This window comes from Synechococcus sp. BIOS-U3-1, assembly GCF_014279975.1.
In the GTDB taxonomy this organism is placed as follows: Bacteria; Cyanobacteriota; Cyanobacteriia; order PCC-6307; family Cyanobiaceae; genus Synechococcus_C.
On the sequence record NZ_CP047936.1, the window covers coordinates 946413 to 1166636 of the forward strand.

General features: G+C 53.1%; 238 protein-coding genes, 3 tRNA genes and 2 pseudogenes (2 of these 243 running past the window's edge). 108 read left to right on the forward strand and 135 right to left on the reverse strand.

What is annotated here, in order from left to right; all coding sequences use genetic code 11:
• Positions 1-1187: the 5' portion of an FAD-binding oxidoreductase gene (locus SynBIOSU31_RS04875; RefSeq protein ID WP_186492339.1), read on the reverse strand. It extends 124 nt beyond the left edge of the window; the window shows 1187 of its 1311 coding nt (coding positions 1-1187); the start codon lies at positions 1185-1187; the stop codon falls past the left edge of the window.
• A 159-nt stretch (positions 1188-1346) separates the two neighbouring features.
• On the opposite strand from SynBIOSU31_RS04875, the gene SynBIOSU31_RS04880 reads away from it, so the two are divergent.
• A complete protein-coding gene (locus SynBIOSU31_RS04880; protein WP_186492340.1) occupies positions 1347-1874 on the forward strand; it encodes an SRPBCC family protein in 528 nt (175 codons plus the stop codon).
• A gap of 113 nt (positions 1875-1987) precedes the next feature.
• On the opposite strand, the gene SynBIOSU31_RS04885 is transcribed toward SynBIOSU31_RS04880, so the two are convergent.
• Positions 1988-2060: transfer RNA gene (locus SynBIOSU31_RS04885), tRNA-Glu, on the reverse strand.
• Positions 2061-2101: 41 nt separating this feature from the next.
• On the reverse strand, positions 2102-3253 hold the full coding sequence (locus tag SynBIOSU31_RS04890) for a histidine kinase (RefSeq protein ID WP_186492341.1): 1152 nt from the start codon (positions 3251-3253) through the stop codon (positions 2102-2104).
• A gap of 103 nt (positions 3254-3356) precedes the next feature.
• On the opposite strand from SynBIOSU31_RS04890, the gene SynBIOSU31_RS04895 reads away from it, so the two are divergent.
• Positions 3357-3932 carry a hypothetical protein gene (locus tag SynBIOSU31_RS04895; protein ID WP_186492342.1) on the forward strand — a complete coding sequence of 192 codons (576 nt, stop codon included), beginning with the start codon at positions 3357-3359 and terminating at the stop codon, positions 3930-3932.
• A 333-nt stretch (positions 3933-4265) separates the two neighbouring features.
• Positions 4266-4643: a hypothetical protein gene (locus SynBIOSU31_RS04900; protein ID WP_186492343.1), complete on the forward strand. Its 378-nt coding sequence runs from the start codon at positions 4266-4268 to the stop codon at positions 4641-4643.
• Positions 4644-4728: 85 nt separating this feature from the next.
• Here SynBIOSU31_RS04900 and SynBIOSU31_RS04905 read toward each other — a convergent pair whose 3' ends face one another.
• Positions 4729-5013: a hypothetical protein gene (locus SynBIOSU31_RS04905; protein ID WP_186492344.1), complete on the reverse strand. Its 285-nt coding sequence runs from the start codon at positions 5011-5013 to the stop codon at positions 4729-4731.
• Between the two features lie 23 nt (positions 5014-5036).
• On the opposite strand from SynBIOSU31_RS04905, the gene pepN reads away from it, so the two are divergent.
• A complete protein-coding gene (gene pepN / locus SynBIOSU31_RS04910) occupies positions 5037-7697 on the forward strand; it encodes an aminopeptidase N (protein WP_186492345.1) in 2661 nt (886 codons plus the stop codon).
• A 518-nt stretch (positions 7698-8215) separates the two neighbouring features.
• On the opposite strand, the gene SynBIOSU31_RS04915 is transcribed toward pepN, so the two are convergent.
• From SynBIOSU31_RS04915 to SynBIOSU31_RS04930, 4 genes are all read right to left on the reverse strand, one after another.
• Positions 8216-8728, reverse strand: coding sequence for a hypothetical protein (locus tag SynBIOSU31_RS04915; protein ID WP_186492346.1), 513 nt, complete (start codon positions 8726-8728; stop codon positions 8216-8218).
• 81 nt (positions 8729-8809) lie between these two features.
• Positions 8810-9316 (reverse strand): hypothetical protein, encoded by a 507-nt coding sequence (locus SynBIOSU31_RS04920; protein ID WP_186492347.1) that lies wholly within the window; start codon positions 9314-9316, stop codon positions 8810-8812.
• A gap of 167 nt (positions 9317-9483) precedes the next feature.
• On the reverse strand, positions 9484-10638 hold the full coding sequence (locus SynBIOSU31_RS04925) for a glycoside hydrolase family 10 protein (RefSeq protein WP_370593682.1): 1155 nt from the start codon (positions 10636-10638) through the stop codon (positions 9484-9486).
• A gap of 4 nt (positions 10639-10642) precedes the next feature.
• Positions 10643-11638 (reverse strand): ribose-phosphate pyrophosphokinase, encoded by a 996-nt coding sequence (locus tag SynBIOSU31_RS04930; protein ID WP_186492349.1) that lies wholly within the window; start codon positions 11636-11638, stop codon positions 10643-10645.
• A gap of 95 nt (positions 11639-11733) precedes the next feature.
• Between SynBIOSU31_RS04930 and SynBIOSU31_RS04935 the strand changes: the two genes are divergently transcribed.
• Positions 11734-12264 carry a hypothetical protein gene (locus SynBIOSU31_RS04935; protein ID WP_186492350.1) on the forward strand — a complete coding sequence of 177 codons (531 nt, stop codon included), beginning with the start codon at positions 11734-11736 and terminating at the stop codon, positions 12262-12264.
• Here SynBIOSU31_RS04935 and SynBIOSU31_RS04940 read toward each other — a convergent pair.
• A complete protein-coding gene (locus SynBIOSU31_RS04940; protein WP_186492351.1) occupies positions 12203-13198 on the reverse strand; it encodes an LCP family protein in 996 nt (331 codons plus the stop codon). The two genes, SynBIOSU31_RS04935 and SynBIOSU31_RS04940, sit on opposite strands and share 62 nt — an antisense overlap.
• Before the next feature lie 71 nt (positions 13199-13269).
• Between SynBIOSU31_RS04940 and SynBIOSU31_RS04945 the strand changes: the two genes are divergently transcribed.
• Positions 13270-14304, forward strand: a complete 1035-nt coding sequence (locus tag SynBIOSU31_RS04945) for an NAD(P)-dependent oxidoreductase (RefSeq protein WP_370593683.1) — start codon at positions 13270-13272, stop codon at positions 14302-14304.
• A 33-nt stretch (positions 14305-14337) separates the two neighbouring features.
• Entirely contained in the window at positions 14338-15852 is a 1515-nt protein-coding gene (malQ, locus tag SynBIOSU31_RS04950; RefSeq protein ID WP_186492861.1) for a 4-alpha-glucanotransferase, read from the forward strand.
• On the opposite strand, the gene SynBIOSU31_RS04955 is transcribed toward malQ, so the two are convergent.
• From SynBIOSU31_RS04955 to SynBIOSU31_RS04970, 4 genes are all read right to left on the reverse strand, one after another.
• Positions 15816-16679 (reverse strand): helix-turn-helix domain-containing protein, encoded by an 864-nt coding sequence (locus SynBIOSU31_RS04955; protein WP_186492352.1) that lies wholly within the window; start codon positions 16677-16679, stop codon positions 15816-15818. The genes malQ and SynBIOSU31_RS04955 overlap by 37 nt on opposite strands.
• 7 nt (positions 16680-16686) lie before the next feature.
• Positions 16687-17415, reverse strand: coding sequence for a pseudouridine synthase (locus tag SynBIOSU31_RS04960; protein ID WP_186492353.1), 729 nt, complete (start codon positions 17413-17415; stop codon positions 16687-16689).
• A gap of 16 nt (positions 17416-17431) precedes the next feature.
• Positions 17432-18505: a sensor histidine kinase gene (locus tag SynBIOSU31_RS04965; protein WP_255477429.1), complete on the reverse strand. Its 1074-nt coding sequence runs from the start codon at positions 18503-18505 to the stop codon at positions 17432-17434.
• Between the two features lie 83 nt (positions 18506-18588).
• On the reverse strand, positions 18589-19335 hold the full coding sequence (locus SynBIOSU31_RS04970; RefSeq protein WP_255477369.1) for a response regulator transcription factor: 747 nt from the start codon (positions 19333-19335) through the stop codon (positions 18589-18591).
• Between the two features lie 110 nt (positions 19336-19445).
• Here SynBIOSU31_RS04970 and SynBIOSU31_RS04975 point away from each other — a divergent pair, with 110 nt between their 5' ends.
• A complete protein-coding gene (locus SynBIOSU31_RS04975; RefSeq protein WP_186492355.1) occupies positions 19446-20411 on the forward strand; it encodes an RpoD/SigA family RNA polymerase sigma factor in 966 nt (321 codons plus the stop codon).
• 23 nt (positions 20412-20434) lie between these two features.
• Here the strand turns inward: SynBIOSU31_RS04975 and SynBIOSU31_RS04980 are convergent, their stop codons facing one another.
• Positions 20435-20914 carry a hypothetical protein gene (locus tag SynBIOSU31_RS04980; protein ID WP_186492356.1) on the reverse strand — a complete coding sequence of 160 codons (480 nt, stop codon included), beginning with the start codon at positions 20912-20914 and terminating at the stop codon, positions 20435-20437.
• Between the two features lie 74 nt (positions 20915-20988).
• Positions 20989-22647: an ABC1 kinase family protein gene (locus tag SynBIOSU31_RS04985; protein ID WP_186492357.1), complete on the reverse strand. Its 1659-nt coding sequence runs from the start codon at positions 22645-22647 to the stop codon at positions 20989-20991.
• A 378-nt stretch (positions 22648-23025) separates the two neighbouring features.
• Between SynBIOSU31_RS04985 and SynBIOSU31_RS04990 the strand changes: the two genes are divergently transcribed.
• The 3 genes from SynBIOSU31_RS04990 (at position 23026) to SynBIOSU31_RS05000 (ending at position 26609) form a co-directional block, all read left to right on the forward strand.
• Entirely contained in the window at positions 23026-23922 is an 897-nt protein-coding gene (locus tag SynBIOSU31_RS04990) for a hypothetical protein (protein ID WP_186492358.1), read from the forward strand.
• 354 nt (positions 23923-24276) lie between these two features.
• A complete protein-coding gene (locus tag SynBIOSU31_RS04995; RefSeq protein WP_186492359.1) occupies positions 24277-25674 on the forward strand; it encodes a lysine decarboxylase in 1398 nt (465 codons plus the stop codon).
• A gap of 20 nt (positions 25675-25694) precedes the next feature.
• Positions 25695-26609, forward strand: coding sequence for a phosphatidate cytidylyltransferase (locus SynBIOSU31_RS05000; RefSeq protein ID WP_186492360.1), 915 nt, complete (start codon positions 25695-25697; stop codon positions 26607-26609).
• Positions 26610-26658: 49 nt separating this feature from the next.
• On the opposite strand, the gene SynBIOSU31_RS05005 is transcribed toward SynBIOSU31_RS05000, so the two are convergent.
• From SynBIOSU31_RS05005 to SynBIOSU31_RS05025, 5 genes are all read right to left on the reverse strand, one after another.
• The gene (locus SynBIOSU31_RS05005) at positions 26659-27288 is read right to left on the reverse strand and encodes an LmeA family phospholipid-binding protein (protein ID WP_186492361.1); all 630 of its coding nucleotides are present in this window, start codon (positions 27286-27288) and stop codon (positions 26659-26661) included.
• Between the two features lie 34 nt (positions 27289-27322).
• The gene (locus tag SynBIOSU31_RS05010; RefSeq protein ID WP_186492362.1) at positions 27323-28222 is read right to left on the reverse strand and encodes an alpha/beta fold hydrolase; all 900 of its coding nucleotides are present in this window, start codon (positions 28220-28222) and stop codon (positions 27323-27325) included.
• Positions 28219-29343, reverse strand: coding sequence for an iron-containing alcohol dehydrogenase family protein (locus SynBIOSU31_RS05015; RefSeq protein ID WP_186492363.1), 1125 nt, complete (start codon positions 29341-29343; stop codon positions 28219-28221). Before SynBIOSU31_RS05015 ends, SynBIOSU31_RS05010 begins: the two co-directional genes overlap by 4 nt.
• Before the next feature lie 5 nt (positions 29344-29348).
• Positions 29349-31937 carry an ATP-dependent Clp protease ATP-binding subunit gene (locus tag SynBIOSU31_RS05020; protein ID WP_186492364.1) on the reverse strand — a complete coding sequence of 863 codons (2589 nt, stop codon included), beginning with the start codon at positions 31935-31937 and terminating at the stop codon, positions 29349-29351.
• Positions 31938-32075: 138 nt separating this feature from the next.
• Positions 32076-32552 (reverse strand): GNAT family N-acetyltransferase, encoded by a 477-nt coding sequence (locus tag SynBIOSU31_RS05025; protein WP_255477370.1) that lies wholly within the window; start codon positions 32550-32552, stop codon positions 32076-32078.
• A 72-nt stretch (positions 32553-32624) separates the two neighbouring features.
• Between SynBIOSU31_RS05025 and lysA the strand changes: the two genes are divergently transcribed.
• The 7 genes from lysA to SynBIOSU31_RS05060 are packed head-to-tail and all read left to right on the forward strand — an operon-like array spanning position 32625 to position 39144.
• Positions 32625-33986: a diaminopimelate decarboxylase gene (gene lysA / locus SynBIOSU31_RS05030; protein WP_186492366.1), complete on the forward strand. Its 1362-nt coding sequence runs from the start codon at positions 32625-32627 to the stop codon at positions 33984-33986.
• 27 nt (positions 33987-34013) lie between these two features.
• Positions 34014-34847: a diadenylate cyclase CdaA gene (gene cdaA, locus SynBIOSU31_RS05035; RefSeq protein ID WP_186492367.1), complete on the forward strand. Its 834-nt coding sequence runs from the start codon at positions 34014-34016 to the stop codon at positions 34845-34847.
• Positions 34844-35641, forward strand: coding sequence for an isoprenyl transferase (locus SynBIOSU31_RS05040; protein WP_186492368.1), 798 nt, complete (start codon positions 34844-34846; stop codon positions 35639-35641). The genes cdaA and SynBIOSU31_RS05040 overlap by 4 nt, the downstream gene beginning before the upstream one ends.
• A gap of 26 nt (positions 35642-35667) precedes the next feature.
• Positions 35668-36675, forward strand: a complete 1008-nt coding sequence (gene bioB, locus SynBIOSU31_RS05045; RefSeq protein ID WP_186492369.1) for a biotin synthase BioB — start codon at positions 35668-35670, stop codon at positions 36673-36675.
• The gene (gene trhO, locus SynBIOSU31_RS05050; protein ID WP_186492370.1) at positions 36672-37652 is read left to right on the forward strand and encodes an oxygen-dependent tRNA uridine(34) hydroxylase TrhO; all 981 of its coding nucleotides are present in this window, start codon (positions 36672-36674) and stop codon (positions 37650-37652) included. Before bioB ends, trhO begins: the two co-directional genes overlap by 4 nt.
• Positions 37649-38650, forward strand: a complete 1002-nt coding sequence (locus tag SynBIOSU31_RS05055) for a DUF952 domain-containing protein (protein WP_186492371.1) — start codon at positions 37649-37651, stop codon at positions 38648-38650. Before trhO ends, SynBIOSU31_RS05055 begins: the two co-directional genes overlap by 4 nt.
• On the forward strand, positions 38650-39144 hold the full coding sequence (locus SynBIOSU31_RS05060) for a hypothetical protein (RefSeq protein ID WP_186492372.1): 495 nt from the start codon (positions 38650-38652) through the stop codon (positions 39142-39144). The genes SynBIOSU31_RS05055 and SynBIOSU31_RS05060 overlap by 1 nt, the downstream gene beginning before the upstream one ends.
• Here the strand turns inward: SynBIOSU31_RS05060 and lipA are convergent.
• Together lipA and recR are read right to left on the reverse strand one after the other, a co-directional pair.
• The gene (lipA, locus tag SynBIOSU31_RS05065; protein ID WP_186492373.1) at positions 39129-40121 is read right to left on the reverse strand and encodes a lipoyl synthase; all 993 of its coding nucleotides are present in this window, start codon (positions 40119-40121) and stop codon (positions 39129-39131) included. The genes SynBIOSU31_RS05060 and lipA overlap by 16 nt on opposite strands.
• Before the next feature lie 21 nt (positions 40122-40142).
• Positions 40143-40742, reverse strand: coding sequence for a recombination mediator RecR (gene recR / locus SynBIOSU31_RS05070; RefSeq protein ID WP_186492863.1), 600 nt, complete (start codon positions 40740-40742; stop codon positions 40143-40145).
• Positions 40743-40829: 87 nt separating this feature from the next.
• Between recR and psbP the strand changes: the two genes are divergently transcribed.
• From psbP to SynBIOSU31_RS05090, 4 genes are all read left to right on the forward strand, one after another.
• The gene (gene psbP, locus SynBIOSU31_RS05075; RefSeq protein WP_186492374.1) at positions 40830-41384 is read left to right on the forward strand and encodes a photosystem II reaction center PsbP; all 555 of its coding nucleotides are present in this window, start codon (positions 40830-40832) and stop codon (positions 41382-41384) included.
• Between the two features lie 72 nt (positions 41385-41456).
• The gene (locus SynBIOSU31_RS05080; RefSeq protein WP_186492375.1) at positions 41457-42779 is read left to right on the forward strand and encodes an NHLP bacteriocin system secretion protein; all 1323 of its coding nucleotides are present in this window, start codon (positions 41457-41459) and stop codon (positions 42777-42779) included.
• 15 nt (positions 42780-42794) lie between these two features.
• Positions 42795-42971, forward strand: a complete 177-nt coding sequence (locus tag SynBIOSU31_RS05085) for a hypothetical protein (RefSeq protein WP_186492376.1) — start codon at positions 42795-42797, stop codon at positions 42969-42971.
• Between the two features lie 327 nt (positions 42972-43298).
• Positions 43299-43481, forward strand: coding sequence for a Nif11-like leader peptide family natural product precursor (locus SynBIOSU31_RS05090; protein ID WP_186492377.1), 183 nt, complete (start codon positions 43299-43301; stop codon positions 43479-43481).
• 255 nt (positions 43482-43736) lie between these two features.
• Here SynBIOSU31_RS05090 and SynBIOSU31_RS05095 read toward each other — a convergent pair whose 3' ends face one another.
• From SynBIOSU31_RS05095 to SynBIOSU31_RS05160, 14 genes are all read right to left on the reverse strand, one after another.
• Entirely contained in the window at positions 43737-45569 is a 1833-nt protein-coding gene (locus SynBIOSU31_RS05095; RefSeq protein ID WP_186492378.1) for a TolC family protein, read from the reverse strand.
• Positions 45570-45620: 51 nt separating this feature from the next.
• Entirely contained in the window at positions 45621-46748 is a 1128-nt protein-coding gene (locus SynBIOSU31_RS05100; RefSeq protein ID WP_186492379.1) for an FUSC family protein, read from the reverse strand.
• On the reverse strand, positions 46745-47683 hold the full coding sequence (locus SynBIOSU31_RS05105) for an FUSC family protein (RefSeq protein ID WP_255477371.1): 939 nt from the start codon (positions 47681-47683) through the stop codon (positions 46745-46747). The genes SynBIOSU31_RS05100 and SynBIOSU31_RS05105 overlap by 4 nt, the downstream gene beginning before the upstream one ends.
• 60 nt (positions 47684-47743) lie before the next feature.
• Positions 47744-48646 carry an LCP family protein gene (locus SynBIOSU31_RS05110; protein ID WP_186492381.1) on the reverse strand — a complete coding sequence of 301 codons (903 nt, stop codon included), beginning with the start codon at positions 48644-48646 and terminating at the stop codon, positions 47744-47746.
• 60 nt (positions 48647-48706) lie between these two features.
• Positions 48707-50833 carry a cation:proton antiporter gene (locus SynBIOSU31_RS05115; RefSeq protein WP_186492382.1) on the reverse strand — a complete coding sequence of 709 codons (2127 nt, stop codon included), beginning with the start codon at positions 50831-50833 and terminating at the stop codon, positions 48707-48709.
• Complete coding sequence (locus SynBIOSU31_RS05120; RefSeq protein ID WP_186492383.1) at positions 50833-52641, reverse strand: ABC transporter ATP-binding protein; 1809 nt, start codon at positions 52639-52641, stop codon at positions 50833-50835. The genes SynBIOSU31_RS05115 and SynBIOSU31_RS05120 overlap by 1 nt, the downstream gene beginning before the upstream one ends.
• 314 nt (positions 52642-52955) lie before the next feature.
• Positions 52956-53312, reverse strand: a complete 357-nt coding sequence (locus SynBIOSU31_RS05125; protein ID WP_186492384.1) for an RNA recognition motif domain-containing protein — start codon at positions 53310-53312, stop codon at positions 52956-52958.
• Between the two features lie 255 nt (positions 53313-53567).
• Positions 53568-53837: a hypothetical protein gene (locus SynBIOSU31_RS05130; RefSeq protein WP_186492385.1), complete on the reverse strand. Its 270-nt coding sequence runs from the start codon at positions 53835-53837 to the stop codon at positions 53568-53570.
• A 32-nt stretch (positions 53838-53869) separates the two neighbouring features.
• A complete protein-coding gene (locus SynBIOSU31_RS05135; protein ID WP_186492386.1) occupies positions 53870-55696 on the reverse strand; it encodes a DEAD/DEAH box helicase in 1827 nt (608 codons plus the stop codon).
• A gap of 107 nt (positions 55697-55803) precedes the next feature.
• Complete coding sequence (locus SynBIOSU31_RS05140) at positions 55804-56151, reverse strand: phosphomannose isomerase type II C-terminal cupin domain (RefSeq protein WP_255477372.1); 348 nt, start codon at positions 56149-56151, stop codon at positions 55804-55806.
• Positions 56148-57872 (reverse strand): ATP-dependent DNA helicase, encoded by a 1725-nt coding sequence (locus tag SynBIOSU31_RS05145; RefSeq protein WP_186492387.1) that lies wholly within the window; start codon positions 57870-57872, stop codon positions 56148-56150. The genes SynBIOSU31_RS05140 and SynBIOSU31_RS05145 overlap by 4 nt, the downstream gene beginning before the upstream one ends.
• Positions 57872-61528, reverse strand: coding sequence for a UvrD-helicase domain-containing protein (locus tag SynBIOSU31_RS05150; protein ID WP_186492388.1), 3657 nt, complete (start codon positions 61526-61528; stop codon positions 57872-57874). The genes SynBIOSU31_RS05145 and SynBIOSU31_RS05150 overlap by 1 nt, the downstream gene beginning before the upstream one ends.
• Complete coding sequence (locus tag SynBIOSU31_RS05155; RefSeq protein ID WP_186492389.1) at positions 61528-64839, reverse strand: exodeoxyribonuclease V subunit gamma; 3312 nt, start codon at positions 64837-64839, stop codon at positions 61528-61530. Before SynBIOSU31_RS05155 ends, SynBIOSU31_RS05150 begins: the two co-directional genes overlap by 1 nt.
• Positions 64833-65489, reverse strand: a complete 657-nt coding sequence (locus tag SynBIOSU31_RS05160) for a metallophosphoesterase (RefSeq protein WP_186492390.1) — start codon at positions 65487-65489, stop codon at positions 64833-64835. The genes SynBIOSU31_RS05155 and SynBIOSU31_RS05160 overlap by 7 nt, the downstream gene beginning before the upstream one ends.
• A 64-nt stretch (positions 65490-65553) precedes the next feature.
• On the opposite strand from SynBIOSU31_RS05160, the gene SynBIOSU31_RS05165 reads away from it, so the two are divergent.
• From SynBIOSU31_RS05165 to SynBIOSU31_RS05195, 7 genes are all read left to right on the forward strand, one after another.
• Positions 65554-65823, forward strand: coding sequence for a hypothetical protein (locus tag SynBIOSU31_RS05165; RefSeq protein WP_255477373.1), 270 nt, complete (start codon positions 65554-65556; stop codon positions 65821-65823).
• A gap of 238 nt (positions 65824-66061) precedes the next feature.
• The gene (locus SynBIOSU31_RS05170) at positions 66062-66895 is read left to right on the forward strand and encodes a hypothetical protein (RefSeq protein WP_186492391.1); all 834 of its coding nucleotides are present in this window, start codon (positions 66062-66064) and stop codon (positions 66893-66895) included.
• A 600-nt stretch (positions 66896-67495) separates the two neighbouring features.
• Entirely contained in the window at positions 67496-67963 is a 468-nt protein-coding gene (locus SynBIOSU31_RS05175) for a hypothetical protein (protein WP_186492392.1), read from the forward strand.
• The gene (locus SynBIOSU31_RS05180) at positions 67956-68333 is read left to right on the forward strand and encodes a hypothetical protein (protein WP_186492393.1); all 378 of its coding nucleotides are present in this window, start codon (positions 67956-67958) and stop codon (positions 68331-68333) included. Before SynBIOSU31_RS05175 ends, SynBIOSU31_RS05180 begins: the two co-directional genes overlap by 8 nt.
• Positions 68330-68539 (forward strand): hypothetical protein, encoded by a 210-nt coding sequence (locus tag SynBIOSU31_RS05185; protein WP_186492394.1) that lies wholly within the window; start codon positions 68330-68332, stop codon positions 68537-68539. The genes SynBIOSU31_RS05180 and SynBIOSU31_RS05185 overlap by 4 nt, the downstream gene beginning before the upstream one ends.
• Before the next feature lie 668 nt (positions 68540-69207).
• Positions 69208-69417 carry a hypothetical protein gene (locus tag SynBIOSU31_RS05190; protein WP_186492395.1) on the forward strand — a complete coding sequence of 70 codons (210 nt, stop codon included), beginning with the start codon at positions 69208-69210 and terminating at the stop codon, positions 69415-69417.
• A gap of 139 nt (positions 69418-69556) precedes the next feature.
• The gene (locus SynBIOSU31_RS05195; RefSeq protein WP_186492396.1) at positions 69557-69838 is read left to right on the forward strand and encodes a hypothetical protein; all 282 of its coding nucleotides are present in this window, start codon (positions 69557-69559) and stop codon (positions 69836-69838) included.
• A gap of 682 nt (positions 69839-70520) precedes the next feature.
• Here SynBIOSU31_RS05195 and SynBIOSU31_RS05200 read toward each other — a convergent pair.
• Complete coding sequence (locus tag SynBIOSU31_RS05200) at positions 70521-70715, reverse strand: hypothetical protein (RefSeq protein WP_186492397.1); 195 nt, start codon at positions 70713-70715, stop codon at positions 70521-70523.
• A gap of 710 nt (positions 70716-71425) precedes the next feature.
• Here SynBIOSU31_RS05200 and SynBIOSU31_RS05205 point away from each other — a divergent pair.
• The gene (locus SynBIOSU31_RS05205; protein WP_186492398.1) at positions 71426-72478 is read left to right on the forward strand and encodes a fatty acid desaturase; all 1053 of its coding nucleotides are present in this window, start codon (positions 71426-71428) and stop codon (positions 72476-72478) included.
• Positions 72479-72858: 380 nt separating this feature from the next.
• Here the strand turns inward: SynBIOSU31_RS05205 and SynBIOSU31_RS05210 are convergent, their stop codons facing one another.
• On the reverse strand, positions 72859-73689 hold the full coding sequence (locus SynBIOSU31_RS05210; RefSeq protein ID WP_186492399.1) for a class I SAM-dependent methyltransferase: 831 nt from the start codon (positions 73687-73689) through the stop codon (positions 72859-72861).
• A gap of 245 nt (positions 73690-73934) precedes the next feature.
• Here SynBIOSU31_RS05210 and SynBIOSU31_RS05215 point away from each other — a divergent pair, with 245 nt between their 5' ends.
• The 3 genes from SynBIOSU31_RS05215 to SynBIOSU31_RS05225 all read left to right on the forward strand — a co-directional run bounded on the left by SynBIOSU31_RS05215 (position 73935) and on the right by SynBIOSU31_RS05225 (position 74829).
• On the forward strand, positions 73935-74090 hold the full coding sequence (locus tag SynBIOSU31_RS05215; RefSeq protein ID WP_186492400.1) for a hypothetical protein: 156 nt from the start codon (positions 73935-73937) through the stop codon (positions 74088-74090).
• Between the two features lie 39 nt (positions 74091-74129).
• Positions 74130-74399, forward strand: coding sequence for a DUF1651 domain-containing protein (locus tag SynBIOSU31_RS14920; RefSeq protein WP_186492401.1), 270 nt, complete (start codon positions 74130-74132; stop codon positions 74397-74399).
• Between the two features lie 115 nt (positions 74400-74514).
• Positions 74515-74829, forward strand: coding sequence for a hypothetical protein (locus SynBIOSU31_RS05225; RefSeq protein ID WP_186492402.1), 315 nt, complete (start codon positions 74515-74517; stop codon positions 74827-74829).
• Between the two features lie 628 nt (positions 74830-75457).
• Here the strand turns inward: SynBIOSU31_RS05225 and SynBIOSU31_RS05230 are convergent.
• Positions 75458-76300 (reverse strand): alpha/beta fold hydrolase, encoded by an 843-nt coding sequence (locus SynBIOSU31_RS05230; protein WP_370593684.1) that lies wholly within the window; start codon positions 76298-76300, stop codon positions 75458-75460.
• A gap of 212 nt (positions 76301-76512) precedes the next feature.
• Here SynBIOSU31_RS05230 and SynBIOSU31_RS14745 point away from each other — a divergent pair, with 212 nt between their 5' ends.
• The 4 genes from SynBIOSU31_RS14745 to SynBIOSU31_RS05245 all read left to right on the forward strand — a co-directional run bounded on the left by SynBIOSU31_RS14745 (position 76513) and on the right by SynBIOSU31_RS05245 (position 78293).
• Positions 76513-76641 carry a hypothetical protein gene (locus tag SynBIOSU31_RS14745; RefSeq protein ID WP_255477375.1) on the forward strand — a complete coding sequence of 43 codons (129 nt, stop codon included), beginning with the start codon at positions 76513-76515 and terminating at the stop codon, positions 76639-76641.
• Complete coding sequence (locus tag SynBIOSU31_RS05235) at positions 76638-77090, forward strand: hypothetical protein (RefSeq protein ID WP_186492403.1); 453 nt, start codon at positions 76638-76640, stop codon at positions 77088-77090. The genes SynBIOSU31_RS14745 and SynBIOSU31_RS05235 overlap by 4 nt, the downstream gene beginning before the upstream one ends.
• A gap of 674 nt (positions 77091-77764) precedes the next feature.
• Positions 77765-77995 carry a DUF1651 domain-containing protein gene (locus SynBIOSU31_RS05240; RefSeq protein WP_186492404.1) on the forward strand — a complete coding sequence of 77 codons (231 nt, stop codon included), beginning with the start codon at positions 77765-77767 and terminating at the stop codon, positions 77993-77995.
• A 28-nt stretch (positions 77996-78023) separates the two neighbouring features.
• Positions 78024-78293, forward strand: a complete 270-nt coding sequence (locus tag SynBIOSU31_RS05245) for a hypothetical protein (protein WP_186492405.1) — start codon at positions 78024-78026, stop codon at positions 78291-78293.
• A 110-nt stretch (positions 78294-78403) separates the two neighbouring features.
• Here the strand turns inward: SynBIOSU31_RS05245 and SynBIOSU31_RS05250 are convergent, their stop codons facing one another.
• Both SynBIOSU31_RS05250 and SynBIOSU31_RS05255 read right to left on the reverse strand, forming a co-directional pair.
• Positions 78404-79171: a sulfite exporter TauE/SafE family protein gene (locus tag SynBIOSU31_RS05250; protein ID WP_186492406.1), complete on the reverse strand. Its 768-nt coding sequence runs from the start codon at positions 79169-79171 to the stop codon at positions 78404-78406.
• Between the two features lie 924 nt (positions 79172-80095).
• Positions 80096-80332, reverse strand: a complete 237-nt coding sequence (locus SynBIOSU31_RS05255) for a hypothetical protein (RefSeq protein WP_186492407.1) — start codon at positions 80330-80332, stop codon at positions 80096-80098.
• A 1341-nt stretch (positions 80333-81673) separates the two neighbouring features.
• Here SynBIOSU31_RS05255 and SynBIOSU31_RS05260 point away from each other — a divergent pair.
• The 3 genes from SynBIOSU31_RS05260 (at position 81674) to SynBIOSU31_RS05270 (ending at position 84722) form a co-directional block, all read left to right on the forward strand.
• Positions 81674-82813: a hypothetical protein gene (locus SynBIOSU31_RS05260; protein ID WP_186492408.1), complete on the forward strand. Its 1140-nt coding sequence runs from the start codon at positions 81674-81676 to the stop codon at positions 82811-82813.
• Between the two features lie 610 nt (positions 82814-83423).
• Positions 83424-83804 (forward strand): hypothetical protein, encoded by a 381-nt coding sequence (locus SynBIOSU31_RS05265; protein ID WP_186492409.1) that lies wholly within the window; start codon positions 83424-83426, stop codon positions 83802-83804.
• A 129-nt stretch (positions 83805-83933) separates the two neighbouring features.
• On the forward strand, positions 83934-84722 hold the full coding sequence (locus tag SynBIOSU31_RS05270; protein ID WP_186492410.1) for a hypothetical protein: 789 nt from the start codon (positions 83934-83936) through the stop codon (positions 84720-84722).
• Between the two features lie 177 nt (positions 84723-84899).
• On the opposite strand, the gene SynBIOSU31_RS05275 is transcribed toward SynBIOSU31_RS05270, so the two are convergent.
• Complete coding sequence (locus SynBIOSU31_RS05275; protein WP_186492411.1) at positions 84900-85181, reverse strand: hypothetical protein; 282 nt, start codon at positions 85179-85181, stop codon at positions 84900-84902.
• A gap of 265 nt (positions 85182-85446) precedes the next feature.
• On the opposite strand from SynBIOSU31_RS05275, the gene SynBIOSU31_RS05280 reads away from it, so the two are divergent.
• Positions 85447-85833, forward strand: coding sequence for a hypothetical protein (locus SynBIOSU31_RS05280; RefSeq protein ID WP_186492412.1), 387 nt, complete (start codon positions 85447-85449; stop codon positions 85831-85833).
• Between the two features lie 674 nt (positions 85834-86507).
• Here SynBIOSU31_RS05280 and SynBIOSU31_RS05285 read toward each other — a convergent pair.
• The 10 genes and pseudogenes from SynBIOSU31_RS05285 to SynBIOSU31_RS05330 all read right to left on the reverse strand — a co-directional run bounded on the left by SynBIOSU31_RS05285 (position 86508) and on the right by SynBIOSU31_RS05330 (position 92778).
• Positions 86508-87536 carry a S8 family serine peptidase gene (locus SynBIOSU31_RS05285; RefSeq protein WP_370593709.1) on the reverse strand — a complete coding sequence of 343 codons (1029 nt, stop codon included), beginning with the start codon at positions 87534-87536 and terminating at the stop codon, positions 86508-86510.
• A 71-nt stretch (positions 87537-87607) separates the two neighbouring features.
• Positions 87608-88549, reverse strand: a pseudogene (locus tag SynBIOSU31_RS05290) (S8 family serine peptidase); the annotation flags it as partial.
• An 806-nt stretch (positions 88550-89355) separates the two neighbouring features.
• Positions 89356-89529, reverse strand: coding sequence for a hypothetical protein (locus tag SynBIOSU31_RS05295; protein ID WP_186490496.1), 174 nt, complete (start codon positions 89527-89529; stop codon positions 89356-89358).
• A 55-nt stretch (positions 89530-89584) separates the two neighbouring features.
• Complete coding sequence (locus SynBIOSU31_RS05300; protein WP_186492415.1) at positions 89585-89806, reverse strand: hypothetical protein; 222 nt, start codon at positions 89804-89806, stop codon at positions 89585-89587.
• A gap of 40 nt (positions 89807-89846) precedes the next feature.
• Complete coding sequence (locus SynBIOSU31_RS05305) at positions 89847-90071, reverse strand: class IIb bacteriocin, lactobin A/cerein 7B family (protein ID WP_186492416.1); 225 nt, start codon at positions 90069-90071, stop codon at positions 89847-89849.
• A 222-nt stretch (positions 90072-90293) separates the two neighbouring features.
• Complete coding sequence (locus tag SynBIOSU31_RS05310; RefSeq protein WP_186492417.1) at positions 90294-90500, reverse strand: Nif11-like leader peptide family natural product precursor; 207 nt, start codon at positions 90498-90500, stop codon at positions 90294-90296.
• Positions 90501-90633: 133 nt separating this feature from the next.
• Positions 90634-90906 carry a Nif11-like leader peptide family natural product precursor gene (locus tag SynBIOSU31_RS05315; RefSeq protein ID WP_186492418.1) on the reverse strand — a complete coding sequence of 91 codons (273 nt, stop codon included), beginning with the start codon at positions 90904-90906 and terminating at the stop codon, positions 90634-90636.
• Positions 90907-91135: 229 nt separating this feature from the next.
• Positions 91136-91354: a Nif11-like leader peptide family natural product precursor gene (locus tag SynBIOSU31_RS05320; protein WP_186492419.1), complete on the reverse strand. Its 219-nt coding sequence runs from the start codon at positions 91352-91354 to the stop codon at positions 91136-91138.
• Positions 91355-92065: 711 nt separating this feature from the next.
• On the reverse strand, positions 92066-92296 hold the full coding sequence (locus tag SynBIOSU31_RS05325; protein WP_186492420.1) for a Nif11-like leader peptide family RiPP precursor: 231 nt from the start codon (positions 92294-92296) through the stop codon (positions 92066-92068).
• A 395-nt stretch (positions 92297-92691) separates the two neighbouring features.
• A tRNA-Ser gene (locus tag SynBIOSU31_RS05330) sits at positions 92692-92778 on the reverse strand.
• A 172-nt stretch (positions 92779-92950) separates the two neighbouring features.
• Here SynBIOSU31_RS05330 and SynBIOSU31_RS05335 point away from each other — a divergent pair.
• Both SynBIOSU31_RS05335 and SynBIOSU31_RS05340 read left to right on the forward strand, forming a co-directional pair.
• Positions 92951-94087, forward strand: coding sequence for a hypothetical protein (locus SynBIOSU31_RS05335; RefSeq protein ID WP_186492421.1), 1137 nt, complete (start codon positions 92951-92953; stop codon positions 94085-94087).
• Positions 94088-94153: 66 nt separating this feature from the next.
• Positions 94154-94426: a DUF3104 domain-containing protein gene (locus SynBIOSU31_RS05340; RefSeq protein WP_186492867.1), complete on the forward strand. Its 273-nt coding sequence runs from the start codon at positions 94154-94156 to the stop codon at positions 94424-94426.
• 214 nt (positions 94427-94640) lie between these two features.
• On the opposite strand, the gene SynBIOSU31_RS05345 is transcribed toward SynBIOSU31_RS05340, so the two are convergent.
• From SynBIOSU31_RS05345 to SynBIOSU31_RS05380, 9 genes and pseudogenes are all read right to left on the reverse strand, one after another.
• Positions 94641-94877, reverse strand: coding sequence for a Nif11-like leader peptide family natural product precursor (locus tag SynBIOSU31_RS05345; protein WP_186492422.1), 237 nt, complete (start codon positions 94875-94877; stop codon positions 94641-94643).
• 199 nt (positions 94878-95076) lie between these two features.
• Positions 95077-95343, reverse strand: a complete 267-nt coding sequence (locus SynBIOSU31_RS05350; protein ID WP_186492423.1) for a Nif11-like leader peptide family natural product precursor — start codon at positions 95341-95343, stop codon at positions 95077-95079.
• Positions 95344-95588: 245 nt separating this feature from the next.
• On the reverse strand, positions 95589-95825 hold the full coding sequence (locus tag SynBIOSU31_RS05355; RefSeq protein ID WP_186492424.1) for a Nif11-like leader peptide family natural product precursor: 237 nt from the start codon (positions 95823-95825) through the stop codon (positions 95589-95591).
• 159 nt (positions 95826-95984) lie between these two features.
• Positions 95985-96152 carry a hypothetical protein gene (locus SynBIOSU31_RS05360; RefSeq protein ID WP_186492425.1) on the reverse strand — a complete coding sequence of 56 codons (168 nt, stop codon included), beginning with the start codon at positions 96150-96152 and terminating at the stop codon, positions 95985-95987.
• Positions 96153-96384: 232 nt separating this feature from the next.
• Positions 96385-96627: a hypothetical protein gene (locus SynBIOSU31_RS05365; protein ID WP_186492426.1), complete on the reverse strand. Its 243-nt coding sequence runs from the start codon at positions 96625-96627 to the stop codon at positions 96385-96387.
• Positions 96628-97126: 499 nt separating this feature from the next.
• The gene (locus SynBIOSU31_RS05370) at positions 97127-97975 is read right to left on the reverse strand and encodes a hypothetical protein (RefSeq protein WP_186492427.1); all 849 of its coding nucleotides are present in this window, start codon (positions 97973-97975) and stop codon (positions 97127-97129) included.
• Positions 97976-97977: 2 nt separating this feature from the next.
• Positions 97978-99648, reverse strand: coding sequence for a DEAD/DEAH box helicase (locus SynBIOSU31_RS05375; protein ID WP_255477376.1), 1671 nt, complete (start codon positions 99646-99648; stop codon positions 97978-97980).
• A 12-nt stretch (positions 99649-99660) separates the two neighbouring features.
• Positions 99661-99840: pseudogene (locus SynBIOSU31_RS14965) on the reverse strand (HNH endonuclease); the annotation flags it as partial.
• A gap of 42 nt (positions 99841-99882) precedes the next feature.
• Positions 99883-101517: a site-specific DNA-methyltransferase gene (locus SynBIOSU31_RS05380; RefSeq protein ID WP_186492429.1), complete on the reverse strand. Its 1635-nt coding sequence runs from the start codon at positions 101515-101517 to the stop codon at positions 99883-99885.
• 186 nt (positions 101518-101703) lie between these two features.
• On the opposite strand from SynBIOSU31_RS05380, the gene SynBIOSU31_RS05385 reads away from it, so the two are divergent.
• Positions 101704-102423 (forward strand): hypothetical protein, encoded by a 720-nt coding sequence (locus SynBIOSU31_RS05385; protein ID WP_186492430.1) that lies wholly within the window; start codon positions 101704-101706, stop codon positions 102421-102423.
• Here the strand turns inward: SynBIOSU31_RS05385 and SynBIOSU31_RS05390 are convergent.
• Genes SynBIOSU31_RS05390 through SynBIOSU31_RS05400 form a run of 3 tightly spaced genes read right to left on the reverse strand, consistent with a single transcriptional unit; the run spans position 102413 to position 103483 of the window.
• The gene (locus SynBIOSU31_RS05390) at positions 102413-102634 is read right to left on the reverse strand and encodes a hypothetical protein (RefSeq protein WP_186492431.1); all 222 of its coding nucleotides are present in this window, start codon (positions 102632-102634) and stop codon (positions 102413-102415) included. The genes SynBIOSU31_RS05385 and SynBIOSU31_RS05390 overlap by 11 nt on opposite strands.
• On the reverse strand, positions 102634-103005 hold the full coding sequence (locus tag SynBIOSU31_RS05395; RefSeq protein ID WP_186492432.1) for a Rho termination factor N-terminal domain-containing protein: 372 nt from the start codon (positions 103003-103005) through the stop codon (positions 102634-102636). Before SynBIOSU31_RS05395 ends, SynBIOSU31_RS05390 begins: the two co-directional genes overlap by 1 nt.
• Positions 102989-103483: a hypothetical protein gene (locus SynBIOSU31_RS05400; RefSeq protein ID WP_255477377.1), complete on the reverse strand. Its 495-nt coding sequence runs from the start codon at positions 103481-103483 to the stop codon at positions 102989-102991. The genes SynBIOSU31_RS05395 and SynBIOSU31_RS05400 overlap by 17 nt, the downstream gene beginning before the upstream one ends.
• A gap of 397 nt (positions 103484-103880) precedes the next feature.
• Between SynBIOSU31_RS05400 and SynBIOSU31_RS05405 the strand changes: the two genes are divergently transcribed.
• On the forward strand, positions 103881-104585 hold the full coding sequence (locus SynBIOSU31_RS05405) for a response regulator transcription factor (protein ID WP_186492433.1): 705 nt from the start codon (positions 103881-103883) through the stop codon (positions 104583-104585).
• A gap of 749 nt (positions 104586-105334) precedes the next feature.
• On the opposite strand, the gene SynBIOSU31_RS05410 is transcribed toward SynBIOSU31_RS05405, so the two are convergent.
• The 24 genes from SynBIOSU31_RS05410 to nrdJ form a co-directional block, all read right to left on the reverse strand.
• Positions 105335-106396, reverse strand: a complete 1062-nt coding sequence (locus tag SynBIOSU31_RS05410) for a hypothetical protein (protein ID WP_186492434.1) — start codon at positions 106394-106396, stop codon at positions 105335-105337.
• 316 nt (positions 106397-106712) lie between these two features.
• The gene (locus tag SynBIOSU31_RS05415; protein WP_186492435.1) at positions 106713-107051 is read right to left on the reverse strand and encodes a thermonuclease family protein; all 339 of its coding nucleotides are present in this window, start codon (positions 107049-107051) and stop codon (positions 106713-106715) included.
• Entirely contained in the window at positions 107045-107548 is a 504-nt protein-coding gene (locus SynBIOSU31_RS05420; protein ID WP_186492436.1) for a DUF6998 domain-containing protein, read from the reverse strand. Before SynBIOSU31_RS05420 ends, SynBIOSU31_RS05415 begins: the two co-directional genes overlap by 7 nt.
• Before the next feature lie 383 nt (positions 107549-107931).
• Complete coding sequence (locus SynBIOSU31_RS05425; RefSeq protein WP_186492437.1) at positions 107932-108186, reverse strand: hypothetical protein; 255 nt, start codon at positions 108184-108186, stop codon at positions 107932-107934.
• 603 nt (positions 108187-108789) lie between these two features.
• Positions 108790-109056, reverse strand: a complete 267-nt coding sequence (locus SynBIOSU31_RS05430; RefSeq protein WP_255477378.1) for a Nif11-like leader peptide family natural product precursor — start codon at positions 109054-109056, stop codon at positions 108790-108792.
• Positions 109057-109104: 48 nt separating this feature from the next.
• Positions 109105-109362: a Nif11-like leader peptide family natural product precursor gene (locus tag SynBIOSU31_RS05435; protein WP_186492438.1), complete on the reverse strand. Its 258-nt coding sequence runs from the start codon at positions 109360-109362 to the stop codon at positions 109105-109107.
• 184 nt (positions 109363-109546) lie between these two features.
• Positions 109547-109693 carry a hypothetical protein gene (locus SynBIOSU31_RS05440; RefSeq protein ID WP_186492439.1) on the reverse strand — a complete coding sequence of 49 codons (147 nt, stop codon included), beginning with the start codon at positions 109691-109693 and terminating at the stop codon, positions 109547-109549.
• Positions 109694-109925: 232 nt separating this feature from the next.
• Complete coding sequence (locus SynBIOSU31_RS05445; RefSeq protein WP_186492440.1) at positions 109926-110120, reverse strand: CCRG-2 family RiPP; 195 nt, start codon at positions 110118-110120, stop codon at positions 109926-109928.
• Between the two features lie 171 nt (positions 110121-110291).
• The gene (locus SynBIOSU31_RS05450) at positions 110292-110447 is read right to left on the reverse strand and encodes a hypothetical protein (protein WP_186492441.1); all 156 of its coding nucleotides are present in this window, start codon (positions 110445-110447) and stop codon (positions 110292-110294) included.
• A gap of 334 nt (positions 110448-110781) precedes the next feature.
• Complete coding sequence (locus SynBIOSU31_RS05455) at positions 110782-111753, reverse strand: calcium-binding protein (protein ID WP_186492442.1); 972 nt, start codon at positions 111751-111753, stop codon at positions 110782-110784.
• Between the two features lie 464 nt (positions 111754-112217).
• A complete protein-coding gene (locus SynBIOSU31_RS05460; RefSeq protein ID WP_186492443.1) occupies positions 112218-112922 on the reverse strand; it encodes a response regulator transcription factor in 705 nt (234 codons plus the stop codon).
• Between the two features lie 63 nt (positions 112923-112985).
• Positions 112986-113156: a hypothetical protein gene (locus tag SynBIOSU31_RS05465; RefSeq protein WP_255477379.1), complete on the reverse strand. Its 171-nt coding sequence runs from the start codon at positions 113154-113156 to the stop codon at positions 112986-112988.
• A gap of 630 nt (positions 113157-113786) precedes the next feature.
• Positions 113787-114074, reverse strand: a complete 288-nt coding sequence (locus SynBIOSU31_RS05470) for a hypothetical protein (protein WP_186492445.1) — start codon at positions 114072-114074, stop codon at positions 113787-113789.
• Positions 114075-114467: 393 nt separating this feature from the next.
• The gene (locus tag SynBIOSU31_RS05475; protein WP_186492446.1) at positions 114468-114827 is read right to left on the reverse strand and encodes a hypothetical protein; all 360 of its coding nucleotides are present in this window, start codon (positions 114825-114827) and stop codon (positions 114468-114470) included.
• Positions 114828-115106: 279 nt separating this feature from the next.
• A complete protein-coding gene (locus tag SynBIOSU31_RS05480) occupies positions 115107-115658 on the reverse strand; it encodes a hypothetical protein (protein ID WP_186492447.1) in 552 nt (183 codons plus the stop codon).
• A complete protein-coding gene (locus SynBIOSU31_RS05485) occupies positions 115634-115825 on the reverse strand; it encodes a hypothetical protein (RefSeq protein ID WP_186492448.1) in 192 nt (63 codons plus the stop codon). Before SynBIOSU31_RS05485 ends, SynBIOSU31_RS05480 begins: the two co-directional genes overlap by 25 nt.
• Positions 115826-115861: 36 nt before the next feature.
• Positions 115862-116611: a hypothetical protein gene (locus SynBIOSU31_RS05490; RefSeq protein ID WP_186492449.1), complete on the reverse strand. Its 750-nt coding sequence runs from the start codon at positions 116609-116611 to the stop codon at positions 115862-115864.
• 191 nt (positions 116612-116802) lie between these two features.
• Complete coding sequence (locus tag SynBIOSU31_RS05495) at positions 116803-117489, reverse strand: hypothetical protein (protein WP_186492450.1); 687 nt, start codon at positions 117487-117489, stop codon at positions 116803-116805.
• Between the two features lie 123 nt (positions 117490-117612).
• A complete protein-coding gene (locus SynBIOSU31_RS05500; protein WP_186493199.1) occupies positions 117613-117861 on the reverse strand; it encodes a hypothetical protein in 249 nt (82 codons plus the stop codon).
• Positions 117862-118016: 155 nt separating this feature from the next.
• Entirely contained in the window at positions 118017-119060 is a 1044-nt protein-coding gene (locus tag SynBIOSU31_RS05505) for an AAA family ATPase (protein ID WP_255477432.1), read from the reverse strand.
• On the reverse strand, positions 119057-119647 hold the full coding sequence (locus SynBIOSU31_RS05510) for a hypothetical protein (protein ID WP_186492452.1): 591 nt from the start codon (positions 119645-119647) through the stop codon (positions 119057-119059). Before SynBIOSU31_RS05510 ends, SynBIOSU31_RS05505 begins: the two co-directional genes overlap by 4 nt.
• A 76-nt stretch (positions 119648-119723) precedes the next feature.
• Positions 119724-120026 (reverse strand): helix-turn-helix transcriptional regulator, encoded by a 303-nt coding sequence (locus SynBIOSU31_RS05515; RefSeq protein WP_186492453.1) that lies wholly within the window; start codon positions 120024-120026, stop codon positions 119724-119726.
• A gap of 8 nt (positions 120027-120034) precedes the next feature.
• Positions 120035-120331: a hypothetical protein gene (locus tag SynBIOSU31_RS05520; RefSeq protein WP_186492454.1), complete on the reverse strand. Its 297-nt coding sequence runs from the start codon at positions 120329-120331 to the stop codon at positions 120035-120037.
• A gap of 392 nt (positions 120332-120723) precedes the next feature.
• On the reverse strand, positions 120724-123060 hold the full coding sequence (gene nrdJ / locus SynBIOSU31_RS05525) for a ribonucleoside-triphosphate reductase, adenosylcobalamin-dependent (protein ID WP_186492455.1): 2337 nt from the start codon (positions 123058-123060) through the stop codon (positions 120724-120726).
• A 202-nt stretch (positions 123061-123262) separates the two neighbouring features.
• Here nrdJ and SynBIOSU31_RS05530 point away from each other — a divergent pair, with 202 nt between their 5' ends.
• The 4 genes from SynBIOSU31_RS05530 to SynBIOSU31_RS05545 all read left to right on the forward strand — a co-directional run bounded on the left by SynBIOSU31_RS05530 (position 123263) and on the right by SynBIOSU31_RS05545 (position 127128).
• Positions 123263-123976 carry a class I SAM-dependent methyltransferase gene (locus SynBIOSU31_RS05530; protein ID WP_186492456.1) on the forward strand — a complete coding sequence of 238 codons (714 nt, stop codon included), beginning with the start codon at positions 123263-123265 and terminating at the stop codon, positions 123974-123976.
• Positions 123973-125610, forward strand: a complete 1638-nt coding sequence (locus tag SynBIOSU31_RS05535) for a peptide chain release factor 3 (protein WP_186492457.1) — start codon at positions 123973-123975, stop codon at positions 125608-125610. Before SynBIOSU31_RS05530 ends, SynBIOSU31_RS05535 begins: the two co-directional genes overlap by 4 nt.
• A 507-nt stretch (positions 125611-126117) precedes the next feature.
• Entirely contained in the window at positions 126118-126363 is a 246-nt protein-coding gene (locus SynBIOSU31_RS05540; RefSeq protein ID WP_186492458.1) for a hypothetical protein, read from the forward strand.
• Between the two features lie 75 nt (positions 126364-126438).
• On the forward strand, positions 126439-127128 hold the full coding sequence (locus SynBIOSU31_RS05545) for a CPP1-like family protein (RefSeq protein WP_186492459.1): 690 nt from the start codon (positions 126439-126441) through the stop codon (positions 127126-127128).
• Here the strand turns inward: SynBIOSU31_RS05545 and hslO are convergent.
• Both hslO and SynBIOSU31_RS05555 read right to left on the reverse strand, forming a co-directional pair.
• Entirely contained in the window at positions 127117-128037 is a 921-nt protein-coding gene (gene hslO, locus SynBIOSU31_RS05550; RefSeq protein ID WP_186492460.1) for an Hsp33 family molecular chaperone HslO, read from the reverse strand. The genes SynBIOSU31_RS05545 and hslO overlap by 12 nt on opposite strands.
• Positions 128038-128058: 21 nt before the next feature.
• Complete coding sequence (locus SynBIOSU31_RS05555; RefSeq protein ID WP_186492461.1) at positions 128059-128691, reverse strand: ABC transporter ATP-binding protein; 633 nt, start codon at positions 128689-128691, stop codon at positions 128059-128061.
• A gap of 92 nt (positions 128692-128783) precedes the next feature.
• Here SynBIOSU31_RS05555 and SynBIOSU31_RS05560 point away from each other — a divergent pair, with 92 nt between their 5' ends.
• Both SynBIOSU31_RS05560 and SynBIOSU31_RS05565 read left to right on the forward strand, forming a co-directional pair.
• Complete coding sequence (locus tag SynBIOSU31_RS05560) at positions 128784-129233, forward strand: DUF3531 family protein (protein ID WP_186492462.1); 450 nt, start codon at positions 128784-128786, stop codon at positions 129231-129233.
• A gap of 8 nt (positions 129234-129241) precedes the next feature.
• The gene (locus tag SynBIOSU31_RS05565; protein ID WP_186492463.1) at positions 129242-129991 is read left to right on the forward strand and encodes a 16S rRNA (uracil(1498)-N(3))-methyltransferase; all 750 of its coding nucleotides are present in this window, start codon (positions 129242-129244) and stop codon (positions 129989-129991) included.
• Here SynBIOSU31_RS05565 and SynBIOSU31_RS05570 read toward each other — a convergent pair.
• Complete coding sequence (locus SynBIOSU31_RS05570; RefSeq protein WP_186492464.1) at positions 129981-130121, reverse strand: hypothetical protein; 141 nt, start codon at positions 130119-130121, stop codon at positions 129981-129983. The two genes, SynBIOSU31_RS05565 and SynBIOSU31_RS05570, sit on opposite strands and share 11 nt — an antisense overlap.
• A 154-nt stretch (positions 130122-130275) precedes the next feature.
• Positions 130276-130698, reverse strand: coding sequence for a hypothetical protein (locus SynBIOSU31_RS05575; RefSeq protein ID WP_186492465.1), 423 nt, complete (start codon positions 130696-130698; stop codon positions 130276-130278).
• An 84-nt stretch (positions 130699-130782) separates the two neighbouring features.
• On the opposite strand from SynBIOSU31_RS05575, the gene SynBIOSU31_RS05580 reads away from it, so the two are divergent.
• The 5 genes from SynBIOSU31_RS05580 (at position 130783) to SynBIOSU31_RS05600 (ending at position 134432) form a co-directional block, all read left to right on the forward strand.
• A complete protein-coding gene (locus SynBIOSU31_RS05580) occupies positions 130783-131550 on the forward strand; it encodes a DUF92 domain-containing protein (protein ID WP_255477382.1) in 768 nt (255 codons plus the stop codon).
• 139 nt (positions 131551-131689) lie between these two features.
• Complete coding sequence (locus SynBIOSU31_RS05585) at positions 131690-131845, forward strand: hypothetical protein (protein WP_186492466.1); 156 nt, start codon at positions 131690-131692, stop codon at positions 131843-131845.
• A gap of 184 nt (positions 131846-132029) precedes the next feature.
• Positions 132030-132377, forward strand: coding sequence for a hypothetical protein (locus tag SynBIOSU31_RS05590; RefSeq protein WP_186492467.1), 348 nt, complete (start codon positions 132030-132032; stop codon positions 132375-132377).
• Positions 132378-132667: 290 nt separating this feature from the next.
• On the forward strand, positions 132668-133588 hold the full coding sequence (locus SynBIOSU31_RS05595) for an outer membrane protein (RefSeq protein ID WP_186492468.1): 921 nt from the start codon (positions 132668-132670) through the stop codon (positions 133586-133588).
• Between the two features lie 529 nt (positions 133589-134117).
• The gene (locus SynBIOSU31_RS05600) at positions 134118-134432 is read left to right on the forward strand and encodes a DUF1311 domain-containing protein (protein ID WP_186492469.1); all 315 of its coding nucleotides are present in this window, start codon (positions 134118-134120) and stop codon (positions 134430-134432) included.
• A gap of 107 nt (positions 134433-134539) precedes the next feature.
• On the opposite strand, the gene SynBIOSU31_RS05605 is transcribed toward SynBIOSU31_RS05600, so the two are convergent.
• The 8 genes from SynBIOSU31_RS05605 to SynBIOSU31_RS05640 form a co-directional block, all read right to left on the reverse strand.
• Positions 134540-135166, reverse strand: a complete 627-nt coding sequence (locus SynBIOSU31_RS05605) for a tetratricopeptide repeat protein (RefSeq protein ID WP_186492470.1) — start codon at positions 135164-135166, stop codon at positions 134540-134542.
• 107 nt (positions 135167-135273) lie between these two features.
• The gene (locus SynBIOSU31_RS05610) at positions 135274-135471 is read right to left on the reverse strand and encodes a hypothetical protein (RefSeq protein ID WP_186492471.1); all 198 of its coding nucleotides are present in this window, start codon (positions 135469-135471) and stop codon (positions 135274-135276) included.
• A 188-nt stretch (positions 135472-135659) separates the two neighbouring features.
• Entirely contained in the window at positions 135660-136196 is a 537-nt protein-coding gene (locus SynBIOSU31_RS05615; RefSeq protein ID WP_186492472.1) for a hypothetical protein, read from the reverse strand.
• A gap of 99 nt (positions 136197-136295) precedes the next feature.
• Positions 136296-136667 (reverse strand): sigma factor, encoded by a 372-nt coding sequence (locus tag SynBIOSU31_RS05620; protein ID WP_222930057.1) that lies wholly within the window; start codon positions 136665-136667, stop codon positions 136296-136298.
• Positions 136668-136775: 108 nt separating this feature from the next.
• Positions 136776-137297 carry a YqhA family protein gene (locus tag SynBIOSU31_RS05625; RefSeq protein ID WP_255477383.1) on the reverse strand — a complete coding sequence of 174 codons (522 nt, stop codon included), beginning with the start codon at positions 137295-137297 and terminating at the stop codon, positions 136776-136778.
• Between the two features lie 57 nt (positions 137298-137354).
• A complete protein-coding gene (locus SynBIOSU31_RS05630) occupies positions 137355-137594 on the reverse strand; it encodes a hypothetical protein (RefSeq protein ID WP_186492475.1) in 240 nt (79 codons plus the stop codon).
• 102 nt (positions 137595-137696) lie between these two features.
• Positions 137697-138368 carry a hypothetical protein gene (locus SynBIOSU31_RS05635; RefSeq protein WP_186492476.1) on the reverse strand — a complete coding sequence of 224 codons (672 nt, stop codon included), beginning with the start codon at positions 138366-138368 and terminating at the stop codon, positions 137697-137699.
• 561 nt (positions 138369-138929) lie between these two features.
• Positions 138930-139220: a hypothetical protein gene (locus SynBIOSU31_RS05640; protein WP_186492477.1), complete on the reverse strand. Its 291-nt coding sequence runs from the start codon at positions 139218-139220 to the stop codon at positions 138930-138932.
• Positions 139221-139450: 230 nt separating this feature from the next.
• On the opposite strand from SynBIOSU31_RS05640, the gene mfd reads away from it, so the two are divergent.
• The 4 genes from mfd (at position 139451) to SynBIOSU31_RS05660 (ending at position 144430) form a co-directional block, all read left to right on the forward strand.
• A complete protein-coding gene (mfd, locus tag SynBIOSU31_RS05645) occupies positions 139451-142993 on the forward strand; it encodes a transcription-repair coupling factor (protein WP_186492478.1) in 3543 nt (1180 codons plus the stop codon).
• A gap of 94 nt (positions 142994-143087) precedes the next feature.
• Positions 143088-143255, forward strand: coding sequence for a hypothetical protein (locus SynBIOSU31_RS05650; protein ID WP_186492479.1), 168 nt, complete (start codon positions 143088-143090; stop codon positions 143253-143255).
• 202 nt (positions 143256-143457) lie between these two features.
• A complete protein-coding gene (locus tag SynBIOSU31_RS05655) occupies positions 143458-143868 on the forward strand; it encodes a hypothetical protein (RefSeq protein WP_255477384.1) in 411 nt (136 codons plus the stop codon).
• Positions 143869-143920: 52 nt separating this feature from the next.
• Positions 143921-144430, forward strand: a complete 510-nt coding sequence (locus tag SynBIOSU31_RS05660; RefSeq protein ID WP_186492481.1) for a hypothetical protein — start codon at positions 143921-143923, stop codon at positions 144428-144430.
• On the opposite strand, the gene SynBIOSU31_RS05665 is transcribed toward SynBIOSU31_RS05660, so the two are convergent.
• From SynBIOSU31_RS05665 to SynBIOSU31_RS05680, 4 genes are all read right to left on the reverse strand, one after another.
• Entirely contained in the window at positions 144421-145773 is a 1353-nt protein-coding gene (locus tag SynBIOSU31_RS05665; protein ID WP_186492482.1) for a S41 family peptidase, read from the reverse strand. The genes SynBIOSU31_RS05660 and SynBIOSU31_RS05665 overlap by 10 nt on opposite strands.
• A gap of 9 nt (positions 145774-145782) precedes the next feature.
• Complete coding sequence (gene ispG, locus SynBIOSU31_RS05670) at positions 145783-147045, reverse strand: (E)-4-hydroxy-3-methylbut-2-enyl-diphosphate synthase (RefSeq protein WP_186492483.1); 1263 nt, start codon at positions 147043-147045, stop codon at positions 145783-145785.
• 127 nt (positions 147046-147172) lie between these two features.
• A complete protein-coding gene (locus tag SynBIOSU31_RS05675; protein WP_186492484.1) occupies positions 147173-147718 on the reverse strand; it encodes a uracil-DNA glycosylase in 546 nt (181 codons plus the stop codon).
• On the reverse strand, positions 147718-148128 hold the full coding sequence (locus SynBIOSU31_RS05680; protein ID WP_186492485.1) for a VOC family protein: 411 nt from the start codon (positions 148126-148128) through the stop codon (positions 147718-147720). Before SynBIOSU31_RS05680 ends, SynBIOSU31_RS05675 begins: the two co-directional genes overlap by 1 nt.
• Before the next feature lie 146 nt (positions 148129-148274).
• On the opposite strand from SynBIOSU31_RS05680, the gene SynBIOSU31_RS05685 reads away from it, so the two are divergent.
• Genes SynBIOSU31_RS05685 through SynBIOSU31_RS05710 form a run of 6 tightly spaced genes read left to right on the forward strand, consistent with a single transcriptional unit; the run spans position 148275 to position 153650 of the window.
• The gene (locus SynBIOSU31_RS05685) at positions 148275-149453 is read left to right on the forward strand and encodes a pyridoxal phosphate-dependent aminotransferase (protein ID WP_186492486.1); all 1179 of its coding nucleotides are present in this window, start codon (positions 148275-148277) and stop codon (positions 149451-149453) included.
• Between the two features lie 41 nt (positions 149454-149494).
• Positions 149495-150394, forward strand: coding sequence for a putative selenate ABC transporter substrate-binding protein (locus SynBIOSU31_RS05690; protein WP_186492487.1), 900 nt, complete (start codon positions 149495-149497; stop codon positions 150392-150394).
• Complete coding sequence (locus SynBIOSU31_RS05695; protein WP_186492488.1) at positions 150391-151149, forward strand: ATP-binding cassette domain-containing protein; 759 nt, start codon at positions 150391-150393, stop codon at positions 151147-151149. Before SynBIOSU31_RS05690 ends, SynBIOSU31_RS05695 begins: the two co-directional genes overlap by 4 nt.
• An 8-nt stretch (positions 151150-151157) precedes the next feature.
• A complete protein-coding gene (locus SynBIOSU31_RS05700; protein WP_186492489.1) occupies positions 151158-152675 on the forward strand; it encodes a PhnE/PtxC family ABC transporter permease in 1518 nt (505 codons plus the stop codon).
• Between the two features lie 28 nt (positions 152676-152703).
• Positions 152704-153372 carry a GDSL-type esterase/lipase family protein gene (locus tag SynBIOSU31_RS05705; protein WP_186492490.1) on the forward strand — a complete coding sequence of 223 codons (669 nt, stop codon included), beginning with the start codon at positions 152704-152706 and terminating at the stop codon, positions 153370-153372.
• Positions 153373-153407: 35 nt separating this feature from the next.
• Entirely contained in the window at positions 153408-153650 is a 243-nt protein-coding gene (locus SynBIOSU31_RS05710; RefSeq protein ID WP_255477385.1) for a hypothetical protein, read from the forward strand.
• Positions 153651-153652: 2 nt separating this feature from the next.
• Here the strand turns inward: SynBIOSU31_RS05710 and SynBIOSU31_RS05715 are convergent, their stop codons facing one another.
• From SynBIOSU31_RS05715 to SynBIOSU31_RS05725, 3 genes are all read right to left on the reverse strand, one after another.
• Complete coding sequence (locus SynBIOSU31_RS05715) at positions 153653-154069, reverse strand: hypothetical protein (protein WP_186492491.1); 417 nt, start codon at positions 154067-154069, stop codon at positions 153653-153655.
• Positions 154066-154302, reverse strand: coding sequence for a hypothetical protein (locus SynBIOSU31_RS05720; RefSeq protein ID WP_066905332.1), 237 nt, complete (start codon positions 154300-154302; stop codon positions 154066-154068). Before SynBIOSU31_RS05720 ends, SynBIOSU31_RS05715 begins: the two co-directional genes overlap by 4 nt.
• A gap of 125 nt (positions 154303-154427) precedes the next feature.
• Positions 154428-155051, reverse strand: a complete 624-nt coding sequence (locus tag SynBIOSU31_RS05725; protein WP_186492492.1) for a DUF938 domain-containing protein — start codon at positions 155049-155051, stop codon at positions 154428-154430.
• Positions 155052-155180: 129 nt separating this feature from the next.
• On the opposite strand from SynBIOSU31_RS05725, the gene SynBIOSU31_RS05730 reads away from it, so the two are divergent.
• From SynBIOSU31_RS05730 to SynBIOSU31_RS14750, 3 genes are all read left to right on the forward strand, one after another.
• The gene (locus tag SynBIOSU31_RS05730) at positions 155181-157352 is read left to right on the forward strand and encodes a glutamine synthetase III family protein (RefSeq protein WP_186492493.1); all 2172 of its coding nucleotides are present in this window, start codon (positions 155181-155183) and stop codon (positions 157350-157352) included.
• Between the two features lie 156 nt (positions 157353-157508).
• Positions 157509-157976 (forward strand): hypothetical protein, encoded by a 468-nt coding sequence (locus SynBIOSU31_RS05735; RefSeq protein ID WP_186492494.1) that lies wholly within the window; start codon positions 157509-157511, stop codon positions 157974-157976.
• Positions 157977-158156: 180 nt separating this feature from the next.
• Positions 158157-158345 (forward strand): hypothetical protein, encoded by a 189-nt coding sequence (locus SynBIOSU31_RS14750; protein WP_255477433.1) that lies wholly within the window; start codon positions 158157-158159, stop codon positions 158343-158345.
• 198 nt (positions 158346-158543) lie between these two features.
• Here the strand turns inward: SynBIOSU31_RS14750 and SynBIOSU31_RS05740 are convergent, their stop codons facing one another.
• Entirely contained in the window at positions 158544-158858 is a 315-nt protein-coding gene (locus SynBIOSU31_RS05740) for a hypothetical protein (RefSeq protein ID WP_186492495.1), read from the reverse strand.
• Between SynBIOSU31_RS05740 and SynBIOSU31_RS05745 the strand changes: the two genes are divergently transcribed.
• Complete coding sequence (locus SynBIOSU31_RS05745) at positions 158857-158994, forward strand: hypothetical protein (RefSeq protein ID WP_186492496.1); 138 nt, start codon at positions 158857-158859, stop codon at positions 158992-158994. The two genes, SynBIOSU31_RS05740 and SynBIOSU31_RS05745, sit on opposite strands and share 2 nt — an antisense overlap.
• A complete protein-coding gene (locus tag SynBIOSU31_RS05750; RefSeq protein ID WP_255477386.1) occupies positions 158972-159586 on the forward strand; it encodes an alpha-ketoglutarate-dependent dioxygenase AlkB family protein in 615 nt (204 codons plus the stop codon). Before SynBIOSU31_RS05745 ends, SynBIOSU31_RS05750 begins: the two co-directional genes overlap by 23 nt.
• Here SynBIOSU31_RS05750 and SynBIOSU31_RS05755 read toward each other — a convergent pair.
• The 8 genes from SynBIOSU31_RS05755 to SynBIOSU31_RS05790 all read right to left on the reverse strand — a co-directional run bounded on the left by SynBIOSU31_RS05755 (position 159528) and on the right by SynBIOSU31_RS05790 (position 165644).
• On the reverse strand, positions 159528-160451 hold the full coding sequence (locus tag SynBIOSU31_RS05755) for an AEC family transporter (RefSeq protein WP_255477387.1): 924 nt from the start codon (positions 160449-160451) through the stop codon (positions 159528-159530). The two genes, SynBIOSU31_RS05750 and SynBIOSU31_RS05755, sit on opposite strands and share 59 nt — an antisense overlap.
• Positions 160445-160723 (reverse strand): hypothetical protein, encoded by a 279-nt coding sequence (locus SynBIOSU31_RS05760; protein ID WP_186492497.1) that lies wholly within the window; start codon positions 160721-160723, stop codon positions 160445-160447. The genes SynBIOSU31_RS05755 and SynBIOSU31_RS05760 overlap by 7 nt, the downstream gene beginning before the upstream one ends.
• An 11-nt stretch (positions 160724-160734) precedes the next feature.
• The gene (locus SynBIOSU31_RS05765; protein WP_186492498.1) at positions 160735-161241 is read right to left on the reverse strand and encodes a hypothetical protein; all 507 of its coding nucleotides are present in this window, start codon (positions 161239-161241) and stop codon (positions 160735-160737) included.
• A gap of 135 nt (positions 161242-161376) precedes the next feature.
• Positions 161377-162120, reverse strand: a complete 744-nt coding sequence (locus SynBIOSU31_RS05770; protein ID WP_186492499.1) for an amino acid ABC transporter ATP-binding protein — start codon at positions 162118-162120, stop codon at positions 161377-161379.
• Positions 162117-163157, reverse strand: a complete 1041-nt coding sequence (locus SynBIOSU31_RS05775; RefSeq protein ID WP_186492500.1) for an amino acid ABC transporter permease — start codon at positions 163155-163157, stop codon at positions 162117-162119. The genes SynBIOSU31_RS05770 and SynBIOSU31_RS05775 overlap by 4 nt, the downstream gene beginning before the upstream one ends.
• A complete protein-coding gene (locus SynBIOSU31_RS05780; protein ID WP_186492501.1) occupies positions 163157-163657 on the reverse strand; it encodes an HdeD family acid-resistance protein in 501 nt (166 codons plus the stop codon). Before SynBIOSU31_RS05780 ends, SynBIOSU31_RS05775 begins: the two co-directional genes overlap by 1 nt.
• Positions 163658-163681: 24 nt before the next feature.
• Entirely contained in the window at positions 163682-164581 is a 900-nt protein-coding gene (locus tag SynBIOSU31_RS05785) for an ABC transporter permease subunit (RefSeq protein ID WP_186492502.1), read from the reverse strand.
• A gap of 10 nt (positions 164582-164591) precedes the next feature.
• Complete coding sequence (locus tag SynBIOSU31_RS05790; RefSeq protein ID WP_186492503.1) at positions 164592-165644, reverse strand: amino acid ABC transporter substrate-binding protein; 1053 nt, start codon at positions 165642-165644, stop codon at positions 164592-164594.
• Between the two features lie 115 nt (positions 165645-165759).
• On the opposite strand from SynBIOSU31_RS05790, the gene SynBIOSU31_RS05795 reads away from it, so the two are divergent.
• Positions 165760-166083 (forward strand): hypothetical protein, encoded by a 324-nt coding sequence (locus tag SynBIOSU31_RS05795; protein WP_186492504.1) that lies wholly within the window; start codon positions 165760-165762, stop codon positions 166081-166083.
• A gap of 47 nt (positions 166084-166130) precedes the next feature.
• Here the strand turns inward: SynBIOSU31_RS05795 and SynBIOSU31_RS05800 are convergent, their stop codons facing one another.
• Together SynBIOSU31_RS05800 and SynBIOSU31_RS05805 are read right to left on the reverse strand one after the other, a co-directional pair.
• Complete coding sequence (locus SynBIOSU31_RS05800; protein WP_186492505.1) at positions 166131-167711, reverse strand: SulP family inorganic anion transporter; 1581 nt, start codon at positions 167709-167711, stop codon at positions 166131-166133.
• 30 nt (positions 167712-167741) lie between these two features.
• The gene (locus SynBIOSU31_RS05805) at positions 167742-168983 is read right to left on the reverse strand and encodes an FAD-binding protein (protein ID WP_186492506.1); all 1242 of its coding nucleotides are present in this window, start codon (positions 168981-168983) and stop codon (positions 167742-167744) included.
• A gap of 50 nt (positions 168984-169033) precedes the next feature.
• Here SynBIOSU31_RS05805 and SynBIOSU31_RS05810 point away from each other — a divergent pair, with 50 nt between their 5' ends.
• A complete protein-coding gene (locus SynBIOSU31_RS05810) occupies positions 169034-170137 on the forward strand; it encodes a sirohydrochlorin chelatase (protein WP_186492507.1) in 1104 nt (367 codons plus the stop codon).
• A gap of 74 nt (positions 170138-170211) precedes the next feature.
• On the opposite strand, the gene SynBIOSU31_RS05815 is transcribed toward SynBIOSU31_RS05810, so the two are convergent.
• The gene (locus SynBIOSU31_RS05815; RefSeq protein WP_186492508.1) at positions 170212-171867 is read right to left on the reverse strand and encodes a GMC oxidoreductase; all 1656 of its coding nucleotides are present in this window, start codon (positions 171865-171867) and stop codon (positions 170212-170214) included.
• A gap of 52 nt (positions 171868-171919) precedes the next feature.
• Between SynBIOSU31_RS05815 and SynBIOSU31_RS05820 the strand changes: the two genes are divergently transcribed.
• Entirely contained in the window at positions 171920-172942 is a 1023-nt protein-coding gene (locus SynBIOSU31_RS05820; RefSeq protein ID WP_186492509.1) for a mechanosensitive ion channel family protein, read from the forward strand.
• Between the two features lie 55 nt (positions 172943-172997).
• Here the strand turns inward: SynBIOSU31_RS05820 and SynBIOSU31_RS05825 are convergent.
• The 5 genes from SynBIOSU31_RS05825 to SynBIOSU31_RS05845 all read right to left on the reverse strand — a co-directional run bounded on the left by SynBIOSU31_RS05825 (position 172998) and on the right by SynBIOSU31_RS05845 (position 175621).
• Positions 172998-173074, reverse strand: a tRNA-Met gene (locus tag SynBIOSU31_RS05825).
• Positions 173075-173125: 51 nt separating this feature from the next.
• Positions 173126-174100 (reverse strand): asparaginase, encoded by a 975-nt coding sequence (locus SynBIOSU31_RS05830; RefSeq protein WP_186492510.1) that lies wholly within the window; start codon positions 174098-174100, stop codon positions 173126-173128.
• 19 nt (positions 174101-174119) lie between these two features.
• Positions 174120-174614 carry a CGLD27 family protein gene (locus SynBIOSU31_RS05835; RefSeq protein ID WP_186492511.1) on the reverse strand — a complete coding sequence of 165 codons (495 nt, stop codon included), beginning with the start codon at positions 174612-174614 and terminating at the stop codon, positions 174120-174122.
• Between the two features lie 13 nt (positions 174615-174627).
• Complete coding sequence (gene rsfS / locus SynBIOSU31_RS05840; protein ID WP_186492873.1) at positions 174628-174993, reverse strand: ribosome silencing factor; 366 nt, start codon at positions 174991-174993, stop codon at positions 174628-174630.
• Positions 174986-175621: a DUF3318 domain-containing protein gene (locus SynBIOSU31_RS05845; RefSeq protein WP_186492512.1), complete on the reverse strand. Its 636-nt coding sequence runs from the start codon at positions 175619-175621 to the stop codon at positions 174986-174988. The genes rsfS and SynBIOSU31_RS05845 overlap by 8 nt, the downstream gene beginning before the upstream one ends.
• 123 nt (positions 175622-175744) lie before the next feature.
• On the opposite strand from SynBIOSU31_RS05845, the gene carB reads away from it, so the two are divergent.
• Genes carB through SynBIOSU31_RS05860 form a run of 3 tightly spaced genes read left to right on the forward strand, consistent with a single transcriptional unit; the run spans position 175745 to position 181192 of the window.
• Positions 175745-179053, forward strand: coding sequence for a carbamoyl-phosphate synthase large subunit (gene carB, locus SynBIOSU31_RS05850; protein ID WP_186492513.1), 3309 nt, complete (start codon positions 175745-175747; stop codon positions 179051-179053).
• Positions 179054-179094: 41 nt separating this feature from the next.
• Positions 179095-179766, forward strand: coding sequence for a DUF3386 domain-containing protein (locus SynBIOSU31_RS05855; RefSeq protein ID WP_186492514.1), 672 nt, complete (start codon positions 179095-179097; stop codon positions 179764-179766).
• A gap of 52 nt (positions 179767-179818) precedes the next feature.
• Positions 179819-181192, forward strand: a complete 1374-nt coding sequence (locus tag SynBIOSU31_RS05860) for an alanine/glycine:cation symporter family protein (RefSeq protein WP_186492515.1) — start codon at positions 179819-179821, stop codon at positions 181190-181192.
• A gap of 88 nt (positions 181193-181280) precedes the next feature.
• Here the strand turns inward: SynBIOSU31_RS05860 and SynBIOSU31_RS05865 are convergent, their stop codons facing one another.
• Positions 181281-181511 carry a DUF6447 family protein gene (locus tag SynBIOSU31_RS05865; RefSeq protein ID WP_186492516.1) on the reverse strand — a complete coding sequence of 77 codons (231 nt, stop codon included), beginning with the start codon at positions 181509-181511 and terminating at the stop codon, positions 181281-181283.
• Between the two features lie 35 nt (positions 181512-181546).
• Complete coding sequence (locus tag SynBIOSU31_RS05870; RefSeq protein ID WP_186492517.1) at positions 181547-183289, reverse strand: ABC transporter ATP-binding protein; 1743 nt, start codon at positions 183287-183289, stop codon at positions 181547-181549.
• A 41-nt stretch (positions 183290-183330) separates the two neighbouring features.
• Between SynBIOSU31_RS05870 and SynBIOSU31_RS05875 the strand changes: the two genes are divergently transcribed.
• From SynBIOSU31_RS05875 to SynBIOSU31_RS05890, 4 genes are read left to right on the forward strand one after another with little or no spacing between them, the layout of a single operon-like run.
• Positions 183331-183513, forward strand: coding sequence for an RNA-binding S4 domain-containing protein (locus tag SynBIOSU31_RS05875; protein WP_186492518.1), 183 nt, complete (start codon positions 183331-183333; stop codon positions 183511-183513).
• A gap of 60 nt (positions 183514-183573) precedes the next feature.
• Positions 183574-184305, forward strand: a complete 732-nt coding sequence (gene tpiA / locus SynBIOSU31_RS05880; RefSeq protein WP_186492519.1) for a triose-phosphate isomerase — start codon at positions 183574-183576, stop codon at positions 184303-184305.
• Positions 184306-184311: 6 nt separating this feature from the next.
• Positions 184312-185148: a dihydropteroate synthase gene (gene folP / locus SynBIOSU31_RS05885; RefSeq protein WP_186492520.1), complete on the forward strand. Its 837-nt coding sequence runs from the start codon at positions 184312-184314 to the stop codon at positions 185146-185148.
• 37 nt (positions 185149-185185) lie between these two features.
• Positions 185186-185590, forward strand: a complete 405-nt coding sequence (locus tag SynBIOSU31_RS05890; RefSeq protein ID WP_186492521.1) for a thiol-disulfide oxidoreductase DCC family protein — start codon at positions 185186-185188, stop codon at positions 185588-185590.
• A gap of 54 nt (positions 185591-185644) precedes the next feature.
• Here SynBIOSU31_RS05890 and SynBIOSU31_RS05895 read toward each other — a convergent pair whose 3' ends face one another.
• The gene (locus SynBIOSU31_RS05895; protein ID WP_186492522.1) at positions 185645-189661 is read right to left on the reverse strand and encodes a magnesium chelatase subunit H; all 4017 of its coding nucleotides are present in this window, start codon (positions 189659-189661) and stop codon (positions 185645-185647) included.
• Positions 189662-189777: 116 nt separating this feature from the next.
• On the opposite strand from SynBIOSU31_RS05895, the gene dapB reads away from it, so the two are divergent.
• The 5 genes from dapB to SynBIOSU31_RS05920 are packed head-to-tail and all read left to right on the forward strand — an operon-like array spanning position 189778 to position 193031.
• Complete coding sequence (gene dapB, locus SynBIOSU31_RS05900) at positions 189778-190629, forward strand: 4-hydroxy-tetrahydrodipicolinate reductase (protein WP_186492523.1); 852 nt, start codon at positions 189778-189780, stop codon at positions 190627-190629.
• 7 nt (positions 190630-190636) lie between these two features.
• The gene (locus SynBIOSU31_RS05905; RefSeq protein ID WP_186492524.1) at positions 190637-191290 is read left to right on the forward strand and encodes a hypothetical protein; all 654 of its coding nucleotides are present in this window, start codon (positions 190637-190639) and stop codon (positions 191288-191290) included.
• Between the two features lie 36 nt (positions 191291-191326).
• Positions 191327-191578, forward strand: a complete 252-nt coding sequence (locus SynBIOSU31_RS05910) for a chlorophyll a/b-binding protein (protein ID WP_186492525.1) — start codon at positions 191327-191329, stop codon at positions 191576-191578.
• 9 nt (positions 191579-191587) lie between these two features.
• A complete protein-coding gene (locus SynBIOSU31_RS05915) occupies positions 191588-192799 on the forward strand; it encodes an FAD-dependent monooxygenase (protein WP_186492526.1) in 1212 nt (403 codons plus the stop codon).
• A gap of 19 nt (positions 192800-192818) precedes the next feature.
• Positions 192819-193031: a DUF2949 domain-containing protein gene (locus SynBIOSU31_RS05920; protein WP_186492527.1), complete on the forward strand. Its 213-nt coding sequence runs from the start codon at positions 192819-192821 to the stop codon at positions 193029-193031.
• Positions 193032-193068: 37 nt separating this feature from the next.
• Here SynBIOSU31_RS05920 and SynBIOSU31_RS05925 read toward each other — a convergent pair whose 3' ends face one another.
• Positions 193069-193632 carry an adenine phosphoribosyltransferase gene (locus SynBIOSU31_RS05925; RefSeq protein ID WP_186492528.1) on the reverse strand — a complete coding sequence of 188 codons (564 nt, stop codon included), beginning with the start codon at positions 193630-193632 and terminating at the stop codon, positions 193069-193071.
• Here SynBIOSU31_RS05925 and SynBIOSU31_RS05930 point away from each other — a divergent pair.
• The 3 genes from SynBIOSU31_RS05930 to SynBIOSU31_RS05940 all read left to right on the forward strand — a co-directional run bounded on the left by SynBIOSU31_RS05930 (position 193631) and on the right by SynBIOSU31_RS05940 (position 195434).
• Complete coding sequence (locus tag SynBIOSU31_RS05930; RefSeq protein ID WP_186492529.1) at positions 193631-194188, forward strand: DUF3038 domain-containing protein; 558 nt, start codon at positions 193631-193633, stop codon at positions 194186-194188. The two genes, SynBIOSU31_RS05925 and SynBIOSU31_RS05930, sit on opposite strands and share 2 nt — an antisense overlap.
• Complete coding sequence (locus SynBIOSU31_RS05935; RefSeq protein ID WP_370593685.1) at positions 194189-194830, forward strand: DUF4335 domain-containing protein; 642 nt, start codon at positions 194189-194191, stop codon at positions 194828-194830.
• A gap of 193 nt (positions 194831-195023) precedes the next feature.
• The gene (locus tag SynBIOSU31_RS05940; RefSeq protein WP_186492530.1) at positions 195024-195434 is read left to right on the forward strand and encodes a hypothetical protein; all 411 of its coding nucleotides are present in this window, start codon (positions 195024-195026) and stop codon (positions 195432-195434) included.
• 2 nt (positions 195435-195436) lie between these two features.
• Here the strand turns inward: SynBIOSU31_RS05940 and SynBIOSU31_RS05945 are convergent, their stop codons facing one another.
• A complete protein-coding gene (locus tag SynBIOSU31_RS05945) occupies positions 195437-195901 on the reverse strand; it encodes an EF-hand domain-containing protein (RefSeq protein ID WP_370593686.1) in 465 nt (154 codons plus the stop codon).
• A gap of 143 nt (positions 195902-196044) precedes the next feature.
• On the opposite strand from SynBIOSU31_RS05945, the gene SynBIOSU31_RS05950 reads away from it, so the two are divergent.
• From SynBIOSU31_RS05950 to SynBIOSU31_RS05975, 6 genes are all read left to right on the forward strand, one after another.
• Positions 196045-196776: a response regulator gene (locus SynBIOSU31_RS05950; RefSeq protein WP_186492531.1), complete on the forward strand. Its 732-nt coding sequence runs from the start codon at positions 196045-196047 to the stop codon at positions 196774-196776.
• 129 nt (positions 196777-196905) lie between these two features.
• Positions 196906-197658, forward strand: a complete 753-nt coding sequence (locus SynBIOSU31_RS05955; RefSeq protein ID WP_186492532.1) for a hypothetical protein — start codon at positions 196906-196908, stop codon at positions 197656-197658.
• A 65-nt stretch (positions 197659-197723) separates the two neighbouring features.
• Entirely contained in the window at positions 197724-199079 is a 1356-nt protein-coding gene (locus tag SynBIOSU31_RS05960) for an ATP-binding protein (protein WP_186492533.1), read from the forward strand.
• Between the two features lie 75 nt (positions 199080-199154).
• Positions 199155-200105 carry a polyphosphate kinase 2 gene (ppk2, locus tag SynBIOSU31_RS05965; RefSeq protein WP_186492876.1) on the forward strand — a complete coding sequence of 317 codons (951 nt, stop codon included), beginning with the start codon at positions 199155-199157 and terminating at the stop codon, positions 200103-200105.
• 363 nt (positions 200106-200468) lie between these two features.
• Positions 200469-200810, forward strand: a complete 342-nt coding sequence (locus SynBIOSU31_RS05970) for a hypothetical protein (protein WP_186492534.1) — start codon at positions 200469-200471, stop codon at positions 200808-200810.
• Between the two features lie 813 nt (positions 200811-201623).
• The gene (locus tag SynBIOSU31_RS05975) at positions 201624-202316 is read left to right on the forward strand and encodes a ParA family protein (RefSeq protein WP_186492535.1); all 693 of its coding nucleotides are present in this window, start codon (positions 201624-201626) and stop codon (positions 202314-202316) included.
• A 220-nt stretch (positions 202317-202536) separates the two neighbouring features.
• Here SynBIOSU31_RS05975 and feoB read toward each other — a convergent pair whose 3' ends face one another.
• On the reverse strand, positions 202537-204381 hold the full coding sequence (feoB, locus tag SynBIOSU31_RS05980; RefSeq protein ID WP_186492536.1) for a ferrous iron transport protein B: 1845 nt from the start codon (positions 204379-204381) through the stop codon (positions 202537-202539).
• Between the two features lie 43 nt (positions 204382-204424).
• Positions 204425-204685 carry a FeoA family protein gene (locus tag SynBIOSU31_RS05985; protein WP_186492537.1) on the reverse strand — a complete coding sequence of 87 codons (261 nt, stop codon included), beginning with the start codon at positions 204683-204685 and terminating at the stop codon, positions 204425-204427.
• A gap of 251 nt (positions 204686-204936) precedes the next feature.
• On the opposite strand from SynBIOSU31_RS05985, the gene SynBIOSU31_RS05990 reads away from it, so the two are divergent.
• From SynBIOSU31_RS05990 to SynBIOSU31_RS06005, 4 genes are all read left to right on the forward strand, one after another.
• The gene (locus SynBIOSU31_RS05990) at positions 204937-205425 is read left to right on the forward strand and encodes a hypothetical protein (protein ID WP_186492538.1); all 489 of its coding nucleotides are present in this window, start codon (positions 204937-204939) and stop codon (positions 205423-205425) included.
• A 608-nt stretch (positions 205426-206033) separates the two neighbouring features.
• Complete coding sequence (locus SynBIOSU31_RS14925) at positions 206034-206318, forward strand: TM2 domain-containing protein (RefSeq protein ID WP_370593710.1); 285 nt, start codon at positions 206034-206036, stop codon at positions 206316-206318.
• A gap of 129 nt (positions 206319-206447) precedes the next feature.
• A complete protein-coding gene (locus SynBIOSU31_RS06000) occupies positions 206448-207776 on the forward strand; it encodes a carbohydrate porin (RefSeq protein WP_186492540.1) in 1329 nt (442 codons plus the stop codon).
• 141 nt (positions 207777-207917) lie between these two features.
• Entirely contained in the window at positions 207918-208232 is a 315-nt protein-coding gene (locus tag SynBIOSU31_RS06005) for a DUF3288 family protein (RefSeq protein WP_186492541.1), read from the forward strand.
• 70 nt (positions 208233-208302) lie between these two features.
• Here the strand turns inward: SynBIOSU31_RS06005 and rpe are convergent, their stop codons facing one another.
• The gene (rpe, locus tag SynBIOSU31_RS06010) at positions 208303-209037 is read right to left on the reverse strand and encodes a ribulose-phosphate 3-epimerase (protein ID WP_186492542.1); all 735 of its coding nucleotides are present in this window, start codon (positions 209035-209037) and stop codon (positions 208303-208305) included.
• A gap of 159 nt (positions 209038-209196) precedes the next feature.
• On the opposite strand from rpe, the gene glpX reads away from it, so the two are divergent.
• From glpX to SynBIOSU31_RS06045, 7 genes are all read left to right on the forward strand, one after another.
• A complete protein-coding gene (gene glpX / locus SynBIOSU31_RS06015) occupies positions 209197-210201 on the forward strand; it encodes a class II fructose-bisphosphatase (RefSeq protein WP_186492543.1) in 1005 nt (334 codons plus the stop codon).
• Positions 210202-210232: 31 nt separating this feature from the next.
• Complete coding sequence (locus SynBIOSU31_RS06020) at positions 210233-211546, forward strand: glutamyl-tRNA reductase (RefSeq protein WP_186492544.1); 1314 nt, start codon at positions 210233-210235, stop codon at positions 211544-211546.
• A 131-nt stretch (positions 211547-211677) separates the two neighbouring features.
• Positions 211678-212973 (forward strand): glucose-1-phosphate adenylyltransferase, encoded by a 1296-nt coding sequence (locus SynBIOSU31_RS06025; protein ID WP_186492545.1) that lies wholly within the window; start codon positions 211678-211680, stop codon positions 212971-212973.
• Positions 212974-213060: 87 nt separating this feature from the next.
• A complete protein-coding gene (gene gndA / locus SynBIOSU31_RS06030; protein ID WP_186492546.1) occupies positions 213061-214479 on the forward strand; it encodes an NADP-dependent phosphogluconate dehydrogenase in 1419 nt (472 codons plus the stop codon).
• 10 nt (positions 214480-214489) lie between these two features.
• A complete protein-coding gene (pgl, locus tag SynBIOSU31_RS06035; protein WP_186492547.1) occupies positions 214490-215206 on the forward strand; it encodes a 6-phosphogluconolactonase in 717 nt (238 codons plus the stop codon).
• A complete protein-coding gene (locus tag SynBIOSU31_RS06040) occupies positions 215203-215775 on the forward strand; it encodes a CIA30 family protein (protein ID WP_255477390.1) in 573 nt (190 codons plus the stop codon). The genes pgl and SynBIOSU31_RS06040 overlap by 4 nt, the downstream gene beginning before the upstream one ends.
• A 1-nt stretch (position 215776) precedes the next feature.
• Positions 215777-216139, forward strand: a complete 363-nt coding sequence (locus tag SynBIOSU31_RS06045) for a hypothetical protein (protein ID WP_186492548.1) — start codon at positions 215777-215779, stop codon at positions 216137-216139.
• A gap of 17 nt (positions 216140-216156) precedes the next feature.
• Here the strand turns inward: SynBIOSU31_RS06045 and ilvD are convergent, their stop codons facing one another.
• From ilvD to SynBIOSU31_RS06060, 3 genes are read right to left on the reverse strand one after another with little or no spacing between them, the layout of a single operon-like run.
• Positions 216157-217827, reverse strand: a complete 1671-nt coding sequence (ilvD, locus tag SynBIOSU31_RS06050) for a dihydroxy-acid dehydratase (protein ID WP_186492549.1) — start codon at positions 217825-217827, stop codon at positions 216157-216159.
• A gap of 55 nt (positions 217828-217882) precedes the next feature.
• On the reverse strand, positions 217883-218176 hold the full coding sequence (locus SynBIOSU31_RS06055; RefSeq protein WP_186492550.1) for a hypothetical protein: 294 nt from the start codon (positions 218174-218176) through the stop codon (positions 217883-217885).
• Between the two features lie 38 nt (positions 218177-218214).
• A complete protein-coding gene (locus SynBIOSU31_RS06060; protein WP_186492551.1) occupies positions 218215-218832 on the reverse strand; it encodes a uracil phosphoribosyltransferase in 618 nt (205 codons plus the stop codon).
• 87 nt (positions 218833-218919) lie between these two features.
• Between SynBIOSU31_RS06060 and SynBIOSU31_RS06065 the strand changes: the two genes are divergently transcribed.
• Both SynBIOSU31_RS06065 and cobW read left to right on the forward strand, forming a co-directional pair.
• Positions 218920-219450, forward strand: coding sequence for a pentapeptide repeat-containing protein (locus SynBIOSU31_RS06065; protein WP_186492552.1), 531 nt, complete (start codon positions 218920-218922; stop codon positions 219448-219450).
• Positions 219450-220224, forward strand: the 5' portion of a protein-coding gene (gene cobW, locus SynBIOSU31_RS06070; RefSeq protein ID WP_186492553.1) for a cobalamin biosynthesis protein CobW. It continues 338 nt past the right edge of the window; the window shows 775 of its 1113 coding nt (coding positions 1-775); its start codon is at positions 219450-219452; its stop codon lies beyond the right edge, outside the window. The genes SynBIOSU31_RS06065 and cobW overlap by 1 nt, the downstream gene beginning before the upstream one ends.

A 220224-nucleotide genomic window follows, 5' to 3' on the forward strand; every position in this document is an offset into this window, starting at 1 on the left:
AGGCCACACATGTAGACATGCGTCTTGGGATCTTCGATCATCGAGAAGATTTCATCGGAGTGCTCCAGGACGCGATCCTGGATGTACATGCGACCGCCCTTGGTGTTTTGCTGTTCGCGACTGATTGCCTTCGTATAGCGGAAGTTATCAGGAAATTCTTCCTGATACCTCGCGAAATCGTCGTCATAAAGAAGGTTTGGAGTCTTGGGGGCACCCATGAACAGCCAGGCTTTGCCGCGGAATTTCCAACCGTTTTTGTCACGCTCGTTGGGTTCAAACATGCGACGCAGGTAGGTCCGCATTGGGGCGATGCCAGTGCCAGTAGCAAACATGATCACATTGGCTTCTTCATCTTCAGGAAGAAGCATTTCTTTGCCCACAGGGCCTGTGATTTTGACCTTGTCCCCAGGGTTGATATCGCAGAGATAGGTTGAACAAACACCTTTAATCTCTTCTCCGGCCTCGTTCTGATATTCGAGTTGTCGGACGCAGAGTGAAACCGTTTTGCCCGCCATGTCATCTCCATGGCGTGTACTGGCAATCGAGTAAAGGCGGAGCTTGTGAGGTTTGCCTTTGGCGTCTGTTCCTTCAGGAATGATGCCGATCGACTGGCCTTCGACGTACTCAAGTAAGGGTTCCCCCCCACTGAGGTCAAAGGTGATGTGCTGGACACGTCCAATCGCCCCTTCTTGGAGAAGGCTGTAGTTGCCAAGAACCGTGCCTTCAAAGGGGGTTTTGGGTTTGTAGAGATTGACAGGAACCGATTGGTGAGCAGGCTTTGCAGGAGCCTTGGAAGCATCCACTTTGGTTACAGGCTTGGTGGGAGTTTTGGATGCAACTGCTTTAGAAGCAGGCTTTACGGGAGCCTTAGCGGCTACCGACTTTTCAGCCTGTTTGGCGGAACCCTTTGAGGCGGAAGCCTTTGAAGAGGAAGCCTTTGCAGTGGCAGCCTTAGCGGTCGTAGCTTTTGTAGCCTGCGCACCAGCTGAGATCGGCTCATTGTTTGGAATCACAGACTGAATCTGGCCGCCTCTGCCGTTGATCGTCTGGACAGTGGTTTGCAGGCGGTCGTAGGAAACGGTGATTCGCTCTTCCGATCGGACATGTTTGCCGGCCTGCAGCCAGACAACGACCAGCGTGAACATCCGTTCGTCGTAGCTGCTGGTACCCGCCGAGCTGACACGCATGGAATGTCGGTTCCCTTGAAAGATCGCGCGATCATAGTCTCGTGATCAACACCCAGTTCAAGCCCTCTAGACCTTCACATCAGATTGCGGTCTGGCCTTCAAGCTGACTTTCACTAAGATTCCGTTGTTAACTTCTTCTGGTTGAACTTCGCCAACTCCTTGACGACTCTTCAGCTAGCGACAGAAGTCCGTCAGCAGACGATTGAGCAGACCGTCGAGCGTCTGCCCCAGGGGGTTCGTCGTTTGGCTGTTCAGCTGCGGACGGACCAGTCAGTGGACCAGCTTTGGCAGGTTCTCACTGACTATGAAGGCCTCAGCAATTTCATTCCCAACCTCAGCAGCAGCAAGCTGATTGAGCGGTCGGGCAATCGGGTCACGCTTGCTCAAGTTGGCAGTCAGCAACTGGTTTTAGGCCTGAAGTTCTCGGCTCAAGTGCAGTTGGAATTAACTGAGCATCGTCCCGAAGGATTGCTGCAATTCAGAATGCTGAAAGGTGATTTCCGACGTTTCGAAGGAGCCTGGCGTTTGCAGGCTGTTCCTGATCAAACCCTTGTTTTGTACGAACTCACTGTTCAGGGGTGTCTAGGTATGCCAGTGGCGCTGATCGAACAACGTCTGCGGCAGGACCTCAATGACAACCTCCTTGCGGTTGAGCAAGAAACCATCCGTCGATTCACGGAGTCCTGAAGGTTTCACTGGTTGGTTTTTTGGGGTCGTAAGTGAGGCTCTCTTGTAGTGATCAATTGTCATAAAAAAACATCCATGAATGGATGTGTTGCCTCGAAAAGGCAATCAATCAATACCCCCAAGGGGATTCGAACCCCTGTCGCCTCCGTGAAAGGGAGGTGTCCTAGGCCTCTAGACGATGGGGGCGAGGCCGTGCTCTTAGGTGTACTCCTGAGCACCAAATGAAATTACGGTTCCGACTGACCCTCCGTCAAGGCAGCGGCCAACTTCTCTTGTCCTTGTCCTTGCCAGACAGGGACATTGAAGGTGAAGCAGGCTCCTTTGCCTGGTTCTGAGACAACCCAGATGCGTCCACCATGGACCTCAACGATTCGTCGGCAGACAGAAAGTCCTACTCCGAAGCCCGATGTTCCTCCCGATGTTTGGGGAAGTCGGACACGATCTAAAAAAATGCGTTGTTGTTCAGCTTCAGGGATGCCAGGACCGCTGTCGCTAATACTCACCTGTAACCACTGGCTAGTGCGATGCACCATGCCAAGTGCAATCGTGCCGCCGTCTTGCGTGTATTTCAGAGCGTTTTCCAGCAGATTGAGTAGGACCTGACGCATGCGCCGCTGATCAGCGAAGACGAGCGGTAGATCGGCCGGAATGTCGGTGTTGATGGTCACGTCTCGGCCGAGCCAGAGCTTCTCAAGTTCAAGGATGGCTTCTGCAGCAATGCTGGCTAGGTCAAGTCTCTGGGGGTTGAAGAGAGCTTCCCAGCGCGTGCTCCCCACCTCCAGTAGATCCTTGGAGAGCAGAGCAATTTCGTCGAGGCGCCGTTTCAGGACGTCGCGAAATCGGTTGAGATCAATCTGGCCAAGTTGCTGGCTCTGTAGTGCCAGCGTCGCAGCGGTTAGGGGCGTGCGAAGTTCGTGAGCCACCATTCTTAGAAGGCGTTCCTGAGATTGGAGGCGGTCAATCAGAGTTTCATTTTCTTGCCGTAGAACCAGCAGCTGATCTTCGAGTTGAAGCTCGCGCTGGGTTCGACTTCCATCCAGTTCTGTGGGCTTCAGGCTGAGGCCAAGTCCACTGACAACTTCATCCTGCTGCCATCGGGGCACCCAGCCGCGCAGCTGCTGAAAAATGCTGGTCCCTGCAAAGACCTGCTTCGGCATCGGCTGCAACTTCACCAGTGCAGGCGTGACCACCAGGCGGTGGAGTTCCAGCAATTCGGGGTGCTCGACAGGATCAGCCACCTGAAGTGTCACGTCAAAACCGCAGTCCTCCTGTTCCAGGAACTGGATCAGCGAACGCAGATCACCACTGGAGAGATGGTGACGACCTGCGACCAGAAGCAAAGTCAGCTGCTGACGTGGTGTGGGATCGATCCCGCCCACCAGGTGTTGCTCCAAAAGATGAGCCTTACCTTATGGGTTTTTGCAAAGGTCAGCAGAACCGCTAAGACGATTTTGAACAGACTGTTGTCAGTCAGGACTTTTCATGGCCCTTCTTCCCGTTGAACGCCGTGGTGCTCCACCCCCGGATGGTGAGTCCCCGGCTTCGCAGCGGGTCTACCTCGACAGCAATCTCAGACGTTGGTTTGCGCGAAACCTCGGGCTTTGGCGTTCACGGCGTCAATACGTTTTTAAGAATGAGGAAGTTCTTTTCTTGGACATGATGATCCGGGTAGAGATCTTTGCGGAATCACGGGTTGGCAAGCCTCACTACCGCATGAGCTGGTGGCCTGAACATGAAACAGATTTCTTCGATCGCAAGCCGCGTTATCAGCGTGAGGGGGTGATGGAGGCAACGCTGATGGGCCACCAGTTGCTGCGTAGTCGTGCTTTTCTCGAAGAGGTCGAGTCGCGAACGCAGATTCGTCAGGTTGATGAACATGAGGTGGTGTTTGAGTCGCATTACCTCGACTGGGATGTTCAGGAGTACACACGACTGATCGATCAGGATCGTTTTCGATCACGCGCCATCTACAGCTGGCAGAAAGGTGATCTGGAAATCGTGGAACATCACCATGAAACCCGTCTTGAAGATGCTTCGGCTCCGATTGACTCTGATTGAGTTGTTGTACTCGCGGCTTGTTGATCGCGTCGTTCGCAACCAGCCCTGTCTGCCCGCATGCAGCGTTTGCTGTTGCGGCAGGTCTTCTTTCGTTTTGAACGGCTTGTTTTTTGGGATCTCTTCAGGGCCTTGGCAAGGCTTTATGGCCTCTAAGAAGTTTGAGTGAGTAGTTTCAAGCCGTTCCGTTACTGGCCTGGGATTGATTTTGTCGCAACAAGTTCCTAGCCATTTTTCGCTGGTATGAGGCAGCATGGGACCGCTCCCATAAGTCTTTCAGTGCGTATCCCCCGTCCCAGTCTTCCGAAGGCGTTCAGAACTGCTCTGCTCTTCGCAGTGCTTCCTCTCAATACTTCCATTGCATTCGCTCAAGGGGCAGGTGGAGCGACAACCCCGGCCACAGCGATTGAGATCGAGCGAATGGTTTCAATCGCGTCGATCAATATGTGCATTTTGTCCAAAAGCAAGGTTCCATTCTTGACTGCGATGCAGGCGAACATGGTTCCGATGGTGAGCTACATCAAGGAAGTTAATGGTTCCAAGATTTCAGGTGTCAAGAACGGAAAGGCTTTAACTTCTGAGGAAGTTGCGAATGGTCTGGCGATGCAATTATTGCCAGTGGTTGGAGTTCGTTGTGGCAAAGACTTGCCTCAAGATTATAAAAAAGAAGTTACAAAAGCTGAAAAACTGTTAAAGTCTCAAGCGGGTAAATAATTATTTAGTCATCTGATCTGTTTCAACGCATATCGTTCAGGTCAGATGACTTGTTTGAGTTGTATCAGGAGTAAATACGTTTCAGCTATCTTGCTTTGCTTATTAAGATAGTTTCTATATCGTATTGCAAGGCACGATAGAATTTTGGTTTGAAGTTTCGCGCTTCTGACCCTGGAATGAACGCTGAGTTGCGTTGTTTAGCCTGTTCTGCAGTGAGAGCTTGCATCAGCAAGGGTTCGTCGCATTGAGATCTGTTGGCAGTCATTGATTCGGTGGCATTGATTTTGACTGCGCCATTCATTGTTGGAGCGCAGGCGTCCATGGATTGGTGAGGTTTTCCCTCTCGCCATTTGTTGACCGAGCGAGCCAAGATTAGGGGAGATTGAGCTGTTCATGGTTTCCACCTCATCCTCTGAGTCGACCATCAACTGGGCTGGGGTTGCTCCACCCAAGCGTTTGTCTGACTACCGGCCTTTCCCCTTTGCTATTCCCAGGGTTGAGCTGAATGTGGTGGTGCATCAGCCTGATTCAGTTTTAGTCACAGCCGATCTTCATCTCGAACCTTGCGATTTGAAGGCGTCGACTCCGTTGATTTTGTGCGGAGTCGATTTGGAGTTGATTTCAATTTCTCTTGATGGGCATCTTTTGGAGACAAGTTCATACCGCTTGAGTGGTGAGCTGCTGGAAATATTTGAACCCCCTACTAACGCTTTTACGTTAACGACAGTTTGTCGCTTAGATCCTCAGGCCAATACTTCACTAGAAGGCTTGTATGAAAGCGGTGGAATGCTCACAACTCAATGTGAGGCTGAAGGGTTTCGACGTATCACATTTCATCCAGACCGTCCGGATGTTCTGAGTCGCTACCGGGTTCGGATTGAGGCGGATCGGGAACGTTTTCCAGTGTTGCTGTCGAACGGAAATGAAATCAGTGCTTCTGCTCTGGAAGACGATGCATCACGTCATGAGGTTGTCTGGGAAGATCCCTTTCCGAAGCCCTCCTATCTGTTTGCTCTCGTGGCGGGTGACTTGCGCGAGATCAGGGACCACTATCGAACCGCTTCTGGGCGTGAAGTGACGTTGCGTTTGCACGTTGAGGCAGGCGATGAGCCCTTCACAGCCCATGCCATGGCGTCTTTGAAGCGTTCCATGGAATGGGATGAGTCCGTCTATGGACTCGAGTACGACCTTGATGAGTTCAATACCGTCGCCGTCCGCCACTTCAATATGGGCGCAATGGAGAATAAAAGTCTGAACATCTTCAACTCCAAATTGGTTCTCGCTGATGCTGAATCTGCAACAGATGGGGAATTAGAGCGGATTGAAAGTGTTGTTGGGCATGAGTATTTTCATAACTGGTCTGGTAATCGAATCACCTGCCGCGATTGGTTTCAGTTGTCGCTGAAAGAAGGTCTCACAGTGTTTCGCGACCAGTGCTTTACCGCTGATCTTCATTCCGAACCTTTAAAGCGAATTGAAGATGCAGAGATGCTTCGCAATACGCAGTTCCGTGAGGATGCAGGACCCACAGCCCATCCAGTGAAGCCGGACTCTTATCAGGCCATTGATAATTTCTACACAACCACCATTTATGAAAAAGGGGCGGAACTGATTCGTATGTTGCGGACCTTATTGGGGTCGGAACGTTTCATGCGCGGTATGAGCTTGTTTTTCAAGCGACACGACGGAGAAGCTGCCACAACCGAGGATTTTGTTGCCGCGATTGTGGATGGTGCCGGAGCCGATGGTCAGCCCCTCGGATTTGATGTCGATCAATTCCGGCTCTGGTACCACCAGGCTGGAACACCGCATATCAATGTTCAATCCCTCTGGGATGGCGATGCCGGACGCCTGAGCTTGACGTTGAAGCAGTCCACCGCGCCCACTCCAGGGCAGGAACGGAAGCAAGCATTGGTGATTCCTGTTCTTTGGTCTGTTTTGCAACCCGGTGGATCTGCCGGAGAGGAAAGGCTGTTGGTGCTCGATCAGGAGGAAAAGACCGTCGTCCTGGATGGGTTGCCCCCTGTTGCACAACCTCCGGTCGTTTCCTTGTTCCGACGTTTTTCAGCTCCGGTGACCTGGGATGCAGGCCAGACCGTCGACGATCTGTTTGCCCTGTTTGCTGGTGATAACGATGCCTTTGCCCGCTGGGATGCCGGCCAGCAGCTCTGGAAGCGGCTGATCCTTGCTCGTGCTGCGGGATCACTTGAGTCAGAGCTGGAGTCAAGGATGTTGGATGCCCTTCGCCAGTTGCTTGCAGGCAGTGGAGAACAGGACCCAGCAGTGTTGGCAACTCTCTTGTTTTTCCCTGGTGCAGCAGAACTTGAGTCGCTGCAGAGGGAAGCCGACCCACCTGCGCTGGAGCGGGCGGTGTGTGAACTGAGAGAGCAGCTCGGATCTCAACTGGCATCTTTGTTGAGATCCAGGCTTGATGGCGTTGCATCCAGCTTGGACAAGGCCTGGCCAGCTGGACAGGGTGAGCGTCAGCTCACAGGTTTGATCTGGAGCTGGCTCGCTGCAGCCGGTGATTCAAGGGCGCGCTCCGATGCCGCTCATGCGGTGCAAGGCCCCTCAATGTCGTTGGCACGTCAGGGACTGCGGGCGCTGCAGCCGATTGAGTGTGTCGAGCGCGATCAGGCTCTGCAGTCGTTTCACGATCGCTGGCAAGACCGTCCGGTAATTTTCGACACCTGGTTCTCTCTGGAAGCTTCAACACCGCGCGCCGATGCCCTCGAGAGGGTTACCGCGTTGTTGGAACATCCCCGTTATGACCCGATGGCGCCGAATTCAGTGCGTGCTGTTTTAGGTGGGCTCGTGGGCAATCCACGTGTCTTTCATGCTCTTGATGGCAGCGGTTATCAGTTCATGGCTGAGCAGATCATCGCTGTGGATCAGCGCAATGCCATCACAGCGTCGCGGCTCGCCAAAGTCTTCAGTCGTTGGCGCACCTATGGCAGCGAGCGTCAGGCTGCCGTGAAGCGGGCATTGTCAACACTGGCTTCTGCAGATCTATCGACCAACACCCGTGAAGTGGTGACGCTGATGGAAGCATGAGCCAGGAACCACTTGCTTGGAGGCAGATTGTGGATTTTGGGCAAGGTCAATTCAATTCAAGCTTGTGTTGATCTGCAGCACTCTTGACCCTTGTAAATCCCGCTACAGCGGTCTGTTTTGAATCTGTAGCGGGCTCCCTTGATTGCACAGTTCAGAAGAAAGCCAAGGTTGTGGGTTGTTGGTTGTGGGTTTTGGGTATCTCATGACCGAAGCGTTACGCCCTGTGAAACTCGATTGACCCGAGAATCCCGCTCTCTAAGTTGCAGTCACTCGCGAAGGAGGAATGAGCAGCGAAGTTCTGGAGAATCTCCTCAAGAAAGACATCTATGAAGACACCTGGGAATGGTGGAAAGCGCATCTCTATTTTTTAAGGGAAGACAAAGACTTTCATGAGGCGGAAGCTGTCTTCAAGGAGTTCAGTATGTATAGAAGCAGGTCTTGCGGAATTGATTCTTAGCTCAAAATAGACCGGAATCATTGTTTAGATTATTGTCTGACCATCTTGTTTCTCGTGCTAATCAGCTAAGCAGAGATTTGATGTTGCTCTCAAATGTGAGGATGCTATGTGTTTGGCCTTCTTTTCCTGGTAGCAGTGCGATTGCACTGACCGCCTTTGGGAAAGCAGCTTGACTTCTAGACACAAATGAGCAGAGATCATCGGCAGACCAAAGGCCTTTAATTCCGGTTCGACGTTCCTCAATCAGCTGTTCGTAGGCTTCATTAAAACGTTTGGCGCGCTCCTCATCGCCATTGAGCATTGCGGCGAAGGCCACTTCAGGACTTTTCTCTGAGGCGATCCGAAGCCATTCTTTGACTTCGGGGCTATCGATTGCGGCGGATGTCGGTACCAGGTTGCCAATGCTTCCAACGCCGACTACTACCGCTTTGATCTCATCCGAACGACCATCGAGAACAACGCAAGGACAGGAAAAATCCCATGCTTCAAGAGCGCTGAGTTTGTTGGCTGCTTCTACGAAAGTTTCTCGGCACTCAGACACCAATACGTCTAGACGGGCTCGATTCGATGACATGCGCGTTTTTGGTTAGATCCCAGTTGGACAAGGTTGTTCAATTCTCTCCAAAAATCATTCAGTGTTGTGGATATACCTGTTTCAAGACAGCCAGCTGGAATCGACCGAAAACGTGAGAACGCTGTGATCCTCTGTCTCGCTCCCTTCCGTGATGGCGATGCAGGCAATCTCTCCTTGTTCGAAACACTGCTTGGACTTGAGTGCAAATTTGGCTGCCTCGGAATAGGACCAAACAGCGAGTCCATGCCGATGACGTTCATCGGCATACCGATCCCAGAGCATGGAGAATTGCTCTGCTTCCGGTCCATTCGTGAATTCATCAAAAGCCTCTTCGTCGCCAACTTCCTTGGTACGCCTTAAAAATGAGCGTAGAAGTGGATTGTCGATCACATTGCTTGTCGTGATGGTTCCTGTCAGACCTCGCACTGAAGTCTTCAGAACTCGCTTGGGGTGTTCTCGGGCATCAATGACAACGACAGGGCACTGCAGATCCCAAGCCGCTCTGTTCCTCAGTTCCCTCGCAGCATCAGACATCTCCTCGCGAAGCTCGCTGATGAGTTTGCGAACAATGAGGGTCGGATCCTTCATTGTTTGAATTTAGAGCGTTCACCGGCCAGAAAGACAGTTCGGGCTTGTCTTCAACTGATCACACCTCTTCAGCTCAGCGGTCCAGTTTCGTAGAAGAGGATATTCAGACCAGCTCAATGATCAAAATTCGCGATTAATATAATTAATTGAATGGAACTTCTGGTGGGTTAGTGCATGGCTCCAAGCTTTTTAAATTCTTGCTTTCGGAATTGTGCCCCTTCAGGCCCTGCATGTTGTCCCCATAAGCCTTCCCAGTAAAAGTAAATCACTCCATAGCCCTGCTCATTGCTGAGCCGCTTCTTTTCTGCAAGGACAGGGATTGGTGTGGTTCTTTTTCCGAAACCAGCTAGAACTCCAATCTGTACAGGTAATCCCCACTGACGCGCTTTGCGCAATGCGGGTTGATTGAGATCTTTGGCAAACCCCTTGAGTGAATAGGCATAGTTCTGTACGACAAGATCATCAATGAGTTCTCCGACCGCCCAAAGTTCCCAGTCCTGCAGCCAGTGGTTGTAAGCAAATCGAAAAGGTCCGGGCGAAAGGCTGATGCGTTTCGGCAGTGATTCCTTCTCTAAACGTTCTCTCAGTTCTCTTAATAGGCCTGTCAGCTGACGACGTCTCCAGGTCATCCAGTAGCGATTGGTGTGATCCTTTGGAGGTGGTGCACCGGTCTGCGTTTCATACAACGCGGAGGTGTAAGGGTCATATCCCAGTTTTACCGGCCACGCGAAGTGGTCATCCAACTGCAGTCCATCCATTCGGCAGCGTTTCATCACCTCCACCACCAGGCCGATGAAACGTTTGCGCACTCCGGGATGAGCTGGGTTAAGCCAAACCATTTTTTTGCCATGCATGGTCATGACGGTGTTGCCGTCTGCACGAGCTAGAACCCACTCAGGCTGCTGACGCACGATCGCCGAATCGGCGGGTTCCATCAGTCCATATTCAAACCATGGGATCACTTTCATCCCGCGTTGACGAGCCTGTTGAGTCAGCGTGCAGATAGGATCGAGCTGAAGCCCGGCTTTTTTCAACGCCGGTTCAACCGGTGCGAAACGACTGCGATGAAAGGTTGTGCCGCGACTCCACACATTGGGATAGATGGCATTGAAGCCTGCAGCTTTCAGCTCATCCATCGCCCGGATCAGACGTTGACGGTCGTAGTACAGACGGCTTGGACTGTTGGTCAGCCACACCCCCAGTGTGCGTTTGGGCTGAACGGAGGGCAGCTGCGCTGATGCCGGAGCTGCAATGCAGAGGCTCAGTAATCCAGCCAACACGCCTGAGCGATTCCGGAGGAGTTGCTCTTGTGCTCTGGTCACGGGTTCAGCGGAACATCGAGCTGACGGAGCTCTCCTCATGAATCCGCCAGATTGCCTCGCCCAGCATGTTGGCCACAGAGAGTACCTGGAGCTGCGGGAACACGCGGTCTGAAGGGATTGGAATCGAGTTGGTTACCACCACCTGTTCAAACAGACCGTCTGCCGAGAGGCGCTCTGCCGCAGGTGGGGAGAACACGGCATGGGTGGCGCAGGCGATCACCCGACTCGCCCCCTTCTCACGCAGCAGGCGTGCACCGGCGCAAATTGTGCCGCCGGTGTCGATCATGTCGTCGATGAGGATGGCGGTTTTGTTCTGCACATCGCCAATCACGGTGAGGCTTTCGGCCATGTTGTGACCTGTGCGCCGTTTGTCGATGATGGCCAAAGGCGCATCATTCATCTGCTTGGCAAAGGCTCTGGCGCGAGCGACACCTCCCACGTCGGGAGAGACCACCACCACCTCTCCCAGGTCTTGATCCGATAAGTAGTCCACAAGGACCGGAGAGCCGTAGATGTGATCGCAGGGAATGTCGAAGTAGCCCTGGATCTGGGCGGAATGGAGATCCATCGCCAGCACTCGATCAACACCGGAGGTCACCAGCAGATTGGCGGTCAGCTTCGCGGTGATCGATTCGCGGCCTGCTGTTTTGCGGTCCGCCCTGGCATAGCCGTAATAGGGCACAACAGCGGTGACCTGTCTGGCGGAGGCGCGTCGACAGGCATCCACCATGATCAGTAGCTCCATCAGGTGATCGTTCACAGGAGCGCAGGTGGGCTGGATCAGGAAAACGTCGCAGCCGCGGATGGATTCCTGAATCTGCACATAGAGCTCGCCGTCGGCGAAGCGTTTACAGACTCTTGGACCATCTGGTACTCCCAGGTAGGCGGCGATTTCACGCGACAGGGCTGGGTTGGAGGTGCCGGTGAAAAGTCGCAGACGCCTGGTGTCGTGCTGAATCTTTTCCTGTTCGGCGCGGGCTGCAGTCAGGAATCCGGTCACGATGCCCGCGAACGAGAAACTGGTTGTCCGATCGTAGTGGTGCATGGTCCCGTTCACCCTGTCGTTTCGTGAACTGGTCCTCTTAACGTTCCAGGATGTCTCAGAACCTTTTGGTTGTTATCGGCGCTGGTGCTTTGCCAGAACTGCAGATGGCCGCAGCCTCTCGCTCCCTTGCATCCGAGTTCCGAGCTGTTTATCTGGAGGAAGGTTGCGAACGTTCTCCAAATCCACTGCTGAGCAAAATCAGTGCAGAGATCAGTGATTCCGACGCATTGACCTTGTTGAGATTGAGCGGTGATGTCGGCGTGGACGAAAGCGGTGAGGGCAGTTGGATAGAAGCTCTTGCTGCCTGGCGAGTTCCGGTTTTGATGTTGGCGCAGCCTCGAACTGATGGTCGTTTTGGTGGAATCGTTCCAGCATCTGTGGCTTTCGCCCGAGCGCTCAATCTCTCCCTTCTGGGACTCGTGCAACTCGGCGGTGAGTGGGATGCCCCTGCACGACGCACCGATGGTCTCCCATGGTGTGGATGCCTGCAGGGTCCTGATGATGACCCGAGAGGGTTGATCAGTTGTCTGCAGCATCGCCAGGGGGTGCTGGCCAGAGGGGAAGCTGCTGGTTCGGTTTGAGTTCCCGCATCACCTGCTGTCCTGTTCGAGGAGCCAGTTCCAGCTGAGTGATCACCGGTGGCTGATCGCTGCTGAGCGCCGCTGCTGCCAGGCTCATCATCTCCGTCGGTGTGAGATCTGTTTCCATCTGGGCGCTGACTTCGCCAATCACTGAGGGCAGAAGAACGATCGCATTGGGTTGATTCAGCTGCTCGTGAATCCCTTTGAGGAGGCTTTGCTGTCGACTCCGCCGAGCTTGATCATTTTTGGACTCAGGTCTGTAGCGGGCAAGCTGTTCAGCCTGACGGCCGTTCAATGTTTGCCGTCCTGCCTGAAGGTTCACGCTGTAGTTCTGGGCAGAGTCTTTGTGCTCATAAGACTGATTCAGCGTGACCTCCACTTCACCCAATCCGTCCACAAGACTGCGAAGGGCTTGACGTGGCATGACCACGAATCGTTCCGGTTCCCCTTCTTTCAAGCCCACCACTTCAGCGATGACATTAGCTGTCAGGGCCACACCGCCAAGCGGATAAGCATCAGCTAGCGACTGCAGTGTCTTGCGCCCAGGCAAATTCACTGCGAGTTCCGTCGGGAGTTGCAGGACTCGTACGGGTTGTCCGGCGCTGATCTGGACGAGCATCAGACTATCGGCATTGGCCGGGCCTGTGGGAGCTGCTTGGTTGGTTGAATCATTGATGCCATCAGCATCGATGCCCACCATCAGCACCATGACAGCGCGTTTGGGAAGCGGCCCCAGACTGGCCGGATCATCGGCTGACGCTGGTTCCGCAGCCATCGGGTCGGGTTTCGGCCAGATCACTCCAAGCCCCCCAACGATCAGGCTGGCTCCAGCCACAGCAGCGGCAATTCTCAGGATCGTTCTGAAGGGATGGCTCCCGAACCATCGCTTCAATCGGCTCGGTGAAGGATCAACCGTTGGTCTCTCGTCCTTCATTGCGCCGAATCCTCCAGAACTGAGTCGCAGTCTGGCCTGGTTTTAGGCGAATAATGGATGGTGTCGACCCCATGCCCATGCTTCTGAACGACGACTTTCGAAACCGTTCGCCGGACCAGGTGCGTGTTGTGGTCTTTGGCGCAACGGGATATATCGGTCGTTTCGTGGTGAAAGAGCTAGTAGCTCGCGGTTACAACGTCGTGGCTTTCGCCCGTGAGAGGAGTGGTGTCGGTGGCCGGCAGAACCAGGAGAGCGTGAGGGCAGATTTTCCTGGTGCGGAGGTTCGTTTCGGTGATGTCACCAATGCAGAGTCACTCACGCGTCATGCTTTTGACCAGTCAGTGGATGTGGTGATCAGTTGCCTCGCGTCACGCACTGGTGGACGCAAGGATTCATGGGCCGTTGATTACGAGGCCACCCTCAATACTTATCAGCAGGGAAAGAAGGCAGGTCTCTCGCATTTTGTTCTTTTGTCAGCGATCTGTGTACAAAAACCTCTGTTGGAATTTCAGAAAGCAAAGCTTGCGCTTGAGGCTGAGCTACGCGAAGGCAGCAATGTGACCTATTCGATTGTTCGCCCGACGGCGTTCTTCAAAAGCCTGGGAGCGCAGGTTGAAAGTTGTCGTAAGGGCGCCCCATACGTGATGTTCGGAGATGGTGAATTGGCAAGTTGCAAGCCAATCAGTGAGTCTGATTTGGCGTCTTATCTCAGTGATTGTGTGGTTGATCAAGACAAGATCAATCAAATTTTGCCGATTGGAGGACCTGGAGAGGCATTAAGCGCTCGACAGCAGGGCGAGATGCTCTTCAAGGCTTTAGGCAAAAAACCTTGGATGCTTTCCCTACCGATTGCATTGATGGATCTTCCTGTTGGTTGTCTTGAATTTCTATCCGGGACGTTCCCCTCGCTTGAGGACGCCGCTGAATTCGGCAAGATCGGCCGCTACTACGCTGGAGAGTCAATGCTTGTCTGGGACGAACAGCGTCAGCACTACGACAGTGCAGCGACGCCCTCCTATGGCAACGACACGTTGGAGCAGTTTTTTGAACGCGTTGTGCGTGAAGGGATGGACGGTCAGGACCTCGGTGATGCCGCTCTGTTCTGAGGCCATTTCTTTGGCTTCCCCAGCGAGTTGCGCGTGATACCTGCCTCGATCCCGCGTCGTCGCGTTGGAGTGCTGTTGCATCCGACTGCTCTGCCAGGTTCACCTGTCTGCGGTGGGTTGGGAGCTCCTGCCCGCTGTTGGCTCAAGGCTCTTGCGCAGCACGGAATCGGCGTGTGGCAGATCTTGCCACTCTCACCACCGGATGGAACTGGGTCTCCATACAGCTCGCCATCCAGTTTTGCCATCAATCCCTGGCTGCTGGATGCCAAGGATCTGAGCGACCAGGGGTTCCTTCAGGCGGGTGATCTAGAGGCTCTTCCCGGTGTGGAGGCAGCCCACCTCTCTCTGGACTTTCCACTCGCAGACAGGCGTGCTGCGGTTTTGGCCAGGCAATTGCGCCAGCATTGGGACCAGCTGCCGCACTCCCATCATGCGGCCTTTGATCGATGGCGGCGGGATCAATCCCGCTGGCTGCATGATCACGCTGCATTCATGGTGCTGCGTGAACAGAACGAGGGGCGTCCCTGGTGGGAGTGGCCTCAGCAGCTAGCAGTTCACAACCAGACAGCGTTGGGGGAGTGGTGCCAGACGCACCGGGATCGTCTTCTGGAGCAGGAGTTGCTTCAGTGGCATCTGAGCCGGCAATGGACACAGCTGCGCGAGCTTGCCCGCGACCTTGACGTGGAAATTCTCGGGGATCTCCCCTTCTATGTGGCTCGAGACAGCGCTGATGTCTGGAGCCATCGCTCATTATTTTCCATTGCTGCAGATGGAAGGCTGCGAGAACAAAGTGGTGTTCCACCTGATTATTTCTCCGCGACTGGACAGCTCTGGGGCACTCCCGTTTACAGCTGGTCAAGGCACCGCAGGACTGGTTTTCGCTGGTGGAGAGAACGTTTGCGGCGTCAGTGGCAGCTTGCTGACCGACTGAGGCTTGATCATTTTCGTGCTCTGGCCTCCTACTGGTCTGTCCCCGGTGGTGAGACCACGGCTATGAACGGCGCCTGGCGACGTTCTCCCGGCCGGGAGTTGCTCAGCTGTCTGCGTCGGGATGCTGGCGGTCGCTTACCTTTGGTGGCCGAAGACCTCGGGGTGATCACTCCAGATGTGGAGCAGCTGCGTGATCGTTTTCATTTGCCAGGAATGAAGGTGCTGCAGTTCGCTTTTGATGGCAATCCCGGTAATCCATACTTGCCGTCAAACATCCATGGCACAGGATGGGTGGTCTATCCAGGAACCCACGACAATCCAACAAGTCTGGGCTGGTGGCAACGGCTTGATGGCGACTCCCGTGCTCGTTTTGCCAGTTGTCTGGATTGTCCTGTTGAAGCACCTGGCTGGCAACTGTTGGAGCTGGGCCTGGCGTCAACTGCTCAGTTGGTGGTCGCACCACTGCAGGACCTGCTTCACCTGGATGATGCCGCTCGCTTCAATACGCCTGGGACGGTCGGAGGTAACTGGGACTGGCGTCTACCAGTGTTTGACGACTCGGTTGCAGGAGCACTTCAGGGCTATGGGTTGCGCGCTGAAGTCTGGTCAAGGCGATAGATCCCGGGTTGATTGTTCAGCGCTTTCTGGGTGAGCCCATCCCATCGAACATCACCTGCTTCTGGTGCTGGTTGAACGCTCAGCTGAAGCGGTGGAAGCAACTGAAGCGTGAGCGTGCCGGTTGCCCCTTTGAGGGAACTGCGATCACCCCCTTCACTGCTGAGCGTCAGTGTGCTTGGTTGCTTCAGGGTGACTTCAAGCACCCCATGCATGGGTTGGTTCTCTAAGAGCTTTGCAGCGGAGTCAGCCATCTTTTGAGTTTTGAGCTCAGCGAGCGGCCGCAGACCTTGCAACAGTGGATCGGAATCCTGCTGAAGATTCAGTGGAACAGGAGTGAACGACTTGGTGTTGTCGATCGCTAATTGCCGTTGCTGTTGGTTCAACGCGAGTAGGGACACGCTGATGACAACGATGTAGACCAGGCTCCCCTGCCAGGTGGTGAAAATGTCAATGCTTCCGAGCGTGAAGCGTGTGCGCCGCTGATTCTGGGGCAGCCGCTGTTGGAAGCAGTCTTCAGGTAGTGCTCCGCTCAGGCTATTGGGGTCGAGCTGGAGGTACTGCTCAAGTCGGTGCAGCATCGCTACCAGATAAGCCGGTTCCGGTAGGCGGTCCGACCAGCCCCGTTCCAGTGCTTCGAGCACCGGTGTGGTGATGCGCACTTCCCGAGATAGATCTCTCAAGCTCAGCCCACGTTGTTCACGGTGCTGTCTCAGACGTTGTCCAGCCTCGATCAGGGGGGCAACCTTGACCGACTGATCCATTGCATTGGCTTCACGCTGGCGCTGACGCCTCCAGCGCCATGGGAAGGAACGTTGAAACAGAGTCATCGACGGTTTACGCCTCACCTGCCTGAGAGCTGATCAGGCTTTGCCATTCTTGCCTAGACAGCTTGCGCCAGCACCCTTCTTCCGTGGATCCAAGAGCCAGTCCACCAATTGCAACCCGCTGAAGGTCCAGCACGGAATGACCGAGCAGCGTGACAATCCTGCGGATTTGCCGGTTGCGTCCTTCGCGCAGGATTACCTCCAACACGCTTTGTCCACGCTTGCTTTGGAGCAGTTTCACGCTGGCAGGCAGGGTTCGAGAGCCATCCAATTGCATGCCTTGTCGCCATCGTTCCAGCCTTGATTGATCCGGTGTTCCAGTCACCGTCACCCTGTAGCTCTTGCTGTGGGCATAGCGGGGGTGTGTGAGCTTCAACGTGAGGTCTCCCTGGTTGCTGAGCAATAAAGCTCCACGACTCTCGGCATCTAGACGTCCAACCGGATGCAGTCCTTGCCTGAGCTCGGCGGGAATTAAGTCCAGTACGGTCTTGCGACCCTGAGGGTCATGGCAGCTGCTGATCACACCTGGCGGCTTGTTGAGCAGTAGAACCCGCTCTTCAGTCACCTTGGCCAACGGCGTTCCATCTACGAAGATCAGATCCGTTTCGGGATCAGCCTGATCTCCGAGTCCGGCCATCGTTCCGTTGACTTCAACTCGACCCTGGCGCAGCAGTTCCTCTGCTTGGCGTCGCGAGCAGTGCCCTGCGGCGGACATCAGTTTCTGAAGTCGCTGTCGCATTCAGCTTGGGTCTTTCCTAACGGTCACTGCGCGGTAGCAACAGCTCAATTGATGTGCCTCCGTCAGGGTGATTCCTGGCTTGAACCCGGCCTCCATGATTTACGGCGATTTGCTGGACGATGGCCAGTCCAAGGCCACTGCCACTTTGGTTGGAACGGGCACGGGATGGGTCGCCGCGGTAAAAGCGCTGGAACATGTTGCTGAGATCACTTTCACTCAGCCCCGGGCCATGGTCCCGGACGCAGACCAACCACCAGCCACCACTGGGGAGGATCTTGACGTCAACGTCGCTTCCCGGAGGGGAGAAGCGCAAGGCGTTGTCGAGCAAATTGAGGACAGCTCGATGCAATCGGCGTTGATCTCCAAGAAGTGGCCCTGGCTCTTGGGTCTTGAGGGATAGCGTCACTCCTCGCTGATCTGCAAGCGGACGAATGCTGGTCCAGGCGGCCTCCACTAGCGCTTCAAGATTGACCGGCGAGTAGCTGCCCTGCTCATGCGGAAGGATGTTCTCCAGCCGGGAGAGCTCTAGCAAATCCTCCACCATGAATTGCAAACGTCTCAGTTCTTTCTGCAGACGCTCCACAAGAATGCCGTCAGTAGCTGATACCGCGGTTTCCAGTCGATCGCTCACGAGCATTAGGGCCGTGAGTGGGGTTTTCAATTCATGGGCGACATCGCTCACCCAGCGTTCTTGTTGCTGCTGCTGTGCTTCTAGAGATTGTCTGTTCTGGAGGAGTACCAGTAACCACTCGTCCGAGCCAGGCAGAACGATGGCTTCGAGAGGCACACCCTTCTGTTCCCATTCACAGCGTTGAGGTCTTTGTTGATAACGGACGCTGACGATCGCCTCTTCGAGCTGAGGCACCCTGAGAACGTCATCGAGCGCCTGTCCACGCACAAGCAGATTGCTTGAGAACTGCAGCAGCCGTTCCGCTCTTGAGTTGATGAACCCAATCGTCAGATCTGGTGTGAGAACAAGCCATCCCTGGGTGGCGGCATCGATCCAAGCCAGTAGTTGCGCAGTACTCAGCGAGTGACCGGACAACACCGGGGAGATCTGTGCTGAATGCCGTCGCGTACCGACCCGCAGATTGAAACGGTTGTGTAGGGCCCAACCGCTCACAACACCGATGGTGATGCCAAGGATGAGAGAAGCTTCTGAACTCACATCAATCAGCCGAAGCGGTATCCGAATCCACGCACCGTTCGGATGTGGTCTGGAGAGGATGGAATGGCCTCGATCTTCTCCCGCAGCCAGCGGATGTGGACGTCGACGGTTTTGGTGTCTCCGACGAAGTCGATGCCCCAGATCTGTTCCAGGAGCTGATCACGGCTCCAGACACGCCTCGGGTTCCGCATCAGCAGTTCCAGGATCTTGTATTCCTTGGGGGCAAGGCTGAGATCCTTGTCATCCCGTGTCACACGGCATTCCTGGGAGTAAAGACAGAGGTTGGCATGTTCAATGACGTCGTCTCTATCTGTGGGTTTCGGGTTAATTCGTTGGGAGCGTCGCAGCAGGGCGCGGCATCGGGCCACCAGCTCTCTGAGCCCAAATGGTTTGACCAGATAGTCATCGGCACCCACCTCGAGGCCGAGGACTCGATCGGTTTCGCTGTCCCTGGCGCTGATCACAAGGATCGGGGTGGTGTTGTTGAGTTTCCTGAGCTCACGGCAGAGGTCTAATCCACCCAGCCCTGGAAGCATCAGATCCAAGACCAGCGCATCAATGCTGTCTGCCTGCGGTCCGGTGAGCATGGTTAGGGCCTCGCTCCCATCTCCGCAAGCGCTCACTTCAAAACCTTCGGCACTGAGTGCCTCCTTCACGGTTTCTCTGATTGTCGTGTCGTCTTCAACCACCAGAAGGTGAGCAGCACTGATGGTGTTTTGGGTGGTGGCGCTGCTGATAATCGCGGAGGTCACCGGGGATTCCAAATTGGCCTCATTCTGACCATTGAGCTTTTCAGGCCGGTAGTGAGGGCCTCCTGTAAACGATGGTAAATTAAGAAACAGATAGGTTTCGTAATTAGTTGATGTCGCCCTTGTCCCTGCTACCTGATGCGGACCTGGTCCGTTCCTACTTGCGTGACATCGGTCGTGTGCCGCTGCTGAGCCATCAGCAAGAGATCACCCTGGGCCGTCAAGTGCAGGAACTGATGGTGATCGAGGCTCAAGAAGCCGAGCTAAGCGATCAGCGTGGTGGAGAAATGGTGCCTCCAGCTGAACTCGCCAAAGCCGTCGGGCTGAGTGCAGCGCAGCTCAAGCGCAAATTGCAGGCAGGACGCCGCGCTAAGGAGCGGATGGTGGCGGCCAATCTGCGGCTGGTGGTGAGTGTTGCCAAGAAGTACACCAAGCGGAATATGGAACTGCTGGATCTGATCCAGGAGGGAACAATCGGTCTGGTGCGTGGTGTGGAGAAGTTTGACCCAACACGCGGCTACAAGTTCAGCACCTACGCGTACTGGTGGATCCGTCAGGGGATCACGCGTGCGATTGCGGAGAAGAGCCGGACGATCCGGTTGCCGATTCACATCACGGAGATGCTGAACAAACTGAAGAAAGGCCAGCGTGAATTGAGTCAGGAGCTGGGACGGACGCCATCGGTGACCGAACTGGCGGTTTTTGTGGAGCTGCCTGAAGAAGAGGTGAAGGAACTGATGTGCCGTGCGCGTCAGCCCGTGAGCCTGGAAATGAAGGTGGGCGACGGAGATGACACCGAATTATTGGATCTACTGGCGGGTGATGGCGAGCTGCCAAGCGAACAGGTGGAAGGAGAGTGCCTGAAGGGAGATCTGGGAGATCTACTGAGTCAGCTGCCGGAACTGCAGGAACGTGTGCTGCGGATGCGATATGGGATGGACGGAGAGGACCCGATGAGCCTCAGGGCGATTGCAAAATCGCTGAAAATGAGTCGTGATCGAACCCGCAAACTTGAGCGCGAAGGCCTGGAAATGCTGCGCAGGGGTGATGTGCAACTCGAAGCTTACGTATTGGCCTGATACCAGCCTATGTAATGGCAGCTTCAGAAGAATTCGTCGAAGTTGTCGAAATCCACGGCCTTGAAGTTTCCAGCTTCAACTTGCGTCATCAATCGCTCAAGCTGAGCCCAAAGTGCACCACCGGTGAGAATCGAGAGCACCAGTGCAGTCAAGTAGGCCGCTCCTGAAGCAAAGCCGAAGATCTGGAGTGATCCTCCGATGAACAAGGTGACGCCAATGAGGATCCCCGTGTAACTCATCACGGTTTCAGTCTTCCCTAAGGGAAGCAACGGCAGCCTGTCTTTCTTCCAACCATCAAGACGGTTCTGAACAAGCTTTGAAAACGTGAGTCCGCAGACCACGCTGATCGCGAATCCCAACCCTGCCATCGCATAGGGCGGCTGTTGCAAATTGGCGTAGTCCAGAAGAATGTCATCGATGCTGAGACCACCGAAGGCTTCAGTCAGAAGGTCGACCTGAGCCTGATCGAGCTCGATTGGAGCAGTGTCGGGCGCGATCGACATAAGTCAGTGTGAGGGTTCTTGAAAGACCATTATCGCTGTGGAACTGCAGGGGTGATGAGTCGATTTTTTCTGGGTCAGGCTGCCAGTGGATTCAGGCGTTGCATCACACCTTCTGCGATCTGTCGAGGTCCAAAGGTTTTTCTCATCAGCGTGGTCAGCTCCTTCAGATCTGAGATGTTCAGGCGGTCATCTTTGATCAAGGTCAGTAGGAGGCGCTGACGCAGATCACCTCCGTCCTTACTGAGCAACAAACGCAAACCTGCACCAGCTACTGGCAGCAAATCACTGTTGCTTTGGAGGCTGGACTCATTGCTAACAACGTCCAACAAATTCTCTAAGCGTTCGATCCGCAGACTTCCCTGTTGGTCGAAGATCACTTCCAAGAGCTTTTCCCTCATTTCTCGAGTGTCACCCGCAAGCAGTCGCTTGGCGACGTACGGATAGGCCACAGCGATAATGCGGAAATCGGGATCCAGCCTTAGGGCAAGACCTTCTTGGCTCACCACTGCACGGATGATCAGGGCGAAGCGTGCAGGGACCCGGAAGGGGTAGTCGTACATCAGCTCCGAAAAACGGTCCGTGATTGCTTTGAAATTGAAAGATCCCACTGAATCTCCAAGGCTTCCTCCAAAGACGTCTTCCAATGCGGGAATGATCGGTGTCAGATCAGCGTCTGGTGCCAAGAAGCCGAGCTTTTGAAAATCGCTGGCGACAGCATCAAATTCGTGATTAATCAGATGAACAACTGCGCCTGTAAGGGTGAGTCGATCCTGGTCGCTGATGGAATCCATCATTCCAAAATCCACGTAGGCCACATGGCCTAGATCGCCACTGCGTCCTGGAAGAGCGAAGAGGTTGCCTGGATGGGGGTCGGCATGGAAATAACCAAATTCCAGAAGTTGTTGGAGTCCGCTGATCACGCCTGTTCGGATCAGAGCCGCTGGATCGAGGCGCTGTGATTTGAGCTCTTGAGGATCGCGCAGTTTGGTGCCCTGGATCCAGCTAGTGGTTAAAACGCGACGGCTTGAGAGCTCGTCGTAAACATCAGGGATAGTGACCGCAGGATTGCCCGCGAATAACCTCGAAAAGTGCTTGCAATTGTCCGCTTCGCAGCAGTAGTCAATTTCTTCGAACAGGCTGCTTCCGAATTCATCGATAATTTCACCAAGCCCAAACCCCAGGTTCAGCGGCAAGAGCGGAGCGACTAAAACGCTGAGACTGCGTATCAGTACCATGTCGCGCCGCAATATGAATGTGAGATTTGGGCGTTGAACTTTGACGGCAACCCACTTCTGGGGGGCAACCCGAGCTTTGTAGACCTGTCCGAGGCTGGCAGCTGCTATCGGCGATTCAGGAAACTCCTCAAACAACTCTTCGATAGGTGCACTCAGTTCCTCTTCAATTGTTTGTAGAGCGATGCCATGGTCGAAGGACGGCAAATCATCCTGAAGACGCGTCAGCTCATCCAACCAGTCGCGACGGATCAAATCAGGCCGAGTGGAGAGAGCCTGGCCCACTTTGATGAAGCAAGGACCAAGGTTGGTCAACGTGCGCAGGAGAGTGCGCGCCAGATTGCGCTGGACTCGAGAATCCTTACTGTTTCCTCGGAGCAGCAGGCTTAGCAAAAGGCCTAAAAGCGTCCAGGAGATCTGTATGACCCTTGGTACCCAGACCCATGGGCGCAACAAGAGCCATCGAGCATCTCTGCCGTGGTCGTAGCGAAGATATTCCACGCGCAGCAGTTCTTTGGGATGTCGATCCTAGAGAGTCCGAATGGTTTCACGATGCCTGTGTGTTGCGGACAACGGACCGATCAACACCGCAGTACTTGCCAGGTCATCAGCCCTGGTGATCACTATTTTCCAGCCGCTACTGCTTGCAGGGACGCTGCTCATGCCAAGTTAAGTTGGTGAAACGTGGCCAATTGACAGACCGCACACCTGGATGGCTCAACTGACCACGGCGACCAAGACCGCCCGTTCAATCAATTGAGCTCATTAGAGATTGATGGATCATCCAATTCTCAGGCAATTCTCCACTGATTTGAGCTTGAAATTTAATTGTGTGGGCCAATTTAATTCACACATTCCATTCATCGTATTCATTAGGTCATGGACTTAGCTCTTCAGCAATCGCTTTCCACTGGATACTGGACTGACGCGGTCAAGAGTCTTTACCAGGCTTTTCTTCAGAATGGGGAAACAGTCTCCGTCCGCATTGAAGATCAGTCTAATTATTATTCGGATGTAGAGATGGGGTATATGAGGTACGGAATATTGGCAATCGATGAATCTATCGATCTCGACTTCGAGTTTACTAGAGACTCGAACAATTCTGACATAGACATCTTTCTGGGAGACAGAACTTATCAAGACTATTTGGGCTTGGCGGCGCTTCAGGCGTCGTGGATCAGTCTTGACGTTCTTGGTGATTCTGCGGTTTCTTATAAGTCTAATATCAATACATTTATCCATGAGTTCATGCACGCATTGGGGATTGGAGAGCCTGGCTATGATCCGCGCTGGAATCAAGATAATACCGCAATGTCTTATAATCAGGGTAATTTAATTGACTGGAGAGTCACCCCAAGCGTTGCTGATTATGATGCCCTAGCATCTCTTTGGGGTCGCGAAAATGATTCGCAAGTTTCATCAAGTCGATATCAAGGTGTGAGCGTGATTGGTAATAATTTTCAGGATGACATTCTTTCTGGCAGTGCAGCAGGTGAGTTTTTGATGGGTTTTGGTGGAGATGATGTGATTAATGGCTGGGGCGGAGATGATGATTTGTTTGGTGGTTTTGGGCAAGACACTTTTGTGATGTCTCAGGGATTGGATCGAGTATTTGATTTCACAATCGGTTCAGATCGCATATCAGGTTTCACTGGAGTCGGGTTTTACCAAGCTGATCGACATGGAGTGCTCATCCAGGACAGTGGTCGGGAATTGCTTCTGGTTGGGATTGACTTCGATGAATTCAATGCAGCTGCAAGTTATTCATTCGCTTGAGATATCGACTTCAAAGAGATGCTTCTCTGTTCTGAATGCATGCCTCACTAACCTTTTCTGGGCTTTTAAAAGGGCTTCTGTTTTTCTTGGCCAGTGGTGTGGCCTGTTCCTGATTCTTCGGCTACCAGATTCTCGGCGCTTCACTACAGGGTTCCGATGTAGATCTCCGTTCTATTTTTTGAGTGAAGCGCTCATGGATGTTGCAGCTCCACCTGTGCTTACGGTTTGCGATGACTAACTGCCCTCAACAGCCAGTAAGACATGCGTCTTGGGTTAATGAACATCTGTTGAATGATTCCCTCCTGACATCACCGGCTTGGTGACGCCGTTCTCTGTCGTCTATTACCTGCGCTCATGCCGTCGCTTCTCAAGTTTCTGCGACCGGACAGACGTCTGGCATTGCATCTGCCGGTGCATGGTCGTGGCGCCGCCCTGCCGCCCCGTCTCCGACGTTTATTGCGTCAATCCCCCGGGAGCTGGGACCTGCCTGAGCTGCCGGAGTTCGGAGGTCCGCTCGAATCGCGGGGGGCAGTGGCCACAAGTCAGCGACGGCTGGCTGAAGCGATGGGCGTTGATCACTGCTGGTTTGGCGTGAACGGTGCTACGGGTCTGCTTCAGGCTGGCCTACTTGCGATGGCGCAACCTGGTGATGCTGTGCTGCTGCCTCGCAATGCCCATCGGTGTCTGATCGCTGCCTGTGAGCTGGGCGGCGTGATGCCGGTGTTTCTGCCTGTGCCGTTCCTGCCCGACCGTGGCCATCCCGGGGCGATGAGCGCTGAAGGACTCCGGCAGAGCCTGGAACCATGGCCTGATCCAGGTCGCCGAATTGCTGGCGCTGTTCTTGTTCATCCCACTTATCACGGGTATTCCGCTGAGATCTGCGCGCTGATCGAGCTTCTCCATGCGAAGGGGCTACCGGTGATGGTGGATGAAGCCCATGGCACGCATCTGGCTTTTGCCTCAGGGGGGGAATGTCCTATGTCCGCTCTTGCCGCTGGAGCCGATCTGGTGGTGCATTCCCTGCACAAATCGGCTCCGGGACTTGCGCAGACAGCGGTGCTTTGGCATCGCGCTGAACGGCTGGAGTTAGGAAGGCTGCAACGTTCTCTGGCCAGGCTTCAGACCACGAGTCCCAGTGCGCTGCTGCTGGCCTCTTGCGAGACAACCCTTGATTGGCTGCGGTCTAGGCACTGGACATCTCTGTTCGAGGCTCGTCGTCACGATGCCATTCAGCTGATTGATGATCTGGGACAGCGGGGGGTATTGCTCCACCCCGGAGATGACCCCATGCGATTGATTCTTGCCACAGGAGAGATCGGTGTAAGTGGTCTTGATGCGGATGAGTTCTGCATGCGTCAGGGGGTGATTGCTGAGTTGCCAGAGCCCCTTTGTCTCACCTTTTGTCTTGGCTTCGCACGGCATCGTGGACTGGCGAAGCGACTCGCAAGGCTCTGGCAGTGTTTGGCTCTTGAGGGTGATGGTGTCCCGCTGTCTGCCATTCCAAACCCGCCGATTGAAGGCACGTCGATTCCTGAACTCACCCCTGATGAGGCGCAACGCCTCCCCCATTGCATGCGTCGACTAAGTGATTGCGTTGATCACATCGCTGCTGAGCTGATTTGCCCTTATCCACCTGGAGTGCCTTTGCTTGTTCCTGGAGAGAGAATTTCTGCTGATCGCTGTCAATGGCTCCAGTCTCAGCATCAGAGATGGCCGGATCAAGTGCCCGGTATGGTGAAGGTCCTGGCCTGAAGGGCCCTGGGATCTGATAGGTGCTTTCAGACGTCACAACCGGGAAGGCAGTTAGCAAGCGGAGAGCCGCTGATCACAAACGCCTAGTCAGCGGGTTGCTAGTGGGTCTATTCGGCCTGGTGGTGGTGGGTCTGGGTGGTTGGTGGTTCACGATTGCCCTCGGCGTGATTGTTCATTTGGGTTTGCTGGAGTTCTTCCGCATGGCCCAGTTCAAAGGCATGCGTCCAGCCACAAAAACCACACTCGTGGCTTGTCAGTTACTGCTAATCAGTACCCAGTGGTCTGTGAACGGAGGCATCGCCTCCTCTCTCGCTGATGCTGTTTTGCCTCTCTCCGGGGCTGCGATCTGTGGCTGGTTGCTGCTGCAACCCATCACCGGTTCGATTGCTGACATCGCCGCTTCCATCTTCGGTTTGTTTTATCTGGGGTTTCTTCCCAGTCACTGGCTACGCCTTCGCAACCTTCAGGCTGTAGACATTGCACCTTTGGTTGATCACGTTCCATGGAGTTGGGTCAGCTCTGGCCTGCTCATCACCCTGATGGCCTGCCTCATGGTGGTTGCGAGTGACATCGGCTCCTATGCCATCGGTCGTCGCTTCGGTCACCACCCTCTCTCTCCGATCTCCCCAGCCAAAACCATTGAAGGGGCCTATGGAGGGCTGGCTTCGGCGGTTGTGCTCGGTGCCCTTGGAGGTGCACTGCTGGAGTGGCCCTATGGACCTTTCACCGGAGCTTGTCTGGGTGGACTTGTGGCCCTCTTTGCTCTGGTGGGCGATCTCACCGAATCGATGATGAAGCGGGATGCTGGCGTGAAGGATTCCGGGGATGCCCTGCCTGGCCATGGCGGAATACTGGATCGGATCGACAGCTATCTCTTCACACCAGCGGTTGTGTTCTATGTGGTGACCCTGGTGATGCCAGTGATGGCTCAGTGATGACCTTTCAGGGCTGAACTTTCAGGGCTGAACTTTCAGGGCTGAACTTTCAGGGGTGAACCGTGGCGTTGCCCTTGATCACCAGCTGACCTCCCTGCAATCGGGCATCACTAATTGTGATCGAGGGATCCATTGGCAGAAAAAGTTGTCCTTCCGCATCGCAGTGGTTCACTCTGATTGTCCCCTGATCCGCACAAAGTAAAAAGCTGCGCTGCACCGGATCTGTGCCTGTAATGACATCCGCGGTGAGCACCAAGCGGTCGTTGTCGATCGCCAGTGACCGCAATGGCGTCAGGCCCATCAGCTGTTCAGCTAGTAGATCCGCCAACCATCGCCAGCGATCGGTTGCCAGAGCCTTGTTCAGATCCGTTCCGCTCAGCACCACCTCCCCTTGGATACTGAAAGGATCCTGGAGTTGCACCGGCTGGGTGGGTTGACCAGGACGGAACACAGTTTTCAGCGCGCCTGATTGCAATTCGGCACGCAGGAGTGGCAGCTGCTCAAAACTCACCCTGCGAGCCTCGAGCGAGACACCTTTCAAACGACCTCGCAGCAGCTCGATGGCGGACCCCTGAAGAGCCAGGTTCAACTCGTCAACGGAGTCGCATTGGTTGCGAATCCAGCGTTGAAGACCACTGGCCAGGAGCTGGAGAACGGGGCCGGAGCTGGTCTGGGGCATGGAAGCTCAACACCACGATGGTGGGGACAACACATCATCCGATGAGGTCCGATGGACGACCATTCGACAGCGTGGATTGGAACCAGTTGAGACAGCATTCGGCAACCCGATCGGGCTGATCGATGTGTGGCAGATGACCGCAATCCTCGAACTGTTCAATCCGGTCTTTAAGAATCAGAGCCGCTGCTTTCTTCTGCGGAGCCCTGAGGATCCTGTCATTGTCTCCCCAGATCACATGCAGGGGCTGATCGGGGAGCGGTGTGCCGCAACCTGAAAACCCTCCGCTGCGTGCAAAAGCTGCAAGTGCTTCTGCCCAGCCAGGGCACTGCAGATGGAGTGAGGCGATCTGTTCTTCCGCTGCACCAACGTTGGTGTCTGGATCGGCAAAGGCTTGGCGGCAAAGACCTCGACGCACTCCTGGGCGACTGAGGAACCAGGCGCCGAAACGATCTAGCAAAGGAGGGACTGGCATTGGTCTGCCAGTGAGTCCTGCAGGGGCAAGCAGCATCAATGTCTCGATCCGCTGCGGGTGACGGCGGGCCATTTCCACGGCAACGGAACCTCCCATCGAAGCGCCAATCAAGCCGCACGGAGATCCTTTGGGGATGTGCTCAAGCACGGCATCGAGATGGTCCAAAACCTTTGCGGGGCCATAGATCGCATCAAGGGGCCGCGGTGAGAAGCCAAACCCGAAAAGATCGGGGATGAACAGTTGAAAGTTTTGGCTCAGCAGCGGGGCTAGACGGCGGTATTCCAGGAAGCTGCTGTCGAATCCGTGCAGCAGTAATAGAGGGGGGCCCTGCCCGATGACAGCAACGGGAAAGGGGGCGTCAATTCCGAGTTCGGGCAGGTCCCACCACTGGAGATGGTCAGCAAGACTGCTGGCTTTGGGATCCAGTAACTCGCCTTTAATGGAATTCAGCAGTGCTTTCAAGGGAATACTGGGCTCGTTTCAGCAGCTCCCACAAGAGCTTCCATTAATGCGCCTGGCGTGACCTCGAAGGGAAGATGATGCAGGTCAGAACCTTCTCTGCAGGCAAACTGGCAGACCTGCTGCAGCTGATTCAGGCTGGCGTGACCTAGTCCTAGGTCGTCAAGGCAGACAGGCAGACCCAGTTCGCGTAACAGCGGCAGTAGTTGGCGATGGGCCTGAGCGGCTAACTGGTTGCCGCCTAGACGTTCCTCCAGGCGCAACTGAACGAGCACGCCAAAGCCAACCTTTTCTCCATGGAGAACGGAATGGCATGCGTCTAGTTGAGTCAAACCGTTATGAACTGCGTGAGCTGCGACAGTGCGACAACGAGCTCCGCCAAGCCCCCCGATAACGCCTGCAGTGAGTCCGCAAGCATCCACAACCCGCTTCCAGGCTTCTCCCCCTGGGGCTTGAATGGCCTCCATGCTGTCGATCAGCAGCTGGTCACGTAGAACGCGAGCCATTTGCACAGCTTGCTGAATCACCCCGTCACGGCTGGCCCCACTGCTGACGGATGCTTCGTACCACTTGGCGAGCGCGTCGGCGATTCCGCTTGCCAGAGTGCGTTGGGGCGCCTTGAGAACTAGCTCATGATCAAACACGAGCAGATCGGGGCAGCGTTTGAGGCCTTGATCACGCTCAAAAGCGCCGTTAGGGCTGTACAGATTCGAGAGAGCAGTCCAACCAGCGCAGGTTGCCGCACTTAATGGAACCGTCACACACGGAACATCAAGTCTGTCGGCCAGGAGTTTGCCGCTGTCGAGAACTTTCCCTCCTCCTGCTGCAATCACTCCGTCGCAGGATTGCCTCTTGAAATCATTTTGAAGTCTTTGAAGATCGAGTTCGCAGCAATCGTGCTCGAGGTTCTGCTGAAAAACTCGCAACCCACTTTGGTTCAGATCACAACAGAGTCGGGATCGAATTGATTGTGTGGACTCGCTTCTCCCTAGAAGTAGCGGATTGCGAAAGAGCCTCGCAATTGGCTTCTGAGCTTCCATCCAAGCTCCCGACCCACGAATGACCTGGGCGGGAGCGATGCAATGAACTGAGATATGACTTTTGCTAGAGGCTGTCTGGGTCATCCAGGTCAGAGACCAGCACCTGCGAGGGCGGGTGTTTCGCTAGGTACAGCAGTGAGGTGCTTCACCACGACCTTGCCATCTTCCACATCGACTTCAGCGGAATCGCCATCCTTGATGCGACCGGAGAGGACTTCTTCGGCAAGGCTGTCTTCAAGTAGACGCATCACCGCACGACGCAAGGGGCGTGCACCGTAAGCAGGGTTGTAACCCTCCTCGACGAGACGTTCCTTGAAGGCGTTGGAGACAGTCAAGGTGATTCCCTTTTCGCCAATGCGATTGAAGACCTCCCTCAGCATGATTTCTGCAATCTCCTTCACTTCTTCGCGGTTCAGTTGTCTGAACACGATGATTTCATCAAGGCGATTAAGGAACTCAGGACGGAAGTATTGCTTGAGTTCTTCATTAACAAGCGATTTGATTCGGTTGTACTGATTCTCTTCGGCGTTTTCGTCGCCAGAGAATTCGAAGCCGAGACCACCGCCTCCCTTCTCAATCACTTTCGAACCGATGTTCGAGGTCATGATGATCAGAGTGTTTTTGAAATCAACAGTGCGACCTTTGGAATCTGTGAGGCGTCCGTCTTCCAATAATTGAAGAAGAAGATTGAACACATCCGGGTGCGCTTTCTCAATTTCGTCAAACAGAACAACGGTGTAGGGACGGCGTCGGACAGCTTCGGTGAGCTGGCCACCCTCGTTGAAGCCCACATACCCAGGAGGTGAACCGATCAGTTTGCTGACCGTGTGCCTCTCCATAAATTCAGACATGTCAAGACGGATCATGGCTTCTTCACTTCCGAAGAAGTAGGCAGCCAGAGCCTTCGTGAGTTCAGTCTTGCCCACACCTGTTGGTCCGGAGAAGATGAAACTGGCAATCGGCCGATTCGGGTTCTTGAGGCCTACACGTGCCCTGCGAATCGCTTTCGAGACTGCTTTGACAGCTTCGTCCTGACCGATCAGACGCTTATGAAGCGTCTCTTCCATGTTCAACAACTTGACAGACTCACTTTCGGTGAGTTTCTGCACAGGTACACCCGTCCAGGAGGCCACGATCTGGGCAATGTCTTCTTCGCTCACGACCGGAGTCGTTGTTGAAGCAACTGCACCTTGGAACGACGATTGATTGGTGCCGTCAGCAGTCGTCTCAGTAGATGGCTCCACAGTTTCTGTGGTCTCTGACGATTCGCTGGGAGTGTCTTGACGACTGTCCTGGAGAAGTGTGCGGATTTTTTCGCGTAATTCAACTTCCTTGTCTCGCAGTTCTCCGGCACGCGCGAAATCCTGCTCACGAACGGCATCTTCTTTCTCTTTTTGAACTGTGCGCAGCTCCTTATCGACTTCCTTGGCTTCAGGTGGAAGCTTGGAATTCAACAGCCGCACGCGGCTGCCTGCCTCATCGATCAAATCGATTGCTTTGTCGGGCAGAAAACGGTCGGAGATGTAGCGATCGCCGAGGGTTGCCGCGGCTTCAAGGGCTTCATCCGTGATCCGCAGACGGTGGTGTTGCTCGTAGCGCTCACGGAGTCCACGCAGGATTTCGATGGTGTCTGCGATTGAGGGCTCACCAACGTTCACCGGTTGGAAGCGGCGCTCCAGGGCGGCATCCCTTTCGATGTGCTTCCGATACTCATCCAGGGTGGTGGCACCGATGCACTGCAGCTCACCTCGGGCAAGAGCTGGTTTGAGGATGTTGGCCGCATCGATGGCACCTTCCGCAGCACCAGCACCAATCAAGGTGTGGACTTCGTCGATCACAAGGATCACGTTGCCCGCACCCTTGATTTCTTCCATGATTTTCTTGAGGCGCTCTTCAAATTCGCCGCGATATTTGGTGCCTGCCACCAAAAGACCGATATCGAGAGTGAGAACGCGCTTGTCTTCCAGAATGTCTGGAATATCACCCTGCTGGATGCGCTGAGCCAAACCTTCAGCAATTGCGGTTTTGCCAACCCCTGGCTCACCGATCAACACAGGGTTGTTTTTGGTTCGGCGACCGAGGATCTGGATGACACGATCAATTTCGTTGTGACGCCCCACCACCGGATCGAGCTTGGCTTCGCTGGCCATTTGAGTGAGGTTGCTCCCGAATTCGTCGAGTGTGGGAGTTTTGGTGGATCCTTTGGCACCAGAACCGCCACCGCCTCCAGCACCAACTTCAGCCGTTTCACCCAGCATCCGAATGACTTGGGTACGTACTTTGGCCAGATCGACACCGAGATTTTCGAGAACTCGCGCTGCGACCCCCTCACCCTCTCGAATCAAGCCCAGGAGTAAGTGCTCTGTGCCGATGTAGTTGTGGCCAAGCTGACGTGCTTCTTCGAGAGAGAGCTCGAGAACTCGCTTTGCTCTTGGTGTGAAGGGAATCTCAACCGCAACGAATCCCGAACCCCGGCCGATAATTTTTTCAACTTCAACGCGAGCGTCCTTGAGATTGACTCCCATGGACTTGAGCACTTTCGCTGCGACACCAGTTCCCTCACCGATTAGTCCAAGCAGGATTTGCTCAGTACCAACGAAGTTGTGACCAAGACGTCTCGCCTCTTCTTGGGCAAGCATGATCACCTTGATGGCCTTCTCAGTAAACCTCTCGAACATTGTTCAGGCCGACAGCTGTTCAATCCAACCTATCAGGGCTGAACGGGTCGTTGTGGATCGATGATCCAAAGGCACATCCCAGTGTTGTTGCGGGTTGATTGCCAGAGAAAGTATTAATCAATGCCTGAATGTGTTCCTTTATTCAGTTTGATCAGTGCGGAAATCCCTACCCTTTCTGATTGATCGCCACTGGATCAGGGCATCGTCACCGTTCGCGTAGTAGCCGGTCCTGCGGCCTGTGGTGGTAAATCCGCTCTGGGCGTAAAAGGCTTGTCCCGCGATATTCGTTCGTGCCACTTCAAGAGTGGCTGAAACCGCGCCAAGTGATGCAGCACGATCCATCATTGCTTGCAGCACCCTCGCACCGAAGCCGCAGCGTTGATACGTCGGATCCACTGCCACCGCTGTGATCTGAAGCTCATCCACCACGAGCCATGCAGAGGCCAGGGCGATCAGGCTCCGACCCTCGGCGTCGATTCCCATCACCAGCCTGGAGTTGTCTGAAAGCTCACGCTCCCACTGCTGTTTCGTCCAGAGCCCCTTCAAGGCAATCTGGTCAAGCCATAGACAGGAACTGAGGTCGTCGGGACCCAGCTTTCGTGGGTTAACCGCCACTTCATCCACCAAAAGAGCACTGCCAGGGCGACGCGCCTCTTTACATTGCCTGTCTGACCGACCCGACGCTCCATGCCACAGCCCTACGAATCAGGGTGTGACCTGAACAGCCCGAATCGCAATCTGGCGCCAATCACCGCGGAACTCGACGCCCAGGGTCGTCTTGCGGTCGGGGGTTGTGTTCTGAGCGAGCTGGCCAAGCGCTATGGAACACCTTTATATGTTTTGGATGAAGCCAGCATCCGCAAGGCCTGCCAGGCCTACCGCGACGCACTGAAGCGTCACTATCCCGGGCCTTCATTGGCGATCTATGCCTCGAAGGCGAATAGCTCATTGGCTCTAACAGCCCTTGTGGCGTCGGAAGGTTTGGGGCTGGATGCGGTCTCGGCCGGTGAATTGATGACGGCTCTCGATGGCGGCATGCCCGCCGAACGGATGGTGCTTCACGGCAATAACAAGTCGGTCGAAGAGCTTGCGTTGGCTTATCACCACGACGTGATGGTGGTTGCGGACAACCAGCACGATTTGGATTGTCTTGAGGCGATTGTTTCTGAAGGGGGACAGCCTGTACGCCTGATGCTTCGCTTCACGCCTGGCATTGAGTGCCATACGCACGAGTACATCCGCACCGGACATCTCGATAGCAAGTTCGGGTTTGATCCTGATCAGCTCAAGCCCGTGCTCCGCAGGCTCCAGGGCTGTTCCTGGGCAAGAGTTGAGGGCCTTCATGCTCATATCGGGTCTCAAATCTTTGAGCTGGAGCCCCATCGCGACCTGGCGGCTGTCATGGCGGATGCTCTGGGCCTTGCCCTTGAACTCGGCCATCCCGTTCGGGATCTGAATGTGGGAGGAGGCCTGGGAATTCGCTACGTGGAAAGTGACGATCCCCCCTCGATCGATGCCTGGGTGAAAGTGGTCGCAGAAGCTGTTGTGAAGGCCTGTCGAGAGCGAGATCTTGAGCTGCCGCGTTTGCTCTGCGAGCCAGGACGATCGCTGGTAGCCACATCAGGAGTGACGGTCTACACCGTCGGTTCTCGCAAGGTTGTTCCTGGAATTCGCACCTATCTCTCCGTTGACGGGGGCATGAGCGACAACCCCAGGCCGATCACGTACCAATCCCTCTACACCACTTGCTTGGCGGACCGCCCTTTGGCCAACGCTGAAGAGACCGTGACCCTCGCTGGCAAACACTGTGAGTCGGGAGATGTGCTGCTCAAGGATCTTGCCTTCCCTAGCTGCAGCAGTGGTGAAATCCTCGCGGTCTTCGCGACAGGCGCTTACAACGCCTCGATGAGTTCCAATTACAACCGCATCCCGAGACCAGCAGCAGTGCTTGTGCATGCAGGAGATGCTGAGCTTGTTCAGCGTCGCGAGCAACCTGAAGATCTGCTGCGTTACGACCTGATGCCTGAACGGTTGCGCTCTGTAAACTGAGCTTACAAAAGGGCGAAGGCGAAGGTGTTGGAGGTGTTACCACTGCGCCTTCTTCTAGATGTTCTCTGCGCCTCTCTTCTCGGCTTTCTGCTTTTCACAAGGGTCAACGAGCAACGCACGCTGTGGTTGTTGCGTGGCTACCTGTTTCTTGTGGCGCTGGCCTGGTTTGTCAAGCGCTTTTTCAGTCTCCCACTGACCTCAACGCTCATTGATGCGTTGGTTCTCGCCTGCTCACTGTCATTGGCCATTCTCTGGCAGGGAGAATTGCGTCGGTTAATGGAACTTCTCGGCACGGGTCGTCTGGCCGTGTTGCTTGGTAATCCCCAGAGCAAAATGAGGGCGACAGCCAGCACCGTGGCTCAGCTCACCGACGCGGCGGGCCGTCTCTCCAAAAGTCGTCGTGGAGCTTTGATTGTTGTCGACCTCGGCAGTGATCTGAGACCGGAGGACTTTCTCAACCCGGGTATCACCATTGATGCTCAGTTGAGCAGCGAACTACTGCTGAATTTGTTTGCTTCCGATACTCCTCTTCACGACGGTGCCGTTGTGATCAAGGGCAGCCGCATCATCTCTGCGGGGGTGATTTTGCCGTTGTCACGTCAGGGCATTAGTCGCTATGGCACCCGTCATTTGGCGGCTCTGGGAATTACTGAACGCTTCGATCGCTGCATTTGCGTGGTGATTTCCGAGGAGACGGGAACCTTGTCTCTGGCAAACCAGGGACGTCTGGAACGCCCGATCACCAGTTCCCGCCTGCAGGATCTGCTCACTGACTTGATTGCCGCGTCTGTGTCGACCGCTCCGGTGAAATCACCATCTCCGCGTAGCGTGAGTTCAGGCACTCAGGATTCATTGCCTTGAGCCAAAGACTGGCCGTCAGTACTGATCAAGCTGCACCACTGTGCTGTCCTGAAGGACTGGATCCACGCAGGATGCCTGGTCATGTCGCCGTGATCATGGACGGCAACGGACGCTGGGCTAAAGCTCGTGGTCTGCCAAGGGTCATGGGACACCGGGCAGGCGTTGAGGCGCTTAAATCCACTCTGCGGCATTGCAGCGACTGGGGTGTTGAAGCACTCACGGCCTATGCCTTCTCCACCGAGAACTGGTCTCGGCCAGGAGACGAGGTGAATTTTTTGATGACTCTGTTCGAAAGTGTCCTGCAGAGAGAGCTCCAGGCACTTGAGGAGGAACAGGTACGAATTCGCTTTCTCGGAGACCTGGACGCACTACCGGTCAAGCTGCAGTCACTGATTGCTGAAGCCACGCAGCGGACTTCTACAAACAGCGGCATTCATTTCAATGTCTGTACGAATTACGGAGGTCGTCGTGAGTTGGTGCGTGCTAGCCAGCGGCTGGCGGAACGTGTGGCTCGTGGAGAGTTACAGCCATCGCAAATTGATGAAAATGCACTGGCTGCTGAGTTGTTTACAGCAGGCGAACCTGATCCGGATCTGTTGATTCGGACAAGCGGCGAGCGGCGGATCAGCAATTTCCTTCTCTGGCAGCTGGCTTATGCCGAGATTCATGTCACTGATCTCTGCTGGCCGGATTTCGATGCTCAGGCGCTCCAGCTCGCACTGGAGGATTACCAAGGCCGTCAGCGACGTTTTGGTGGACTTCAGTCCATTGAGCCCCACGCTCTGGGATCCTGAGAGCAGCAGCAATGGTGGCTGGTTCAATGACGGACACGGTGGACCTACGCCACGACTGGAGTCTTGAGGAGATCCAAGACCTTCTTGACCTTCCTCTGATGGATCTGCTCTGGCACGCCCAAAGCGTGCATCGGGCTGCCAATCCTGGGTATCGGGTTCAGCTGGCTTCTTTGCTGAGCGTTAAGACCGGTGGCTGCGAGGAGGACTGTGCCTACTGCTCCCAGTCGATGTACAACAGCAGCGATGTTGGCGGTCAGGCCGATTTGGAGGTGAATGCGGTCCTGGATAGAGCTCGGGCTGCTGCTGCTGCCGGTGCGGATCGCTTCTGCATGGGATGGGCCTGGAGGGAGATTCGTGAAGGACCTGCCTTTGAGTCGATGCTGAGGATGGTTCGTGGCGTTCGCGAGCTTGGTCTTGAAGCCTGTGTTACAGCAGGAATGCTCACTGATACCCAGGCGGAGCGTCTGGCCGAAGCAGGACTTACGGCGTACAACCACAACCTCGATACCAGTCCGGAGCATTACGACCGGATCATCACCACCCGAACCTATGAGGAGAGGCTGGAGACACTGCAACGCGTGCGTCGTGCTGGAGTCACGCTCTGCTGCGGTGGAATCATCGGCATGGGCGAAACCCTTCGCGACCGTGCCTCGATGCTGCGGGTTCTGGCCTGCATCGACCCCCATCCGGAAAGTGTCCCGATCAATGGTCTGGTGGCTGTTGAGGGAACACCGTTGGAAGGCTTGCCCACCGTTGATCCGCTTGAGCTGGTGCGGATGGTGGCTGTTGCCAGAATCCTGATGCCGTTCAGTCGCGTGCGTCTGAGCGCTGGACGTGAAGAACTCAATCGGGAAGCTCAGATCCTCTGCCTTCAGGCAGGTGCTGATTCAATCTTCTACGGCGATACCTTGCTTACAACGGGCAACCCTGCCGTGGATTCCGATCGGGCCCTGCTTGAAGCTGCTGGTGTTCAGGCCAGCTGGCAGAACCAGGCACTGGAGACGCAGCCTGAGCAGCAGAAAGCAGCAGCATGACGGCTGCGCAAGCCGAAAGACCCACGTTTCATGTGGCCGCGTTTTACGCCTTCACCGCGCTTGCACCTGATGAAATGGGGTCCTTGCTGACAGATCTGCCTGAACTGGCGTCGCGTGAACAGGTTGTTGGTTCGGTGTTATTGGCACCAGAAGGTGTGAATGGAACGATCAGTGGTCCAGCCCACGGTGTGAACCTGATCCTGGAGTGCCTTCGCACCAGAATCACACTTGGGGATGCCCACTTCGAGCGCCTGCAGGTGAAGTGGAGTTGCTGCCTACGCCCTGCTTTCCGCCGTTTCAAGGCGCGTCGCAAGCGCGAGATCGTGAGCTTGGGGCAGCCTTGTGCTGATCCCCGCCGCAACGTGGGCACCTACGTGGACCCTCGCAACTGGAATGAGCTTGTGGATGATCCCGACACGCTGGTCATCGACACCCGTAATTCCTATGAAGTTGCAGTCGGCAGCTTCGTTGGTTCTGTGGATCCAGAAACAGACAGTTTCCGTGATTTTCCTGACTGGGTTGAACAGCATCTCCGCCCTCTGGTCGAGCGCACGTCACCGACTCGCATAGCCATGTTCTGTACCGGTGGAATTCGTTGTGAGAAGGCCAGCAGCTTCCTGCAACAGCGGGGATTCCCCAATGTTCACCACCTTCAGGGCGGCATTCTCAATTATTTAAAGCAGGTTCCTGAAGATCAAAGCCGCTGGGAGGGTGAGTGTTTCGTGTTTGATCAGCGAGTCGCTCTCAACCACCAGCTTGAGCCTGGCCAGCACAGCTTGTGCCATGCCTGTGGTCTACCGCTGACGCCGCAGCAGCGGCAATTGGAGAGTTACATCCCTGGAGTGCAGTGTCTGCAGTGCAGAGATCGTTTTACGGATGCCGACCGGGCACGCTTCGCGATGCGCCAGAGCCAGCTCAGACAAGGAGTCCTCTCGCAATCCTGCGGCTGGCAATCCAAGCCCGACATTCACGGATGAGCGCACGGCCTGTCCTCTACAGCTTTCGTCGCTGTCCCTATGCGATGCGTGCACGCTGGGCGTTGTTGCAGGCAGGCCAGCTTGTCGAATGGAGGGAAATTGAACTCAAGGACAAACCTGCGCCGATGCTCGAGGCGTCTCCGAAAGCAACGGTGCCGGTTTTGGTTCTCGCTGACGGCACGGTGATCGATGAAAGCCTTGCGGTGATGCACTGGGCACTCAAGCAGGCCGATCCGTGCGATCTCCGCCGGCAGTGTTCTGGCAAAACGCAGGACTGCATCCAGCAGCTGATTGAGCTCAACGACACGATCTTTAAACACCATCTCGACCGTTTCAAATACACCGATCGCTATCCAGGGCAGTCCCGGAAAGAGCATCAGCAGCAGGGGTTGCAAGTGTTGAGGAGTTGGTCTGATCGGATTGATGACTGTGGTGGCTGGCTCGTGGATGCGAGCTGTTCCCTCGCTGATGTCGCACTGTGGCCGTTTGTGCGTCAGTGGCGACTTGCTGATCCTGAGGGATTTGATGTTGATCCATCCCTGGCGCCGCTGCGCGGCTGGTTGATGCGTTTTCTGCAGGATCCTGATTTTGAGCGTCTCATGCAGAGGGCAGATCCCTGGCATCCCGGGGGGCTTCAGCCCCTGTTCCCCGCTGATGCAGTCGACGTTCCAGCTGACCAACACCTGTTTCATCTGGCAATGGCTGAGGACTGGAAAGCTGCAAGCCAGTTGGGTCACTACGACATCTCCACCCGTGGACTGCGACTTGACCAGGTGGGATTCATTCATCTGTCTTGGCGTGAACAGGTAGCAGTTACTTTTGAGCGCTTCTATGCGGATGCCGAATCGGTGGTCTTGCTGACGATTGATGCGGCACGGCTGAACTCCCCTCTGCGTGCCGATGCGATTCCAAGCGGAGAGTTATTTCCTCACCTCTATGGACCATTGCCGATCGAGGCTGTGATCGAATCGCGGCCTTACCCCGGTTCTGAGCGCTGATGCTGGATCAACTGGAAAGGGAGGCTCGTCAACGAGGCCTGCTGTTGAGACTTCAAGTTGGTCGTCCTCTGGGGCTTTGGAGTCTGCGGCTTGTGGTGGCCCGCTCACACTTGGAAAGACTTCAGCTCCTCGGCGAGATGAAAGCCTGGGCTTACAGCGGTTCCAGAGGATTGCAGCTGGACACGATGCGCGTTCTGCCGGCTGCCCCTGCAAGTTGCGGTGATCTCATCTGGGCGGCCACCATGGCTTGGGCGATGGAGGCCACCCCTTGCCGGACGGGAAGGCTGCTGGCCATTCGTGATGACGAAAGGCAGCATCAACGGCTCGTGCGTTATTTCAACCGGCGAGGGTTTGAATCCGTGCGGGAGGTGGAGGCAGCCCTCTGGGATCTGCCGCTACGGATGGTCTGGGGAGGAGCCGGAGCCCTGATGGTTGGAGATTGCGAGCAGGTTCGGGATAAGGCACTCATACGTTGGCGTCAGTCGGCTGCGTGATAGCTGCTGCGCACCAGAGGCCCACTCCTCACAACAGAGAAGCCGAGGTTGCGAGCAACAGATCCCAGATCTTCGAATTCATCCGGATGCCAGTAACGGGCAACAGGAATGTGGGCCAGCGACGGACGCAGGTATTGCCCGATGGTGAGCCGCTGGCAGTCAACAGCTCTCAGGTCTCGCATGGTTTCGATCACTTCGTCCCGGCTTTCTCCCAGCCCCAGCATCAAGCCGCTTTTGGTAGGAATCTCGGGTGCCAGTTTTCGCGCAGCGGCCAGTAGTCCGAGCGATCGCTCGTAGGTGGCTCCCCTCCTCACCTCTCGCTGTAGGCGTTTCACGGTTTCGAGGTTGTGGTTAAAACAGACCGGCCCAGCCTTCAGAACGGTCGCCAACCGCTCACGTTGAGCGGAGACGGCTGTCTGATTGTTGGAGTGCCCTCCCCAGAAATCCGGTGTCAACACCTCGATGGCGATCAGCGGATTTCTAGCCCTGATGGCCTCCATGGCAGAGGTGAATAGGCAGGCTCCATGGTCATCGAGGTCATCGCGTGCAACGGCGGTGAGCACCACGTATCGCAGCCCCATGGCGGCAACGGCATCGGCAACCCTCATCGCTTCATGCGGGTTGACGGCCTGAGCGCGACCTTTCTCCACTTGGCAGAAAGCGCAGCTGCGCGTGCAGATTGAGCCCCCAAGCAGGAACGTGGCGGTGCCGGCTGCATAACACTCACCCCTGTTGGGGCAGCGGCCTTCCTCGCAGATGGTGTGCAGGGCATTGGACTTCACGAGCCCTTGAACCCGTTCGATCGCGGAGGCCTCTCCCAGTGGACGTCGCAGCCACTCGGGCAACCGCTCCTGCGGCTGGATGGATGAAAAGCGACTGGTCTTGCGCACGCCGATGAACGGGGCTGCTTCCAGGGTGGCTCCATTTCCACAAACAGAGAAGCTGATGGCCGACTCCACACCCGTGATCGATCGCATCGCCGCAGTCAGCAGCGCAGATCAGTCCATGTCGCGTCGACCCTCAAGTGCACGGCTGAGGGTGACATCGTCGGCGTACTCAAGTTCACTGCCAACCGGGAGTCCGTAGGCAATACGGCTGACCCGTGTAAACGGTTTGAGCAGCCTGGCCACATAGAGGCTTGTGGTGTCGCCCTCCACGCTTGGGGTGAGAGCGAGAATCACTTCTTCGACATCATTAGCGTCGACACGTTTTACAAGGCTGCTGATCTGCAGCAAATCGGGTCCAATTCCATCCATGGGAGAAATCAGCCCTCCCAGCACGTGATAACAGCCGCTGAATTCTCGGGTTCGTTCCAGAGCGAGCAGATCCCGTGAATCAGCGACCACGCAGATCTGGCCGTTGGAACGTTCCTCGTTGCGGCAGATCTCACAGACGGGATCAGCACTGAGGTGAAAGCAGGTCTGGCATTGCCCGACTTGGGTGCGTGCTGACAGCAGGGCATCCGCGAAACTGCGGATCTGCTCTTCCGGCTGCCTCAGCAGATGCAGGGCCAGTCGCTGTGCGGTCCGGGGACCAATCCCCGGAAGTCGCTCGAACTGGTCGATCAGCCGAGCTAGGGGTCGGGTGAATCCGCTCAGAACACTGAGGCAAGTGGCAAAAATCTAATCAGGGGATGGTGCGGGCAGAATGGCGCGCATTCGGTCAACTTCAATCCAAGTTCCTCAATGCGCTCATTGCTGCGTCAACCGCTCCGGTCACTGCTTGTTCTGCTCTGTGTGCTGATGCTCAGCGCCTGTGGTGGTGCTGGCGGAGGCCTCAACTCCTTCAAGAGCCCCGACGGCCGTTATGCCTTCCTTTACCCGGCCGGCTGGACGCGGGTTGCCGTAACGGGGGGGCCAGCTGTGGTATTTCACGACATTATCCACAGTGATGAAACGGTCAGTTTGGTGGTATCCGATGTTGATGCCAATGATGACCTTGAGACGCTCGGTAGTGCCGTTGCAGTGGGGGAGCGGCTTCGGCGTGAGGTGATCGCTCCTGATGGCAGTGGGCGAAATGCTGAGCTGATCGAAGCCCGTGAGCGTGATTCAGATGGGCATGTTTTCTACGACCTGGAATATGCGGTTCACCTGGAGGACCGTGATCGCCATGAGCTGGCCACAGTGGTGGTCGACCGTGGTCGGCTCTACACCCTGGCGACCAGCACCAATGAAGATCGCTGGTCGAAGGTGCAGGGACTGTTTGAATCGGTGATCAGTTCGTTCACGTTGTTGATCTGAGGCTTCGGACGTTGCTCTGAACTGTCCTCTCAGCCCCGACAGTGCCTCTTCATCGCCAGCAAGATGGCAGGCATGACCACCTCTTCCCGTGTTGAGCGTCTTCGGGGCCGATGGAACGGCCTCACTGACCACCAACAGGTTGGTGTCTCACTGGCGGGCATGGGCGCTCTGTTTGGGGCCTGGCTTCTGTTCTGGCCGGTGCCCACAGAAGTGGAGGGACGTGGTGTTCTGATCTATCCCGACAATGCCGGGATCCTCAATGCCAGGGCGGCTGGACAGGTACTGAGCATCAACACCGAGGTTGGAAAACGGGTGCGAGCGGATCAGGTGTTGATGACTCTGTACCTGCCTGTGCTCGAGAGAAAGCTCGACCAGCAGAAGGGGAACCTGCGTCAGTTAGTGCGACAGAACGAAGAACTCGATGAGCGGGATGCTCTGCGGATCCGCACAGCCAAACTTGCCCTTGATACTGCGCTGGCCAAGCTGGGCGACGACGAAAAGCGCCTGGCCAGACTTCAGGCGACGTACAGCAGCAAGGTCGACAACCTCAATTGGTTGGCGAGACGCGAAGTGGTGGCGCCTTTGGCACAGGAGGTGGTGTCTGCAGAACAAGGCCTGACTACTACGAGTGTTCAGCTGGATGACATCAAGATCCAGCGCAAAGATCAGGTCACTGATTTTCAGCAGATCAAGCTCAACATCGAGTCCGAGAAGCTGGACCGACGCTTTCAGATTGATGATCTCAAGCGGGAGATCAAGGTGATGGAGGCGAGAATCGCCTTTGAGGGCAATGTCATGGCAGTGCGCAGTGGCACGGTGCTCGATCTTCAGGTCATTCAGGGGCAGACGGTCAAACTTGGTGATCGTCTGGGCACCATTGGACGCAACACCAGACCTGCAAAGGGCGACAACAAAACCGGTGGTGATCTGATCGCCGTCTCGTATTTTTCGCCAGCAGATGCTCGTCGACTCCCGATTGGTTTGCCTGTGGAGGTTGTGCCTCTCTGGAATCAGCGCGGACGTTTTGGTGGGATCGTGGGCAAGGTGCGCAGTGTGCTCACTCTTCCCGCCACTCAGGAAGACATCTCCACGACCATCGGCAACAACCAGCTAGCGGAAGCGCTTGTTCAACATGGCCCCGTGATGCGCGCTGAGATCGAGTTGGACCGTCACCCCCGTACTGATGACGGCTACCGCTGGACGCTCTCGCAGGGCAGTGGGGTCTTCCCGATCCGCGAAGGTCTCACTGTGGATACATTCGCGTATGTGGAGTGGCGCTCACCGGTGACCTACGTCATTCCAGGCCTGCGTTCGCTCACCGGTGGGTTCCGCACGTTCCGCATCGATCGCATCTGGGATCTGCCATTCCTGCGGCAGCCAGGAACCCCTCAGTGATGGTCTGACTTTTTCATGGCACTTCGTCCTCTTCTGCGCCAGGAACTTCCTTGGCTGGTTTCGGAACTTGTTCTGTTGATCGTTCTGCTCAATGCCAATCCGCCTGAACTGTGGTTTTGGCTGGTCGTATTTCTGGTGATTTTTGGCTATCGCATCGAGCGGTGGTGGTCGTCTAGACCGGCTGGTAAATAGCGCAGTTCTGGCACCTCAGAGATGTTTCTTGCCGGGTCAGATCACCATGACTGAGGGGCGCCATCCCCGGTGACACTCGCAGCAAAAACTATTGATGCAGGCCTCGCAGCAGAAGGGTTGGGGAGTGCGCGTTAAAGCCTTCTCTGTTGGAACTGTGCACTGACAGCTCTTCTATTCACGCCTGATCAGATTTGCATTCATGGGTGTCTCCATAGGCGCAAGAGCCGCCCCTTGAAGTTCGGTTTCAGGACTCATGCACTTTGTTTCCCAAAGTGAGCCTGACAAGGCAGCTGACTATGATTAGTTTTGGATATTGAATTATTAATCATGGCTATAGAGCAACTCAAAGACTTCTTTGAAAAAGTCAAAGGCGACTCCAGCCTTCAGGAAAAACTAAAAGCAGCGAAGTCACCTGAAGATGTTGTAGGTATTGCTAAAGAGCATGGTCATGTTTTCCCAGAAAATCAATTCCCACTCAGTGCGAAAGAACTTGAAGCAGTAGCAGGATGAGATGCACAGGACTTGGGGACCACGACCTATGTCCTTGCGGGAGATTGCTCGCCTAATATGTAAACCATTTAGTGCACCAGCTTTCGACTTCTTTTTGGCGCTATGTGCGATGCTAGTCGTCAAGAGAAGCTGAAAGCAGTAAAAACTTCTGATAAAGTTGTGTCTATTGCTAAAAACATAGCCATGATTTCACCGCTGACAAGATCAGTTGGTTCAGTGGTGGTCGCCAATACTAATTTCCAGATATTGGGCTGTTTAAGGTTGATTAAGTTCACGTATTGAGAACCCTTCAAGGGTCAATTCCGTGGGAATAGTTGAGTCTGGATCCCGTGGCATGGGCAACAGTTCGCGCAGTAGCTGGGCATAGGTCACATTCACGTCCACTGTTGCGATCAGACGATTGACTAGAGAATTAACCAGTTGTGTCTGAGTGACTGAGAGATCAATTTCATTGGTGAGCCCTGTTTTGTAGCGGAGGGTGCTGTCGCGAAAAGCTTCCTTGCTTGCTCCCACCGCACGCCTCGCAGATACAAGCTTGGCAAGACTTGCTTCATGGTTCAGGAAAGCCCGTTCGAGCCGAAGCCGGATGCTGTTGCGGGTTGCTGCATACGACTGGTTTGCTGCCTGTTCCTGCAGCGACAGGGCTTTCACGGCATTGGTCGTAGCACCAGCATTGAAGATCATCCAATTGAATGCGAGCCCAACCGACCAGTCGTATCCCGCTACTTGTTCAAGGGGCAGAAATGTGCCGCCGCAGCATGTGTCGCCCATCACTGAGAAGTTGAAGGTACGTTCCACGGACGCCATTCCTCCAATAGAGGCAAACAGGCTGAGCTTGGGGAGCAACTGAGCTGCTGTTTCGTCCTGCTGCAGAGCTAAGGCCCTGCGGGTGGCGAGAATCGCATCAAGCTCGGGATTGCTGTCGTAGGCGGCCAGCAAGGACTGTTCAAGACTCAGGGGCCAGGCGGGTGCAAGCTTGATCGAATCGCTTGCGCTAGGAACCATATCGGCGGGGAGATTTAACAGGGTCCATAACGCTCTTCTCGAAACCGCGTGATCGGCCAGGGCCTGGATCAGTGCCTCTTGATCAGTGGCGAGGGTTGCACTACGGCGCAACAGATCCACTCGCGGTACAAGACCTGCCTGTTTGAGATTGAGCGTGTCTTCCAGCACGATCAGATCGGTGCGCACCACCGCATCACGAATGCGTACTAACTGCTCATTTAGCTGAAGCTGGTAGTAAGCCACACTGACTTCGAGTTGCAGAGCCCTGAGCTGGTTGGCGTACTGCTGCTCGAACTGCTGCAGCTTGGCATCGGCGGAGCGAACCCTTGGTGTCCGCGCAAAGTCGACCAGCGCGTAGTTGAGTTGTAGACCTGCTTGGGAGTCAACTCCGTTGGCGTCGGCATACAACCCGCCTCCGGCCGGCACATAGAACGGGCCGTCAGTTCCCCTGATCGTTTTTTTCTCAATATCGATCAGGGCTAAATTTGTCGGTGTCTGGCCTTCTTTGGCGAACAGGGGGCCGAACCCGAAGTTGTTGTTGCCGTAAGGAGAGAAGGTGGTGCTGCCGTTCTGGAACCCCTCCAGATCGGCAAACACACTGATGGTTGGCCAGTAAGCCCCTGACAGTGATGCAACCGCGGCGCCTTGCGCAGCAATTCGATCCCTTTGAATCTGTAGCTCTGGGTTGTTGCGGAAGGCGATCGAGATGGCCTGTTCAAGGCTCACTGATTTCACCTTGGACTTTTGCTCTGCCAGCCCAGGGAGGCTGAGTGGTGCATCCGGAAGGCTGTCTTCCTGGCTGAGCGCTTCGTCGGCGGGATGGTTGGCGTCCATGAGGCTGGATGGCAGTTCCGGCGCTGCTAGGTCATCGGAGCTATCAAGATCTGGAGCTGGGCCCAACAGCGTGTCCAGGCTGTCGAGTTGTTTGTTCAGTTCGTTCCAGCTGCGTTCGAGCTGATAGGTGTTGCCTCCGTAGTTCAGGGGCGTTGGATCGCCTGAACCTGGTATGGCTTTGGAGGCTGCCGGCAACAGCAGGCCAACAATCGGGATTAGCCAAGAACCCCTGATGAACGACCTGATCAAGGGATGAGCCTGGTGTCCTCGAGGCTTTGATCCTGACGCCGCACAACAAGTTCAGCGAGTTGCAGTGACAGGCTTCGATCTGACCATGCCCGGCAGGCAGTCGTGCAGCACGGAAGCCCCATGCTCGATCAGGGAAGTGCGCAGAACGATCTGCCGCATCCGCTCTGGGGGAATATCGGCCTGCTGGCCTCGACGTCCAGCGTGCAACTCGAGCTTGACCGTCAGCCGCTCGGCCACGGCTTCCAGATCTCTGTTCAGCGCCATCAAGGTTTCCAGATCCAGGGACTGCTTCTCGACTAAGTCGGGCTGGCGCATGTTTCCGGATAAGGCTGATAGCAGGTTGATCTGGTGCCTGAGAACTTCTGCCTCATCGAGATGCAGCGCTTTGATGGAGGGCGGCGACTGAATCGGTGCCGGTAGTCCCCGTAAGCCATCCAGTACTGAAATCAGTTGTGAGATCAGTAAGTCAAGTTCTGTCCAGAGCTGGTGAAGTGGGTGGTTCTCAGGATTCAGACCCAGTTCCACCTGGGCCTGGTCGCGTTGCTGTCTCAAGGCATTGAGCTGTTGCAGGATTTCGGTTCGTCTGTCCCTGCGATGGGTCATTGAGATCCGGGTTGGAGTGTCGGCTTCCAGCCGTTGTTTCTCCAGCTGAAATTCCTGGATCAGCTCGTCGATGAATCTGGCGAACTGCCGGTGAAGCAACGGAATCGTGCCGCTGGGCCAGACGTAACGAGTCGCCCACAACGACAGCGCAATACCAAAGGCTGTCCAGAACAGGCGCGACATTCCCCAGATTGTTTCTTCTGAGCTGTGAACCAGCCAACCCATGATCACGATGTTGCCGGCGACCTTGTAACCCACCTGCAATCCCAGAGCACCTCCGAGCAGACGCACGCTGGCGAGGGCCAAGCCAAGCCCAAGGGGCAGAGGAAGTTGAAGACCGCGAGAGAAGAGCAACACGATCACCACACCCATTAGAGACCCGAGGATGCGTTGAATACTCAGCTTCATCGAGTTGCCGTAGCTTCCCGATAGAACCGCGGCCGTGCAAAGAGGCACGTAATAGCCGAAAGGCACGGAGTTCAGCAATCCAAAGCCCGCACCCAGACCCGTCACCAAGGCGAGTCGAAGATCGGAACGCAGGATCCAGGGATTGGTTTGTTTTGGGGTTTCGCTCATGATGAGCGCTCGGCATTCAGTAGTTGCTGGCAGGTCAGGACACGTCGGAAGCGTGTTACCTGCTCTTCAAGAGCGATCCGTTGGGGTAACGACAACCCTGAATCGCAGTCATTCAGATCTAATCGACGACGAGGTGCCGGTCGTTCAGCCAGATAGCGGCCCAGCTCAGGGAGATATTCACGTCCCTTGTCCCGGTGAAGCCGTTCGATCAGCCGCTCTACGAGTAGCCAACGCACCTGCTGGCAGCGCCACAGACTGAGGCATTGGCGCCAGTGGTCGCGGTCCAGTCGCTGCACGTGTCGCGGTCCCAGGCTCATCTCCACATTGATGAGGCGCTGCAGCTCAAGAAGCTGCTTCGTGATCACGGCTGGCTGGATCTCAGCTGGAGGGCTTCCCTTGCCCTGCAGGGCAAGGCTGTGGGCTTCGACTCTTGTTAGCAGAAGCTTGGTGAGCTGGTCATGCAGGTTTTGCATGCGAGCCAGTCGATTCTTCGGCCACAGCAAACGACCCATCACCAGGGCCACGATGATTCCCACAAGCGTGTCAATGCTGCGATTGAACACGTAGTCCCAGCTCAGCGTGGCGTATTCGTGAATCCCTAGAAACATCACGGTGACCGTCACTGCAGTGGATATGCCACTGGCCCAGCCAAACCGTCTCAGCAGTGGAATCGTGATTAACAGGCTCACAAGGATGCCGATCCAGCCGGTCATGATCGAATGCACCAAAAAGGTGACCAGCCCACCAGTCACCGTTCCGAGGATGCGTCCGCGGGCAGCTCGCAGACTGTTCTCGTCCTGGTCGTCAACAACAAGATTGACGGCCAGAAGTGGATACCAGATATAGGTGATGCGTTGAAAGTGCTGAGCGATGGCGCACGTGATCAGGATGCTCACCCCGAGCCTCAGGCTCTGTCGCAGCAGATTCCTGTCCAAAGATGCATTAGCCGGCGTCGCCATTGTGGACGCCTTCAGCGGTGAAGGCTGGTAGTTGGCTCAGTAGAGGAATCGGTAACGCCAGCTGCTGGATTCACTGGCATCACTACCGCTCTGTTGCGCCGGCCATGCAGTGTCGAGATAACTGATGCCGTTCCGGTAGAAGGGGCGTGCATCAAGACGCTCGGTTTCCAGTTCTGTCAGCCCCATCGCCGTAATCAATCCACCCAGCTCCATGGCACCGAGATCAGTCTCAAGGTTGTTACCGGCCTCTTTGATCAGTGCAGGCAGTTTCACGAGATGTTCAGGGCGGGTCAGTCTGCTGAACAGGCTTTTCAGCACAAGCTGCTGTCGTGCCAAACGACCCAAGTCTCCTTCCTCATCATTTCTCCAACGCAGGAAACCCTCCAGGTCACGACCTTTGAGCAGCTGAGGCCCGGGTTGTAGATCAATCAGCAGGCCCTGACTGTTGTCGCGGTAGTAAAGGCGCTTCGGAACATCCACCTCAACACCGCCCACCAGGTCGCTGAGTGTTCGGATTCCATTGAGGTTCACAAGGATGTGATGGTCGATTGGTCGTCCCATCAATCTGGATAATTCAGCCTTTACGGCTTCGTGCCCGCCGTAGGCGTAAAGAGCATTGGCTTTGACAGGCCCGAAGCTATCGGAATCGATGTAGCTGTCTCGGGGAATCTGAGTGATGGAGGTGCGTCCTCCTTCTACTTTCAACGTGAAGATCGCATCAGTGTTCCCACCACCATCATCAATGCCGAGCACGAGGATTTCGCGGTTATCGAAGACCGACCAGGCTGAAAAGGGGTTGCTCACTGGCAGCAGGAGAGGAGCCTCGGATTCGGGCATCAGCGAGCGGCTGAGCGGAATCGCCAACAAAAAACCCCCTGTCAGTCCGACAATGGCTGACAGGATCAAGGTTTTCGGCCGAACTTTTCTCTCATCGTCCATAGCTGCACTTTAAGCCCGAAATCTCCATTTCTTAATTATTCCTTTCTTGGTGCGGTTGGTTCAGCTCAGGGGTTCGCTAATCACCATCGAAGCGCAAGTCAGCAGAGACACCAGAGTGCTGGTCCGATCACTCGCCGGGATGGGTAACCCAGCGACCTGTCGCCGCTGAGAGCGCAAGATCACCAGATCGTGATCGCGGCTGCTGCGTTCGATCTTGGTTTCGACCCCTGGTCCGGATGCGAGCTGAATGCGAATCATGGCGCCCATGCTTTTGCGGGGTTGCCAGCGGCGCAGTTCATGTTCGATCCGGATCCGTTCATTGGGATTAAGCCGAGGGTCAACGATGTGCAGAAGCGTGATCAGGCCCTGTTCGCTGGATTGGCTATCGAGAATCCGCTGGGCCAATTCGAACTGCTCACGGGCGCTGGCGGAAAGATCTTTGATTGGAACAAGAATTCGTTGCAGCGTTTCGACCGGACGCTCGGCCAGGTTGACCACGACAACCGGGCAGTGTGCGCTGCGGCAGACCCCGTCAACAAGGTCACCAAAGAACCAGCGCCTCACCTTGTCGGGTCGTCCCGCACCAATCATCAATAGATCAGCACCCTGCTCCAGGGCGCTGCGACTCATTCCGCCTGCGATGTCTTCATCCAACCGCAGCAAGCAGCGGGTTTTGACCTGAAGCTGCTTGCCGATAGTCGCAGCTTGTGACAAGCGCTCTCTGGCCGATGCCACGGCACGATTCAATCCCCCCCGCGCTTCTTCGAGACTGGGACACACCAGTGCAAGGGGTAGTAGTTGACCTTGCATTTCAGCACTGCCGCTCAGCAGCCGAGACGCAATGCTCAGCAGACCCTGTTCCGTGGAAGGATTCGCGATCGGAACAACGATGGTCAGAGGACGGCTGACCACATCGAAGGGAGTGTCGTCGTCTGACAAGGCCTCCTCGCCAGGTGCTGTGCTGCTGCGTCTTGTTCGTTTCGGTTCTACCAGTTGCCTCACGGATCGTGCAGTGAGGATTGGTCCGAGGGTTGCAGTCACCACCATCATCGCCAGAACGGCATTCAGCACTGTTTGGTCGAGCAATCCGGCCTCGTAGCCAATGAATGCTGTCGCCAGAGTTGCGGCGACTTGTGGCATGGCCAGCGACCACATCATCACCATCTGGTTGACGTTGTAGCGGAAGGCCCTGCCGGCAATCAGGCTCACCACGCCTTTGCAGCTGATGACTCCAATCACCATCAAAACAGGCAGCTGAAAATGAGTGATGGAGTTTTTGAGGCTGCTCAGATCAAGCAGGAGGCCGAGGTGAATGAAAAAGATAGGGATGAACAGCGCTGCACCAACCAGAATCACCTGCTGTTTTGACTTGCCCTCCGGCAGGACGGAGTTCACCGCCAGTCCAGCCAGAAAGGCTCCAACAATTTTTTCTACACCGGCGAGCTCAGCTCCAATTGAAGCGATGAACAGGATGAGCAGGATGGTGAGAAAGATCCGGCTCTCGTCGTTAACGCTTCCGCGGAAGATCCTGCGCCCGACCCTGCGAATGATGGTGACGACGGCCACGGCAAAGATTGCGATGCTGGCGATCAGGCCGGCCAGATTAGTGAGCGAAAAGGACTCCCTGCCAAGGCCGATGGCGATCGCGAGCACCACCAGAGAGGCGATATCGGTGAAAATGGTGCTGCCGACGCTGACGACAACCGCTTCATCGCGTTGCGCTCCATAACTGCGCACGATTGGATAGCCCAAAGGGGTGTGCGTTGCAATCAAGCTTCCGATCAGCAGACAGGGCACCAGCGGATAGCCGAGCAGGAGTCCGATGGCTCCCCCGGTTGCCATGCCACCTACAAAATGGAGAATTCCAATGCTCAGAGATCGACTGCGAACACGGTTAAATTCATCGAGATCGATCTCCAGTCCGACGATAAATAAGAGGTAGATCGCGCCGATGTCAGAGACCAGTTGAAGGGTCTCACCATCTGGCTGCAGAAGATTCAGAGCGCTGGGCCCCATCAGGACGCCTGCGAGCAGTAGGCCAACGAGATCGGGAAGACCCGTTCGCCGGAATAGGGGCGGCACAAGCATTGCCAGCGCGACGAGCAAGGCAAAACTTCCCAATGGCTGTTGTGCCAGATGGGACAGCGATGTGAACCCCGGTGACGACGCAGCGATCAGTTGGACCATTAAAGGATTAGGGCTTCATCGCGTCGCAGTCCGGCCTGAACGCGCCAGAGATCGGCATAGACACCGGCTTGATGAAGCAGTTGTTCATGGGTGCCGTCTTCCACGATGCAACCGTGATTCATGACAACGATGCGATCAGCATGTCGAACTGTGCTGAGTCGATGAGCTATCACCAGTGTGGTGCGGTTCGCGGTGATGCGCATGAGTGAACGCTGGATCGCGGCTTCGGTGTCGTTGTCAACTGCAGCGGTCGCTTCGTCGAGGATCAACACAGGAGCATTTTTCAGAATCGCTCTCGCTAATGCGATCCGTTGGCGCTGTCCTCCGGAGAGACGTTGTCCTCTCTCTCCCACGATCGTGTCGAACTGTTCCGGTAATGCCTGAATGAACTCGTACGCCTCGGCTTCTCGAGCGGCGGCACGCATCTCTTCCGCAGAGGCGTTGGGTGCTCCATAGGCGATGTTTTCACCGACACTGCCGTGGAAGAGGTAGACGTCTTGACTGACAAGCGCGATTGACCGCCTCAGATCATCGAGCCGCAGATGCTCAACTGGGATTTCATCCAGGAAAATTCTTCCCGAATTGAGCGGGTAAAGCCTCAGCAACAATTTCACTAGAGAGCTTTTGCCTGAACCAGTGGCTCCGACAATTCCCAGTGTTTTTCCTGCGGGAATCGTCAGGTTGAATTTGTTCAAGAGAGCTGGTCGATTTCGATAAGCGAAATCGACCAGCTCGTAGCGGATGTCTCCTCGCACTTGATCTGGGGAGATTCGGCGACTTCCACCAGCGATCTGGATCGGCGTGTCGATTAGATCCAGCACCCGATTTGTTGAGGCCATGGAGCGTTGGTAATCGTCCAGCGTGCGGCCGAGAGTGGTGAGCGGCCAGAGCAGCCTCTGGGTGATGAAGACCAGAAAGCTGTAGGTTCCCACTGCGATGACGCCATTCCTGGCTTGAAGCCCCCCGACGAGCAGGATTGCCAGAAACGCAAACAGAATGGCGAAACGGATCAGTGGAATAAAAGCGGCGGAGATCTTGATGGCATGGCGGTTGCACTCCCGATAGGCATCACTCTCCAGGCTTAGCTGCTCAAGTTCCCATCTTTCTCTTGCAAAGCTTTTGATGGTGAGCATGCCTCCAATGTTGTTGGTGAGCCTGGAGGCCATGTCTCCTGCTCGCCGGCGCACATCGCCGTAGCGAGGGGCGAGTCGGCGCTGAAAATTCAGTGAGCCCCAAAGAATGACTGGGATGGGTAGGAAGGCAAAAAGCGCCACACCTGGAGCCAACACCGTCATCAACCCCCCCACCAGAAGCACCGTGGTGATGAGATGCAGGATCTCATTGGCTCCGTGATTCAGAAATCGCTCAAGCTGATTGATGTCATCGTTGAGCACCGTGAGCAGCCGTCCGCTGCTGTCGTGTTCGAAGAAGTCCATTTCCAGTTTCTGGAGATGGTCATAGGCCTCAAGACGCAGGCTGTGTTGAGCACTCTGGGCGAGGTTGCGCCAAAGCAGCCCATAGAGATATTCAAAAAAAGATTCAGCCGTCCAGACCAGGAAGGACAGCACTGCCAGCACGATCAGCTGACTGAACACTGTGGTGGCTCCCAGCTGAGCAAGCCAGGACGTCTCCTGCTGAACAACCACATCGACAGCTAAAGCGATCAGCACCGGCGGGGCCAGGTCGAAGATTTTGTTGATCACCGAGCAGCTGGCTGCAAACCAAACCCTCCGGCGGTAAGGCCGCAAATGCTGGAACAAACGAATCAGAGGCGCCTGCTCACTGGCATGGGGCTTGGAATGAGGCATCCGCTCGGTGCATTCATCGTTTCATTCAAGCGTTGTGCCGCGCAGACGCTTGGTTCAAGGGACAGCCAAGTCAGACGATGAAGTGAGAGCCAGCAGGTTGCATGGCACGCTGACGCGACTTGAACTGTTGTGGTCCGTGTCAGACAGAGCGTCATCGGCAGACCCTGCGCTGCAGGGTTCCGGACGCTCATGCTGAGTAAGGGGGGCTGGTCTGCTGAAGGTCAGTGGACGCTAAAAACGCCGTGATTTCATGTGATCAGAAGTAGACCGGTCGGAGCAGGAGCCAGCTCTCTGAGCCAGCTCCACGACGTTGATCACCAGCGATTTCCGCCACCACCGCCGTAGCCGCCGCCGCCGCCATCGCGGCCACCGCCGCCGCCGTAACCACCACGGCCGCCGCCGCCGCCACCGCCACCGCCACCTCTGCCTTCGCGAGGTGTGGCCTTGTTCACACGGATCATTCGACCCATCCATTCGACGTTTTGAAGGTCGTCAATTGCTTTTTGCTCGTCTTCGTCGGTGTTCATTTCAATGAAGCCGAAGCCGCGCTTGCGACCTGTTTCTCTATCGAGAGGAAGGCTGGCGCTCTTCACTTCGCCGTACTGGCTGAACAGATCAAGCAGGTCTTCCTGCTCAGCCTGGAATGAGAGATTGCCGATGTAGATGGTCATTTCCTGTTGGGACCGATGGACATTTGATCAGAGAAGCCGTGGTCCGAATTGGAAAGTCCTTGATGCTGTAGCCGAGAAGCTGAAGCCGGGGGGAGCGAGCCGATCAGAGCCGAACGATGAAGCTGATGCCATTACACGCTACAGCCTGGACAGCAAAGAGATGCGAAACAAGTGTCCGAATTCAGTCTGAGTGTGTTGATGAGGGGATTAACAGATCAGGTTTTGCGAGCAAACCTGATCAACTGCGGATGGAATTCAGAGTTTGAAGCGTTCCGCTGCCCTCAGTTTGCAGATTTCCTGTGCCGATTCAATTGTGCTCAGCAAAGATTGCCATTGAATTGAATTGCCCTTGCTCATTTCTTTGAGAAAGCAAGCACAGGTGAAATCCCCCATCCCCTCAGGAGGGACTTTCCCGGCCTGGGTCATGGCCGTTTTGAAGCCTGCAAGGCAAAGCTGGGTGATTTTGTTTTCAGCTTCCATCGAGCTTGCGGGCCCGGAAACCGGGATCAGCGTGGCGAGAGCCATGCTGATCAAACAAACGCGGCCTGCCATCAGGTTTAGGACGCTGGTGTGATCTGAAGCTCCCGGTTCATGACTTTCAGTCTTCGAAGGGAGTTGTAGACATCCTCAGGCATGCCTTTGGGAAGATCCACAAGACTATGTGTATCAAAGATCTGAATTCTTCCGATCATTCGCCCTTGTAGGCCTGATTCATTGGCAATGGCACCAACAAGGTTTCCTGGTTTGACGCGGTCGCGATAACCCACTTCAACCCTGTAGCGCATCATGTTGTCTTCGGGAGGGCGCGACTCTCGATCTACGCGGCGACGATCGCCACCGCGGCTATCACGGCGATCATCGCGACGATCAGTGCGTGCAGGTGTCTTGAGCCAGCCCTCATCACCCTGCACCAGCAGCGGTTGATCACCCACGGCAAGTTTTAGGGCTGCCACGGCCAGCTGCTCCATGCTCAGCTCGTGCTCTTCAGCCACCTTCTGAATCAGCTCCTGCAGCAGCTTGGTTTCCTCATTGCCTTCAGCTGAAGCACCCTCGCTCAGACGACTACGAAGTCGAGTCAACCTGCTTTCGTTGATTTCGGCATTGCTCGGAATGTCCATCGGTTCAATGGACTGCCCCACCGCCCGTTCGAGGTTGCCAACAAAGCGACGCTCCCGAGGCGTAATAAACAGAATGGCCTCACCTGTGCGCCCGGCACGACCTGTACGCCCGATGCGGTGCACGTAAGCCTCGCTGTCGAAAGGCATGTCGTAGTTGATCACCAGCCCAATCCGATCCACATCCAGACCACGGGCTGCCACGTCTGTGGCTACCAGGATGTTTACTGAGCCTTTGCGCAGCCGATCAACGGTTCGTTCGCGCTGGTTCTGGGGAACATCACCATTGAGAACTGCCACATCGTGACCTGATGCCTCCAGGGACTCAGCCACGGTGAGAGTGATTGCCTTTGTACGGGCGAAAATGATGACGCCTTCTCCTGTCACAGCCTCTAGGACACGGTTCAGGGCCTCGAGTTTGTGAGAGTTCTGAAGCGTGATTGATCTGTGACGGATCCGTTTGGCTTCACGGTCTTTCGTCTTGATGGTGATCTCTGCTGGTTCGCTCAGGTAACGCTTCGAAAGACGGCGGATTTCATTCGGCATCGTTGCCGAGAACAGCACCACCTGACGTTCTTCGGGCAGTTGGTCGAGGATCCACTCCACATCGTCGATGAAGCCCATCCGCAGCATCTCGTCGGCTTCATCCAGCACCAGGCTGCGCAGCCCTGAGGTGTTCAGTGTTCCTTGGCGCATGTGGTCCATCACCCGTCCAGGGGTCCCTACGACCACATCCACACCACGCTTGAGGGCATGAATCTGCGATCTGAAATCGGATCCTCCATAGATCGCCATCACATTTAGATGGGGATGCCCAGCGGAGTAGGCCTTGAAGGAGTCCGCTACCTGCATGGCCAGTTCACGCGTGGGTGCGAGCACCAGCACCCTGGGCTGAGTGCTACGTCCCTCAAGGCGTTCCAGCAAAGGAAGTGCAAAGGCAGCGGTTTTGCCTGTGCCGGTCTGAGCCTGGCCGACCAGATCGCGGCCCAGCATCAGTTCCGGAATGGCTGCTTTTTGAATTGGAGAAGGTTCTTTGTAGCCCTTCTCCTCCAGGGTTTTCAGCAGTGCCTCGCTGAATCCAAACCCTGCAAAGCCGGAAGGATTTGCCTCCTCAGTGCTTGGCTCTGCAGAGGATTGCTCTTCTCCGCTTGGGTCAATCACGGTGGTGAACAGATCCTGTTCACCAGCCTCGGCTGTAGGTAGAGGGAGTTCAGAAACAGTGAGATCCACTGCGCAGGTCTCAACGGCCTGCGATGGCGTCTGGGTCATGTCGAGGAAGGCGGTCTGCCTGATTGATCCTTCAAATCAGGCCTGCAACGTCCCATCGGCATGTTGTGCCGCGCTGTATTGCTTGCCTTCTTTTCAAAGGTGAGTAATTAATTTATCACCCTCCCGAAGTCATCCTCCAGTCGTTCGATGTCGGATTCCAGCAAAATCGCACCTCGTTGAACTTCGATGATCAGAAGATCACCGGGGCCTCCGAAGGCCCGATGAATGGCTCTTACGGGAATTTCAAAGGTGTTGCCGACCGATGCGTCCATCCATGTGCCATCGCAATAGACGGATCCACTTCCAGCGGCAATCACCCAATGCTCGCTCCGATGTTGGTGGCGTTGCAGGCTGAGCCGGGCATTCTCCTTAACCAGCAACCGCTTCACTTTGTAGCCGGGTCCCTCGGCCAGCTCCTCGTACCAGCCCCAGGGACGCTCCACTCTTGTCGTCACACCGACCCCTGACGATCGATCGCCCCAAGCATGCCGCTGCTCTTGGAGGATGCCAGTCGGACCACGGTCAGTTGATGACGAGCTCTGGTAATAGCGGTGTAAAGGAGAGCTGTGTTGCTTGCGTCGTCGCAGGGTGGCCACAGAAGCACAACCTGATCAGCCTCGCTGCCCTGAGCTTTGTGGATGGTGAGAGCAAGAGCAGGCTCGATTCGGCGGACCCTGGCTGGATGGAGTAGTCGATAAAGACCGTTCCCGGAGTCATCACTGCATCGGAACAGCAGCCTGCGTGTCTCACCGCTGCCGATGCATAGGCCGAGGTCGCCGTTGGCCAGACCCAGTTCCATTTGATTGTCGCTGCAGAGAACAGGCAGCCCCTCGGGCCAGTCACCGGCATCAGTGCCTGACACCAGCTGCCGGTGAAGGCTGTCCACGCCCCACAACCCACGACGTCGGGGGCAGAGCACGATCAAGGCATCGAGGCGCTCGAGAAGGTCATGGGCCAGGTCGGGATCGGGAGATCCATCAGGCCTGACCTTCAGGTTGTGTGCCGCCGATTTCAGATTCTCCAGCTGCTGATTCACGGCATCGGTGACCGCAGCTGGAAATTCAGAAGACCTCGATAGCAATTGATGCACGTTGCTCTCGTCATCGCTTTCGTTTTCGGCTTTGTGATCGGCCTTGTCATCGAGATCCGCGAGGTCGGCCCAGAAGGCTTCCGCTCCCCGACGGCATAACAGGGAACTCAATCGAGCTAGGTCTCCTCGATTTCTGTACACCTGATGGAGGCGCACAGCAGCAGCCCCGAATTGAAGCTGGAGGTCAGTTTTTTGCAGGTGTTGCCAGACGGCGCCCACCCCGATCGGTGGCAACTGGTTGGCATCACCAACAAGCAGTAGTTGTGCAGTGTCTGGCAGAGCATCCATCAGTGCCTGCGCCAGTGTTAAGTCGATCATTGACGCTTCGTCGACGACCAGCAGATCCAACGCCAGGGGATTTCGGCGATGACGACTGAAGCCTCCCGGTCTGGCCTGCAGCAACCGATGCAATGTGGTGCATGGCAATTCCGACGTGCGTTGATCGCCTCGGATCGCGTCCTGCAACCGCCGTGCCGCTTTCCCTGTCGGAGCAGCCAGATGGATGCGCAGGTCCTCGCGATCTGCCATGGCTTGGATCAGCATGGCCCTCACAGTGCTGGTTTTGCCGGTGCCGGGCCCGCCGCTGAGCAACACCACCCTGTGATCGCTGACGGCGTGCACCGCCGCCAGCTGCTCCAGGTTGAACTGTTGGTCCAAAGCCACGCTCTTGATGTCATTTCCGCTGTGACGTCTGTGTGGATTGCCGACGGGAGGGAGTGTGCTGCGTTGGATCAGTGTCTGTTCCAGCGTCTCCATGCCTTGATGCCAGCGCCGCCAGAGCAGGTGATCTCCTTCCATCACCATCAGCACAGGGTCTCTGTGCAACCAGCCGCTGGCTTCAAGCACTCGTCGGTGGGTCTCGGGCCAGCCAATGGCCTCTAGCCCACTGGGTTCCTGCTCGCCGCTTCCAAGATCGACGCTCATCTCACCCTGGCTGAGAGCTTGGGTCATCGCCTCCACAAGGTCCTTGAGAGCACTGAGCTCGTTGTCACCGAACTCCGCCGGTGGTGGATGACGGCGCAACAGCATGGACATCATTCCTCTGCTCAGAACCGATGAGGAACTTGTCCGATCGCGGGGGTCCATCAAACCTCACCCCTCAGGACATGGTCGAGTGCATGGAGGCGTTGCAGAGGTGCTGCTTCAAGAATCACGCCACTGCCGCCAGATTTGGAAACACCACGAAGGAAAACGTAGGCGTATCCACCGAGATGTCGCTCGGGTTGGTAGCCGTTCAGTCTCCACTGCAGGTATCGATGCAGGGCGACAAGGTAGACATGGGCTTGGAGTGGATAGTGGTGCTGGTACATCTGCTCCTCCATCGCATTCTGCGAATAGTGCCGTGGTCCGCAGTGCAATGGACGACCATCCACGTCTCTTTCGCCGATCCAGTTGCTCTTCCAGTCCGCAACCCACCAGCGTGCAGTGGCGGGGTCGTCGCCGTCGGTGAAGACCAGATCGATGGAGCCAGTGAGAAAGCCTCGGCTGAGAAACTCCAAATCTTCCAGTGAATCGGCATAGCGTTCACCAAACCGCCGACTGGGTTCTACGCGAAAGGCCCGTGCAAGTTGTTGGGGCTGGACCGCTCTGCCCTGGTGAGCCACAGGTAAATCAAAACTGAGTTCCGGCAGACACCGTCGACTGTGCAATGACCTCAGCTGCAGATCACCAAGGGGTCCTCCGAAGGGAGCCTGCATCAGGGTCTCCAGGCCCTCGAGAACATCGTCCACGGAGTCGGTCTCCAGGCCAGACCGCGTCAGTTCACGTTCCACCAGTGCGCGGTTGTTGTCCTGTTTGATGTCTTGGTCGAATGGGATCTGTTCCAGGATGCGATGCAGACAATCGCCGGCTGCTGCCCCCCTCGGGAATGATCCCAACGGGCTGTCATCTAGATCGACCGGTTCGCTTTGATCGCTGAATGACAGGCTTTCGGCGTCTGTACCGGTCTGGGCATCCACATCGCGCCCCTCCTCAAAATTGCGGGGGTCGGGACTGGTGGCTTTCGCATTCCCATGATTTGAGATCCAGGCTGAATAGCTGCTGCGCCCCCAGCTGCGGTCAAAACCATGACGTGGCACTGCACCACATTGCAGGTTTCGTTCAACCATGCGGGCGTGCCAGCGTTCTGGCATAGGGTTGACTTCGGCGCGGTGCAAGCTGATCAACGGACCCGGTGGATCAGCGAGTTTCTCCAGCCATGGTGCGAGTGGATTTCCCTCTTGCCGGGCTGCCCTGGCCTGAAACAGAACGAGATGGCGTTCGGCTCGCGTCATCGCGACGTAAGCGAGGCGTTCCGCTTCGGCACGACTCTCCAGCTGATCGCAATGGCATGCCGAATACCCCAATCCCCAATGCGGATTGAGCGCCACCCGCCAGCTTCCGGAATCATCCCCTGGGGGTACACGCCACAGCGGACCTTTCCCTGCAGAGGGTGCTTCCCACAAATAAGGACAGATCACCACCGGATACTGCAGACCCTTGCTGCGATGAATAGTCACAACAGCAACCGCACTTTCAGCCAGGTCACTGAAGGGTTGGCGCTGTTCTGGGATCGTGTCGGGAGGGTGAAGGCGTTGGCGTCTCAACCAATCGGCCCCGCTGGAGGCATCTAATCCCTGGCGGTGCATTGTGTCCTGTGCGAGTCGTGCACATTGCTGAAGGTCACCAAGTAAGCGGCCGCGGCTCGACAGATCTGCCACGGTTTGTCCATCGATCAGGCGTGCCAGGCAACCCATCAGTCCTAGCTTTGGCAACTCGATCGCGAGCTGCTGGAGTTGACAGGCCAGCTGATCCAACTGGCCGTTGCCATCGGCGGCTTCTAGATCATCACTTCTCCATTGCAGGAGTGATGACACTGCCAACTGCCGCAATCCGCCGCCATGGGCCGGACGTGCGAGCGCGTCAAGAAATGTCTGCAGATCGGTGGCTCCTTGGCTGCAGAAGACATCTCCTTGACTCACTAGCCGACTCGGCAGACCAGCAGCTGCAAGTTCTGCGCGGATGTCTTCGGCTTGGCGATGCTTGCTGACCAGGATGCAGAGTTCGGAGGGATCCAGTCCTGGATCCTGTCTCAGGGTGCGAAGGATCAGATCCGTTGCCACGCGGGGAATCCACATCTCAAGTGATGTGCGGCTGTTGTTCCCATCGTCGTCATCGGGATTGATGTCGTGGATCTGGAGGGATGCACTCCCCTTTGGCATCGGCAGTGGTTGTGCGCTAGATCTTGGCGTCACCTCAGGCACCGAGAGCTCGGACAGCTTCAGTCCTGGCGCCATCAGCTGGTTCATGGCCTGCATCAGTCGTGGTGTTGTGCGGCGGTTATCGAGTAGGTCATCAATGCAATCCGCATCAAGCCGTGCAGCTTTGTAGGTGTTCAGATCTCCGCCGCGAAAGCGATAGATCGCTTGCTTGGGGTCACCAACCATCAGCAGCAGGTGGTTCGGTGTCGAAAAGGCGGTTTTCAGCAGTCTCCACTGAAGTGGGTCGGTGTCCTGAAACTCATCGATCAGCACCACCCGATAACGCGCCCGCAGAGGAGTGAGCCAGGCTTCAGCTACAGCGGACTGTGCAGGGTCGAGTGCATCCAGAAGCCCTGAGAATCCAATAACCCCACGTTGTCTGCGTCGTTCGTTGAGTTGTTTCAGCCCCTTGATGAGTAGATGGCGCCAGGTCTGTTCGGCTGGTCCATCCCAGAGATCGGCGATGGCGGCCTGCAGAGCAGCTGACACAAGGCTGGGATCGCTTTCACCACAGGAACGTGCTGTTTTCTGAAAGTTGCCTGGATGGAAATAACCACCGAGAAGTATCTGATTGCGCACGTCGACGTAGTGCATCGGATGTCCACTGGACTTGCTGATGTGGTCAGTCCAGCTGTCGAGCTCCTGGCTTCGGTCTTTTTTGGGGCGGGCACTGAAGGGCTTGGTGTCGGTGCAACCAAGACTGCGCCATTCGCTGGCGCAGCTTCGAAGAGCTTGTTCAAGGGCCGCACCATCTGTGTTCCATAGGTCGAGGAAGTGCTCCCAGCGGCTCTGAAGCCAACCCTGAAAAACTCCGCAAAGCGGTTGCTCAGTCGTGATCGGCTCCGCATCCTCAGCGATGCGGACCGCACAGTCGCCATCCAGTCTTTGAAGTGCTGAAGCGAGTGCTGCTGGCGCTAGGCCTGCTTGCAGCAGTCCAGCTACATGGCCCGGTGCCAGCTCGAGTACTTCATCTCGCCAGAGGTCATGGGCAACCTGGATGGCCTGGGTCTGTGGGTCATCATCAAGGGCAAGATCGATGGCCTGACCGTTCTGCAGTGCCTGGCGGCGAAGGTTGCGGCGGCAGAAGCCATGGATTGTGGTGATGTCGGCCCGCTCCAAGGCTTCCAGTGCCTCGAGCAGTCGGCTGGCCAATAGTCTGCGCTGCTGGGACTCCTGTCCATGCTGCTCAAGCCAGCTTTGTAGGACCGCATCCGTTTCAGGCAAATGAGTGTTGTGCCGTTCCAGTTGCAGCAGTCCCTGCAGCGCTGCGTCAAGTCGGCGCCCCACCCTGTCGCGCAACTCATCGGCCGCGGCTTCTGTGAAGGTCACTAACAGCAGTTGATCGAGGCCCAACGCTTTCTCCGTCACCAGTCGCAGCACGAGGTGGGCTAGGGCGAAGGTCTTGCCTGTTCCAGCGCTCGCCTCCAGGAGTCGAATGCCAGGCGTTAATGGGTAGGTATTGGGTTCGAATCGTCTCGTTTTGCCAGCAGAGTCCATTGTCATCAGCAGCGTGCCTCGAGCAGTGGCTGATACAACGCCTGGAACGCTGCTTCGAAGCCTTCTAGGCGCAACAGCAAGTCTGCATCGCAGTGGCTGCCGAAACAGACTTGCTGTTCGGACCGATCGCGTTCGGCCCAGCCGCTGAAGCTTCCCTGCCAGCGATTGATAAAGGCTCTATCCGCCGCTTCCTCCCCCTTGGACCATGCCAGTGCCCTGGCCAGGCCGCTGTCCGGAGGCACCGGCCAGCACACCTTTGCTCCCTGCTGCGCCAGGCTTTGCAGAACGCTGATCTCGAGTTCGGCCTCCGGAGGTGTTAGCGCTCTCCAACGCATGGCGATGTGAAATTGATCGGCTTTTGCGCTGCCGTCCTGTCGGCACACCACAGCGGTGTTGCAGGCTGCGTGGTCCAGTTGCGCAAGCAAGTGCTTCAGCCAGCCCTGCAGCAGAGAACGTGACCTCAACCTTGACGTACTGATCTGAACGGCTGTGTCTCCCGCCATCACGAGGGCTGATCGCTGGGAGGCTGGCTGCTGTTGCAGCCGCAGAGGCCCGAGGCTCAGAACTGTTTTCTGAAGGTTCTGCCAGCGTCGCTCGAGTCGATCGTCATCCAGTTCTGCAGCAGCGCCAGGAGGCATGAGGCCCTGTCCGCAACTGCGTGCAATCCAGTCTTCCGTCTCTTGAATGTCCCATCGAGCTTGGGGATTGTTCCTTAGGAGGTCGAGCTGTTCAGAGAGTCGTTGGCTGATCAACTGATGACAGGCCAGCTCTGGTAGCGATAGGGGGGAAAGATCGTTGACGGGATCACACCATTCACCTGCATCGATGCCCTGACGTTTCAACCATTCCTTTTGGGGCCCCTGCAGCCAGCGTTCCAGTGTTTCAATTGCTTCCGAGTGGATCGGTAAGGCTGCATCGGTTGTTGGATGCCACCAAACAAGCGGAAGGGCCAGGCCTAGATCACGATGCGGTTGATCGTCACCAATCTGTGCATCGAGATTGCGTCGTGCGTCCAAAAGCCGGCGGTCGCAACTGAGTGCATCTGTTTGTGGCGTCACGATGAAATTGGCGACGTCGAGAGGATTGGCTGGAGGGTGAATCAGCAGTCGGTCCATCTGCTCAGCATCGAGCTCGTCTACAAGCAGACTCAGCCACTGTTGAACTGGTGGGCAAGGCGGTAAGTTTTCGCCCTGTCGCTCATCACGGCTACTCCAGCTGATCAGCAGATGCTGCCGAGCTGAGAGCAGTGCTTCAAGCAACACATAGCGATCCTGGTCGGTGCTGCTGGGGTCGCCAAGACGACGTTGCAGTTCGAGTAGGTGAAAGCCTGCACGTTCCTGATGTCTCGGAAAGGAGGAGGCATCAAGACCCATCAGGACGATCACACGATGGGGGATCGCTCGCATCGGCTCTAGTGCGCTGATCGTGAGGGCACCGCTGCGGTGGCCGAAGCGGCCGCTTTCCGTTGAAAGCGCTTCCTCCAGAATGCTGATCACAACAGCAATATCCAGCTCCAGAGAGCAGTCGACGGCTTGGAGCTGCCAGGTCTCAAGGCATTGATGAATGGCCTGTAACTCCCAGTCCCAGTTGCCACCGTCATTGAAAATGTCCTCGAGCAGCCTGCGCAGTCGAATCACCCATTCAGGGCAGGGAGCACTACGACGTAACTGGGCGATCCATCCGGCCAGTTGATCCAGCAGTGGCCACCACGTCTCGAGTTGCTGCAGGCTCAGATCCGTCAGCGCGGGTGCGCAGCAATCAACGGCCAGCCCAGGTTCTTCCGGCAAGACCAGACCCAGCAGCCAGCGATCCAGGCACCAGCGCAAGCTATTGGTGTCATCTCCGTTGCGTTCAGCTGCATCCAGCCCCCAGCGAAAGCCACTGCGCTGTAGTGCATCGGTGATCGCCATTGCATCCTGCGATGTCAGCTGTTTCAGGCTTTGTAGTGCTGGGTTGCCAAGCAGCGCTTCCAGACCGCTTGCGGTGAGCCGATCCGCGCTCAAGCGCAGCAGGCTCATGAAAGCCTGTTGAAGCCCGGGACAGTTTTGTTGACTGCGATCGGTCAGCCGCCAGGGCAGGTCCACACCAGTGGCATCCCGGTCGGAAAAGACAGAAGCCAAAAGCGGTGCATAGCGTTCCACATCTGGGGTCATGACGAGAATGTCCCTCGGCTGCAAACGTGGATCAGCGGCCATCCAGCCGAGAATGCGATCACGAACAAGCTGGACCTCTCTCCAGGGACCTGCACAGCCCATGAACAACAACGAATGGTCGCCGTGCATCAGTGACAGGGGTGTTGGGTCCGATTCGCCGCTTGCGAGCTGCCGTTGCAGCTGTTCCAGCAGAGACGCCTGGGAGTCTTCTGGCGCTCTCATCATGGTGGGATCAGCAAACAGGTCGCCCTGTTCCCAGCTGCCCAGAAGACACTCGCCGCTGCCCTCCAGCAATAATTGAAATTCGGCACCCATCCGGCCCAGGATCCCCTCTAGGCGGGGAGCTTCGATGAGCCAGGAGCCATCAGGGGAGTTGGTCCAGTCCTCACCTAGTTGCCTTCGTCGTCGCTGAGACCGTTGCCAAAGGTCTGGACAGGGTGTGAGTAGAAATAAGTCCACGCTGATGCGCCCGGCTAGGGCTTGCAACAAATTGATCTGGACCGGGGCCAGATTGCTGACGCCGAAGAGTCGTAGGCGTGAAGGCAGTGGTAATGCCGGCTCTTCACCATCGCGGAGCCGTTCGACAACTTGTTGGACCTGCAACCCGAAAGGCTTGCAGGGCAAGCGCTCTGCAAGCGCACGGGCCAGCAAAGGCTGCCACTGCAGGCCTTCCGGGAGTTGATCACCTGCTCCTCCTGCTAACCAGTCGGAAAGCTCCTCCGGCCTGTAGAGCGCGTAATCGTCGATGGCATCGGCCAGGCTGCGGGCCAGTTGCCATTGGTCACGATTCAGTCGTCCTCGTTGACCGCCATGGAGCTCCCACCACTCCCGGAGGCTCGACGCACACTCCTGTTCAAGCAGTTGCGGTAGAACTTCCAGGACCCGCCAGACCAGGCGTTCGGCTCTCCATGGATCCTCGATTGCAGGCGCATCGCTGATCACGTTCTGCACGAGCTGTCGTAAGCGACTACCAGGGAATGGAAAGCGCACTAGTGCACTGATCCCGTTGACTCTGGCGAGCTGTTCACCCAGCCAACGGCTGGTTGGCCAGGTATTGACAACCACTTCGATCTGTTCAAACGGGCCAGGAGGCTCAATCCTGAGTTCCTGGGCCAAAAGCTCAGCGAGCAATTCGGCTCGGTTGCTGCGGTAGACCCTCAGCAAGGCACTTCTGCGATGAGCTCAGGGCTGTTTGCTGGCCTTGCCGTGTCAGTGGGCTGTCCGTTCACCTGCACGATTGCTTGGGTTTCGGGGCAAAACGCTGTGAGCAGACCGCCATAGACCGCGCCGGTATCGATCATCACGATCTGGCCGTGTTGTTCCACGCCAGGTCGTGGCGTATGGCCGACCACCACGGTTCCATAGCGACCGTCGTAGCTCTCCCAGAAGCGTTCGCGCACATTCAGGTCTGGCTGACCCTGCTGATCGAAGCCAGCATGAGTTGCCACCCATCCTTCACCGGAATACACCAAAGGAAGCGTGCTCAATCGTTGTTGCCACTCCCTCATGAGCGTGTCACCGAGTTGTCGATACGTCTCGATGGCGAGTAGATCATGTCTGCCCGCTGCGGAAACGTCCTGGAGGCCTTCAACCAAACGTTGTTCGTGATTTCCTCGCAACCAAGTCGCCCGACCGCTGTCCACCAATCCCCACACCAAGTTGATGCATGCGGCGATGCCGGGCCCTCGATTGATTACATCGCCGCAAAACACCAGATGATCCCCGGCTGGCAAGACGGAAATCAGGCAAAGCAAGGCCTCGTGACACCCGTGCACGTCACCGATAACCCAGTGATGGCCCCGTTGGGACGCCATTTAGAGCACTTCGATCACTTGATTCTGACTGCGTGAACCGGAGCTGTCAGCGAATGTGATTACGGTGAAGCGCCGCAGAGCTCTGGATATGGATCCTCGTTCTCTTTCCCCGTTCCGTCGCGTGGCTCTGTTGGTCAGGGCGCTCGATGGTGCCAAGAAAACAAATCAGGCTCTGGCACGGTGCAGCGATGGAGAGGAGATGCTGGATGTGCTGCTCGGTGCCTCACAGAAACTCAAGCTTGGACTGACCCGGGAAGAGCTGCGCAATACCCCTCCAATCCGCGATTGGGTGTGGTGGAAGAACAAGGAGGCTCCGATCACCATTGGGAAGTGATTTGGAAGACCAGTGGAGCTCTTCCCTCGGATCTAGAGCCAAACGCTTTAGTGCCAAAATTGAATTGCTTACAAACTTCCTCAATAATTGGCTATTGAATTCTCAATAGAAATCGCAAGAAAATCTGTGGTCTTAGCCTCGTCTAGTTCTGTTTGGTAACGATTGGATTGAAAGCGCTAAGCGCTCCTCTTTTGAACGTCTTCTTGTTATGGCTTCATCAGCTCGAAACACCTCAATCATGTCGAGTGGCAATAACGCTCGATTTGCAGGTACGACCTCTTCAACAATTCGCGATTATTCTAATCTATCCGATACTGTCGATTTGTCAGGTAATACAATTACTAATTACCACACCAGGATGCTCGATGGAGACGATAATGTCACTCTGAGTAACGTCATCGCCGGTAGTATTTGGAGCAATAAAATTAATGGAAATGCTGGTAGAGACACCATCACGTCCAAAGTTGGATCCCTTACACGAGATTTTATCCTTGGTGGTAGTGAGGACGACACGATTGACCTTTCAAATTCGATTAGGGGGGGTGATTGGCAAAATGGAAATCGGGGAAATGACACCATTACCGGCGCTGACAGCACCACAATGAGTGTTTTGCGTGGAGGTTCTGAGGATGATTCTATTAGAATCAATACTGGAACTAAGCATATTGCTGTAGGAGACCTGGGCAAAGACACGATTACTGATTTCGGGACAGGTCGCATTGTTTTGAGAACTGATGGTGACAATGCCGCACTAAACCCAAATCAGGCTGATGTAATTGTCGGTTTTGCACCCGGTTTTACCAAAATGTATATTCCAGGAGTTGCCACGAAGGCAGATCTCAATGCTGTTGATGTTGGTGGGAAGACTTATATAACTGCTAGTAAATTTACCAACGGAACTACAGGACTACGTTATATTGCTTGCTTTGATGGGAGAAGCGTTGCTGTCGTTAATACTTATATTGCCTCGGCAATCGATAGCACTGTGGGCACCATCGCAGATGCGGCGCTTGCAGCCCTTAATCCCACAACGTTCCGGAACGATTCCAACCTTGGTAACCTATTCGATTAGGTTTAGAAATATAAATCAGATGTTTGAAACCCGGCTTTGCCGGGTTTTTTTTTTTGACCTTGATGTTCAGTCATGTCCCCGATGATCAAGTCTTTGATGCTTGGGCCAGAAGATCTGCGGATCATGCCTTCAATTCGTGATTGGAAGCTTTAGCAATAAAAGGCCACGATTTGAAAGTCGGTGTATCAGTGTAATACTCTGAGCTATGAAAACATGACTGAACAGTGCAAAGGATTCAATCAATAGAGAAGATGCGCTATATGCAGAGATTTTTATTCATCGCTTCGACCTGATTTGTCTGACTCTGATCCGCCTAGACCTGATTCACTAAGGTTTAAGGGTGACTCATCGCCACGAAAGTCTGATGTTGAACAAGATATGGTTTGTTAGCGAGGTTGGGTCGACCGCCTTACTAGCTTCATGCAGAACGAAGGGCAAGATTTTAAGGCGCTTGGTTGCTCTTGATAGGGTGATAACGGACTGAGGGAGTCGTTGGTCGCTACTCGCTGTTTACTGACTTGTTTTCGCGTCTATGTTTTTTTCTTGACCAAGCAGAGTGAAAAAACTTGTTTTTGATTGAGGATGGTCTAATCTTGCTCAATGGAGAACAGTCAGCTACAAGACAAGCGTGGATGGGAAGAAAAATTCTATTCCATCAAGGATGATTTGATTGAGCATGCTGCTGACTACTCGCGCTATGAAAGTGGTTTTTACTGGAATGATAATCAACACTCAGGATTATTTTTTGTTTCCAGTAAGATGGTTGATAAATACCAGCTTAGCCTGAATCCAGAGGATAATATTGAACATTGGATAGAAAGCTGTGGCTTGAGTGCACGCGAAAGAAAAGAGTGTTTGGCTAAGTATTCTTATGCTGTTTATGTATACCATGCAGAGGCTTTTTCAATTACAAAAAATGGATTAGATTTTTCAAGCGGAACTTATACGAAAACTCCCCACGGTGAATGTTACTCTCAAGCATTTGTTGCTTGGTTTAATGGTTTTGATGTTGAACTTTTTAGTGAAGGCGATGAAGATCTTAAAATGATTAAATGGTGCGATGGCTAATCTGTCAAACTGGTACGAGTCAAAGAGTCTGGTCTGTCAAAAGCTAGTTGATATGATCTGCAATAAAACTAGCTATGTGACCAAAGAAAAGGAGATTGATCGATTTCTCCTGATTATCCAAGGCTACGGTATCAATACTGCAAAGCAGTTTGAGCATTCGTTTTTTGCAGAATATAAAGGTGATGAGGTCTCTATTTTGTGGATGTTTGTTCAAGATTGGTCTGCTCTTGCCAAGGGGTGTTCCGCTAAGCAATTATTAAAGGATCGAAGTCCAGAGCTGCTGTGGCGCGAGCTGATTCATCTTGACTTTCATAGATTTGTATTTAATGAAAATACTTATTTCTTGAAGAAGAATTTTCACGACTTATGATTTTTCAGAAACTTCAGTACCAAATACTTTTATCGGTCAATGGCGAAGAAAGTCTTGATAGTCATCATTCAACTCTGCAAGATGCCCAGCAGAGGTTTGAATACTTGAAGGATAACTGGCAAGATCTTTTTCCAGATGGTTTTTCTGCGATTGAATTAGTTGATCAGTATTTTGATCAAATCGATCAATTTGAACCACTCACATAAAATTCTTAATAATACCAATCTCTTTATTCGAGCTTATTTCTATTAGTTCAATGCCTTAGTTCGGAAATATAATTTATTAGGCAAGCTTTTGATTGCTCATTACTCTTAGGGATGCGGGATGATTAACGTTAGACTTGTAGACCTCAACTAACATGTTAGCCCAAAAGGTGACTGAGAACTTTTTCAAATCGCAAACCCCCTTTCATGTAGAGCAGCACAGCTCCTGAAATGATCATTGAATTGAGAAACAGGAAGCCTGAAATGACTTTGAATTCGTTTTTCATCCTATTATCTTCGCCAATATGGGATTTCTGTTGTGGCTTGAAAGCTGTTGTGATCTGGAAGAAAGTCCTTAGACACTACCCACGATTAGGGTTTGCTTTCATTTGTGAAGGTGTTGTGGTGCTCATTTCTGTTTTTCTGAAGATGTCCCCTGAGTCCCCAGTGACTTTGCAACGCTCTGCCGCTCATCGGCCTTAGAACCCCATGCTGGAGCTAGAAGCGGTGTGTCTTGTCGTGGATTCCTGAGCTTTGCTGAGGAGCTCTGATTGTGAGCTTCTTGAGTTTTTCTGTTCTCAGCAGGTGGTGCTTTGTGGATTAATCCTGAATTAAGGAGCTTTGTAGGGGGTTACAGCGACTAACTCCTGAGTTTGGATCAGCCTGTAGCTATGAGTATGACGCTTCAATTGGCTGTTGCACGTGGGACCGCACGTGGCCTGATCAACGGTACCGCCGCTGCTGACTACGGTGATGTGATTTCTCTAAGGCAACTGCTTCTGCGTGAAGGTGAGCATGGCCTGGCGACAGACCTGCTTGTATTGGCTAAGGCAATGAGTCCTACTGCTGCGGAGCTTTCCGAATATGGTCCCGCAGCATAATGTCCAGCAATAATGGACTGCTCTAGCAAGATCAACTCAATTTTCTTTGTTCTTTTGTCACGTTGAGTTGCTTGGCGTCATGCTTATGTCCTTATTCCTGTAGATCTTGCTATGGATTGGTCGGTTGTGATCATGCCTAATGTCGGAGCATTCAGATCCTCAAATTGTTGATGTGACCGCGATTGTTGACTCTCATCCATTACTGGATGAAGATGATCTTCATGGAGGTGTGGCTGAACGGCTGAAGCATTCCAAGGAGTTTGGTTCTCTTGTTTGGGATGCGACCAAGGATTATGTGCAAAAAATGAATCTTTCTTCAGAAGAGAAAGCCAATGTGAGTACCTGGCTTTCTTCAAAAAAAGATCGATTACAAAAAACAATCATTGAAAAGCTGCATACTCTTCATCAGCATGATTCCTAATTGCTGAACAATTAGGCTTTCACTTGTCAATCATGTTCTGTTGATATCAGCAGGCCAATGGCTTTTTGGGAAGATGTTTGACCTCGCTGTGACGCTTGCTCTTTCCTTAGTGTGAAGGGGCATAGAGTTTGACTGTTGACGATCTTTGACGAGAACAACCAGCCATCCGATGATCTTCTGAACATCCCATTTAAAACAGTTCGTCTGCGTCTTTGGTTGGATTCTCGACTACGACAACTTGCTAAGGATCAACGGATTCAGGATGCAAGGGCATTGAGAAGTGAGTTTTTCATTGAGTAAGCTTCTCAGAGTAAAACTTTATTCTGATATGCTGATTTTATTTGATTCGATAAGCCTTGTTTGTGGTGCATGCGATAATAGATTTTTGTCTAGGGTTTGATGTATGCGGCATGTTAAATATACATCACGATTTTGCAAATTAATAGGTGGCATTGAGAGTAAATCTGCAAGACATCTATTATCACTTTTCAGCCGGTAGTCACCATAACTCATCCATTGATTCTTTCAATCAAGGATTGTTTGAACTTGTTTTGAAGACTAGTCTTCGATCTTATGTTTTAATACATTTAAAAATAAAAATGAAAAGATTGATTAAATAGACTGGTTGTTGAAACTTTTCTCAAGCAACCTAGTTCGACTTCATTGAAACCTTTAAAAGCTTTTAAGCCGCTGTTGCTTCCCAATCACCGTCGGCCTCCGCTAGATCATTGGTGAGATCATTAAACCGTTCTCCTTCTTCAATGGCATAGAGCTTGTAGAGAGCCATTGCTGCTGAGTTCCACTGCTCCTCTTCGACAGCTTCAATCATCTGTTGAAAAAACAGCACATTGACAACTTCAAGATCGAGTGAGTTCATCGAATCCCTATTGCTGAAGGCAATTTATCGCCATTGAGCCTCGCATCCAGAGCTGAAAGCAGTAGAGAGGTGGAAGATTCGGCTTGGTTCAGGCTTTGCCCTGTCTATCGGGATATTGGAGGTGCCGCTGACTGTACTTGTCAGTGTCGACATCGCGGAGAGTTGTCTTTTCCGGTCATCGGCTTTGTTCACTGCTGCATTCCCGATTGCGAATTTTGACGAGCCCCCTCGCTCGCCTTTGTTGTCCGAAGCTTCTGCAATCAGCTGAGCTGTGTTGAGACCAGTTCTCCAGCGATGATCAACCGATCGCTTTCAAAACTGGTTGCGGCATGCCCTCCCAGCATGGTTGGGCTCTCCATCCTGATCTCTCGAGAGCGGTTTTCAACGGTCGAGTGGTGACGAACCACCCGCACCGGTTGTGTCGGACCTCATGTTGGAACTGTTTTTCTCTTCACAACACGGCTTCTGGACGGCAGCCTCCAGGCGGAATGGCCCGCCCTCACTGGAATCTGTCCACTCATCACCCCATCGGTCCCCAAACTGTCCTTTCGTAGAAAATATGATTCGACGAAAAGGTTGGATTTTCGATAAATTGCTCCAATGACGCCCAAGACAAAAAACCAAGATGCAACGATCTTTTGAATAGTTCTGCCACCCGCACACAAAGGGCAAGACCTGTCCGAAGAGTCGACTTCGATCTCAAGTCTCACATGGCCAGCGATGATCGAATCGCTGTATGGCAGATCTTGAATACGGTCGTCCCCATGGCTGTTTGTGTCGTCGCCTTTTCTGCGGTAACGACTTCGTTCAATCTGGTTTCTTTATTAGCAGCTCCATTGCTTTTTGTACTCATCATTCTGTTGATGAGCCGTAGTTTCTCTTTGATGCACGATTGTGGTCACGAAAGTCTGTTTCGTTCCAGAAGTGTGAATCGATTTGTTGCATTTGGACTTAGCATTATCCATGGTATTCCTCATCATCCATGGTCACGTGGTCATGCGTTCCATCATAAATATAATGGTAACTGGGATCGTTACAGGGGTCCATCAGCTCTGACCACTCGAGCTGATTATGAGGCGAAGAAGTCTGGTGCTAAAACTCTTTACCAGATCTTGCGTCACCCTTTATTACTTTTCCCTGGTGGTTTTTATTATCTAATCATTAAGCCAAGGATCGCTTTGCTTTTGGGATTCGTTGAGTGCTTTTTTGTAAGCCTTCGAAAGATCTCTACTGAGATCAGCAAAGGGAAGATTCCCAATATTGTTTCAATCATCAATAAGCACCAGTCTAGCTTTTTTTATACGAGGGAGGAGGTTTATGACACGATTGCAAATACTACGATTCTTGCACTGTGTTGGCTAATGATTGGTAATGCTATTGGACATTGGCATTTTTGGATTCTTTATGTCTGTGTAATGAGTTCGAGCGCAGCCTTGATGATTGCGGTTTTCTTCGTTCAACATAATTTTCCAGGTTCCTACGCCAGTCGAGAAGAAAATTGGAGTTATTTTAAAGGCGCCATCGAGGGTTCTTCCTTTCTTCAGTTGCCACCAATTTTGAATTGGTTTACTGCCGATATTGCTTATCATCATATTCACCATCTTTCAGAAAGGATTCCTAATTACCGCTTACGAGATTGTCATTTTTCAAACCTTCATTTACTCGAAGATGTGCAACCCCTCTATTTGCATCAAATTCCGACATGCTTTTCTCTAATTTTATGGGATAAAGCAAAGTCTGAGCTTGTTCCTCTAGGTATCTAATTTTCTAGCCATAACTTTTAAGATGTGGGACTAGGGTTTCAGGCCCGGGAAGGTTCATTGCTCAATTTGCCTTTTACTCCACTGAGAGCGAGGCAATGTGTAGTAAAAGTGCGCCCGCCATCGATTGGTACTCGTAGATAATGTGCAGCTTCTGTTGGCTCTTCTTACATCAACCTGACTGTCTTTGAAATATTAAATTATTTGCTTTGCGCAGCTGATCCTCGAACCAGGTTTCTGGTGTTTTTATTCTTCGACTTGGAAAAAACATAAGTTTCTGGGTGCTCGTTAGCACTTCTTCCAGATATAGATTGATGCGTCACGGTCATGTACTGCCTCCAGTTCGGACTCAAGAATCATCTTTATTCCTGGGTAGATGATAATTAGGAGACATTGATCTCTGCTCCTTGTCGCCGGGAAACCCAGAGTTTGGAGAGCAGGCCTTGATAGAGCTGTAGCGCAGGTGTGAGTTCTTCGGAAGTCAGGACTGTTGACAGACAATGCGGATCGATCGAAAACACAACCTTGTTTCGGGTGTTGCGTATAGCCTCAACCTGATCATTCTTCAGATGTCGATCACGGAGACGTTGAAGGCCGATCTCCATTATCTGTTGTGTCGCGTTCTGGTCGGAAGGCTCGCTGTATCCGCTCAGCAGCAGCACTCCATTCGGGGCCGTGCATTGAGCCAGTAATCGCATCAGGCTCTCTTGCTTTTTCGGTTCAAAAAGATGCAGCACGTTATGACACACCACAAGATCGGAGCTAATTGGATGCAGTCTTTCTACGGTCTCTTGATTCAACTCTTTTTGAATTAAGACGCATCTATCGCGTCCAGGAACGCTAGCGAGCACGTCCCTGCAAAACGAGAGCATCTGTTGGCTCGGCTCTAGCACCGTGAATTCAGCGTTTGGACAGGCCTCGAGCAACGCTGGAAGTTGTTCACCAGGGCCAGGGCCCACCACGAGAACGCGATTGGCCTGTGAGGCTTCAGTATGAATTGCTGCGAGTGCGATCTCGTGAAGTACGTCATAACCCGGCACTGAATGACGAATGTTTGTTCGGTAGGAGATGCCATATTGGCCCTCGAAATTCAGTTCAGGCATCGTTTTTTTCTGCTTGTTGTGTAATTGTTGTCCGGTCTGATCGACACCTGCAATTCCCTTGCTCTCAGTATTGGAGGATTTACGTTGATTGATGTGATCAAAAATTGACATAACATGATGACACTTTTCCGGCTCAAGCTCGGTTTCAGACTTTGATCGTTTCTTTCTGAAGCCGTTGACTCTCGCAGCTCTTTTGGTCGCTTGACGCGCTGGTGTGAATGATCGCATCGATAGTCAAGCCACGGGCTGGCTTGCGTCTTTGTTCCTCAACAGCCAGAACTGAAACAGTTGAACTGCAACCCATGTCGTCTAGCTCTGGCCAAATGACATCTGTTGATTGTACGTCCAGATTGATCATGACCACTGGTGTTATGGCTGCTCTGAGCTGTCTGGTTGTTGTGATCATCGGTGGTTTCATCACGGCCACCGCAGTCAAAGAGGGGCTGAACCATGTGCCGGTTGAGTCGCCTATTCCAGGCGAAGCCCCTCAGCTCCAGTCGCTCCCGCTGTAACTCCCTGTTGCGCTCGTTTCGATTGTCGTTGGCTGTGTGATGTTCAATGATTCGCCTGATGATGCTCGTTCCGAGCAGCAGCTTCCGGTTTCATGCTGGCTTTCGAACACTCGAGAAGGTCTGTTCCTCCAAATTAAGCCAGATCCGTCGATACAGCATGATCAGTTCGTTGTGCTGAGCACCTTTCGGTGGTCGCCTGTTCTGGGTAATCCAGTGCGTCAGCTGAGCATGCCTCGTCATCTCGCGTTGGAACTGTGGACCAATTTGCTGGATATGGGGTGGACCTCCTGCGTACCGCCTGAGTCCTGACTTTGTAGAAAGAGGGAGTGTGACGTCTCCCTCTTCCCAACGAACATGAGTCGGCTGCTCGACTTGCCCCTCATGACACCATTCAACGTATCAAAGTGCACGTGCTCTTGCAGTGTTGTGGCTTTCCAAGGAGTTCAGGACTGTCTTCGGCAACCTGTCAGATCTGGTCGTATTCGTTGTGTTGATAAGGCATCCTGAAATCGTCGCGAACGGCGTCGATTTACGCGTCTGCCAGCCTGAGACCACAGCCTTTGCTGTATTGGGTAAGGCTGGCGTCAAGCCATCGATCAACAACGGAGCACTGTGCCGCAGACAGAGCGAGCGTCAGTTGGTATTTCTCTGGTTATTGTTTGGCAGCATGAAATACTCTGCAGCTTTTATTGATCAGGTTTCTAATTTCAGGTGCTCTGAGATCAACAATTCGCGCTGATCCAAGGTGCATGATGCGATCGCGATTTGCTGCTCAGCATTCGCGAGCTTGGCTGATTTGAAAACCGTCAGCTTGATTTGCCCGTCACTGCTGGGCGTTTGTACTTTTGGAGGCTAAAACGTCAGAGCTTCTAGAAATTCAAGAATTCTGTTTTGGAGTGGTTCAACTGATCACCACAATTCCTTGCCTGATGCCACGACCAGTGAATCTGACTCTTGAAAAGTTGGTACTAGAAATCGTGCTCACGCTCCGTTGGTTGAGTGATTCAGCCAGCGATCGATAGTCCAATGTTGACAAGAGCTAGCCCACCTAAAAAGAAAGCCGCTAGTAGGGACGACTCTGGGAAGAATTTGGCCAACGCCAACCCGGCTCCCATGAATGTGGACGAAACCAGAATTGCCGTGACATCAACGGGCATCTGAAGGGGAACTCTTCATAAGACCTCCTAACAGAAAATTGCGTTCAGCGAGCCCACGATCGACCCCATCAGAGATTGTCTCAAGGCTGACTGGGTTGACTTCTGCACAGCGCGTAAACTGAAGGTTGCTCTTCTGGTAAGCCTTTCCATTCATGCCCCATGGTTTTGTGGGGCGAAAAGCCCACCTGTTCTGACTTTGGAACGTTGTGCTTACTCAGTGAGTGATGCAATCCATTCGCTGACGCTGTTGACGCAGTCTTCACTGGATTCATAAGGCAGCACGTTCCTGCCAGGGATGGTGTTGATCGAAGCGCTGGGGAGCTTTCGTTTGTAGGTCGCTAGACGCTCATGGAGGTCATCCCAGTTTCTTGATGAGCCAATCCCAGTGGCGTTGTTGCCAAAGATGATTTGAACAGGAATCTTCAACCCAGTCAGTTGCGCTTCCCAGCCCTGTCGCCAGAATCCCGCCAAAAACGAATACACCGCCCAGCGGGTGTCCATCGCTTGAGATCCCTGCTTGAGCATTTCAAGCCATTCATGATCAACTGCTTCTGGTCGAGCAAATAAGTTTTTTTTGGAGAAAGCGTCCAGAAATCTGCGCCGACGTGCATATCGGTAAAAGAGATTGCCAATGAGTCCATCAAACAAGAAGCGCCAGAGCCAACGTGCTCTGCTTTGAGAGAATTTCTGATTGAGCACTTGCCAGCCCGGTGGGCTGATCGCCACCAAAGCGCTGACTAACTCTGGCGCTTTCGACGCAATAGCCAGCGCTATGGGAAGGGAAGCTCCCTGCGAGAGCAACACGGTAGGTCCGTTGTCTTGCTCCCGAAGCAGCTGGATGAGTGGCTCAGCCCAGTCTTCAGGCGTGAGTGGCCGTGCCGGGCATGGTGCTGTTCCACAGCCGAGTAGATCGGGCTTGAGTAGCTCTGGAGTGTTGCTTCTTGCTTGCCATGAAGCAACGAATCGATCCCAAAACCTCGATGACAAGCCAACGCCAATTGGATGAATCAGGAGCAGCTGCTGTTCAGCTGATGTGTGGCTGGCCAACTTCACAGTCGAATAAGATGACCCTGATTGTGATCAACAGAAGTCTTTAGCGCGAGCAAGGGTGTCATCCAATCACGTTGCTGCTGCTCGGTCTTTGATTGCGGCAGGCTCATGGCCTCTTCAATCGGATCGATTCCTAGCTCTTAAAAGTGATTGATGATCAACTGAATAAGGTTGGGTCAACGGATCTTACTTTAATGAGTCCGTTGTATTGATTGATGATCTCAGGCCGTGATGTTGCTGGTGAGTTGCTCAGCTTGCGTCTGTTGATGGGTTTTAATTTCTTACAGCAAGGAATTAAACCATGGCCATCTTGGATGGATGACGATTGCATGGCATTTGGATGACCGTCGCGACTACTGATTCCAGGGAGGCTCATCTGAAGGTGTGGTCGCTTATCGAGTCAGGACTTGAATCCAATTCCTCCTGGCGCCAGATGTTTTTCGACTTTGGCCTGCTTGCCACGGTTGGCTTTGATCAGCCGTTTGACGAGCATGATGTCAAGGTTGGCGAGCTGGCAGAACAGCTGGATCTGTCTGCGGAGGTTGTTGTCAGCGAGCTTCGTTATTTCATCCGTCAGAACTGCTTGTGGACTACTGACGAGCTTGTTGTGGGTATGGACACCGCTTTGAAGGTTCTGGTTCAACATGGAAGTCCTGAGGAAGTCGTGGACTGTTTGCTCGACTTTTCTCCCTACGCCAAACGCCCTGGTGTCTTACAAGCATTGCGTTTAGCGGTAGCAAAGCGGGATGACGCTGAGGTTTTTCAACTAATCCTTTCAGAATTCGATCGATAAAAGTTTTGTTGGCATTGAAGTGTGACCGCGATATTCGTCGACAGGGGAGTTGGCTGCGTCTCTGTGGCAATTGAGCTGATTTGTACGTAGCCCTCTGGTCTGTGGTGTTTGGCTATGGAACCTGATGAAGTAACAAATGAACTGGCATCAGCTTTTTGGCTTCAGTTAAAGCAAGAGAAGGAGCTCCTGCCCTGTTAGAGGTGACTTGGACTTGAGCTCAGGCGATTTGGCCAGTACCAGGCTGGATCGTCCTGCATTGCCTTCGGTCTAAGCGCCTCGAGCAGGTCAATCGCTCTTGGCATGAATCCTCGCCACATTGCAGCTTTGATAGTGACTGGTGTAGGTGTTCCTATGGCGAAAGACCAGATCCAAATCAATATTCCTGCTTCTGACTTCTCAAGACTGAGAGCAGCTCTTTGCAGGGTGGGTTGTGGTCACACTCCCGATGCTCAAGAGGCCGCCTTGCTTCATGAGCTAACGAAAATCCTGGACAGCGGCCAGGATCAACTTCTTGGAGGCTCACTTCCATTCAACCGTTGAGATGTCTGGCCGGCTTGTTGAATCCCTTCCGCTCTCATCTCGGTTCGGCAACGCTCCTTGTACTTATTTGTACTTGGCTGGGCATCAAGGGGTACGTGCCTCTATCGATAAGGGCAAGATCTCAACAAGAGACAATGTCTGACGCTTGGCTGGAAGACCCCAAGACCCATTGGGCGATGAGGTTCCACCAGCAATCAAAAACTTTTGATGGTGATGTCAAGGTTGTTGTTGAAAACGGCAGACCGATGCCCCACAGCCAGCCAGCTTTGATCAAGTCACGCATCCACATGGCCTATGAGGATGCTGTTTCTCTCTACAGAGATCTGCAGCAGATTGGCTGGATGCATTGTCCTGCTTTTTGGTGAGTCTCCATGGCGGCCAGCTAGTCCATCCATGACGACCGATCCCATCTCCGCGGTTTTAGAAGGCGTTTTGCTTGGAGCCGATGATCTTCAAGGAAAAGACCCCTGGAAGGCCAGCAAAGAGCAAATCATCAGCGCCTGTACACGTCTCGTTGAGGATTACGGCATCAGACTCCAAGGGAGAGCACGAGCTTGTGGCGACTCTCGCTTTCATCTTGGAGGCGACGACGAATTTCGCTACTCGCACTTCCAAGACGACGCGGGCAATCCTGCTGTATTGATCGAGTTAGCAGAAGTTTGACGCTCTCCCCTCCATTGCATCAGGTCCTTCGCTAGTTGAGTCCTTTGCGCCAGCAAAGTCAGCCGTAATCGAACATCCTCTGGATTCGTCATACCAGGTTGGTCGTCAGTTCAGATGCTTCGGATTAGTAGTGAGACACCCATGACAAAGGCGAGCCATTCGTAAGCTCCCTTGACCAGTCGGCTTCCCTTTTTGAGTGATAAGTGAGCACCGAGATACCCCCCGATGAGAGATCCCACGATCAGGGCTGGTACCCAGCCCCAGCAGATTTCATCGCTGAATCCGAGCACCAGTGCGCCGGTGCCGTTCCAGGCCAGACCCACCAAGATCAATGTGTGAGCAACTGCCTTTGGATAACTCAGGCCGAACCAGCGCACCAGCCACAGCGTGACGAACAGGCCTGAGCCTGAAGAGAGTGAACCGTTCAGCACGCCGATCGCGAAGAGCACAGCAATGCCGATGCACCGTTGCTGTGTGTTGTGGGTCATCAAGCGGTCTGTTTGTCCCAGTTCGGGGCGCCGGGAGGAGTACACCCCGAGAGACAGTGTGAGCAGCCCAAGAGCTGCGGTGGCAACGCGATCAGGCAAAGCCATCACGCTGCTCGCCCCTAACCACACTCCCGGTAAACCTGCGAAGAGAATGACCCGGCTTAATCGGTGATCAAGGCTGCTGGCTCGCCAGTGTCGACCGGCGGCGCCAACTCCGAGGGCCACGCTGGCAAGTTTGTGGGTGGCCAGGGCTGAAGCAAAGGGAAGCCCCAGCAGAATCAAAGCAGGCAGCTGCACCAAGCCTGCACCGCCACCGGCAAATGCTGAAAGGGCATTGGCCATAACAGCAATTGCACTGAGTGCTAACTGCAGCAGTAGCTCACTCATCATGGAAAGAGATTCACCGAGTGATGGGTTAATACTGTTTTCTCCTCCAGGCCTACTTCATCAGGAGTTAGAACAAATGCCCTGGCGTCGTAGTGGATGTGCTGTTGAACCATCGAGATTTGTGCGCAATCGCTGCCTCAGACAGCGATTGCGCACAACACATCTTCATTGTGATGCTTCTGCGTTGTGCTCGTCGCCATCATCTTGGAGAAAGCTATTTTTTTTGACTTGATCTACCACTTGTGCAGGAGATCAGATGCTGCACAAGTTCACTGACCTACGGTGGTGCTCTAACTTGTTATTCTTTACCCGGTCTTCATGCTCATCAATTCATATTAATCGGCTGTAGAAACAAGACCAGCAGGAATCTGACAATTTGCTATTGAAGAGGTCAAGATTGTAATTATAATGCTTTGCTATTGATTCGCAGAAAAAATTTTAGTGATTGATCTTATTCTATTCTTATGCTTATCTCCTGATTGGGATCTATTGGCGCTGCGCTCCGGTCTCTAGCGGCGATCGCTTTGAACAACAGATGCTCTGACTGTTGAGCATCGACATCATCCTATTGCCCGCTCTTTGTAGGGGAAGTTGGATTTGTTAGTGGACAGCTTGTGATTCATTTGGCTAGTTGGTCAACCAATTCTTGAGGTGGCTAAACGGTTCTTGCCTTGACTCATGCCCTTCAGTGGTCTTTGGATTTCTCTGGGACGGGTTTGAGTTGCTCTTGGAATGTTGGGTGTTTGGTAAGGCCAGAAGACTTCGCCATGGGCAGCAGCGAAGTCACCCGTACTCCGGGCACTATCCGGCTTGATCAGCCAGGTCGCTCAAGTCTCGATTCGCCCCATGCCGAAGCCGGTCAGCAGCTCTGCAGTTTCACCCATGGATGCATCGCCGACCTGGGTTGTGTGCTTTTGACGAATGTGTTCAGTTGCGATTCCCGTTTTCGTCGAAGCTCACTCCTGCGGAAGCGAGAGCAAGAAAGCCAATGGCAAGTCCAATTTTCAGCTTCCCTTGGGCTCTGAGTGCCACAGCGGCAGTGTTGTTTTCGCTTCCCCAGGAGTCCATTTCCGCGCTTTTAGCGCTCCATTCATTAATTCCCGCAATGCCAAGAAACACTGCAGCAACAACAGACAGCCAACGAGTAGCGGCGCCGATCTTCATTTCGATTCAGTTGCTGCTCCATAGCTAGCCATGACCGAGCCGTAAATGGCAGATGAGCTGCCCACGCCTTCCTGTTCACCTTTAAAACAGGCGCTCTAGCTCTGCACAAGATCTGGTGATCTTCGAGGTTGAAACCTTGCATCACTGCAGGCGAGGGCTAGACACCCGAATCAACTAGATTCTCCTCCCTTGCAGCTAACGCAATGATTCCTGAGCCATACGACCTTTTTGATATCGACAAGGGCGCCGACAAATTGTTCCTTATTGGCACTTCGTGGATCGTTCTTTTCTTGTTTCTCTTATGAGAATAATTTTAATTCCTGTTGAGCTAAAGCTATCTAGAGCCAAATAGGCCCCACTTTCAGAATCGGGGCCTTTGATTGCTTGCGGTCACCTCAGACGCTCCAAGGTCATCGAGGTAGTGAAACGATCCAAAAGCCAGGCTGAAAGTGATGCCTGCCGAGGTGGTGAAGGGGTGTATGACGAGCTGGGGCCTTCAGTCGACGTCATAAAAAAGCCACCGTTGTAGCGGCGGCCTGTTGACAAAGGCTGGACAATCCCCATCACCCGGCCAGTGCGTCAAGAGTAGTCAGGCTTTCAGTTAAAAATGTATTTAGGTGTACAAAGTCATATTTGGCATGCAGTGGACACCATATGCAGTGTTGACGTTCCGGGTTAGCGGTAGCAAGATGGACTTCCCCATCACCTGGACCCGACCAAGGCGCTATGCCTGGTGTGGGTCTTTTTTATTGGCCTGAGAGCCCAGAGCTAGGCAGGCGATTTTCTTATCGATGGAGTTTGGACCTTGGCGCAAGGCGTTTTGCTGAGGTCACTTCAGATCGACTCGGCTTCAATTCAGCTACTAGCCGTTGTCACGGCCGAACCGCTTCTGAGGTCTCAACCTTTGTGTGTTCAATGCAAAGTGCAATCTTTTCCTCCGCGGTCTGGGTCTCGTGCATGCCAGTTCCTGAATGAGCCACGATTGCTTGCAGCAGCTTCAACAGCTACAGCTCCTTTTGTTTGTCTTGGGCTATGGCGACTCGAACACACTGAGATCGACTGAAGTGAGTTCAGACCGTCTGACGATGGAGCCTCTGCTCCGAAGCCAAGCAACCATGGTCACATGGTTGCTTTATTGGGGTAAGCGTGCATCACACGATAGAAAAATTGCTGCCCTTGAGTATTGGCTTTACGGGTTTCAGGGCGAGATGATTACCTTGCAGCTTGTGGGAGTATTGGGGCGCTTATAGGTGTATAAGAAGACTGAAATCATAGATATAGCCTCATTGCTTGGCTTGAAAGCAGAGAAAATTTATTGTCACTATCTTATGCTTCAAATAGTTGTCTTCAGTACGAAAAGTGTTTCATGGCGTGCCAAGGAAGAGCTTGCTAGGGTTGATCAATTACTGCTTAAAAATCTTGGGCAAACAAATCTCTCCCAACCCTATTCCAAAAGGTGTCACTAATACGCCTGGTGATGGCGACTTTAACAAGGAAAAGTTCTATAACTATGGCTCAATCTTGATCAATAAGGATTTCAGTAACAATGCATCTGGTGATTTAAATAATCTCGGCACTTTGACCAATGGGCTAGGCGGAAAATTTGGGAATGACGTTGATGGATCAATCGCTAATTATGGTCACATAGAGAATGACAGTTTTTTTGAAAATGCTGGCTTTCTTGCTAATTTTGGAGGGATTCGTAATCAAGCATCATTGCTAAATCCTGGAACATTAATAAGCACAGGATTTATTATTAATTCGGTCCATGGCTACTTCAGTAATGATGTAAAAATTGATAATTTTGGAGCCCTTGAAAATGAAATGGGTGGAGTCATTGCTAACGAACTTGATGGTAAGATTGAAAATCACAAAACTATATTCAATCGCAAAGATGCCCGTTTGGTTAACATGGGAGTCTTGATCAATCAATCCGATGGACATATACAAAACGATGGTATGATTGATACCTCGGGGAATGAGCAAGGCGCAAATGGATTTGTCAACAATGGAACCATCACAGGAACCGGTGTAATCAATGGCAGCTGGATTGATCATGGCCATATTAAGCCTGGCAATTCCGCAGGAGGAAATAGAATTAACGGGAGCCTTTTGAAAGATGGAGGTTCAATACAGTTTGAATTGGGTGGAGATTCTGACGCCAATCGAAATCGTCTGGGTAGCGAACATGACTTTGTTGATATTACAGGAGACCTGATTATTCACGGTGGGAAGCTTGATGTTTCCTTGATTGAAAATTTTAAGGTTCAGCAGAATCAAGAATTCATCATCACAAAGCTGGATGGCAAGCTGACTGGCCATTATGACGGGCTTGAGGAGGGAGCCTCAGTCGGGCAGTTTGAAAGTATTCATGGATTTAAAATTGATTTGCATATTTCCTATGCTGCTGGTGACGGAAATGACATCAGTCTCTACACACAGCCTTTCACGAATCCAGAAATGATCTTCGGATACCGCTGATTACCAACCGATATTGATGCCTGTGATCAACTAGCAACTCTGGCCAAGACTTGTTCAGAGGTGGGCTGATTCACCAATCCTTGTCTGCCTTTCGCCGGTTAGATAGTCGTGGCGGACGATCACAGTCATCCTTGGCGCCACATTCGAAAAGATCGGTGTCTTTGATTCCGGCGAGATGTGGACTCCGTACTCGGCCGACAAAGCGATGAAACCAGTGCGAATGTGCTAACGCTGATCTGGAATTGTTCCTCTTCCCCGCTGGGGGATCTCACTTGACCGCAGTGTCCAGCTCCAGTTTCAGCAACAGTTTGAAGCCGTCAGCATTATTCGCCGTAAGCGTCATTGCATCAAATGCCGCACAATCCCCTTGCTTGATTTAAATCAAACCTTGGACCCCTGCAGGCTTGTTGTCTATCTATTTGAACGAACCCAACAAGCTCTGAAGAATTAAATACTACTAAGAGATCTTCTTTGGCAGCATTCCCATCCTAAACTTAGCTTGCCAGGGTCAAAGTCAATGTCTTTAGGTTCAACTCCTTCGCTCGGGTTTCTATACAGTATGGGAACTAGTGAAGATCTTAAATGTGTTAAAGGAATCTCATATTTTAAGTTGACCATCGAGCAAGAAAAGGAGGTTGATACCTGTTATGCCGCGATGGTCAATACCGAAAGCTTTGTAATTCCATACAAAATACATGTTGACAGGTATGTAATCGCGGAGGTCAATCCTCAGAAGAATGACGCAGGAGATACTTACTGGGAACTAGACAAAGAGTGGACAAAAGAACTTCAGGCCATTGACCTACTCCCAGCCTCACTCCCTGAATATCAGATTGGGATGGACTCATATTTGCCAGCGATTGGATTAGGCCTTCTATTTGTTGGTTGGTTTGCTTGGGTCATTATTTCGGCTGTTAGCAATGCACAGAAATCAGATGAAGAAACATCAAACCATGAGCATTCGGACAACAAACCGTCCGACGATTCATAAGGATGGCTAGGAAAAGCGGGTTGCAGGTCGATCAAAATCGACCATTCAAAGGCCCCTGCTTTCCCCTCACGGGTGATTTCTGCAGCCTGTTAGGGAGGCCGGTACCCTCCAGACGTTGCCTATTGGATCATGAGCCTGTCGGTTGGGACCGCACTACGTGACGGTTGGACAACGTTCCGTCGCACGCCCTGGACGTTTGTCTTTTTTGTCCTTTTCGCGTTCGTACTGTCCACAGTGGTGGATCTTGTCCCAGGTTTCGCTGGAGTCATCGTCAGCACTCTTGTGGAACTCTGGGCCACCGTGGGATTAATACGCGGCGCTTGGCTTGGACTCAACGGGCAACGGCCCAGCTTCGGCGATCTGATAAAGATCAATGGCCCAGACATCTGGCGCCTGTTCAGCCGGCAATTCCTGCTGACGCTGTTGTTGGGTGTGATCAGCACAACGGCGGCATTCGTTGCGGTGAAAGCGGCTGATGCCGGTGAGATCGCTCAGTCGATCTTCTGGCGAGTGCAAGGCATTGAACCCTCCAACTTCGAGGAGATCAATCGCCTGTTCACTGAGATCCAAAGCCTAAGCATCGCCATTTTAAGTAGTCCCGTTTCGGTTTTGGTCCTGCTGATCGCAGCCGTGATCGCCATTTACATCCAGGTGAACCAGTTGTTCCTGGGGTTCGTCGCAGTGGTTAGGAGTCTTGGACCGATCGCCACTCTGCGCGAAGGCTTCCGCATCGTGCAACGACAGTGGTGGACCGTGCTTGCACTGCTGGCAATGCAGCTGTTGATCATCCTGGTGGGATTGATCGCCTTCGGTTTTGGATTGTTGGCCGCCATCCCTGTGGTGATGTGCAGCACCGCATCGGCCTATCGACAGCTGTTTGGTGATGATGATTCCACTCGATTCCTCACTAGTCGCTGAGTCTTGGTGCCAACCGCAACTTGGCACTGCGACTACTGGGCTTGACATCCCCCTCTTGTTCAGCAGCTACCACTGGCTTGTGGGCGAACAGGGAAGCCTTTGTCGCTGAGGCTTCAGGGAATTAAAAAGCCTCACTCGTGAGAGCGGGGCTTTGCGTTGAAACGGCTACATATTCATTCAAAAAGGCAAGTTGCGATCAGTACAACCTTTGCCGTCTGGGCCTGGTGCAACTCTGGTAGGGCCTCCTTCTTTGCCATCCGGCTCCCCAAGCGTTGAGCCAGTTTTGAAAACCTCCCATACAGAAGGCTTTAAGTAGATGTCATCACCTTTGTCTGGGGCGTTAGCAACACCTGGAAGTAGGGCGGCCAAGAGCAAAAGGACGCCACCACCGTTTGCCGCCTTGAGATCTTGAATCGACAGTTCCTGGTCGGTGTTTTCAGAGACAAAAGAAGTAGTCATGGTTCTTGGTTGGTGTGAGTTGTTATGGAGGTCATCCCTCCGGTGAACACACCATCTCTGGATTCAGCGTCTGACTCGATGATCTGCCTCATGCAGGGATGTGAGGTTGGTCACACCCCCCTCAGATCGCAGGAAGGATATGGCTCAACGCCGATCTGGTGACAATCATCCTTTCTGACTGACGCTGTTAATACCCTGATGGGCAGCTCGACAAGCAAGCCTCCTACACGGAGGATGGGCCCGAAATCACACCGGGCAACCACAGATGCGACGTTTTACCAAAGGTGGTCTTGCTGTTTGCTGTCTACTGAGCATTGGCCTGAACAGCACCCCAGGGTTTGCTCAGATGCGTGGACCTCGGATCAGCAGCGTGCGTGATGTGACCTGCGTTGCCAACTGGGAAAGACGTTTTGAGGTGATCAGCCCTGGACTGTGGGAAATGAGGATGGGCAGCAACGACAGGGATCCATTCATCTTTCGCGAGACAAGTCGATCCGTAGGATCCATCTGGCTCCAATCTGTGCATAACAGTCGCCTGAAAGCCATTCTCAACCTGCAAAGGCAACGCATCAAGTACATCATTCCTGGCCAGGAATATGACCCCCTCTACTTCGATATTCAGACCTACAACACCAATGGCGAAGGTTGCTGAAACAACCTCGGGTCTTGATTTAAAAACTTTTTAAGGACGTTGATGTGGACTCTGTGGTGATCCTCTTGGTCAATGCAGTTTTGCACTCGTGTAATTCCGTACTGCTGATCCTGCCAGAGGTGCTTAGAAGCTTGGGGCTCGACCTTCATTGGGGACCTGGAAGCCTGACTCCTTGTCTTCCTCTAGCTTTTCCAGCGAAATGACTTTCTCATTTTTTCCCTCTTCAGAGACACCCTCGATTGTCGGCCTCTTCTTGAAATCGAGAGGTTCATGGCGTGGAAGCGATGGCATGGGCGTTAACAAGAACGGAGGCCTTTGATCCAAGGTATTCACATGGGCTGCTTATTGCTGAGGCTCGTTGGTTCCGGGCTGCAGAAAGTGATGTCATCCTTGGTTTGGTGTCTTCAGATCGGCTCGGCACTGGATCTGGGATGGGCTCATTACTGAGGACACAACGCCCTTAGCCTTGCCCCTCTCGTTAGGGGTAATTTTTTGGATTGCACTCTCTTGGGTTGGTATTGATTGGCTTTTACCCATGATCTGGAGAAAAAAGCCCCGCGTTGGGCGGGGCGTGATTGGTGTGAAGTTGTTTTGTTGTTTTATGGATCAAAATTGCCCATGAGCTTCGATGGAAGCAATGAAACCAACTCAAGGATCAATCTAATACCCTGGTTTTAAATAATTTCACTACTGAAAAAGCTCATTATCACATCTGAAAAATTTCCATCACGACCAGGTCCCGCTTGATCATCCAATCCAAACTGATTGGATCCCAAGACCTTGAAGTGATCTTGTCTGTCGCTATTGGCTTGACTCCATGCGAACCAAGTATTGTTTGCTGTGATGGCATATGGCGCTAAATAGAAACCGTTAACTAAGCCATCTAAGGAATAATTTACTGAACGCGATGAATTGTTCTCTAGAGTAAGAGTATTAAGACCATCGGACAAATTACTTGGGCTTAAAGCAACTGATTGATAATCAGCGTCTCCTGGTTTTACTGCGTTACCAAGCGCATCTAGAACTGTCCCACTTGTATCAAGTACACGATAAAAACCGATAACAGGGTCATTTGAAGAATCTCTCTCAAGTTTAAGTGATCCAGTAAGACTCTGTGCATCAGTTAGTGCTGTTAGATTAATAATCGGAGCTACTTCTTGGCCAATACCAGTTAATGAGTCAGGACCGATCCAATTCTGAGCAAGAATCATAGAGTTATATAAATTTGCTTGATAATTCTGATTTACGCTTGAATTTAATTGGGAATTTATTACTGCACCTGCTCTTAGTATTGCAACAGTATCTCGTGCATTAATAGACTCATTTTGCGCACGAATCAATGCAGCCATGCCCGCAATCACTGGTGATGCCATGGAGGTCCCAGCCATATAACCGTAGCTGGCATCGGGCAAGGTGCTAAAAATTTCTGCTTCTCTGCGTCCTTCGTATATGCGAGTATCTTCTTCGCTCTGTATTTGTATGCTTTGGTTGTCACCGCCTGGAGCACTAATAGAGATAGACTTTCCAAAGTTGCTATATTCAGCCCTGTCATTCTGACCATTAGACGAGCCGACAGATGCAATATTTCCGAATATTCTGCTAAATAGAGCAGGGCTACCTGAGTATTTATCAAGATTGCCAACGCCCTCCCACATGTTTCTGTCATGTAACTGATTTCCTGCGTTGCCAGCGGCAATTGCAATGAATACATCTTTGTCGTAGGCATATTTAAGACTTCAGCGAATTTCTCGTTGTTTGAATTATTCAAGTATTCTTCAGGGGTTATTTTAAAATGTCCCCCTAGGGACATGTTTATAACCTTAGCTCCATTGTTAACGGCATATTTAATTGCATCAATTTGTGCTTGTAATGAGGCTCTATCTGCATTACCAAAAACATCAAGTGTCATCAATTGTGTGTTCCAAGCCACGCCAGATACGCCAATGCCATTATTACCTTTAGCTCCTGTAATTCCCGCCACGTGTGTTCCGTGCCTATCAGGCATCACATTGGCTGTACCATCTGCAAAATTCCATCCATGAAGATCGTCTTTATATCCATTATTATCGTCATCAAGATTGTTGCCTGCTATTTCTTTCGGATTTGTCCACAAATTATTAATTAGATCAGGATGATTAATGTCTATGCCACCATCTATAATTGCAATAGGTATTTCTGCGTCAAATCCTAGTTTCCATGCTTCGGGAGCTCCGATATCAACATTTGGTGCTGTAAACCATTCGTCTAATTGGGGAAGCCCCGTATTGAATAAGTGCCATTGGCGTACGAGTTCTGGATCGTTGCTCAATCTTGTGGTCTTGTCAAATGTTTGAGCATCTAATGACAATTTAAATGGCTTATTCTTTTCTTCTGTGGTCAAATTTATATTATCCTTAATTCCAATCCAGTATTCACCTGGTTCCAATTGTGCAAATATTTTTTCCGACTCATTCCCGGGGTTTGTTGAGCTGTTATAAACCTTGTAAGGTAAAATTGCTGTTAATATAGGTGTTGGATAAGGCTCGTTTGTGGCCGGATTGATTTTTCCAATATACAGATCAAGGTCTGTCGGTAAATCAGACAAAGTTGCAAATAAATTTGTTTTTTCATCAACTATCGAGAATCGTCTTAATATTAAGCCAGACTCCGGTAGCTCGCGAAAAGTCATAGTGTCGCTATATAAATCACCGCGTTTGATCTCGATTAAACTAGTCATTTAGAGAGTTTTATCTAATACCTAAATGTGCCCCTATAAGGTTAAGAACTGATTATGGTGTCTCTTCTCTTCCTGTTTTTTGAAGAAAGTGCTGTTTTGAATTGAGTGCCTACAGTCGGCATTGATGCCTAAAATAATCTATGTAGAGCAGGTTATTTTTGAGGCGATCAAATTTATGCCAAAAAAATACTCTTGATCTTGTCAGGGAAATTAGTCTATGCCAGTGCCTTTTAGGGTTTAGTTTGTTTTGGCAACGCCCATTGTGCAATAAAATTGAGTTTTTGAGTATTGATCAGTGGTGATATTTTTCCTCAGCAAGTAATTACACCAATTGCTTTGAAAACTGCAGGGTAATAGAGCTGATCGCCGCGGCTCGATGCGTTGTCATTCTTCAGCAGATGGATAATGATGATGAATTTGATGATGTGGCTCTTGATGCAGTGGCATTAGCTGTCATTTTGGGTGGTTGTAAACGCAGTTTTAGCTGAACCATTGAGAGCAGCGGGGTGGTCAGCTCACGCGGAAGCTCTTGACGTCGAGGCTCCAGGGCAATAAAAACCCTGCACTTGGCGGGGCGTGATTGGTATGAGGTGTTTTGTCAGGAGATCGATTGCGACTACTCAACCCCCCTGCTTCTCTCTTTTGGGTTTTGTATTGCTTTCAGCTATAAGGTTTCTAGTTGAGGGTTTTCGTCGTGTTTTCACGCGAGAGTTAGGCTTAGGCTACTGAAAACCCCTCGCTAGGTTAATAACGAGAGGTCTTACTTGTGAATGGCTGATTGAATCTACTTGTGAGCTGAGTATGGTTCAGCCTTTGACCTCGTTGTAGCCTTTTTTGGCAAACCATTTCACAAATTCCTTACCAAATGTTTTGACAAGTTCAAATGCGAAACCGCTACCAGAGATTTCTTGGAGTTCTTCAATAGTTAACTCCTGGTCCAGATAATCATTGTTTTGATTTTGAGAATAGTTGGTCATCATGATTTTGAATAAAGTGTTTTGGATTGATTGAGATGGTGGATAGACATTTCGGTCTCTAATCTTTCTCCCCACTAGCATGTTTGTAAACTGTTTCTCCGACGCCCCAGCCAATTAGCCCTCCGACAACTCCAATGGCTGCCTTTGCGGCTCCTACTTTTGCGGCGACAATAAATGGTGCTAAGAGGATAAGTGGCCCGAGGCCAGCATTGATTTCAGACATTTGCTCTAAGGAAAGTTCCTCTGAGGTGTCGGGGTTTAAATCGTTTTGGAAATTCATGATTTTGTAGTGAATGATAAGGTGAAGATAAAGATGGTGACTAGGCGACTGCTTTGTTTTCAACCGCTTTTTCAATGGCTTGATAAGTTTTTTCAGCAGCTTTATAACCAGCGAAGGTTGCAATACCTGTAGCGACAGCCTTGCCTAATACGATTGCCCCAGCTACGAATGGAATTACACCCCCATTGATTTCTTGCAGTTGATCGAAGTTCAGCTCTTGATCGAGCAGTTCAGCGTTGTTGTAGTCCGTGTTGAAAGAAGTCATTGTTTTGAAGGAGTTCAGTGTGTAAGTTGTGTTGGGGGAGTTGCCCCCTCGACTCCTTCAAGATCACAGCCTTTCTGGTGAACCCCACTACATAGTTTTGGTGCAGACCCCAAGATGTTCTGGTGAGCTTCTGGTGAATGAATCCGATTCTATTTAGATTAACGAATTTGGTACATCACAATCATAAAAAAGCCCCTGAGATTTCAGGTTTTTTAATATGAGTCAATTAAATAAATTTAGCGTGCGGCCCGAACTCCCTTCAGGCTCCTCTTCGCTGAGCTGACTGAACTTATCAGCAGTGAATTCGTGGCCGTGCTCTTTTGCGATAGTCACAACATCTTCAAGTGACTTTGCTGTCTTTAGTTTGCCTTGACGTTTGGAATCACCTTTCACTTTTTCCATCAAGGCCTTGAGCTGTTCTAGGGACATCACATAGCCTTAATCATGCATACAGTGGCAACTTTGACTCCCTGTCACCAGAGAAAACATATCTTTCTCAATATTTTAGAAATTCATCTCTATATCGCCAACGATATAGAGATGAATCGCAAACAATATCTACTTAACATGTATGATCTGTCATCATGCATGTTGTACAAATACGGCCTGTCCAGGTGCAACCGCAGCCACCGCCAGTCAGATAACCTCCAGCTATGCCTTCTAGCTCCTCGTCAGACAAGTTATGGCGATGAGAGTTTAGGTCTTCTGTGGTAATCGTGAACCCAGCAGCCTTTGCAATAGCAACAACATCAGCCCCTTCTGCATTGAGCTGTCCCTGCAGTGAAGTATCGCCTTGGACTTTGGCAATGAATGCCTTGAGTTGTTCTAGGGTCATGGGTATCAGGTCTGTTCAGCAGTCATAGCAACGACAAACTGCAGAGTCCTTGGCTAATACTTAATGCGCTAAATCGTGCTAGGAATTGAAAGGCTGATTTGTTGGATTATTGGCGAGATTGAAGAAATAAAAAACCCTATTAATTCAGGAGCTTCAGGTTCGATATGGTTAGAAGATGGTCAGTTTGCAGACAACACAATTGGCCACAAACATCTAAACACAGCAGCAGCTAAAATGATCCCGGACATGGCACGTTATGGCCACCACCCGAAACAACTTCTAGCTCCTCTTCACTGAGCTGATTGATCTTATCAGCGGTGAATTCATGACCATGTTCTTTAGCAATAGATACAACTTCATCAGGTGACTTTGTTCCCTTTAGTTTTTCCTGAAGGCTTGAGTCGCCTTTGACTTTTTCGAGAAAGGCTTTGAGTTGTCCTAGGGACATGGGTATCAGGTCTGTTCAGTAGTCATAGCAGCAGTCGGCAGGACGCACCGTATTCGTAGGGATAGCAATAAAAAATTCAGCACTAGAGGTGATTCTGAGAGTTTGATGCACAGTGGAGACCAATCAAACAGTCCAACGGGACCAGTAGTTGGGCGAATCTCCGAAGCAACGAGACTCATAAAATGTGGGCTGAAATCGATCACTCCGCGGGAGAGTAGGCGGTTGGTTCAATTCCACGGTTTCAGCGGCTTCTTGAAGACCCTGCTCGATCAACTGGGATTTTGTATGCCTGACAGTGCCAATGCCCTGTGTGAGGGAAAGGCCGGAGAGGAAGAGGGACTTAATAGACATGGATTGTTGGAGTGAATGCTTGGGGTGATGACCTTTCGACTCCTTTAAGATCACAGCCCTTCTGGTGAACCCCACTACACAGCTATGGTGTAGACCCCAGGAGGTTCTGGTGGGATTCTGGTGAACCGCTTATGTCCTGTTAAAGCCTGCATTGAAGAGACTTTAGACCTGAAAAACCCCGCTTGCGGCGGGGCCAAGTATTGATCAATGCCAGGCATTAGAGGCTGGTTTATGAAATGTATGGGGTAAACGAAGGAGCAAAGTATTTCTCATTTGGCTGAGGCTGCAAGCTTGTAAGGCTTAGCCAGTCCCACTAATTCATTGTGAAATTCAGATGTTTTGCATCCATCAGAGTTTGGTTCAATTGCTGCAAGGCCACTCATTGCCACTGCACAATCCACCCGCCACGCCTTCTAGCTCCTCCGCTGAAACTCTAGCGGTTAGATTGAGTTGATCAGCTAAAACCGAAAATCCCTCTGCTTTGACAGTGTTAACAACTTCTGCTGTTGATTTTGCAGATTTGATCTTCTCCTGAAGGCTTATGTCCCCTTCTAGTTTTACGAGAATTGCATTGAGTTGTTCTTGAGTCATGGGTGTCTCCGAGTGGGACCTGCTCGTTCTATCCCCGCTGGATCACGCATGGAAGTGGGGCAACCGTCCTTCGAGGTTCGGTTTCAGGTCCTTTTCGGACTGTTCTGCGGGAGCAAATTCACCGGCTTCAACTCCCTGTAGATGTCATCCCCCCCCCCCGGACTTCTACGCCATCTCCGCAATTAATCGGAATCACTTCACCCGATTGAGTGATTGTTCCCGCTTCAGTTATCCCCCATTCGGGTATCCAGCGCCTCCAGGGACATTTTGTTTGCATTTTGTACCTCTTTTTGGCGCATTTCCAGGCTGTGTAGCAGCCCCTGAGCCCTTGCCGCAGACCCTCTGAAAGCCCTCTTAGACACTAAAAAACCCAGTCAGTGACTGGGTTTTTGAAACGGAGAGGGTCGGATTCGAACCGACGGTGCCATTGCTGACACGCTGGTTTTCAAGACCAGAGCCATAAACCACTCGACCACCTCTCCACGAGAGTCGTGCCCAGGGGCTCGACTCATCAATGATAGCAACCCTAGTCACTGCCTTGATACTGGGCTTTTGCTCCTTTCGGCGTCTGTCTGCTTGTCAAAGGTGCCTCCTTGCGCTTCCTGTGGTTTCGCGTAGCTTCAGGTCAGAAAACGGTCCAAGAACGGTCCAACGATGGCTCTGCTTTCCAGTTTGCAAAAACACCTGGACGACCGCTTCATTCGGTCCACAGCGGTCCAACACGGAAAGACCCTGGCCCTCCGCGGAACTTTTAAGCAGCGCGACGGCAGCAGCAAGCGAATGCGTGTCTCTTTGGATCTACCGGCTGAAAATGATCAGCTCATCCATGCTGAGTCCCGAGCCTCAGAATTCTGGGCTGAGTATCAACGCCTGGGGTATTTGCCGAATCCCATGCCCTGGGTGGTGAAGGTAATGCCGCTTCCTTCTGCCAAGACTTTGACGGTCACCAGTGCAATTGGTCAGTTAGAGGCTGATTTTTTTCGAGGCAAAGAAGGTAACGCTCAGCAGAGACGAAGTTGGGCTCGTATTGCTGATGTTCTTCAACACCTCAAACCTGTCGGCAACGCCGCAGTAACTACTGATCTGTTGGTTGCTGTTGCTGAACAGTGCAGTGACCCTCAGACACGGGTCCGGCAAGACGCCTGCAAACAGTTCAAGCGTTTGGCAAAGCTGGTTGGCTTGAAAGAGTTAGAGCGCTTCGATTCGATTCGAGGTGACTACAAGCCAAAGCAGCGCAGCAGTTTTGATGAGTCGCTGTTGATCGATTTGATCGACGGCCTTCGCGACGATGGCCAATACGGATGGCTCACGGCCGCATTGTTCGTGTACGGCACGAGACCAGCAGAAACCTGGAGCCTGATCCCCAAAGACAACGGCACAGCTTTCGCAGTCAACCTGCCCAAGGGCAAGTCACCCCATCCGAAGTACCCCCTCGCACTTCCGCAGGAGCTGGTCAGTCGGTGGAGGCTGTTGGAGGTTGACCGACGGTGGAGCTTTGATCTCGGTTCCTATGACAGCGAATATGCGAAGTATCTAGGCAATCAATGGTGTCGCTGGGTCCAGGTAAGAGCCAAGCGGATTGAGGGATTGGCTGGTCTGCAACTGATGGACTTGAGACATGCCTGGGGCATCCGGTCAATCCATGCTGATCTTGATCCGCGCAAGGCGGCCAAAAGCATGGGCCACAGCATTGAGATGCACTTCCGTACTTACAACTCCACCTATGACGAGCTGGATGCGGAGCGAGCTGCAGCAGCTCTTACTAAGCGCCAGCAGCAGATGCAGCAGTAAACGCGATTAAGGATTAACGCCTGGAGCCCTAGGCCTTGCTAGTACAGGCGTTCTGCTTTCGTGTCTATGTCGGTTGATCATGGGGTCTACGACTCACCAGACTCAGAACGGCCCATCTTTCTGGATGTCGCTCCAGGGATGACGGTCATCGTCAAACACGACCTTCAGATCGGAGAGAAGCGCGACAAGGATTGGTGGATGGGGCAGGTGATCCACTGCGGCGGAGCTGCCCGTGATCCGAAGATCCACAACCTCTTTCAGATCGCTGATGTGGACACCGGAGCGATTCGCTGGGTGAACGCAGATCTGGTCAGTCACATCCTTCCAGCGACTGACTGACGAAAACACCCGTTTAGGGGATGCGCCTTCACCACCCTTTCAGCGACGGTGATTTTCTATTAACTAATAACTACTGCGCTCAATCGTGGCAGGCATTGAAGGCTGATTCATGAGCTTTTAGGTGTGATTGAAGAAATAAAAAGCCCCTATCAATGCAGGAGCTTCAGGTTTGATATGTTTAGAAAGATGGTCAGTTTGGAGACAACACAATTGGTCACCTACACATAGTGGCACAAATAGATCCACCTTTAGTATGATCGCCACCACCACCCGAAACACCTTCTAGCTCCTCTTCACTGAGCTGACTGATCTTATCAGCAGTGAATTCGTGGCCGTGTTCTTTAGCAATGCCCACAATATCTTCAGGTGACTTAGCTGCCTTTAGCTTGTCTTGAAGATTGGAGTCGCCTTTGACCTTTTCTAGGAAGGCTTTGAGTTGTTCTAGGGACATGGGTATCAGGTCTGTTCAGCAGTCATAGCAACGTTCCGCTGCAGTGTCTTTGGCTAACAATTACTGCGCTCAATCGTGCCAGGTATTGGAGACTAATGGCGGGCTTATTTGGTTGATTGAAGAAATAAAAAGCCCCTGCCGTTGCAGGGACTTTAACGTATCTGCGATTTGTTATCAAATTAACGCTTGCAATTAGACATTAATCGGCGAAATTAACTGGGCTATTGTTGAGGACCCCAGGACCAGGACCAGGACCAGGAGGTGGAGGAGGAGGAACAAATCCACCAGCCACAACTTCTAGCTCCTCTTCACTGAGAAGGCTGAACTTATCTACAGTAAATTCATGACCATGTTCTTTAGCAATTTCTACAACATCTTCAGGTGACTTAGCTGCCTTTAGCTTGTCTTGAAGATTGGAGTCGCCTTTGACCTTTTCTAGGAAGGCTTTGAGTTGTTCTAGGGACATGGGTAGCAGGTCTGTTCAGCAGTCATAGGCACGGTCAGCAGCGTTGTCAGTTAGCAATAAAAAAGCCCGCTAAGTACGGGCGATGGTGCCAGGTATTGAAGGCTGATTTATGAACTTATTGGTAAGATTAAAGAAGTAAAAAGCCCTTGCTAATGCAAGGGCTTTGGGTGTGTAGCGTGTGTTGCATGCATGTGTTGTGTGTGTTGCCCCTCAGCAATAGCGTTTAATGCATGTGTTTGTGTGGCTCAAAATCCTCCATGGCAGGGCATGCATGTGTGCTTGTTCCATGTGTTGTTTGCTCCAGCCACGCCTTCCAGCTCCTTTTCACTGAGTTGGCTGATGTGCTGGGATTCAAATTCGTGACCGTGCTCCTTAGCAATAGACACCACATCGTCTGATGATTTAGCTGCCTTGAGTCGGTCTTGGAGGCTGGTGTCGCCTTTGACCTTTTCTAGGAAGGCTTTGAGTTGTTCTAGGGACATGGGTATCAGGTCTGTTCAGCAGTCATAGCAACGGTTGACAGGAAGCACCGTATTCACTTGCTTGACATAAAAAACCCCGCACTTGGCGGGGCTGGTGATCAGAATGTGAATGAGGCGATTGCTTGCGCAGGAGTCATGCCAGTGGGCCACGGCCACCGTTTAACCATTCCCAAATTCGAAGCGTGGGGGAGTAATTCGGGCCGCGTTATACAGGAACCGAACGACATCCTGCCCGAAATTGCCACCTGCCACGCATTCAAGTTGATCAATTGTCAGCTCTTGGTCGAGCAGTTCAGCGTTGTTGTAGTCAGTGTTGAAAGTAGTCATTGTTTTAAAGGGGATAAGTGTGTGAGGTGTGTTGGGGTGTTGCCCCCTCGACTCCTTCAAGATCACAGCCCCTCTGGTGAACCCCACTACACAGCTCTGGTGTAGACCCCAAGATGTTCTGGTGAGCTTCTGGTGAACCGCTCAGATCCCAGTGTCTGAAAGCTCTTAGTTCACGCGGAAGCCGGTGACGCCAAGGCTCCAGGGCAATGAAAAAGCCCTGCGCTCGGCAGGGTTATGGACGGCTTGCAATCCATCGATTGATTGGTGTCATCGCTTCCTCTAACGCTTCATCACTTAGCGGCTCCAGCTTTCGCCATAGCGGTGACGCTGCATTGAATCGAGTGTGGTTCTGCACGTGCCTTTGCAATGACGGCAGACCATCAGGGTCTGTCTCTAAATAAATGCCCCTTTTGTCCACTCCATCCCGTAAGTAGTCATCTAATTGGCCATCACGGTGCATTCGTCGCAATGTCACGCATGAGCGAAACCCAAGGTGGGAACTTGCATTATTCAGATTTAAGACGGCCATAATCTCAATTAGGTGATCAACCAATGATTCGCTGGCGCTATTGGAAAAGTGCGCGCACGGACGACCCACGTCGTTTTGTCCAGTAGGACCCAGCCCAATTGGTGATTCCCACTTTGAAAGCCAATCTGCATCTGATTCATACTTTTGGCCTTCCCTTTAAAGGCTTTTCATGCATCCACGACACCAGGCCAGAAGGGCAATGATTCATCGATCACCCTCGCAGAAGAACTCTCCGCCACCCTTTCGGCGGAGAAACTCTTTCGCAATCAACCTGGATAAAGATTCTGATGGAGTCTTCCTCAATTCCATGGCCATTTGCGCAAGTGATTCAAGAGAAGAATCGCCATCTTCACCCAGAGGATTGTTTCGCCCAAAGTTCATCTCATTTCTACCATAAAGACCAAAAGCAATAGCTCAAAAATTGAGCAAAACAAAAAAGAGCACATTAATCATCCTTGACAAGATCGGCAAGACAATCAACAAGTTCACGAATTCTTTGCTTGGTCATCGCTGCAGTTAAACGCTCAGCTATTTGCTTCGTATCGTTTGTGATGTAGAGCTGCCTGGATGGCCCACGTTTTTGAAGACCGCAATAGATGCGCCCTTCATTGACCGACATCTCCCCTTGCTCCACCTTTACCCAAGCCTCTTGGCATAAAGCGTGGTCCTTTCCATAGCGCTTACACCTGTCAGGGTCCGCAGCGTATGCCCTTAGCTGCTGGCGAGCACCAGCCTTGGTATTTGAATGGAACTTGGCTGAAAAAGGCGTCCTTTCTACACCTCGTTTAGGGCCTCTTTGACCATGCCCGAGCTTTGTCTCTTCATGAATCAAATCAAGGATCTCATCGTCACCTGTCACCTCAGCAATTCGTAGTGCATCTGGGCGTATAGCCAAGCGGTCAACCGGATCTAAGGCACTCACAAGTGACTTAATCGCTTGATGCTGCACTGCATTTGCTTTGACCTCTACCTGACAGACATAAGGTAGAACTTTTGTCACCGTCGTATTCAGACCGCCGTTATCCGAAGAGTCCTCAACCCATTCGCGGAAGCTATCCCAACGTTTAACAAGCCTTGAAGTTGCTGCATAACCGATCTCCCAACCACGCCGTGCAATGAACTGCTGAAGCTCACCTGCAATACCCGCAGCAACTGCGGGATGGCTCACCGTCTGCTGCATCTGTTCGATCTGCATCGTGTTCATCTGAACCTCACTGTCCAACGTCAAGCGCCAAACATCACGACGCTTAAGATCTACTGAAGCTTGATCTAACTGCTTTGTGAAAGTTGTCATTTTTAGGAAGCCTCCTCGTTATCCGACATGAAATCCTCAATCAACTCTTCCCAACTTCTTTTTCTCTCCTCTTGAGTATCTCCACCTCGAAGCCACATCTGATGGATATCACCAGGCGACCTTCCATACTTAAGCGCCCACTTCTCGGCTTTTTTACGTTCTTCTTCAGAAATCAAATGGCTACCAGTTCCATCATGGAGCAAGCTTCCGTCTGACTCACCTTCAGAGCCAAGCCCTTCGCGTTCGAGGTGTTTTCCTGACGTACCACCAGCACTGCCAATATCTCGATCTTGCTTGATCCGATACTCGGCCGTTGCAGAGCGCATACTCTCTGCAAGTTCCCACCAGCCTGGCTCCTTCGGAATAAAAACCATTGCATCCTGGAAACCGACGCCTTTCTCCTTACGCAGGACTCGACCCACGATTTGATAAAAACTCAGTGGCGCACTGATGTTGGTTGCCCAAACTAGAACTCGCAGGAATGGAATATCAACACCTTCGCTGACCATGCCGACGCTGACTAACCAGCGTGGCCGACTCAGATCCCTGTTGTAGCCATATTCGGGCTTTCCCTGAAAAAGCTTCAGCTGTGACTGAGCGTTGCCGCTGATTTTTTGGTGAACAACAGCGGGCTCTTGGCCTGTAATCGTCTCCAGTAAGCCACCAATCTCGTTGGCATGATCTGTATCACGAGCAACGATCAGACCACCTGCCCATGGGTGACTACAAGCACGGAGTGACTTGAGCACATCGTCAGCCTTAGCCAGCTGCTCCACCAAATACTTTGCATCTGGGTTATCCCGTGGTGTATCAAAGACGTGCCACCGACGGTCAGACTGCAACCCTTTGACTTTCTGTAAGTCATGCTCTGGAGATGGGTATACCTCACGCAAGTTTTCCTCTATACCATGCGCATACTCCTCTCCATCTTTACGGGAACGCCAACTGACTGTTCCAACGTATGGAGTGAAATCGACAGGACGCACCGCAGCATCATTCAATGCCTGGCCGTAGTCGTAAGAGAAATGGCAGACTACTTCTTGCATGTTTCGACCCGCACAATCGCGATAACGCACGCCCGGGATAATTCCTCCATCACTTCGAAATGGGGTGCCAGTAGTCATCAGCTTTACCAATGCCTGAGAGAAACACTTTCTATACCCATCACCCCAAGTCATATTGTCTCCAAGGTGGTGCATCTCATCAGCAATCACCATCACCCTGCGCTCCTTGCAATAGTGCTCAAGGAGGTTTCGATAGGCAGGGATTCCGACTTGATGATATGAAAGGACCACACCTTTCTGGTAAGTGAAGTCAAATTCAGCCGAGCGCTTACCTGCTCGTAGAGGCATTGCAAAATACTCTGATTCATCAACAGCCCCCTTACGTAGGTTGTCACTTGGCACTAGGTAGATCACCGTCTCAACAACGTTGTGGCTAAGCAAAAATTTTGCCGCTGTAAAACACGCTTTCGTCTTACCAGTACCGGGAAACGCATTAAGGACATAAGGAATACGTTCTGCCTCAGCAGGCGTATTAGCTTGATGAATAGCTTGACGGATCAAGCCCAATGGTTGACCGTCAGCATCCTCAAAAGCCATGGTCAAAACTTCTTTTTGCCAAGGCCGCAGGACTAGACCAGGAGGAAGAATAGGTTCGAGATCGATGTTCATAGATTTAGAGAGATTACAAGAGATACAAAGCGCTTGTCCGTTCCACAACTCGGTTGGCCCACCTAATGCGAAGGGGACGATATGGTCTGCATGCCATTTCGCAGGATTCAGACCACAACCACAGAGAGAGCAACATCCATGAGATCGGAGGAAAAGAGCAACACGCTGACTTGGGCTAAAAGTTCGATTCATGGGCTTCTTGAGATGGAAGCATTAATACCGAATCTTGGTACGTCAATTTGCGACTGCAAAGAGGTCGCCTTGAGCCACAAGCTGCTGCCTACTAACACGCTCATGATTAAAAACTTCAGTAGCTAAATAGCTTTGGTCAATGACATCCTGAACAAGCACAATCTGCAGGCTTGGTTGCTTTTTAGTATCACCATTCAGCTTGACCTGTTTACTCTTATTGAAAAGCTCAAGAACCTGTGGGCCAGGAAGATCAAAACAGATCATCAAACCCATCTCAGCCTTTTTGGCAATCATCAAACGCTTAAGCCTCTCAACATCATTTACAGTCGGCGGCTCATCAAGTGCTGTTGCATATAAAGCTCTGCAGCGATGCAATCCTTTGCCATCAAAACGCATAAATGGCCGAATACCTACAACACGATCTTTCTCCTTCATAGGCCATGCTGAGCAACGCATCAAAGCCCAACAGTCGAAGTTACTTTTATCAGATTCGTGAAGAACACGAGCCGAATCAAGGTCTTGGGGGCTACCCCATTCCTCAAGCTGTTCAACATCAACACCAATTTGATCCAAACGAGCTTTTGCAGTCGTGACAGCTATTGGAGTGAGATCTAACCCAATAAATTGACGATTAAGCTTGGCTGCAGCAACACAAGTAGTACCACTTCCCATAAAAGGATCAAGAACCACATCACCTTCATTAGAGCCAGTAAGAATAATACGCTCTAAAAGATTAAGAGGCTTTTGAGTTTCATACCCAGTAGATTCTGACGAACTTCTCTGAAGGCAACCAATGTCCACCCAGACATTACCAATTGGAACACCTCGTGAATCGTCTAAAAATCGCTTTTGACTAATTCGGCCAGATGACTTCGCCGGATAAACAAGAAGTCCATCCTCATCAAGCTTCCTCATGCTCTCGTAATTATACCTCCAACCTTTTGCCGGAGGATCATAAGTAATCCCGTTCAGAGCAGTATATCGATAAGTAAGATTAGGCCGTACCGACGGACTAGACAAATCACTTTTACGAAAACGGCGCCCAGACTCATCGGTAAATCTATAGAACTTATCTGCGTATTCTTCAGAGAGAGGTTCAGTTTGCTCGTTATAAATCCATGAAGAACCCTTGCTATACCAAAGGAGAGTGTCCGCACAACGACCAAATGATTTCCTGCTGTCATTTTTAGCCCCAAGCTGTCTCACCCAGGTAATCTGATTGCGATAAGAACTAAGGCCAAATATTGCATCCAATATCATCTTAAGATAATGACAGGCAGTATCATCGATGTGAAGGTAAATGCTGCCGTTTTCTTTGAGCACTCTCCGCATCTCAACAAGTCGTCGAGCCATAAAAACTAGATATGAATAAAGCCCGTCAGGCGGCAACAAAGAGCCAAATGCGATAAGCAAGCGACCTAGCTCTTTGTGATCCTTAGCAAAATGGCGCAAAGACTTTTGATCATCCATCCCCCAAGACCAAGTATCTACAAAAGCTTTGATTTGTGCCTCAGAACCAAAAATAGCGTTGAAATCCTGCTTAGAATTAAACGGAGGATCAAGATAAATCAGATCAACCGTATTGCTGGGAATATTCTTTAAGTAGTCAAGATTATCGCCATATCCAAGAACATTCTTATCAAAGCTTGAAGCCTGAGGACTTGGTGCAACAACCATGACTACGGCTCACTAGAAACATTTATGAATTCATCTTCGTCAGAACGAATGAATTAAGGATCCCCCAACTGAGGGAATTACAAGAGCCAAATCCCTCCCTCTAATGGGGGATAAAGCGATTCCGCGCTTTGGCAGACCTTTGTAGAAGCCTTGCTACTGCAGGGATACCTGGATATCACGCCTGCTATGGCGCGCCCAAAGGGATTTGTGCTGCATGAAGGCATCAGCCCATTCGATGGTCAAAACATTGTCAGCATTGCCACCTGCCACAGCAGCAACCGCAAGACCGGCGACATGGTGCAGGTTTGGATACTTCCGAAGGACGTCAATCCGCTTGATGCAATCAAACAAGATCTCGACACTTGTATTTGCGGGCATTGCCCACACCGCGGTACCGGTACCAAACGCACTTGCTACGTCAATGTCGGCCAAGCCCCGGTCAGCATTTGGAAGAGCTACAAGAAAGGGGTTTACCCGCAGATCGCCTCATATCAAGACGTCTTTGAAGATCGAGTTGTTCGTTTTGGCGCGTATGGAGATCCAGCCTTTGTCCCCGATGGCGTCGTCGCCAATGCTCTGACCTTCGCGAAGGGGCATACGTGTTACACACACCAGTGGTACCAAGCATTCGCGGCTGACTTCCGAGGCGTCTTTATGGCGTCCGTGGACTCAGACCTAGAGGAGCAAATGGCTCAGAGCCAAGGCTGGAGAACGTTCCGTGTCTTCCACCCCAATGCTGAAATCACAGGATCCAAGATCTGCCCAGCATCAATCACAAATAACCGGGTTCAGTGCATGAAATGCCTTCTCTGCAACGGGAAGAAGACAAACATCGCCATCCATGCCCACGGCAGCTCTGCATCTCAAGTGGGTGTCGACAGTCAACCAGAAGTTCTTAGTCGTTAGTTGCATCAGAGCCTGAAAGTTCTGCTCCCATGGGGTCATAAAGCTTTCCCTCCCACTCGAAAGATCGGAGGATCTGATCACTGATACGACCGCCAAAGCGGAGGTAACTGGCAACGCCCTCTGCCGTAACACGGTTTTCAGGGGGTTCGATCTCACACCAATCAACATTCCCATCACGACAGGATTCATACAAGGCTCGGGCTAGAGGCATTAGTTCGCACCCAAGATTTGCCTGAGCAGCGACACCAGCTCCTTTTTAGAGAAGCTTTCTAAAGGCCGTGGCGGTGGCTGAACTCCATTTTCAGAGAGAAGGAAAGCAAGGTCTGCTTTTTTCAGCTTTGAATAGCCCTTCAAGCCATACTCTTTGCAAAGGCTTTTGAGTACGGCAACCGTCTGTTGCTCAAAACTGCCCACACCAAGAAGAGCTTTGACATCAGAGACGCCTGTAAGTTCAGCTAGTTTCTCATTCAGTCCAACCGCAGTTACAGCACTCAGTTCCTGGTCAAGCTGACGCAGTGTTCGAGCATCCGACTGGGCAATGCTTTGCAAGCTTGAACGGAGAGCTTCAGCGATCTTGCCCATCGGATCCCTCCAGAATGTTTTGCATCGAAGCCTGTCGGTCGAGAATTTGCTGAAGCTGTTGCTTCGTACCTGTCCAACGCCGAATGAAACGAGCAATAGCCTTGATTAAACGGCCGATGAAACCACCTCCTTGGTATGTCGTACGACCCTTTTGATAAAGGCCAAACTCATTTACCAAGTCATCGCCAGCATCCTCAAGCTCACCGACCACATTGGTCACGATTTCGAGCATTTCATAGGCTTCTGCACGGACAGATGCTTCTCGTTCAGCAATCAACCTCAACTTCTGTTCCAATGCAATCATTGTTTCTCTGCCCTTCTGTGCCTGACCGCGGAAACGGCCACGCGCAATCATGGCGCCACGATAGTTACCACGCAGAGCAAGATAAGTCTCTTCAAGCTCATGGCGCTCAAGCCCAGAAGGATCAGAGGGGAAATTAGTTGTTGAAGGTAGTGAAGAGCTTGATGTCATTAACATTCTGCAAGTAAATGGAGGAGACCTTCCACCAACACAGAATTACAGCCATGGTCAAAAATTGAATCACCCAATCAGGGGAATCAACCAGGCCATCAAAATCCCCCAAACGGGGGATGCTTCAAAATAAGAGAGCGCTCATAATTAACAATAACAATGATCCAGTAAAATGCCTAAATATGATCTTATTATTGAAGAGAAAAGTGAGCTGAAAATACAGACAATAAGTGCCAGCTGCAAGGCAGAAGCCAAGAGGATTGCCGAAAACAGCAACTCAAATATAAAAGGAATCGTCTTTAGTGACGGAAACCATGAAAACCCCGAACAGAATTGAATGTAGCCAATGAATGGCGTGAAATAACTAAGCGATCTAAGCTTTTAAAAAGCATCCTTCCTCGTTGTGCTGATCAGCCCACAAGAGTTACCACTTAAACAAGCTGCTGATAAATGCCAGAAGCTCCTTGCCAAAAAGAAAGTATTGGTATGTAGCAAAAATCGCTTAACCCTTGCATCCCTATGTCTCTGCACACCAATCCTTCAATCTCTGGTCGGAGGAGCAACGACTGAAGAAGAAGGGCTTGATCTACAAAAAAAATTTAATCCAGACCTGCTGATAACCAGCGAGGACCTTGAAAAAGGCTATGGGATACGTCTAGTAGAAAAAGCCAAGAAACACTCACCAGACATAACCACACTCATTTTCCTAGAACGTGAGACAACTGAGGTTGTCCACGAAGCAATGGACGCTGGTGCTGATGGGGTGATGTTCTCATCCTCCATAGGCACAGGACATGGTGACTTCATTAAGGCTCTGACTACGACAAACAGTGGGGGGGTCTACTACCCAAAATCGGTTCGTGAGGCTGCAACAGCAAAAGTCAAGCCTGCTCCAGACTTAGTTGACCCATTGTCTGAACGAGAACTTGATGTTGTTCGCTGCATTATCCAAGGAATGAAAAATACAGAGATTGCAGAGGCTCTCTTTATCTCATCAGAAACAGTGAAAAGCCATGTGAGCACATTGATTCAAAAGCTTGGGGTAAGGGATAGAACTCAAGCTGCTGTCTTTGCTCTGACTCATGGTCTAGTCGACGAAGAAATTTAAAAACCCCGCACTTGACGGGGCAAGCGATTGTTTTGTCTAGACATCTACATACTTCTCACTTAAGCCATGTAATAGGATCAGCGTAAGTTGACTCAGATCCGTAATAAGTAGTTTTCCCATTAACAGTCATTTTCCCGGGAATACCATGGCAATGCCAAAGGTGTGAGGCTTTTCCCCATGCACCTATGACCGAAAAAACCTTGAAATCACAATGCGGACATTCCCATAACGGCTTTCTTCTGGGGTCATGCAGATAAGCCTGCTTCCACGACTGGTCAGTCAAATTAATCCTCCACAGAATAGGGTTCTGATTGTTACTTCAAGAAATCGATGATGATTCTCATTTTTTATTCACTAGGTGTGATTAATTTGTTTAAAATTATTTGCCAACTCTTTGCCTAAGCTCTTGCTCAGCTGAAGCCGCCTTGCTCCCAAAATGAACTTGGCCTATAGCAATCAGCGCAAATCCAAAGAGAAATCCTATACCCGTAATGCAAAGAAGGAATCCGCCACCGTAGCAAAGCCATGTAGCCTTATAATTATCATCGCGTATTTGACATAGTTCCTGTACTGTCAAAGAACGAAGGGTGTTAATAGTCACTTGTTTGATGTGGATAGTGGAGGTCTTCTCTCCTGGACCTCTTCACTATCTCTAGAACCAATCGGATTCACATCACCCATTCAGGTGGTCTTCCACCAGCCTGACTCCCCCGTTTGGGTAGACCCCCGCTGGCTGGCCTGGCTATTTTTTATTTCCTGTTTCTCTTGCTTTGTTTTCGTTCCATACGATCAAGCGATACTTGAAATAAAAATTCCTTCAAATCTGGATCTGTGCAACTTCCATCGCTGAATTGAATTGCTTTTCGGCCATCCCTATGCTGATATTCGTAAAATGAGTAAAAATTTCCATCTTCATCTTCGCCGTCTCCCAGAATAATCATTTTCCACTCGCAATTAAGGTAGCGCTCGATCCTTTGCCTCACATGCTTTATTCGCTCTAGTTTCTTTGCTTCTCTTCTTTTCTTAAGGCAAGGGAAGGCAGTTGCGGTTATCAATTCTGCAAGCCTCTGAAAGCGCTCATAGATAACTCCCCCTGTCTTCTGAGGGATTGTTAATTGCGTGGATTTATTCTTTGGCACATTCGGAGTTGTCTGTCGTTTTTTGAAGTGAACGAGACCGGATTTATCCCTCACCAGTATGTAGTCGCCTTCATGCGTAATGGGTAGCGAAAGCTGTTCCGCGGCTGGATCAGGTTTGACTGAGGGCTTGGCTGGGTGGTGGTGAGTTGTTATGACAAAGGGTTCTTCGGCCATTATCTTTTCAAGCTCCATCGTATTGACTTGATTGAAAAGTGATTTGCATCTCTCATTGTTTTTGGCTAGAGATCTGTTGTAGTCCAAGATCTCTTGATATATAAGCAGCCAATGTCTAATTGCATAGGCTGCTACAAACGCTTTGTAGAGCTTGTGATCTTGAGGGTGTTGATCGTCTTCTGCTTCTGAATAATGATGATGCGCAAGCCTAATCACCTTTGAGCCACTGTAAGTGTAGGTTTCCCGCCAACATTCAAAGCCAGCCTTTATGTCGAATGAGTGCTCGTCATAAAAAAGAGCTAGTTCATCAATGTCAATTCCAGGGAGAGAGGGGTACTGAGAATGGTCAAAAATAATTTGTTCAATTTGGTCGTTATGGTATTTTTTTCTTGCTTCAACTTCCGAGAGCCCATCGAGCTCTTCTTCGTCGTAATTCAAGCGCCAGGTATCGCTGTTTAGGTCTAGATCGTGGCAGTAGTGATTACTAGCCCTGGACACGGCTTCAACGTAATCAGACTTTTCTGATGGACTGAAAAGAAAATATGCGCTTATAAATCCACTTCGATGCTTATAGTCAAATCCTAGGCATTCAATGCTTCTAGAAAAATGTATTTGATTCCAGAAGGCATCGAAGTCAAATCGACGGACTTTTATGCTCATTATGAATAAATCAACTCAATTACTTTAGTTTGACAGCTGTATAGATCTATCCCTCATCTGGGGGATTTATTCAGGGGGGCGTCCCCCAATCGAGCTAGAGGCTCACCCCCGGATGCCAGCCCATCAGTCTGTCCTGACTCCCCCGCTTGGGATGTCATCGCGTCCACCCGCATTGGTGCGCATACTTCCAATAGATCTCTGCATGACCAGCAGCGACCAGTTGCTGCTGCACGTTTGAGCCATCAACAAACAGCTCAGCCACAGTTCGTCCATAACGATCTTTCATGATGCGTGTGATGCTTACTTCACGTCCAACGACAAGCGCCCGCAGGTAGTCACGTGCTGCTTTGGCAGGAACAGGGTTAGCACGTTTGCCACGCAGTTCTGGGGTATCGATACAGGCAAGCCTGATCTTTTCGCCTGTGTTGCTGCGACAGGTATCGCCGTCGTAGCAGGAGGAAATGAGTACTGAAGCGAGAGCAGCAATCAGCATCCGCCTACCTCCTTGAGCCGGTGATCAGCTGGAACCAGTTTTTGGAGTTTTTTGCACTTGGCAACTGTGATGGTTCTGCCATTCCATTTCTGCATAGGCCCACAGTTTTCCCAGATCAGGTCATAGGGGCCGTTGAATACAACGCGAACACCGCCGTCAGCTGGATTGATTTTCAGCGCAAGCAGATGAACGTCTTTCCAACAGGTTGATTTCAACGCGAAGTAGCCGCGTTCCTGCTGCGTTGTTTTGACTTCGACTTTCGTGCCATCAGGCGCAGTGGCATCAAATCCTTCGGTACTTGCTGGATTGAGCTTCAAATCGAATCGTATGGCTGCGACAACTTCGCCGATATTGCCGACCATCGGTCCTGCTGGAGTGAACTTCCGACCTGGCGCCGCTGCTTCGAGTTTATCGACAACGGCATACAGCTCAGGAATAAGTGATTGGAGTTTTACCGTGTCCACAATAATAAGAAGATCGAGCGTGTCTAAATGCAATTAGACTTTCAAACTTGCTTGGCATTTAGATGTTGGAAGATCAATTCATCTGGGGTGCCAGAACAAAATGCAGGTCCATAACATTTCTCATTTTCACTGGGGAGTCGACCCGATATAACAGCTGAGCATCCGAATAAAATCAAGGAGCAGGTTACAAGGCAGCTAGAAGTAAGTAAAAGTTTCATTTGTTTGGTTTGAGTGTGGAGGTCATCCCTCCGATGCATTCAGCATCGCTGAACTAAACAGAATCCACATCACCCATTCGGGTGGTCCTCAGACTGCTTAGTTCCCCTTTTTGGGTAACCCTTAGCAACGCATGAAAAAGCCCCGCACTTGGCGAGGTGAATATATTCAAGGCATCGCTGTGCTGGTTGGAGCGAAGCTCAGCCAATGATGAGACTTGCTGTTCTTGCCGGTTGATTGAATTCAATTTGGGTACTGCTAGAGGGAGCATTCCCACGATTCATAATCAGGCTCATTCGAAGTGCTCCAGTGAGGATTGCAGCAGCGATAACAATGCCAGAAACTTTACCGTTCATGATTGAACCAAATTTTGGGGATTCCCCCTTGACTTCTTTAGTATCTTTCACATCTTCATTAATTCCATCCCTCAAATAGGTGAAAGACTTGGTTTTCACTCACCCTTTTGGGGACGTGTCTTTTGTAGGCAATAAAAAACCCGCACTTGGCGGGGTTCGATGATGTATTAATGGCTCTGTGAATTACCAAATCAACGATTAATGCGGTTCTCCTGTACGGCTTTAGCAATCGTTATCCCCGAAACAATGAGTCGATATGCCGAAACAATAAGTCGATATGTGGGTTACTGGGTTGGTGGCGTGAAAAAGGACCTGCACCCCCATTAATTTCTTGAAGTTCATCAAAGCTCAGCTCTTGATCGAGCAGTTCAGTGTTGTTGTAGTCAGTGTTGAGTTCAGACATTGTTTGAAGTGAGTTGAGTGAGTGATGTGTGGGGGTGTTGCCCCCTCGACTCCTTCAAGATCACAGCCCTTCTGGTGAACCCCACTACACAGCACTGGTGTAGACCCCACGAAGTTCTGGTGAGCTTCTGGTGAACGGGTCAGAATCAATTAACCTCCAAGTTTGGCAACTCGTCGACCCGCCTGATTACTGCTCAACTGCGCTCAATCGTGCCAGGTATTGAAAGCTTAATTATGGGCTTTTAGAGGTGATTGAAGCAATAAAAAGCCCCTGTCAATGCATGGGCTTTGATAGGCAGACTATTTGGGTGGGCATATTGAACATATAGTCTTCCGGCATTGCTGGATGTTAGTTGCACACATAATTTTAGTCGGACCCTCACCCCCAGCCACGGCTTCCAGTTCCTCTTCACTGAGCTGGCTGATCTTGTCAGCAGTGAATTCGTGACCGTGCTCTTTAGCAATGCCTGCAACATCTTCGGGTGACTTTGCTGCTTTTAGCTTGTCTTGAAGACTGGTGTCTGCTTTGACCTTTTCTAGGAAGGCTTTGAGTTGTTCTAGGGACATGGGTGCCTTGATTGAATAGCAGAAACTCAATAAAACAATCTGAATGATCTATCTCATTGGGCAGTGTTGACCGGCTGTCTCTAAACAACAGTGTTTCCCTATGGTATTGGTATGCACAACGCCACCCGCCACTCCTTCTAACTCCGCTTCACTGAGCTTGCTCAACTTATCAGCAGTGATTTCGTGGCCGTATTCTTTAGCGATGCCCACAACGTCTTCAGGTGACTTAGCTGCCTTGAGTTTCTCCTGAAGGTTGCTGTCTGCTTTTACCTTTTCGAGGAAAGTCTTGAGTTGCTCTTCTGACATGGGTATCCAGTCTGTTCACCAGTCATAGCAACGGTGTGCTGCGGTGTCATTGGCTAATACCTACTGCAGTCAATTGTGCCAGGTATTGAAGGCTGATTGGTGGGATTGTTGGCGAGATTGAAGCAATAAAAAGCCCCGTGTGTGGCGGGGCTCGATATTGATCTGGCATGACTCAGTATCACTCTTACGTATTACTAGCTTTCTCAATCTCCCCAATTATGAATGGAACAGCTAAAATTAAAATTCCCCCATTAACTTCTTGCAGTTCATCAAAATTCAGCTCTTGATCGAGCAGTTCAGTGTTGTTGTAGTCACTGTTGATAGTAGTCATTGTTTTGAAGGTGATAATTGTGTGAGTTGTGTTGAGGTGTTTTCCCTCGACTCCTTCAAGATCACAACCCTTCTGGTGAACCCCACTAGACAGCTCTGGTGTAGACCCCGCGAAGTTCTGGTGAGCTTCTGGTGAACCGCTCAGATCCCAGTTAGAGACTCAAGTGCAGACAGCAAAGCCATAAAAAACCCGCTCGTGGCGGGGCGTCATGTTTCAGTTGCTTGTCTTTGACTTAGATGTCGTCACCGCCTGGGTTTCCACTACCGCCGAGTCGGAACTCTGGATGAACAATGCTCTTGCGTCCACCGAAGATGTCCTTGATGTCTTTCCAGGTGAAGCGATCAGTGCAAATTTCCCCATGAGGACCCGCCACTACTCCACCAGAAATAGTGGTGAGTTGATCAAGAGTGAGTTCGTTGTTGGTCATGGGTTTGAAGTTGTGGTGGGGGTGTTTCCCCCTGATGAACACACCATCTCTCGAATCAATGGCTTGAGTTATGACCACAATCAAGCAGTGCTGTGATTTTGCTCACAGGTGCTGAAAGGCAATAAAAAACCCTGCGTTAGCAGGGGTAACGTTCACTTGTGCTGAATCACTTCAGTACAGAGAACCTTTTCTTGCGTAGTGGTCTTGCACCTGTTTCCAAAAGCTCTCCCCAACGTTTTTCAGGCCCTTGCCGATCTCTCTACCAATCTCTTCCATCACTGGGCTTGTGCGGATGAGGCCACCGTTAGTAGCAGCGAGTTCTTGCATCGAAAGCTCTTGATCGGTGCTCTCAGAGATGAATGAAGTGTTCATTGGATTGTTCCTTGTTTGGTGTGTGAAAGAGAGGAATTTGTTTCTCTCATGTACACACCATCGCGGCTGATTGTTTGAGGACCTGGTCAGCCTCTGGTCAGCAGTTGGAAGAGTTCTGGTGAGCTTCTGGTGAATGGCTCAGAAGTGAGTGCCCGACTGGATTTAGCTCACGCGGAAGCCGGTGATGCCAAGGCTCTAGGGCAATAAAAACCCCGCACTTGGCGGGGCTTGATTGGTGTGAGGTTGTTTTGTCGGGAATCGATAGCGGCTGCACACCGGCAATGATTCATTAGACGAGAACCGAATTATCCACACCAGAGAAGAGAGTAGAACCACCATCATAGGTAGCTAATGCTCCATCATCAGTTTGTGTGAATGACAGGTTCAATACTCCGTTCAGGTTGAATGAATCAACACCAACTTCGAAGTCTTGGATGATGTCATTACCAGTAGAAAGATTGAAGATGTCAGAACCTAATTCACCATAGAGAACATCATTCCCCTTGTCGCCGTAGAGCGAGTCATTACCAGCTCCACCGTAGATAACATCGTCCTCAGAACCACCACGAACGGTATCATTTCCATTACCACCGAAGACAAAATCGTTGCCTCGGTTACCATTAGTGAAATCATTTCCACTACCACCACGAACGTCATCGTTCTCAGAACCACCCATTAGGTAGTCATTTCCTTGGGCTCCGATGATGTAATCGTTACCAACATTACCGTTGATGAAGTCATCTCCACCACCACCATTGAGTTGGTCATCTCCACCGAATCCACGGAGTTCATCATTCAGATCTCCACCGTTGGTGATATCTCTACCTTCAGAACCAGTGAAGTTCACTGGAGAAGGTGCTGGAGTGTTGTCAATTGGTGCTGGAGTGTTATCAACTACAGGAACATTTTCCACAGTGTAGGTTGCTTTGCCAGGGATACCATTTCCAATACTTTTACCATTTAAAAGAACAGTAGTACCAATAGGAACTGTACCAACTTTTGCATCAACCCACACTACTGTTTCAGTAGTTTCATCTACTTCTCCAATGTTACCAGTACCAACATTTAGAGTTGGGTAATCGCGGCTGATGGAATAAACTATCCCGTCGTTTCCGGTAGGACTTGCACCGAAGTAAATACTGTATTGGACACTTGGGGCAAGGTTTGTACCTTCAATAGTGAAAAGTCCATCAGGCCCGACATCCGTATTTTCCTTGATGGAAGACACGTTCTGTGTGATGGTGATTGTTGCTGCTGACATGACAATAATAAAAAAGGTGTGTTAGTTGATGAATTAGATCTCAGGCATTGTTTGAGCTGAGATGCAATGTGAAGGTCTTCCCTCCTGGACCTCTTAAGCATCTCCGTTTCCGATTGATATTCCATCCCTCTAGGGAGTGAATCAGCCTCCCTCGGAAAGGTATTAGCTCTATCTACCCGATGGTGGTAGATGCTTTCACCCCAAAGAGAAATGTAGGTAATTGAAGTTGGAGAGATGGTGAGTTCAAGAGAGGGATGATCTCCACACCACTCGGAAAACACCAATGACCACCAAGACCGTTACTCGCTAGAACTCCAACACAGTTACAAGACTGGTGTTAACGCTTTTAATTCTTCTTTGATTCTCTAACCCATTAATCGTTATTCCCGTGACTACTACTTTTCCCAGCGCTGCTGCTCCTCGCCCTAGTTTCAACTACGACCTAATGGCTGATCGAGCTCGATCTAACTACGGCTCACTCCCGCCTTCACCCCGAATATCGCTGCCCCAGTCCTGTCCTTAACTCCCAGCTTTTGGGTCAGGCTCTTGAGGTGGCTTTTGATTGTCTCCACAGAAAGGAACATCGACTCAGCCAGCTCCTTGTTCGATAGTCCCTCTGTCAGACCTACCAGCACTTCCTTCTCCCGTTCTGTGATGTCATTGGGAAGGACCATGGCAAAGGGGTTTGCACCCACATAACCCGCTTTCTTCCTGACTTGTTCGGGGTAAAAGACCCCATGCTTGGCAATTGCTCTCAGGGCTTTGACGAAGTCGCCATCCCCTTCAGAGACGTTGGAGTTGAAACAGATTCCCTCAGCACCAGCCTCTAAGCACTCCTCTACGACAGCTGCTGTTTCCTTTGCAAGGAAGATCAGGGTGTGAGTGTTGGCAGCAGTGTTCTTGAGTTCTTTGATCAGCGAGGGTCCGTAACCCTGTTCCAACTCGTCCGTGAGGATCACTAGATCAGGTTCTTGTATCGCCGCTTCCTGGAGTGCTTCCTTCTCAGTGGTCACAGCCCAAATCACTTTCCCCCTGAAGAACTCCAAAAGGTTCATTGCTGCGAGCAGTAGTGGATTGCCCACTACCAGGCCAATGGTCTGACCCAATAAGAGAGAACGAGCTTCGTCCTCTTCAATGGCTCTTGTTGGTGAGACGTGATCAAGCTTCATGCTCTCAGTCTGGCGAATAATCGGTGGTTATCACAAGCTGAGACCCCAGTACCAAGCAATCATTTAGTCAGCCTCTGTTTCGCTGAGCAGTGGCACCAGGAAGTCCCGCGTTAGCTCATCCACGACATCCAGACCCAGTTCCTGCAGGCCCAGTTTCAGCAGATGCTTAAAGCCATCAGGGTTGTTATCCCTAAGCGCCAGCAACAGTTCAGTGAGCAACGTGACTGTAGTCAACGTGTAAACGGGCATCGATTGGGTACAACTGTAAGAAGCATTCCCCGCTGCAATAAAAACCCCGCACTTGGCGGGGCTTGATTGGTGTGAGGTTTATGTCGGGAGATCGATAGCGACTACTCAACGCCCCCTGCTTTTCCCTTTCGGGTCTTGTATAGCTCTCAGCCTCGCTTTCATGGCTTCAGGCTTCCCGACAAACCCCGTTAGAGTTTTTAAATAACTGGTTCTTTGCCAGTTTATCTAGTAAGAGATTCTTTTAGGTTTTCAATCTGTGATGGCGGAGCGCATGCATATGACATTAATGAGTCCTCAAGGGTTTGTTTCTTGACTGGCTTCGAAGGCGCCTCTCCGTTTGGGAAATAGCTACCTGTGTAGCAGTCAAAGCTGTAAGTAGTGATAATTCCGCTTTGATCCTTCGCTTGTACATGCCAGAAATCATCGCCATCGCCAGGTCTCCTAATTGAATTTAGATTTATCAGAAAGCTTTCATCAAGATTTACTTGATTTGTTTGCACTATTGACCACAAGCTGTCGAGATCTTCCGAAAATGATGGATTAGCGAAAAGTCCCGTTGAAACTAGTGCAACAGTGATAGCGATTGAATTGAAGATCTTCATTTTTAGATGTGCCTCATTTGACTGATTTAATTAACTTAAAAAGACCAACATCCAGTCCACAGCATGCTAAAAACAATGCAAACATAATTGCCGCTGTATTGGTCCACCTTTGCTTGTCTACCTCTGAAGCATTTTCATTTGATAAGAAGGAGATATGTACAGCGGTTCCAAATCCTGTTCCTGCTGTTGCAAGTGCCATCGCTGGCACAGATACGACTAAAAACATTCCAAAAGCAATCCCACCGACAACACCAGTTGTTGTCCTGAAGGAAATGTTGGCTCGATGCGAAGGCTTGGTCATTGATGGTATGTGAATAGAAGAGGTCATCCCTCCTGGACCTCTTCACCATCGCCGGAATCAATCGGATTCACATCACCCATTCAGGTGGTCTTCCGCCCACCTGACTCCCCCGTTTGGGTAGACCACATCAACGCATAAAAACCCCGCACTTGGCGGGGTGTGATTGGTGTGAGTTGTTTTGTCGGGAGATCGATGGCGACTACTCAACGCGCGCTACTTTTCCCTTTCGGGTCTTGTATAGCTTTCAGCCTCGCTTTCATGGCTTTAGGCTTCCCGATCAATATCTATCAATTAATCGGAATGGATATTTAGCACGGTAGTGACAATTACAAGATTCACCATCTTATTATTGAGTAAGTCAACTCTGTCACTTGCAAAAACCTAACTTCAAAGTCAAAACAAGAAGGTCTCCATAGTGCGTGCAACTCCGTTCTCAGTCCGCATAGCATTACAGAAACCACGAGTGATATGCATTACTTGGGTTTCATCAGCGTCGTTGTATGCGTGGTAGCCAGTGGCGTCCTCAGCGCAGTAAGCAGCCATTTGACCTTGGAAACCATCATCTTTATACTGAATAAAAAAGTGACCGTCATTTTCAGTATCTTGCTTGAAACAAAATTCGACCTTACCTATTTGCTCATCAGCCATGGTATAAGTTTCACACCCATAGTCGACGATCTCAGCGTGAGCAGCTCCACTAAAAGTAGTAGGTAGAACAAATAAGGTTGTAGCGAGCCTAGTGATAAAGTTCATGGACTGGAATTGATTGTGGAGGTCTCCCTCCGATATATTCACCATCGCTTAGAAAAACTAATCCCACATCACCCATTCAGGTAATATTTCGGACTATCTACTCCCCCATTCGGGGATAGCACAGCAATACATGAAAAGCCCCGCACTTGGCAGGGCTAATGATAATTTTTTGTCGGGAGATTGATCGGCACAATCCTAACCGCCCTGCTTTTCCCTTCAAGGGTTTTGTATAGCTTTCAGCCCTAAGGCATCAGGCTTCCCGACAAAATAAGTTAATTATTAGACAAAAAGGCTTTCATATCCACCAGCATCGAGCATTTTCTCTCCACTAAAGGCTTCTAGCTCAAGAGCCTGCGTTTCAAGATCAAGATGTGAATATCCGTTAGCAACGCTCACTTCTGCACAAGAGGTAACAGGGAGCCCTAATGCTTCAGCATCGGAGTTCCAGATTCCAGCCATTTGATCCTGAAGCACGTGAATAAACTCGTGCTCCATAGTTTCAATGAGTTGAATATTGCAATCCAATGCGGCTCCTCCCAGAGTTAACGTATTGCTGTCGAGGTCATAAGTGCCATAAGCACCTTCAAGACCAGGGTCAAGAACAACATCTACACCTTTATCCCAGCATGATCGAATATATCCCTCCATTGCATCAACACCTTGAGGTGACATACCTCTTGCCTGAAGATCCCAAAGGAAGTTCTGAAGATCATAGGAGCCGACTAATGTAGTAGATGTCATGTTGGTAATTTCCTCCGTGAAATAAGTGTGATAGAAAGAATGCGTTGTGATGAATCCTTGATACTTCATTTTTTCTGAAAGTGATCCCATACATACAAACCAGCCAGCGATCCCATTGCAGTACAGGCCAATACAGGGGTGCTAATGATGGCACCGCTTGCAGCAACACCTAAGAAAAGAGCTGTTTTGGCATTTCGTTTTACAGCAGCAGTACGAAGAGACTGATTAATGCGTTGCATTGGAGTTGTTTGAGTCATGATCTTGAAGAATTGGGTAATAAAATAAAGGTAAAGTCAAAAGTCGCTATGAAGCGGGACTTGGGTTCTGAATGCAAGAATATTTTCCCCACCAATCTCCAACTCAATAGGTTCATATCCGTTCGTGACAGCTGCTTCTACAAGCTCTGGTTCTCGTTGTGATGCTTGCTCATCCCGAAGTCGCCGAGTTGACTCGACCTGAAGAGTACCGTCGAGGGTGGGGTACAGCTGACTTTCAAGAATCTGCACGTCCTGAGCCTCGAAACTCCTCTCAACAACTTCACGAGACTGCTTATTTGTAAAACCAGGGCATACGTCGCCAGCTACAGACAGTGGAACGAGAAACTCGCCACGAGGGCCTACGTGATGGGTAAATGCAAGTGCTTGATCATCAGCAAAAATCAGCACTCGACTCTTTGGTGCACCAAGTCTTCGAAGGATGTCCACAGGTGAACCATCAGCAATCATCCAATAGCTATTAATCTCTTTAAGGAATTGAATATCCTTTTCGGAGAACTTGTTATGAGCAATATTGGCAATATTTCCAAAAGTAAAAGCTGTGAATAAATCGCCAAAGTTAAGACCATCTCCAGCACCAAGCAGAAGCCCTACAGCAGCACCTGCGATTTTCCAGCCAAGACGTTCTTGCTCAATTCTCTTTTGCTCTTTAGCAGCAATTGACTGGATAACAATCTGAGTCTGAAATGAACGATAGTCTTTGAAGTCTCCCATCAGCATGCTGAATTGATTCAGCTGCGGACGTGCAATTGTGGTTGAAAGAGTCATTGTTATCAAATTGTGGGGTCATCCCCCTTGACTCTTTTATGATCATTCAAATAAGGAGCAATTCCATCACCCATTCAGGTGAATGCATCTATCAGCTCGCCCCCCAAAAGGGGGAAACTGTTACGCACAAAAAAGCCCCGCATACACGGGGCCTTGCCTGATAAGCAATCACGCATTTTCTTTGTTTGGAATCAGTTTGACATTGGAGTGAAATTAGGGAATGTAGTCACAGCTCCACCATCTGCCGTGATTACACAATCGCCATTCGGGAGGTTCCTGAAGCGAGCATAAGTGCGCTCCATATTTCCGTTGCCATTCTTAGAGAAGATCTCTGCGCTCCCATTAGCCCAGAAAACATATGTTGCATCGACTCCGTCTCCCCAGCGGACGTCATAAGTCTTATGGCCATTTACGTTATTTCTGCTTGAAATACTGACTCTAAGCAATTCGGCTCTTCCGGTCCGGCCCGACTTAAATCTTGCTTGACCGTATGGAATAGGGCCAACATCATACGAATAAGAGGAATTACTCCCATATCCGGACGAATTATTCACACCGTTGGCCACCAAGCTTCCAACACCAACAGCGCCAACAAGTGAACAAAGTATCACGATTCCAATTAACGGATTTTGATTGTTTTTGGACAATGCCTGAGTCTGAGAAGCTGGGGAAGGGGAGAGCGATTGATAGGAAGGAGATTTTCCTACATTCTGACTAACAGATTTAGATGAAGCCGCTTTTGAATGATTGCCTTTCACGGCTTTGGCAATGGGATCAGAAGTAACTTTGACTTCTTGGCGATTAGCCGCTTTTTGCCTCTCTCCAACTCCCATAGTTCCTGCAGAAGAGAGAGCACCTAAAAGACTGTTATTTCTCATTTGATCAATGGATTGAAAGGCTCTCGCCTCGGACAATCACACCATCACCGAGTTGGTCATCAATTCCATCACCCATGAGTGGGAAAGAATCCGCCGCGTCCTCACCCAATCGAGCCAACAGTGTCAGTGACGAGCAGGTGACAGCCCACAAAGCTTGTCGAGTTGAGCGACTGCGCCAACGACTGCACCTGGGTTGTTTTGGGATAAGCCCAGACGAGCGCTCTCCATCAACAAATGAATCGCTTGAGCGACAAGGTCACTGCGTTGGACATTCGCTTTATCGATGTCCTCCCTGATCAGCGCATATGCCTGCTGAACAGTCCTTTGTCCGGTCCTGCGGCTAACCCCCTTGGTCTCCGCCAGGTACGCCACCACTGCTGTGCCGCATGTTCTAGGCAGTTGCTGATGCTGGCGACTGGAGTGATGACATCTCTTCTGATCAACCAGCTGCAGAAAATTGCAGCTTCAGCTTTGGTAAGCCTCACCATCACGAGGCCTCCTGACGTGAGCACCATGCCGGATTATCTTCATCGCCCATCTACGGAACTGTCGTCGAGAGGGGGGGTGTGCGTGACACAGGGAAAATCATCAAGGCCGTAGACGAATGACGGCCTACCGCGCTTTGCCTTGCCATTTAGGGATTGGTTGTGCCGTTGCAGCAAGCCCTGATCAAGAAGATCGCAGCAGCAAATCCGGGTCCATTCAGGGTCGCTTTTTAAGGCCGTGGCAATCGCCGTAGTGGTGTTGAAGCCATGCTGTTTGAGGTAACTGATGATCCGACCGGACAGCTTCTCCCGTTCCGCGGGAAGCTGTTGATTTTGAGCCTCGGCAAGCCACCAGCTGAAGCTTTCAGCATCACGTTGCAACCACCAGGTTGTTCCAACTTGGATGTTTCGCTTGCCGAGGGCATGCAGCGAAAACTTGTCGCCAAGATTTGTCAAACCCCAGCAGTCTTGAACCGCGGCACAGATCGTATAGATACCACTGATGTCAGCCCATTCGATTGCTTTGCGTTGACGCCTTCCGCCGTTGCCGTCCTTAGGCGGTTTATTGAGGTGGGCAGTCATGAAAACCAAGACGCCAGCGTTAACGGCAGCGTCGTTTAACTCGTACAAGAGCTGGACAATCCCTTGATCAAGGGTGCCCCGTTCTGCAGTGCACAGGACTGTGGTTAGGGAGTCAACGCCAATAGCGACGTACTTCTTAGAGGTGACCAATTTGGTGAGATCTTCAATGGTCAACGTTTCCTGTGGGTACAAAACGTCCCACTGCACCTTGAGGTCTTGCCTGGTGTACTTGGACTCTGCAAACTCTTCAGGCTCATCACCCTGAATCAGCAATACGTTGCCCTGGGTGACCTTGAAAGCATCAAGAAAGTCAGTGCCTTCTTGGATGGCTTCAGTCAGCAGATTCATCAGTGTGGTTTTGCCGGTCCCGTGTTCGGCGGCCAGCAAAACGATTCCACTGACGGCAAAGTCAAATACCCGCCAGATTTTTCCTGTGTTGCGCACACCCCTATCTGATGGGCGTTTGATCTGGTCTTCAAAGGGTATGTAGTCGTATTCGCTCATGACAGCCACCCGTTGAGTTCTGGACAGCCAAGATCGTTTTTGCGGAAGCAATCAACGTCATGGCGTTGGTAACGCAAGGTCTTCAGCTTGTGCTGCACAGCGATGACATACCGGCGGTGTTTGGCGTTTTCCCTGGCGGCATCAACTAACAGCGGCAACAGCTGTTCGCCTTTGTATTCCGCCTTGTAGATCGCCTTGAAGTAGTGGCGCAGCTCATCAGGACTGCACATTTCAAATTCAGTGCATGACATTGCCTCGCGCCATTCAGCGATGAACTGGGGAAGCAGCCTTCGCCACCTAGTACTGACGTGACGTTTTGGTCTCTGCAGATGGCATCGGCGATGATCTGCTGGCGGCCATGGCTTGAAAAGCTTGCAAGCTCCGGTGTGACCGCAAGCGGTGCGATGCAGAAACCACGTCTGGCCATGCCAATTGAACTGAGACGGCAGCGGGCTGTTATGGCAAAACAACGTTGTGTCGTTAAAGCGGCAGTCGCCATCTTTTGTGCGACCACAACCTGGGCAAGCGTTGCGCTTGCCAGAGGGGGTGAATTTTGTCTTCCCACCCCAGTTGAGGGTGGAAGTCATCACTCCTCCAACGCAGTGAAGGTCTCGCCGACCGGGTTGCCATCGGCATCCTTGTTCCGGGTGGGGAGGTTGATGGTCATGACTGCACCTCACCAATAAAGATCCGTTCGGCGGCTTTTTTCGCAGCTTGGCCTTTCAGTCGGATGACATGACTATCGCCACGCTTGACCCTGCGGATTAACTCCTCAGGGAACCGTCCTTTCTGCACCCAGTTAGCGATGGTCCTGGCAGAGCGACCAACGTGCTGTCCAACTTCAGCTGTAGAAAACCACTGCCTAGAGCTTGGGGTTTCACTGCCTGCCTGCTCACGCAGGTCGTGCACAAGGCCCAGCAGAAGATCAACCTTCGCCTCAAGCGAAGTCTTGGATTCTGTTTTCATCTTCGACCTCAGTTAGCGAGGACGTAAGAAGTGCCGAACAGCTCTGTGTCGCTGTATGGCGGCTCACCAGCTTGAAGCTCGGAAACGTAGACATCACGTTTGGCGAGAATCTGTTTCTGGCTCAAACCGATGTAGCCACGATCCCTCAATCCTTGGCGAAGGTCATGACCTTTGTACTGCTCAAGAGGGTTGGCCTCTTTTTCGTTGCAGATCAACCGTTGCAGGTAGGCGTTCCACTGCGCATCACAGTGGCGAAGCATTTCTGCGACACCACCTAGAGGGACTTTGTGTCCCTTGTGCTTCATGTAAGGCTGTTCGTACGCGGGACTGTATTTGTCCCTGCGTCTGTTTCTTGACTTGGAGCTGGACATGCGAATCCTCCGCAAATAGATGGATTCCGCGTCAGCCCCAGCCGCCCCTTTCTGGACGACCTAGTCCTGGGTGAATTCAGATTACGCGAATTTTCTCGTTAAGCAAGGAAGCCTCCGGAGGAAACCCGAACAGATCTCCTTAACGGTCCAAAAGGGGTCCAAGGGCTTCTCGGAAACCCTCAAACCCCTTGTAAAACTTGCACTCATGGTCGGCTTTCAAGACCAGAGCCATAAACCACTCGACCACCTCTCCTCGTTGCGTGACATCGATGACGTCCGCTGGATCAGTTTAAAGGAGTCACCACGCGATGACTCCTGACTGTGGTTCAGTTGTTGGGCTTCGCCAGAGGCAAGAGACATTTATCTGAATCACATCCAGCCGGGCCGGCTTCGCTGATCTCGCCCATGTCGTAACGCTGCAGTGCTTCAAAGAAATCAGCACTCACACGCCGCTGAATGACGTCAGATTGCATCCGCTCATAGGTCGCGAGATCGATTGGTTCGAATGGCAGGCGCGGGAAGGTGGCGTTGGCATCGAACCGGGCCAGCAAGGCAGCTGAGATGTAGCCCTCACCCCGATCGATGGTGCCGTGTAGTGCATCGACAAGATCGTCGATTTCATGCTCACGGAATTCGATCGTCGCTGATGTGTTGTGAGCTGTGTAATGGCTCTGCACCTGCATGTAGAAGTCAAACTGGGCCATAGCAGAGAAGGAGTTGATATCCACCGCATCTGCTCCAGGCAAGTTCGCCCAACTCACTTCGGTCGGAATTTCCACCAACCATTCCGTGCAACGGGGATCAAACGGATCATCGAGCAATCGACCCTGCTCGTCTTTGTCGGACTGGGATGGCACCACGGTATAGCCGTAGTCCATGCAGGCCATCGCCACAGGATCGTTTTTACCAAAGGTGATGCGACGGATGAAACGCTGCGCTTTGGGAGGGTGCCAACCGGGAGCAGCACCGGTGAGCAGACTCTTTGTCCCGGCAGGTTGAACCGTGGTGCAGCGATTGGGGCGACGGAGACCGTGACGGTCGCAGTAATCCCAAACCGCTTCATTCACTGTTGCTTTCCAGCGGCTGAGATACTCCGCTTCCTGGCGCTTGAATTCGCGGCCTTCTTCGGTGTCTGGACGACCGGCTTCCCACCATTTCAGCCAAGGAGTTCCGAAGGCGTGCACAAAGAAATCGAACAGGCCTGTGAAGCTCACTCCGACGATGGGATCCCAAGCACGGCTTTGGCGGTAGCGCTCCACTTCAAATTCATGGTTCAGAAGGCAAGCCACCGATAAGGCACCGGCTCTGAAAGCGTCTCGTTGCCCCTCATCATCGCTTGGGTCGATCTGGTTGAGATGAACTTCAGCGAGGTTGCAGTGGAAGTCAGCCCCGAGAATCTCACCACAGGGATTGAGCCCATAGCGACCGAGTCGATGTTCGAGTTCGTCAGCAGCGATCGGTCCGTGATTCAGATTCAGCCAGCGACCGGCCTCTTCTTTGCCTTGATCGCAATAGATGTCGATGAACTCCCGACGCAGTTCAGGGGTGGAGAGCAGATCGGCGTTGGATCGAGCAATCGCTTCAGGTGCGAACTGGATCGCTCCTTCACCGCTGTGGAACTGTCGGGTGACCGCCTCCAGCAGCACCTCACGACTGGGACGGGTGTGATACACCCGGGTGTGGTTGGCCATGCGCAAGGCGTCACGCTCGGGATCAATCCGCCAGTTGCCATCAGCATCCTGCTGCCAGAGGTTGTCTTTGGCTCCCGCTGCGCTGGTGTCGTTGGAAGCGAACTGACGCATCCCTGCGCTGCGTCTGATATTGCCGGCCACGATTGTGACGGCAGCCTCATCAATCAGCAGGCAGCATTCGATGGATGTCAGTCTTCGTCCAACGGCTTTGCCTAGAAGGCGGGCCACACGTCCGTAGAGATCCTTCAGCTTGACCGGGTTGGCCATACCTCCAAACCCTTTGAGAGTTTCGCCGACAGGGCGAACATCCGAGAGGTCCACATCAACCTTCACCGTGCGCCCTGCAAAACGCTCGTCGCTGCTGAGGTTGAGCAGCAACTGATAACTATCGACCCAACCGCGACGAGTATCGCCCACGCGGATTGAAACTCTGTCGCCATCGATGGTGAAGCTGGTGGAGTCCTGACGCTCATCAGCAGGTGTCGCACCGATGTCGGTGACCTTGGTGACCTCAATCGGATTGATGACTACCGGCAGTCGATCGATCAGGTGGGGCTCGATGATGGCGCCTGTGCCGCAACCCATCATCGCCAGGTCCATCATCAGACCGAACGCTTCCCAGTCCACAAGATTGGTGGAGGTGCAGTTGTAAGAGCCGGAGAAATTCTCCTGCCGTTCAATCCAAGGGGTGCCTCCGATCCACAGCCAACGCCCTGAAGGCAAAGCTTTCTTGTCGGCCTGCATCCGTGCCAAGAGCGACACCTCTTCGTCGGTGAGCTGACCGAGCTTCTGCAAGCCACCGAGGTTTCGGGATCCGACTTCACCCCAACTCTCTCTTCCGGTGGTCCGGCGTCGGCTGTAGGTCCGATAAAAAACGGGATTAGCTGCGGGAGCTGTGGCGGGGAAGTCGCCATTGCTGGACAAAGTTTCGGCAATGTCCTTGGTGTCACTGCGGCTTGGAGACAGGGTCACGTTGTCAGGCGGGTCAGTGCGAGCACCCTAACGCCAGTAATGGGGGTAGCAAGTGGTTGGTGGCACTATCTGCAGTGTCGCTGCTCAAAAGGGGTGAGGGACTGCCACCATTTCAAGCAGTCACCGTGACTAGGCCGATGGATCGCATTGAAATTCCATTCCCCACACAGCCTTTGCGGCTGATTGCCAATAAATCGATCCGATGATTCTGCGCATTCCTGAGCCTGAAGTGATGAATGACCCGCTGCAGGTGGATGCCTATGCAGCAGCTGATTTCAGTGGAACTGATCAGGCGATGGTCGAGCGGATCTCCATGTTGCTTCAGACATCGGGTGCGTCTTTCGCTGCACAAGCTCGTTTGCTGGATCTCGGTTGTGGACCAGGAAACATCACCGCTCGTCTTGCCAAGCGGTGGCCTAGCTGTTCGGTGCTCGGGCTCGATGCGGCCGACCGAATGATCGCTGTGGCGAACAATCGCCGCCGTGCAGCTGGTTTGTCCCAAGAGCGTCTCCGATATGGGCAGGCTCTGCTGCCAATTCATCGAGCAGATCAACCGGCGGACCTAATTGTTAGTAACAGCTTGCTGCATCATCTCCATGATCCTCAGCAGCTTTGGTCATCGCTGATTCCACTGGCATCGCCCCGCTGCTTAGTGGTGCATCGCGACCTTCGGCGTCCAGACAGCGCAGCAAGCATCGATCGACTTTGTCAGTCCCATGTCGCCGATGCTCCATCGGTGCTTCAGCGGGATTATCGGGCTTCACTGCATGCCTCCTTCACGGTGGAGGAGGTCAAATCGCAGTTGCAGCATGCTGGTCTGGGGAACTTACAGGTGACTGCCGTTGAAGATCGCTACTTGGAGGTGAGTGGCTGGATCACGGGCTGTCAGGCTGGATTCGATCAATGCAAGCCATGAGTACCGATTCAGCACTTCAGGACGGACGTGAGCTGCTGGATGCGGTGGCGCGACGCCGCAATTTTGCGATTATTTCCCACCCTGACGCGGGTAAAACCACGCTCACTGAGAAATTGCTGCTCTACGGGGGCGCTATTCAGCAGGCTGGTGCGGTGAAAGCTCGCGGTGAGCAGCGCAAGGTCACCTCCGATTGGATGGAGATTGAGAAGCAACGGGGTATTTCGATCACCTCCACCGTTCTTCAGTTTGATTACACGGGTAACACCATCAATCTGCTGGATACGCCCGGCCACCAAGACTTTTCAGAAGACACCTATCGGACCCTGGCAGCAGCGGATAACGCCGTGATGCTTGAAGACGCGGCCAAGGGACTTGAGCCGCAGACCCGCAAGCTGTTTGAGGTTTGCCGCATGCGTGAAATTCCAATCTTCACGTTCATCAACAAGATGGATCGGCCGGGTCGGGAACCTCTCGCACTGCTTGATGAAATCGAATCGGAACTAGAACTGACTCCTTGGGCCGTGAACTGGCCGATCGGCAGTGGCGAACAGTTTCGTGGGGTGATTGACCGCCGTTCCCATGAAGTGATTTTGTTCAGTCGTGCTGAACGCGGGCGCCAATCGGAAGAGCGCCATCTTTCTTTGGATGATCCTGAGCTTAAAGCGCTTGTGGAACCCGAGCTGCTCGAACAGGCGATTGAGGAGATGGAGCTGCTGGACGCTGCAGGCGCTGAACTTGACCTGGAGCTGGTGCATGCCGGCGAGCTGACACCTGTGTTCTTTGGCTCGGCGATGACCAATTTCGGTGTGCGCCCCTTTCTCAATGCGTTTCTGGAGATGGCTCAGAAGCCTGTGGCGCGTCAGGGGCAAGACGGTCCTGTGGACCCTTTGCGGCCTGACTTCAGTGGTTTTGTGTTCAAACTGCAGGCCAATATGGATCCTCGTCATAGGGATCGTGTCGCATTTGTACGCGTCTGCAGCGGACGTTTTGAAAAAGACATGACAGTTCGGCATGCCCGTACGGGAAAAGCTATTCGTTTGTCACGCCCGCAGAAACTATTCGGGCAGGATCGTGAGGTTGTAGAAGATGCATTCCCGGGCGATGTGATTGGACTCAACAATCCTGGGATGTTCTCGATCGGCGACACCCTTTACACCGGTACCAAGGTTGAGTACGAAGGGATTCCCTGTTTTAGTCCAGAAATATTCAGCTGGCTGCGTAATCCCAATCCCTCAGCATTCAAGAATTTTCGTAAGGGAGTGAATGAATTACGTGAAGAGGGCGCAGTGCAGATTCTCTATGACAATGACGAAAGCAAAAGAGATCCGATCCTCGCTGCAGTCGGTCAGCTGCAACTTGAGGTTGTGCAGCATCGTCTTCAGAACGAATATGGGGTTGAGACCCGTTTGGAGCCTCTTGGATATCAAGTGGCTCGTTGGGTCACTGGTGGATGGCCCTCTTTGGAGAAAGTCGGTCGGATCTTCAATTGCAAAACCGTGAGGGATGCATGGAATCGACCGGTTCTGTTATTTAAGAATGACTGGAATCTGAATCAGCTGCATGAAGAGCATCCCGGTCTGGAGCTCAGTGCTGTGGCTCCTGTCGTGAGTGGAGTTGAGCCGATCAGTCTTTGATCGTGATACTTGTGTAATATTCCGTTCGTTATAAGTCCTCTAGTTGAAATTAGTTTGCCTCACTGAAATCAGAAAAACGATCCATTGGCGTTAAGAATTTTTTGTACGGCAGTTATGATTAAGGATTAATGCACTCAAAATGCCTGGCTTACACCTTTGGTAATTAGACCTTTGTGAGTCTGAACGGGAGGCCACTTATTTTGAAGATGCTCGTCGAGCGAGGATTGTTTCGCTGTTAAATCCAAAATGCAAAAGTGCAACTCAGAAGGACATTGATAACTACTTGTGGTTGCTATTTCAGGCCTGTTGAATTTCGGTTTTCGTTTTCCTCGTCTTTGTTTCCAGCGAATGCTGTGCTGTTCTTTGGGAGGCTGCTTGTGCGCTCGTTTCAGAGCAGTAGCGTGATCTGATGGGAATCGTTGTTGGCTTGAACTTCAATCCTTGCTGAAATGTTGAGATTCACTTGCAATTGGTTTTCAGTCACGGGCAGGCAACTCCATCGCCAGAATGTTGCCTCTGAAGCGGTCTGCTGTGGACACCCTCTGGCTGCACCGTCCTTGTGATGACGGTGGTACTGATTACATCTGTTTTCGTGATCATCGAGATCACGTCGAGGTTTTGGAGGGATATCACCTGCCTCCCCAAATGCCTTTGATCAAGCACCGTCAGGTCTTGCTCAACGCCGATGTACCTAGGTTTCGGCACCGTTTCGAGCGTCAGCATGGATTTCGGCACGGTCCTCCACTGTTCTGAGCTGCTTCTAAATCTGAGGTTTCTGCTCGCTTGAGCGAGTCTCTCGATAATCTCTAGAGAGATTTCTGTATCTCAATGGCTGCAGGACTGGATCCAAGTTCGGATTCGAATTCCAAGGATCCCTATTCCTTGCTTGGCGTCAATCCTGGCGATGGATTCGAAGATGTTCAAAAAGCTAGAGATCGGGTTGTTGCATCCTGCGGTGATGATGCTGTAGCCCGAGCTCGTGTAGAGGCCGCTTATGACGCGGTCTTGATGGCGCGTCTTCGTGACCGTCAGTCGGGTCGCCTTAGCTCGGCAGCCGCTTCTGCTTCACAGGTTGAGCGCCAACAGGTTTCTGCTGGAGTTCCTACTACTGGTAATGGTCCTGCAGCGTTGTTGACACGTCTGCGTGGCATGTCACTACCGGCGCCATCATTTAGCGGCGCCGGTTTGATGCCTGATCTGCAATTAGTGCAGGGTCAGGGTCTTCTTGTGCGCTCCATCGCGGGGGCGTTGGCGTTGCTGCTTTTGTTGCTGGCACCTCAAACTGTTGATCTGCTTCTGGCCCTGTCAACGATCGCTGTGTTCATCAGCCAGGTCAAGCGAGGCCGTCGGCCCTTGGGCTCTCTTGGCTGGACGCTTCTGATTCTGGTTGTGGGTCTGGCTCTGGGTGCATTGCTCGGTGCCGCAACTGTTCAGACGGGTCTGCCGCTTGGTGTCGAGCAGTGGCAGGCTTTGCCCGCCTTGCTGATGTTGCTTGCTGGAGCTCTTTTACTCGCTTGATTGGGTCATGTCGTCAATCAGGATTTGAAGTTCTGATTCATTGAATCGATAAATCTCGCTGCAGAAGTGACAGGTGAGCTCTGCTCCCTTGTCTTCTTTCAGCATGGACTGCAGTTCGTCTTTGCCCAGCAAGGTGAGAGCACCCAGGCTTCGTTCACGGCTGCAGAAACAGTGGAATTGCACCGTCTGAGTCGGTTCGCTCCGTGGGATGGGCTGAGGATCGAGATCGGGAAAAACATCCCGGAGCAACTGTTCAGGATGATCGCCGCAGTTGTGCAACGTCTGGCTGAAATGATCAATCTCGCGGCACCTCTCCTCAAGCAGAGCGACCAATGCTGGCTCTTCTGCAGCCTTGGGCAGAACCTGAACCAGTAGCCCTCCGCTGCTTTGCAATCCTTCGCTGTTGATCGTTTCACCTACAAACACCGCTGAGGGCGTCTGTTCGGAGTGGAGCAGATAGGAGGCGACATCGTCGCCGATACCTCCGCTGACCAGCTCAACTGTGCTGCTAAACGGTTCCCCTTTGCCGTCGTCCCGCACCACATGCAGATAACCGGTTCCTGCTGCCGAACTGAAGTCAAAACTGGCGTGCCCTTCGGAATCGCGGATTGGGTCGAGTTCAAGCGAGGGGTTGCCAACAAATCCACGCACGCTTCCGTCTCGGCCTGCATCAACTGTCAGGCCTCTGAGAGGGCCGTCTGATCCCAGCCGAAGATTCACGCGCCCATGCCGCACTTTCATGGAACTGGCCAGTAGTAGGCCAGCACCCATCGCTCTGCCGAGCATCACAGTGGTGAGGTATGAGAGTCCATGTCGTGATTGGGCAGCACGCGAGGTTTCGCCGGTGGTCACCGCCACAAGCCTGATTCCTCCGCCTGCTGCGGTGGCCCGGACCAGCCGATCAGCCATGGCTCTTCAATAACCCAGGCGTCATGGTGACAGAGCATGCAGCCGCCCATTGCGCAGGCGCAGGTGCTCGCAGCTCCATCCTTGGAACAGCTCCGGCTCATGGGTGACCACGATCAATAAACGGTCCTTGCTCAGCCGGTCAAGCAGTTCGAGCACTTCGGCACGCACCGACCAGTCGAGTCCTGCGGTGGGTTCATCGAGTAGCAGCACATCCGGCTTGCGCAGCAGCTGAACCGCTAAGGCGAGACGCCGCTGCTGTCCGCCGCTGAGTCGCTCTGGAGCTTGACGTCCATTCACTCCGCTGAGTCCGACCTTTCGAAGCGCTGAAATCATCTCTTCGCTGCTCAACCGCCGATGGCCCAGCTTCAGTTCCTGGTTGACGCTCAAGCCCAGAAAATGTCGTTCTGGAAACTGAAACACCACTCCGCAAAGCCAGCGTCGTTGGCGCTGATTAAGCAGCTGATCGTTCCAGCGGATGCTGCCGGAGCTAGCACCGGCCATCCCGCTAATCACTTCTAGGAGACTGGTTTTTCCACTGCCGCTGTCGCCAGAAATGAGCAGTGGGCTCCCGGGATCGGCCTTCAGCTGAATGCTGTTTAACACCAACCGCTCGGCGGTTGCAGGTCTGTAGTCGATATCGATGAGTTCCAGCATTCCGATCGAATGCCCCGGTCTGGGCTGCCTTGGCTCTCCAGCATGGTCGATTGGTCCTTCGCCGGCGATGATGACGAGGTCAGCAGTGGGTCATGCGCGTTCGCTTCCGGGAGGTTGATCCCTTCAATTGCTGGGTCTGGTTGCGATTCAGCGAGATTCCCAGTCAGGGAGAACAGAATTATGTGGATGGCATCTTTGACAGTTGGTACGTATTGGGACGTCTTGGTGGTTTCAATGCCGAGAGTCTGCAGGTGCACGAGGAAGGCGATCAGCTCAGCTGGATGAATTACGAGGCCGAGGAGGCCACGGGGGTGATGCCAGCCCTGATGCACAACATGGGTCAGATGGAGTACCAGCAGGAATGGGCCCGTTGCTGGATTGATCTGGGCACCAGTGATGGGATTGCTCTTGATGTTCTGATCAATGCACTGCGCCAACTTGATTCCGATGTAGTTCAGATCGAGGAACTGCTGATCGGTGGTGTGAATGATGACTGGCCGGTCGAGGACCATCCCGACAGTGTTTTTCCCAACATGGGTTGATTGTTGTCGTGGCGGAACGACGTCGTCTATTGATTGATTCCGCCAGGTTGCAGTGTGCGGATGACCATCGTCGTTTTGGTCTTGAAGATCATGAATCCCGCTACCTGCGCAAAGTTCTGCGTCTGAAGCACGGTGCTCAGTTGGATGTCATTGACGGCTGCGGCAACCTTTGGCTCGCTCGTCTGCTGGAGGGACAACAACTCGAGTTGTGTACAGAGATCACGGCGCCCAGTCAGACCGTGATCCCCCCACTGCCGAAACTTAGTTTGGCCATTGCGCTGATCCGTCGAGGCATGGATGACGTGATGCGGATGGCGTGTGAGTTGGGTGTGGACAGGCTGCAACCGCTTAATTGTCGACGTTCCGTTCCACAGGCTGAGCATCGTCCGCAGCGTTGGAACTCGATCCTGCAGGAAGCCGTGGAACAGTGCGAGCGGCTCTGGGCTCCTGAACTTCACGCGGTGTGTTCCGCCGCACAGTGGTGGAACACACCTGATCCGCATGATTTGCGCCTGATCGCGGTCGCTCGTGAGCTGGAGAGTCCTCGACTCTCTGAACTGCTCGCTGCTCAGGCCTCAGTGGATCGATCTATCTGGCTTTCGATCGGACCCGAGGGGGGATGGAGCGATCAGGAACTTGCTGCGGCTCAAGCAGCAGGTTGGATCTTTGTTTCCCTCGGTGACACCATCCTGCGCAGCTCAACAGCCGCGGTGTCTGGAGTCAGCAGCATGAGCAACTGGCGCACACTCAAGTGCTGAGGCTTCGTCGCTTACAAGCATCCATGAAAGGTCTCCCTGTGACTCCCATGCGTTGCATCAGAGCGATCTGAACGGAGGAGGGGTTTTGAAGCGCAGCTCCCACTCCAGGATCTGACCGTCCTGAACTCATGACTGGTCTTGAACCCATCTGTCCGCACAGTTAACCGAGGCGGCTCGTGAATCACTGCAGGGGGATTTTGAATGGTCCTTGTCGGTTCTGGCAGAGGATGTGTCTCCTCTTTGCTGGTCATCGGGATCGTGCCCGACAGTGATCCCCCCAATGTTCAGCTTTTGAACAGATCGCTGGCCATGCTTCGGAATCCGGCCAGGTTGTTGCCGGGGCGGCGTTTGCCAGGACGAATCGAGTTCCCAGGCTGAAGGGCCTCTGGAGCAAAGGTGATCAGTTGAACCTCAGGCTTTGCGGCTTCTGCGGCGGCAAGCTCGGCGGCGATGGCTTCCGCTGTGGTTTGAGATAACTCAGCTTTGGGCTTGATTTCACTGCTCTCTGCTCTGGTGTCGGTTTGACGTTCAGCAGCAACTGCCACTGGAGCAGAGGTGATGTTTTCGACTGGAACAGAAGCAGCGGCGGGTTGTGATGCCTCAGGAGCGCTCTTGACCTTCACCTCATTGGGTTGAGGCGTGGCTTCTGCCGCTTTCGGTTCGGGGTCTCCCAGCTCAAGGAAGAAACCCTTTCTGTTCAGCACCATGCCTGAGCGGGGAAATCGACAAGGTGATTATCCGTGCCAAAGCTCCCTTCAGCGTTGATGCTTAGGGCAGTGCAACACAGCCTGATGTTTTCCTCGCCTCTTGAGCTTCCGTCTCAAACCGCTGCGCTGTGGCTCACCGCGCTGTTGCTCAATGCGATGTTGATCAGTTTGGCGCAGCGCTTTCCGCTGCTCACTCGGGCCGGTTGGTGTCATGCAGGCATTCTTGGCACGGTGCTCTGGGGCTCGCTGGCCTGGCGGGGATGGTTGGCTGTTGTGGCTTATCTCGTTCTCGGTTCGCTTGTGACCAAGCTGGGCTTTGCACGGAAGCAGGAGCTCGGTCTTGCCGAGGGGCGAGGCGGTCGTCGCGGTCCAGAAAATGTCTGGGGATCCGCCTTCACCGGTCTTGTGTTGGCTTTGCTGATTGCCGCTCACATCGGCTCGCCGACGTTGTTGCTGATTGGTTTTTCAGCCAGTTTTGCGGCCAAGCTGGCCGACACGTTCGGCAGTGAGATCGGCAAGCGCTGGGGGCGCAACACCCTGCTGATCACCAACCTGCGCCCTGTGCCTGCGGGTACGGAGGGTGCGGTGAGTGTGGAGGGCACTTTGGCCAGTGCCGTTGGCAGTCTGCTGATGACGATTGTGATGGCTCTGTTCGGATTGCTTCATTCCGGCGCTGCTTTCGCTCTTGTGCTGGTGGTGGGTTTCATCGCCACAGTGCTGGAAAGCTTGCTTGGAGCGCTGGGCCAGGATCGCTGGCCCTGGCTGAGCAACGAGTTGGTCAATGGTCTGCAGACCGCCTGGGCGGCAGGCCTGGCGATCATTTTCGCTTGGGTTCTGGGTATATCGGGCTGAAATTCAGCCCCGCTTTGGCGCGCAGGCTGTTGAGCGCTCCTTGTAGTGCTCTACGCAGCATGGGTTGGTCGATGTGTTCTTTGCATGCAATCTCCGTTAGGGACAGTCCGTCGATCCAGAAGGCACAGAGCCAGCGGCGATGGCTCGGATCCATGCTCTAGAGGCTGCAGCACTGATTTATGCCTGCGCACCACACGGAAGAGCAATGCTGACCCAGGCACAGAACCGACTGGAGACTCTTCAGCCTTTGAAGGTGTTGGAGTCTGTGGCCAGCGAGAGCTTCGAGCTGCTTTAGCTACTAAAAAAATTGCACCTAGCGAAGCGTGATTTATGCAGGATGGTGTCGGGATGCCAAGCAAGGAACGCCCACAAGTTGAACGGCAACCACCAAAGAACGGCGTGGGTTGGCCGGAGAACACTTGGCAGGGAGCGAAGAAGCAAGGCTGTTAGATTAAAGAGGATATTATTTAGTCAAAAATATGAAACTCTTTGCTTTCCTTGGCGCTTTATTTATTGCTATGCCATCGATGCGTTCTCAAACGATTGATGAAATGCAGCAGAGATGGTGGCAGCTTTGCAAAGATGACATGGATCTCTGTATTTATATGCAAGAAAAGAGTGCAATTAATGAAATGTGTGGAGCAATTGTTCTCGAAGAGTACGATGTGTTTAGCCTCAATATGCACATAAGAAGAAATCTGCTTTGGGCTCGCAATGGGGTTTCTCGACTTGCAGCGGAGAGCGCAAAGATGGAATGCGAACGTATGGGCGTTGAAGGCGTGAGGATAGAAAGCAGGGAAATAATTGAACAACTCAAGAAGAATTAATGATATTGCGGCTCTAGTCGTCATGAAGCCCAGCCGCAAAGGCGCGCAGCTTCACTAATGCCAATCCAACAGCTCATGCTCAGTGGGTGGTGGTTGAGATGAGACCGCTGCGGGGTGGTGGTCAGCCAGTCATCAGGCGGATGCTCAGGTACAACGCCATTGAGTAATGGGAAACGATGCAGAAGACAGGCGGTTGATAGCGTTGCCAGCCCAAGTCGTAAGGCTGAGATGGGCTTTAACTAGCACAACCTTGAATGAGACGGCATCATGGGGCGGCATGCTCCTCATCAATGTTTCGTCAGTTCTCGCTCGGCCTAGTTGGTTCAATGGTGGCAATTTGCTCTACATCAGTTTCGGCGGAAGAGGTCCATGAAATTCAGAAATCACCTCAATCCCCATCCTCTGAGGAATGGTCATTTCCTGAGACCAGTATTTTTCTAGGGATTGGATTGGGAACATCTATTGTGAGCTACGACACTCAATATCTATACAATTTAGGACTATCTAGAATCTATAAAAATGATGAGTTGGTGGCGATTGGTGGTGCTGATGGCCCTGCAATGCCAGACCCAACTTTCCCTGCATCAAAAAGCTTGGCACCCGCTGGTCAGATTGGCTTCTATTCAAGATATAAGGATTCGTTTTGGATATACGGCGCAAAAGCTACTTATTCATTCTTAAATTCATACAGCAATAGAGAGGTTCTTGCAATTCCTCAGTATGGAACTTCAACTGACCAAAGCACTAATAGCTTTGATGGTACTTCATACAACACCTACAGCATAGACGCTAAAAATCAATTTACATTTATGCCTTTTATAGGCAGAAAACATTCTAAAGGTTACTTCTATGCAGGGGCTGGCTTGGGATTGACTGACGTTCAAGTCAATGTTGATGATGTCGTAGGCTACGCACTTTTGAACGGAGTTGAAACTGACATATCAGGAGAAGCTCAAAATTTTTCAGATTCAAGACTTGGTTTTGGGGTTGCTTTGTCAGCTGGTGTTACATACTTTTTAAACGACTCTCTGTTTCTTGATTTGAATTACACCTACTCAAAGCCAAATGTTGCAGAGTTGAATATTGCTTCGCCATACAAGAATCCGGCAGAGGGGTCTAGCGATCTCGGTTTTGAAGGCACGCTAGTTGGCTCTGCAACAAGAGATATATCTACAAACACAATCCTCTTAACGCTTAATTGGGCGTTCTGAAAATAATTTTGAATATCCTCATGATTAATTATTCCAAAGCAAAATTCTGACTACCCTGCAGAGACCGTAAGCGCCTAAGCAGATGTCTCTCCGTAGATCCCATAAGGCGGCACTTGCTGCAACAGGAGTCATTGCTGGTTGGATATCACTCTCTGCAGTGAGCAATTTCACAGAGATACGACGACACGATGGACGAGTCGCTTACTTGTGCAGAGAAGGAGGAGGTGAAGTGGTTTGCAGAACAGCGAGTTGCGAATTCAAGTATTACTTCTTCGTTCCATTTATTAAACCCTTGAGAAACGAACAATTTATTTTCAACCCACAAATGTGGTGTATGAAATCAGTAATGGATGATATGAGCAAATAGGTGTGAGAGAGGCAGTGAGCGTGACCCCACCCATCGACGCAGGTAACCACACCTGATCGATCTCCCTCTCACACCACAACCGTAGAGACATAGATAAAAGCAGCAAACAAAGCATTCCAAGACAGATGACACCATGCTGTCCTTGAGCAAATTCTAGAAAAAATGAGAGAACTTCTGCTGCTGATGTTGCTGCCGCTGATGCCAGCGAAGGCAGAGCAACCCAACATCAAGTGCCCAGGGAACAACACCGTTGAGATGAGGTGGTGCGCCTCCAAGAGTTTGGATGAGTCCAAAGCAGCACTTGAGAAGAAACTCTCACCAGAGACCCTGAGGCAATGGCAAGAGGCAACCATGAAGGTCTGCTCTGCTGCCTATCGACCTTATTTGCAAGGCACGATTTACCCGCAACTGGTTGTTGGATGTGATGACCGACTCAACAGAGTTCTGCTGGAAGAATTCAAGGGTCTAGGGGAATGAAATTCTTTTTCGCCAACTCCTTCTGTCTCACATACTTCCTGCATTGAGGTGGATTCCACTTCTTGAGAAAGGTGGAGAACCTCATTGTGTGATTAGAAAACCAATCCCTAACACTGATTCTTCACCCATTCAGCAGGGCGTTCATCGCCAAGATCTACTGCTTTTCTCCAATCATCACATGCACCTTTAAGATCATTTACCATTTCTCTAGCGATACCACGGTTCTTGTAGGCAGCGGCAAGTTCTGGATTAATCTCTATTGCCTTATCGAAATCAGCAATTGCTGCTTGATAGTCTTTTAAATTGGTATTGGCATTGCCACGGTTGTTGTAGGCAGCGGCATACTGAGGATTAATCTCTATTGCCTTGGTGTAATCAGCAATTGCTCCTTGATAATCTTTTGAATCATACTTGGAAACACCACGATTAAGGAAGGCATTGGCAAAATCAGGATTGATCTTAATTGCCCTCGTGTAATCAGCAATTGCTCCTTGGAAATCTTGTAAATTTCTCTTTGCATCTCCACGGTAGTTGTAGAGTTCAGCACTTAGAGGATTAATTTCTATCGCCTTCGTGTAAGCAGTGAGTGCTCCTCGGTAATTTCCTGAGTTGTAACTTTCAACTCCTTGATGAATATATTGATTAAATAAAGGGTTCGCACGAACGACATCCGACGGCGACCCAAGAGCAAGCACAGACAGTGCTGCAGCAATGGCAGTAGTCCTGCGTGACATTCGTTTAGTGCTCTGCTGTGCTGTGAGCCTAGGTGTACCCCACAGATCAATGCAATAAAAAACCCCGCACTTGGCGGGGTTCGATGGTGTACCAATGGCTCTGTGAATTACCAAATCAACCATTTGCGGTTCTCCTGTACGGCTTTAGCAATCGTTAATCCCCGAAACAATGAGTCGATATGTGGGTTAGTGGGATAGTGGCGTGAAAAAGGACCTAAACCCCCATTAATTTCTTGAAGTTCATCAAAGCTCAGCTCTTGATCGAGCAGTTCAGTGTTGTTGTAGTCAGTGTTGAGTTCAGACATGATTTCAAGTGAGTTGAGTGAGTGATGTGTGGGGGTGTTGCCCCCTCGACTCCTTCAAGATCACAGCCCTATTGGTGAACCCCACTACACAGCTCTGGTGTAGACCCCAAGATGTTCTGGTGAGCTTCTGGTGAACCGCTCAGAAGTGAGTGCCCGACTGGGCTGACACCGTTTTTACCCGCCTGATTTCAGCCTGGATTCGTAAGTGATCCTGGGCAGTTGTATTGCTTCCAGAAAGCGCTGTAGTGCTCAATGTTGGATTTGAGGTCTTCCTTGATTTCAGCCTCAGACGCACCTGTCTTAATGCCAAACGTCGTTTCCCCTTTCGAAAGCAATTCTTGGGACCACTCGAACTGGTCTTTCACGGCATTGCATTCGAGCTTTTGCTGAAGCGCTTGCGGCAGGCATCCGCTGCCTAGAGCGGAGATTGCTCCGCAGCTAATAGCTGCTGTCAGCGTTCTTCGGTGCATGGCGATCAACAGTGGTCGGTCCTTGTTCGGCATCTGGACACGATGGCGAAACCGTCTGCCCACCAAGCACAAGACCGACTGCTCAAAAGGCAGTCGGTCGATCCCCAGAAAAACTGGATACAGCTCGCCTTCTGTATCCAGAAACGTCCATCTCAAGGTCACCCCCAAACGACCCCAGGCATTAAAAACCCAGTCATAGCCTCGAAAACCCTTGCTACGACTGGGCTGAAAATTGCCTTCTAAGCAGACGGTCATCAAGGTTTGCAAGCTGCTGCAGAAGCATGAAGGCCGATTGCGAGATAGAGAGCACTGCTCTCGCTTTTGCGTGAAACCGCGCCTCCAAAGGATTGTGGTTTATTGACTGCATTGGCGCTTGTTGTCACTCAGTCGCCAAGGAATGCGCATCGTTTGCAGCCGGTCTCTGCGGTAATGCCTGATTTGGCCGGTAATCCGCGGCATCGCGTAACTGCTGATGCGGTGGCCGCGACTGGCTTCAAAACATTCAACAGCTCTGATCAGCCCATAGCGGCCTTCTTGCACCAGATCGTCGCGTTCACCAGAGCCGTTTCGCAGCAGACGGTTGGCGGCGAGATGCGCTAATCCGAGGTGCATCAGTACAGCGTCATTGCGCTGCAGGATGTGGTCAGGGATCGAGCGGCGGCGTTCATGGCGTCGTTGACGTGCAAGTCGTCGTTGAATTACCGCCGGTTGAATGCTGGTAGTCATGTGTGACATCAGGCAGGAACCCCTTCACAGTCCGCCGAGTCATGGTTGGCTTACATCACTCCTGGGGATGAACGGATTCATCCTCAAGGGGGAGGCCTGGGCACGTCATCAGTGTTTGCCGGTGCGCCCGATCAGGTAGGAGCTGAACGCCAACATCAGCACACCTGCGCAGTACTGAATCAACTCAGTGATCGAGGTCACCTCAAAGCTCACCATCACTTTGAAGGCTGTCACGATCAGGGCGACGATGATCACTTTGGTGAGCTTCTGCTTTAGCCCATCGAGATCTTCGATGTTCAGCAGGTTGTGCCGTGAAGATGATTCATCGGCCTGCCGCGGATCGATATCGGAGATCACCAATTCGTAGATGCCGTAGCCGAAAATCAGCAGGGCGATGCCGATTAAGTAGTAATCGATGCCTCCCACCACCTTCCCGATCAGCAGCGTGCTGTTGTCATGCGTGAAGTCCCCCCGGAAGACCTTTTTTAAAACGCTGATTTCGGCGTAGGTCCCGATGACAAAACAGCTGATGCTCCCCAGCAGACTCATCACCACGGGGATCAGGGTGACCAGCCGGAACTTCCAGATCAGCGCTTCAAATCTGCGCTCTAGTCGGCTTGTTCGGTTCATGTTCAATTTGCTCATGACAATGCTTGGTCTGGATTCGTTCAGCTGCGCAGGGATGCCTTAAGCGAGGGTTTCTGATTTCGGAGGTCTGGGTGCAGGTGGCGGTCCCATCAGCGCTGGTATGGAGAGTCCCGCAAGGGCTGTGCTGACGGCCAGAAAAACAGCCAGTGGAATGGGCTTAACCAGCGGCTGCCGTTCCATCACGGTGCCGCAACGGGAGCACACAGGCAGGGCCCCTTTTGGAGGGTGCAGTACGACCGCAGGACCGCAGCAGCAATCAGGGCAGCGGAACCGAGGCATTACTAAAGAGCGCGGTGTGATGCACGAAGTAGTGATCAATTAATTGTATGAGTAATGACGCCTATATAAACATCAGGTCACATTGACTTGGCAACGTTAATGCTACAAGGTGACGCTGTATACCAGGCATGCCAGTGGGCCGCCAACACTGCTAAATGCGGTGTCGATTAGTCCATCGCCGTTTGAATCGTAGTTCGATTTTTCATACGCTCCAAGTTTGCTGAGGTCTAAAATGTCGCCTTGGTAAGGATTGAAATCCATGATGGTCATATGACTTCCCCAGTTTCCGTTCAAATCTAGTGCCCAGGGCACAAAAGTATCTGCCCCTTTGTCTCCCCATACATTAGCTGATCCACCGTAATTGATGATTGTGTCGTTTTCTGAGCCCCCGCGAAGTTGATAGCAAGTTCCATAATTATGCAAAACGTCGTTTCCTCTGTTGCCATTGATGATCTTTCCTGCACCTACACCCCAAGTCGCTCCTTGGTGGATAGTGATTACATCGTTGTCAGCTCCCCCAAGGATATTCCCATCGGAGTATCCAGTAGGCGATGCAAGTAGATGGATGTCGTCATTGCCATTGTTGCCATTGGCAAAATTATTCAACCCAGAACTTAGTCTTATTGTGTCATTCCCTCCCATGCATCTCGCCCACAAAGAGCCGTTAACTGTAGAGCCTTCAATCCAGTCATCTCCTGCAGCGGCTTGCATTTGTTCTGCAGTAGACCCGACGACGTAATCGTCAGCTATGTTTCGCAGATCTAAATAAGCCATTTGCGCAAAATTGAAAATCGCTATTACTTGTCCTAGCAAAACCCAGTTATTGGTGTAGGTAATGCATTTTTTCTTAAGAAGTTTGGGATTTGTGGTCTGATTGTTTCTTCAAGAGCTTGTGCTGTCAGTTTTATATTTAAGCTTTGGACGAACCCAATTGGCTGCAGCTAGTGGTGGTCACATAAGGGTTTACAAGCAAGCAACAGAATGTTTGTGGCGCATCAAATTTCTCTTTCGGGATCTTCGTGAATCGGCAGAAGGTTGAGCAGTCAGCCCAAAAGTACAGTTCGTTGGTATTGGCGTCATTGAAGCCAAAGAGCAGGGGTCCAAGATTCTCAGAGTTGCCTCCCGTGGCTGAATTTCACATCTGCACCGAGTCAAATCACGGTAAATTCGATGAGATTGTCGATGCGGTCAAGCACGAGCCCTGGTACATCATTCAGTCCTGCAACCATCCACCAGAGACGACACTACGAGAGGCTGATAAGTAGCAAAAAAGGGCAATGGGCAATCAAAAGCCCCTGCGTTAGCAGGGGTAGCGTTTACTCGTTTTGAATCACTTCAGTACAGAGGACTTTTTTTTGCATAGTGGTCTTGCACCTGTTTCCAAAATCTCTCCCCAACGTTTTTCAGGCCTTTGCCGATCTCCCTGCCAATCTCTTTCATCACTGGGCTTGTGTGGGCGATGCCACCTGTAGCAACAGCGAGTTCTTGAATCGAAAGCTCTTGATCGGTGTTCTCAGAGATGAATGAAGTTTTCATTGGATTGTTCTTTGTTTGGTGTGTGAAAGAGAGGCATTTATTTCTCTCATGCGTACACCATCGCTGCTGATTGTTTGAGGATCTGGTCATCCTCTGGTCAGCATTTGGAAGGGTTTTGGTGAAGAGCAGGTGAGTGCGTTAGTCCCTGTCAACTTTCTTCCCTCAACCCAATGCCTCCACTAGGTCTGCTTTGGCCACTAGGTCAGCTTTGGGACAGGCAAAGGCAATGGATTCGGTCAAAGACAAGTCAAAGCTAGTAGCACATTGCAGTGAGGGCCTAGATCTTGACAGAATCATGTGTTGCCATCTGTGGTCCTGCCATGCCTCTCAGCTCCCTGGTGCGCCTGTTGCAGTCCTCAGCGCTGACCAGCGAGCTTGGCGAACGCATTGATCGATCCGACCGGCTCCTGCTCCGCGGGGGCGGTCGTGGAGCCAGAGCTCTGGTGGCCAGTGCCCTGGCGCGACATCAGGACCGCCCTCTGCTTGTGGTCGTGCCAACCCTCGAGGAAGCCGGTCGCTGGACGGCTCTTTTGGAACTGATGGGCTGGCGCAGTGCCCAGCTGTATCCCACCAGTGAGGGTTCGCCTTATGAACCGTTTGATCCCACTAGTGAAATCACCTGGGGTCAGCTTCAGGTGCTCAGTGAATTGCAGCTGGATCAACAGAGCCGCGATCTGGCGATTGTGGCCACGGAGCGTTGTCTTCAACCGCATCTGCCTCCGCCTCAAGCCTTGTCTGATCGATGCCAAACCCTCCGTAAAGGGGACAGTGTTGATCTTGAAGAGTTAGCCACAAGCTTGGCCCAGCTGGGTTACGAGCGGGTTTCGACCATTGATCAGGAAGGGACCTGGAGCCGCCGTGGCGACATCGTTGATGTCTTCCCTGTCAGCAGTGAGCTGCCAGTGCGGCTGGAGTTCTTCGGCGATGAGCTCGACAAGCTGCGTGAATTCGATCCAGCTAGCCAGCGATCTCTTGATCCGATTGAAAGCCTGCGACTGACGCCGACCGGATTCAGTCCCTTGATCGCTGAACAGTTGCGCGATGCCATGCCGGATGGTCTGGACCAGCTTCTCAGCGAGGAATGCCTTGCTGAATTGCTGGAGGGAGGGACTCCCGAGGGCATGCGCCGCTTGCTTGGTCTGGCTTGGCAGCAGCCAGCCTCATTACTCGACTATCTCCCGGCTGATAGCTGTGTGGCGATTGATGAACGACGTCATGGCCGCTCCCATGGAGACCAGTGGCTCGATCATGCCAGGGAGCATCACGACGAACTGGCGTTGCCGTTACCCATCCTTCATCGCGACATCGAGGAGGCGATGCGACTGGCAGAAGCTTTTCCCGGTTTTGACTTGGCCGAGCTGCAGGAAAGTGATGCCCATGCCAACGCCTTTGATCTCAACAGTCGTCCTGTCCCGGCCTATCCCAATCAGTTTGGGAAACTCGGTGAACTGATCAAGAGCTACAACAAGGAGAAGCAAGTCGTGTGGCTGCTCTCTGCCCAGCCCAGCCGAGCTGTTGCGTTGCTGGAAGAGCATGACTGCATCAGTCGCTTCGTTCCCAATGCTGCAGATGCGCCAGCGATTGAGCGTCTGATTGAACAGGGAACACCTGTAGCTCTGAAGACCCGCGGAACAGCTGATCTCGAGGGTTTACAGCTACCTGCTTGGCGAGTCGTTCTAATCACTGACCGTGAGTTTTTCGGGCAGCAGACGCTTACCAGCAGCGGCTATGTCCGCCGCCGCCGCAAGGCGGCAAGTCGCACGGTGGATCCCAACAAGATGCAGCCCGGGGATTTCGTGGTGCATCGCAATCACGGCATCGGTCGTTTCCAAAAGTTGGAAAAGTTGGCGATCAGCGGCGAAGTACGTGACTACCTAGTGGTGCAGTACGCCGACGGCATCCTGCGGGTGGCGGCAGACCAGCTGGGCAGCCTCGGTCGCTATCGCGCCAACAGTGATGCTCCCCCCCAGCTCAGCAAGATGGGTGGATCGGCCTGGGTCAAGGCCAAGGAACGTGCCGGAAAGGCCTTGCGCAAGGTGGCGCTCGACCTGGTGAAGCTTTACGCCGAGCGACATCAGGCGCCTGGATTCTCGTTTCCTATCGATGGTCCTTGGCAGAACGAGCTGGAGGAGTCATTCCCTTATGAACCGACTCCGGATCAGCTCAAGGCCACAGCCGATGTCAAGCGCGATATGGAAAAGTCGCAACCGATGGATCGCCTGGTTTGCGGGGATGTTGGCTTCGGTAAAACAGAGGTGGCGATTCGGGCCATTTTTAAGGCGATCACTGCCGGCAAGCAGGTCGCGATGTTGGCTCCCACAACAGTGCTTGCGCAACAGCATTGGCGAACGCTTTCAGAGCGTTTTGCGCCTTATCCCATCAAGGTGGCTCTCCTCAATCGCTTCCGAACCACTAGCGAGCGGAAATCGATCCTTGAAGGTCTCAAACAAGGAACAATCGATGCTGTTGTGGGAACGCATCAGCTGCTGAGCAAGAGCACGGTGTTCGACAAGCTCGGTCTGCTGGTGGTGGATGAGGAACAGCGCTTCGGTGTCAACCAGAAGGAAAAGATCAAAGCGCTGCGCAAAGACGTCGACGTGCTTACCCTCTCGGCGACGCCAATTCCGCGCACGCTCTACATGAGCTTGTCAGGAGTGCGGGAGATGAGCCTGATCACTACGCCACCTCCGTTGCGTCGACCGATCAAAACACATCTCGCCGCCCTTGATGAAGAGGCGGTTCGCAGTGCCATCCGTCAGGAGCTCGATCGCGGTGGCCAGGTCTTCTACGTCGTCCCGAGGGTTGAGGGTATTGAAGATGTTGCAAGTCAGCTGCGTCAGATGCTTCCCGGTCTCCGACTGCTGGTGGCGCATGGTCAGATGGCAGAGGGAGAGCTGGAAAGCGCCATGGTGGCTTTCAATGGCGGTGAAGCTGATGTGATGCTCTGCACCACGATTGTGGAAAGCGGACTCGACATTCCCCGAGTCAACACAATCCTGATCGAAGATGCACATCGATTCGGATTGGCGCAGCTTTATCAGCTGCGTGGACGTGTCGGCCGCAGTGGCATCCAGGCCCATGCCTGGCTGTTTTATCCGGGTAATGCCTCTCTCAGTGAAGCGGCACGCCAGCGACTTAGGGCGATTCAGGAATTTGCTCAGCTGGGCAGTGGTTACCAGCTTGCGATGCGGGATATGGAGATCCGTGGGGTTGGAAACCTATTGGGCGTTCAGCAAAGCGGGCAGATGGAAGCCATCGGCTTCGATCTTTATATGGAGATGCTCCAGGAATCCCTTGCCGAGATTCAGGGCCAGGACATCCCTGCCGTCGACGATACCCAGGTGGATCTGCAGGTCACCGCGTTCATTCCTGCTGACTGGATCACCGATGCCGACGAGAAGATGGCGGCCTATCGATCGGCGGCAGAATGTGTCACAAGCGAGTCACTAGTTGAACTTGCAGCGATTTGGGCTGATCGCTACGGCGCTCTGCCCGGTCCGGTTCAGTCGCTGCTGCAGCTAATGGATCTGAAGCTGCTTGCCAAACGCTGCGGTTTTTCACGTATCCGTCCTGAGAAGCCGAACATCGCTTTAGAAACACCGATGGAAGAGCCTGCTTTCCGATTGTTACGCCAGGGTTTGCCGCAGCATCTGCATGGCCGACTTGTCTATCAGGCAGGGTCTGGTGCAACGGCCAAGGTGATGGCCAGAGGTTTAGGCGTGTTGCCCATGGAGAAGCAGCTTGAGGAAATTAAGAACTGGCTTGAGCAGATGGCAGCTCAGATTCCTGATGCCGATGGACTGACGTCCGATGAGCGTGAAAAGCAGCAAGCCGCCCGTAACGAGGCCGTTCTCAGTGTTTAACACTTGCCCTTGAGCCTGCTCTCAGGGTAAAGATGAGAAAGTTCCGACACAATGCGCAATTCTTCGTTACACTGGCAAAAGATAAATGGACCACGTGGGCGAATTCATCGATCCGATTAGCAGCATGGGTTCAATGGGTCTGCTTTCGAGCTTGATCGGAGCGGCAGCTCTTGGGATTTATGCCCTATGGCAAGACGATTCACAAAACAATGATGACGATGATTCATCTCCTGGTGGCGGGTTAATGCAGCCTGTGGCCTGACATTAGAGAAGCTCAATTTCAGGGTTAGTCATATTCCCTCATAACCATCACTCGTTTGGGTGATGGTTTTTTTGTGTCTACGTAAGAGCTTGGAACAGTCCCACGTTGTTCACGACATTTGAACCGAACGTTGCTTCGATGTCAGTGGTGTTGGCTTCCAGTCTTCTGCCTGTCATTTCTCGCTGCCATTCCGGCGCAGGCGGTGTCCTGGGAAGCCATTGATGTTCTTCGCAATAAGCTCTTGCAGGCTGGTGTGCGCGTAGTTCAAAAAGACTGCTCTCAGCGAGGGCTCCAGGGTCTTTATCACCCAAGCAGCGACACCCTTGTGGTCTGTCGATCGCACAGGTCCCCAGACCAGGTCTGGGACACCCTTGCTCACGAGGCGACCCATCGCATGCAGCGCTGCGCTGGAGGCCCAATTTCGAACCAGAAGCACCATCGCGCCATGTATTCAGCCCTTGCGCGCAGCCATCCAGCAGAGGTGCGTTCGATTCGTGTGTATCCCCGTCAGCAGCAGTTGGCTGAACTTGAAGCCAGGTACACCGCCAAGCTGCCTCCCCGCGATGTTCTGCAGCTGTTCGATCGCTACTGCGGAGTTGAGGCTCTTTCTTAGCTGAACGCTACCCATCACGACTTGTTCACCAAAACATTCATAGGGATTAATCATGAATTCATTAATGATGCAACTAGCGCTGGCTGCGCTCGGTCCGTTCGTTGGCAATGGCTCCATGCCGATGGGGGATATTCCGATGGTGGGGCTTCCGATTGGAGGTTTTCCAGCAGGACGAGGGCGCTCCGTCCTGCCCGTGTCCCAGCCGATGCCCCGTTACCCCTCGGTATCGATGCCAGGGCGAAGCTCATCTCTGCAGCTTGCGTCATTGGCCACGGCCACATGCTTGATGCGAGAACGACAGCTAAGCCGCGCACAGGCTGTAGATCTTCTTAACCGCCAAGGGCATGTTTGGGGATGGGAATTGCGATGGGCACAACGCATTGAGCTGGCTGCTGTGGACGGAGCGATCAATGCAGCTGGAGGCTGCAGAAGCATGGTTCGCAGAATTCAAAACAGCCGTGTTTCCATTCCACCGATGGCAACAGTCCCAGTGAATCAAAATCCAGCTGGCTATAGCAGCCGCAGTGAACGTGAGGGATTTGGATTGTTTCCCTACCGCTGAAGGGCTGAGCGCAGGTTTGCGGACCCCGGTTGGTAAACCTGACCGCGTTGTGGCGATCGCAGCGCTTTGATCAAGGTGGATTCTGCCGCCCGGTACTGACTGTCTTTGCCTGTACCAAGCTGCTCGACGGTGAGCGATTGGATCTCCTGATCGCTTAACTTCACGTCCACGTCAGGGCGGATGCCGTTTTTGTGGATATCAGTGCCTTTGGGGGTGAGGTACTTGGCAATGGTGACCGTCAACCCCGATCCATCCGAGAGGCCACGGACGGACTGGACCAATCCCTTCCCAAAGGTTTTCTGACCAACCAGAACGGCTCGCTTGTTGTCCTGGAGTGCACCGGAGAGAATTTCGCTGGCGCTGGCTGAACCTTCATTCACCAGTACCACCACCGGACTGTTGGTCAGCGCACTGCCTGTGGCGCGTCGAACATCCTGAATGCCGTCTCGGGTCTTGGTGCTGACGATGGTGCCTTCATCCAGCCATTGCCTGGCAATGTCGATGCTGGCTTCCAGAAGCCCACCCGGATTGGTGCGCAGATCGAGCACGTAGCCTTGCGCGCCCTCCTTTTCGAGCTCACGGATAGCGGCCCGCATCTCCCGTGAGGCATTGGCATTGAATTGTTTAAGACGGATGTAGCCGACTTTTTTGCCGTCTGCTGCTGTGTTGAGCCGACTTTCAACCGCATGAATTTCGATTCGTGCTCTCTTGAGAGGCACCGTGACCACCGTCCCTTTCCGTCGTAGACCGAGGGTTACCTGGCTGCCTTCCTGCCCTCGAATCAACTTGACAGCATCTTCAGTGGTCATTCCCTTTGTGGACTTGCCGTCGATCGAGACGATCACATCCTTGGGTTGCACACCAGCCCTGGACGCAGGGGTGCCTTCGATCGGGGACACCACAAGAATTTCTTTGGTGTCTTTGTCGAGCGTGATCTGGATGCCAACCCCCGTCAGCTCTCCGGAGGTGTCGATCTGCAACTCCTTGAACTCTTTTGGATCTAAGAAGCGTGTGTAGGGATCATCGAGGCTGGCGAGCATGCCTCGGATCGCTTCATATGACTCTTCAGTGCCTGCATAGCTTTTGGCCAGCAGATCTCTCCTCAGGCTGGTCCATGTTTCGGGTGAATACTGTCCTGATGTGTCCAGAAAATCCCTGTAAACGATCTGCCAGACCTGATCGATGACCTCCTTGGGACTGTTGGTGATCGAGGAAGAATTGGTACTAGGTAGTCCAAGGCCTGGTGCCGCTACTGCAATGGCTGCAGTCAACCCACCTGCTCCTAGTAGCAGCAGCACACCTCTGTGATGTGCACGAGGCGATCGAGGACTTTTGGTAATCATTAATGTCCTTCAGGACCCTTCCTTCAGATTAACGAGCTGATCCGGATCTACCCAGCGTCCGTCGTCTTTAATCAGCTGAATCAAAGCTTGAACACCATCGGCTTCCGGTACTTTGCGGATCTCTTCACGACCTCGATAAAGCGCGATCGTGCCAGGACCTTTACCGACATAACCGTAGTCAGCATCTGCCATCTCACCTGGACCGTTGACGATGCATCCCATCACGGCGATGTCCAGACCAGACAGATGACAGGTTGCATTTCTCACCTGATTCAGCACTTCTTCGAGATTAAACAAAGTGCGACCGCAGCTCGGGCAGGCCACGTATTCGACCATGGTTTTGCGTAAGCCAATGGCCTGAAGAATCGAGTAGCAGACAGGTATTTCCTTCTCAGGTGATTCAGTCAACGAGACTCGGATCGTGTCTCCAAGACCCTCGGAGAGCAGGGTTGCGATTCCTGCAGTGCTCTTGATTCGGCCGTAATCCCCATCACCGGCTTCGGTGACTCCAAGATGCAAGGGGAAATTAAATCCTGCGTTGTCGAGTGTGTCGGCCATCATTCGATAGGCAGCAAGCATCACAGGGGCTCTGGATGCCTTCATCGAAATCACGATGTTGTGGAAATCAAGGTCGTCACAGATCCGCACAAATTCCATGGCCGACGCCACCATTCCCTCGGGAGTGTCGCCGTAGGTGAACAGCATGCGCTCGGCCAGGGAGCCGTGATTCACCCCGATCCGCAGGGCTTTGTTCTCCTTCTTGAGTGCTTCGACCAGTGGTGAGAATTTGTCCTTGATGCGCTCACCAATGGCATCAAATTCTTCCTGACTGAAGTCCTGACGATTGGGGTCAGGTTTGTCAAATACGAACAGACCGGGATTGATCCGCACCTTGTCCACGTGTTTGACCACTTCCAGTGCGATCCGAATGCCGTTGTGGTGAACATCTGCCACAAGTGGAACATTGCATCCCTGGGCGCGCAAAGCCGTACGGATCTGGCCCATGGCCTTGGCGTGAGCCAGCGTGGGTGTAGTCACCCGCACGATCTCGCAGCCAACATCAACCAGTCGTTGGATGCCTGCAACGGATCCTTCGATGTCGAGGGTGTCCTCGTTGATCATCGACTGAACGGCAACCGGGTGCTCACTGCCGATGGGGACTTCGCCGACCATGACCGTCCGCGTGCTGCGCCTGCGAATCACCGTGTCGTAACGGGGATTGATGGCCACTTCACTGCTGCTTTCAGGAGCACTGGTCAAGGTGCCGGTCATGGATCGGACGGGTTCTGAGCCAAACCTTGGCATAGACGTCAGCGCACTGACTTGGGTTTGTCCCAGTCATGCCACTTTTGGCGCTCAAGGGGGGACGATCCTGATCAGGCTGGAGAGCTGAGAGCCCCTACAGCAGATCGAGTCTGCATCGGACTTCTCGCAGATCCTGCATGGTTAGATCCTGAGGTGCTCCAGCCTCGCGTGAGCGGAAGCGCAACAGGTATGAGGGATGAAATATCGGCATGAAGTTGCGGCCGTCATGGTTCTGCCATTGGCCCCTCAGCTTGCTAATGCCGCTTCGGACGCCAAGGATTGCCTGCAGGGCTGTGGCTCCTGAAAGCAAGACAAGCGCCGGATCAATCAGATCGATCTGTTGCTTCAGCCATGGTCTGGAAATGTCGATCTCCTTGGCTGTGGGTTTGCGATTGTGAGGTGGCCTGCACTTCATCACATTGCAGATGTAGAGCTCGTTCTGTTCGTCCAGGCCTGCTTCGAACATCAGTTCACTGAGCAGCTGTCCCGAGCGACCCACGAACGGCAAACCACGGGCGTCCTCTTCAGCTCCGGGTGCTTCACCGATCAGCATCAAGCGGGCATTCGGATTGCCACGTCCAACCACCACCTGAGGGCTCTGCTGAAGATGTTTGAGCTCATTCGGCGGAGCTGATGTCATCAAATCGTCGTTTCAGTTGATTCAGGTTTGAGCATCAGCAGCAGGAATTTCTGGCCCTCTGGATCCTCCAGCCAGCATTCCGCGCCGAAGGCTTCCAACCTTGGCGCTTCCGTGCTCATGCCTCCGAGCTGGATCACATGCTGATGCCAAGCCTGGAGCTCCAGCAGAGGGTCCTCTTTGGCACGCCGTTGCAGACATGGCGCCAGAGCCGACCCTGAGGCAGGCCATGGACGGTTGCGTGAGGGTGTGTAGATCTGCAGGCATCCCTGTGCCTGCAGAGGAACAATCCAGTGATGGGAGGCCACGCCAGGTTTGGGTTTGGTGCCCAGAAGATCCGCGTAGAACTTGGCCAGCTGCTCGGGCCGACGTGAAGCCAACACCCAGCTCAGAGCAAGATCGTCACCGTTCATCTCGACATGATCCCTGGTCTCGAGGCTGGCTGTGTGATCTGTTTCTTGGTTGTTTTGACAACTCGTCTTCTCTGTTGTTTTTGACACCACATCAGGCAGGATGATCAAGCTTCTAATTGCGCATCCACTGGAGGGGTGCCGCTCCGATGTCACGCCCGCCATCCCTTTCAAGCCGGGCTGAAGCCCTCCAGCCTTCTCTCACCCTGGCGATCAGTGCAAGGGCCAAAGCTTTGCAGCAGGAGGGTCGCGATATCTGCAGCCTTAGTGCTGGGGAACCCGATTTCGATACACCCCCATTCATTGTCGAAGCCTCAATCCAGGCGCTTCGTGATGGGATCACTCGTTATGGGCCTTCTGCTGGGGACCCTGCTCTGAGGCAGGCGATCGCTAACAAGATCACCAATGAGAACGGTCTACCTACAACGGCAGATGAAGTACTGGTGACCAACGGCGGCAAACAGGCCATTTTTAACTTGTTCCAGGTGTTGCTCAACCCTGGCGATGAGGTGTTAATTCCTGCGCCTTACTGGCTGAGTTATCCCGAGATCGCTCGCCTGGCGGGTGCTCGACCGATATCAGTCCCGTCATCGGCCTTGAATGGTTTCTGCCTGGATGTTCAGGCCCTCGAGGCAGCGATTACGCCAGCCACCCGCTTGTTGGTGATTAATTCACCAGGAAACCCAACTGGCCGTGTCCTGAGTCTTGATGAGTTGCAACAACTTGCCGAGCTGGTGCGGCGTCATCCGCGTTTGCTGGTGATGACGGATGAAATCTATGAATATCTCTTGGATGACGATATCGAGCATCACAGTTTCGCGGCTATAGCACCTGATCTCAGAGATCGATGTTTCTTGGTGAATGGCTTCGCCAAGGGTTGGGCGATGACTGGATGGCGCCTTGGCTATCTCAGTGGCCCCGGCTCAGTGATCAAAGCTGCCTCGGCTCTTCAGAGCCAAAGCACCAGCAATGTGTGCAGCTTTGCGCAGCGCGGCGCTATCGCAGCAATCGAGGGGTCCAGGGACTGTGTGAAAGAGATGGCGGAAAGCTACAACAAGCGCCGAACCCTTCTGGTTCAGGGCCTTCAGGCCCTGCCCGGCATCACACTTTTCCCTCCTAAAGGGGCTTTCTATGCCTTTCCACAGCTCCCAGAGGCGTGCGGTGATTCGGTGAGCTTTTGCCAGAGAGCTTTGGAGGAGGAGGGTCTGGCCATCGTCCCTGGAGGAGCCTTTGGCGACGACCGCTGCGTGCGTTTGTCCTGTGCTGTTTCGCGTGAGACGATCGCTGATGGACTGTCTCGTTTGGCTCGCTTGCTTCCAGCTCGCTGAGTTCTCGAAACAGTTTCACTTCTAAGCAAGTCTTGATCGACATGACTTCTCGAGAACGCAGGGCCGGTGCCTTGCTGTCTTTATTGCTCTGCCAAGCGGTTACGAACCTCCCAGTTGTTGCTCAGCCCACACTCAAAGTGGGTGCCATTCCTGATCAGAACCCTGAGCGACTGAATCGTCTTTATGGCCAGTTAGCAGACGAATTGAGTGATCGTCTTAAGGTCAAGGTGCGATATGTACCGGTCAGCAACTATCCAGCGGCTGTCACAGCGTTTCGTACTGGTGGACTGGATCTTGTCTGGTTCGGCGGCCTGACCGGGGTACAGGCGCGCCTGCAGACTCCCGGGGCTCAGGTTCTTGCTCAGCGAGATATTGACGCCCGCTTTCGAAGTGTCTTCATTGCCAATACAAGCTCTGGGCTGCAACCCATTAGCTCGATCAATGGTCTCAGCAGTCTGCGGGGCAAGCGGTTTTCTTTTGGTTCAGAGAGTTCGACCTCCGGCCGTTTGATGCCACAGCATTTTCTGGCGAAGGCCGGAGTCACACCCAGTCAGTTCGGTGGTGGTCGGGCTGGATTCAGTGGGAGCCACGATGCCACGATCGCAGTGGTGCAAAGCGGTGCCTACGAAGCAGGTGTACTCAACGAGCAGGTCTGGACATCAGCGGTGAAAGATGGGCGCGTGAACTCTGAGAAGGTGCGTGTGATCTGGCGAACTCCTGAATACGTTGATTATCACTGGGTTGTTCGGCCCAAGCTGGATCAGCGGTTCGGGCAGGGTTTCACCTCGCGTCTTCAGAAAGCAATCCTTGGTCTGCAGCCCACCACACCGCGTCAGGTGACCATTCTTGAGCTGTTTTCGGCCGAGCGGTTTATTCCTGCTGAGGCAAGTCAGTACGAGCCGATCGAAAAGGTGGGCCGGGAGCTGGGCAAGATCAGGTGAAAGCGCTTTTGGAGCTCGATGAGGTGCGTCTTGCCGGTCCCCATGGGGATCGGCTTAATGCTGTCACTCTCAGGCTCCAGAAGGGTGAACGAATCGCCCTGCTAGGTCGCAGCGGTGCGGGCAAGAGTTCGCTGATCGGTGTTCTGAACGGCAGCCTGTACCCAGCAGCAGGCCGCGTTCTGTTTCAGGGAGTGGCGCTTAGGTCTCTAAGCCGGCGACAACGCGCACGGATCGGCACCCTTTGGCAGGACCTGCGTCTGATTGAAGAGCTCAGTATTGGTCAGAACGTCAATGCCGGTGCTCTCGGCCGACACCGCTTGCCATGGGCTCTGGCCAACCTGTTGTTTCGAGTCGATGCCGAGGTCAATCGATCCTGCCTGCGTCAGGCAGGTCTGGAGGAATCACTCTTGGCTGAGAGAGGACTTGATCGTCCTGTGGGACAGCTTTCGGGAGGTCAGCGGCAGCGAGTGGCACTGGCCCGACTGTTTCGACAACAGCCTGATCTGATGCTTGCAGATGAACCCCTGGCCAGCCTTGATCCCGCCATTGCCGCTGAAGTGCTGGAAAGGCTGCTCACCTCTGAGGAGGATGGCAGCCTGCGCAGTGGTGCGCAGGCTGTGATGGTGTCTTTGCATCGTCCAGAGCTGATCGATCGTTTTGATCGCGTGTTCGGCCTGCGAGCAGGTCATCTTGTGATCGATGCACCTGCAAAGGCTGTATCAGCTGGGGATCTCCGCGATCTGTATGCGCCGTGATCGCACGGATGCGGCTCACTGCACCAGCCCTCGTGTTGTTGCCGGCTCTGGCACTACTGCCGGTGCTGATTGTGGTGATGAAAGGAGCTCACGGCGGCGGGGCGGAGATTCTTGGCTCCTTTGTGGTCGCCGCAGTTACCCCTTCTCTTGACCCTGCCCTGTTGAAGTCGTTGCTGTTCGGCCTGCAGGTCACGGTCGCCACAGCACTGACCGCATGGAGTTGCAGTCTTGTGCTCGGCGTGTTGCTGGGGTGTCTAAGTTCGGAGCGTCTGTGGCTCACCTGGTGTTTTCCAGCGTGGCCGGCGACCATGCTCAGGCGCCTGATGGCCTTGCCCCGCTCCTTGCATGAGTTGATCTGGGGATTGCTGTTGATGCAGGTGCTTGGGCTGCATCCCTGGGTTGCGGTGATGGCAATCTCCATTCCCTATGCATGCCTGATCGCACGGGTCTGGCGCGATCAGCTGCAGAGCCTTGATCCTTCGCGCCTGCAGGCCATGCTCCAGACGGGGTCTTCCCCCATGGCGGCCTGCATGACGGCACTGTCGCCTGCCATGGGCTCGGTGCTGGTGAGTTACGGGGGCTATCGACTGGAGTGTGCCCTTCGTAGTGCCACGTTGCTTGGGGTTTTCGGGCTTGGCGGTTTGGGAATGGATCTTGAGCTCAGTCTCAAATCACTGCAGTTCCACGAACTGTGGACCGGACTATGGATGTTGACTGTGGTCACCATTGCCTTGGAGCAGGGGCTTCGCTGTTGGAGGAGTTGGGCTGAACAGGCCCAATTCGGACAGCGCCAGATCATGGGGTTTGCAGTCGCGGTACTGCTCTCAGCTGCTCTTGGCGCTGTCTGGCTCGCTTGGCTGTTTCCCGATTCAGGCTCCTTGAGCTGGCTTCCTGTGCAATGGCCTGATTTCAGCAGCCTTCAGCAAGCGGCTCTGGAGCTCCCCTGGATGTCGATGCTTTGGGAAACCCTGATTCTGACCCTGCTTGCGGCTGGTATATCCATTGGCCTGCCGCCATTGCTGTTGCTGGTTACTCCCGCGCCGCTTTGGCAATGCTGCATTAGCGGCTTGTGGATTCTGGTTCGGGTGATTCCACCACCTCTCGCTGTTCTGCTGCTTCTGCTGAGCAATCAGCCAACGCTGGCCATTGGTGCCCTGGCACTTGGGCTTCATAACAGTGGGGTCATGGGGCGATTGCTGCAGGAAGGTCTTGAGCAGCAGGATGACGTCGCTCAAGTTGCTCTGGCTAGCAGCGGAGCGTCCGCGCAGGTGAGTTGGCTGTATGGATTGCTCAGCCCCAGGAGCCCGTCCCATCTCGCCTATGGGGCTTACCGCAGTGATGTGATTCTGCGCGAAACGGTGGTGGTTGGTCTGATCGGTGGAAGCGGCCTCGGCTGGCAGCTTTTGGAGTCGCTTAGCTCCTTCTACTGGGCGGCTGTGGTGGTGTTGATCACCACCTATGCGGCTCTGACCCTGATTGGTGAATGGCTGAGTGATCGTTCACGGCAGCACTGGCTGCAAAGCTGACCCTGTTCAGCCGAACAGCAGTGGATTCATGCGGGCTCCCCGTCAACTGATCGTGATCGGAGATAGCGGTGTGGTCGGCTGGGGTGATCGTGAGCGAGGCGGATGGTGTGAACGCCTTCGCTGCCATTGGATGGGGCTCCCAGACGCACCATTGATCTACGCGCTCGGTGTTCGGGGTGACGGTCTTGAGGCGGTGGCAGCCCGATGGGAACGGGAGTGGTCCTGCCGAGGGGAATTACGCCGGAAGAAGCCCGAGGCTCTATTGCTGTCGGTGGGGCTCAATGACACGGCTCGGGTCGGTCGATCTGACGGCCGACAACCTCTTGATGCGCAGGCCTTCCGCTTTGGCTTTGAACAGCTGCTCCGGGCCATTCAGCCCCATGGCTCCATTTTTGTGCTCGGGCTGACCGCTGTCGATGAACAAGCCATGCCGTTCGCCGACTGTCTTTGGTACAGCAACAGCGACATCGCTCTACATGAAGCCCAGATTGAGGAAGCTTGCCTGGAGGTGGATGTTCCTTACCTCTGCCTTCACCGGGCCATGCAGGCGGAGCCTGACTGGCTGCAGTGGCTGGAGCCTGATGGCATTCATCTCAATGCCGATGGGCATTCCTGGATCGAGCAACGTCTGCGCTCCTGGAGTGCGCTCCAACAATGGGCTGGGCTCCAGTCCTTGCAACAAGTGATGACTTGCTGATCAGCGTCAGAATCGTGAGTGTCAGCAGATTGATCATGCGCGCTCTCGCTTGTGCTGCAGCCTCCTTGTTGTTGTGTGTTTCTGCCTCGGTAACGAAAGCTCAGGAGGGGCTTGTCGACTGTGAGGCTTTCTCCAGTGGTTTCACCACTCCGGAGGGCTGTATCGACGGTTCTCAACCCAGTTCAGGGCCGATTCCCGCGAATCAGGATGCGATCGATGACGACTGGGGTGACATGCCCTTCGGTTGGTATGGACCGGGAGACTGGATGGATTTTTAATGTCAGTTGTTTGGATCATCCATGCTGATGCGAGGGCTATTGAGCAGCTGTGTGAGCGCTCCTAGCGGCCACCCGAGATTGCGCAAATGGCGAGCGAGAGATCTCGACGCCTCGTAATAGCCCTCTCCGTAGCTATGGGAATAGCCGATCTCCTTCAGTGTCAAGAGAAGCAGCCGGTGCTCGCGGCGCGTACCTTCCCTTATTCCCAGCATTTGGAAGCCTCGTTCCTTGAGCTGTCTGAGGGATGGTTCGGTTAGATCCTCATGGAACCCCAGGTACATCACATGGTCGATCTCTCTATAAGCTGTGAAAACGCGTGCGCCGCGGTGGATTTCCAGGAATTGATAGCGCTCCGTGACGGCGATCACGGCATCCATGCAGGGGGCGAGTAGGGCATCCTCGATCTGAGCGATGTTCATGGTGTTGCGCTTCCTGCGGCCAGGCGTTCCTCGCAGGCCACTTCGTAGTTCCGGACAGCACCAGCGGGGATCGAGCCGTTGCTTTTGAGTTGCCGTACTGACAGCTCGACGCACTGCAGAACCACGCTGGTCAGCTCGCGTCCCTCGCACTGAGCCCAGCTGCGCAGCAACACGTGCAGGCTTGGTGGAACCGAAACCGTGAGCTTCACCTGGTTTTCCCGTGGGGGTGCCATCCGCTCGGCATTCACGTCAGCTTCATAATAGCTTGAAGTAACTCTTCAGCAACTCAGCAGTTGCTGTGCAGTTGCTGGTGAGTTGCTCCGCTTGCCTCTGGTTGTCTGCGCAGCGGCTGGTGGTCTCAGCGGACCCAGGTGATCAGGCGATTGTTGGCAGGCATCAAAGTGATCTGCTGAAGTGCCAAGCCCGCTTCCATGGCTTGTTCAAGAACCGTCGTCTGATCTCGCACTCCCCAGGACGGATTCCTTTCGCGCAAGGAGGCATCAAAACTGCGATTGCTCTCGCTGACGTGGTGGCCGTCGACGCTGAAGGGGCCGTAAACGCAAAGGGTTCCACCGCTTGGCAGCACTGCTGCTGATTGTTTGAACAGGGCGGTTGTGCAGTTCCAGGCAGAAATGTGGAGCAGATTGATCGCCACGACTGCCTGTGCAGGCTCTCCAAGTTGTTGCAGCCAACTTGTGTCTCTGACATCCAATTGCAGGGCTGCCGGCATCTTCAGAGTCAGCTGCTCGTGGCGGATCCAGGCATTGATGCTGCGGCAATGCTCAGGATCAGGATCACTGCATTGCCAGATGAGGTCCGGGAAGCGTTTCTGGAAGGTGACGCCGTGCTCACCGGATCCGCTAGCGAGTTCAAGAATCAACCCTTTACTTGGGAGCTGTTCGGCCAACGCATTTCCGATTGGGACACGGTTGCGTTGCGTTGCAGGGAAGATCAGGCGTTGATCGCCGAAGCCAGAAATCATTGGATCAGTGGCGTCGGTTCCAGTTTGTTGATGGGCGGCTTCTGTTCATTTTCCAGGCTGCTTTTGGGTGCAATCGTGAATAGGTTGAAGATCACAATCGTTGTCCCGATAGAACGCGGGGCCTGTCCCATGCCCCATCCCGCGAGACTGGCTGCTTTGCAGGCCATTCAGCAACGTCGTCCACTCGATTGTGATCCCGTTGAGCCTTTGGCTGAAATATGGGCGAGTGACGTCTTCACGTTGACGCGCATGAAAAGCTCTTTACCGAAGGATGCGTTCAAGGCCGTTCGTCGCGTTATTAGAGACGGAGGCAAACTTCAACTGCAGGTCGCTGATGTTGTTGCCCAGGCGATGAAGGATTGGGCTGTTGCCCAGGGAGCTCACTATTACGCACATGTTTTTTACCCCCTCACTAATTCCACCGCTGAAAAGCACGACGGGTTTATCAGTCCACAAGGAGATGGTCAGGCGATTCACGAATTTTCGGGAAAACTGCTGGTGCAGGGTGAGCCCGATGGAAGCTCCTTTCCAAATGGGGGCATTCGCTCAACTTTTGAAGCACGTGGATATACCGCATGGGACATCACAAGCCCTGCCTATCTGATGCGAACACCCAATGGTGTGACGCTCTGCATCCCTACTGTTTTTGTGAGCTGGACCGGGGAGGCTCTTGATAAAAAGACGCCTCTCTTGCGATCTAACGCTGCCATGAATCAACAGGCCCAACGCCTGTTGCAACTGCTCGGAAATCAGACGGTGGCCCCGGTCAACAGCTCATGTGGTGCGGAGCAGGAATACTTTCTCGTTGATACTCAATTTGCAACCCTCAGGCCTGATCTGCTGCTAGCGGGTCGCACACTGTTCGGTGCGCCATCTCCCAAAGGTCAGCAATTCGATGATCACTATTTTGGCGCCATCCCTGAGCGGGTTCAGGTGTTCATGCAGGACGTGGAGAAGCAGCTGTATCGCCTTGGTATTCCTGCCAAGACTCGGCACAACGAGGTAGCCCCGGGCCAGTTTGAGATCGCTCCGGTTCACGAGGCTGCCAACGTCGCCACGGATCACCAACAACTGATCATGACGGTGCTGCGCAGTACCGCGAAGCGGCATGGCTTCAGCTGCCTTCTCCACGAAAAACCATTTGCCGGAATCAACGGCTCCGGAAAGCATGTGAACTGGTCGGTGGGCAACAGCACCCAGGGAAATCTGCTTGATCCTGGCAAGACGCCCCATGACAATCTTCAGTTCCTTCTGTTTTGCGCCGCTGTGATCCGTGGCGTCCACTGCAATGGCCCTTTGCTGAGAGCGGTTGTCGCCACTGCTGGTAATGACCATCGCCTGGGTGCCAATGAAGCACCACCAGCGATTATTTCCGTCTACCTGGGTCAACAGCTCGAGCAGGTGTTTCAGCAGATTCAGCGAGGGGAATCCAGGGATAGCTCCAGTGGTGGCGTGATGCGCATCGGAGTTGATTCACTCCCGGAATTCCCCAAGGATGCGGGTGATCGCAATCGAACCTCGCCGTTTGCGTTCACGGGTAACCGTTTTGAGTTCCGTGCGGTGGGCTCCGGGCAGTCGGTGGCAGGTCCACTCGTAGCGATGAATACCGTTTTGGCCGACTCCCTGGAGTGGATGAGTAACCGCTTGGAAGCAGAAATGGGAGACGGTCAATCGCTTGAGCAGGCCGCGGCGTCCGTGATCAAGCTGGTGATGGATCAGCATGGTTCCGCTGTTTTCGGAGGTGACGGTTACTCCGATGCCTGGCACCGCGAAGCCACCGAAGAGCGTGGCTTGGAGAATCTGCGCAATACAGCAGAAGCTCTCCCCGTTCTTCAACGGCAAGAAGTGCGCGATCTGTTTCAGCGCCACTCCGTGATCAGTCCTGTCGAGCTCGATAGTCGCTACGAGGTCTATGGAGAGCAATACGTGCTTGCTATCGAGGTAGAGGCGCGCGTGGCGTTGTCCATGGTTCGAACGCAAATCAGTCCTGCTGTCCAGAACCATCTGGGCTCCATGGCCACCAGCTTGCAGCAGCAGCAATCACTCGGTGTGAATGTGGATCCCAGCGCCCTTCATCAGTTGGCAGATCTTCATCGGCGAATGGGCGACCATGCCGAAGCCCTTGAGAGTGAATTACACCAGATCCACAACGGAGATACTGCTGCCTCGATGCACCACTGTGCTGGTGTGCTCTTGCCGAGGCTGCTGCAGCTGCGTGATGCTGTCGATCAGCTTGAAAATCTGGTCGATGATGACCAGTGGCCCTTGCCTTCTTATCGGGAAATGCTCTTTGTGCGTTGAACATGAAGTTGTTCTCAATCCTCGATAACTTGCACCCAATGCATCAAGGGTTGCGTTGCCGCTGAGCTCGGTTTCCGACGGCCTCGACTGGGTCATCAGTATTGACGCCTTCCGGATGCAACGGCCTTCGAGCTTGCACAGCAAGCATTCAGCGACGTGCGTCTGAGCGTGATCAAGGCAGGAGCTGCCATGGGTCTGGCCGCAAATCCGCTGCTCAGTGTGGCTAGTGCACTTGCTGATCTTTCCATAACCACCCGTGCGCAGCTGTTCGCTGCGGCTTGTGCGGCGGAATTGCTGATTCCCGGTTTTCTCAACAGCGAAACAGCTCGATATGAATTGCTCGTGCCCGTGCTCGGTCCCACTGTGATCAGCCAGTTGGCTGTGGAGTTGGGTCTCAAGGCTGCAAGGACCGCCACACGGGATGCCGTGATGACGAGAGTTTTCGGTCGCAGGGTGACTCAGAGAGCCTTGATGACCAAGACGATTCCTCTCGTGGGTTGCCTGATCGGTGGCGCCTGGAATGCTTTGGAAGTTGAGGTGATCAGAAACCGCACGCTCCACTACCTCACGAATCAGGTCATGGACCCGGTGGAGGTTGTCGATGTCGAGGTGGTGTCCAGCTGATGCAGGCTTTCAATTTGTCCTCATCTTGTAGACCCTGCAAATCCTTTCTGCAGGCGTCCCGGAGGAGGTGTCGAACCGTCTGATCAAGGGTTCGACCCTTACTCAATACATCAGATTGTTGTGATTCACACAGCCGTGGATGGAGGTCTATCGCTGAATGGTCTCAGGTGTTTTATGCGTATGAGCTATGAACCTGGAAGCCTGGACTGTCGTCTTCTGATTGATGCAAAGCATCATCTGGAGCTCGCACTCGCTTCACTCAGTGGTCTGCCCCAAAGTGATCACATTCAAAGACAGTTGAAAGCTGTTCATCAGCAGCTTGAGGGCATGCATGATCTCAAGAGGTCAATGCAAGTAGACGATGCCTGAATCACCATCCTCGCTGGCTGAAGCTCGATTGATTTGATGCACTCCTGAGTGACAATGGGATCACCCAACTCAGTTCGCATGTTCGAAAAGAAGGAGCGCCCTGCCTGGCTCAACTGGTTGTTTTTGGGCATTTTTCTGCTCTCGAGCTGGCAGCTCGCCGGCTTCTGGTTTGAGAAGCTGCACGGCTAAACCAACCGTCTATTCAGTTGCCATCACCTTGGCAGTGGATCGAGGAGTGGATCGAGGCACCTCTGCTGCTGGCTGAGCAGAAGTTCTATTCAGTTCACGTTCGAGCGCTTCAACCCGGCGCTCACGCAGACAATATTTGCAGCCGCCAGTGGTCTGGAGGTGCCGTTCAGGAGTGATAGTGATTTCCTGAACAGGATGTTTGCAGCAACGAATCTTGACAGGGCTTTTGTAGCTCCGCCACTGGATGCCGGAGTAGTCAAACTGATCACCGAAGCGCTGTTTTGCTCGCTTCAGGAACGTTTCCAGCGTGATCCTTGCTCCCATGTGTTCAATCTATGGGCTGTGGACGGCAACTTCGCCCACGCTGTTATCCGTCTTCATGCTCCATGACGGCTGTGCGGGCGCCAGAGTGCTCGACCGTGATGCTGTGCAGGTGGATGGCCGCAGACAAGGCCGTTGAAGTCATGAACTGGACCCATCAATCAGCCTGGCTGCCTCCTGAGGTCAGTCAGATCTGGATGGATCGCTGCGTTGAGCAGATCAGCTGGGATCAGCCGAAGGTCCGCGTTTATGGCCGATGGCATCTGGTGCCGCGACTGACGGCTTTTCTTGCCGATCGCCAGGTTTCCTATCGCTACAGCGGTGCGGTGCATCGAGGTGACGGCTGGCCGGACTGGTTTCTTCCTCTTCTGGATCGTGTGTCTGCAAGGAGCTCAGCTCCGTTCAATGGCTGCCTTTTCAATCTCTATCGCGATGGTCAGGACCGGATGGGGTGGCACGCTGATGACGAACCGGAGATCGATGGGTCATTCCCGATTGCTTCGCTGTCGCTGGGTTCAAGCAGAGACTTGCAGTTCCGCCATCGATTGAGTGGGATGCGCTCCGATGTCACGCTTGCTGACGGCGACCTTCTGTTGATGGATCCCGATTGTCAAAGGCTTTGGATGCACGGCTTGCCAGTGAGAAAGCGCGTGAAACAAGCAAGGCTCAATCTCACGTTCCGTGTGTTCCGCTCAGTGGGCTCAGCAGCAGGCTCCAGATCGGGACACTGAGCAGAGCTGTCAGTGTGCTGATCAGGATCAGCTGTGCCGTTCTGGCGGCGTTGAGTTGTTCTGATTCGGCGATGAGCAGAACGGAGATCGCCGTTGGGGCGGCTGCCTGCAGGACCAACGCCTGACGGGCATAGCCAGGCAGCGGAAAGGCCAGGCTGATTATCAGCATCAGGGCTGGAAACAAGACAAGTTTGCAGATCAGCGGTGCACTCAGATCAACTGCTGGTCCCTTCATTTTTCGCGCTGCGATATCCCCCAGGCGCATGCCTACAACAACCAGCGCCAAGATAATCACCGCGCGCGACGGCACCCAAAGAGCCTCACGGATGGGCTCATGCCATGGGCTTGCTTTGACAATTAATGCCCCAAGTAGTCCTCTTGTGGCCGGGCTGTCACTGAGATGTCGCAGCAGACTCCGCCAGCGCTCGCGAGTCGTTTCCGCTGGGCTGTCTCGGGTCAGCCAGAGAGGGCCAAGGCCCCAGATCAACAGCGTTGCCCCCAGGTCGTAGCCAATGCTCACCGGCAGCGCCTCCGCTGGAAGCAGAGCCAGGCTGGCTGGAATTCCGAAGTAAGCCGTGTTGCCGATGCAGCTACCCAGTTGCAGGTCCGGCTGACGCAGGGCGGCAATGCCAGGACTCAGCCAGCGCAGGATGATCAGCATCAGGGCGATGGCTGCAACCGCGATCAGCGCCATGCCAAACAATGAACCATTGAGCCCGCCATGAAGCAGCAGCCCCATCAGGCTGACCGGAACGCCGAAACGCACTAGTGGAAAGGCCACGGGTGCAATCCACTGAGATCGCCATCGTCCGATGAGTGCTCCCACGATCAGGCAGGGAACCATCTCCCAGAGGAGGTTCAGCACTGGAGATGCATCAACGACTTAAACACTGAGAATTCAGCCCCTTGTGCCAGACTCCCATCCGTCCGCGCCAAGGGGCCACTGTGACCATTGCTGCACCCTCCTGCTTGATTCAGAGGCATTTCCTTCAGCTCAGCGCGACCCTGGCTGAGCGGTGCCAGCAGCTGCAGCTGGAGCTGTCTGATCAAGTGGCCAGCTTGCCGTTCGGCAATGAGCGATGGCTGTTGACCGAACGAGAGCTCTCGGCTGCGGAGAATGCGCTCTTGCGCCTTCATGACCGGTTTGATCAGGTTGTTTCGATCCCGTAGTAGCGAAGCGGGATGCCAAAAGTCACGACGTCATGTGGATCACTTGGCAGCAGAGCAACAATTGCAAGTTCTCGGTCGTCAAATGCTTCCTTGGATTTAACGACGAATGACGCTGCATCCGATGCGCTCCACAGGGGTGCTCCACTGCTGCGCTCTTCGCGATAGGTCTCGAACACGGCTGCAAACTCCTCTCCGTCGTCAGCATTGCTGAGCATCAACTTCAATGCGGAGTCATCACTCCTGGTCTGGATAAGTTCGAACAGCTTTTGCATCAGTGGATGGTCGATGGTCGTGGAGACCCGGACAACATTGCCGATCGTTCCCACCGCGGTGACGTGGAATCGTCTTCGATCGGCACGGGCATCGATCACTGCTACTGGCAGGGTTAGATCCCACTGGTGGTGTTCGCCAACGTTGAGGGCAAGGCTGCGCAGATCTTCGGCATGGTCCTCGCAAAGCTGTTGAACCCGTTCGCGTTGGTCCATATCGCGTTATGGGTCAGGGTGAGCCGATAGTTCGACCGTGTGTCTGACTGAATCGCTCATCCAATCAAGCCCTTAAACGTTCTCACCATGGCCAAATTCATGCCAAAAAACGGGATCCTGCGGTTTGGATTCCGATTAGTGCGCCATTTGATTGAGAAATCGCCTGCTGCGTTCTTCCTTTGCCTGCGTGAAGAATGTGGATGAGTCCGTCAATTCGACGACCCGCCCTGCATCCATGAACAAGACTCGGTCGGCGACCTCACGCGCGAACCCGAGCTCATGGGTTACGACGATCATCGTCATGCCATCAGCAGCCAGTCTTCGCATGGCATCCAGTACTTCTTTAACCCGTTCTGGATCCAAGGCACTGGTGGGCTCATCAAACAGCATTAGTTCGGGGTCCATGGCCAGTGCTCTGGCAATGGCCACCCTTTGTTGCTGCCCTCCGCTGAGTTCAGAGGGATATTTCAGGGCCTGATCGGCGATGCCCATCTGTGCCAAGAGGCCGTGAGCCCGTTCTTCGGCATTGGCTTTGTTGATCTTTCTGACACGGATCGGCGCCAGCGTGATGTTGTCGAGGATCGAGAGGTGCGGGAACAGGTTGAATTGCTGGAACACCATTCCGACACGCCGGCGGATTCGCCGGATCTGTCGTTCATCCTGATCTGTATCCAGAGGAATGCCGACGATCTCTAGCTGTCCGGCATCGATGGCTTCAAGCCCGTTAAAGGTGCGAATCAGCGTGCTTTTGCCGGAACCGGATGGCCCCATCACCACCAGGACTTCGCCGTGGTGGACGCTGAGATTCACCTGGTCGAGCGCTTTCTGGGAACCGTTGAAGGTCTTGGTGATGGACTCGGCTCTGACGGCGATGGTCATGAAGGAATGGCTGAAGTGGAGGCAGAGGGGCCCTGACGTTCAAGCTGGCGAGCCATAAGAGCCATGGCGGTGCACACCAGCCAGTACAGCCCTGCAAGCCAGATGTAAGTCTCGAGGTGTCGGCCGATATAGGCAGGATTGGCCAGAAGGCTTTGGCCGATGCCAAGCAGTTCCACCAATCCAAGAATGGCCATCAAGCTGGTGTTCTGGAGCAGGCCAATCGCTTGATTTGTCAGTGCCGGCACCGCCACGCGTAGAGCTTGTGGAAGCACCACGAGCTGTTGGATCTGCCATGGGCCCAGACCCAGCGCGGCGGCGGCCTCGAGCTGCGTCCCTGGAATGGCCTGTAAACCTCCGCGGACATCTTCGGCGACATAGGCCGCTGCGAAGAGCGCGAAGGCCACGACGGCTCTGAGCACTCGGTTGATTTCGATTCCGACCGGCAGGAATAGTGGAAGAAGCAGCTGCCCGAAAAACAGCACGGCAATCAACGGCACGGCGCGCATCCCGTCGATGTAGAGGCGAGAGAGATGGCGTGGCAGCGTTAGCTTGCTCCTGCGGCCGAGGGCCAGCAGGACGCCTAATGGCAGAGCCAGCAGACCGCTGAAGCCAGTGAGCAGAATCGTCAGCGTCAGACCACCCCAGTCTCTCGAGCTCACGGTCTGCAACCCAACTCCGCCTGCGAGCAGCAATAGGCCGATGGGGAGCATGGCAAGCCAACACCAGGACAGAACGAGACCACTGATTCGCCAGCGCACCGAAACAAGCGGCTGAAGCAGAGTGGCCGCTGTGATCAGGCACAACAGTCCGAGCCAAAGACAGGGTCTCCATCGCTCGTTCTCCGGATAGCCCCCAGCGGCGAACAGCGGAAGATTTTCTGTGACAACAGACCACTTAGCACTAAAAATCAGCCAGTTCGCTGTTGACCAAACGACCCAAGCGATCAGGGCCAGGATCAAAACGCTTAGCAATGTCTGCAGTGGATGACGCCTGGCCTGGAGAAGTCGTTTCCGATACGCAGTCAGTGATCCGGTCATCAATTCCCGGGCTGCTCCGCTGGTGCGCTGAACAATTTGAGGGCTGACGTGAACAAGGCGACTCCGAACAGAGTTCCCAGGGCCCAGAGGCTGTCGAAAGGCCACTCCACCACCAGCAGAACTCCAATTGAGGAGGTGAGTATGCCATCAACAATGCTCAATCCACCCGCTGGACCTGATGCACTGGCTCCTGAGGCAAGCTCCATCACACCTTCAACCAGCAGCAGGATGCCAGCGAACAGGGTGAGGCTGACTTCACTATCAATGGGGTCAATCACGATGAAGATTGCGCCAGCGATGTAAATCAGTCCTGAGAGAACACGAAACAGCTTTCCCTGACGATTGCTTTGATCGCCAAGATGCAGAAATTGTCCGATGCCTGCGGCAAATGCGATTCCACCAATTCCAATTGTGAGAAGAGTTGCGGAAGCAAAGGGAAGCAGGGTCGCAGCGATTGCGGCGATGACCAGCAGCACCGCAGCGATGCGACGGGAATTCATGAGCTCAGGAGTAATGAATCGATGCTAGGTGCGTTGTGCAGGACGAACCACGATTCGATTCAGCACCTGCATTCCTCCATTAATCAGAAGATTGAGTGCGAGAAAGCTCAGCAAAAGGATCAGGAATCCCTCGATGGCTCTTCCGGTCTGGGTAATCGCTGTATCACTTACCGAGTACAGATCAGCGAAGCCAACGGCAATGGCCAAGGTGCTGTTTTTGGCCAGATTTAAATACTGACTGCTCAAGGCCGGAAGAATCGCCGGCAAAGCCTGTGGCAACACCACTTTTCTCATTCCCAGGGTTTCGCCAATACCCAGGCTGCGGAATGCTTCCCACTGACCCTTAGGAACGGAGTCGAGTCCACCGCGAACCACCTCTGCAATCGCTGCTCCAGTGAAAACGCTCAGACCCACAAGAACCGCAGAGAACTCCACGCTCAGGTTCAGACCAAGAATGGCGACGCCTTGATTGGAGAGGCTGATGAGGCTCCCGACGGGAGCCATCGGTTCGGATGGCAGGCCAAGAAAAGCCACGAAATACCAGAAGAGAAGCTGCAGCAGCAATGGGATTTGGCGGATCAAGCCCACGTACAAGGCCGAGAGCTGACGGAGTAGGGGATTCAGACTGCGTCTTGCAGCTCCAGCTCCAACTCCCAGCACCGTGGCCAGCAGGATGCTGCAAGCAATCACTTGAAGACTGTTGAGCCAGCTCACCAGCAAGGCCCAGGCTGTGCTGTCACCCGGTTGATAGGGAAGTGTGTGTTCGCCCAGGGCGAATCCTGCAGGCTGCCAGAGCCATTTGAAGCTCAGTCCTAATTCCGTGCGGATCAGATTCACCGCCAGGTTGTTGACCAGAATTCCCACAAGAGTAAGAACCAGTCCTGCGAGGACGATCTCAAGCCATCGGAGGCGTTTCCGCTTCATTGGAACTGTTTCATTGGAATGGTGGTGCGGTGATGACTCCTCCATTGCGATGCAACTGATTGAGTCCGCGTGGGATCGGAACGGCGCTGTCTGGCCCCAGATGTCGGTTGTAGATCTCTCCGTAGTTTCCGGTCGCCCTGATCATGTTCACCACGAAATCATTGCTTAGGCCCAGCTTGCTGCCTAGATCGCCTTCAACTCCAAGAAAACGCCTCAACTTCGTGAGATCAGGATTGTCCTGAGCCTCTTTCAATTTGTCGTCCACATTGGCCTTAGTGATTCCCATCTCCTCTGCAGTGATCAGTGCATAAACCGACCAGCGCATGGCATCTGAGAGTTGTTGATCACCACCAGCAGAAAGGGGCGCCAGAGGTTCTTTGCTGAGAACATCGTCAAGGATTTCATGCTCCTCAGGTCGCTCAAATCCTGAGCGAGCTGATGCCAATTGGGATCGATCTGAAGTCATTGCCTGGCAACGACCCTGGAGATAGCCAGCAACAACTTGGTTGAGATCCTGATATTTGATGGGCTTGTATGGAAGCCCGAGTGACTGGAATGCATCATTCAGGTTCTGTTCGGTTGTGGTGCCCGAACCAACACAAATCGACTGACCTTTAAGATCTTTAAGGTTACGGATACCACTATTTCGTTGCACTAAAAGCCCTTGTCCATCGTGAAAAACGACTGGCGCAAAGCTCACGCCGTTTCCACCTGAAGCATCTCTGCTGAGGTTAAATGTTGTGTTGCGTGAAAGAAGATCGATCTCTCCTGTTTTCAGCGCTGTAAATCGTTCTGGGGCCGTGAGCGGTCTGTATTGCACCTTGCTGGGGTCACCGATGATCGCTGCCGCAAAGGCTTTGCATAGATCCACGTCCAGGCCTGCGTAGCTGCCATCTCTCTGGAGAAAGCTGAAGCCTGGGATCTTTCCGCTAACTCCGCAACGAAGTTCCCCTCTCTTTCGAATCAGATCCACCCTGGATGTATCGCCTTCTCCGAGGGATGCGCAGGCGGATACTGCCAGGCATGCGGAGAGAAGGGAGACAAGTGAGTGAAGCTTCGTCATACAAGTGGTCCTTGAAGGGCAATTTTGTCAGAACTTTGAGAGGTTTGAGACCGATGTCTGCTGACCTTGGCAGGAATCTCTAGCATTTTCCAGTATGTGGATTGAGCGCCGAAAGATGTTCCGGTTCCGACCGGGATCCTTGTTGGCCTTAACTTTTGCGCTGTCTGTGGCTGGCTCTCCTGCTTCGAGTTGGCAGCTTGGAGACCGACAGGCATACAACAACAAGATGGCCTTGCTCAACGTGATGCTTGAGGGAGCCAAGCAGCGTGCCGTTGATACTGACGATCTTCAGACTCTTTGCCTGGTGATGAGCATCGGCAACGATGTGACCGAGCGCTATCTCCAGGAGCATTCCAGCGACCAGCAGATCGAAAAGCGATTGGAAGGAATGCGCAACGATTTCACGTCCTGCTTGGGACTGCTTTACAGCGACAAGTGAACCTGTTGATCAATCAGTTCAGATCAGAGCACTAACAATTGCTGCGTCTAGCCATGTCCTCCATCTGGTTGAGCCCCGATTCGTTCGAAAAGATTGAGACTTTCTTCGTTCAATCCCAGGACTTCGACTGTTGATCCACCTTGCTCAAGCTTGCGAATGATCTGGTTGAGTGCGCTCACCCCGCTTTGATCCCAGATATGAGCTGCTGACATATCAATTGTGATCTGACTGGGATGGTCATGAACGTCAAATCCCTGGAGAAAATAAATCTTGCTGACAAAAAATAACTGTCCGCTCACGACGTACCGGCGCATCCCCTCGTTTACATCCACAGCATCAACACGAATCACCTTGGCCACCTTGCGACTGAACAGAATTCCTGCCAGAGCGACCCCTGCAATCACTCCAAGCGCCAGATTGTGTGGCGTGGTGAGCATGGTGACGGCGAAGGTCATCAGCATTACCGCCGTGTCGCTTTTCGGGATAGACCGGAGTCGGCGCAGCCCAGCGACATCAGCAGTGCTCACGGCGATGCTGATCATCACAGCCACCAGTGCTGCCATAGGGATTTGTTCGAGCCATTGCCGGCCCAGCAGAATCATGGCCAGCAGGCTGACCCCTGAAAAGAGTGTGGAGAGCCTGGTGCGTCCGCCATTGTCGATGTTCATGACTGACTGACCAACCAGGGCGCAGCCCGCCATCCCGCCAAACAGTGAGGACACAATGTTGGCGATGCCCTGACCTCTTGCTTCAACGTTTTTGTTGGAGTTACTGTCCGTGCGTTCATCGAGGATGTCCTGGGTCAGGAAGGTCTCCATCAGACCCACGAGTGAGATCGCCAGGGCCGTCGGCAGAACGATTCCCAGGGTCTCGAGACTGAAAGGCACCTTGAGATTGTCTGGCGAACCGAAGGGCCAGCTCGGTATCGGCAGTCCAGTTGGCAAGTCACCGAGACTGCTGACGGTGGGGATATCCAGGCTGAAACGGATCGAAATCACGGTCAGAACAATGATGGCCACGAGTTGTGACGGCACCAGTCGTGTCAGTCGTGGTAACCCATAGATGATCACCAGACCAAGCAGCACCAGTCCCCAGATGACTGGAATCTGACCGCCGTGAGGCAGCAGGTCATGGACATGGCCCGCAAGATCCGACTCGCCGAAATGCAGATTGATACCTAACTGTGGAAACTGTGCCTGGAAGATCAGCAACGCCAGAGCGTTCACAAAGCCACTGAGCACGCCAAGAGGTACGAAACGCATCTGGTAGGCCAGACGTAACCAACCCCAGAGAATCTGCAGGATCCCTGTGACCACACCGGCAACCAGTAAATAGGTCAACCCCAGCCCTTCGCCGCGCGCCTCCCCGGTTGCCACCAGGCCGGTCATCAGTAGAGCCGTGGAGCCGGTGGCGGAGGTGATCATCGCCGAGCGACCACCGAAAAAGGCGATCGTGATCGAAAGCAGAAACGCTCCGAACAAGCCGACCTGAGGATCGACACCGGCAATGCCAGAAAACGCAATGGCCTCCGGAATCATGGCGAAGGCCACCACAAGTCCGGACAACAGATCTTTGCTTGGGTTGCCGAAGCCAAGATTCAACTGCCGAGGCATGGATCCTGAGGCCATCAATCACTGAATGAGTGCAGGGACCGTAGTTCAGAGCGGTGGCAATCGTCCCTTTGGATCCAGTTCTCTCTTGAGTTGACGCAGCTCTGGCAACCACTCTTCGAAGGCCTCAATCAGTTCTCCTTGATGGCTGGGGAGATGGTCATGCAACTGAGCCAAATGGACTCCAGGGCATGACGTGCTGAAGTCGGCATTCACCTGATTCATCCACGCAAGGCTTTGTTGTCGTCCGACTTGATCTCCTGGGTTCCAGGCCGCTGTGATCCAGGGTTTCCAAATGGCATCACGGTGGACGAATGATGTTGCTCCGCGGTTGATCCGCGTTGTTGCTCCCCCCAGCTGCTGAGCGCTGATGCGACATTCACCATGAGGCCTCTGCTGCATCCGCGAGCTCAGGAGCTGCATCAACGGGCCGGCCTCTTGCCCCAAGGCTGGACCGAGACGAGCGAGCACCTCGCTGTGAGCCGGCATCGATGGAGCGGTTTCTGACGCGAGCCTGCCAAAGGTCGGCAGCTCCAGTTGATCCGTGCAGTACCGGATTGCAGCTTGCTGATCTGTTCCCAGGATTGGATCAAGTTGTTTCAGCGTTTGGGGTGTGGTCTCTTGAGAGCTGCAGTCCACCGCGTAGATCTCCAACCTGTCGCCCCAACTCCATTGCAGGCTGCAGGTTTCTGGCCAGCTCTCCGCGCTCTGGAGCAGCTCTGACAGTTGCGATGGAGTGATCACTCCATGGCGCACTCGCAGTGATTGGCGGCGTTGGGTGCGAAGCCTTAGGCGCGTAACCACAGCCAGGAATGGTGCAGCACCCATCAGGGCGCGCCAACGGCGGAGATCATCCGCTGTTCGGGGCGTCGATAGGGCAAAGGACTCACCTGAGCCCCAGATCCCCTCAATTGCAGTGATCGAGTCCAATGCAAGCCCTTGTGAACGGCTCAAGGGACCCATCCCTCCCGTGAGAATGAAGCCGCTTCCCGTGAGTCCGGAGAGCCCAATGGGAATGCTGCGGTCCGTAGCTCGTAAGACTTGCAACAGCTTGGCCATCGTCAGGCCTGTGCCGAACTCGACTTCTCCGGAGTCTTCCAAATAGCGGACCTCCTGATGTCGTTGCAGATCCACGGTCCAGCAGCCATCGCTTGCGCAGCGACTGGTGTTTCCTCCGGAGCAAACCCGTAAGGGTGTTGATCCGAGCGGTTGCAGCATCAGCTGCTTCAACAGCTCCTGACCAGGAGTCAGGCAACCAAGAGTCTTTGCATAACTTGCCAGCGGATTCATGGTCTTTGTTTTACGGCCGCGAATAGGTTTGATACAGATGCACCGCACGTGTGACCGAGCAGATCGTTGCTCCTGCTGCAACCAAACATGGAGTTCTGATCTGTGGTCATGGCAGCCGCAATCGTCTGGCGGTTGCCGAGTTCGAAGGGTTGGCCAACGGACTCAAAGAGCGACTGACAGGATTGCCGGTGGAATACGGGTTCCTTGAGTTCGCACGTCCCATCCTGAGAGATGGCCTGGAAAGACTGCGAGAGCAGGGGGTCGGCAAGGTACTTGCCGTTCCGGCGATGTTGTTTGCCGCTGGACACGCCAAAAACGACATCCCTTCTGTGCTCAATACCTACAGCGCTGAAACCGGACTGGAGATCGACTACGGCCGTGAACTGGGTGTGGACAGGTTGATGATTGCCGCGGCAGGGGCACGCATTCAGGAGGCTCTCAACAAAACCTCTGGGGTTGATCTCTCCGAAACCATGCTCGTGGTCGTCGGTCGTGGTTCCTCGGACCCTGATGCCAATTCCAACGTCGCCAAGGTCACCAGGATGTTGGTGGAAGGTTTTGGTTTCGGCTGGGGAGAAACCGTCTATTCGGGCGTCACATTTCCACTGGTGGAACCCGGTCTGCGTCATGTGGTGAAGCTTGGGTTCAAGCGCATCATCGTGTTCCCTTATTTTCTGTTCTCAGGGGTATTGGTCAGCCGCATCCGTCAACACACAGAGCGGGTTGCGGAGGATCATCCGGACGTTGATTTTGTGAATGCGTCCTATCTGGGAGATCACAGTTTCGTGTTGGACACGTTTCTTGAGCGGGTTCAGGAGGTAATGGGCGGAGAAGCAGCAATGAACTGCTCTCTTTGTAAGTACAGGGCTCAGGTGCTGGGCTTTGAGCAGGAAGTGGGGCTTGACCAGTCAAGCCACCATCACCACGTTGAAGGGCTGACTGAAGCCTGTGCACTCTGCGAACGCGAATGCACGGGTGTTTGTCAACCCGATGGCATCCCGATTCCGGTTGGCGCTGGGCACCATCACGATCATGACCACTCCCATGACCACTCCCATGACCACTCTCATGATCATGGACATCATCCGTATCCACACGCCGATCATCCCCTTGGGCCGACGAGCCTGCGTCGCGTTACACCACAGCAGGACTAGCGGGCTCAAGACCGGGCGCCATGGGCTCTCTCGATGACTTGTTCATTAGCACCACGGCCAAACAGCAGCCAGGCTTAACAGCAGCCAGGCTTAACAGCAGCCAGGCATGCTCTGCGGGTGATGGCCATCATGGTGAGCGTCGGGCTCTGCCATCCGGAACTGGGCCAACAGGCTCCATCCACCACCAGCACATTGGGACAGCGCCAGAGCCGGTTCCAGCGATCGACGACGCTGTTGTCTTCGCTGCTTCCCATGGGCGCACCTCCGACTTCATGGATGTAGTAACCGGGAGGTGGAGCGTCCTCCTGGGCAGAAAGGGCTTTGGCGACGATCGGTTTCACCAGCGGAAGGTGCACTTGGTCTGCAAGGGATGTTGTGACACCGCCGCCGACGTTGATGCAGTCCTCGATCGTGCCTTGCATGTGCTGCACCATGGCTTGCTCATTCGCTCTCCATTGGCAGCTGATATGGGGCATCGGTACATCTAGTGGGTCGCAGCGTTGCGAGAGGCACACCTGATTCCTTGCATCGGAGAGCACCTCTCCGTGGCCGATCAAAAAGCCAAGCCGACGATCTGGATTGCGTTTAAGCCACCACGGCGGGTCAAATCGGTTGATGCCCCCCCAGATCCCATAGCCGCGCAGGAACGGACGTCCGGCGCAGGTTTCTGGAGTATTGCCGAAGGGCAGGAAGAAGCTGCCTGCTCCTGACAGCGTGCTGGACGGATCGGATTGCTGCGTTGCTCCACGTCCGGTTTCACTGGGAACGGTGAAGAAACGACAGCAGGACACGTGGTCCATCAGCCCCTTCCCTAGCTGGCCGGAGGGATCACTGAACCCCATGGATTGGGCTTGTTGTTCTGACTGCAACAGCAGACGCACTGTCGCGATCGTTGAAGCGCAGATCACCACAAGGTTGCAGTCCAGTCGCTGACGTTCTCCACTGCTGCGGTTCACCACCACCACAGAACGGGCGCGCTCCTGTGCGGGATCGATCTCCAGGCATTCCGCCATCGAGTTGCTCAGAATGTCTACGCGACCCGTAGCCAAAGCACGCTGAAGGCTGGAGCCGTTGCTGCTTGATTTCGGCCAGTTCGAGGTCTGCTGGCGTTGGTGGGCCTCAAAGCCCCGCGAGTGGATAAAGGGGAGACCGCGTTCCTTGGTCAGCAGCTCACGGAATCGCTCCTCTTCAGGCATGAATGGCAAAGCCGATGCCATCTGTCCATCAGGGAGCTGCTTAAGTCCATCTCGCGCACCACGGACTTCAAACAGCTGCTCGAGCGCGGTGTAGTGAGGATCGAGATCGGCGTGAGTGATGGGCCAGTTTTGGCCATATCCGTCATGATCCGCGCCTTTGAATTCATAGTCCGAAAGCCGCAGGGTGATCCCGCCCCATGTGAGGCTCCGGCCGCCAACCTGACGGCCCTGGGTCCATAGAAAGGGTTGATCGTCTGGTGTGCTGTATGGGTACTGACGTTCGTCCGCATAGAGGGCGGGGTTCTGTTTCCAGTAGCCAGGGTGCTGCACCTGCCGCCGGTGGCGGCCGCTGATCAGCCCTTCGGCCCGCCTGAAACTGTTGCCAGGCTCGCTCCCCAGGGCCTCCGAGGCAGATCGATCAGGACCCGCTTCCACGACCAGAACGTGGAGTCCTGCTTCTGCAAGTGTCATCGCGGCCACGCCGCCTGTTGCTCCCGACCCGATCACAATCGCTTCAAAGGGATTCAAGGACACGGCATGACGATGACCAACAGATAGTTTCCGATGAGCGCTGCCTCTAGGGCCAATGTCCATTCCTCCTTTTTTGGTTTTGGCCCTGGCACGCTGGCTCGGAGGTTGTTTGGCAGTGCTGCTGCTCACGCGTCTGCTGCGCGCAGTACTGCTGTATCTGGCGAGTAGTCGCCAGCACAGCACAACTGAATTTGTTGTGCGCCTGTTCACCAGCACGCTGTTGCCGATCGGTTGGCTGGCGGTGCTCGTGTGGGGGTGGGATGCCCTTCCGATGGCAGGTTTGGCGGATCAGGCCATTTACGCCGTGTCACGGCTCATGGCGGTTGTGCTGATCGCCAGGCTGATCAATCGCGTGTTTTTGCGTCTGGCAGATGGTGCCCTCAGACGAATGGAACATCCCGTGATCACCCCCGAGATGCTTGTCGGATTTTCGCCAATGCTGCGAACAGTGGTTTGGTTGTTCGCCCTTCTGATCTATCTGCAAAATGAGGGGCTGGAGCTTGGGGCGATTTTCGCGGCTCTGGCCGGAGCGGGTATCGGGCTTGGTTTGGCACTTCAGAGGCCAGTAGAGAACTTCACCGACTACCTGACCGTTCTTCTGGATCAACCCTTTTCGGTGGGGCAGAAGATCCGAGTCGGTGATGTTGTGGGGCGTGTTGAACAGGTAGGGGTGCGCTCAACCTCTATTCGCAGCCTGAATGGACAGAGAACGGTCATGAGCAATGGCGATTTGCTCAATGCCACCATTGAAAATCTCACCGACTTGCCACGTCGAAGGATTGTGCAGGTGATTGGCGTCACTTATGACACTTCAGCGGATCAGATGGAGATGATCCCTGAGCTGATTCGATCAGTTGTTGAATCAGTTGAAGATGCTCAATTTGGACGGGCGCATTTCATCAGCTATGGAGATTTCTCGCTCAATGTTGAGTATGTGTTTTTTGTTCCAGATGGGGACTTTGACCATTCACTTGACCTGAGACATCGAGTCAATCTGAAGCTGATGCGTTGCTTTGAAGATAAAGGTATTGAATTCGCCTTCCCAACGCAGACCTTGCACTTGAAGCGAACCGATTAAAACAATCCAATTTTGAAGCAATAAAAAAGCCCCATCAAAGTGGGGCTTTTTTATTTGGTGGCGGGGGGGAGATTTGAACTCCCGACCTTCGGGTTATGAGCCCGACGAGCTACCAGACTGCTCTACCCCGCGGTGACTCAATCACTATACAACTTGGTGTTCAAAGGCACCACTCAATTGTGGTCAGGAGGTTCGCAGTTCACCTTCCACCACAAGGTGAACGCCTGGGTTGAGGATCAGCAGCTGTTCCTCCAGTTCCTTCAGTCCGCTTGGCGTGATCCAGTCGAGCTGACGCAGCAGATGAAGAGCCACAGCCTGTTTGGCCCGTCTTGCTCCGTCTTCTACTTTGATGGCGACGCCAAGTCCCTCACCAGTTCTGCTCAGGCATTGAACGCCCTCTGCGCCTCCCTTGCTGATCACCTGGCGATGCGAGCGTCGCATCAATTCCGTGTCGAATCGTCCCTCCCCTGCCACCAGTTCAGGATGAGCCAGCATCGCCCTGCTGATCTGTTCCAGTTCTGCATGGGCAGAAGATCCGAGATGAGCAAACAACAGAGCCATCTGGTCGAGCTGAAGGCGCATTGTTGGAGCGCCGCAGTCATCCCGTTCAGCGACCAGTTCATCAGGGGGCAGACCGAGTAATTCCGCCACACGTCGTGAGATTTCCTGCTGTAGAGGATGGTCTCCCTGAAGGTAGTTTTCAGTGGGCCATCCCATCTTTCGGGCGGTGATCAGAAACGCGGCATGCTTGCCGGAGCAATTGTGTTCAAGAGGGCTGGAACGATCATTAGGGATGGGGCACTGAAGATCGTCGCTTGCCAGTTCAGCGTTCCAGAGCATTCGGAACGCTTCACGTGCATGGCTAGGAGTGCCCGAGTGCGATCCACAGCTGATGGCGATGCCGCGCTCACCGCAGCTGTAGGTCTCGGATGCTCCGCTGCTGATCAATGGCAGGGCCTGAAAGGGTTTCAGCGCTGAGCGGATGAAGGTTTCGAAGTCCGGTTGCCCTGCTTTCATCAGCACCCGACCTCGGCTGTCGCAGACAACCGCATGCACTTTGTGGGTGGATTCGATTGAAGACCCACGCCGTAGCTGGACTTCCAGGGGTGGAGTATTCAAGGAGCGCGCCGAGCCGCGGTAACCCGATGGGATCGACATGCCCTGATGTTTCTAAGGTTCAGAGAGCCTGACAGATGCTTGCTCCACCAAGCATCAGACCTGTCACTAGGGCCATGGCTCTCCCTAGCCGGCCGAGGATGGGCCTCACTTCATGTTGAGCCAGAAGTAAGTCACGCTCTCGCCAGGACACCGGTTTTTCCCAGACCTGACCGTCGTACCAACCTGATTCCTCGTATTCCACCTTCTCTGAAAGCAGACGTTTGTGCACGTAGGTCCAGCCCAGCCACTGTCGAATTAACAACAGCATCGGCATCACCAGTGCTGCAACACCTCCTGCCAGCAGCAACCGCACTGGATCGTGGCGCAACGTCCAGCTTCCACTGGCCACCAGCACGGTGATCGGTGAAATCAGCACCCAGCTGATCAGCAAGGCCCGGTCAAGAGACACTTGTGCCGTACAGGGCCAAGCAAAAAACCAAGATCGGCTGAATTGAGCAAATTCCTCCTGAGGTCTCTGCTCAGGGGGAACAGGGCAGGAGATGCTCGAGGGCATGCAGGGCCGCCTGTTAATCGTCTGATGATTTGGAGGTTAGGTAGGGACGACTCTCCCCGTGACTCCAAAATGCTTCAAGGTCGTAGTAACTCCTTTCCCCGGGTTGGAGCACGTGCACGATAAGTTCGCCGTAATCCAGCAAGGCCCAGCGTCCCTCGTTCACGCCCTCTTTGCGCAGGGGAAGTCTCTGAACTTCATCCTCAATCCGATCCTCGACGGATCGTGCAATAGCCCTGACCTGAACATCGCTTTGTCCACCAGCGATCACCATCCAGTCGGCCAGACTGGAGACCTCATCGACGCGGATGAGCTGGATGTCCACCGCCTTACGGTCATCGCAGGCATCGGCTGCGAGTTCCGCAAACTGTTCACTATCCATAGACATTCTCGCTGGTGACGGATTGACGTGAACCTTGCTGTTGCGCCATTTCAGCGCGAGCTTTCCCCGCACTCTTGCGCAACGCCTCCAGTCGGTCTTCGTAAAAACTGCGTTTTTTCTTCTTTCTGGTTTTCTCGACGAGCTCCTTCAGTGCGCCTCCCAGACTTTTGTAAGCGTTTGGGACGCTGTAGCCAAATCGACAGGCCAGATCGATAGCCCGCTCATCAGCCGAGATGGCATCGCGAAGCCGTTTTTCTGCGTTGTTCTTGAGATAGAGGCGGTAGCCAGCGAATCCAGACAAACCTAGAGCCATGAACAAGAGCAGACCGTCTTGCACCCAGAGCTCACCGATGGCCCCGCCCAGACCGATCGCAAGTGCTGCCATCTCCCAGCCATCGCGTGGAATGGTGTCGTTCTGAATCCTGCCCACTTCGTGCCAGAACAGCAGGTTGCGGTGGTCGAGGGCCAGGTCGTCCCAAGCGTCGAGATCAACCTGAATCTCAACCTCATCCCTGCCGATCTCTTCAAGAGTGATCAAAGCCGGCTCAACGGCAGCGGCTGCTTCGACGAACACCCAGCTCTGCATCTCTGGGGGAAGCAACCCTTTCAGACGCTGGAGCTCACTCATGACTGTCGATTGTTCTCCTGACCCCTAACGCTAGCGACTGCCCGGCACCTCCCGCTGAACAGATGCATGTGGACATGGGGCTGCGTGGGAGACTCGAATTGTTTGGCTGCTGAGAGAACGCCCATGCCCCGGCGGAATGATCTTCGTCGCATTCTTCTGCTGGGTTCAGGGCCGATCGTGATCGGCCAGGCTTGTGAGTTCGATTACTCAGGAACTCAAGCCTGCAAAGCACTTCGTGCCGAGGGGTTTGAGGTCGTTCTGGTGAATTCCAATCCAGCTTCGATCATGACCGATCCGGATATGGCGGATCGCACCTACGTCGAACCGCTCACCCCAGAGGTGGTCGCAAGGGTGATCGAACAGGAGCGACCCGATGCCCTGCTTCCCACGATGGGAGGTCAGACCGCTCTCAATTTGGCAGTCACCCTGGCTGAAAACGGCATCCTGGAGAAATTCGGGGTCGAGCTGATCGGTGCCGATCTTCAGGCCATCCGAAAAGCGGAGGATCGACTGCTGTTCAAGCAAGCGATGGAGCGGATCGGTGTGAAGGTCTGTCCTTCTGGCATCGCTTCATCGCTGGAGGAGTCGGAGGCTGTCGGCGCTGCTATCGGCACCTATCCGAGAATCATCCGACCCGCCTTCACCTTGGGTGGAAGCGGAGGTGGCATTGCCTACAACCCAGAGGAATACGCAGCGATCTGCAAAACCGGCCTCGATGCCAGTCCCGTCTCTCAGATCCTGATCGAGCAGTCACTTCTGGGTTGGAAGGAATTCGAACTCGAGGTGATGCGTGATCTCGCCGACAACGTTGTGATTGTCTGCAGCATCGAAAACCTCGATCCCATGGGTGTTCACACCGGTGATTCGATCACGGTGGCTCCAGCCCAGACCCTCACGGATCGTGAATACCAGCGACTAAGAGATCAGTCGATCGCCATCATCCGTGAGATCGGTGTGGCCACAGGTGGCAGCAACATCCAGTTCGCGATCAACCCCGCCGATGGCGAGGTGGTGGTCATCGAGATGAATCCCCGCGTCAGCCGATCGTCGGCTCTAGCCAGCAAGGCCACCGGATTCCCCATTGCCAAAATCGCTGCGCGTCTCGCTGTTGGTTACACCCTCGACGAGATTCTCAACGACATCACAGGTAAGACGCCTGCCTGCTTTGAACCGACGATTGATTACGTCGTCACAAAGGTTCCTCGTTTCGCCTTTGAAAAATTCAGGGGTTCGCCTGCGGTGCTCACCACGGCAATGAAGTCGGTTGGTGAAGCCATGGCTATCGGGCGCTGTTTCGAGGAGTCGTTCCAGAAGGCTTTGCGATCCTTGGAAACCGGCCTGGCCGGCTGGGGTGGTGATCGCACCGAGCCCGAGCTCACGGCTGCTGAACTTGACCGGTCTCTGCGGACGCCCTCACCGGAAAGAATCCTCACGGTGCGTTCCGCCATGGTGGCGGGACGCACGGATGAGCAGATTCACAATCTCAGCCGTATCGACCCGTGGTTCCTGGCCAAGCTGCGTGTCCTCATCAACACTGAAATTGAACTGTTGAACGATCGGCAGTTGTCGGAGATCAGCTCCGCGGACTTCCTCAGGCTGAAGCAGCTCGGCTACTCCGATCGTCAGATCGCCTGGTTCACAGGCTCGGATCACTTAAATGTGCGCGAAGCGCGACTCAAGCTTGGCGTGCGTCCCGTGTTTAAGACGGTGGACACCTGTGCAGCCGAATTTGCATCGACCACTCCTTACCACTACTCAACCTATGAACGTCCGCTGTCTCGACTGGATGCAACGGGGACATTGACGGTTCAGCCCCCGGCGACAGAAGTGTCGGAGGACAACAGACGCAAGCTGATGATCCTTGGTGGCGGTCCCAATCGCATTGGCCAAGGCATCGAATTCGATTACTGCTGTTGCCACGCCTCGTTTTCTGCACAGGATCGAGGCTTCGCCACGGTGATGCTCAACAGCAATCCCGAAACGGTCTCTACCGACTACGACAGCAGTGATCGTCTGTATTTCGAACCTCTCACCTTTGAGGATGTTCTCAATGTGATCGAGGCAGAACGCCCTGAAGGCGTGATTGTTCAGTTCGGCGGGCAAACGCCGCTCAAGCTGGCGATGCCTCTGCTGCGTTGGTTGAACTCGCCGGCAGGTCAGGCCACGGGCACCCGCATCTGGGGTACCTCACCGGAATCGATTGATCGAGCGGAGGACCGTGAGCAGTTCGAAGCGATCCTGCGTGAACTTGACATCCGCCAACCACGCAACGGCCTTGCCCGGACCGAGCAAGAAGCACGCGCTGTTGCAGACACCGTTGGGTATCCGGTAGTGGTGCGTCCTTCTTATGTGCTCGGTGGTCGGGCCATGGAGGTCGTTCACGACGAGTCGGAGCTCAATCGCTACATGACTGATGCGGTACAGGTGGAGCCTGATCATCCGGTGCTCATTGATCAATACCTGCAGAACGCCGTTGAGGTGGATGTCGATGCGCTCTGCGATCGGGATGGTGTGGTGGTGATCGGTGGGCTGATGGAGCACATCGAACCTGCAGGGATTCACTCAGGTGATTCCGCCTGCTGTCTTCCGTCGGTCTCTCTCGGTGATGAAGCCCTTGCCACAATCCGCTCCTGGACCAAGGCCCTCGCCTTGCGCCTTCAGGTTCAGGGTCTGATCAATCTTCAATTCGCGGTTCAACGCACTGCTTCAGGAGAGGAGCGTGTGTTCATCATCGAAGCGAATCCGCGCGCCTCGCGGACGGTGCCTTTCGTCGCCAAGGCCACCGGTGTACCACTGGCAAGAATCGCCACTCGCCTAATGGCTGGCGAGACCCTCGCGGATATTGGTCTCAGCGAGGAACCCACTCCGCCGCTTCAGGCGGTGAAAGAGGCTGTTCTCCCCTTCCGGCGCTTCCCCGGTGCCGACACACTTCTGGGCCCAGAAATGCGTTCTACCGGAGAGGTGATGGGGTGGTCTACGCATTTTGGGATGGCTTACGCCAAAGCGGAGCTGGCCGCTGGAGAGGCCCTGCCAACGAAGGGCAACGTTTTCCTATCCACCCATGACCGGGACAAGTTTGCCCTCGTTCCTGTGGCTAGGCGTTTGCTCGATCTGGGCTTCTCGCTCACGGCCACTGCGGGCACCGCGGCTACCTTGAGTGAGGCCGGTCTTCAGGTGCAGTCAGTGCTGAAGGTCCATGAAGGACGTCCCAATATCGAGGATTTGATTCGCTCCGGCGCTGTGCAGCTCGTGATCAACACGCCGATCGGTCGACAAGCGGCCCATGACGATCGCTACTTGCGGCGTGCTGCGCTCGATTACTCCGTACCAACCCTCACTACGCTTGCCGGAGCACGTTCGGCTGTTCAAGGGATTGAGGCGCTGCAATCGCAGACGTTTGATATCCATGCCCTTCAGGATGTTCATCGATAGGTTCAGCCCCGGTAAGGTCGCCAGAGATTCGATCTCTTCACGTGACTGTCACCAGCATTGCCAACGTTGCCCCCGGCAGTGACTGCCGGGATGCTTTTCAAGCTGCTTATCAGAACCGCTACACCTGGGAACCAGGATTCGGCGGATATCAAGGACGCTGCGTCTGGGAACAGGGCGATCGTCGTGTTGAAGGTCGGTTTCAGATCGGTGCGGATCTGAAGGCCAAGGTCGAGGGTGTTGATGATGCTGAGGTGGAGAAGGCGATCGCCTCCCAACTCTGGGAAGTCGCCATTCATCGCGTTCGCAGACCCTTTGAGCAGGTGCATGGCGCCAACACCTTTATCGCTGGTGACAGCACGGATGAAGGGCTAGAGGTCCTGATCGCAGGTAAGGGTGAGGGAGATCGCTACCGCATCAAAGATGATGTGGTGACGATGGTTCACCGGCATATTCACGGCACGGTGGTCACCATTCACACCGGAAGCACAACGGACACTGGATCGGGTTATCTCAGCCACACCTACAACAGCCAATATTCAGATCCAAAGACTGGTGAGAGTAAAGGCTCTGCAAATCAATTTGAAGACACGTTCACTCCTTTGTTTGAAGGTGGTCCTTGGGTCCTTCAGCAGCGCATTATCAAAACTGAAAGTGGAGACGCTGCTGAGAAACAGGTGTTTCGATTTGAGTCGCTTGAAGCAAAGACAAATTGATAATATTTTCGCTTTTAACGGATGGTGACAACATTCAAGTTTGAGCTCAACTATGCAACATTTTTTAAAATCATTTAATTCTCAGATTGGGGGATTTGTTTGGGGGCCACCCACCGTGGCCCTGATCGCGATTACTGGCATCTTTTTGATGTTTGGTCTTCGCTTCATTCCACTACGAAAGCTTATTTATGGCTTCAAACTTGTTTCCAGGCCTGCTGCGCTGAAGTCTGAAGGAGAAATTTCTCCTTTTCAGGCATTGATGACTTCTTTGGCGGCAACCATCGGCACCGGCAATATTGCTGGTGTATCGACAGCTATTGCCGTTGGTGGGGCTGGGGCAGTTTTCTGGATGTGGCTGATTGCTTTGTTCGGAATTGCCACGAAGTACGCAGAAGCAGTATTGGCTATTCAGTTCAGGGAAGTTGATTCCTCTGGAAATCATGTTGGTGGCCCTATGTACTACATCAGCAATGGTTTGGGGAAAAGTTGGGCCTGGATGGGTGGCCTTTTTGCTGTCTTTGGAATGCTTGCTGGTTTCGGAATCGGCAACGGAGTTCAATCATTTGAACTTGCGAAAGCTTTGGAGAAATCAATCCTGCATGTCCCTCGTGAGGTGACTGGAGTCATTCTCGGTGTGTTGATTTTCCTTGTAGTGATTGGTGGCATTCGCAGAATTGCTAGAGCTGCCTCTGCAATTGTTCCACTGATGGGGATCCTTTACGTAGGTTCTTGTTTAGTAATTCTTGTGATCAATTTCGCCGATATTCCCTCAGCATTTGGATTGATTTTTGGATCGGCTTTTACAGGGCAGGCTGCTGTTGGTGGTGCGTTTGGGGTTGTTGTCCTTCAAGGCTTCAAGCGTGGGATTTTTTCAAACGAAGCAGGTTTAGGCAGTGCGCCAATTGCCCATGCCGCCTCAAAAACAAATAGCCCTGTTACTCAGGGGTCGATCGCGATGCTCGGCACTTTTATTGATACGTTCGTTGTTTGCACAATGACTGCTCTTGTAGTAATTACAACTTATTCAAAAGAGCTGTTCGGAATGTCTGATAGTGCTCGCAAGGCATTGGCAGGATCAGAGATTTCTATCGAAGCTTTTGGTTTGGGTGTTAGCGGTGGAGGATTAATAGTGACCATCAGCATCGTTGTTTTTGCATTTACTACCATCCTGGGTTGGAGCTTTTATGGTGAGAAATGTACGCAATTCCTCCTTGGTGAAAAAGCAATTTTGCCCTATAGATTGGTTTGGGTATCCGTGGCTGTAATCGCAGCGATTGCCGGAGAAAAAGGTCTTGTCTGGGATGTTTCTGATACTTTGAATGGCCTCATGGCTCTACCTAACTTATTGGCGCTTCTGCTGCTTTCGGGAACTGTATTTCAGCTCACACAAAATCACTTCAGCCCGTCATCGGAACCTGATTCGTAAATATTCGATGATCCGGTCTTAATCACAAGCCTCCACCATCGATTGGATGCTTGTGATTAAGACCGACCCTTGCTGCTCTCTGGAACGTTCAGCCTTGTTCTGGCATTGGAGTGACGTTTTTCAGTCGCTCATTCAGCTGCATTGCCATGGATTGACGTCCAACGGCAAGAACTTTCAGCGTGTCTTCATGCATGCGCAGCTGCGCGTCAGCAACCTGCATGCCGCGCACGAGTTCCTTCAGATCTTCAGGAAGGTCATTGAGGTTGTAGCGCTTACCTTCGAAGGTGAGCACTGGATTTTCTGCTGGCGTTGCGGTCATCGGATGAACTGAATCACAGTTGAATCGAACGAAACTTAGCTGCGCCCATCGCGAATCATTTGGCGTTCACACAGATCTCGGTAGCGGCCGTTATTCGCCATCAACTGATCATGGCTGCCTTGTTCGCTGATTTGGCCGCGGTCAAGCACCACAATCTGATCGGCTTCCTGCACAGTGGCCAGTCGGTGGGCGATCACCAGCACAGTGCGGCCGTGCATCGCCTGGCGCAGTCCCAGCTGAACAGCAGCCTCAGCCTCAGCGTCCAGAGCGCTTGTGGCCTCATCGAGCAGCATCACCGCGGGATTTCCTAGGACTGCCCTAGCAATGGCAATTCGCTGCAGCTGCCCCCCGGACACGTTGGTGCCACGCTCCTCCAGCTTTGTCTCGTAGCCATCCGGCAAGGCCATGATGAAATCGTGGGCATTGGCCAGACGGGCTGCTTCCAGCAGCTGACTATGGCTTGCTGGTCTGCCGAAACGGATCGCTTCGGCAATGCTGCCGGAGAACACTGTTGTTCGCTGAGGCACGAGGGCGACCTGTTGTCTAAGTTCGCGCGCTTTCACTTGAGCCAGATTCTTTCCATCCAGCTCGATCTCTCCTGACTGGGCACTGTTAAAGCGCAGAAGCAGGGAGAACAATGTGCTTTTGCCGGCACCGGATGGTCCAACCAGTGCAACAACCTGACCGGCTTCGATGTTCAGGTTGATGTCGCGAAGCACCGGTTCACCGTTGCCGTAAGCGAAGTTGACGCGATGCAGATTTAGGTGGCCTTCCGGTCGACCAATCGGCAAGGCCGGATCTGGATCTGCGGTTTCTTGTGGCTCCTGTTCGATCTCCCGCAGACGGCGCAGCGAAGCTTGACCTTGCTGAAATTCATTGAAGTTGTTGGTGACGTGAGCGATGGGGTCGATCAGCACCACAAGGCCAGTGAGATAGCTGCTTAAGCCAGCAGTGCTCAGGCCATCGTTCTGAATCCTCCAGGCAGCCAGTCCAAGCACCGAGAAAAGGCCCACCACTTCGATCATTCCGACAACCGGGTGCTGCAGGGCAACAAGGCTGTAAGTGCGATGCCGGGCCTGACGATGTTGATCAATCTCATCTTCAAAGCGCCCTTGCAGCCAGGGCTCTGCAGCGAAGGCCCGTACAAGCGGTAGGCCTTCGATGGCTTCACCAAGCAAACCGGCCAGTTCGCTCACTTTCTTCTGACTGCGCTCTGTGGCTGCCATCACTCGTGCGCCAAACAGGCTGATCAGCCAGATGATCAACGGTGCCAGCAGCAGGATCGATGCTGTGAGTTTCCAGTCCAGCCAGAGCATGTACCCCAGCACCGCCAGCAGTTGGAGCACACTCGGAAGTGTGTCGTGAATCGATTTGTAGAGCACTTCACTGACACGATCCGCGTCTTCGGTCAGTCGGTAGGTGACATCGCCTGCTGAGAGTTTCTCTAGTGCTCCCAGTTCAACGGTCTGCAGCCGACGAAACAGATTGCTGCGCAGGGTCTTGCTCACCTGAAGGGCAGGTCCGGCCAGCAGGGAGTCCTGACCGAACTGAGCCACTTTCTGGATCGCAAAAATCAGCACGCCCTGCCCGATCAGCCCGAGCACTCTCCCTAGATCTCTCGATCCCAGGGCAGGGAACAGGGAACCCGCGAGATTGAGCAGCAATAGAAAGCTGCTCACATAGATGAGCATGCAGATCAGCCCGAGGCTTAGTTGGGGCAGATGCGGACGCAGTAATGGCAGCAGCCTGCGGAATCCTGCCTCGGAGGTTTTCAGCATCGCGTCACACTATCAATGCTCTTTTGTGTTCCCATTGGCTGATGCGACTCGATCAGTTCCTGAAATGGCAAGGGTGGGTCGGTACTGGCGGTGAGGCCAAGATGCTGATCCAGGACGGGCAAGTGCGTGTGAATGACTGCGTTGTGACTCAGCGTGGTCGCCAGCTGAAGATCGGCGATTGCGTAATTGTTGGTGGAGATCAGGCTGTCGTCACGATGATCTGAGACGATCGTGCTTGCGTAGGAACGTAAGTTGGCTGCTGCTGAGCCGCAGAGGACGCAAGCGTGGGCAAACCGGTGATTGCTGGAAACTGGAAGATGCACATGACGTGCGCCCAGGCCCGGGACTGGCTGGCCACGTTTTTGCCATTGATCGCGGACACGCCTGATGACCGTGAGCTGGTGGTGGCTCCTCCGTTTACTGCGATTAGTACGACGGCTGAGGTCACTTCAGGGTCAAGGCTTGAGATTTCAAGTCAGAACGTGCACTGGGAAGGTCAGGGTGCGTTCACGGGGGAGATCGCTCCGTCGATGTTGGAAGAGCATGGAGTGCGTTACGCGATTGTTGGCCACAGCGAGCCGCGTAAATACTTCAGTGAGAGCGATGAGCAGATCAACCACAGGGCGCGTTCAGCTCAGGCCCATGGTCTGATCCCCATTGTCTGCGTTGGAGAAAGTGATGAACAGCGCAGCCGTGGTGAAGCTGAGCGTGTGATTCGCCGTCAGGTTGAACAGGGCCTTGAAGGACTGGATCCGAACCGTCTCGTGGTTGCCTATGAACCCATCTGGGCCATCGGCACCGGCAAGACCTGTGAATCCTCTGAGGCGAACCGCATCTGTGGTCTGATTCGGAGTTGGGTGGGTGCCTCTGATCTGATCATTCAGTACGGAGGATCCGTCAAACCTGCAAACATCGATGAGCTCATGGCCATGAGTGATATCGACGGTGTGCTCGTGGGTGGCGCATCGCTCGATGCTGAAAGCTTTGCTCGCATCGCCAACTATCAGGTCGCCTGATCAGCCATGCGTCATCCCGCCTGCTGGGGCCATCGCCCAGCTGTGATGGGGGTAATCAACCTCACCCCAGATTCTTTCAGTGATGGAGGACGGTTCAATAGGGCGGATTTGGCCTTAACCGAAGCGTCACGTCAGCTGCAGGCTGGAGCGCAAGTTCTCGATCTTGGTGCCCAGAGCACCCGCCCCGGTGCTGTTGAGGTAGGTGCCGAAGAAGAGCTGTCGCGTCTTCTACCTGGTCTTGAAAGCATTCGAGCAGCCCATCCGCAAGCCATTCTTTCTGTGGATACGTTTCTGGCATCTGTTGCACGAGCAGCTTTGAAGGCAGGTGCCGATTGGATCAACGATGTCAGTGGAGGCAGGCGCGACCCTGCCATGCTTCCGTTGGTGGCTGATGCTGGTTGCCCGTATGTGCTGATGCACAGTCGTGGTGACAGTCTGACCATGGATGACTGCACTGATTACGGCGACCAGGGTGTTGTTGCTGGAGTGTTGCAGGAACTCAGGCTCAGCACCGATCGGGCTCTTCAGGCCGGCCTGAGTCGGGAACAGCTGATCTGGGATCCAGGTCTGGGCTTCGCCAAGACCACGGAGCAGAATCTTGAGCTGCTCAGACAGTTGGACGATCTTCAGCAGGACGGCATTCCTCTTTTGCTAGGACCTTCTCGTAAGCGTTTTATTGGTGCTGTTCTTGATCAACCTCGCTCCAAAGCAAGGATCTGGGGTACGGCTGCGGTCTGCGCAAGGGCTGTGGAGGCTGGGGTTCATGTGCTGCGAGTGCACGATGTAGGGCCGATGAGTCAGGTGGTGACCATGGCCGCGGCGGTTGCCCGGCAACGTTCGTGAATGATCTGGCTAGAACGGACCACTCTGTAAGACTTTTATGAGCACGAGCCCTGAGCTCACCCTTCTTTTCGACGGGGGCTGTCCACTCTGCGTTCGTGAGGTGACGTTTTTGCGTCGTAAGGATCGCGATCAGTCCATCCGTTTTATTGATGTCGATGCACACGACTACTCCCCGGAGCAGTGGTCTGGTATTAGTTATCGCCAGGCGATGGCGAGGATTCATGCCATCAATGCCGATGGAACAGTGCTCACTGATGTCGCGGTGTTTCGTGAGGCTTATCGCCTGATTGGGCTCGGTTGGCTGTATGCACCAACCCGCTGGCCAGTGATTGGTCCAGTGGTTGACATTTTCTATGGTGTATGGGCTCGGTACCGGCTAAAGATCACCAACCGTGCATCGCTAGATCAACTCTGTTTGGATCGATGCGAGCGCCCGTTCTGACGGGTGTGGTCTAGGCATTCATAAAGCCGATGTCAGAACCTTGGCAATCAGGGTTCAGGATTCGGTTGTCGTGACTCCTTCAATTCGATCCTCTACCTCTTGATAAAGCTCCTGCAATTGTTGGATGTTTTCATCAGAAGTTTCCCAGTATCCGCGTCCGTGCACCTCGAGCAGAGTTCCAACGATCCTGCGAAAGCTGTTGGGGTTCAGATCTAGAAGACGCTTGCGCATTTCAGGATCGTTGATGAATGTTTCATTGGCTTCTTCGTAGACGAAATTATCAACTGAGCCACTTGTGGCACTCCAACCAAGAGTGAAATTAAGGCGCTTCGCAACTTCTCGAACACCCTCATAACCCGAGTCCAGCATTCCCTCGTACCACTTTGGGTTGAGAAGTTTTGTACGGGAGTCGAGACGAATCGTCTCGCTTAGGGAACGAACCTGAGCATTGGCAGTGGTGGTATCGGCGATATAGCTGGTAGGTGCTTTGCCGTCATCGCGAAGACCTGCAATCAGTTTCGTGGGGTCAGAGTCAAAATAGTGACTTACATCGGTGAGGGAGATCTCAGCGGAGTCGAGGTTCTGGAATGTGACATCTGCGGTTTTCATCACATTCTCGAAGACTTCGCGCTTTTGGTTCATCTCACCGGGATTGTCAGCATTGAAGGCAAAGGTTTTTCTGGAAAGATACATTTCCTGCAGCTCTCCTTCCTCTTCCCAGGTGCTGTTTTCCACGGCCAGATTCACGTTGGAGCTGTAGCTGCCACTGGCATTGGAGAACACCCGACATGCAGCGTCTCGCAAACTGCTTCCCTCTTTCTCAGCCTGCTCAAGGGCATGTTTGCGAACAAAATTCTGTTCAAGCGGCTCATCGGCTTCGGCTGCCATCTTCACGGCCTGATCGATTAGCGCCATCTGGTTGATAAACAGATCGCGGAAGACTCCGGAACAGTTCACCACCACATCAACGCGGGGGCGTCCTAGCTCCTCGAGAGAAATCAGCTCGAGTTTGTTGACCCGACCCACGGAGTCCGGCATAGGCTTAACACCCACAAACCAGAGAATCTGAGCCAGAGATTCTCCGTAGGTCTTGATGTTGTCCGTGCCCCAGAGGACGCAGGCAATGGTTTCGGGCCAGTCTCCCTGCTCTTCGCGTTGGCGCTCAATCAACTTGTCCACAACGCCTTTGGCCGCGGCAACAGCTGCTTTGGTTGGAATCGCCTGTGGATCAAGGGCGTGGATGTTCTTGCCACTGGGAAGCACTCCCGGGTTGCGGATTGGATCACCTCCAGGCCCTGGAAGGATGTATTCGCCGTCGAGCGCTTTCAGAAGACTTTCCATCTCCATGTCGGCGCAAACCTGCTCTAGGCAGAAACGCAAGTATCCGAACAGCTTGTCGAGTTCTGTTGGATCCACCTCGCTGAACCCTTTGGTTCGGCAGGCCTTCAGCCATGGGGACGACCGTTTGATGCCGAAGCGGGATAGCAAGTTGCCGAACCAAGACCAGTTGTTGCGCAGGTTGACTCTCCCGTCACTGCCGGTGACGGCCCGGACCATGGCGGAGACTGCAGCACGCGACGTTTCGGTGATGGTGCGGTTCAGTTCCACATCAGCGAGGACACCGCTGTCATTTCCTTTGTAGACGTCTTCGATCGTTCGCTCGATGGATTCAGCTAGCAGGCCGGGAAGGGAGCGAAGCCCGTCTTCATCTCGTTCAAGAGCTGCGATGCTCACCAGGGTGGCGATGGCTTCTTCGGCTGTTGGGGGCTTGCCGATGGTGTGGAGTCCGCAGGGAAGCAGGCGACTCTCGATTTCCATCAGTTGGCGATAGACAGCTCCGACAAGTGCGTCGCGGCCTTCAAGGTCAAGTGTTGAGGCATCCTCCTCAGAGAGGTCAACATCCTTGTCGAGGTTGCACTGGCGGGCTGTTTCGACAATGGTGTTGACGATCTGTACACCACGACCACCCTCGCGAAGTTGTTGGTAAGAGCCGACCAACTCGCCAAGTTCTTTGAGCCCCTTGTAAAGGCCGGCATTCTCCGCGGGCGGAGTGAGATAGCTGATCGTCGATGCATAACCACGACGCTTAGCGATGGTGGCTTCAGACGGATTATTGGCGGCGTAGTAGTAAAGGTTCGGCAGGGAGCCGATCAGGGAGTCGGGATAGCAGGTTTCACTCATCCCCATCTGTTTGCCGGGCATGAATTCGAGCGACCCGTGGGTGCCGAAATGCAGCACGGCGTCAGCCTTCCAGATTTTTTCTAGATAGGTGTAATAGGCGGCAAATCCGTGATGAGGACTGGCGCTGCGTGAATAAAGCAGACGCATGGGGTCACCCTCGTAGCCAAAGGTGGGCTGGACGCCGACAAAGACGTTGCCGAAGTGCCTGCCAAACACCAACAGGTTCTGACCATCACTGTTGAGGTTTCCGGGAGGTTTGCCCCAGTTCTCCTCAAGCCGTTCCGAGTAGGGAGTGAGTCGTTCGTATTCCTCGACGCTCATGCGGTGGGCGATGGAAAGATCCGGTGATCCCTGCATGGCATTGGCGTCGTTAATCACCGCTTCCAGCAGTGCACGGGGAGTTGCTGGCAGATCTTTGATGTCGTATCCCTTCGCTTTCATCTCCTCCATGACGCGATGGATGGAGCCAAAGACATCGAGATAGGCCGCAGTGCCCACGTTGCCCTTGTCGGGAGGGAAGCTGAACACTGTGATGGCCAGCTTCTTGTCAAAGCGGGGTTTGATGCGCAGCGATGACCACCTGATTGCTCTTTCAGCGATGGCGTCAACTCGGTCCTGCAGTGTGTGAGCTTTGCCGGTGGCGTCATCTCTGCCTGAGAGAACAATCGGTTCGATTGCGCCGTCTAGCTCTGGAATGGCAATTTGAAGTGCAACCTGAACGGGATGCAAACCGAGGTCACTGTCTTCCCATTCTTGGGTCGTCTGAAAGACCAGTGGCAAAGCCACCATGTAGGGACGATTGAGTTTTTTGAGTGATTCGACTGCTTTCGGATGATCTTGACGGGCGGGTCCCCCAACTAAGGCAAAACCGGTGAGGGAAACGATGCCGTCAACAAGAGGTTGCTCAGGATTGAGAGGGTCGTAGAAAAAGGCATTGACGGGCTTCGAGAAATCGAGCCCCCCGCAGAACACGGGAATCACCCGGGCACCACGGAACTCAAGTTCCTGGATGGTTGCGACGTAGTGGGCATCGTCTCCGGTGACGATGTGGCTGCGCTGCAGCACAAGTCCGATCACAGGGCCCCTGAGGGCTTCCTCGGATAGATCGGTGCGGCTGGACGTCCAGTTGAGGTACTCCTTGAGGTCCTCGAACATCGACGGTGCCAGTGGATGCCAGATGCCCAGGTCAGGAAACACTTCGGGGGCAGCAACGTCCATGAGAGGTCTCTCCTCTCCTTCCTCAGCAGGGAAGACATATTTGTCAGCCAGCATGAGTAAGAAGTTGCGCAGATTGTCTGGTGTGCCACCCAGCCAGTACTGGAAGCTGAGCATGAAGCTGCGAGCGTCCTGCGCTTTCTCAACGGGCAAATATTTCAGAACAGTGGGCAGGGTGTTCAGGAGCTTGAGCATTGCGTCCTGGAAGCCAGCACCGCCAGCCTCCTTGCGCTTTTTCATGAAGCCAGCGATGGCACTCTTGCTCTGCCCGAGCTGAGCCATCGAGAAGCTGCCGAGTTTGTTGAGGCGCATCACCTCCGGCATTGAGGGGAAGACAACCGCCGCTTTGAGACGGTCACGATGCGGCGTAACGGCATCGACGACTTTCTGAGCCAGATCCTCAATGAAGATCAACGAGGCGATGAAGACGTCTGCTTCAGAAACATCCTTCTTGAAGTCTTCGTAATTAACGTCATTTCGAAGCTCTTCAATCAGGTATCCACTGAGTTCGATTCCAAGTTCACTTCCACTGGCATTCAGAGCAGTGGCTGCCTGAGTGAGTGCATTTTGATATTGGGGCTCCAAAACCACATAGACCGCCTTCATGACGGATTTATGGGTTTGACCCTCCACAGGAGCAACTCGGCGATTTGCGGAGCGGACCTGTGTAAACATCGGCGCACGTTGAGCTGTGTAAAGAACATTACGGCCGGGAGCAGTCCTTCGCTCAGGTTTTCTTGTGGTGTTACAACTCGGTCGGCTCATAGGCTCTGACGAGACACGTCACTGGTATGAGCGCTGCTGCAAATCAGTCAATCCCTGTTTTGGTCACCGGAGCTCTGGGGCGCATGGGTGCTGAAGTGATCCGCGCCGTTCAGTCCTCAACGGATTGCCATTTAGTAGGGGCCGTCGACACGACACCGGGAATGGAAGGTGCTGATATCGGCGAACAGCTGGGTCTTGGAGCCATGGAGGTGGCCGTCACGGCAGACTTAGAAGGTTGTCTGTGCGCCACAAGTCAGGCGGTTCGGGATTCCGGCCCTGGGCAAGGTGCAGTGATGGTGGATTTCACACACCCATCTGTTGTCTACGCCAACACCCGGGCAGCCATCGCTTATGGCGTGCACCCCGTCATCGGAACGACTGGTCTTTCCCCTGAGCAACTCAAAGATCTGCAGAGTTTTTCAGAAAAAGCTTCCGTCGGCGGTGCTGTGATTCCCAACTTTTCGGTGGGCATGGTGATGCTCCAGCAGGCCGCGGCAGCGGCGGCACGCTTTTACGACCATGCCGAGCTCACCGAGTTGCATCACAACCGCAAGGCTGATGCTCCTAGTGGAACTTGCATCAAGACAGCTGAGCTGATGGAGGAGCTGGGTAAAACATTTAATGCCGTTGAGGTTGATGAGCATGAATCGCTCAAGGGCAGTCGCGGCGGTGAACGCCCTAGCGGGCTGCGTCTCCATTCCCTTCGCCTACCAGGACTGGTGGCGCACCAGGAAGTGATGTTCGGTGCACCGGGTGAGACCTATACGCTTCGCCACGACACAATTGATCGCTCCGCTTACATGCCTGGAGTTTTGCTGTGCATACGCAAGGTGCGCCAGCTTTCAGGTCTTGTGTACGGCCTGGAGAGGCTGATCTGAATTATCCATGCTGATTCCACTTCGTTCCGGTGAACTGCAGACGTTGATCCCGGCTGTGGCAACCGGTACCCAGTTCAGATTTGCATTGGGTGATCCACGCAAAATCTTGCAGCGCTTGTTGATCTCAGTGATTGGGGGAGTGATCACGCTGTTGATCAGTCAGAGCCTTTCCTTCAACCGCTGGGGTTCTGTCTGGCTGGTTGCCGGGTTCGTTCTGATTCTCTACATCCTCTGGGGGCCGATTCTTGAGGCGGGACGTCGCAACGCCACCTTGCGGCGATACCCATCAGCAGCATTGTTTGAGGGCGAGGTAATCGAGGCTTACACCAAGGAGCGTGTGGAGAATCAGCGCGAACAGGCCGACGCGAGCGGAAGACTTGAACTGGTCGAAAACCGCAGGACCTGGATGATCCTGGAGCTAGCTGATGAGGACGGCTACTTGGGGAGGGTGACTTTCCCTATGACCAAGAACCATTCGATGATCCGTGCAGGTGTGCTGGTTCGCTGCATCGTCCTTAGTGAGCGCAAGGACTTTTCCAGAGTTGGAGCTCTTACCGATGCGTGGCTGCCGCAACTCAAGCTCTGGGTTGGTGAGTATCCCTTTTTGCTAAGGCCAGCTTTTGAAGACCTTTGCAGGATGCGGTTGCGTAAAACTTCTTAATAGTGCGTTACACTGTGTAAAGAAGTCAGGTTGATCATGTCTCAGGTTCCTTCCAACGCTCCCACGATTCGCGGCGCCACTGTGACCACAGAAGATGGTGGCCGTTTGAATGCTTTCGCAACAGAGCCCCGTATGGAAGTGGTGGACACCGAGAGCGGCTGGGGCTTCCATGAACGTGCAGAGATGCTGAATGGCCGCATGGCCATGCTTGGTTTTATTGCACTTCTGGCCACGGAATTCGCTCTGGGTGGCGAAGCTTTCACTCGTGGTCTTCTCGGCATTGGCTGATTATTTGATGTGGTAACAGCTGATCCTCAATTTCGAGACTCCGCTGTCAAAGCAGTCCACCCCCGGTTCCGCATTGTCGGCGCTGGCCCTACAGGAGCCCTGTTAGCGCTTGGATTAGCGCAACAGGGCTTTTCTGTTGTGCTTCACGATCGCTTGAGCGCTGAGTTGCTGCTGAACCGCAGCCGCGCCTATGCCATCACGCATTCGTCCAGGCGGCTTCTGCTTGATCTCAATCTTTGGCCTGCCTTACTGGATCAGATGGAGCCCTTTCGCGCTCTCCGGCTTGATGACTGCTCTGCCCGCTGCACAACCTGGTTCCAACTTCGCGATCTGCGACCTGCTAATCGAGCTTCCGAGGCGATCGGTTGGATTCTTGACCATCGACCATTGATGCGTCTTTTGCTGGAGCGTCTTCAGACCTCAGATCTGGTTGAGCTGCAACTTGATGACGCCTTGCCAGCGGAGGATGTTCTCGCCAACGCTGTATCTCGCGAGTGGATCGTGGCTGCGGATGGTCCTCGTTCCACGTTGCGTCGCTGCGCTGAGGTGCCCTTCTGGACCCACGCTTACCAACAGGGTTGCCTGACGATGAAGCTGCGCTTGACCGGAGCTGAGCAACACTGCGCTTATGAACTGTTCCGGCCGGAAGGTCCGATGGCCGTTCTGCCGCTTGGAGAGGACCGCTATCAGGTGGTCTGGAGTGCCCCGCTGCAGCGATGTCGAGATCGAGCTGCGTCGTCTACCTCCGAGTTGTTGTCGGCGCTGGACGCAATCCTTCCTGATGGGGTGAACGCGGTTCAACTGCTTGATGATCCAGGAGCTTTTCCGTTGGAATTAAGCCTGGCTCCACGTCTTCACAGAGGATCCTTGCTTCTCTTGGGAGAGGCCGGTCATCGCTGTCATCCAGTGGGTGGACAGGGCTTGAATCTTTGCTGGCGCGATGTGAGTGATCTCTTGAATTTGACCCAGGCAGTGCGTCATGGAGAGATATCGTTTACATCGCTTGCTCGACGTTATTCCCGTTGTCGACGCTTCGATCTGGCGGGTGTATTGCTGTCAACGGATCTGCTGATTCGTTTCTTCTCCAATCAAAATCGGCTGCTGATGCCTTTCAGGCGTCTTGCATTGTTCATGCTGAAGCGCGTCAGTTGGATTCGGCGCGTCAGTCTGTCGGCAATGACCGACGGCGCGGGCACCTTGTTAAGACCGCTGCCAAAGTGAGATCCTCGCTCGGCAGTTGATGGTCATCAGTAGTGATCCACAACCAGTGGCTTCTCGTGCGTTAATCGCTTTTTTGCAGCAGAGGCTTGGATTGAGCGAGAACGCCATCAATCTCGGCATTCGCCAGGCCCACCTTGAGCAGGCTCCTCTTCCGGTTGTTCTTTGGAGCTTTGGACTGCTGAACCTCACGCAATATCAGGAGGTTCTGGATTGGCAACAGCAGCAGGATTGACCGAGCCAGATGCTCACTCTCACGGTTTTCGCACCAATCAGTCGTAACGGATCAGTGATTCGATTGGAAGTCCCTCTGGCAATCGACGGCGTCCGGCCAGATCTGCCAGTTCAATGACAAACCCGCAGCCCACGAGCTTGCCTCCAGCTTTTTGAATCAGCTCAACACTGGCGGCAGCAGTTCCTCCGGTTGCCAGCAGATCGTCGACCAGCAAGACACGAGATCCATCCGCCAGAGCATCGGTCTGGATTTCAAGACGATCGCTGCCGTATTCAAGGGTGTAATCAACACCGGTCACTTCGCCGGGAAGTTTTCCGGGTTTTCTGACCGGCACAAAGCCAATCTTTTGCTGTGTTGCCAGAGGAGTGCCCACGATGAAGCCCCTGGACTCAATTCCCACGATCAGGTCTGGTTGGAGTCGCTCGCAGACGTCGCCAAGTTGCTGCATCACTTCGCTCCATCCACGGGGATCGCGCAGCAACGGTGAGATGTCGCGGAACAAAATTCCGGGTTTTGGGAAGTCCGGCACATCGCGAATGAGCTGACGAAGATCCACAGGGTGGTGACGCAAAGGCCTCAACCCTGGCATCATCGCAGCCATGACCGATGTCACTGCTGAGGCGGCTCCAGATCCGTCGATTCCTGAAGCGGTTCTTGGCCGCCGTGCTCTCGAGCGCCTTGATCTGCTTCTGCTCACTGTTGAGTCTCTTGACCTAAACGGCGGGGAGGCCATGCTCTGGGCGACCCGTCAGCTTGGTTTTGAAACGATCTTTCCCAATCGCGTTGAGCTTTGGAAACGTCGCTGCCACAACCCGCTCAGGCGTTCCACACGACGTGGTCAACTCAGTGCCGTGGAAACAGAGGCCTTGATCAGGATCCTCTGCGTGATGGCAGACAGGCTCTATCCCAAGCTTCACCAGTTGCTGTCCAGCAAGGAGCCCAAGGAGCTCACTCACCAGCGCTGGCAGCTGGTCCACCAGCGCCTACGCGATCTGATTGAAGAACGCATGAATCTTCGGCGTGGTGCCATTCAGCGTTTTCTTGGCAGTGAGCCCGAAGGCCCGCTGCAGCGCCAGCTGGTGTTCACACTGGCACTCGCTGCTGGACCCGGCGGGGTCGATCGTCTCCGCGCCAGTCTTCTTGATCCGACCCCCTGAATGGTGATGCTCAAACAGTCCTACCGCTACGACCAAACCACCGCTCGACTGGAAGTTGAAGGCTTGCCTGACTTCTCCGCTGGTCATGCCGAGCAGTCCATTGGAATTCTTTCCACCTGGCGTTTGAAAATTGTCGGTGCCTCCGAGCTCGAGGGCAAACGCGAACATCTTGAAGCACTAATGCAGGTGGTGATTCCCTATGTGCGTCTGCGTCTTTCAGGTGTGGTTCGCTCCCTGGGAGAGCCGAACGATCCAGTGAGGTTGGTCCCCGATGAGTTTCAGCATCGTCTTGATCTCACCAGTGGCCAGGCGAATATTCCACCTCTGTCGATCCGTCTCGATGATGCTCAGCTGGCCGATCTCGTTCGTTGCCTTGATGCCTTGCGAAGCGACAGCCGTGTCTGTCTGACCTGGCCATCGATTCAGCATGAACCCCTTCCTCGACGGGATCTTGTCGAGCGGATCCCCTTGATGCAGAGGCTGAAAGCTCCGCTGCTTGGAGGTACCACGGTGGTGGTCTTGGGCGTCCTGGGTCTTCTGTTGCCATTGCCTGAGGTGCAATCTCCGACGCCTGCCCAGGCCCTAGAGGACAAGACAGAAACTCCAATCAGCGATCCTGCACAACCTGATCAAGAGCGTTGACCTCTGAGCCAGGCAGCTCAGAATGGTGCGATTGCCTCTGATTTCGAATAGCAGTGAGTCCGTCCAACCTCAAGAGTTCTGTTGTTTGGATCGCTGAGTTCTTGCCGTCAGCGTCTCTCTACTTTTTGATCACCCTTGAATCCCGCTGGCGGATCACTGGCTTCGGTCAGATGTTCGCTCAGCCGACGGTGTCATGAATTCCCCCAATCTGAGACCTCTAAGTGCTGTGCCTAAGACTCGGAGAGTGTTTAGTAAGCGTCAGCGGTCCAGGGCTGTTTCTGTCGGCCGTCAGATGCTGGAGGGTGTTCTTTTGCTGGCCCTTGGCTCAGGATTGCTTGCATTTCTGAGCTGGTTGCCTCAGAAGGTCGACGCCATGGTCGTGGTCAGTGAAGCCATTGCTGATCTGATCCGAGGTCTTGGACAGCTGCTGGAAGCGTTGCTTGGTCTGGCTGCGGTCATTTTGATTGCAATGCTGTTGCTAGCAGGACTTTTGGCCTTGGTGTCTGGCGTGTTCCGTCTGGTCAAATCCTTCACACGGTTGATCAGCTCTGAGCGGCCTAAGCCGAGTCAAATAATCCATCGTCGATCCAGATCTCGGCGTTGAGCTCAGGGGCGAGGTGCGAGTGAACGCTGCACCGTCCAGAGTTCCTCAAGCGTCAGTCCACCATCGGCGTCCAGATCGAAACTCACAAAATTCCGGCTCAACCAGGGCAGTGATTGGCATTCATTCCTGTCAATCCGACCATCCCCATTGCGATCGGCCTGATGGAAACGTTTTTGCAGCCGCTGACCACTCGGGTGAGGGCTTAAGGGTCTGAGATCTTTGAGTAGCAAATAGCCACGCGAGTCGGGTCGTTGCAGACGCCTCTCGAAATAGGGCCGACCCCGGACTTCTCCAGATTCCAGACGACCGTCACCGTTTACATCCATCCGGATGAACAGTGCCTCCATGCGTCGGCCATAGATCTGCACGTGCTGTGGGTTCGCCAGAACCGAGGAACACGAGACCAGACTTTGCATCCCAAGCATCACGAAGGCCATCAACACTGGTTGTGTCAAGCGCTTCGCCATGTAGTGAGCATATGGAGATTCGGCGACATGGACATGTCTGAGTCGTGACAGTGATCCGATTAGCTGTGACAAGGTCCGTTTCAGCGCGACAGGACGCAACGGCATCCATACGATCAGTGCAACTTGAAGCAGCGACAGAACCCATGCCCCGCACTTCGATGATCTGGGTAGTCGATGATGATCCTGATTTGCGTCAGATGGTCGGCACCTATCTGTTGGATCAGGGTTATGACGTGCGCAGTCTCAGCGATGTGAAGCAGCTTGAGGCCCGCCTGGAATTTCAGCGACCTGATCTGATCGTGCTCGACCTGATGATGCCCGGTGATGACGGACTGACAGCACTCCGTCGTCTCAGGGATGCAGGCGACGACCTGCCAGTAGTGATGCTGACGGCCCGTGGAGAAGGCGTGGATCGCATCATCGGTCTGGAGCAGGGGGCTGATGATTATCTGGCCAAGCCTTTTTTGCCCCGAGAGCTTTCAGCGCGAATTGAAGCGGTGTTGAGGCGGCGCAGTGCACTCCCTGCAGGCACTCCTTTGGCTGAAGGTGGTGATGTGGTGTTTGGCGACAACGTGCTGGATCTGGCAGCTCGCACGCTCACCCGTGAGGGCAAGTCTGTTGTGATCACGAGTGGCGAGTTCAGCCTGCTGGCATCATTCGTTCAGCATCCTCATCGCCCTTTGTCGCGCGAGCGGTTGATTGAGCTAGCCCGTGGGCCTGGCTGTGACACCGACAGCCGCAGCATGGATGTTCAGGTTTCACGAGTGCGCAAGCTGGTGGAGCCAGATCCAACCCGCCCGCGCTACCTGCAGACCGTCTGGGGGTATGGCTATGTGTTCGTACCTGACGGCGAACCCCGCTCTAGTCGACCCTGAGCAACTACTTGTTAGGTCAGGCCGACAAGGTTTGGTGGACGGGGAAGCTGATCCGCTGGGTGAACGCTGATCTCGTATCCCAAATTGTTCCTGTGATCTGAGCGGGTGTGATCAACCTCACAGCCCTGCATGAGGCAGGTCATTAAGTCAGATGCTGAATCCGGTGATGGTGTGTCCATCGAGAGGGAACAACCCTCCACCGCTTTGAAATCAATGGGCGTTTTCGCAAAGCTCGATGGCATCACCGGCCGCACAATTCCTCAAGGCGACCTCACACTTGAAGTTCTTGATTCCGCTTCACTCGTTCAACAAGACGGTCAGATCTTTCACAAAGCAGCCGATGGTCAGCTGTTGGGCCCGCTTGGTGGAGAAGGTGTTTTCAAGCCTCAAGACATCGATGCCAAAGGCAGCGTGATCGTTGGCGACAACCACTTCATGCCAGGTCGTGGGGGTGACTCCCTCACCGGTGAAGGTCGTTCAACGAAGATCTGGACAACTGGTGGTGCCAGCACCTTTGAAGACCGAATGCCTGGTCACTTTGATGGAAACGATTTTCACGCCTGCCCCAATATTGTCCTAGGTACAGAAGCTCCTTCGATGTCGATGCATCAAGGCGCGATGAACAGTATCAACGTCGGTGATGCAGCTGGAAATTTGCGTGATGCAGCTGGAAATACTCCTGACAGATTCCGTGTCTTCACCGGAGGTCGTTTCGAAGACTTGTTGACTGAAACCTTCGAACCACTCTTTGGGATGGACAGCTTCGGTGAATCACCGAACCCTGTTCTTGAAATCGGAAGCACTGCTGGTCCTGGTGGTACTTCCTCCATGACAGGAAAGTTCGACTTCCCCGCTGACAATGTCAGCCTTTACGACCATTGATTCAAGCTGTACGTAGCTGACGGCCAGCCACGATCCCGTTGATCTCTCGCTCACGACCGTTGTCGATGCCTTCCCGTGCTTGGCAGAAGCGTCTCACTGCTTTGCTGGGCTGGGGAGGACTGGCCCTCGGTAGCTCGGCGTTTTGCCTGGTGGTTTTCCAGGCTCTTTTCGGTCGACAACTGGAGCAGTTACAGACCATTCAGCTTGGGAGAGATTTAGCCCTGAACGTGCGGCTCACGGAGCTAGCACTTGAGCGTTATCCCCCTCATATGGTTGCGGAATTGAGTGGCCTTGATCTTGAAGTCACGGTCCGTCCCAAACCCGCACCTCTGCCACCCTCAGCGGCATTCAAGCGACAGGCTGAGGCGTTGCAGCTTCAGCTTTGTCAACGCCTCTCCCATTGTCCAATGGTGTTGCCCGACCGGGCTGCCCGCGGTGAACGCAGTGTGTGGATCGAACTGATTTCCCCTCTGGAGCCCATCTGGCTGCGAGTGGATGTGCCTTCGATGATGCGTTGGCCACCTGAACCCACACTGCTTGGGCTTGCGTTGGTAGGCGCTGGCATCATCTGCGGCGGACTGTTTCTGCTGGTGGAGGTGGAAGCACCATTGCGTGGGCTGGAGAAAGCGCTCTCCCGCGTGGGTGATGGTGAGGACCCTGATGCTGTCAGTGCTCGCGGAGCTCCTGAGGTCCAGCGCCTCACCCAGCGTTTCAACGCCATGGTGCAGAGGCTGGCTGCCAATCGTCGAGAACGCGCGACGATGCTCGCCGGCATTGCCCATGATCTAAGAGCTCCGATCACCCGTCTTCAGTTCCGTCTGTCCATGCCGCAGCTTTCAGCGGATGAGCGGGAGCGGTGTGCTGGTGACCTTCAGTCTCTTGAGAGAATTACTGGGCAGTTTTTGCTGTTTGCCGGCGGTGGTGACAGTGAAACCTCGGTGCAAGTGCCCTTGGATCAATTGCTGGCGGAGGTGGCCAGTAGTCATCCGGCGGATCAATTACGTCTCGAGCTGGCTGCTCTCTCTGTTTCGGTCAAACCGGTTGCCCTTGGTCGCGCAATCGCCAACCTCATCGACAACGCCTTCTCCTACGGAATTGCGCCTGTCATTCTTCGTCTATATGTCGACAATTCGCGCTGTTGCATCGAGGTCTGGGATCAAGGCAAAGGGATGCCTGTTCAGCAATGGGAGGAGGCTCTACAACCCTTTCATCGCCTTGATTCATCCCGCGGTCAGCAGGGCCACTGCGGTCTAGGGCTAGCCATTGTGTCTCACGTTGCTCGATTACACGGCGGCAGGCTCGAATGCATCCATCGCGACAAGAATGATTCAGGGCTTGATCCAGGGACTGATCCAGGCAGGTTTGCGATCCGCTTCAGTCTGCCGCTGCACGATGACCAGTCCACGGTGCCAACGAGCTGAAATCTGAGAAAACTTGGAGCAGATGTCGAGCTCGTGACCTCCGTTGCTTCCAATGGGAACAGATCTGTTCTGAACATGGCCAACAAGGGCAAGGCAAAAAAGCAGGATCTAACCAAAGCCCAAGCCCGTTTAGGCCGCGTCTCTGACATTGCTTTGCAAAGCCATGAGGCCATTGCTCAGAACATTGATATTCCATCTGAGCGGTTGAGGGGTTTTATGGATGATCATCAGACCAAGATTGTGAGGCTGAACAAGAAGCTTTATGAGGCTGAATTGGTCCGCCTCCAGACTGATCTAGTCAGGATGCAGTACTGGATTCGTGAAACCGGCTATCGGATGCTCGTTCTGTTTGAAGGGCGTGATGCGGCAGGGAAAGGGGGCACGATCAAACGATTGACCGAACCCCTGAATCCAAGAGGTTGCAGGGTTGTGGCACTGGGAACGCCAACGGAACGCCAGAAAAGTCAGTGGTATTTTCAACGCTATGTTGAACATTTTCCCGCCGCTGGTGAGATTGTTGTCTTCGATCGAAGCTGGTACAACCGAGCGGGTGTTGAGCGGGTGATGGGGTTCTGCAGCCCTGAACAAGTTGAACAGTTTCTTGATGATTCTCCTCAATTTGAACGGATGTTGGTGCGCAGTGGCATTCTTGTTCTCAAGTATTGGTTTTCTGTCAGTGATACTGAGCAGGAGGAACGCTTCCAGTCGCGTATCGATGACCCCACTCGCCGTTGGAAGCTAAGTCCGATGGATCTTGAGGCGCGTAATCGCTGGGTTGATTTTTCTAGGGCTAAGGATGAAATGTTCACGCGAACTAATATTCCAGAGGCTCCCTGGTTCACTGTTGAAGCGGATGACAAAAGGAGAGCCAGACTAAATTGTCTTCGCCACATCCTTAGCAAGGTGCCCTGGGAAGACATGACACCCCCAGGGATCAATCTTCCTCCAAGGCCTAAAAAAGGTGATTACAAACGTCCTCCTATCAACGAACAATTCTTTGTTCCTAATAGCTATCCCAATGTATAGGAGGAGTGTCAAAGTTGAATAAGTTTGCAATTCTAACTCGTCCAACTGAAATACCAGTATTTGTTGTTCTTGGATGATCACCTAATCATTGTTTCCGTTCATCTTCTTAAGGCCGAGGGTTCAGCAATAAGGAACGCTGTTAGTTGCAAATTCAACATCGACACGCGCAAGTCTGCTTGCAACGCATAACTCAATTGAGCTCAAAACGAGTTTAAGAATCCTTGTTTGCCCCTGATTTGAAGTTGTGATCTGTTTGAGGTCAGCTGTGTGCTGTTCAGAGTGCTTTAAGAAGGCTCTTGGTGTGCCTGGTTGTCCCACGAGCAAAAACCAATACTACTAAAATAATTCAAAATTTTTTTATCGATGTCTGATTTAACAGTAAGCTACTTCACTATTCGGCGTATTGAATTGAAGAATTCAATCTCGGACGGGTACGAAAAAGACAGCCTTGAAAGATTTTTAAATCAATATGTCAGTCGAGGAGTTAAAGGTCCTGTCCAGTATTTTTGTGCAACAGATGTTGAGGTTTATGAGAAAATAAGAGTTGTCATGGAATTCATGCAACAAGACTTAGATTCAGTGAACGAAATTTTTGAGATGATTAAAACTATAGAGCTCGATCAGTGGTATTTAGAAAAGCAAACGGGCGCTCCTGTGCCTGCACTGGAGAGTCAAATCAATTCTGCTGAGGATCAAGCAGCGTAGATAATGAAAGATATCAATGATTCGCTAAACGTGTAGTGGTTATCGGCAGAAAGAGTGATTACATCACTGATTACCTTGATTCAGTAATATTACAAAAACGACTTTTTTGAATGATTCGATTTATTGATTAATCGATTCAGCTTTAAACAGTCTTGACAGATTGATTGACCAAGTACGTCGATGTTGTCGACAAACTCTAGCAAAATGATTGCCCCCATCCTGAGCTGCTCATTGATTTAAATGACATCTTCAAATAATTCGTCTTCACCGTAAAATAACCATGGCTGACCATCGTCAAGACTGTTGCGCTTAAGCCAAGCGGTAAAAGTTTCTATGTCTTCTTGTTGAGACTGTGAGTCGTTTGATTTTTCATTCATGAGGAACAATCTGGTCAGAAGTTTTGATCTCCATGTTCGATATCATTCATTGAGCCGTGCCTGTTAAGGCAATTTCAAGTTCCTTTCGTTTGCTTGCTAGAGCAATTGCTCTGCGTGCTTGGCAGTGAGTTTAAGCAAAGTCCACTCGTCTGCTGTCTTCTGACACCCGTCACGACCTCCAACGGACGGATTGCAGAGTCAATCAGGAGGCCAGGAATTGGGACAGACTGTCTGTTCTTATTGATATGGTCTCTGCTGCTTGTGTTTTCGCTTCATCCAATTGGTTCGTCTCGATGCGTCGCTGTTGATCCTCAGTGCTCTTGTGAAACCCACCGGGGTTGTCGATTCTTCCTCATGTTCCGCCGGTGACATCTCATTCATCAGCACTTGACATCTTGCCTGTTGCCGTAATGATTATAAAAATTTCTTCAAAATAATGTTCATCACTGTTTTCGGTCAGAAGGGAGGTGTTGCAAAAACATGTACGAGCGTTCATTTGGCAGCGATTTGGGCACATCAACATAAAAAAGTTGCTTTGATTGATGCTGATCGAAATCGCTCGGCAACAGCTTATGGTTCACGAGAATTTCTACCTTATCCAGTGATTCCTATTGAAGCAGCAGCAAAAGCCGCTAGAGGAGTCGATATTGTTGTGACTGATGGTCAAGCAAGCAGTAACGAAGAAGAACTTAAAAATCTTGTTGAAGGTTCTGACATCATTGTTTTGCCCACAACCCCTCAAAGTCGCTCTTTAGAGTTAACACTTGAAATGTCATCACTATTAAATAATTATCGTATTCCATATGCAGCTTTATTGGTCAAGGTTGATTCACGTAAAAAAAGTTCTGCGAAATCAGCTGTTGAAATTCTTGAAGGTTTTGATATTCATGTTTTAAGATCTCAAATCCCTCTTTTAAGTGCTTTTGAGAGTGCTGAAACAAATGGCGTCACGGTGGACCAGGCTGTTGACAAAAGAGGTAGAGCCCATTCAAGGCGCATGATGGGCTGGTACTCCTATGACAAAGCTTGCACTGAGATTGAAGAGCTCTATCAGGCTCATCAAGAAGCCACAAGATCTGTCACTCCGATTGGCTGGGATTTCACACCCTTAGAACATAGAGCCGCATAACTTGCTCATTCATTAATGCTTATTGATCGCTGATGTTCTTTTGCTCGTTGCAATTAATATGCTAATAGTTATTCTTTAATTTTTGTCAATATAAGTATTGCTTTCGATCTTGCTTCGTGGCAATATTGGTTTCTTGGACTATGATTTTAGCCTGTATTTTGATATCAAGAATTCTGCAAGTAATTGCAATTTTTCAGCAAGATCACTTGCGAATTCTTGATCAAGTTGTAAAGATCAAGTTGTATAATTGATAGAATCCAAAGGCAACAATCCAAGCGACAACCATTGATACTGTGACAGAAAAGAGCGTAAACCTTGCCGACTTGGTTTCGCCCCAGATGGTTGCAACCGTCGTTAAGCAAGGAACGTATAGAAGGCTAAATAAGCAGTAACTGAATCCTTGTTGGAAATTGATGGCCCCGCCAAGTGTTGCCTTAAGAGCATCACTCCCTTCATTCAATCCGTACATCGTCGCAACAGCTGCTAACTGAACCTCTTTAGCGACGAAACCAATGATCAGTGAAACAGTTAAAAGTGGGTTGATGCCTAGTGGAGCCATCAGCGGCTGGAAGAACGTTCCGATTTGTCCTGCATAGGTGTTCAATCCTTCCGATCCTCCAGGATAATTAGTCAGGAACCAAGTAATTGTCGTACCAATGATCATGAAAACAGAAAGTTTTTGTACGAAAGTTTTCATCTCACTCCATACATTCAACGCAACTTGTTTGAATGTAGGTGTTCTGTAAGGAGGTAATTCAATAACAAAAGGATCTTTTGATTTGAACTGACCACTGGCATTGAAAATCATCGCCATAATGAAGGCGACAATGAAACTAATAATGTAGAGCAGCCACAGTGCAACTGCACCCAAATAGCTTGGAAGAATGATGCCCAAAAAGAAAACAAAAACTTGTAGCCTTGCAGAACATAATGCGAATGGGATTACCAATATTGAAAGTAATCTCTGACTACGTGAGCGTATTGTTCTTGTTCCCATAATCGCTGGAACATTGCAACCGAAGCCGAACAACTGCATGACGAATCCACGTCCGTCAAGACCAGCTTTACGCATGATGTTATCCATCAAATACGCAGCTCTTGAGAGGTAACCACTGTCTTCAAGCGCAGTCATTACGACAAAGAAGAAGGCAACAAGTGGTACAAAGCCAAGCCGTGATGCGAATCCTGTATATGGACCGCTGATTACGAAATCTTTGACGATGTCAGGGAGGAAGCTCAGGCTTGGTTCCAAGACAGTTGCCTGCAACCAATCAGTGAAATCTCCAACCGGATCCTGGGCTGGCATTCCCACATTCCAGATAAATAGGAAGAGGACCAACATGGTCAGGAAAAAGATCGGCAAACCGAAAATCGGATGCAACAGCACCGCATCCATTCGGTTCGTAAACGTCACCAGATTCTCCGGTGGCATCTCAATCCCTTGATCTAATGATTCCTGTATCTCTTCGTCGGTAATTTTATTTTCTCGGCAAAATTCGACTAATTTGTTGACCTTATAAGACTCTGAAATATCATTGACAGTATTCCATATCCCATCGATTGCAAGACTGCAGCCAGCTCCATATTTTGCACTGATTGTAAATACTGGCATCTCAAGAAACTGAGATAATTGTTGGGTATTGATCTTTACACCAAAACGCTTTACTTCATCGGCCATGTTTAAAGCCACTAACGTTGGTATGCCGAGTTTTTTTAGTTGCAATGGCAAAAGTATTTGCCTGTCAATTTGAGAAGCGTTGATAACGCAGACGATTAAATCAAAGCTGTATTGTTCGAGAAAATCTTGAACAACCTTTTCATCCTCTGTGAATCCATCAAGATCGTAAATTCCTGGTAAATCAACAAATTCAACGGTTTTTCCATCACGTTCAACTGTTGCCTGCATGAAATCAACCGTCAAGCCAGGCCAATTCGCTACACCTGCAGTGGCATTGGTCACTCGATTAAAGAACGTTGACTTGCCTGTATTGGGTTGACCGACAAAGACGATCCTTGGCAGCTCATTTTTTTGTTGCGTTGTCTTCCCAGTTTCTGCAGTGATCATGATGAGGTTTTAACGCTGAGTGAATTGGAATGATCGGGCAAATTTATGATTTTTTGAGATCGATCACATCGGTGATTTCTACGAGTGCTGCCTCTGACTTTCGTATTGCAATCTCAGTTGTGCTGCCAACTCTCACCTCATAGGGATCTCCACCAGGAGCCTTGCGCATGACACGAACTGTGCGTCCTTTTCTTATGCCCATTGCCTCTAAACGATCCTTAAAGGAGTTGCTCAAGTCACTTCCATCACTGCTCACGCCAACGACAGTTGCTGAGTGATGAACTGCTAGCTCACTTAAATCCATTACGTAGCTTTGCCGATGCATCTCTATACGGAAGGCTAGAGCTCAAGGATTCAGCTGGCAATTAAAGATGTCGATAATCATCAATTAACGTAGAATTTGTTACGAGAGTTCCCTTTTTTGCCGTTAAATAATTAACAAAAAAGGCGAGCAGTGCGCTATAGGATATTCTTGGTTGCATATGATACTTAGTAGTTGATGTTGCTTGCCCCTCTAAGAGCCATTGCTAGTTTAAATACAGATTATTCGTAGTCATGCTGATTATTGAAATTGAACTGCTCATTGCGCTTGTACTTGTTTTAATAGCAATTACGCGTCGTACAGCGATCACACAGTGGCTAGCGAATCGAAGATATCAAATTGGTCTTAAGAAAGCTCGACAGCTATTCCAACTCCTCGATCAAAAAGATGGTCAAAATGCCGTTACCAATCATCTTCTTGAGGAGGGCCAATTTTTGCGTTCCAGGCGTAGGGTCGGCGATTTTTATTGTATTCCGGCCGAGAATATTGATGGTGAAATGCAAGATATTATGCTCAGAATGTCACATAAGAATGAACCAAGGTGGATTGCTCTCCGTAGGCTTTATCTAAGTGCCATACTTGATGGTTATTACGTTAAAGCTGTTATTGATATCCCGCCACTCTGGGACCCTGAGTTTGATGTTGCTTACGACCATTGGAAAGACAATTTATCGGGAACAATCCAGAGGGATCCTCAGAATGATGCTTGGATTGTTGCTTAAAGCTGAGGCCGAGCGTCTTTGCAGTTTTATTACCTCTTGCAACTTATTCAGAATTCAATTTCTAACCATTTTTTAGTTTTGCTTGTGAGTACTGCTCTTTAGGCGACTTCTCATTGCTTTAATCCAATTCTGAATTGCCCGGAAAATACTTTTCAATAACCGTTTAATTCCTAGAGGCGGCATTTTTCCGCATTTGCTGCAGTGGGGCATTGATTTTTCCTATCTCTCTAACCTTAATCATGAAAGAAGGTGAAATCCTTTTTCTTTTTATTTTTTTCCCCTCCTGGACTGTCGAATGGAGGTTCTAGGGTCTAAACCTTCATTGTTTAGATGTGTACTTTGTTGCTTTTGATGCATTCCTTATGTTGTTGTTGTCAAAGTGTTTTTATGTCGGGCATTGGTTCTCGTTCTAGAAGCTTTGCAGAGCACATGAGATTTGGTATATCGATCAAATGTTACTTTCAAATTTTCTTTAGTCTTGATCACCGCTGAATTTTATCTTTCCGTTTTGAGTTTACTTGTTCTTATTTTGCTCGGAGGCTATTCTGTATGACGCACCCCTTTAGTTGTAGTGGATGAGAAAGGAGTACCAACATCTTGTTAAAAAAATGTCTCATGGCCAGCAATTGGTTTTTGAGAATGAGTTTGAGCTTCGTTGTAGGCAACCCTCTTTAGGTGTTATTTATGCTCTTCTCTTGGGTTGGTTTGGTTACCATCGCTTTTGGTTGAAAGATCGTAAAAGTGGAGTTGTCTTTCTTTGTTTCTCTTGGACGTTGTTACCAGCTCTGTTTTCTATTTTTGACGCTTTGTGCATGCGAGAATTATGTTCGGGTTACAATAATAAGCTCGCAAAGAAATTGTATGACGATATTCAGCAGATTAGCCCCTATTAGATGTTAAGCTAATTCGCTATTCAGTTAATTCTATCCGTCTCTTTGCTCAACAGTATTTAACGAATTGGCGAATCATTTGAATTTGGTGTCGTCATTGTCTATTGCGTTGTACATCTTTTTACTTAATATTTGTTTTCCTCTTTTGGTGTGAGGATCAATGAAACCACCACCAAACTTGATGGTCAGACAAGTTTTGTGATTGGTGCGAATTCCTTCGGTGGCAACCTTTTTTACAGCAATGAAAATCTCAGTGCGATTAACAGTGTCTTCCCTAGCGATGGCGAAGGTGCTGGTGGTGTTGCAATTGTGGTTGGTTCTGATGATCTTGGCGTTGATTTCCCTCAGGGAACGAGTTATCAGGATTACGCAGCCACCCAATATGGAGCAGCAACATTTAACTACGATATTCAGCTGAATTTTAATACCAGTTTTACTGGTAAGGATTTGTTGACCACCACCCTTCGTGCTGGGAATTTTGGTAGCTCCAGTTTTGGTGGCGGTCCTACCACACTTTCCACGCTTGAAGTCGCTTCTGATTCTCTTGACGGTGGCGGAGCTGGTGACGCTGTTTATATTGACAAAATCTTTTATTCAGCCCCTCTTGGTGCTGATTTTACTTTCATTGTCGGAGCCAATGTTGGCCAAGATGACATGATGCCAATGTGGCCGTCGATTTATCCTTCGGGCGATGGCAACACAGTTTTAGATGTTTTGACACTGAATGGTGCCCCTGGTGCTTACAACAAAACGCAGGGTCCTGGTGCTGCACTCAACTACGAAAATAATGGTTGGATCGCGGGTGTTCAGTATGTTTGTGACATCGGAACATGTACTGGCGGTAACCCCCAGTCAGGTGGAATCGCTGCTGATCAATCTAATGGTGTAGGAACCGTTCAGGTTGGTTATCAGGCCGAACAGTGGGGCGTCGCTGCTGTGTATTCCTGGTTGCAGAATCCAGCACTTCTTCCCTACTCAACTGCTTACACGCAGCTGAGTTACCTACAGGACAGTGTTGATATGTCCCTTAATGCCTTTGCACTATCAGCCTATTGGCAGCCTGAAGATACGGGCTGGATTCCTGCCGTTAGTGCTGGCTGGGGTCTGAACAGCACCAATTTCAATGACAGTGATGAGATTCCTGATGGTTATGTCTCCACGTCGCAGTCTTGGCAGGTCGCACTCCACTGGGATGATGCGTTTATTCAGGGCAACACCGCTGGTATGGCTGTTGGTCAAGCAACCTTTGCGACGGATCTTGTTGGCGGTGGTACGCCTTCTGACGCTAACTATGTATGGGAATGGTTTTATGGATTTCAGGTCACTGATAATGTGACGTTGACACCTACTCTGTTTTATTTGAGTCGTCCCCTTGGGCAACTCTCTTTCGATGGCGAAGAAGGCAAGGATGGATCGTTCAATCAGTTCGGCGGGATTGTTCGTACTACTTTTACCTTCTGATCACATCTTGATCTTGTGATCTCTTTGCGTGATCTAGTTCTTTGATCCCCATAAGCCGGTCTGAACTTCAGATCGGCTTTTTCACTTTCAGCATGAACCATGCTCTAGATGACATTCTGGCTCTGACGCACCTATCCATTCATGAGTGAGCCGAACGGCCAAACGCATCCTCTTTACGCAACGGATCGTGACTTGGTTGATGCCTTATTAGGTCATCAGGGAGACCCTGGTCCTGAGCAGCTCACTGTGGCTGCACGGCTGGTGATGCGTTATGGCGATTTCCCTGGCGCCGATGACATCAAACAGGACATTCAGAAAGCCGTAGCTGGCTGGGGACTTGATTCCCAGAGCTTAAATGCTCGCTGTCGCGAGATCTGGGCCAGTGGTTGGAAGCCTGGTCAGCAACTCGATAATGAGCTCGGCTCTGGGGCTGATGTCGCTGATCAGGAGGGTTAAGTGCAATCGAGTGCATGCCCCGTTGAGAACCGGGGCAGATCATTACCTGGCCTGAATGAAGTGTTCAGGATCAGGACGGCGTTGGAAGGACTTTGCCGGCCCTGGCTTCTTGAGCAACTCTGCGCAGGTCGTCACATCCTTCTTTCAATGTCGGATAAGCGAACATCCCGCTACCAGCGATGAAACAGTTGGCTCCAGCCGCACAACATTGGGAGATGGTCCAGTTGGCTTTGATTCCGCCGTCAACTTCAATATCGATGTTGAGACCACGTTCATCGATGGTTTGTCTCAATTGTGAGATTTTATCCAGCATGGTGGGGATGTAGGCCTGTCCACCAAACCCAGGATTCACAGTCATCACTAGAACGTGGTCGACGAGGTCGAGCACGTTTTTGACCATTTCCATAGGTGTGTGCGGATTCATCGCAACGGATGGACTCCCACCGAGCTGGCGAATCTTTCCGAGTACCCGGTGTAGGTGTGTGTTGGCTTCGACATGGGCAATCACTACTCCAGGCTCTCCGTTTGGCCCTTTGGTTGCATCGACGTATTGCTCAAGCATCGTTTCTGCGTTGTATTGGCTCACCATCAATTGGGTTTCAAACTTCACGTCGCAATATTTGCGGCACGCCTTGATCAATTCAGGTCCGAAAGTGAGATTCGGCACAAAGTTGCCGTCCATCACGTCAAATTGAATCCTGTCGACACCAGCTGCTTCGAGATCCTTCACGCACTGGCCCATGGCAGCCCAATCAGCGGGCAGCACAGATGGAATGATCTGAATCGGGCGTTCGGATGCGGTCATGGGGTGGTCTGAAAGCTCGGGGGACTTTAGAGAAGCACCCCTGATCTGAGGTTTGTTTGAATTCACTGATACAGTAAGCCGCGCTTTTGAGCGAAAAGCCCAGTGGCGCCAAGCCCTGAGAGCTGATCCTCTCCGCATTTAGTTCCCCGCCGCACACCAGTGGATCGCACTCTCATCCAGGAAATTCTTGAGGTCGTTGAGCAGGCGGCCATCGCCTCTGCCGAGCTCACAGGCCTCGGCCAAAAAGACGAGGCTGATGCCGCTGCGGTGGAAGCCATGCGCAAACGCATGGGTCAGATCGAAATGCAGGGCCGGATCGTCATCGGAGAAGGCGAGCGTGATGAAGCTCCCATGCTCTACATCGGTGAAGAAGTCGGCTCAGGCAAAGGCCCTGGCGTTGACTTTGCCGTTGATCCCTGCGAAGGCACCAACCTTTGCGCGAACAACCAGCGCGGATCAATGGCTGTGCTCGCAGCATCAGATCGTGGCGGCCTGTTCAATGCTCCTGACTTCTACATGAAGAAGTTGGCAGCTCCTCCGGCAGCTAAAGGCAAGGTGGACATTCGCAAATCGGCGACGGAAAATATCAAAATTCTCAGCGAGTGCCTTGGCATCGCTGCAAGTGATCTCACCATTGTGGTGATGGATCGAGCTCGTCACAAGAGTTTGATCGCTGAAATCCGTGCGACTGGTGCCAGGGTTCAACCCATTTCCGATGGTGATGTGCAAGCTGCCATTGCCTGTGGTTTTGCTGGTACTGGTACCCATTGCCTCATGGGCATCGGAGCAGCTCCCGAAGGTGTGATCTCAGCAGCGGCTATGCGGGCTCTGGGTGGCCATTTTCAAGGTCAGTTGGTTTATGACCCGGCCATCGCTCAGACCTCTGAGTGGGCTGATATGACCAAGGAAGGCAACTTGGCGAGGCTTGCCGAGATGGGTATCACCGATCCCGACAAGATCTACGAAGCTGATGAGCTCGCTTCTGGTGAGCACGTGATCTTTGCCGGAAGTGGGATCACTGATGGGTTGTTGTTCCACGGCGTTAAGTTTGAGAGTGACTGCACTCGCACAAGCAGCCTGATCATCAGCAACCTTGACAACACCTGCCGTTTCACCAACACGGTTCATATCAAGGATGGAGCTCAAAGCATCGCTCTGAGCTGATCTCCTTCTTCAAGCAGCGAGGGTTTTCTCCATGCACATCGCCGTTGTCGGCCTCAGTCATCGAACGGCACCGGTTGAAGTGCGCGAAAAGCTCAGTATTCCTGAGCAAACCATGGAGGAATCCCTGCAGAACCTGCGGGGCCATGACCAGGTGCTTGAGGCTTCGATTCTCAGCACCTGCAATCGTCTTGAGATTTATACCCTTGTCCGCAATCCTGAGCTGGGAATTTCAGCTGTCAGAGAGTTTCTGAGTGGACATTCCGGACTCGCTACAGGAGATCTGAAACCTCACCTGTTCACCTTCCACCATGAGGATGCCGTTGGTCATCTGATGAGGGTTGCGGCCGGTCTTGACAGCCTGGTCCTCGGGGAGGGGCAGATCCTGTCTCAGGTCAAGAAAATGATGCGCTTGGGCCAGGAGCACAAATCGCTCGGCCCGATCCTCAATCGATTGCTCACTCAAGCTGTGAGCACTGGAAAAAGGGTTCGCAGTGAAACCAATCTTGGGACTGGTGCAGTCTCTATTAGTTCTGCGGCAGTTGAACTCGCTCAGTTAAAGCTGGGTCAGAGCCGTGGTTTGGACGATCTGCTCACCCTTGAGGATGAACAGGTGGCCGTTGTCGGTGCTGGCCGGATGAGTCGTCTTCTGCTTCAGCATCTGAAGGCGAAGGGTGCTTCAGGTGTTGTGGTTTTGAACCGCACCGTGAGCCGCGCAGAGGCCCTCGCCGCCGACTTCCCTGATTTACCTGTGCATTGTCGGCCACTGGAAGACCTTGATCACTGCCTCAGCACCTGCTCGCTGGTCTTCACCAGCACGGCAGCAGAGGATCCAATTATTGATGGCAGTCGTCTGCAGCAGTTGAATCGTCGCAGTTCCCTGCGGCTGGTTGATATTGGCGTTCCCCGCAATATTCACGCTGATGTGAAAGGGATCACCGGTGTTGAGGCTTACGACGTCGATGATCTCAAGGAAGTTGTCGAACGCAATCAGGAAGCCCGTCAGCAGGTGGCGCGAGAGGCGCAGGGACTGCTTGATGAAGAGGCAAGGCTTTTTCTGGAATGGTGGGACAGTCTGGAGGCAGTCCCGACCATCAACCGGCTTCGTTCTTCTCTGGAGTCGATCCGGTCGGAAGAGCTTCAGAAGGCGCTTAGCCGCATGGGACCTGATTTCTCTGCCCGTGAGCGGAAAGTGGTGGAAGCTCTCAGTAAGGGCATCATCAACAAGATCCTGCATACCCCTGTGACATCACTGCGTGCGCCGCAGCAGCGCAGCGAACGACAAAATTCTCTGATCGTGGTCGAGCGTTTGTTTGATCTGGTGCAGGATGACGAGCAGGAACGCTGAGAGATTTCAGCCTCAGAAGTTCCCTGTCTAAATTTGATTCCCAGCATTCTTGTCGGATCTGGCCCATGCATTGGTTTAGAGCACCAAAAGTCCGGTAGGTTTGCCCGGCAAAGCCGATCTGCGGGGGCGGCATGAAGCGTGTTCTGGCCATCATTCTTGGGGGAGGAGCGGGAACGCGTCTATATCCCCTCACCAAGATGCGGGCCAAGCCCGCGGTTCCTTTGGCCGGCAAGTACCGACTGATCGACATCCCGATCAGCAACTGCATCAATTCCGACATCAACAAGATGTACGTGATGACGCAGTTCAACAGTGCGTCCCTGAACCGTCACCTGACCCAGACGTTCAATCTCAGCAATTCCTTTGGTGGTGGATTTGTCGAGGTCCTCGCCGCTCAGCAGACCCCCGACAGCCCTTCGTGGTTCGAAGGTACAGCCGATGCAGTCCGTAAATATCAGTGGCTGTTCCAGGAGTGGGACGTTGATGAATATCTGATCCTGTCCGGGGATCAGCTGTACCGCATGGACTACAGCCGTTTCATCGAGCATCACCGTCGTACGGGGGCGGATCTGACAGTTGCTGCTCTGCCGGTTGACGCCAAACAGGCTGAATCATTTGGCCTGATGAGAACCGATAACGACGGCAACATTCAAGAATTCCGCGAAAAGCCCAAGGGTGACTCCCTGCTTGAGATGGCAGTGGATACTGCACGCTTCGGGCTGAGTCCCGAATCTGCCCAAGAACGTCCCTATCTGGCTTCGATGGGGATCTACGTGTTCAGTCGTGAAACATTGTTCGATCTTCTTGATGGCAACACCAATCACAAGGATTTTGGCAAGGAAGTGATTCCTGAATCGCTTGCTCAAGGTGACAAACTCCAGAGTTATGTCTTTGACGATTATTGGGAAGACATCGGCACGATTGGTGCGTTCTATGAGGCCAACCTTGCTCTCACACAACAACCACAACCCCCATTCAGTTTCTACGACGAGAAATTTCCGATTTATACAAGGCCTCGTTACTTGCCCCCAAGCAAATTAGTTGATGCCCAAATCACCAATTCAATTATCGGCGAGGGGTCGATTCTGAAATCCTGTAGTGTCCATCACTGTGTTCTAGGTGTCCGCAGCAGACTCGAGTCTGATGTGGTGATTCAAGACACACTCGTCATGGGTGCTGATTTCTTTGAGTCAAGTGAGGAGCGCGCAGTCCTCAGAGAGCGAGGAGGCATTCCCCTCGGAGTAGGTCAGGGCACCACAGTTAAGCGAGCCATTCTCGACAAAAATGCTCGGATTGGTTCCAATGTTTCCATCGTGAACAAGGACCATGTTGAAGAGGCTGATCGCCCAGAGCTCGGCTTTTACATCCGTAATGGAATCGTGGTCGTTGTCAAAAATGCTTCGATTCCTGATGGAAGCGTGATCTGATCACTCATTCCTGACAGAGGCTGCTCATGTTGCAGCCGATCTCGGTCGCAGTGGTCACACTGTCATCAGTGAATGGTTCAGCTGAGCATGTCCAAGGCCCACTTCGGTCTGATTGGTCTAGGCGTGATGGGGGAAAACCTTGTCCTCAACGCTGAGCGCAATGGCTTCTCGAGCGTCGTTTACAACCGTACTTATGCCAAGACCGAAGAATTTCTTGCTGGTCTGGGTGCTGGCAAGAACATTCAAGGAGCTACGGACCTTCAGGATTTCACCAACAAACTCGAACGTCCACGACGCATCCTGATGATGGTGAAGGCCGGTGGGCCTGTGGATGCTGTCATTGAACAAATTTCTCCTTACTTAGATGAGGGAGACCTCTTAATTGATGGTGGTAACTCGGAATATCACGACACCGAGCGTCGTGTAGCTGAACTGGAAAGTAAGAGTTTTGGCTTCATTGGGATGGGCGTCTCCGGTGGCGCCAAAGGTGCGCTCGAAGGGCCGAGCATGATGCCTGGAGGGACCAAGTCGTCCTATGACGCCATCGAAAGCCTGGTTTGCAAGATGGCTGCCCAGGTTGAGGATGGGCCCTGTGTCACTTACATCGGACCGGGAGGCTCAGGTCACTTCGTCAAGACCGTTCATAACGGCATCGAGTACGGCATTGAGCAGATCTTGGCCGAGGGGTACGACCTGATGAAACGGGTCGGTGGCATGAGCAGCCTCGAGATGGCGGATGTGTTCGCGCACTGGAACAGCACCGAGGAGTTGTCGTCCTATCTCGTTGAAATCACCGAGGTGTGTTTACGCACCATGGATCCGGATGATGGCACCTCGCTTGTCGAGAAGATCCAGGACAAGGCCGGCCAGAAGGGAACGGGTCTTTGGACAGTGGTCAGTGCTCTGCAGATGGGGGCCTCGGTGCCCACGATCTACGCCGCTCTCAATGGACGGGTCATGAGCTCCATGAAAGACCAGCGCATTAAGGCGGAGTTGATTCTGAAGGGGCCGGCTATTCAGTCCTTCGATATGGGCTCATCCGCCGATGGCATGGCTCCTCTGATGGATGCCATGGTTCTGGCCTGTATGGCCAGTTACGCCCAGGGAATGGAGTTGATGCGGATTGCCTCCGCTGAGCACAACTACAACCTGAATATGACTTCAATCGCACAAATCTGGAAAGGAGGTTGCATCATTCGTGCTCGCTTGCTCAAGCGCATTCAGGATGCTTTCAACGCCAATCCTCAGCTGGAGAACCTGTTGATCGATCCCTGGTTCGCCGATCAGGTGAACCGCCGTTTGCCCGGGTTGGCCAAAGTGGTTGCCGGTGCAGCCGCTGCCGGTGTTCCAGTGCCCTGTCTCAGCAGCACACTCGATTACATCAACAGCTATCGCACGTCACGCCTTCCCCAGAACCTTGTGCAGGCAATGCGTGACTGCTTCGGGTCCCACACCTATGAGCGCGTGGATAAGGACGGCACTTTCCACACCGAGTGGCTCAACTGAGGAAGACGCGATGAGTTCTTATCGCATCGAGCAGGTTCAGTCGGCCCAGGATCTTGCTCGGCGAGCCGCCGAGCACATCGGATCGGCCATCGACCTGGCCCTTGATCAGAGGGATCGAGCGCAGATTGCGTTGTCTGGAGGCACCACCCCTGCATTGGCGTATGCATTGCTGGGTCAGGAACATCTTCCCTGGGACAGGGTTGACGTGTTTTTGGGCGACGAGCGATGGGTGGCCGCTGATGACGAATCAAGCAATGCACTGATGTTGCGCAAGACCTTGCTCAAGAGAGATCAGCCGGGTGCTCGCGCCTGTTTTCATCCCGTTCCGACTGTTGAATTGGCGTCTCCCGAAGCCAGTGCCGATGCCTTTGCCGAGCTGGTAGCCAAGGTCTGTCAGGGCGAACCCCCCGTGTTTGATTTCATGTTGCTTGGGCTTGGTGATGACGGCCATACGGCGTCTCTGTTCCCTGGGACGGAGGCTCCCGCAGTGCACGATCGCTGGACCACCATTGGCCGGGGTAAAGGACTTGAGAGAATCACACTGACCGCCCCTGTCCTCAGTGCTGCACGCCAGGTGGTGTTTCTTGTCAGTGGACAGGCCAAACGTCAGGCTCTGTCTCGACTGATCGATGCTGATGAATCTGCAGAGCGCACACCTGCCAAGCTGGTTCAGCCGGGTTCCGAAATTCTCGTACTCGCCGATCAGGCTGCTGCTCAAGGTCTTTGACGACACCTCACCACCACCAGCCACCGGAAATTCGAGTGATCGCTACCGGTGAGTCCTTTCGAGACTGGGCCAGTCTGAACGACACGATCATGGGAGGGTCCAGCAGTGCTGGCTGCCGATTCAGTGATCAGGGCCTTGTTCTCGAGGGCGAGGTTGTCAGTGCAGGGGGCGGTTTTGTGAGCTGCCGTTCACCGGTGTACCGACCGCCCCTGGATCTCAGTTCCTACGCCGGGTTGCGTTTGAGACTGGATGGGGAAGGGCGCAGTTTCAAGTTCGCGGTTGCCTGCCGGGATCGTGTGTTCGGACTCACCGAGCTGATACCAGGTGGATTGCGATGGGTCACGACGGTTGCCACAGAGTCAGCGGATACCACGGTTGTTGAGGTTCCCTTTGACAGTCTCAAGCCTGTGGTGCGAGCGAAACCTGTCAGTCTTCCGGTTCGCTTTGATCCGTCGTGCATCACCCGTCTTCAGTTGCTGCATTCACGTTTCGGTGACGATGGGGAGCCAAATCCCGGTTATCGAGCGGGTGCGATCAAGCTCTTGATTCGCTCGATTGAAGCGTTTTGAGATGAGTTCATGCTCTGCTCTAGAGACGTTGATCGCCTCCGCTGCCGATCTATGCCGTAAGCCAGTTGTTCATGCTGTCTTGTCTGCCGAGGATGCAACGCTCGACGATTATCGAGGACGGATCGAATCTCGTGATGGAGATGGAAAGCGTCTCGAAGAGCTCGATCTTGAGCTGGAGGTGTATCGCAGTGGCGAGGATCTCAATCTCACACTTGCCTGGGTTGATCAACCTGCAAGGCCAATTCTCTGGCATGGTCACCACCCGGTTTGGATGGATGGGGAGACTGGCAAGCGCTGTTCGGCTCCAGCCGACGGGGCACCACTGGAATCCCTCGCTCGACGTCTCAGGGCTCTGTTGGACTGATTAAGGCTGGTCAGTGCTTAGGGCTGATCGGTGACCGCGCCCCTGCTACTGGAACTCACCAGACGTGCGTATTTGCCAAGGATGCCGGTTCGATAGCGGGGAGGTGGACTGTTCCAGGCAGCGCGTCTGCGCTCCAGTTCGGCTTCATCCACGTTGAGTTGCAGCAGGAGTTGATTGGCGTCAACAGTGATGCTGTCTCCCTCTTCGACCAGTCCGATGTTGCCACCGACCGCGGCTTCAGGGGCAACATGCCCCACCACCAGTCCGTAAGAACCACCGCTGAAGCGCCCGTCAGTGATCAGGGCCACTTTCTCCCCAAGCCCCTGCCCGACAATGGCTGCAGTGGGTGAGAGCATCTCGCGCATACCAGGACCGCCCACCGGACCCTCATAGCGGACGACCACGACATCACCAGCTTTGATTTTGCGGTCAAGAATGGCTTCAAGACAAGTCTCTTCACTTTCAAAGACCCTGGCTGGGCCAGTCAGCACTGGAGATTTGACGCCGCTGATCTTCGCGACACTTCCCTCAAGCGCAAGGTTGCCCTTGAGAATGGCTAGGTGTCCCTTCTGATAGATGGGTTTGCTGATGGGACGGATGACATCCTGATCAGCAGGAGGTTCTGACGGCACATCTTCGAGTAGCTGCGTCAACGTCTTGCCCTCGATCGTCCGGCAATCGCCATGCAGAAGACCTGCATTCAGCAGCAATTTCATCACCTGAGGGATACCACCTGCTCTGTGAAGGTCCACGGTGACGTAACGACCGCTCGGCTTCAGATCACAGAAGACAGGAACTCGCTGGCGGATTTGTTCAAAGTCATCGATGTTCAGTTCGACTCCGGCCGTTCTTGCGATGGCGAGCAGGTGCAGAACCGAGTTGGTTGAGCCGCCAACGGCCATGATCACGCTGATGGCGTTTTCAAAGGCTTCCCTGGTCAGCAAATCCAGGGGCCTGATGTTCGCTTTCACCGCCTCAACGAGGACCTCCGCAGAGCGGGCTGCACTGTCGGCTTTTTCAGCATCCTCCGCCGCCATTGTTGAGCTGCACGGGAGACTCAGCCCCATCGTTTCGATCGCTGCACTCATTGTGTTGGCAGTGAACATGCCGCCGCAGCTTCCTGCTCCAGGACAAGCGTTCTTTTCGACGGCCATCAGTTGGTCCATGTCGATCTTGCCGTTCGTGAGCTGACCCACGGCTTCGAAGGCACTCACCACGGTGAGATCGCATCCCCCGAGTTTTCCCGGCTTGATCGTGCCGCCATACACAAAAATCGCCGGGATGTTCATCCGGGCCATCGCCAGCATGGCTCCGGGCATGTTCTTGTCGCATCCGCCCACGGCAAGCACGCCATCCATGCTCTGGCCGTTGCAGGCCGTTTCGATGGCATCGGCAATCACTTCACGGCTGACGAGGGAATACTTCATGCCCTCGGTTCCCATGGAGATCCCGTCACTGACAGTGATCGTTCCGAACATCTGCGGCATGCTTCCGGCCAGTCTTGCTGCCGCTTCCGCACGCTTCGACAACTCGTTCAGGCCCACATTGCAGGGCGTGATTGTGCTGTATCCGTTCGCGATCCCGATGATGGGCTTGCCGAAATCCTGGTCTTCAAAGCCCACGGCTCTCAGCATCGCCCTGTTAGGGGAACGTTGGATCCCCTTGGTGACGGCATCGGAGCGGAGCATGGACTATCTCGCGTTTTGGCGAATCACTTCGGTCAACCTACCGGCCGCTCTGTCACTACCTGGAGCCGAGATCTTCAAGTTGACGGCGTACATCTGCAATCGCTGAATTCAGCTGTTCGACTCGAGCTTCCAGGTGGCTCTCGGTCTCTGGCTCAGGTCGATCCCCCGCACTGAATGCCTCACTGCCGTCCTGCATGCGCGGTGCGTAAAGCATCGAGCGCTGGTTGCGGAGGCGACGACGGCGGTCAGCTTCGGAGAGCAGCCACCAACCCAAGCCTGCCGCTCCCAGAACAGCGCCACTGACCAGGGTGGCCAGAGTTCCTGATGCCGAGTCCTGCTGCCGCGCCATGGGCTTCCTTTGAGTGTGTTCAGCTGAATGTGTTCAGCCTAGTTCGGCTGTGCTGTTCTGATTCCCAGTCGTTGCAGTGGATCACCGATTCCTGGAAGGATCCGGTCTTGCTCATCGAGCTCGGCATCGATGCAGGCTGTGTGGATGGTGATCTCCGGGTACGTCTCACCGATGCGTTTCAGGCCAGGACTGGAGGTGAGTGCTGTGATCACACGCAACCTCGGTGCTTCTACGCCAAGCCGCTCCAGCTGCTCCAGGAGATCGATTAGTTCATCTCCATGACGGATCTGATCCAGAAGCAGCACCACACCGGCCTGGGTTTCAATCGCTTCCGGCAGTCCGCCAAGGCACAGTTCGGCGCTGGGCAATACCTGGCGGGCACCTTCCCAAAGCTGAAGTCCCCCCGGGAACATCGGCACAGCCAGCAGTGGAACTGCTGTCTCAATCACGGTTCCTTCCGTGCTGCCCAGTGGAGTCTTCACCACTTCCTTGCGATGAGGTAACCAGTCACGGATTGCTTCATAGCTGAGCCAGCGACCCACCTCTTCCATGGCTGTTCGGAACAACGCAGCTGGTGTTCCCTCATGCCTCAGCACTGTCAGCCAGTGGGCGATAAGGGGATGGGGCGGTACCACCACCCGGAGAGTCTTGGCCATGACGCGTGGCTGGGCAGTGGTCTGCCATATCGTGACCGCTCAAGTTACGGCAGTTGTTCCTAGGACCCTGTCGAGCGCTTACCCCCCATGGTCTTGTCTGCTTTGCTTCGATCTGTCTCCCGCCACTTTTTTGCTTCGTTGGTTTGTGGCCTGCTCGTCTTAACAGGACTGGTGATCGGAGGTGATGCGGCTGGCGCGATTACGGCTCCGGAGCTGCGCGGGCAACGCGCTGTTCAGGACATCACGGCCGATATGCATGGACGCGATCTCAAAGAGAAGGAATTCCTCAAGGCCGATCTCCGTGAGGTGAACCTGAGCGAGACCGATTTGCGTGGTGCTGTGATCAACACCTCTCAGCTGCAGGGTGCTGATTTGCGTGGAGCTGATCTTGAGGATGTTGTTGCTTTCTCAAGCCGCTTCGACGGAGCTGACCTGCGCGATGCCAATTTCACCAACGCGATGTTGATGCAAAGTCGCTTCAACGACGCTGAAATCGAAGGCACGGATTTCACCAACGCGGTGATCGACCTTCCTCAGCTCAAGGCTCTTTGCGGTAGAGCGACTGGTGTGAACAGTCGTAGTGGTCTCAGCACCCGTGAATCCCTGGGGTGTCGCTGATGCCCTCACGGCTCCCTGTCACCGTGATCACCGGCTTTCTTGGTGCAGGCAAGACAACTCTCCTTCGACACCTTCTTGTGAATAGCGGCCAGCGCCTGGCTGTGATGGTCAATGAATTCGGCTCGGTGGGTCTGGACGGCGATCTAATCCGCAGCTGTGGGTTCTGCCCTGAAGACGAGGTAGAAGGTCGGTTGGTGGAGCTCAATAACGGCTGTTTGTGCTGCACGGTGCAGGACGACTTCCTGCCGACGATGGAGACATTGCTTCAGCGGTCTGATCAGCTCGACGGAATTGTTGTGGAGACCAGCGGTCTGGCTCTGCCTAGACCGTTGTTGAAGGCTCTTGAGTGGCCAGCCATCCGTAAGCGGGTGCATGTGAATGGTGTGGTCACGGTTGTCGATGGGGAAGCTCTTAGTGCCGGAAGCCCTGTTGGCGATCCCGCCGCCCTCGAACGTCAGCGTCAGCAGGATCCCAGTTTGGATCACCTCACCGCCATCGACGAATTATTTAAAGATCAGCTCGAGGCGGCAGACCTTGTTCTGATCAGTCGATCTGATCGACTCGATGGTCCGCAGTTGGAGTTGGTGCAACAGCAGCTTGCTGAACGGGTGAGGTCAGGAGCTGGCACCTTGGCGATCAGTCGCGGCATTGTCGATCCAGCGCTTGTGCTGGGGATGGATCTCTCCCAAGAGTCCAAGCTCGTCGACGGTGACCCCCAACAGGGCCGCGATGGTCATGAACACGACCACGACCACAACCACCAACAACATCACC

Coding starts and splice junctions, on each gene's coding strand:
- SynBIOSU31_RS05240 (WP_186492404.1), top strand. CDS start 77,765: ATGTCTGACGCTTGGCTGGAAGACCCCAAGACCCATTGGGCGATGAGG.
- SynBIOSU31_RS05530 (WP_186492456.1), top strand. CDS start 123,263: ATGATTCTGCGCATTCCTGAGCCTGAAGTGATGAATGACCCGCTGCAG.
- SynBIOSU31_RS05595 (WP_186492468.1), top strand. CDS start 132,668: ATGTTTCGTCAGTTCTCGCTCGGCCTAGTTGGTTCAATGGTGGCAATT.
- ispG (WP_186492483.1), bottom strand. CDS start 147,045: ATGACCGGCACCTTGACCAGTGCTCCTGAAAGCAGCAGTGAAGTGGCC.
- SynBIOSU31_RS05950 (WP_186492531.1), top strand. CDS start 196,045: ATGCCCCGCACTTCGATGATCTGGGTAGTCGATGATGATCCTGATTTG.
- SynBIOSU31_RS05005 (WP_186492361.1), bottom strand. CDS start 27,288: ATGCCCCAGACCAGCTCCGGCCCCGTTCTCCAGCTCCTGGCCAGTGGT.
- SynBIOSU31_RS05660 (WP_186492481.1), top strand. CDS start 143,921: ATGAATTCATTAATGATGCAACTAGCGCTGGCTGCGCTCGGTCCGTTC.
- SynBIOSU31_RS05130 (WP_186492385.1), bottom strand. CDS start 53,837: ATGGCTCTCGCCACGCTGATCCCGGTTTCCGGGCCCGCAAGCTCGATG.
- SynBIOSU31_RS05470 (WP_186492445.1), bottom strand. CDS start 114,074: ATGACCAAGCCTTCGCATCGAGCCAACATTTCCTTCAGGACAACAACT.
- psbP (WP_186492374.1), top strand. CDS start 40,830: ATGCGCTCATTGCTGCGTCAACCGCTCCGGTCACTGCTTGTTCTGCTC.
- SynBIOSU31_RS05255 (WP_186492407.1), bottom strand. CDS start 80,332: ATGAAGATCGGCGCCGCTACTCGTTGGCTGTCTGTTGTTGCTGCAGTG.
- mfd (WP_186492478.1), top strand. CDS start 139,451: ATGCCTCTCAGCTCCCTGGTGCGCCTGTTGCAGTCCTCAGCGCTGACC.
- SynBIOSU31_RS05940 (WP_186492530.1), top strand. CDS start 195,024: ATGAATTCCCCCAATCTGAGACCTCTAAGTGCTGTGCCTAAGACTCGG.
- SynBIOSU31_RS05605 (WP_186492470.1), bottom strand. CDS start 135,166: ATGTCACGCAGGACTACTGCCATTGCTGCAGCACTGTCTGTGCTTGCT.
- SynBIOSU31_RS06055 (WP_186492550.1), bottom strand. CDS start 218,176: ATGGCGCGGCAGCAGGACTCGGCATCAGGAACTCTGGCCACCCTGGTC.
- SynBIOSU31_RS05680 (WP_186492485.1), bottom strand. CDS start 148,128: ATGAACGGTGACGATCTTGCTCTGAGCTGGGTGTTGGCTTCACGTCGG.
- SynBIOSU31_RS05305 (WP_186492416.1), bottom strand. CDS start 90,071: ATGACTTCTTTCAACACGGACTACAACAACGCTGAACTGCTCGATCAA.
- SynBIOSU31_RS05055 (WP_186492371.1), top strand. CDS start 37,649: ATGAGCGCACGGCCTGTCCTCTACAGCTTTCGTCGCTGTCCCTATGCG.
- SynBIOSU31_RS04945 (WP_370593683.1), top strand. CDS start 13,270: ATGCCCATGCTTCTGAACGACGACTTTCGAAACCGTTCGCCGGACCAG.
- SynBIOSU31_RS05170 (WP_186492391.1), top strand. CDS start 66,062: ATGTCGAGTGGCAATAACGCTCGATTTGCAGGTACGACCTCTTCAACA.
- SynBIOSU31_RS05935 (WP_370593685.1), top strand. CDS start 194,189: ATGGTGATGCTCAAACAGTCCTACCGCTACGACCAAACCACCGCTCGA.
- SynBIOSU31_RS05295 (WP_186490496.1), bottom strand. CDS start 89,529: ATGATGACCAACTATTCTCAAAATCAAAACAATGATTATCTGGACCAG.
- gndA (WP_186492546.1), top strand. CDS start 213,061: ATGTCCAAGGCCCACTTCGGTCTGATTGGTCTAGGCGTGATGGGGGAA.
- SynBIOSU31_RS05110 (WP_186492381.1), bottom strand. CDS start 48,646: ATGGACGATGAGAGAAAAGTTCGGCCGAAAACCTTGATCCTGTCAGCC.
- SynBIOSU31_RS05725 (WP_186492492.1), bottom strand. CDS start 155,051: ATGATTTCTGGCTTCGGCGATCAACGCCTGATCTTCCCTGCAACGCAA.
- SynBIOSU31_RS05360 (WP_186492425.1), bottom strand. CDS start 96,152: ATGACTACTTTCAACACTGACTACAACAACGCTGAACTGCTCGACCAA.
- SynBIOSU31_RS05215 (WP_186492400.1), top strand. CDS start 73,935: ATGACCACTGGTGTTATGGCTGCTCTGAGCTGTCTGGTTGTTGTGATC.
- SynBIOSU31_RS05615 (WP_186492472.1), bottom strand. CDS start 136,196: ATGACCGTCTGCTTAGAAGGCAATTTTCAGCCCAGTCGTAGCAAGGGT.
- SynBIOSU31_RS05310 (WP_186492417.1), bottom strand. CDS start 90,500: ATGTCCCTAGAACAGCTCAAGGCCTTGATGGAAAAAGTGAAAGGTGAT.
- SynBIOSU31_RS05450 (WP_186492441.1), bottom strand. CDS start 110,447: ATGCAAGAACTCGCTGCTACTAACGGTGGCCTCATCCGCACAAGCCCA.
- SynBIOSU31_RS05020 (WP_186492364.1), bottom strand. CDS start 31,937: ATGTTCGAGAGGTTTACTGAGAAGGCCATCAAGGTGATCATGCTTGCC.
- SynBIOSU31_RS05845 (WP_186492512.1), bottom strand. CDS start 175,621: ATGAGTGAGCTCCAGCGTCTGAAAGGGTTGCTTCCCCCAGAGATGCAG.
- SynBIOSU31_RS05380 (WP_186492429.1), bottom strand. CDS start 101,517: ATGGTTGTTGCACCAAGTCCTCAGGCTTCAAGCTTTGATAAGAATGTT.
- SynBIOSU31_RS05955 (WP_186492532.1), top strand. CDS start 196,906: ATGAGGCAGGTCATTAAGTCAGATGCTGAATCCGGTGATGGTGTGTCC.
- SynBIOSU31_RS05205 (WP_186492398.1), top strand. CDS start 71,426: ATGGCCAGCGATGATCGAATCGCTGTATGGCAGATCTTGAATACGGTC.
- SynBIOSU31_RS05495 (WP_186492450.1), bottom strand. CDS start 117,489: ATGAGAAATAACAGTCTTTTAGGTGCTCTCTCTTCTGCAGGAACTATG.
- SynBIOSU31_RS05510 (WP_186492452.1), bottom strand. CDS start 119,647: ATGACTTCCACCCTCAACTGGGGTGGGAAGACAAAATTCACCCCCTCT.
- SynBIOSU31_RS05345 (WP_186492422.1), bottom strand. CDS start 94,877: ATGTCCCTAGAACAACTCAAAGCCTTCCTAGAAAAGGTCAAAGGCGAC.
- SynBIOSU31_RS05930 (WP_186492529.1), top strand. CDS start 193,631: ATGACCGATGTCACTGCTGAGGCGGCTCCAGATCCGTCGATTCCTGAA.
- SynBIOSU31_RS14750 (WP_255477433.1), top strand. CDS start 158,157: ATGAGCTATGAACCTGGAAGCCTGGACTGTCGTCTTCTGATTGATGCA.
- SynBIOSU31_RS05210 (WP_186492399.1), bottom strand. CDS start 73,689: ATGTCAATTTTTGATCACATCAATCAACGTAAATCCTCCAATACTGAG.
- SynBIOSU31_RS14925 (WP_370593710.1), top strand. CDS start 206,034: ATGTCTCATGGCCAGCAATTGGTTTTTGAGAATGAGTTTGAGCTTCGT.
- SynBIOSU31_RS05705 (WP_186492490.1), top strand. CDS start 152,704: ATGCGGGCTCCCCGTCAACTGATCGTGATCGGAGATAGCGGTGTGGTC.
- SynBIOSU31_RS05515 (WP_186492453.1), bottom strand. CDS start 120,026: ATGAAAACAGAATCCAAGACTTCGCTTGAGGCGAAGGTTGATCTTCTG.
- SynBIOSU31_RS05315 (WP_186492418.1), bottom strand. CDS start 90,906: ATGACCCTAGAACAACTCAAGGCATTCATTGCCAAAGTCCAAGGCGAT.
- SynBIOSU31_RS05905 (WP_186492524.1), top strand. CDS start 190,637: ATGCTGATTCCACTTCGTTCCGGTGAACTGCAGACGTTGATCCCGGCT.
- SynBIOSU31_RS05700 (WP_186492489.1), top strand. CDS start 151,158: ATGCGGCTCACTGCACCAGCCCTCGTGTTGTTGCCGGCTCTGGCACTA.
- SynBIOSU31_RS05800 (WP_186492505.1), bottom strand. CDS start 167,711: ATGGCCTCAGGATCCATGCCTCGGCAGTTGAATCTTGGCTTCGGCAAC.
- SynBIOSU31_RS05280 (WP_186492412.1), top strand. CDS start 85,447: ATGCGACGTTTTACCAAAGGTGGTCTTGCTGTTTGCTGTCTACTGAGC.
- SynBIOSU31_RS06065 (WP_186492552.1), top strand. CDS start 218,920: ATGGTCTTGTCTGCTTTGCTTCGATCTGTCTCCCGCCACTTTTTTGCT.
- SynBIOSU31_RS04960 (WP_186492353.1), bottom strand. CDS start 17,415: ATGCGACAGCGACTTCAGAAACTGATGTCCGCCGCAGGGCACTGCTCG.
- SynBIOSU31_RS05200 (WP_186492397.1), bottom strand. CDS start 70,715: ATGAACTCACTCGATCTTGAAGTTGTCAATGTGCTGTTTTTTCAACAG.
- SynBIOSU31_RS06020 (WP_186492544.1), top strand. CDS start 210,233: ATGCACATCGCCGTTGTCGGCCTCAGTCATCGAACGGCACCGGTTGAA.
- SynBIOSU31_RS05830 (WP_186492510.1), bottom strand. CDS start 174,100: ATGTCGATCCCATCGGGTTACCGCGGCTCGGCGCGCTCCTTGAATACT.
- SynBIOSU31_RS05590 (WP_186492467.1), top strand. CDS start 132,030: ATGAAACTCTTTGCTTTCCTTGGCGCTTTATTTATTGCTATGCCATCG.
- SynBIOSU31_RS05570 (WP_186492464.1), bottom strand. CDS start 130,121: ATGAGTTCAGGACGGTCAGATCCTGGAGTGGGAGCTGCGCTTCAAAAC.
- SynBIOSU31_RS05990 (WP_186492538.1), top strand. CDS start 204,937: ATGCTGATTATTGAAATTGAACTGCTCATTGCGCTTGTACTTGTTTTA.
- SynBIOSU31_RS05805 (WP_186492506.1), bottom strand. CDS start 168,983: ATGAATCCGCTGGCAAGTTATGCAAAGACTCTTGGTTGCCTGACTCCT.
- pepN (WP_186492345.1), top strand. CDS start 5,037: ATGGTTTCCACCTCATCCTCTGAGTCGACCATCAACTGGGCTGGGGTT.
- SynBIOSU31_RS06045 (WP_186492548.1), top strand. CDS start 215,777: ATGAGTTCATGCTCTGCTCTAGAGACGTTGATCGCCTCCGCTGCCGAT.
- SynBIOSU31_RS05370 (WP_186492427.1), bottom strand. CDS start 97,975: ATGACAACTTTCACAAAGCAGTTAGATCAAGCTTCAGTAGATCTTAAG.
- SynBIOSU31_RS05820 (WP_186492509.1), top strand. CDS start 171,920: ATGTCCATTCCTCCTTTTTTGGTTTTGGCCCTGGCACGCTGGCTCGGA.
- SynBIOSU31_RS04915 (WP_186492346.1), bottom strand. CDS start 8,728: ATGTCATCGAATCGAGCCCGTCTAGACGTATTGGTGTCTGAGTGCCGA.
- SynBIOSU31_RS05960 (WP_186492533.1), top strand. CDS start 197,724: ATGCCTTCCCGTGCTTGGCAGAAGCGTCTCACTGCTTTGCTGGGCTGG.
- feoB (WP_186492536.1), bottom strand. CDS start 204,381: ATGATCACTGCAGAAACTGGGAAGACAACGCAACAAAAAAATGAGCTG.
- SynBIOSU31_RS05745 (WP_186492496.1), top strand. CDS start 158,857: ATGTGTTCAATCTATGGGCTGTGGACGGCAACTTCGCCCACGCTGTTA.
- SynBIOSU31_RS05175 (WP_186492392.1), top strand. CDS start 67,496: ATGGAGAACAGTCAGCTACAAGACAAGCGTGGATGGGAAGAAAAATTC.
- SynBIOSU31_RS14920 (WP_186492401.1), top strand. CDS start 74,130: ATGTTCAATGATTCGCCTGATGATGCTCGTTCCGAGCAGCAGCTTCCG.
- SynBIOSU31_RS04935 (WP_186492350.1), top strand. CDS start 11,734: ATGTCTCAGAACCTTTTGGTTGTTATCGGCGCTGGTGCTTTGCCAGAA.
- SynBIOSU31_RS05385 (WP_186492430.1), top strand. CDS start 101,704: ATGGCGCGCCCAAAGGGATTTGTGCTGCATGAAGGCATCAGCCCATTC.
- SynBIOSU31_RS05160 (WP_186492390.1), bottom strand. CDS start 65,489: ATGGCGTCCCAACGGGGCCATCACTGGGTTATCGGTGACGTGCACGGG.
- lysA (WP_186492366.1), top strand. CDS start 32,625: ATGCCACAGCCCTACGAATCAGGGTGTGACCTGAACAGCCCGAATCGC.
- SynBIOSU31_RS05580 (WP_255477382.1), top strand. CDS start 130,783: ATGTTTTCCTCGCCTCTTGAGCTTCCGTCTCAAACCGCTGCGCTGTGG.
- SynBIOSU31_RS05795 (WP_186492504.1), top strand. CDS start 165,760: ATGTTCCGGTTCCGACCGGGATCCTTGTTGGCCTTAACTTTTGCGCTG.
- ilvD (WP_186492549.1), bottom strand. CDS start 217,827: ATGCTCCGCTCCGATGCCGTCACCAAGGGGATCCAACGTTCCCCTAAC.
- SynBIOSU31_RS04895 (WP_186492342.1), top strand. CDS start 3,357: ATGGCCCTTCTTCCCGTTGAACGCCGTGGTGCTCCACCCCCGGATGGT.
- SynBIOSU31_RS05390 (WP_186492431.1), bottom strand. CDS start 102,634: ATGCCTCTAGCCCGAGCCTTGTATGAATCCTGTCGTGATGGGAATGTT.
- SynBIOSU31_RS05455 (WP_186492442.1), bottom strand. CDS start 111,753: ATGTCAGCAGCAACAATCACCATCACACAGAACGTGTCTTCCATCAAG.
- SynBIOSU31_RS05100 (WP_186492379.1), bottom strand. CDS start 46,748: ATGAGCGAAACCCCAAAACAAACCAATCCCTGGATCCTGCGTTCCGAT.
- SynBIOSU31_RS05150 (WP_186492388.1), bottom strand. CDS start 61,528: ATGACAATGGACTCTGCTGGCAAAACGAGACGATTCGAACCCAATACC.
- lipA (WP_186492373.1), bottom strand. CDS start 40,121: ATGCGATCGATCACGGGTGTGGAGTCGGCCATCAGCTTCTCTGTTTGT.
- SynBIOSU31_RS05540 (WP_186492458.1), top strand. CDS start 126,118: ATGTTGCCTCTGAAGCGGTCTGCTGTGGACACCCTCTGGCTGCACCGT.
- SynBIOSU31_RS05430 (WP_255477378.1), bottom strand. CDS start 109,056: ATGTCCCTAGAACAACTCAAAGCCTTCCTAGAAAAGGTCAAAGCAGAC.
- SynBIOSU31_RS05060 (WP_186492372.1), top strand. CDS start 38,650: ATGCTGGATCAACTGGAAAGGGAGGCTCGTCAACGAGGCCTGCTGTTG.
- SynBIOSU31_RS05770 (WP_186492499.1), bottom strand. CDS start 162,120: ATGACCATCGCCGTCAGAGCCGAGTCCATCACCAAGACCTTCAACGGT.
- SynBIOSU31_RS05710 (WP_255477385.1), top strand. CDS start 153,408: ATGCGCGCTCTCGCTTGTGCTGCAGCCTCCTTGTTGTTGTGTGTTTCT.
- SynBIOSU31_RS14745 (WP_255477375.1), top strand. CDS start 76,513: ATGATCTCAGGCCGTGATGTTGCTGGTGAGTTGCTCAGCTTGCGTCTG.
- SynBIOSU31_RS05195 (WP_186492396.1), top strand. CDS start 69,557: ATGTCGGAGCATTCAGATCCTCAAATTGTTGATGTGACCGCGATTGTT.
- SynBIOSU31_RS05785 (WP_186492502.1), bottom strand. CDS start 164,581: ATGAAGCGGAAACGCCTCCGATGGCTTGAGATCGTCCTCGCAGGACTG.
- SynBIOSU31_RS05750 (WP_255477386.1), top strand. CDS start 158,972: ATGGCCGCAGACAAGGCCGTTGAAGTCATGAACTGGACCCATCAATCA.
- SynBIOSU31_RS05400 (WP_255477377.1), bottom strand. CDS start 103,483: ATGTTAATGACATCAAGCTCTTCACTACCTTCAACAACTAATTTCCCC.
- SynBIOSU31_RS05945 (WP_370593686.1), bottom strand. CDS start 195,901: ATGGCGAAGCGCTTGACACAACCAGTGTTGATGGCCTTCGTGATGCTT.
- SynBIOSU31_RS05715 (WP_186492491.1), bottom strand. CDS start 154,069: ATGAACATCGCTCAGATCGAGGATGCCCTACTCGCCCCCTGCATGGAT.
- SynBIOSU31_RS05135 (WP_186492386.1), bottom strand. CDS start 55,696: ATGACCCAGACGCCATCGCAGGCCGTTGAGACCTGCGCAGTGGATCTC.
- SynBIOSU31_RS05520 (WP_186492454.1), bottom strand. CDS start 120,331: ATGAAGCACAAGGGACACAAAGTCCCTCTAGGTGGTGTCGCAGAAATG.
- dapB (WP_186492523.1), top strand. CDS start 189,778: ATGAGCGCTGCTGCAAATCAGTCAATCCCTGTTTTGGTCACCGGAGCT.
- SynBIOSU31_RS05015 (WP_186492363.1), bottom strand. CDS start 29,343: ATGACCCAGACAGCCTCTAGCAAAAGTCATATCTCAGTTCATTGCATC.
- SynBIOSU31_RS05860 (WP_186492515.1), top strand. CDS start 179,819: ATGCAACATTTTTTAAAATCATTTAATTCTCAGATTGGGGGATTTGTT.
- SynBIOSU31_RS04980 (WP_186492356.1), bottom strand. CDS start 20,914: ATGTCGATCGCGCCCGACACTGCTCCAATCGAGCTCGATCAGGCTCAG.
- SynBIOSU31_RS05620 (WP_222930057.1), bottom strand. CDS start 136,667: ATGACTACCAGCATTCAACCGGCGGTAATTCAACGACGACTTGCACGT.
- SynBIOSU31_RS05440 (WP_186492439.1), bottom strand. CDS start 109,693: ATGACTACTATCAACAGTGACTACAACAACACTGAACTGCTCGATCAA.
- SynBIOSU31_RS05415 (WP_186492435.1), bottom strand. CDS start 107,051: ATGCTGATTGCTGCTCTCGCTTCAGTACTCATTTCCTCCTGCTACGAC.
- SynBIOSU31_RS05460 (WP_186492443.1), bottom strand. CDS start 112,922: ATGAAGCTTGATCACGTCTCACCAACAAGAGCCATTGAAGAGGACGAA.
- SynBIOSU31_RS05145 (WP_186492387.1), bottom strand. CDS start 57,872: ATGGACCCCCGCGATCGGACAAGTTCCTCATCGGTTCTGAGCAGAGGA.
- SynBIOSU31_RS05300 (WP_186492415.1), bottom strand. CDS start 89,806: ATGAATTTCCAAAACGATTTAAACCCCGACACCTCAGAGGAACTTTCC.
- SynBIOSU31_RS05475 (WP_186492446.1), bottom strand. CDS start 114,827: ATGAACTTTATCACTAGGCTCGCTACAACCTTATTTGTTCTACCTACT.
- SynBIOSU31_RS05395 (WP_186492432.1), bottom strand. CDS start 103,005: ATGGGCAAGATCGCTGAAGCTCTCCGTTCAAGCTTGCAAAGCATTGCC.
- SynBIOSU31_RS05865 (WP_186492516.1), bottom strand. CDS start 181,511: ATGACCGCAACGCCAGCAGAAAATCCAGTGCTCACCTTCGAAGGTAAG.
- SynBIOSU31_RS05535 (WP_186492457.1), top strand. CDS start 123,973: ATGAGTACCGATTCAGCACTTCAGGACGGACGTGAGCTGCTGGATGCG.
- SynBIOSU31_RS05125 (WP_186492384.1), bottom strand. CDS start 53,312: ATGACCATCTACATCGGCAATCTCTCATTCCAGGCTGAGCAGGAAGAC.
- SynBIOSU31_RS05490 (WP_186492449.1), bottom strand. CDS start 116,611: ATGACTCTTTCAACCACAATTGCACGTCCGCAGCTGAATCAATTCAGC.
- hslO (WP_186492460.1), bottom strand. CDS start 128,037: ATGGCTGATCGGCTGGTCCGGGCCACCGCAGCAGGCGGAGGAATCAGG.
- SynBIOSU31_RS05630 (WP_186492475.1), bottom strand. CDS start 137,594: ATGCCTCGGTTCCGCTGCCCTGATTGCTGCTGCGGTCCTGCGGTCGTA.
- SynBIOSU31_RS06025 (WP_186492545.1), top strand. CDS start 211,678: ATGAAGCGTGTTCTGGCCATCATTCTTGGGGGAGGAGCGGGAACGCGT.
- SynBIOSU31_RS05895 (WP_186492522.1), bottom strand. CDS start 189,661: ATGTTTACACAGGTCCGCTCCGCAAATCGCCGAGTTGCTCCTGTGGAG.
- SynBIOSU31_RS05665 (WP_186492482.1), bottom strand. CDS start 145,773: ATGATTACCAAAAGTCCTCGATCGCCTCGTGCACATCACAGAGGTGTG.
- SynBIOSU31_RS05480 (WP_186492447.1), bottom strand. CDS start 115,658: ATGGGATCACTTTCAGAAAAAATGAAGTATCAAGGATTCATCACAACG.
- SynBIOSU31_RS04975 (WP_186492355.1), top strand. CDS start 19,446: ATGTCGCCCTTGTCCCTGCTACCTGATGCGGACCTGGTCCGTTCCTAC.
- rsfS (WP_186492873.1), bottom strand. CDS start 174,993: ATGGATAGTGAACAGTTTGCGGAACTCGCAGCCGATGCCTGCGATGAC.
- SynBIOSU31_RS05355 (WP_186492424.1), bottom strand. CDS start 95,825: ATGTCCCTAGAACAACTCAAAGCCTTCCTAGAAAAGGTCAAAGGCGAC.
- SynBIOSU31_RS04920 (WP_186492347.1), bottom strand. CDS start 9,316: ATGAAGGATCCGACCCTCATTGTTCGCAAACTCATCAGCGAGCTTCGC.
- SynBIOSU31_RS05250 (WP_186492406.1), bottom strand. CDS start 79,171: ATGATGAGTGAGCTACTGCTGCAGTTAGCACTCAGTGCAATTGCTGTT.
- SynBIOSU31_RS04955 (WP_186492352.1), bottom strand. CDS start 16,679: ATGACTCTGTTTCAACGTTCCTTCCCATGGCGCTGGAGGCGTCAGCGC.
- SynBIOSU31_RS05875 (WP_186492518.1), top strand. CDS start 183,331: ATGCGACTCGATCAGTTCCTGAAATGGCAAGGGTGGGTCGGTACTGGC.
- pgl (WP_186492547.1), top strand. CDS start 214,490: ATGAGTTCTTATCGCATCGAGCAGGTTCAGTCGGCCCAGGATCTTGCT.
- SynBIOSU31_RS05675 (WP_186492484.1), bottom strand. CDS start 147,718: ATGACATCAGCTCCGCCGAATGAGCTCAAACATCTTCAGCAGAGCCCT.
- SynBIOSU31_RS05760 (WP_186492497.1), bottom strand. CDS start 160,723: ATGAAGGCGCAAGAGCGCATTCTCCGCAGCCGAGAGCTCTCGTTCGGT.
- SynBIOSU31_RS05090 (WP_186492377.1), top strand. CDS start 43,299: ATGGCTATAGAGCAACTCAAAGACTTCTTTGAAAAAGTCAAAGGCGAC.
- SynBIOSU31_RS05625 (WP_255477383.1), bottom strand. CDS start 137,297: ATGAACCGAACAAGCCGACTAGAGCGCAGATTTGAAGCGCTGATCTGG.
- rpe (WP_186492542.1), bottom strand. CDS start 209,037: ATGACCGCATCCGAACGCCCGATTCAGATCATTCCATCTGTGCTGCCC.
- SynBIOSU31_RS05445 (WP_186492440.1), bottom strand. CDS start 110,120: ATGACCAACAACGAACTCACTCTTGATCAACTCACCACTATTTCTGGT.
- SynBIOSU31_RS05320 (WP_186492419.1), bottom strand. CDS start 91,354: ATGTCCCTAGGACAACTCAAAGCCTTTCTCGAAAAAGTCAAAGGCGAC.
- SynBIOSU31_RS05555 (WP_186492461.1), bottom strand. CDS start 128,691: ATGCTGGAACTCATCGATATCGACTACAGACCTGCAACCGCCGAGCGG.
- SynBIOSU31_RS05740 (WP_186492495.1), bottom strand. CDS start 158,858: ATGGGAGCAAGGATCACGCTGGAAACGTTCCTGAAGCGAGCAAAACAG.
- SynBIOSU31_RS05610 (WP_186492471.1), bottom strand. CDS start 135,471: ATGTCTGAACTCAACACTGACTACAACAACACTGAACTGCTCGATCAA.
- SynBIOSU31_RS05275 (WP_186492411.1), bottom strand. CDS start 85,181: ATGACTACTTCTTTTGTCTCTGAAAACACCGACCAGGAACTGTCGATT.
- bioB (WP_186492369.1), top strand. CDS start 35,668: ATGACGGACACGGTGGACCTACGCCACGACTGGAGTCTTGAGGAGATC.
- SynBIOSU31_RS05730 (WP_186492493.1), top strand. CDS start 155,181: ATGCCCCATCCCGCGAGACTGGCTGCTTTGCAGGCCATTCAGCAACGT.
- SynBIOSU31_RS05685 (WP_186492486.1), top strand. CDS start 148,275: ATGTCACGCCCGCCATCCCTTTCAAGCCGGGCTGAAGCCCTCCAGCCT.
- trhO (WP_186492370.1), top strand. CDS start 36,672: ATGACGGCTGCGCAAGCCGAAAGACCCACGTTTCATGTGGCCGCGTTT.
- SynBIOSU31_RS05870 (WP_186492517.1), bottom strand. CDS start 183,289: ATGCTGAAAACCTCCGAGGCAGGATTCCGCAGGCTGCTGCCATTACTG.
- SynBIOSU31_RS05120 (WP_186492383.1), bottom strand. CDS start 52,641: ATGCCTCATTCCAAGCCCCATGCCAGTGAGCAGGCGCCTCTGATTCGT.
- SynBIOSU31_RS05775 (WP_186492500.1), bottom strand. CDS start 163,157: ATGACCGGATCACTGACTGCGTATCGGAAACGACTTCTCCAGGCCAGG.
- SynBIOSU31_RS05985 (WP_186492537.1), bottom strand. CDS start 204,685: ATGGATTTAAGTGAGCTAGCAGTTCATCACTCAGCAACTGTCGTTGGC.
- SynBIOSU31_RS04990 (WP_186492358.1), top strand. CDS start 23,026: ATGGACTTAGCTCTTCAGCAATCGCTTTCCACTGGATACTGGACTGAC.
- SynBIOSU31_RS05970 (WP_186492534.1), top strand. CDS start 200,469: ATGTCTGATTTAACAGTAAGCTACTTCACTATTCGGCGTATTGAATTG.
- folP (WP_186492520.1), top strand. CDS start 184,312: ATGCGTCATCCCGCCTGCTGGGGCCATCGCCCAGCTGTGATGGGGGTA.
- SynBIOSU31_RS05890 (WP_186492521.1), top strand. CDS start 185,186: ATGAGCACGAGCCCTGAGCTCACCCTTCTTTTCGACGGGGGCTGTCCA.
- SynBIOSU31_RS05080 (WP_186492375.1), top strand. CDS start 41,457: ATGACCACCTCTTCCCGTGTTGAGCGTCTTCGGGGCCGATGGAACGGC.
- SynBIOSU31_RS05975 (WP_186492535.1), top strand. CDS start 201,624: ATGTTCATCACTGTTTTCGGTCAGAAGGGAGGTGTTGCAAAAACATGT.
- SynBIOSU31_RS05720 (WP_066905332.1), bottom strand. CDS start 154,302: ATGGCACCCCCACGGGAAAACCAGGTGAAGCTCACGGTTTCGGTTCCA.
- SynBIOSU31_RS05585 (WP_186492466.1), top strand. CDS start 131,690: ATGGCTCGGATCCATGCTCTAGAGGCTGCAGCACTGATTTATGCCTGC.
- SynBIOSU31_RS05925 (WP_186492528.1), bottom strand. CDS start 193,632: ATGGCTGCGATGATGCCAGGGTTGAGGCCTTTGCGTCACCACCCTGTG.
- SynBIOSU31_RS05335 (WP_186492421.1), top strand. CDS start 92,951: ATGGCTCTGCTTTCCAGTTTGCAAAAACACCTGGACGACCGCTTCATT.
- SynBIOSU31_RS05835 (WP_186492511.1), bottom strand. CDS start 174,614: ATGCCCTCGAGCATCTCCTGCCCTGTTCCCCCTGAGCAGAGACCTCAG.
- SynBIOSU31_RS05085 (WP_186492376.1), top strand. CDS start 42,795: ATGGCACTTCGTCCTCTTCTGCGCCAGGAACTTCCTTGGCTGGTTTCG.
- SynBIOSU31_RS05190 (WP_186492395.1), top strand. CDS start 69,208: ATGAGTATGACGCTTCAATTGGCTGTTGCACGTGGGACCGCACGTGGC.
- SynBIOSU31_RS05350 (WP_186492423.1), bottom strand. CDS start 95,343: ATGTCCCTAGAACAACTCAAAGCCTTCCTAGAAAAGGTCAAAGGCGAC.
- SynBIOSU31_RS05115 (WP_186492382.1), bottom strand. CDS start 50,833: ATGGTCCAACTGATCGCTGCGTCGTCACCGGGGTTCACATCGCTGTCC.
- SynBIOSU31_RS05790 (WP_186492503.1), bottom strand. CDS start 165,644: ATGACGAAGCTTCACTCACTTGTCTCCCTTCTCTCCGCATGCCTGGCA.
- SynBIOSU31_RS05690 (WP_186492487.1), top strand. CDS start 149,495: ATGACTTCTCGAGAACGCAGGGCCGGTGCCTTGCTGTCTTTATTGCTC.
- SynBIOSU31_RS05780 (WP_186492501.1), bottom strand. CDS start 163,657: ATGAATTCCCGTCGCATCGCTGCGGTGCTGCTGGTCATCGCCGCAATC.
- SynBIOSU31_RS04940 (WP_186492351.1), bottom strand. CDS start 13,198: ATGAAGGACGAGAGACCAACGGTTGATCCTTCACCGAGCCGATTGAAG.
- SynBIOSU31_RS05545 (WP_186492459.1), top strand. CDS start 126,439: ATGGCTGCAGGACTGGATCCAAGTTCGGATTCGAATTCCAAGGATCCC.
- SynBIOSU31_RS05765 (WP_186492498.1), bottom strand. CDS start 161,241: ATGGACCAACGCGAACGGGTTCAACAGCTTTGCGAGGACCATGCCGAA.
- SynBIOSU31_RS05235 (WP_186492403.1), top strand. CDS start 76,638: ATGACCGTCGCGACTACTGATTCCAGGGAGGCTCATCTGAAGGTGTGG.
- SynBIOSU31_RS05910 (WP_186492525.1), top strand. CDS start 191,327: ATGTCTCAGGTTCCTTCCAACGCTCCCACGATTCGCGGCGCCACTGTG.
- SynBIOSU31_RS05270 (WP_186492410.1), top strand. CDS start 83,934: ATGAGCCTGTCGGTTGGGACCGCACTACGTGACGGTTGGACAACGTTC.
- SynBIOSU31_RS05560 (WP_186492462.1), top strand. CDS start 128,784: ATGCGCGTTCGCTTCCGGGAGGTTGATCCCTTCAATTGCTGGGTCTGG.
- SynBIOSU31_RS05600 (WP_186492469.1), top strand. CDS start 134,118: ATGAGAGAACTTCTGCTGCTGATGTTGCTGCCGCTGATGCCAGCGAAG.
- SynBIOSU31_RS05375 (WP_255477376.1), bottom strand. CDS start 99,648: ATGAACATCGATCTCGAACCTATTCTTCCTCCTGGTCTAGTCCTGCGG.
- SynBIOSU31_RS04995 (WP_186492359.1), top strand. CDS start 24,277: ATGCCGTCGCTTCTCAAGTTTCTGCGACCGGACAGACGTCTGGCATTG.
- carB (WP_186492513.1), top strand. CDS start 175,745: ATGCCCCGGCGGAATGATCTTCGTCGCATTCTTCTGCTGGGTTCAGGG.
- SynBIOSU31_RS05435 (WP_186492438.1), bottom strand. CDS start 109,362: ATGTCAGAAGAGCAACTCAAGACTTTCCTCGAAAAGGTAAAAGCAGAC.
- SynBIOSU31_RS05575 (WP_186492465.1), bottom strand. CDS start 130,698: ATGGTGCTGAACAGAAAGGGTTTCTTCCTTGAGCTGGGAGACCCCGAA.
- SynBIOSU31_RS06060 (WP_186492551.1), bottom strand. CDS start 218,832: ATGGCCAAGACTCTCCGGGTGGTGGTACCGCCCCATCCCCTTATCGCC.
- SynBIOSU31_RS05485 (WP_186492448.1), bottom strand. CDS start 115,825: ATGACTCAAACAACTCCAATGCAACGCATTAATCAGTCTCTTCGTACT.
- SynBIOSU31_RS05505 (WP_255477432.1), bottom strand. CDS start 119,060: ATGAGCGAATACGACTACATACCCTTTGAAGACCAGATCAAACGCCCA.
- SynBIOSU31_RS05185 (WP_186492394.1), top strand. CDS start 68,330: ATGATTTTTCAGAAACTTCAGTACCAAATACTTTTATCGGTCAATGGC.
- ppk2 (WP_186492876.1), top strand. CDS start 199,155: ATGGCCAACAAGGGCAAGGCAAAAAAGCAGGATCTAACCAAAGCCCAA.
- SynBIOSU31_RS05340 (WP_186492867.1), top strand. CDS start 94,154: ATGTCGGTTGATCATGGGGTCTACGACTCACCAGACTCAGAACGGCCC.
- SynBIOSU31_RS05325 (WP_186492420.1), bottom strand. CDS start 92,296: ATGACTCAAGAACAACTCAATGCAATTCTCGTAAAACTAGAAGGGGAC.
- SynBIOSU31_RS05635 (WP_186492476.1), bottom strand. CDS start 138,368: ATGGCTTATTTAGATCTGCGAAACATAGCTGACGATTACGTCGTCGGG.
- SynBIOSU31_RS05180 (WP_186492393.1), top strand. CDS start 67,956: ATGGCTAATCTGTCAAACTGGTACGAGTCAAAGAGTCTGGTCTGTCAA.
- SynBIOSU31_RS06005 (WP_186492541.1), top strand. CDS start 207,918: ATGAGTGAGCCGAACGGCCAAACGCATCCTCTTTACGCAACGGATCGT.
- SynBIOSU31_RS05640 (WP_186492477.1), bottom strand. CDS start 139,220: ATGACCAGATCCTCAAACAATCAGCAGCGATGGTGTACGCATGAGAGA.
- SynBIOSU31_RS05920 (WP_186492527.1), top strand. CDS start 192,819: ATGGTCATCAGTAGTGATCCACAACCAGTGGCTTCTCGTGCGTTAATC.
- SynBIOSU31_RS05245 (WP_186492405.1), top strand. CDS start 78,024: ATGACGACCGATCCCATCTCCGCGGTTTTAGAAGGCGTTTTGCTTGGA.